Raw genomic sequence first — 230,686 nt, forward strand, 5'->3', positions numbered from 1 at the left:
GTACTGGTGAGGCATCTCCCCCCAAGTGACTCGCCAGCCAAGATACCGTGGACCGCGTATCTTGATTACTCCTAATGGTCTTAACCCGGATTCATCCCCCAGAACCCGGGTTTTTTTTGCCTGCTGTTTAGCCAGTCACTGGTAGACTCGTCAGCGTACCCGCGCCAACGGGAAAAGCCGCTTGAAGTTGTTCGAGGTCTGTTCGGCCAACTGCTCATAACTGACGCCGCGTAATACTGCCAGATACTCGGTTACGTCACGCACGTACTCAGGCAGGTTCGGTTTGCCGCGATGAGGGACAGGCGCTAGATAAGGCGAGTCGGTCTCAACCAGCAAGCGATCGACTGGCACTTGGCGTGCAACTTCACGCAGCGCATCTGCATTGCGAAACGTGACGATACCCGACAGTGAGATATAGAAACCCAAGTCCAATGCCGCCTTGGCCATGTCCCAGTCTTCGGTGAAACAATGCAGCACGCCTGCCTGCGGCAATGCCGCCTCGCGCAATAGCTGCAAGGTATCGGCGCGAGCACCGCGCGTGTGCACGATTACTGGCTTGGCAGTGGCCTGAGCGGCTTCAAGGTGCAAACGAAAGGATGCCTGCTGCAGTTCAGCAGCTTCTGGCTCGTAGTGATAATCAAGCCCGGTTTCCCCAATGGCGACCACCCGTGGATGCTCAAGCTCAGCGAGCAGCCAATCCATCGCAGGCGTTGCGCCCGGCTCAAGGTCCAGCGGGTGCACGCCTACCGAGCAATCAACATCTTCGTAGCGCTCGGCCAGCCCTTTGACGGCAGCGGCGTTATCAGCGCTCACGCCGATGCACAGGAAATGCCCAACGCCACGGGCTCGCGCAGCATCAAGCGCGGCATCAAGCGAACCGTTATGAGCGCCTAGGTCTAATCGGTCGAGGTGGCAGTGCGAGTCAATCAACATAAAAAACCAGTAATCTTCAGCAAATAAAGTGAATGCAAAAGGCCGCAATCAATGCGGCCTTTTGCGTTATAGCATGTGGGAAAGTCCACTTACATGGTGTGCGTCGGACGGTCAGATTTAAGTGCGCCAGCCAAGTAGGTTTCGATTTTGTTGCGGGCGGTGTTGTCACCATCATTGAACTGCACGCCAACACCTGCCGCACGGTTGCCCTGCGCGCCTTTTGGGGTGATCCAGATGACCTTGCCGGCAACTGGAATTTTCTCAGGCTCATCCATCAGGTTGAGCAACATAAACACTTCATCACCCAGCTTGTAGCTTTTGTTGGTCGGGATAAACAACCCGCCATTTTTGATAAAAGGCATGTAAGCGGCATAGAGCACGGATTTGTCTTTGATGGTCAAAGACAAGATTCCATTACGCGGGCCCAGGTTAGGTGGCAAGCTCATGCGGCATTCCTGATTTCTAATACTTAGTGGGCGATTCTAGCCCGGTCCGGGCAAACTTGCCCACTGTACCAATAAGGCTTCGAGAAGCAGAACACGGTTAAGGTTAGCTTTAGCAATGACTTTCTGTCGCTGAAGCAAAATCCAGTCCTGCATTTTTATCACATTGGCCTGTGAACTTTTATCGGCCAAATACTGAACAACTTTACGCATATCAGCCTGACCCAGCCCTTGTTCATCTTGGGTCAGTTGATAGCGCAGCATCAATTGTGACCAATCATAAAACCAGTCAAACAACAGCTGCAAAGGCACAGCATTCCAACTTTCGGCCAAGGGGCTGGCAGCCATCTGCTGCTTGAGTAGTTTTTTAACACCCTCAACCACTTGGGCTCGCTGCTCGCGTACGCCCTGCTCTTGCATGCGCAACGCCACCAGAGGTGAACCCGCAGCCAGGCACAGTAGCTCAGCACGCTCTTCTGCGCTGTTTTCAGGCAAGGCAGTGGCTAGCCATTGCAGACTCGCAGCCTCACTCGGCAGCGGGCAAGCCTGCTGCACGCAGCGGCTTTTAACGGTTGGAAGCAAACGGCTTGGCTGATGACTGATCATCAAAATAACAGTATCGCCAGAAGGTTCTTCAAGACTCTTCAATAAGGCATTGGCCGCATTGAGATTCATCGACTCGGCCGGTTCGACCAGCACCACTTTACGGCCACCGAGTTGGGCAGTTTGCACCAGAAAATTAACCAAAGTACGAACCTGATCGACCTTAATCGGCTTGTCGAATTCTTCAGGCTCAAGCACCGCCGAATCAGGATGGGTACCCGCCGCCAACAAGTGGCAAGACTTACAGTCACCGCAAGCATCGAGGCCTTGCGGACGCTGACACAACAAACGCCCGCGCAGGCGTTCAGCCAGTGCCCGCTTGCCAATACCCGGCGCACCATGGAGCAAATACGCATGGGCGTGTTGCGTGCGCCCGGCCAGTTGCTGCCACAGCTGGTCTTGCCAAGGATAGGCCTCAGCCACGGCACAACTCCACGATACTAGGCAGCAAGTCATCCAGTGAGCGCTGAACCTGCTCTAGGGATTGCGCGGCATCAACGATGCAGTAACGCTGCGGGTCGGCCTGAGCACGCGCAAGATACGTCTGGCGCACGGCATTAAAGAAGTTGACGCCCTCTTGCTCAAAGCGATCAAGCCGACCACGCGCCGCAGCACGGGACAACCCCACCTCGATTGGCAGATCAAAAATCAAGGTTAAATCAGGCCGCAGGTCACCTTGGACAAAGTTTTCCAATTCACTGATACGCGCTTCAGACAAACCACGGCCGCCGCCTTGGTAGGCATAAGTCGCATCCGTAAAGCGGTCACACAACACCACGCAGCCTCGCGCCAGAGCAGGTGCAATCACTTGGGCGATGTGTTGAGCGCGAGCAGCAAACACCAACAGCAATTCAGTGTCGGCCGCCATCGGCTCATCATTGGGTGCCAGCAGCAACTCACGCACCCGCTCAGCCAATGGCGTACCGCCAGGCTCACGGCTCAATACGACCTCAAAACCTTGGGCTTCGAGCTTCGCGGCCAAGTAGTCGCGATTAGTGCTCTTGCCTGCGCCTTCCGGGCCTTCAAGGGTGATAAACAAACCGCTCACTGATTGTCCTTTTGATCATTGATTGGAACCGGCGCAGGGCTTGAGCGGTAATCCGCCCGCCGCTTGAGCTGATACTCGCGTACCGCTTTGTTATGCGCCTCAAGGGAGTTGGAGAATACATGGCTACCGTCACCTCGGGCGACGAAATACAAACTTTTGCCCGGCGCTGGATGCAGCGCCGCATGAATGGCCTCACGCCCTACCAGTGAAATTGGCGTCGGCGGCATTCCATCAATCGTGTAGGTGTTATACGGCGTCGGCTCGCGCAAGTCGGCACGGGTAATGCGCCCGGTGTAGCGCTCCCCCATGCCGTAGATGACGGTAGGATCAGTCTGCAGCCGCATGCCCACCGCCAGTCGACGGATAAAGACCCCTGCGATCTGATCACGCTCCTCTGGCACACCGGTTTCTTTTTCGATCATCGACGCCATGATCAATGCGTCATATGACGTTTTGTAAGGGAGGTTCTCAGCGCGCCCCTGCCATTCCTCATCAAGTACTTTGAGCAGGCGGGTATGGGCCTGTTTGAGCAATTCATAATCAGTCATGCCGCGAACATAGCGGTAGGTATCGGGGAAGAAACGCCCTTCCGGATTGATACCCGGCTCACCGAGCTGCTCCATCAGCTGCTCATCAGTGATATCACTCAAGGTCAGTTGCAACGCATCCTGACGAGCCAGCGCTTGACGCACTTGACGAAAATTCCAGCCTTCAACCAGTGTCAGGCTGTACTGCACCACTTCGCCGCGACGCCATAGACCAATCATGTCCCGCACAGACTGGCCTGGCATCAGCCGGTATTCACCGCTATGCAAGGGTTCGTCACGCAGATTGAAGCGCCAATACAGGCGCAGCCAAAAGGCTTTATCGATCACACCTTCGCGCTCTAGCTGATTGAGCACCCCCCCGGGGGTTGCGCCTTTAGGCACCTCGATCAAGCGCTCTTGGCTGAGCTGAAGCGGTTGCTGCAAGGCTTCGTGTTGTTGCCAGGCCGCCAGACCAAATGTCAGGCCAGCCAGCACCACACAGACTTCAAGGAACAGCAGTAGTTTGCGTATCACGAATTAGCTATCCAATAAATCACGAGCAATTGTCTGCAGTTTACGGGTCATAGGCCCTGCCAGCCAGCGACTATCAAGCAGTTCCAGAACGGGCCAGACACCATAAACACTATTACAAACAAAGACCTCGTCAGCACCGAGCAGTTCGCTGAGGCTGATATCCGTCACAGCGCATGGGATCGATAACCGTGCAGCCTGATCAAGCAACTCAGCGCGCATCACTCCGGCAACGCCACAACGGCTCAAGTTCGGCGTGAGCAATTGCCCATTCTTGATCATGAAAATATTGCTGTAGACGGCCTCGACCACACGGCCGCTCACATCGCGCATCAGGCCTTCAGCGTAGCTTGGGTCATCCCATTCGGCGCGGGCCAGTACCTGCTCCAGACGATTGAGATGCTTCATACCGGCAAGCAACGGCTGCTCAGCCAAAGGGGTTGCGCAGGCAAACAGGCGAACACCTTGCCCGGCGTTTTCAGGTGCATAGGCCGGTGTTGCAAAACCTTGCAGGATACGCCTCGGCAGCGCAGTGGCTGGCGGCGCATAACCGCGCAAACCGTCACCCCGGGTGATGATGAGTTTGGCCACCCCCTCACCTAATGCGGCACAGAAAGCCAACAGCTCAGTACGCAGCAGGTGTTGATCAAGGGGGATTTTCATCCGCGCGCAACTCTGAGCCAGTCGACTCAGGTGACGCTCAAGTAGAACCGGAGCGCCGGCAGTAACGGCGACGGTCTCAAACAAACCGTCGCCATATGCCAAACCGCGATCTTTGATCGACAGCAACTCTTCAGGGCGACCGTCGATCCAGTTCAACATCAACCGTTAAACCGGCGGAACACCAGCGAACCATTGGTGCCACCAAACCCGAACGAGTTGGACAGCACGACATCGATCGGCATTTCTTTAGCGGTGTGCGGTACAAGATCAAGATCACAGCCTTCATCAGGCTGGTCGAGGTTAATGGTCGGCGGTGCAACTTGATCACGCAGCGCCAGAATACTGAAGATAGCTTCAACAGCACCCGCCGCACCCAACAAGTGGCCGGTCATAGACTTGGTCGAGCTGACACTGAGCTTATAGGCGTGATCGGCGAATACCGACTTGACCGCAGCAATCTCGGCCTTGTCACCCGCAGAAGTCGAGGTGCCGTGGGCATTGATGTACTGCACCTGATCAGGGTTCAAGCCCGCGTCACGAATGGCATTGGCCATACAACGCGCAGCCCCTTCTCCGTCTTCAGGCGGCGAAGTCATGTGGAAAGCATCACCACTCATACCGAAACCAATCAGCTCGGCATAGATGTGAGCGCCACGGGCCTTGGCATGCTCAAGTTCTTCAAGCACCAAGGTGCCAGCGCCATCGGACAAAACAAAACCGTCACGGTCAACATCCCAAGGACGGCTGGCTTTGGTCGGCTCATCATTGCGCGTGGACAGTGCACGTGCCGCAGCAAAGCCGCCAATGCCCAAACCGCATGCAGCCATTTCCGCGCCGCCCGCAAGCATTACATCAGCCTCGCCGTAGGCGATATTGCGTGCCGCCATGCCAATGCAGTGGGTCCCTGTGGTACAGGCCGTTGCAATGGCATAGTTTGGCCCCTGCAGCCCTAAATGGATCGACAGGAAGCCGGAAATCATATTGATAATCGAGCCCGGCACGAAGAACGGCGAAATACGCCGCGGCCCCTGCTCTTGCAAGACTTTGCAGCTGTTTTCAATATTGGTTAAACCACCAATACCCGAGCCCAGCGCAACACCAATGCGCTCACGATTGGCCTCTGTGACCTCCAGACCGGAGTCACGCATGGCCTGAAAGCTAGCGGCCAAACCATACTGAATAAATAAGTCGAGCTTGCGCGCCTCTTTGGCGGACAAGTAGGGCTCAACATCAAAGCCTTTGATCGAGCCACCAAAACGGGTGGTGTAAGCAGAAAGATCAATATGCTCGATCAGGCCGATACCGCTTTGTCCGGCCAAAATGCCCTGCCAACTGCTCGGCACATCGTTACCCAGCGGCGACAGCATGCCCATACCGGTAACTACGACGCGTCTACGCGACACAGCAATCTCCTTTATTCTGTTTTACAACGCACGATTGCAATCCTCGCGAGCGCTAAACACTCAGTCACTTTGCAAGAAATACAACAAAGTGAAGGGATCCCTAAAAGCGAACTCTGTGCTTTTCAGTGGCCCCTGAAGACTTCACACACCAGCCAAGCAGATTAAGCCGAGCCCGTACGCGCTGCAATCCAAAAAAACAGGCTAACAATAGCCAGTTAAAGAAAAGCCGCACGGACATAAGACCGTACGGCTTTTTCTAATCGGGTAACCGACGATAAACGTTAGGCGTTAGCGGTAACGTAATCGATAGCTTCCTGAACAGAGGTGATCTTCTCAGCTTGCTCGTCCGGGATCTCGGTTTCGAACTCTTCTTCCAGAGCCATCACCAGCTCAACGGTATCAAGAGAGTCGGCACCCAGGTCTTCTACGAACGAAGCGCTGTTGGTTACTTCTTCTTCTTTTACGCCCAGTTGCTCAGCAACGATTTTCTTGACGCGTTCTTCGATGGTGCTCATACCGTATTTTCACTCCTAATTGGACAAATCAAGGCAGCTTGTCAGTGCTGCCAAGTGTATATAAAGGGTTTTTAGCATTTCAAGCTGAATGCAGGGTGGCCCCCAAAAACACTTCATCGATCTGCCTATAAACCTGTTGCAGCTTTATAACGGATTTTAGACAAAACCTATGACAGTTTTCTGAAGACCGCCGTCACATTTAACTCATGTACATCCCACCATTCACAGGAATAGTAGCCCCTGTGACGTATGCTGCGCCATCAGAAGCGAGGAAAGAGACAACATTTGCGATCTCTTGTGCCTGCCCCAAACGACCCAGCGGAATCTGCGTTAGCAGCGCTTCACGCTGTGCTTCCGGCAATTCACGGGTCATATCAGTATCGATAAAGCCCGGTGCCACTGCGTTCACTGTAATCGAACGCGAACCTACTTCTCGCGCCATAGCGCGGCCAAAACCTTCCAAACCAGCTTTAGCCGCAGCGTAGTTTACCTGTCCAGCGTTGCCCATGGCACCTACTACGGAGCCAATGTTGATAATACGACCAAAACGCGCCTTGGTCATACCCCGCAAAACAGCTTTAGACAGGCGATAAAGACTGTTGAGGTTGGTATTGATCACATCAAACCATTCGTCGTCTTTCATGCGCAACATTAAATTGTCACGGGTGATACCCGCATTGTTTACCAAAATTAACGGCTGACCGAACTGTTTCTGAATATTTTCCAGCACAGTGCTGACCGATTCATCACTGCACACATCAAGCATCATACCAACGCCTTCGACGCCGTTGGACTTCAGTGTTTCAGTGATACGTTGCGCACCCGACTCGGAGGTCGCAGTACCAATCACCACAGCCCCCTGACGACCCAACTCAAGAGCGATAGCCTGGCCGATACCACGGCTCGCACCGGTTACCAGTGCAACTTTACCTTGCAAACTCATACTCATTTCCTCAATCAGGCCAACGCCGCACGTGCAGCAGCGAAAGCGTCTGGAGTTTCCAGATTGTGGGTATTGATACCTTTAACACAACGCTTGTTCAGACCCGACAGCACCTTACCAGGGCCACATTCAACCAGATCAGTGACACCTTGCTCAGACAGGCAAACCATCGACTCAACCCAGCGAACCGGGCTGTACAGTTGCGCCAACAGGTCGGCCTTGAGCACTTCAAGGTCGGACACCACGCCAGCACTGACGTTTTGCACCAGGGCTATCTGTGGCATCTGCCAATCGATTGCCGAAACCGCCGCTGCAAATTGCTCAGCCGCTGGACGCATCAATGCACAGTGCGATGGCACGCTGACTGGCAACGCCATGGCGCGCTTGGCACCACGCGCCTTACAGGCTTCGATGGCGCGCGCTACAGCTTCGGCGCTACCCGCAATTACCACCTGACCTGGGGCGTTGAAATTAACCGCGTTGACCACATCGCCCTGCGCCGCTTCTGCGCAGGCAGCCAGCACATCTGCGTCTTCAAGGCCAAGAATGGCAGCCATACCACCCTGACCTGCGGGTACCGCCTGCTGCATCAACTGGCCGCGGTGCTCAACCAACTTAACGGCATCAGCCAATGAAACGCTGCCAGCTGCAACCAAGGCTGAATACTCGCCCAGACTGTGTCCTGCGACAAACGCGGGCTTAGCGCCGCCCTGAGCCAACCACAGGCGCCACAAGGCAATCGACGCAGTAAGAATGGCCGGCTGGGTTTTATCGGTTTGATTAAGCTGCTCTTCCGGGCCTTGCTGTGTCAGCGCCCAGAGATCATAACCAAGCGCCGCAGAGGCCTCGGCAAAGGTGTCAATAATGACGGGTTGCTGGGCGCCAAGGTCAGCCAGCATGGCCAAGGACTGAGAGCCTTGACCCGGAAAGACGAATGCGAATGATGCAGACATTTAAACAGATCCCTAGTGTTGTTTTAACGTCGGGTAAGTTGGCGCAGACCGAAGCCTGCGCTCAACACGCTGTCGCTTGGATGTTCGAGCATCCAGTGCAGTCACATTCTAGCGCAACAGATCGTCAAGACGACCCTGCAATCGTTGCGGTAGATTTTCTTCGATCTCCGTCAAAGCCCGGCGAATTGCACTCTGAAAGCCGGCATTATCTGCCGCACCATGGCTTTTAACCACAATACCCTGCAAGCCCAGCAGACTCGCGCCATTGTGCTGTGAAGGTGCCAATTCGCCCTGCAAACGCTTCAAAAGAGGCAAAACCAGCAAACCTAACGCACGACTCAATAGAGTGCGCGTGAACAGCTCATTGATGCGCGCAGAGATCATGCTGGCCAATCCCTCACTGGACTTGAGCACGATATTGCCGACAAAACCATCACAGACCACCACATCAGCAACACCACGATAAAGACCGTCACCCTCAACAAAACCGACATAATTAAGCCCAGTATTTTGTTGCAGCAACGCCGCGGCCGCCCTCACCTGCTGATTGCCTTTGATCAACTCAGTGCCGACATTCAACAAGCCAACGCGAGGCGCACGCACACCCTGCGCCTGAGCCGCCACAGAACCCATCAATGCAAACTGCAATAAGTTTTCTGCCGAGCAATCAACATTGGCGCCCAAATCAAGCAAATAACAGACGCCCTGCTCGGTTGGCACCGCAGTGACCATCGCGGGCCGATCAATGCCCGGTAACGTTTTAAGCACATAGCGCGACAGCGCCATCAATGCACCGGTATTACCCGCACTGACACAGGCATCAGCCTGGCCTGAGCTGACCAGTTCAAGCGCAACACGCATGGAGGCATCAGGCTTATTGCGCAAGGCATGCGCAGGCGACTCACCCATGGCTATGGTTTCACTGGCATGAACAATTTTCAGGCGCGAGCGATCGACACCAGAATGCTGGTCAATCAGACGTTGAATAACAGGAGATTGGCCGACAAGGACCAGATGCAGCGAGGGGTATTTCTGCAGGCAAGCGATACTTGCCGGAACAATGCAGTGAGGACCGAAGTCCCCACCCATTGCATCAATCGCGATGATTGGAGCGGACAAGATTACTCGTCAGCGCCCTTATCAATCACTTTGCGGCCTTTGTATACGCCTTCTGGCGATACGTGGTGACGCAGGTGAACTTCACCGGTGCTCTTCTCTACAGACAGAGCGCTGCCTTCGAGGGCGTCGTGCGAACGGCGCATATCGCGGGCGGAACGGGATTTTTTGTTCTGCTGAACAGCCATACTAATTAACTCCTAAACGTTTGGGTCACGCTTTAACTGTGCTAATACACTGAACGGGTTGGACCGCGTTACCTCGTCCTCGCTCGGTTCAGGCTCGTCGAGCCCACCGGGCTGCTGGCAATCATCGGGGTCATGAGCTGGGACAATGGGCAAGGCAAGCAAAAGCTCATCCTCAACCAGCGCAAGCAGATCCAAAGGATCTTCACCCAACTCCAGCACGTCATAGCCTTGCGGCACAGACTGGGTATTCGCACCTTCTTTCACCACAGCGTAATCACATGCGCTTTGGATCGGCAGAGCGACCAGTTCCAGACAACGCTGGCAAACCATTTTGACATCTACCTCAAGCTCACTGTGGAAAACCACAGCATTGCGCTCGTCACGCTCGAAGAAAAACTTCGCGCGCACCTTACCGTCGTTGGCGGCAAGCGGGCTGCAGAGTCGTTGTAAATCGGCAAGCGCAATCTCACCCTCAAGGGTGGCAGTGCGATCTGCTAACTTACGCGGATCAACGTGAGGTGGAATCGGACCATTCGACATAGGCGGCGCATTCTAGGGATGAGACCCGTACCTGTCAAAGGAAATTAGGCCAATTAGCTGTACAAACGACCACTAACCTTCATTAGCGAACCGCTGCCTGCATAATTTAGTGCAAAAATCCCTCTTCGACCAACACAAACAAGAACTTAATAAAGACCTCGAACAAACCCAAGCGGGCATAACTGTCGATATAACAGCAGGCCTTTAGACCTTTATATTAGAATTTTCAGCACCTATTTTAGCCTCGGCTTATTTATGACCTTCGGGCCACCCCTGAACAGCCAACAGGACACCCTATGCTGCCTCTGATACTCGCCTCAAGCTCGCCCTATCGCCGTGAACTGCTGAGCCGTCTTAATCTGCCATTTAGCTGCAGCTCGCCCAACATCGACGAAAGCCGCCGGCCTGAGGAATCGCCCACTGACTTAGTCAAGCGCCTGGCACTGGAAAAAGCCCGCGCCCTCAGCTCCGCCCACCCAGAGCATTTAATCATTGGCTCTGATCAAGTTGCGGTATTGGACGAACAGGTACTGGGTAAACCCCACACAATGGAGCGAGCCTTCAGCCAACTGAGCGCCGCCAGCGGCAAAAGCGTGACCTTTCTGACTGGACTGGCACTACTTAACAGTGCAACCGGACACCAGCAAATCGACTGCGTGCCGTTCACCGTGCATTTTCGCGAGCTTAACCCCGAACAGATTCAGCGCTACCTGGAGACCGAACACCCCCTCGACTGCGCGGGCAGTTTCAAGGCAGAAGGCCTGGGTGTGAGCCTGTTTCGCAGCACCGAAGGCAGCGACGCCAACAGCCTTATCGGCCTACCCCTGATACGCTTGGTCGACATGCTGCACAACGAAGGCTGGCAAATTCCGTAGAGCGCGCCCCTAAACAGCGCTGACCGCAGAGTACGGCAGCGCCCAACTCGCCCCCCCATCGCCCCCCCCCAAAAAAAATTGGTGGCGTGGCTAATGGTGGCTGAAAAAGCATCAACAACCCAACAAAAACGTCAACCACCCCACCCGACGCTGCGGATATGTAGGGTGGTCAACGCGAAGCTTGGCCACCGCGGAAGGACCCGGCGCTGAACTTGCGGCGCTGATTCACGGTGGCCGAAAAAGGCGTCGACCACCCTACTAAAGCGTCAACCGCACTGCGCTTTATCCAAATGACAAATCCAAAAAAGCCCGGCGAACCGGGCTTTTGAGTCAAGCATTAAGCGCGACTTTTACCGCAGGGCCGGGCCCTGGAAGCCCATCCACAAGGCTAAATCTTCAGCCACACTGGCACCCAGCTTTTTGGCGAAGCGGTCCAGTGGTGAATCCTGCACCGTGTAATCGACCAACTCTTTCTCACCGATCACTTCACGGGCGACATAGCTTGTGCTGCCCAGACCATCGATCAAGCCAAGCTTAAGCGCCTGCTCACCCGACCAAACCAGCCCAGAGAACAGGTCAGGGTTTTCAGCAACCTTGAGGCGATCACCACGACCCTTCTTCACACTGTCAATAAATTGCTGGTGAGTGGTGTCGAGTACGCCTTGCCAGAACTGAGTTTCTTCTGGCTTTTGCGGCTGGAACGGATCAAGAAAAGCCTTATGCTCGCCCGAGGTATAAACACGGCGATCAACACCGAGCTTATCCATCAATCCGACAAAGCCAAAGCTCGCAGCCGTCACCCCGATAGAGCCCACCAAACTGGCTTTATCGGCATAGATCTCATCGGCTGCACTGGCGATGTAATACGCACCCGAAGCACCGATATCACTGATCACGGCATAGAGTTTAACGTCTGGATGCTCACCGCGCAGGCGCTTGATCTCATCATAGATATAGCCCGACTGCACCGGACTGCCACCTGGGCTGTTGATGCGCAGAATCACACCCTTGGTGTTTTCATCTTCAAAGGCGGCACGCAGGCTGCCGACGATGTTGTCAGCACTGGCGGCTTCTTTATCGGCAATCACACCACGCACTTCAACCAATGCGGTATGGCTAACCGTTGAATCAACTGCACCTTTACCGAGCTTCAGCATTGGCGAAAACAAGGCCAGCGCCACAAACAGATAAATAAAGGTCAAGCTTTTAAAGAAAATCCCCCAACGACGCGAGCGACGCTGTTCTTGCACGCCCGCGAGCAAGGTTTTTTCCAACAATTTCCAGCTTTTTACATCTTCTTTAGATTGCTTAGCTTCGCCTGACTCAGGCAAATTCCACTCATCCGACATAACTGCCTACCTCAACTCGTTGACTACCTACACGCCTTTGTAACCATGCGCGCAGCTCGATGAACTCTTCAATCGCCAGCGTCGGTGAACATGCACGCAAAACGTCTAACGGCTGGGCGCCATAGCCCACAGCCACGCAATCCATTCCAGCATTGTGTGCCATCTGCAAATCAAACGATGAATCACCCACCATCAGTGCCTGGCTCGGCTGCAGATCAAACTCTTGCAACAGCTGCTCAAGCATCAAGGGCTGCGGCTTGCTTGCGGTTTCATCGGCGCAGCGGGTGGCATCGAAATAATCAGTCCAACCGCGCCCTTGCAGCACACGCTCCAACCCATGACGCCCCTTGCCAGTGGCCACTGCCAGTAAATAGCCTTGCTCACGAAACGCCTCAAGCGCCGCCTCAACCCCTGCAAACAAGGGCGAAGGCTCAGCCTCAAGTGCCAGGTATTGAGAGCTGTAAACACCGCGAAAAGCCTCAATGGCAACAGGATCAAGCTGGGCATACAAGGTTGCGATCGCCTCTGGCAAACCCAAGCCGATGATACCTTTGACCTGAGCGTCCGTGCAGCGAACCAAGCCACAAGCATCCGAGGCACGGTGCATGGCTTCAACAATACGGCCAATAGAATCAACCAGCGTGCCGTCCCAATCGAATATCAGCAGACGGTAATCAGACACTTAAGCGCTCCACAGTCCGCGCCCACACCTCATCAACCGGCGCTGAAAGCTTCAGCTCACCCCCATCTTGCAGCGGCACAACCAGCTCGTAAGCATGCAGGAACAGACGCTTACCACCCAAATCACGGATTTCACGACTGAAGTCGTCATCACCGTATTTAGTGTCACCGGCGATACAGTGACCGGCGAACTGCGCATGCACACGAATTTGGTGAGTACGCCCGGTTACCGGCTTAGCTTCAACGATGGTGGCAAATTCGCCAAAACGGCGCAGCACGCGGAAGCGCGTCAGTGCCTCCTTGCCTTCGTCGTTGACTTCTACCATGCGCTCACCGGAACGCAGGTTGCTCTTTTGCAATGGCGCATTGATCGACTTCTTGGCCGTCGGCCAGCTGCCGCGCACCAGCGCCATGTAGCGCTTATCGACACCATCGCCACGCAAGGCTTCGTGCAGATGGCGCAACATGCTGCGTTTTTTCGCAATCATCAGCAGACCCGATGTATCGCGATCAAGGCGATGCACCAACTCAAGCTCTTTGCTGTCGGGGCGCAGCTGACGGAACGCCTCGATCACACCGTAATTAAGGCCGCTGCCGCCATGCACCGCAATACCCGCTGGCTTATTGATCACCAGCAAGGCCTTGTCTTCATAAACGATGGACGCCTCAAGGCGCTCCAACAGCCCTTGAGCCAAGGGGGCTGGCTCATCGCGCTCAGCCAGGCGCAGCGGCGGTACGCGAACGATATCGCCTGCCTGGATTTTGTATTCTGGCTTGATCCGACCTTTATTGACCCGCACCTCACCTTTACGCAGGATGCGGTAAATCAATGTCTTAGGCACACCCTTTAATTGAGTGCGTAGGAAGTTATCAATGCGCTGGCCGGCAAGTTCCGGCGCAACCTCAATCAGCTGTACGCCGGAGGTTGGAGGAGAAGGATTAGTCATCTCTAGATGATAACAATTTTTATGGATTTGAAGCACTTAATCATTGCTGTTATAGTCGCGAATGCCGCCAAAAGCGGTCTGGTTCGGCGATGTTCGCTAAATTGCCATCCCAACCAACGTAATCCATTTTGGACGCAAGGCCGTCCGACGGGTTCTTCAGAGCTAGATAGGCCACTTAGGCCCTCGAAGAATTCGGAAATAAAGCCTCAAACGTAATGATGCGCAACTTTCCCCTTTGGAGAGTTGCGGTAATAGCCAACCCGCTACGGATTTTGCGAGCGGCACAAGATTTTCAGCGATACGTGTAAGGTGGAGATGTACAGCAACTGGTTTGCGTAGCAATGAGCTTTATCAAGACGCCTTATCTCGTCCGCTACCAGTTACTGATTCCTCCTCCTGACTTAGTGCTTACTGTCACATACAGCAAGCAGGAGACGTCCGTCGCGGCCCAGCACAATTGGCTGACCGTCGCTCGACAATGAAACGCCTTACAACCGTTTCTGACGCGCCTAACACCGACTCTGAACGTCGTGTTTGCCGAACGCCGCTTCCGATGCAACGGAAACCGACGGTACTACATGAAAAGAATGCTGATTAACGCAACTCAACCCGAAGAGTTGCGTGTTGCTCTAGTCGATGGCCAACGCCTCTATGACTTAGACATTGAATCCGGCGCTCGGGAACAGAAAAAGGCCAACATCTATAAAGGCCGCATTACCCGCGTTGAACCAAGCCTTGAAGCCGCTTTTGTCGACTTCGGTTCAGAGCGTCACGGCTTCCTGCCCCTCAAAGAAATCTCCCGCGAGTACTTCAAGAAAGCCCCCGATGGCCGCGTAAACATCAAAGATGTGTTGAGCGAAGGCCAAGAAGTTATCGTTCAAGTTGAAAAAGAAGAACGTGGCAACAAGGGCGCGGCCCTGACCACCTTCATTAGCCTGGCCGGTCGTTATTTGGTTCTGATGCCAAACAACCCGCGCGCTGGCGGTATCTCGCGCCGCATCGAAGGCGAAGAACGCAACGAACTGCGTGAAGCCCTGAACGGTTTGAATGCTCCAGTCGACATGGGCTTGATCGTTCGCACTGCAGGCCTGGGCCGTAGCAGCGAAGAAATGCAGTGGGACCTCGATTATCTGCTGCAACTGTGGAGCGCTATCAAAGAAGCTTCACAAGACCGCGCCGCGCCGTTCCTGATCTATCAAGAAAGCAACGTCATCATCCGCGCCATCCGCGACTACCTGCGCCAAGACATCGGCGAAGTGCTGGTCGACAGCGTTGAAGCGCAAGAAGAAGCCCTGAGCTTCATTCGCCAGGTGATGCCGCAGTACGCCAGCAAGATCAAGCTGTATGAAGACAGCGTTCCGCTGTTCAACCGCTTCCAGATCGAAAGCCAGATCGAAACGGCCTTCCAGCGTGAGGTTAAATTGCCTTCAGGTGGCTCGATCTTCATCGACCCAACCGAAGCACTGGTGTCGATCGACATCAACTCGGCGCGCGCCACCAAAGGCAGCGACATCGAAGAAACTGCTCTGCAGACCAACCTTGAAGCAGCCGAAGAAATCGCTCGCCAATTGCGCCTGCGAGACATCGGCGGCCTGATCGTTATCGACTTCATCGACATGACGCCTGCAAAAAACCAGCGCGCTGTCGAAGAGAAAGTCCGTGAAGCCCTTGAAGCTGACCGCGCCCGCGTACAAGTCGGTCGCATCTCGCGCTTCGGCCTGCTGGAAATGTCCCGTCAACGCCTGCGTCCATCGCTCGGCGAAACCAGCGGCATTGTCTGCCCACGCTGCAACGGCCAAGGCATCATCCGTGATGTTGAGTCGCTGTCACTGGCAATCCTGCGCCTGATCGAAGAAGAAGCCCTGAAAGACCGCACCGCTGAAGTTCGCGCCCAAGTGCCGATCCCAGTTGCCGCCTTCTTGCTTAACGAAAAACGCAACTCGATCACCAAGATCGAACTGCGCACCCGTGCCCGCATTGTCATCCTGCCGAACGATCACCTCGAAACGCCGCACTTCGAAGTTCAGCGCCTGCGTGACGACAGCATGGAAGCCCAGACAACTCAGTCCAGCTATGAAATGGCCACCGCTGAAGTTGAAGAAGAGAAGCCCGTCAGCGGCACCCGCACCCTGGTTCGTCAGGAAGCAGCGATCAAAGCGGCCCCGCCTCGCTCTGCGCCAACACCTGCCGAAACAGTTGCACCCGTCGCCGCTACCGAGCCAAGCCTGTTCAAAGGTCTGGTGAAGTCGTTGGTCAGCTTGTTCGCGACCAAAGAAGAAGAGCAGCCAGTTGTTGTCATTGAGAAGAAATCCGAACGCCCAGCGCGTAACGATGAGCGTCGCAATGGCCGCCAGCAGAACCGCAATCGCGGTGGCCGTCGTGATGGCCGTGACGAAGAACGCAAGCCACGCGAAGAACGTGCTCCGCGTGAAGAACGCGCCCCACGCGAAGAGCGTCAACCTCGCCAGCCACGTGAAGAACGTCAGCCACGCGAAGTTGTAGAGGTTCGTGAGCCACAGGAAAACCGTCAATCGCGCCCACCTCGCGACCGCAAGCCACGCGAAGAGCGTCAGGTTCGTGAACTGCGTGAGCCACTGGATGCACCCGCTGGCGAAGCAGCTGCAAGTGAGCGTCCACAGCGCGAACCGCGCCAGCCACGCCAGCCGCGTGAAGAGCGTCAACCGCGTAAAGAGCAAACTGCAGCGGCGACTGAAGACGAAGAGCTGAACAGCACCGAGAACGCTCAGAACGACGACCAAGACACTACCGATGGCGAGCGTCCACGTCGCCGTTCGCGCGGTCAGCGTCGTCGTAGCAATCGTCGTGAGCGTCAGCGTGATGCCAACGGCAATGTGATCGAAAACGCCGATGACAACAGCGAAACCAACGAAGAAGCCGGTGAAGTAGCAGCCACTGCGGTTGCCAGCGCAGCTGCTGTTCAAGCGGTAGAAGCGGTCGAGGCTGCTGTCGAAGCTGTCACTCAGCCTGCTGAAGACGCTCAAGTTGAAGCACCACAACGTCAGAGCCGTAAACCACATGCCGAGCAAACGCCTGTAGCCGAAACCGAAGCCGCTTCGGCAGACGTGAAAGCACAAGAGCCAGCAGCTGAATCGGTGATCGTACTGCCAGCAGCTGAAGTAGCGGTTGAACAGCCTGCTCCAGAGACGCCAAAAGCTGAGCCGGTTGTTGAAGTTGCTGAGCCTGTAGCTGAAGCGAAAGCAGAACCTGCCGCCCCTGTCGTCACCGAGACTGCTGCGCCAGAACCTGTGATTGCACCTGCTGCCGAACCTGCAACTGAGGCGGCTTCCGCCCCAGTGGTAAGCACAGGCCGAGCACCGAACGACCCACGTGAAGTTCGTCGCCGCAAGCGTGAAGAAGAGCGCCTGGCTCGTGAGGCTGAACAAGCGGCTCAAGCCACACCAGTGGTTGTTGCTGAAGAACCTGTTGAGGTTATTCCAGTGACTCCCGCATCAGCACCCGTTGAAGTAACCCCTGAAACAGCAGTTGAAGTAACACCTGAAGCACCCGCTTCAATCGTTACCGAAATAGCTGAGCCAGAAGTAAAACAAGCTGAAGAGCAACCGGCTGATGATGCGGATAAACCGCAAGCCTAAGTTCAATCAGTAAACTAAAAAGGGACGCTTCGGCGTCCCTTTTTAGTTTGCGCCAGACAGTGGCAACGTGAAGCCCACCCCACCGTGGCTCAACCGATAATCGAATGTCCACGCATAAAAGGGAGGCCGATAAAAGCGTCTACCTTCTACGGAAAAATCGCGCAAGAGCGCGATTTTTAGGGTGTGGCAAGGCGAGGCTTTTCGATCAGCCGGTCAGGCAATGCACTTATCGAATACAGCTTGCAGGCTCGCGGGGTCAATTGCGTCGCGGGCACCTATCACAACGACCTGGCTGTAAGGCTGAACATCGCGCCAGTCTTCGTCCAACTTGATTTCGCTGCGGCTACCAACCAGATGCAACACACTGCGCTGCGTTGGCGCTTCTGCGATATTGCAGATGCCTTTAGCCCGGTAAATATCCGCAGGTAAAGTCGCAAGCGCCTCACGCAGCGCCTTTAGCGAGAGCGGCTGTGTAGATGTCCAACTCCAGGTTGAAAATACCGCACTGTGATCCGGTTCAGACACAGCACCCAGCACTGTGGCTGAGGTCACCGGCTTGAGTTTAACGCCAGCACTTATGCGCCCTACTCCCAAGACCAACTCCAGTGGCACGTCACAGTGTTGCGCTTGCAGCAAACGCACATTCGGGTACAACCAACGCGAGCGCAAGGCTGCAACCTGCTCATCACTGACCTGGTCAATTTTGTTCAGCACAATGATGTCGGCTGCATCAAGCTGGTCCATCGCCAACTGCGCCATCTCACCTTTGAGCCCCTCATACTGCGCAGCATCGACCACTGTGATAATGCTGTCGATATTCAACGCTTCGCGAAACTGCGGGTAACGCAAGGTATTGGCAATTTTTTGCGGGTTAGATACCCCGCTGGCCTCGATGACGATGTACTCGGGACGACTCTCTCGATTGTTAAGCATGCGGCTTAACTGCTCGATTAAATCACTTTCCACCGTGCAGCAAATACAGCCGTTAGTGAGGTTTACCGTCGTCTGGGTCTGGCTGACTATGAGCTGGCTGTCGATATTGATCGAACCAAAATCATTAACCATCACCGCCATGCGTAAACCGTGGTCGTGATTGAGTATGCGATTGAGTAGCGTGGTCTTACCCGCCCCCAGAAAGCCGGAAACAATAGTCACCGGTATGCTCTGTCTTCTGTTCATAAGCCACACCTTCAAAGGGTTGAGCAGAGCCGGGCCCTACTCTGAATAATCAAACCTCAGAAGCCGCTGAAAAACGACTGCACTACGTTTTCAGCGGCGCCTTTAGTCAGTCAGAACTTAGGCAACTCGCCCTGCCAGATGGCCATATGATCGGTGTCATCAAACTCACCCTGGCGGTCCCACATCACTTCACCCTCAAGCACAGTTAACTGCACCTGGGTGTTGTGAATGTTGCCCTTGGGGCTCTGCGCGAAGAGGTCACGGTCGAGCACGATCAAGTCCGCAGATTTACCCACCTCGATAGAACCAGCTTTATCGTCAATCCCCATACACCAAGCACCATTGATGGTCATGACGCGAATGGCCTGCTCCAAGGTAATCGGGTTGCCATAAAAGCAGCCATCCACATCACCAAATGGATTCTCACGGGTAATCATCGCTTCAAAACCAATCCATGGATTGATACTGGAAACCGGCCAGTCGGTGCCCATTACCGCAACACCGCCTGCCTCCAGGACACCCTTGAAGTTGTAGGCACGCTGCATACGGTCTTCACCGAACACCGCGCGGGCGTTGGCAAAAGACGAGGGAAACCAGCCAACCGGCGAAAATTCAGCCGTCACCTGCAGTTCTGCAAAGCGCGGCAGGTTGGCATCAAGCAAGGTGGTGCTGTGCGCGCACTGATGGCGTACGCCACTGTCACCATTGCGGCGGCGCGCTTCAGCCACGGCATCAAGAAACAAATCAGAAGCGCCGTCACCGGTGCAATGGGCAATGACCCGCACGCCCTTGCGATCCATATCCACCACCATGTCGCTGATGTGCTCAGGGGTTAGATTGAGATGGCCGCGCCAGCTGCTTTCTCCTGGCCAAGCGCTGGAAAGATACGACGAGCGTGATTCGTGAGTGCCGTCAAAGTGAAATTTCACCGCATTGGCATTAAGCCGAGCGCTGCGGTAGAAATGCCGCTCACCGGCCAACAACTCCCAGCGTCGTTTAACTGGGAAGATGTCGTCCTGCCAGCTAATTGCCGCCTCAACCCGGACTGTCAACTCACCGGCCTGGTCGATTGACTTCAGTGCATTGAGGCGATGCTCGCAGACGTGTACATACTTGGTGCCGACCACGCCATGGCCGCTCTGGAACTGCACGCCTTCGCGATAAGCGCGTTTCAAGGCATGTTGCGGCGTCGGCGGCATCGCAGCGTGGATCAGCGCATAAGCACCATCGACCAAGACACCGGTCGGTACACCAGTGATGCTGTCGCGCTCAATGTAGCCATGGCGCGGGTCCATGGTGTCAGCATCAATACCAGCCAGCTCAAGCGCCTTGGAGTTGACCATCATGCAACCCCAGGAGCGATCAAGAATCGCCACAGGACGATCTGGCATAAAGCTATCTAGCCACTCGCGATCCGCCACAAGACCTGCTTGCTTGAAGGTGTAACGCACAAAGTATTGGCCATAGACCCAGCCATCGCCGGGGTTAGCCGCTGCATAGTCGAGTACCGACTGCTTGACCTGCTCTGGCGTTGGGTCGTCTAGGCCAATCGCCAAATCACCTGAATAACCCGGCGCTAATGCCAGATCGGGGTGAGTGTGCATGTCATACAAACCTGGCATGACGAAGCGGCCTTTGAGATCAAGCACCCGCGTCTTCTCGCCAATAAAGGGTTCGACGGCTTGGTAGTTACCCACGGCAACAAAGCGACCATGCTTAATGGCGACCGCTTCGGCCCAACTCTGCTGGTCATCAACGGTATAGATGCGCCCATTAGTCAGCACCAGTTCAGCGGCACCCATTGCACCCGGCACGTTGGAAGAAAGAAAGTTATCGGACTTAGCCATGACATAAACCTCGAAGCAGGTTGCTCCGCGGCTCAACTAAGCCAAATCGAAGCAGGCAGATTAGTATCAAACGAATAAAATGGCGCTCTAGCGGGCGGGACAACATGCCAGAGCGCCATAAAACTGTGACTGCGGTTACAGCACCAGGTGCGCCATCAGTGAAAGCACCGGCAGCGAGATCAGTACACGCAGCAGGTAGATCACAAACAGGTCACGTAACTTCAAGCCGAAATTAGCGCGCACCAGAATGATTGCAGCTTCCGTGAAGAAAATGATCTGGGTGACCGCAACACCGACCAGCACAAAGCGTGTGATCTCGCTTTCGATACCGGACGCCAGGATCGACGGCATGATGCTGTCAACAATCCCAGCCAGCAACGCAGGGGCTGCTTCAGCGGCTTGGGGAATTTGCAGCAACTCCAAATATGGCACCAGCGGCAAGGACAAGACATGGAACACCGTGGTGTACTTGATCAGCGACAGCCCCACGCAACCAATCAACATCATTGCCGGGTAGACCGAAATCGCGATGTCAGCGCTGATATGCACGCCTTGCTTGATCAACTCAAGAGGACCACTGGCTTTATCTGCACGCTGGATAGCCCGATGCAGGCCCAACGCAAACAAGCCTTTACTCTTGTCATCATCGGTCACCAACTGCTTGCCAACGCTAGGCTCATAACGGTCGAGCTTGCCACGCAGCGGCGGCAGTTTCGGCACGATCAACGCACAAATCACCCCGGTCACTGCAACCGACAGATACCACTGGATAAACACGTGCTCCATGCCAATCAGCTTGAGCAGCAGGTAGGAGTACGCAATGGATACGATCGAAAAGTTGGTCGAGATTACGCAGGCTTCACGACTGGTATAAAAGCCACCCCGGTATTGCTGGGTGGTGAGCATGATGCCGACACTGGAAGCCGACAGCCAGGATGCAGCGCAGTCGACGGCCGCTCGGCCTGGCAGGCTGAACAGCTTTTCAAATATCCGGCTGACCAATGTGCCAATAAACTCCATCAAACCAAAGTCGGTCAGCAGCGGCAGCAAAATAGCGGAGAGCAGGTAAATCGCCAACACAACCGGGCCAACGTCGTACAGCATGACGCCGCCCGTATCACGGCTCCAGACCCACTCCGGGCCAATCTGGAAATAGACCATAAACATCAAGGTGGCGCCGATCAGACGCACCACAGTCCAGGACAAACTCGGATTGAACAGCTGAACAAAGCGATTTGGGTTGTCTTTAAGTGGGCTAAAACGCACCACTAATGTGATCAAGCTGGGGATGATCGCTACCGCAGCAGTAGCCGGTACCATCATCGGCTTGAGCACATCGTTAACGTAGTCAATGATGAAGGCGATCATCACCGTAATGCGGCCATCAACACTCAAAGGCGTGAGGAACAGCAAAATCCCGAACAGCGTAGGAATGATGAAGCGCAAAAGTTGCTTGGTGGTATAGGGTCCCAAGGGCGTTCCATTATGACCGGATGCGGTTTGTGTCTCGGATGACTCCAGCATGTTCTCACCTTTTTATAGTTGTAGTGCTGCTCTGTTGGCACGCAGTTCTATTGGTTAAAACGCAAAACCTGGCACGCAGGCTCTGTGCTTAAACCTGTGAATTTCAGTCGCGAAATGAACGATCAATGCGATCTAGGCGGCGCAGTTCAGCTTGCCAGACCAAATCAACGCTCTCTTGGTGGTAGGCCGGGTGCTCAAACTGGCGTGCAGTCATCTCGCAGTCCTGCGCCGATGGAGTAATCAACGGTCGCCCGGCTTTCATGGCTTCCAGCTGAATTTCACAGGCTTTGTTGAGGTAGTACATAAAGAAGTAGGCTTCAGCGACACTGCGACCAACCGTGAGCAAGCCATGGTTGCGCATAATCGCGCAGTTCTTGTTACCCAAGGCACCCACGATTCGCTCGCGCACTTCTATATCGAGCGGAATACCTTCGTAATCGTAATAGGCCACACGATCATAGAAGGCCATGTTGGTCTGATTAAGCGGTAGCAAGCCCTCTTCCAGCGCGGCCACGCCCATGCCCGCAAGGGTGTGGGTATGCATGACACAAACGGCGTCATGGCGTTTCATGTGGATGGCGCTGTGAACAGTGAAACCGGCCGGATTGACCTCAGGGCTGCTGGCGTCGAGCTTCTTGCCGTTGACATCAATGCCCACCAGATTGGAGGCCGTGATTTCTTCAGGCAACAAACCATATTGGTTGATCAAAAATGCGGGTTCATCCGTCGGTATGCGTGCAGAAACATGGGTAAACACCTGATCGGCCCAACCATTGAGTTGCAGCAGCCGGTATGCGGCGGCTAAATCTGTGCGCAGGGACTGCTCAGTGGTTGAGTTAATGTTCATCGGTGCTCCTCAGGCTATTTAGAGCAATCACGCCACGTACGACTCATGTTTTAACTGCATGGGCCGGTGTACGCCGTTGCTCCCTATTGTCATCTGCGCAGAGTAAGTCGCTTGTCGCGGGACGAATATCGACTTATTCTTGTTAAAACCATTCCAAAACGTCATGAACTATTGTGCGCAGACAACTTCCCAGCATGATTTCCCTAAGCTGCTTTGCCGCCTTCGCTCGCCACATGAGCGTAACCAAGGCCGCAGAAGAGCTGAACCTGACGCAAAGTGCGGTCAGCAGGCAGATCAAAAACCTGGAAGATATGCTCGGCTGCGCGTTGGTCGAACGGGTTAAGCAGCGCCTGCAACTGACCGACAATGGCCGCCAATACGTGCAGGAAATCAGCCTGCTGCTGGACCAGATCGAAGCGGCGACCCATCAGGTACGAAGTAGTCACGCCGGGCATCTTCGGATCGGTGCCGAGCCCTCCTTCACCACCCGCTGGTTATTACCCAAGCTCAAGGACTACGCACGCCTGCACCCGGAAATCGATTTAGAAATAATGAATGACCTGCGCCGCTTATATGACGGACATGAAGGTTATGACGTGGGGATTCTCTATGGAGACGGTAACTGGCCAGAATTTGATTCACAGTTTTTGATGCACGGTGAGATGGTTGCAGTCTGCACACCCGAGTTGCTCGAACAGCATGGCGAGATCATCCACAGACGCGACATTCTGCGTTATCCGCTTTTACATCACGCCGCTCACTCGCCGCAGTTCAGGTCATCCACCCAGTTGTGGCTGGATGACGCCGGGCTTAGCCATAAAGAAATCGAAATATTGCCAGGACAGCGCCTGGAGCACTTCCAGTTTGTCCTCGATGGCGCGCTTCATGGCTTAGGCGCAACGGTATTGCCACGCCTGTTCGTCAGCCAAGACATTGAAGCCGGGCGGCTGGCAATTGCCTGCCAAACCCCGCTTAACTGTGGGGAATATTACGTTGTCACCCCCAAACTGAATCGCGACCCCAAAGTTAATCACTTCGCCCAATGGCTGCTGCAGTGGCGCGAGCAAGACCCAGCAACCGCGGATTTATCCCCGAGCAGTTGATTCGCGGGCGATCAGCTCACAGCCCACATCAATTTGGCGTACACCAAGGTCGTCACCCTTGATCATTTGCGTCAGCAGCTCAACCGTCGAGTTAGCCACCTGCTCTGCAGGAATACGGACGCTGGTCAGCGTTGGCGTGGCTACACGGGCAATGGGCAAGTCACCAAAGCCACAGATACCCAGTTCACCTGGCACATCAATACCTTTACGCTGGCAACTGAACAGGGCACCAATGGCAGGCATGTCATTGGTAAAAAACGCCCCGTCAAACTCAAGCTCACCGCGGGCGTAGCGCTCAATCACATCAACACCGTCATCGATATGCGGAATGGCCGACGTATTGAAGCGTAGTGGCTCAAACCCCAGCCCATGCATAACCGCGTGGCGAAACCCTTGCCAGCGCAGATTCTCGCGGGCATCGTCAAAACCAAAGAATGCGGGGCGCTGATAGCCTGCGTCGACAAGATGACGACCCGCTGCCGCGCCTGCTTCCCAGTTTGAAAACCCTACCACCTGCCCCACAGGCTGACGCGGATTGTCGCCTTCAGGCAAATCCCAGAGCTCAATCACCGGAATTCGCGCCGCCGCCAACAGCTCGTAGGTTTCCGGCGTGTGATAACCGTATGCCAAGATCAACCCATCCAACTGACGTCCCAGAAATGCCCGGAGCATTTTGGTTTCTTCTTCAGGAGAAAAGCGGGTCTCACCAATGAGCATATGCAAGCCTGCCTTGCTCAGGCCCTGCTGCAAAATTTCAATGGTGGTCGCCAATATCGGGTTGGTGATAGTGGTGATCAGCGCCCCAACCACACCGCTACGGCGCGTGACCAAAGCACTGGCGGCAAGATTGGGCACATAACCCAGTTCACGCACCGCCAGATCAATTCGCTCACGGGTGGCCTGGGAGACCAACTCGGGCTTACTTAATGCCCGTGACACAGTCATGCCGGACACACCGGCTAACCGCGCGACATCCTGTACAGTGGGTTTATTGTGGGTCACGCTTAAAGCCTCTGGTGCTTGCCTCGTTCAGGCGTGCCGATTTTTCATTGCAGGCGCACGGCTGGCCGCGAATGCGTCACGACCCGCCAGCCTGACTACTCAGGCAGACAAAAATGCGGCGCTTTCCTGAATTTCAATCACCGTTGGCCGGTCGGCCTTAGCTGCACTCAAGAGCAATTCACGCAGTTGCTCAAAGCTCTCGGCACGCGCGGCATGGCAACCAAAGCCTTTGGCCAGCGTGAGGAAGTCCGGGGTGTAGATATCAACGCCAATGGTCGGGATATCCCGATTTTGCATGTAGCGCTTAATCTCACCGTAGCCACTGTTGTTCCACAGCAGCACGATAACCGGTGCATTGGCTTCAACTGCCGAGGCCAATTCTGGCAAGGTGAACTGAATGCCGCCATCCCCGATCAGCGAGACGACTGGCCGCTCGGGCGCGGCTAACTTTGCGCCAATCGCAGCAGGCAAGCCATAACCCAAAGTGCCGTAGCCGGTTGAAGAGTTAAACCAGGTGCGCGGCGCATTGGCTTCAAACAGGTGGTTGCCGGAGTAAACAATTTGCGTCGAGTCGCCCGCGAAAATCATATCCGGCAAGGTTTCCTGCAGCACATCAAGCACCCGCTTTTGTGCGATCCACGGTTCAGGAATCAAGGCCTCAAGCTGGCCACGAACCTGGGCAGCCAATTTAGAACCCGGACTATCCGGACCAAACCCCGCGCCTTCACCTAAACCCGCAACGAGTGCATTAATCGCCATGCGCGAATCGCTGAGAATGGCGATATCCGCTGGATAATTGCGATTTAACTGCTCGGCATCGATGTCGATACGAATTAACTGGCCGTCGATGCGGAAATTGCCATCAAATACTGCGTCGTAGTCGGTCTCGCCCAACTCAGTACCAATGGCCAGGACCACATCGGACTGCAACACCAGCTCACGCACTGGAACCAACGACTGATTCGAGCCCAAGGCCAATGGATGGCCTTTAGGCAGTACGCCTTTGGCATTTACCGTATAGGCCGTTGGCGCGTCCAATGCTTCAATCAGATGCACGGCCTCAGCACTGGCGCTGGCAGTGCCGCCACCAAGCAGCACCAACGGACGCTTAGCCGACTTGAGCAACTGCAACGCACGGGCGATGGCATCCGGGCATGGCGCCGGGCGGCTTGGTACAGCCCCCAACTTGCGCTTTACATGGTCGGCTGAAGCGGTAATCACGTTGATCGGTATTTCGATATGCACCGGGCGCGGGCGTGCGCTGTTAAACACGGCAAATGCTCGTGAAAGGACATCAGGCAATTCATCTGGGCGCATCAGGGTGTGGCTGAAGGCTGCAACGCCAGAGACCAAATTGCTTTGCGATGGCAGCTCATGCAGACGGCCACCGCCCATGGCCAGTTGCTCAGTATTATTGACGCTGGAGATCACCAGCATCGGAACCGAATCCGCATAGGCTTGGCCCATGGCCGTGGTGATATTGGTCATGCCCGGTCCGGTGATGATAAAGCACACACCCGGTTTGCCGCTGACCCGCGCATAGCCGTCAGCCATAAAGCCTGCGCCCTGCTCATGACGAGGGGTAATGTGCGTGATCTTGGTCGCTGGCAAACCGCGATAAAGCTCAACTGTGTGCACACCGGGGATACCAAAAACGGTATCAACACCGCAGTCTTCCAACATCTCAACCAACAATTCGCCACAGGTCAACACGGCCAGTACTCCAAAGCAAAATAACAGTGGGCCACACTCTAACAGCAAAATGTTATCGATAACATAGCTAAGAATGACAAGCGCCAAACCAGGTGGATAGCACTTTGCTATCCACCCATTTCAACCACAAGCATTCGGTGTATTTGAACCAACCACGGCGGGCAAGCTTCGCGTTGTCCGCTCAACCGCCTTAAAGGCGGCTAGACAACATTGGGCTCTATCTCAAGCTCAATCGAAAAACGTTGTTTGATATCAGCCTGAATGCGCTTGGCGAGGTTGAGTAATTGCTCGCCGGTAGCACTGCCGTAATTGACCAAGACCAAGGCTTGCAGCTTGTGTACGCCAGCATCGCCCTCGCGAAAACCTTTCCAACCTGCGCGTTCAATCAACCAGCCTGCCGCCACCTTGAACTGCCCCGGCTCCTGAGCATAGGCGACCAGATCAGCATGTTGCTCGCGCAAATGCTCAACGACTTCAGCCGCCACAAGGGGGTTTTTAAAAAAGCTGCCGGCATTGCCCAAGACGGCAGGGTCTGGGAGTTTTTCACTGCGAATGGCGCAGATCGCGCGGCTGACATCCTGAGCTGTCGGGTTATCGATGCCCTGCTCGCTCAGGCGCTGCTTAACCGGGCCATAGGCCAGGTTCAACTGGGCATCACGACTCAAGACGAAGCGCACGCGCAAGATGATCCAGCGCCCAGCTTGACGCTTAAAAATACTGTCGCGATAACCGAACTGGCAGTCTTGCAGGTTGAACTCACGAACCTCGCCAGTCTGCCGGTCAAGGGCGCTGAGCCCGGCAAACACATCTTTGATCTCAACCCCGTAAGCACCGATGTTCTGCATGGGCGCAGCCCCAACAGTGCCCGGAATCAGGCTGAGGTTTTCCAAACCAGCCAAACCCTCGGCAAGGGTCCATTGTACAAACGGATGCCAAGGCTCGCCTGCTTCTGCTTCGATCACCACAGACCCGGCACTATCGCTGAGAATACGAATACCCCGACCACTCATGCGCAGCACCAGCCCCGGCACAGCCGCAGTCAGCAAGAGGTTGCTACCACCGCCGAGCAGCATCAACGGCAATTTTTGCGCATCGGCGTAGGCAAGTGCGGCTCGCACCTCGTCATCGGTGTGGGCCTGAGCAAACTGCGCTGCACTCACCTCAATGCCAAAGCTGTTATAGGCTTTGAGCGAAACATCGCGCTCAACATGCAGGCTCATAACCGTCCCTTTACTTCAATAAGCAAGGCATCGCTGGCTTGCTCGATCAGGTCGAGCACATGTTCAAAACCATGGTCGCCACCGTAATAAGGGTCCGGCACTTCATCAACCTCAAGCTGATAGCGACGCAGAAACAAATCCAGTTCAGCGCCAGAGTTACTGGGGCGCATACGGGCGAGATTGCTCAGGTTGCTGTTATCCATGGCCAGCATCAGATCAAAGCGCTGGAAGTCAGCCGCTTCAAACTGACGACCACGTAACGCTGACATATCGTAGCCACGCTGTTGCGCAGCATGGCGGGCACGGGTATCTGCCGGTTTGCCGACATGCCAGTCACCGGTACCCGCCGAATCGACCTGCACTTGATCGGCCAACCCGGCCTTGACCAGTTTGCTACGAAACACCGCTTCAGCCGTTGGCGAGCGGCAAATATTGCCTAAGCAGACGAACAGGACGCGCATCAACGGCTCAGCAACTGACGAACGCGGTCGAGGTCTTCCTGGGTATCAACCCCAGCAGGTGGCGCTTCAAGTGCATCGGCAACATGAATACGTACGCCGTACCAGAGCGCACGAAGCTGCTCTAGGCATTCGGTATTCTCCAACCAACACGGCCCCCACGCGACGAAGTCATGGAGAAACTGCGCGCGATAGGCGTAGATCCCAATATGACGGCGATACGGCACGTTGGCGGGCAACTGGTCACGGTTGCGGGCGAAATCATCTCTGGCCCAAGGCAAAGGCGCGCGGCTAAATGTCAGCGCCAAGCCGGTCACGTCGGTTGCAACCTTGACTACATTGGGGTTGAACAAGGCATCCACATCTTCAATCGGCTCAGCCAAGGTCGCGATCGCTGCTTGCGGATTGGCGGCCAGATTGGCAGCCACCTGGTTGATGATCGACGGCGGAATTAACGGCTCATCACCCTGCACATTGACCACGATCGCGTCGGGCTCAAGCCCCATTGCTGTGGCGACTTCGGCCAAGCGATCGGTGCCTGAGTTATGGTCAACCCGGGTGAGCACCACCTCTGCACCAAAAGCCTTGCAGGCCTCTAAAATGCGCTCATCATCGGTGGCGACAACCACACGTTGGGCGTCGCTCTTACAGGCTTGCTCCCAGACATGCTGGACCATTGGCTTGCCCGCGATATCCTGCAAGGGCTTGCCCGGTAGACGCGTCGAGGCAAAACGCGCCGGAATCACAACGCTGAATGCTTGGCTCATTTACTTGTCCAGGCGCTCGTCGACATTGAGGGTCCGTGCTTCGCTTTCAAGCATCACCGGGATGCCATCACGCACAGGAAATGCCAAGGCATCGGCCTTACACACCAGCTCGGTTTTATCGCTGACCAGCTTCAACGGGCCTTTGCACAGCGGGCAGGCCAAGATATCGAGTAATTTCGGGTCCATGGGTGATCCTTGAGGTAAAACGGTAGTTGCGACGCCGCCAGTATAAAACTAGCGAGCCTGCAATAGAGCGCTCAATTGTGCATCAAACCAGTGCGCGAATGCCTGCGAAGGCTGCGCATCGACAGCTAGATACCACCAATCATCCGCCGCAAAAGCACGGCACTTCACCGCATCTTTTTCGGTCATGATCACCGGCAAGTCAGGGCTGAAATTCAGCAACTCGCGACTGTAGGGCGCGTGATCGGCAAAAGCGTGCGCATTTACCTGCCAGTGTAGCGCCTCAAGCGTGTTGAAGAAACGCTGCGGATTGCCGATGCCCGCGACTGCATGCACGGCCTGCCCCGCAGGAAAGTGATTGAGCGGATGGGCTTCGCCGCTGCATAGATTGATCAGTTGCGTAGGCTGCAAGGTGAAGGCGTAGGCACCTTCCGGGTCGCTGGTGGCACCGTTGTACAGCAGCGCATCGACACTTTGCAGGCGCTCCATTGGCTCGCGCAACGGCCCTGCTGGCAGGCAGCGCTGATTTCCAAAGCCACGAGCAGCATCAACCAGCACCAGCTCCAGATCCCGGGCCAACCGATAATGCTGAAGGCCGTCGTCACTGAGAATCAAGTCCAGCGGCTCTGCCTCAAGCAAGGCTTGTACCGCACGACCGCGATCAGGATCAATCATCAAGGGCACGCCGCTGCGCTGAACAATCAGCAACGGCTCATCGCCAGCAACTGCCGCACTTTGTTCAGCCGCAACACGCCAGGGCAATGACGGCGGCGTAGCGCCATAACCACGACTGACCACGCCGACCTTAAGACCACGCTTTTGACACTGCTCAATAAGCCAGAGAATCATCGGCGTCTTGCCGGTACCGCCGACGGTGATATTGCCGACCACGATAACCGGCACCGCTGCACGGTAGATCTCGCCTTCGCCCGCGACAAAACGCTGGCGCTTGCGCTGCACCACCCGGCGATACAAAGCCTCCAGCGGAGTCAGCAGACTCAGCGCGGGATGCCCGTCATACCAGGCCTTGATCAGCCGATCAGACAATGCCATCAGCAATCTCCATCAAGGCGCTGGTTGCGCCTCGACCGTGGTCATGCGCAAGTGAGCAAAGCCCAGCTTGCCAGCGGCATCCATCGCGGTAATAACCGACTGGTGGGCCGTTTTACCGTCTGCGCTAATGGTCAACGGCTGGCTGTAGTCACCCGCCGCTTCTTTTTCCAGCGCAGCGATCAGGCTTTGCAGATCACTCTTGAGCAGGGCCTTGCCATTGATTGAAAAACTACCGTCGGCAGCAATCAAGATCTCCAGCGGTTTAGTCTGGGCATCCTCTAACGGAGCCCCCGTAACCGCCTCGGGCAGATCGACCTTCATCTGGGTTTCGCGGGTGAACGTCGTGGTTACCACGAAAAACAACAGCAGGATAAACACCACATCAATCAGCGGCGCCAGATTGATATCGACGTTTTCCCGCGCTTTACGCCGGAACTTCACGCCTTATCTCCCCCCAGATCAACGTCGCGGTCGCCCTGCACCACCTCAACCAGCTTGATTGCTTCTTGCTCCATGCCCACCACCAACTCATCCACCCGGCGCTGCAGGTAACGGTGGAAGAACAGTGCAGGGATTGCCACGATCAAACCTGCCGCAGTGGTAATCAATGCTTTGGCGATACCACCCGCAAGCACCGGCGCATTGGCCATACCGGCGCCCATAAATGAACTGAAAATTTCGATCATCCCCAGCACAGTGCCGAGCAAACCGAGCAGCGGCGCAATACCCGCGATAGTGCCGAGGGCGTTGAGATAACGCTCCATATCGTGCACGACCCGAGCTGCGGCCTCTTCAATACACTCCTTCATGATCTCGCGACCATGCTTGGAGTTGGCCAGACCCGCAGCCAAAATCTCACCGAGCGGCGAATTAGCCCGCAGTTCTTTGAGTTTTTGGTTATTGAGTTTTTTATCTTTGATCCATTGCCAGACCTGACTCAACAAGTTTGGCGGGGTGACACGGCTAGGCCGCAACGTCCATAAGCGCTCCGCCACAATTGCAGCGGCAACGATAGAACACATGATGATCGGCAGCATGATCCAGCCGCCAGCTTTAACCAATTCCCACACGGTGGCGTATCCCCTCAACAAAATTGGCGTCACTCTAGCATAGGGCTGTGACCTCGCCGACCGTTGCTGTTCTCATTTTTCTCGCCAAAATCGCGGTATTTTGCGCATTCCTTGCGCTGGCACAAAAGAACCCAGCTCAATCATCACTGCGCCCTGCTCTACGGTATCGTAGAGCCTTGCACCGGAGAGTTGGTAACGCTGCACAACTGTTGGATGTGGGTGGCCATAGGCATTGTGCTTGCCACGACCTATCAACACCGAATGAGCTGCCACCGCATCGACAAACAATTGCGATGAAGAACTACGACTGCCGTGGTGCGGTGCCAACAACCACTGCGCCTGAACCTCCAGCCCACTGCGCACCAAGGCCTGTTCAGCCGCAGCGTCAATATCACCGGTAAGCAATAGCCGCTCACCCGCGGCCTCGACCATCAACACACAGGATGATGCATTGGACTGGGTTGCCTGCTGCCACTGCCATGTACGAAAACGCACCTGATCCCACTGCCAACTGGCGCTTACGCAGGGCTCAGCATCAAGTGATAGTGGCAACTGCGCGGACTGGCCGCTGATCACTTGCCCAACCGAGATGCCTTGCTGTATCGCCAACGCGCCACCGCTGTGGTCATTATCGGCATGGCTAATGAGCAGCCTATCCAACCGATCCAGCCCCAGCGTGCGCAGCGATGGCAACACCACTCGCTCACCAATATCAAAACCCGGCGAGCGCGCGCCCGTGTCGTAAAGCAGCGCATGCTCACGGGTTTGCACCACTATTGAGGAGCCCTGCCCTACATCAAACATGATGACCTGTGCGCGCCCTTCGGGCGGCCGCGGCCGCTCAGTAAACAATGCCGGCAGCACTAACAACCAAGCCAGACTTCGGCCAGGAATGCCCCGTGGCAATAACAGCAACAACAGCGCAATTGCCAGCAGCAACCAAGCCCACAACGGCAAACCAGAAGGTAGCCAAGCGGGTAACGCTGTAGCTGCAAACGTCAGAGAACGAAACAGCAGTTCAAGTAAGCCACCCGCCACACTCAGCAGCGTTGCGCCCAGCCAGGGTATCGGCAACAACACAGTACCTAGCAGTGCTAGCGGCACAATCACCAACCCCACCAGCGGCACAGCAAACAAATTGATCACAGGGCCGCTCATGCTCACCGGCAAGCCCAGCCCAAGCAAAAGCGGCAATAACCCCAGGGTCATCGCCCACTGAACGCGGGTTAACGATCGCCACCCGCTCAACCTGCCAAGACGCCCACCAAACACCAACATCAGCAAACCAGCGGCTCCGAATGACAGCCAAAAGCCAGGCTGCAAGCTAGCCAGTGGCTGCCACACCAGTATCAACAACATCGCCGACAGCAGCGGCATCAGCAAGCCAATATGCCGAAAGCGCCAGCGCCACAACAGCATAAAGCCCACCATCACACAGGCGCGCTGTACAGGAATATCAAAGCCTGCAAGTGCACCGTAGGTAACAGCCCCGGTAAAACTCAGCAAGCAGGCACATGGCAGCCAAGGCAACGCTCTTGGCCAGTAGCCACGCCGTGCCAAAGCGGCGACCAAGCCATAAAGCAGCGCGGCCAGCAGACCAATGTGCTGGCCTGAGATAACCATTAGATGAACAGTTCCGGTGTGCTGCAGCGTTCGCCAATCCTCACGGCTCATGCCTGAGCCATCGCCCAATACCAAGGCAACTATGGCACCCTCACGACCATAAGCGGGACTCGCCAAAATGCGCTGACGAAGCCGCTGCCGCCACGTCGCAACCCCTTCACCCGCACGGATTCGCTCACCTGCCTTGATGGTGCCGGTGCCGCCAATGCCCTGAGCCAGTAGCCACACTTCATAGTCAAATGACTGGGGGTTAACCAGGGCGTGGGGTCTTTTCAGGCGTACCGCCATGCGCCAGGTTTCGCCTGCGGCAAGCGGCGGGCCACCGAACCAGGACAACCGCAGTAATCTGGGCAATGTCGCCCGACGTGAAACAGCATTGGCCAGTTGAAAGCGCACAACCTTGCCGTCTTGCTCAGGCAAGCCCACCACGTCCCCTTGCAGCCACAGGGTATGCCCGTCCAATGCTGGGTTCAGGCGGTCATCAAGCGCCCACTGCGCGCAAACGCAGGCCCAAACGAAACCCAGCAAAAACAACGCGAGTAGCAACCGCTGACGCAGCACCAGCAGCCATGCACATAACAAACAAACGGCCAAAAACCATGGCGCAGGTAATTGCGGTATAAACCTTAACGTGAGTAGGCCCGCAATCAGCGCTATCATCGGTATGAGCATCATTGCCTGCCTTTGGATTTCTTCCGTGAAACCCGGCTTAATTGGTCGCGTTACAGACGGTCTTACAATCTGAAGCGGCAGTTTGTAATGAATATGTGCATAATATCGCCGCTTAAGCCTGCCAGAGAACCTTCATGCCGCGTCGTTTATTTAAGCGCTACATGCCTAACCCAGACCGAATTAAGGGCAATAAATCCCTGCGTTTTCTGGGAACGCTGATGCATGACCCCAACCTATGGCACCTCAATCGCCATTCAGTTTCACGGGCAATGGCAATTGGCCTTTTCTGGGCCATGATTCCAATGCCCATGCAGATGCTGGCAGCTGCGCTCACGGCTATTCCGGCACGCGCCAACATGCCAATATCCGTTGGTTTGGTCTGGCTGACCAACCCCCTGACCATGCCGCCGGTGTTTTATTGCAGCTATAAATTTGGTGCCTGGCTAACCGATACACCAACGCTGCACATTCCCGAACACGTAACCCTGGCCTGGGTTGGCCAGGTTCTGCAAACCCACTGGCAGCCCCTGTTTCTGGGCTCATTCACACTGGGTGCGATCCTTGCTGTTATCGGTTATTTCGCCACGAACGCCTACTGGCATTGGTGGGTAAAACACGCGTGGCGTAAACGCCAGGAGCGCCGCCGGGCCAAGAAGTCCAACTGATAGAAAAAGCCGCTCGTATGAGCGGCTTTTAGGTTGCGTGTAGCGCGATTACTCGTAACGTAACGCCTCAGCAGGTTGAATACGCGAGGCTCGCCACGACGGGTACAGCGTGGCCAGAAAGCTTAAGCCAAATGCTGCCGAACATATGAGCACTACATCAGTGAGCTGCAATTGCGACGGCAGATTGCTGATGAAGTACACATCAGAGCTGAACACATGCTGGCCGCTAACACGCTCAATCCAGCCAACCAACTCACTGACGTTGAGGGCGGCAATCACCCCAAGCACGCAACCAATCAAAGTCCCCACGGTGCCGATTACAGTACCTTGCACAATAAAGATGCCCATGATTTGCCGAGGCGTTGCGCCAATAGTGCGCAAGATGGCGATGTCCGCACCTTTATCTGCAACTACCATGATCAAGGTGGCGATGATGTTGAATGCCGCAACCGCAACAATCAGCAGCAGCAATAAACCAATCATGGTTTTTTCCATTTTCATCGCACTAAACAGACTGCCTTGGGTCTGTGTCCAGTCAGTGGCTCGATAATCAGCACCCAGACTGGCTGCAACCTGCGCAGAAACCTGTGGCGCGGCATAGAGGTCTTTCACTTTCAGGCGAACGCTCTGCACCTGTCCTGGCTTGTAGCGCTGTATATCCGCCGCATCGGCAACGTTAATCAGCGCTAAAGAGCTGTCGAGTTCGGCACCGACCTTAAAGATGCCAACCACATTCAAACGCTTCATGCGTGGGGTAATCCCCCCCGGCACAGAGCTGATTTCCGGGACAATCAGCGCCAGTTTGTCACCTATGTTCAAACGAAAACGGCGTGCGGTGATTTCACCGATAACCACACCGTATTCACCTGGTTTCAGGTCAGCCAATCGTCCTTTAACCATATGATCGCCGATGATCGAAACCTTAGGTTCTAGCTCTGGGTCGATCCCTTGCAGTTGAATGGGTTGCATGGCACCGCGAAACGACAACATACCCTCCAGTTCAGCAAAGGGCACGGCAGCTATCACCTTCGGATTTTTTTGCGCAGCATCCGCGACTGCCTTCCAGTCATCCAGCGGCGTAACGGCTGAGATGCTGGCGTGCGGAACCATGCCCAAAATCCGCGAACTCATCTCTCGCTGGAAGCCGTTCATTACTGACAGCACCACAATCATGGCCAACACACCGAGCGCCAGGCCAATCATCGACGTGAGCGAGATAAACGAAATAAAATGATTGCGGCGCTTGGCTCGCGTGTAGCGGGCGCCGATAAAGATACTCAGTGGGCGAAACATCAGTTAGCCACCAACTTGCCATCTTCAAGACGCAGGATACGGTCCATCTGTTGGGCCAACTCCAGGTCATGGGTCACCACCAGAAAGGCGGTTTGCGAAGAAATGCTCAGTTCGCGCATCAACTCCTGGATGCCTTCTGCGGTGTGGTGATCGAGGTTACCGGTCGGTTCGTCAAGCAACACCAACCCAGGCCGGTTAACCAGTGCGCGGGCGATGGCCACACGCTGACGCTCACCGCCCGACAGTTCCGCAGGTTTGTGCGACAGTCGATGGCCCAGCCCCACACGCTCAAGCAGGGCTGTAGCGCGCTGACGCGACTCACTGATGGAGGTACGCCCGATCAGCAGCGGCATGCACACGTTTTCCAGCGCAGTGAACTCAGGCAACAGATGGTGAAACTGATAAACAAACCCGAGCGCACGATTACGCAGCAAGCCGCGCTGTTTCTCGTTTAGGGCCGAGAGTTCTTCACCTGCCAACCAAACGCTGCCACTACTTGGCGTATCAAGGCCGCCAAGCATATTGAGCAAGGTACTTTTACCCGAGCCTGAGCTACCGACGATGGCTACGCGCTCGCCAGGAAACAACTCAAGCTGCAAATCATCCAGCACCACGACCGACTGCGGGCCTTCCTCGTAACGCTTGCTGAGGTTACGGCAACTTAGAACGGCCTGATCCTGCATAACGTGCTCACCCTTAATCTGATTACTCATAGCGCAACGCCTCTGCTGGCTGGGTGCGCGCAGCACGCCAAGCCGGGTACAAGGTGGCGAGGAAACTCAAGACCAACGCAGCCGCACAGACCTGAATTACATCTGCCGGCAATAATTGCGAAGGTAAATAGTCGATGAAATAGACGTCGGCATTAAGAAATTTAATGCCCAGTAAATGCTCGAGGCCAGCAATTGCGGCACTGACGTTAAGCGCAGCAAAGATGCCCAGCACCGCGCCAATCGCAGTGCCAAATACGCCAATTACAGTACCCTGCACCATAAATATGCGCATGATCTGCCCTGGCGTCGCGCCGAGGGTACGCAGAATCGCGATGTCGCCCTTTTTATCATTCACCACCATCACCAAAGTGGAGATGATATTGAAGGCGGCGACTGCAACAATCAGCAGCAGCAACAGGCCGATCATGGCTTTTTCCATGCGGATCGCCTGATACAGATTACCGTGAGTGCGCGTCCAATCGCGGGCGTAATACTCACCATCCCCCAGATGTTGCGATATCTGCCAAGCCGTGCGTGGCGCCTGGAACAAGTCAGCAAACTTCAAGCGAATACCTTGCACCTGCCCTGACTTCCAGCGCTGCAAGCGCGCCAGATCATCGATATGGGTCATGGCCACATAGCCATCAATCTCGCCGGCACCCACATGGAAGATACCCACCACAGTGAAGCGCTTGAGCCGAGGAAACATCCCGGCGGGCGTGACCGTCATCTCAGGTGAGACAAAGGTAATTTTTTCGCCAATACCGACCCCGAGCTTTTTCGCAGCGTTATCACCGATAACAATGCCAAACTCACCGGAGGCCAACGCCTGCAAGCTACCCTGTTTAAAGAAGTTGCCAATAATCGAAACATTGGCCTCTTGCTTTGGGTCGATGGCGTTAATCAGAATTTTTTGCACTTTGCCGTCATGGGTCAGCAACCCTTGCATCTGACTAAAGGGGGCAACCGCCAAGACTTGCGGATTTTCCTTAGCCTTTTCAGCCAGGCTGCGCCAATCATCAATTGGCGTCGGGCTTTCAATTGTGGCGTGGGGCACCATGCCCAGCACCCGTGAGCGCATCTCATGATCGAAGCCGTTCATCACCGACAAGACCACAATCATCACCAGCACACCCAGTGCCAGTCCGATCATGGAGGTCAGAGAAATAAACGAAACAAAATGATTGCGACGTTTGGCGCGGGTGTATCGCGTACCGATAAATACGAACAGGGGTTTGAACATTTTTGAGGGCTTGTTCGAAGAAAAGAGAAACGTCCATGTGGCGAGGTTGGGTCAGCAGCCTTACACTCAGACAACCACTGCAGCCACGGGTTCGCCATGTCGACTCAAGATGATCAAGATCGCCGTGAATACTATCGTATCGAAGATACCATAGCACTGGAATTTAGCCGCCTTTCTGAGAGTGAAGCGCTGGCAACTGAAGCACTGCATGACAGCTCACCCTTGTTCAATCTGCTCAGTGAGCTGCATATTCTCGACTTTGAATCCCAGCATCTGCTGCGCCATATCACTGAGCGAGACCGCACCCTAGCCAGCTATTTAAAGGTGATGAACAAGCGAATCGACATGCTTGGGCAAACCGTAGCACAGAGCCTGCTGGGCGATATTGGCCCGCCGCAAAAAGTGACTATTTCCGAAGGTGGGATCAATTTCAATAGTGCCCAAGCGGTTGAGACAGGGACACACCTTGCAATTAAATTAGTGCTCATGCCACAAGCATTGGGACTGCTACTGCGCGCCAAAGTCATTCATTGCCTGACGTCCAACGATGGCCTCTATGAAATCGGCACTGAGTTCGAATCGTTGACCGACGCACAGCGCCAGTTACTCGCAAGGCATATCCTTCAACGCCAAGCTTTCGAGCGCCGCCAAGCCCTTGAACAGCCCGATACCGATCCAACCTGAGGTATTCACGTGAAGACTGTGCCTGTGCCGCGCCTGTTAGTCGTGCTGAGCCTGATGCTGCCCTTGAGCAGCTTCGCGCAAACCCTGACTATCCCAATTGGCCAACAAGGTGACGCAAACCAGACGCAACCATTGCCCAAACGCGGTGAGTCACGCAGCGCGGTGCTTGATCGCTATGGACTGGCCGACGAAGAACACAAACCGGTTGGCCAGCCACCGATCACCCGCTGGGACTACCGTGAGTTCAGCGTGTATTTCGAGTACGACCACGTAGTTGACAGCGTACGGCACTTGCCCGTGCATCCCGTGCAGTAGCGCACCCCCCGCTTGACCGGCGATGAATCTGGCTTTATCAATAGGGCATCGCTGACACTGTTTTCAGCTGCTAGCTGCAGAACTCAACCATTGTGGCGATCTGCGCCTAACCTGACGAGATTCTACGCGGCAACGCGACTCGCGACGAAACGGGAACAAAGGAGCAACTGTGACGCTGATCTATGGACACCGCGGCGCAAAAGGCGAAGCACCAGAAAACACCCTAACCAGCTTCCAGCGCTGCTTGGAGCATGGCGTCAATCGCTGCGAACTTGACCTGCACTTATCACGTGACGGCGAGCTAATGGTCATTCACGACCCGACCCTAAAACGCACCACAGGACATCGTGGCAAGGTGGTCGAGCACGATGCAGATGAACTGGTTAACTATGACGCCCGCAAAGGTGGGCCGGGCTGGGTCAAACCCTGCCCCATTCCACGGTTGAGCGAACTCTTCGACAAATGCGCCTTCGAGCACTGGCAGTTGGAAGTCAAAAGCGCCTCAAAAGTCCGTGCGGCACGTACAGTTGAAGCCATCGCCAAACTGGCTGAACAGTTCGGCATTAGCGATAAGGTCACGGTCACTTCAAGCTCACGGGAAGTGCTTAGCGCGCTCAAACGCCTCGCCCCACAGCTTTCACGGGGGCTGGTAGCAGAGTATTCCTGGCTCGACCCGATCAAGGTTGCTCAACATTATGGCTGCGAATACCTGGCGCTTAACTGGACATTGTGCACCCCCGAACGCTTGGCTAAAGCTCAAAAAGCTGGTTTGCACGTCTCCGTCTGGACGGTAAACGAACCCGCACTGATGCGCCGACTCGCTGACTTTGGTGTCGACAGCATCATCACCGACTTTCCCGGTGTCGCCGTCAAGAGCCTCAAGGACTTGAACCCGGCAACGCGCTAAAACCCTGACCTGCTCGCATGCCGAGCAGGTCCATTACAAAGCACGCTGCGTTAACGCCAGTACAGGTGCATGAACATCCATTTTTATGTTACGTTATAACCTATCTTATATTTAATTTCGTCAGCCAACGGAATCCATATGAACACCATTGCTCACCCCGCACACTCCTGCCTGACAGAGGAGCAGCTGCTCAAACAACCCGCCGATGCCTATATGAATCAAGCCCAGCAAGCATTCTTTGAGGCCCTGCTAAGAAACCAGCGCTCAGAACTGCAAGTGCAAATCGAAGCAGAAATACAGGTGCTGCGTGAGCAGGAACCCAATAGCGACCCGATGGATATCGGTAGCGCAGAAGAACAACGGCAGTGGCAATTGCGCCTGCTTGAGCGCGAGAAAAAGCTGCTCAACAAGATCGATCAAGCACTTGAGCGTCTTGCTCGCGCCGAATACGGCTGGTGCAGAGAAACGGGCGAACCCATTGGTCTCAAACGCTTACTTTTTCGGCCTACAGCCTCGCTCAGCGTTGAGGCAAAAGAGCGACAAGAGCTGAAAGAAAGACACCTGCGCGAAGCATAAACCAGTCCCTCACCCCAAGCGCTATGCAGATAGACTCAATGAACAATCAGGCCACTATCTCCCAGAACCTGAATCCCCAGACCATGCCGGACATCGCAGCGCAACCGACTCCCGCGGCCCAAACGCTGGACTGGGTGGGCATGTGCAATATCGATATTCCATTATTTTTTGATGGGCAACGTACAGCTGCCAAAGTAAACGCCGGAGTGAGCCTGGATGATGAAACGACTCGCGGCATTCATATGTCACGCCTGTATTTAGCGTTACAAAGGCTGACACATCAACCGCTTGCACCGGCGTTGCTTGAAAGCATTTTAGGCGACTTTCTACTTAGCCACAGCGGACTATCGCAGCATGCTTCACTGAGCATAAGCCTTGACTGGATGACTCAGCGCGCCGCACTGGTCAGTGATTTATCCGGGTGGAGATCCTACCCGGTTACCATTGACGCCACGCTTGACGCTAACGGCCTGCGCCTTGAGCTTGGACTGACCCTTACCTACTCCTCAACCTGCCCCTGCTCGGCAGCACTTGCACGACAGTTGATACAGCAACGCTTTGCTGAAGACTTCAGCGCAACGCCCATCGATTATGAGCGAATCCATGACTGGCTCGGCAGCACTAACGGCATCGTTGCCACGCCGCACAGCCAGCGCAGCACCGCCCACATACAACTGCGCTTGCAGCAACACATCACGGATTTTACTGTGCAGGCGGTAATTGACTGCGCAGAAAAAGCATTGGAAACGGCCGTACAAACTGCCGTCAAACGCGCAGATGAACAAGCATTCGCCCTCGCCAACGGCCAAAATTTGATGTTTTGCGAGGACGCGGCACGACGCCTTAGCCGGGTCTTACACGAATACCCAGGCACTGCTGGTTTCAAGCTCAAGGTCATTCACGCAGAAAGTTTGCATGCCCATGATGCCGTCGCTGAAAGCAGTTGGCGCTGGGCTTAATCACGCACCTAGCGGACATTCGCCAGTCATTGAGAACCCGACCAGTTATTAGATCAGCCGGGCATAATCTTAAGTCATCATACAACAATATTTAATTAATTAATTTAAATCATATGTTTACGATTATAAAATTTACAAAACGCGCCATATACCTTTAAGTCATCGTACATCTTGTATTCTTGTCTCTACCGCACACCATTACTGCGGGCTAACAAAAACAAAAGGGACACCCAATGAACGATAAGCAACTCATCGGCAACTCTCGTCGCCAGTTCCTCAAGCAATCCCTCGCCTGCTCCGCTGCCGCAGTCAGCATTGGTTCTTTATTGCCACAATTAGCACGCGCAGCAGAACCGCTAAGCGCACGCTACCCAGACCCGGCAGTAACAGCACTGGATGACAGCTTTCTCGACTTGCGCCTGTTCAATGCTAGCGTCGAGAAACTCGCAACCGGATTGCGTTGGGCGGAAGGCCCAGTTTGGTTTGGCGCGGGTCGCTACCTGCTGCTCAGTGACATTCCCAACAACCGCATCATGCGCTGGGATGAAATCAGCCAATCACTGGGTGTTTACAGAGACCAATCAAACTTCTCCAACGGCCTGACCTGTGACAACCAAGGTCGCTTGATCGCCTGTGAAGGCTCGACCACCCATGAGCTTGGACGCCGCGTGACTCGCACCGAGCACGACGGCAGCATCACTGTGTTGGCCGACAATTTTGAAGGTAAACGCTTTAACTCACCCAATGACATCGTGGTTAAGCGTGATGGCTCAGTCTGGTTCACCGACCCACCGTTTCAGTCCGGCAATGAATATGAGGGCCACAAGATCCAGACTGAATTGCCCCATGGGGTTTACCGCATTGATGGCGAAACGCTGAAAATAACCCGGGTGATCGACGACCTGGCCGGGCCCAATGGCTTGTGCTTCTCGCCTGATGAGAAGGCACTCTATATCGTCGAAGGTCGGGCCAAGCCGAACCGCCTGGTTTGGGCCTACCCAGTCAATGCCGACGGCACACTTGGCACCCGCAGCAAACACATAGAAGCCAGCGCCTATGGTGCCCTCGACGGTATCAAATGTGACGAAGCAGGAAACCTGTGGTGCGGTTGGGGCAGTAACGGTTCACCGCAAGGCAAGCCAGAAGAGCTTGATGGTGTGCGGGTATTCAACCCACAGGGCAAAGCCATAGGCCATATATCCCTGCCGGAACGCTGCGCAAACCTGTGTTTCGGGGGGCCACAAGGCAACCGTTTATTTATGGCCAGCAGTCACTCGATCTACTCGGTTTTCGTCAATACTCGCGGTGCCACCTTGGTTAAATAAACTTGAGGCCACGACCCGCAAGTCGTGGCCTTTCCGACCGAGAACAGCAGCGGCAATGGGCTCAAACATACAGCCCACCGCCCAGAGGCTCAGCGCATCCAGTTGCCCTGCGCGCGCCTAGATACCACTAAACCAGTTGTAACCTTGATCTTCCCAATACCCGCCCGGATTATCATTGCTGACAAATATTTCAACGATGTGTTTGGGGTTTTTGAAGCCTAGCTTGGTCGGCACGCGAACCCGTAGCGGATAGCCATACTCGGGCGGCAAGGCGACTTCAGCGTAATCCAGTGCCAGCAGGGTTTGGGGGTGTAAAGCAGTCGGCATATCGAGACTTGAGTAATACCGATCAGCACACTTGAAACCAACAAACTTGGCGGTAATATCAGCACCGACATGCTCAAGAAACGTCCTTAAGGGCACCCCGCCCCACTGCCCGATTGCGCTCCAGCCTTCAACGCAGATCAAACGTGTGATATCAGTTCTTTGCGGCAGATGACGCAAGCCTTGAAGGGTCCACGGCTTCTTGTCGCGCACCAAACCGGATACGGCAAGCCTGTAATCAGATAGATCCAGCTCAGGTATATCGTCTTCGCCATAGAATGCATTGAATGGAAATGGCGTAGTCATTTGCGCCTTGCTGTATGTCGGTGCCAGTTTCTGCCCGCTGAACAACCAGGCTTGAACTCGATCATTCCAGCGCGACATTGCCCACAGCACCTTGTCCACTTGGTCGCCATCCTGCAGGTTGCAACCCGTCAGCATCGCCATCGCACCGACGGTCAAACCACCCCGCAGGAAATTACGGCGCTGTAGGCTTTGCAACTGAAGTTGCTGGGCGGGCTCAAGCTTAATGCGCTCAATCGCGCGTTTTTTGGGCTCAATCATGGCAGACTCTCCCCACCTTTTATGGGCTTTGAACCGCCGGTGACCATAGCCAACAGGGTCTTCGGTACGAGCAACACCAATGTCAAATGGACAACGACAAAGCCGCCAATAACCGCCATTGCAGCGAAATGTACGTAGCGTGCTACGTCATAACCCCCCAACAGCGTCACCAATTCTTGAAGTTGAATAGGCTTCCAGATCGCCAGCCCGGAGAGCACGACCAACACACCGGCCGCCAACACCAACCAATACATCAGCCGCTGCACCGCGTTGTAGACACCCTTCTCGTGCACCAACCGCAAACGCAACGCATCGGTCAGATCATGCTTAACCGCCTGCACGCTGATGGGCAAGAAATCATGTTTGAAATGACGGCTGATCAGACCGTAAAGCACGTAGATCAGACCGTTGATAAACAGCAACCACATAAATGCAAAGTGCCAGGCCAGTGCACCGCCAAGCCAGCCACCCACCGTCAATTGGGCCGGAAATCTGAATGCAAATAACGGCGCGGCGTTATAAATCGCCCAACCGCTCATAAACATACAGACCATGCAGACGGCGTTGATCCAATGCGTCAAGCGAACTGGCCAGGCATGGATTGGTTTTTTAGTCATGGTTTTCCCTGCCGAAGAAATGATGTAAAAGCTGGAGCGCTCCCCAAGGAGCCGCTCCACTATTCACAGCCGATCACATAGGCGGCTGGAAACCATTTTTACCAACGGCAACACCGCGTGCGGTTTTGCCATCTTCAGCCGGGAATACAACAATTTTCGCGCCCTTGGTCAGCTCATCGACGCTGCCTGGCTCTACATACGCGATGGGTACGTCATTGGGCACCACCAACTGCTTCTCGCCGCCCTTGTAATTGACGGTCAAGGTACGGCCGTTGGCTTTGGACAGTTTTCCGACAGTGCCATTGGTCATGGTCCCGGTGCTGCCATCCGCATTCTCCCAACCGTAATGGCCTTCGCCACTGCCTTTGAGACTTGCCTCGAACACCGTGACTTCTAACGCCTTCAGCGTACCGTCAGCCTGAGGGATGGCTGCAGAACCGACGAAGCTGTCGGCTTTGATCGAATCAATATCAGCCTTTGATACCCGCTTAAAGCCGGTCTTGTCAGTCAAGCCGATGGTCTTTTGCGCGCCGGAACGGTTGGTGAAGGTCAAAGTATGGTTGCTGACACTTTCAACAGTGCCGCGCAGTGGCTTGACTACCGGCATATCAGCCGCTGTAGCCATGACTGCGGCACTGAGCATCAGTACACCGAAGGTAGTGGACAGAGCAGTATTGAGCTTCATTACGATGATTCCTCATGGGTTTAAGTGCCTCCATCCTCTGCCGCAGACCGGGCCACCACGATGACCGCCGGATGACATTTTTGTCATTCACGGAGACCTCCAAGCAAATGACAAAAATGTCACCAACAGCAGGCGCGCATATCGTTACACTTCAACCGACGCCACGGGCTAAATCCCGTTACCGAGAGATTCGAGCGCCCCTGACGATGCATATTTTGCTGATCGAAGACGACACTAAAACCGGTGAGTACCTGAAAAAGGGGCTTGGCGAGTCTGGCTACAACGTAGACTGGACCCAGCACGGAGCAGATGGCCTGCATCTGGCGCTGCAAACCACTTATGACCTGATCGTGCTGGATGTGATGCTGCCCGGCATAGACGGTTTTCAGATCATCGAGTTACTGCGCGCCAAACAGGATGTACCCGTGCTGTTTCTAACGGCCCGTGATCAACTGCACGACCGCATCCGTGGGCTGGAGCTTGGGGCGGATGACTATCTGGTAAAGCCCTTCTCTTTCACCGAACTGCTGTTGCGCATTCGCACCATCTTGCGGCGTGGCGTAGTCCGTGAAGCCGACCACTTCCATCTCGCCGATTTGGAGCTGGACCTGGTGCGCAGACGCGTCACTCGTCAGCAACAGGTGATAGCGCTGACCAACAAAGAGTTCGCGCTATTGCACCTGTTTCTACGCCGTGAAGGTGATGTGCTGTCTCGGGCGCAGATTGCCTCAGAAGTCTGGGATATGAATTTCGACAGTGATACCAATGTCGTTGATGTAGCAGTCAAGCGTCTGCGCAGCAAGATCGATCAGCCCTACCCGATCAAGCTGATCCATACCATCCGCGGCATCGGTTATGTATGCGAGGTGCGCTCATGCGAGCCCGACGCCAGCCCTCTCTAACACTGCGCTCTACCTTGGCATTTGCGTTGGTGGCGATGCTAACGGTGGGCGCGGCGGGGCTTTATTTATACGAGTCGATGAAAGCCTCGGTGCTGATGAGAAGCGATCACGCGGTACTCGCACGCCTGGATCATTTTCGCAAATTGCTGCATTACGAATTACCTGTTGAGAAATTGCGCGAGAACCCGCAGATACTCAAAAACATGCTCTACAGCGAAGACGATATCTTCATCATTGGTGAGCCTGATCAACAGCCGGTCATCAGGGTCAACCCGCTGAACGCTACGCTACCGGACTTTCCAGAAACCAATACTGGAGCAACGCTGAGCGTCGATGACCTGCGCAGTGGCGTGACGGCATCGGGAGCACCTTTGCGCGCCGCGACCCTGATAACCACCTCAGGTGGCCGCGAAGTACGCCTCACTGCCGCCCATGTGATGTCCAGAGAAATGGCGATGCTCGAGTCATTTCGCCAGCGTATTTACCTCGCCGTAAGCCTGGCCTTTCTGCTGACCGCGTTACTCGGCTACATACTCCTGCGGCGCGGCTTGCGGCCATTACGTGAAATGGCAGAGCATGCGGCAAACATCACGCCTCAACGGCTCGACAGCAGAATGGACAGCGCAGAAACGCCGATTGAACTGCAACAACTAAGCGACGCCTACAACGCCATGCTCGATCGCCTCGCCAACGGCTATCAGCGTCTCACACAGTTTTCCGCTGACTTGGCACACGAGATACGCACGCCGGTTGGCTCATTGATGGGACACTGCCAAGTCGCACTGCGCCAGAGTCGCAGCGAAGACGAATACCAGGCCTTGCTGGCCTCAAATCTCGAAGAGCTGGAACGCATTTCACGCATAGTCGAGAGCATATTGTTCCTCGCCCGCGCTGACGAAGCCCAATCTGTCGTCAAACGCGAACCGCTGTCTCTACATGACGAGCTACAGCGCATCGCCGGTTATTTTGAAGGCCTCGCCGAAGAGCGGCAAATGACCCTGCAAACCTCCGGTGACGGCACCCTTAAAGCGGACCCACTGCTATTGCGCCGAGCCCTGAGCAATTTGGTCGCCAACGCTATTCGCTACGCCAACGAAGGCAGCGAGATTCTGATGCGCGTCGTTGCAGCCGACGGCGGCTGGCAGATCGATGTTGAGAATCAGGGCCCAGTGCTAAGCGACGAAACATTGCGCAAGGTGTTCGACCGATTCTATCGCGGCGACGCCTCACGCCATCAAGGCTCCGACTCATATGGCTTGGGCCTGACTATTGTCGTGGCGATCATGCAACTGCATGGCGGCGAAGCCAGCGTGATACAGCCCAAGCCAGGCACTATCCGCTTCTCGCTGTTTTTCCCCACAGCCTGAACGCCCAAAGAACTGGCTTGGTCACTGGTCTATATGCTCAGGACACAGAAGCCTTAGCACTCACCCCCGTTGCGCAAACAAATAACTCACGCCATATAAGAGTGTCGTACAGGGAGGGAAACGACCTACCAAGTCGTGGTAAAAGCTTGTACAAATCTAGGTTGTCGACTTGTGATGACGGTGTGCCCCAAGAAAAAGCCGCCTTTCGGCGGCTGGCATGCACTTAAGCAAGCTGACTAAAAGACATTTGCGTATCGGCATAATCGCTTGAACCTGAACCTACTTGCTGAGCCATCCATGGGTTGGATTTCTGCCCATCATTACCACCACTGATTGCCACTTCGGATCGCTCTTTTATGCGCTGCACGATCTTTTCTTCGACAGCGGTCTGCTGCTCAGGGGGCATGGCATCCAGTTCTTCCTCGGTCAGCCCTAACTCTTTGAGGATGCTATCGCGCATCTTCTCGGCTGGGGTCATGTCCATGTACTTCTTGAACTCATCGAGCGCTGCGCTACCACTCCCGCTCGAGCTTTCTGTAAGCAGACTGCTCTCGGCCGTGCCAATGCCTAGGTTCTGCATGCCTAACCGAAGCTTGGCAAACCCATCATCAACCGCTTGCGCGGCTTGGTAAGACTCAACGTTATCCTCACGCGGGAGCTTGGATGCAATAGCCGCGTTGGCCTTAGGAAGGGAAAACAGCGCGTCCTCACGAAAAGCACTTTGGCCCTTCGTACCCACGGACGACAACCCGCTATAACCTCCCAGAGTACCGATGCCTCCGATCGTACTCATTCTCGCCTCCTTCATTGAATGCGCACTGTGCGCAACTACCTTAGGGAACCTCTGAATACTACTGTGCTACCTTTTCAGAGACTCTATAGAGCAAAACCCGCACCAACCCCAAAAAGCGTATTATTTTCAATTGGTTAATTTACAAATGCGTGAGTCATCGTAAACTGGGTGGCAATGCGTAGCCGGTCTGGGGCAAGTGTGTGCCGCCATCTCAACTTCAACCCCAAGTAACCGTTGAGGAAGTACTGCGCTAGGTATTACCGAGGCAGCCCGTGAGGCGTTAAAAACTGCTCACAGTCTCTGGCTGAACGCACTTTGGTGTGGCACCCATTGGTGTGGCAGCCATTGCTGTGGAAGCCATTGCGTGGCAGCCATTGCTCCAGCCCCAAAGGGGTGAACTATGCGAGTCAAATGCTCATTTAGAACACCTAAAGTCGAGCGCGACCCCGGGCGTTTTCACACTTTTTGATTCACTGGCGCTCGCCCTTCGGTCCAGCCTTTGGCTGTGACTCGCGCTGGTCGTTGCCCCTTGTCCTCCCCTCGCTCTCTACCTTTTCAGAGGCGCCCTAGTTTAAAATCACGTTCGTGTTGTTTCTGCACCACCGAACAGCGTATTCCATAACTCCTTTACACTGTCGGTCATGTTGTCAGTACTGACAGGTAATAGCTCACTCCTGTCTTTGTAGTGCTTCGCATATATAACTTCATTAATATGCATAACGGTGCCGTCAACTTTTTCCCGGTCGGAGAACGGTAATATCCCAACCGGTTTAAATCCATCACGTTCCAGCATTGCCTGCATGCCCTTAGATTTAAGAGTCACAAATGAATAGGCCATGGCAACCCCTAAATATTCAGCCAATGCATCCATGATATAGCCAGCAAATATAGACGCGCCCGAACGCCTGTGTTCAGGCGCGCACACCCCGTACTTACCCATTAACGTACAATTGTCATCATTCTTTTCAATACAGATGGCCGAGATAATACGCCCATCGTAACGCCCCACGTAGACAATAATATCCCTTTCACGCTCCCCCTTGAGATAGACGCGGTCTTGATAAAACGACGCATCGCTATAATACCTACCAATACCCACCACCAAGTCCGGGAACCACTGTTTGATACCCGCGACCAACTCTGGAATGTCTGACCTTGCCAGTTGATCGTAAACGTAATCAATGGGCGTCCCGGTGTCAGCTGGCAAATGACTTAATAAGGGCCACGTTTTCTTTAACATCGTTATCACTCACTCGTTACATTAAACTTTCGTGACGCTCGGCACGGACGCATTAGACAGGCGCGCAATCCCGTGAGCGTGCATTGAAATCGATGTCTTTATTTAAATTAAAAAAGCACACTCACAGGCGTCACAACACAACCTTATTCCTGTTACATGGAATGCCTGGCTCAAACAGATAAATGATTAATCACCTTGCTGCATGTTGCATTGAAGGTGCGATATTCAATGGTTGCGCGGCTGAGTCACCGTATTCAACAACGGCATTCCTGCCCTTAAGCGGTTGATGTTTTCGGCAACGCCTTGGGCTATTTCGGCTAACGAGTCAGTGGTGATGCCTGCGATGTGTGGCGTAGCAATGACGTTATCCATCTGCAGCAAAGGATGCGCTGTGTCTAGGGGTTCTTGCCAGTACACATCCAGGCCCGCGCCACCCAATCGCCCTGTACGTAACCCTTCCACAATCGCCTGCTCATTTACCAGCCCTCCTCGTGCCACATTGATCAACAATGCCTGATTGGGCAGACAGGCTATTTCTTTAGCGCCGATAAAATCCCGGGTTTCATCAGTAAGCCGGGCGCACAGGACTAGAATGTCAGTCTGCCGCAAGCACTGTTCTTTTTGATCCAGTGTGAACAATTTATGCAGTTGGTATTTTGCAACTTTATCGGCATCCGCCTCGCGAGATAGGCCAATTAATTTCACCCCAAATGCGTGAAGCCTTGTTGCTATCGGTAACGCAATTGCCCCCAACCCGAACAGGCACACTGTACGACCTGCAAGCATTCGCCCTGACGGGGCTCCGAGCACACCCGTGCGTGTATTATGCTGAGCACTGGCTAATTGACGAAGCAATGCCAATATCATCAGAACTGCATGTTCCGCAACAGAGTCAGCATTCCCACCCGAGGCGGGTACATAGGCCACAGATACACCCAGTTTTTCTGCGGCATCAATGTCGACGCCTTCCAAACCGACGCCCCATTGTTGAACTAACTGACACTTACTAGCGGCCATTAAATGTTCATCAATGCGAAACATCTTTGGAATAAGAACATCGATCTCAGCCGGCAGCGTATCTAAATTATCCCCAGGCCAAACTATGACTTCGTCATCAGCATCAAGGGGAAGTGCTTTACGCAAGGCATCCGCTGTATCCACAAATGTATTACCACATAAAACAATGCGCATGACCTACTCCTGCCGCACACTAACCGTGATCAAGATAATGGCTGGCCTTCAGGCACATATACCTGACGAGCAAAGGTATGTACTCGCGTGCCAGCAACCTGCTAGTAAAAAGGCCAAGCACTTGCTTACTTCGTGACAATTCTGACATTCAGTTAAGGTCGCACTAGCAAATCACCCTAATGTATCGATGATATTTCAAAATGCTTTCGCCTTGTAATTTAGTGTATCCACTGCCTGTTTCTAGGCGCTACCTTTTTCAGAAGATCCCGAAGCGTTACACCTGTACATTCAACCGTCTTATTGCCTGCACGTGAAGTTATTAACACTGCCCAATACGGGGCCGAGAGCCAAAAACTTTTAGGGAACCTCTGAAAAACTACTGCGCTAGGTATTACTGCGTTAAAAAATTGCTCAAAATGCTCATTTAGAACACCTAAACTGCGCTTTTTCACACTTTTTTGCCTTGTCCTCCCGTCGCTCGCTACCTTTTTCAGAGGTTACTTAGGGAACCTCTGAAAAGCGCAGTGGTTTTTCAAAAACAGCCTTAGGCTGTATCCATCGCATTAGTTTGAGGCGACAGTCTTCGCTTCAAGGAAAGACTCCAAGCCAAAGACTCCAAACTCTCTGCCAAGGCCGGACTGTTTGACGCCTCCGAACGGGGCGAGAAGATCAGGAATGATTCTGTTGATCAGCACTGTGCCTGCTTCCAACTCAGAGGCCACACGCTGGGCACGCTCTTGCGAGCGTGAAAACAGGTACGCCTGCAATCCGTAAACCGTGGCGTTTGCAAGTTCTATGGCCTGTGCTTCATTGTCATATGTCAGGATTGATAGGACCGGCCCAAAAATTTCTTCGCGTGCGATGTCCATATCTTGACTGACATTGGCAAATACCGTGGGCTGCACAAAATAGCCTTTCTCCAGGCCGGCAGGCTTGCCCTCTCCCCCGACAATGATAGAGGCACCCTGCTCCTGCCCGCGCCGGATGAAGTGTTGTATACGCTCGTATTGAGCCTCGCTGGCTAATGGACCGATAACGGTGGCTGGATTATGGGGATTGCCGACGACTATCCCGTCAACAAAAGCCTTCACCTGTTCAACCACTTCCCTTAATCGTGAGCGAGGCACCAATAGGCGCGTGCCAGCAACGCATGCCTGGCCGTTGTTCATGAACGCGGCATTCAATGCCAGGGGCAACGCGACACCAAAATCTGCGTCATCGAGCACGATTGAGGCCGACTTACCTGTGAGTGACAGGCTCACTCGCTTCATCGTATCGATACCCGCATGAGCAATGAGCTTGCCGGTTTGCGTTGAACCCGTGAATGAAATCTTGGCGATATGTGGACTCGTACTGATTTCATCACCCACATCGTGGCCTCGTCCAAGCACGATATTAAAAACTCCGCGCGGCAGGTTCGCTCGATCGAGGGCCTGAGCGAGCACTTGTGCTTGAAGCGCGCTCAACTCACTTGGCTTAATGACCGAGGCGCAACCCGCTGCGATAGCTGAGGCAAGCTTGCTGCAAATTGTGCCGGCAGCGCTGTTCCATGGCGCGATCAAGCCCGCGACACCGACGGGCTCCATGCGTACTCTGGCCTCACCGATGGAGCGCTCCAATTCATAGTCAGCCAGGGTTTGGGCGGCATTGGCGAAACACTGCGAGGCATACTGGCTGACCCATTGGGCTCGTGCTAAAGGTGCTCCATACTCTTCAATAGCGCTGTCACGTAATTGCTCGGTACTGGCCAAGACAGCCGCCTGAAGGCGTTTGAGCATAGCAACTCGCTCTACCTTGGTGGTTCGAGCCATAATCACTTGCGCACGCTTCGCGGCGGCAATGGCATCTATTGCATCCTCACGATTGGCCAACGTAACAGTACCAACCACCGCTTCTGTCGCCGGGTTAACCCGCTCTACAGTTTCATGCCCCTGCACGGTAACAAAGCGGCCGTCGATATAAGCCTGATTAATGTTACGCATCCTGAGTACCTCAGTAATGTGGATGGATAGCCACAATTTAAGGCGTCAATACTGTTTTGATAATATGCTTAAACATGGATAATTTATTTCGGAAATCAGGACTATGTATAAAAGCGGCCTGACTGAACTTGAGGTCGTTCTGGCGGTTGCCAGACGCAGCGGTTTTCGTGCCGCGGCAGTGGAGTTGGACATGTCAACAACGGCTGTCAGCAATGCTGTAGCCAAACTGGAAGCCAGGCTCGGTGTGCGACTGTTCCATCGCACCACCCGTAGCGTCTCGCTGACCGAGGCTGGGCAAAAATTCACAGCCCGCATCGCGCCTTCGGTCCTCAATATTCAAGATGCGATGACCTCTATCCTGGAACACAACGCAATGCCAGCCGGCACTCTGCGTATCAATAGTTCGCTGGGAGCCGCACTGATGATTTTCCAGCCTATCTTGCTGGAGTTCCTTCGACGCTATCCCAGGATGGTAGTTGACATTGCGACCGACGGCCGGATGGTGGACATTGTTGCCGAGGGCTTCGATGCTGGCTTGCGAGTGAGTTCGGGTGTCCCGCAGGACATGATCCGTGTCCCGATCAGCGAAGAAATCCCGATAGTAGTGGTTGCTTCGGCCGATTACCTCAATACACATCCAGCGCCCGGCAGCATTGAAGATCTTACGCTACACCCCTGTATATGTGCGCGACTGCCCAGTGGCATTGCATCGCCCTGGGAGTTTATGCGCAACGGAAAACAACTGAAGATTGATGTGAAGGGTCCATTGGTTCTCGATGCCCCGTTGATGATGCTGGAATCGGTGAAGCAAGGACTGGGCTTGGCACAACTCCCTGAGTGGTATGTCAGAGATGGATTGGCCAGCGGGGAATTGGTCAAGGTATTAGAACAATGGTCAATCCCTGCACCTGGGCTGTCCCTTTACTATTCAGGCCATCGACACCTGCCAGCCGGATTGCGAGCACTTATAGACGTGATTCATGAAGTCGGTGATATCAACCAATCTGTGAGGGGTCTTGAATAAATCACGGCCCTATTTTTCAGCCGTGGACACTCCCACTCAAGGCCGGCCCAACAAGTAAGGTACTTTTTAACCTTTACGCTATTGGACTCTGAAGCGTTGGAAAAATCTGAATACAGTTATTGACCGATCGTTCCAGTATAAATATTATCCTGCACATGGCCAGACCAAAAGAATTTGAGATTGATGTCGCCCTCGACGCTGCAGTCGAGGTATTTCGCGAGCATGGCTTTGCGGGTACCTCTGCGCAGATGCTGACGGCCGCAATGAAGATCGGAAAGCAAAGCCTTTACGACACCTTCGGCGGCAAATGGCAGTTGTATTGCGCGGCACTGAAGAGATACAGCACCACAGAAACCGCGGCGCACCTCGCCATGCTGCGAGGGAGCCCGGAGGCGATTATCGGTATTGAGCAAATGCTCGAACGCGTGGTACTGGAGGCACACCGCCCATGCCTCGGAATAAGTTCGATCAGCGAGTTTAGCGGCGACCATGAAGAGTTGGTCAGTATTCGAGAATCCGCAGGCCAAACCCTTCGCACCGCCTTATTGAGCAACATCGGCAAGGCTATAGTCGCGCAGGATCTCGCAGTCGACCTTGACCCGGAAACAGCAGTCTCTTTTCTGCTCGCAAATGTTGCAGCAATCAGGATTGCAGCACGAGGCGGTGCAAGCCAGGAAGAACTGTCGGCACTGGCGCACCTATCCCTAAAGGCACTTCGGTAGCCTTTTTTTAACCAGTTCTGGAACGATCATTCAATAACAGGATTAAAAAATGAAAGCCATTGTCATGACCCAAGCAGGTGGTTGCGAAGTCATAAAATATCTAGACCTCCCTGAGCAAACCCCGGGCGCAGGCGAAGCGTTGATAGAGGTTAGCGCTGCCGGAGTCAACTTTATGGATATCGGTGTCAGGCAAGGTAGCGCTTGGCAGGAGGTTGCCAATCCTAAGACCCTCGGCGTTGAAGGTGCTGGTCGAGTATTGGCTATCGGAGAAGGTGTTCAAGGTTTATCTCCGGGGCAGCGTGTTGCTTGGGTTTATGCACCCGGCAGCTATGCGCAGAGAATTGTTATTCCGACCTCTGCACTTGTACCGATACCGGATGAAATCGATGACCTGACGGCCGCATCAGTGATGATGCAAGGACTGACAGCCAGTCATTTCACATCCGACTTCTACCCTGTGCAACCAGACGACATTGCGCTGATCCATGCGGCCGCAGGGGGACTAGGCTTACTGCTCACGCAAATGATCAAGCTAAGAGGAGGACGTGTCATAGGACGGGTCTCTTCTGCAGATAAAGTCGCTGCTGCGCAACAAGCGGGGGCCGATCATGTCATTGTCGACACAGAGGGCAATTTTGCCGAAGAGGTTATTCGTCTCTCTGGAGGTAAAGGCGTAGATGTCGTCTATGACGGCTCTGGCCCAAAGACCTTTCAGGGCTCACTCGACTCACTGCGCATATCGGGGACCTTTTGCTGGTACGGTCCAGTCCTTGGTGGGCCTGAACCCATCGACATTATGAGCCTACCCAGAAGTATCAAGATTGGTTACGCGGTCTTTATGCACCATGTGCTTACCGCGCAGTTACTGCGCTCCCGCTCGGCCAAGCTCTTCGACATGATTGTTGCGGGCCAACTCAATATAAAAGTAGCTACACAGTATCCGTTGGCAGACGCCGCAAAAGCGCATCTAGCGATGGAAAGCAGAAGAACCACAGGAAAATTGCTGTTGATCCCTTGATCATCGCCACTCAAAGAAGGCAGGTGGGCACTGCAGTCCGCTGCTCACCGACTTAACTCAGGTCTTATAAAGCCAAGGCATGGTGGGAAGTGTCAGGCTGGCAGCCTGAGCTCTGCACAGAGCCCACCCTCCTCGCGATTGCTCAGTATCAAGCGGCCACCAATGGCCATGGCCAATTGCTGAGCAATCGCCAGGCCTAATCCAGTCCCCCCGGTGCTACGGTTGCGCGAGTTCTCAACGCGGTAGAAAGGCTGCATGACTCGCTCCAGCTCAGCATCGGCAATGCCTGGGCCACGGTCCATAATTTTTAATGACAAACTGCCATCGGCGCTCTTCCCCACCCACAACTCAGCCGCACTGGCAAACTTCAAAGCGTTATCAGTCAGATTGACCAATACCCGGCGTAGCGCATGAGGACGCGTGTCTATAACCGCAGAGCATTTGCCGCTGAGTTGAACGCTTTTGCCCATGTCTTGGTAGTCGAACACCAGACTGTCGAGGAAGGAATCCAGGTTGATTCGCCGACTTTCCTCAGTGGCCCCATGAATGCTTCGAGCATAGGCCACACCCTCGCGCACCAGATGTTCCATTTCTCCCAGATCACTGCAGAGTTTTTCTTTTTCGTTGGAGTCATTCATAAACTCGGCACGCAATTTCATCCGCGTGATGGGAGTTTGCAGGTCATGGGAGATAGCAGCCAGCAACTGCATGCGCTCTTTGAGGTAGGCAGCGATACGCGCTTGCATCGCATTAAAGGCCTTGGCGGCATGGGCGACTTCCGTCGGACCTTTTTCATCTAATTGCACCGGATGGGTGTTGGGGTCCAGGGTCCCGACGGCATCAGAAAGTCGCGTAAGCGGGCGAATGGCAACACGAACCGCCAGCAAGGTGCAGATCAACATCAGCATCAGTTGGCCAATCAGCACAGCAGGCAGCCAAGCTGACAACGGCGCCATCGATGGCCGTACATCAATTGTCAGGGGGCTGCCATCCGCCAGGTTCAAATGCACCTGAAAGTGCTTTATCGGCCCGGGAATGTCAGTGAAGGTCATTGGATAGTCATGACCGATGGCGTCCTTGATCGAAGCAATGGCGATAGGAGTGTCAGGCAGGCCCATTTCGATGGGGGTGCCGGGTGAGCCTTCATCGAGCTGATACTTATAGTGAGGCCGTTCAAGTTGCCTCAGCCAGCTGGCACGTTCTGCAGCGGGTAACCGATCAAGAATAGCGATGGAGGTTGAAACGTCAGTTTCGAGGTTGCCGAGCATGGTGCCCTTGGCCGATTCATAACGCTCGTAGTACTGCGCACCGAATGACAGCGCATGGCCCAGTATCAGGCCGACGAGGAAGATCAAGGATAACCGTGAAGCGAGGGTGCGCGGCCAGCGCATGGCGAATGTCATACCTGGTCACCGAGGATTTCCACCGGCAGGGAAAATACATAACCCTCACTGCGCACGGTCTTGATATAGCCCGGCTCGCGGGCATCGTCCAACAAGCGCTGACGCAGGCGACTGACAAGTAAATCGATTGAGCGATCAAACAGGTCCGCATCTCGTCCCTGAGTCAGGTTCAGCAGTTGATCACGACTCAGAACCCGTTGTGGATGGTCAAGAAAGACCCGCAGCAATCGATATTCCGCGCCGCTCAGTGCAACCATGGTGCCGTCTTCGTCGAGCAGGTGACGGGCTGAAGTATCCAAGCGCCAGCGGCCAAAGGCCAACAAACGACCACTTTCAGTGACGATCAAGTTCGGCGGCAGCATGCGCGTGCGGCGCAATACAGCATTGATCCGAGCAAGGAGTTCACGGGCGGCGAACGGCTTGACCAGGTAATCATCGGCCCCCATTTCCAATCCAAGAATGCGGTCTGTTTCATCATTGCGTGCAGTGAGCATCAGCACCGGCGTGGCTTTGTGCTTCCCAGCGCGCAACTCGCGGCAGAGCATCAAACCATCATCCCCAGGCATCATTATGTCGAGCACGATCAAGTCCACTTTTGTGGTTTCCAGAAACGCCCTCATTTGCCGCCCCTCCGCAACGACGGTGGTACGCAGGCCGTTTTTCTTCAGGTAGTTACCCACCAGTTCACGGATCTCGCGGTCATCGTCAACGATAAGGATGTGATCGACGTGTTCCATTGCACTTGCCTCTGAAAGGTGGGGGATGTCGCACAGTCTATCGGGCCTTTGCCGAACTCGGCTTTATCCCTTTGTATTGCAGTGTATCTGGCCGTACGGGGGATACACAGAAAGGCAAAACTCGCCTTTTTGCGCAGTGTTGTATCGCTGTGTATCTACAGCCAGCACAGATACGTAGCGATTTATCCAGGCTGATTCCTGACACAGACGAGATATCTCGTGGGTTTTAAATAGGTTCCATCGAGGCCAACTCAAGCGGCCCGAGCCAATCAACGATTGACCTAACTAAACCCTGAGGAACCGCCATGAACCGTAAAGTAATTTTCGCTGCCAGCCTGTTTGCCGCGCTGAACATCTGCACCTTGTCTGCACACGCTGAGGCCAAAAGCGCTCCGCAAACTTATACCTACTCCACCCAGTTGGACGTTAGCAAGGTGCTGTCGCTGACCGAGGACAGTGCGCCGGAATGTGGTGTGGTCAATGCCCAGATGACTTATCTGGACTCACAGCACAAAACGCACGTCCTGGACTATCGCAAAATTTCCGAAAACTGCACATCCGATAACTGAGTGTTGCGCTTAATCCTTTCAGCTAAACAGGACAGCCCCATGAACAACCTGACCCGCTATTTGACTGCTGTTGCCTTCTCTTTCGCTGGCGTAGCCAGTCATGCGCAGGCTGAAGCCAAGGCTACTGCCTGTGGCAGTAGCACTTGCTTTCAACTGACACCACTGGCCAAGGATGTTGGCAATAACGTCCTTGCAGAGGACGGTTCAAGCCTTACACCTCAAGGCAGGATGGTTGCCGAGAATGGCTACAGCCGCACACCACAAGAGCATCTTCGAGAAAGCAAAACAGTCTGATATCGCCCCCCGGCTTTAGCATTCAGGCAAAGCTGGGGGCGGCTCAAAATTCGCTCAATTTCTTGGTGACCCTATGTTACTCATCGCTTTTCTGGGCGGCATTTTGACCGTCCTCAGCCCATGTATTTTACCGGTCGTGCCCTTCCTGTTTGCCGGGGCAGACCGAACGCGCTCATCGATCCTGTTAAGCCTTGTGGGTATGGCCCTGACATTTGCCTTGATCTCCAGTTTGGCCGTAGTCAGCAGCACCTGGGTGGTACAAGCTAACAATACCGGGCGCTATGTCGCGCTGATTGTGATGGCCTTGTTCGCGCTGTCGCTAATTTCTGCTCGGGCTGGTGAGTGGCTAGCGCGACCGTTCGTTTTACTTGGCAACCGCCTCGACCCTGACACTCGGAAACTGTCTGGGCCGCTGCCATCAATCATGCTCGGGGTCGCCACGGGCCTGCTTTGGGCACCTTGTGCCGGCCCCATTCTTGGAGTGATCCTCACCAGCGCCATGCTGCAAGGGGCGAATGCAGGTACCAGCTTACTGTTACTGGCTTACGGTTTAGGCAGTGCCTTCTCCCTGGGCATGCTGATTTTCGCCGGGCGCGGCTTAGTTAATCGCTTGAAACCCTCGATACCGGTAACTGGCTGGCTGCGCAAAGGTGTAGGCGTCACGGTGCTGGCCGGGGCTGCCGTGATAGCGACTGGCGCCGATAACATCGTGCTGGCAAACACATCATCAGAAGGCGTTGGCAAAGTCGAAAACAGCGTGCTGCAAACGGTGCCTAAAATTGTTGATTACCTGGTGAGCAAGGTCAAAGCAGGTAACCTAAGTGACCAACCCAAAGGCCCCATGCCGTCGATAAAGGGAGCCGTGCAGTGGCTCAATTCCCCGCCACTGAGCAACGAGGATTTGAAAGGCAAAGTGGTGTTGGTGGATTTCTGGACCTTCGACTGTATCAACTGCCGGCACACCTTGCCCTACGTGAAGGAGTGGGCGCAAAAATACAGCAAGGATGGGCTGGTTGTGATCGGTGTACACACCCCGGAATACGGCTTCGAACGTATCATCGACAACGTCAAAGCCAAGGTTAAGGAATACGGCATAACCTACCCGGTAGCCATCGACAATGACTATGCGATTTGGCGCAACTTCGACAATCAATACTGGCCGGCCCACTACCTAATCGATGCCAAGGGGCAGGTGCGTTACACCCATTTTGGCGAAGGCAGTTACGACACCCAGGAAGAAATAATTCAGCAGTTGCTCAAGGAGGCTAAATCCTCATCTCAAGCAGCCTAGAGCTGATGTAACGCGCCCGTTGCATTGCATCGGGCGTTTGCCTTTGGCGCAGTCGCTTGCTTCGAGTCACCGTTGTGTTTGCCCTCTTCCCTACTCCGACGCCTCTTAAAGACCAATAAAAACGCCCGATTATCCGGGCGTTTTTATGGGGTGCACGCGGCGGCTATTTCAGCCCGGTGTAGGCTCTTCGCTGAAAGCGTTGACTGCGTGCACGAGGCTGCGTGCAGCCATCATCACAAGTTGCCCACCCTTTTCCGGGCTCGCAAGAGATGGATCCGAGCCCATACGCCCATCTGGATGACGCGCGCGAAAATCGAGCGCTTCGCGAATGGGGCCCCAATTAGCAATCTGCGGCGAGAAATCAGCGGATTTAATTGAATCAGGATAAGCCCATTGAGTCACTGCAATTTCGGATGGCGTCGCATGAATGCCATGGCCCACAGGAAACTGTTCATTTGCCAATTCGGCTATCCCTTCGAGGTCCCACCAGTTGCATAACTTCAAAGCAAAACCGGCTTTACGTCGAGCAAAACTGGCTTCAGCGTAGATTTCAGAGAAGGCCGCTTCAATTGAAGCAACGTTGCCACCGTGGCCATTGAGAAAAAAGATTTTCTCAAACCCGTGGGCGGCCAATGAACGCACCCAGTCCTGGATGGCCGCAATAAACGTTGAGGGCCGCAGAGAGATGGTTCCGGGGAACCCAAGATGGTGCTGGGCCATGCCAATGTTGAACGTCGGCGCAATTAGAATATCCCCGGCGTTGTGCGCCTCACACGCGATGATTTCAGGGCACATCCAGTCAGTGCCTAAAAGGCCTGTAGGGCCGTGTTGTTCATTAGACCCAATCGGAATGACGACAGTACGGCTACGTTGTAGAAAGGCTTCAATTTCCAGCCAAGTTGATTTATATAAAAGCATTTGAGTTCTCTCTTTAAAAGGGTTCCAAGGGGAACACCGATGATTGGAAGTTCAAGACGCCTTAACACCTATGCTGTTGTCGGGACGCATCTACGTTCGTAATGCCTAACAGCAAAATGCCAGGGCGCGTACCTCCGGTTAAGGTTTTGAGCCGAAAAACTCCATAACCACGGGACCTGCGGGGAAAACCCGTGTGGTAAAACAAGACGCTGCCTTGCGCCTCCCTCTCCAATGAGCACCGCTGGGCTGGAGCATCATCGTCAAACAGGTTTCAGGTCCAGATACCCACCGTCAACAGTCAGGCTCGCTCCCGTCACAAACGAAGCATCGTCACTTGCAAGGTAAGCGGCCATACCGGCGATCTCATCCGCCGTGCCCAAGCGCCCTAAAGGCACCAAAGCGATTACGTGCTCCAGATAAGGCGCATCTGGCGGATTCATGTCAGTTGCAGTTGGCCCAGGCTGAATGTTGTTGACGGTAATACCACGCGGGGCAAAATCCAGAGCAAGCCCCCGGACTAGACCGACGAGTGCAGATTTGCTCATTGAGTAAGCACTGGAACCAGGGAAGCCTGTGCGCGCACCCGCAACACTGCCGATCATGATGATCCGGTCGCCGCGATTCATGACTTTCGAGCATGCTTGGGCTGCAACATAGGCAGCCCGCACGTTTATCACGTACATGTTGTCGAGCTGCTCGACGCTATAGTCATCGACCGATCCCAGCCCAAGAATCCCGGCGCTGTTGACCAGAATATTCAAGCCGCCAAATTGCTCTACGGTTATGGCAACGGCGTGCTCGATTTCCCCGGCATGGCGACTGTCGGCCTTGATTGCCAGCGCCTTTCCACCTTCAGATTGAATGCGGCTAACAAGCGAGTCGGCTTTGGACTTAGATGATGAGTAGGTGAATACAACTGCAGCGCCTTCCTTGGCTAAGCGAAAGACAATCGCGGCACCGATTCCACGTGAGCCTCCCGTTACGAGTGCAATTTTTCCGGTGAAACGCTGTGCTGGGCTAGACATTTGCTTAGTCCTCGATCGGTTGATTGGCCAACAGCACCCTTTCGCAGGGCGCTGCAGATCACTTCGACTCAGCTGCTTTTTCAATCAGGCGAGCGACCGGTCCCGGGTTTGAAACCATCACCACATGGGAAGCCCCCTTAACCTCAACCTCACCTTTGGCATTGGCTCGCTTGGCCATAAACATCATGGTTTGCGCAGGGATGTTCTTGTCCTTATCGCCATAAATGAACCAAGACGGAATATGCTTCCAGGCGGCTACACCGGATTTCTCGTTAAGTGCGGCATCGGTAACCGGCCGTTGCTCCGCCGCCATGAGTGCCGCCTGTGCAGCGGGAACATCAGCAGCGAATTGATCACGGAACTTGCTTTGCTGGATATATAAATCCTTGCCACCCTCTGCTAGCGCAACAGGTTCGGCCAGCGTTGGCCCAAGGGTGCTTCCCGGAAATTTACCGGCCAGCTCAGCTGCAGTTTCACCTGTGTCTGGGGCAAATGCGCTGACATAGACCAACGCTTTCACATTAGCGTGGTCATTGGCCGCTTCGGTGATGACGTTGCCCCCGTAAGAATGCCCAACCAAAACCACTGGCGTTTTGATACTCGTCAGCAACGCAGATACAGACGCACCGTCACTTTTAACACTGCGCAAAGGGTTGGCCGCAGCAATGACGGGATAACCGTCTTTTTCGAGTATTTTCACCACCCCGTTCCAGCTGGATGAGTCAGCGAATGCACCATGTACCAGCACTACGGTGGGCTTGTCAGTCTGGGCAAACACACTAGTCGTCATGGCCAGACTGGCAGCAAGAGCAAAAGCAGCAGATATTCTTTTCATGTGAGACTCCTTCAGTAAGGGAATTACGGCGCGTAACGGGTGAATACGAAGTCGTGATCTTTCACCAGTGCCTGATGGCAGGCGAAGCAGGTTTTGTGCTGGGCCTCATCAGCGGGCTTACCATTGATGAAACGGCCAAACCCCCAGCCCCCGGTAGACGCGTACTTCTTTGCGTCCTTGACCATGACCTGCACGGTGGTGGCAGCCCCCGGAATCGAGGCGGGCTCGAACTCGGGAGACTGGGTGTGTTTCCAGGCCAGCTTGACCAAGACGGTACCGTCTGGAAACGGCAGGGTTTTAACGGCGTAGGCCTTGATTGCAACCTCATTGCCGAGCACTGCGCGCAATTCATTGAGCGGCGCAGCTTCCTGAGCAGGCGCGATAAGGGGCCATTGCCGATAGCCGTCAGGTAGCGTCACACCATAGATGGGTGACGCCTCACTGCTAACGGACTCAGCCTCGGCGAGCCCGCTGAGGCTGAGCGCAACCGCTGCAGCACCAGATAGCGAAATCGCCAGTTGCATGAGTTTCATGGTTGGCGCCTCCCTCAAAGGTGATCGGCATCAACCACCGCTTGAGCGAAGGCCTGTGGGGCTTCTTGCGGCAGGTTGTGACCCACACCGCCACCAATCAGGCGATACTCGTATTTACCGGTGTAGCGTTTGGCATAGGCTTCGGCGGGTGGATGAGGCGCTCCATTGGCCTCGCCTTCCATGGTGATGGTCGGCACATGAATAGCGGGACCAGCAGCCAGCTTTTTCTCAATTTCATCGTATTTGGCTTCGCCTTTGATCAGCCCTTGGCGCCAGCGATAATTGAAAATCGTGATGGCGACATGATCTGGGTTGTCTAGTGAAGCAGCGCTACGGTCAAAGGTGGCATCGTCGAATTTCCACTGTGGCGAGGCCAACTTCCAGATCAGCTTGGCGAAGTCATGGGTGTTTTTCTGGTAACCCAACTCGCCGCGCGGTGTCGCAAAGTAAAACTGATACCACCACTGCAACTCGGCTGCAGGTGGCAATGGCGCTTTACCTGCTTCCTGCCCCCCGATCAGATAACCACTGACAGCTACCAGTGCCTTGACCCGCTCGGGCCACAATGCCGCGACGATATCTGCCGTGCGCGCACCCCAGTCATAACCACCAAGCACGGCCTTCTTTACTTTCAGGGCATCCATAAAATCAATTACATCAGTGGCCAACGCGGCGGGCTGACCATTACGCAACGTCTTGGCAGACAAGAAGTGGGTGTCACCGTAACCACGGGCAGCAGGGATCAGTACCCGGTAGCCCTTCTCAGCCAGAGCCGGTGCTACATCGGCGTAGCTGTGAATGTCGTAGGGCCAGCCGTGCAGCAGAATCACCACCGGGCCATCGGCAGGCCCCACTTCAGCGTAAGAAACATCCAGCAGGCCTGCTTTAATATGTTTCAGCTCACCGAGCGAGGTGTGACTGCCTGGGGTGATCGGCCCGACTGTGGTTTCAGGAGTGGCGGCGACAGCTTGGCTTCCGACCAATCCCAAAGCGCCGAACTGCATCAGGGCGACAGCAAGGAGCGAGGGTGCGAGCAGGCGACGACGTGGTTTGGTCAGCGGATTCATCAATGTCATGTTCATGGCAATTCTCCGATGTAAACAATTAACGAGTTGTTAGTGAGGTGCGTCTCGGACGGCCTACGGGTCAGTTTTGGCGCTTAGGGTGTTGGTTGATGCGCGCAACGGCTGGAATGCCTTGCGCAACTCTTCAGAGAACAGCTGCGGCTGTTCCCAGGCGGCAAAGTGGCCCCCTTTGCTGGCTTCGCTGAAGTAGGAAAGCGATGGGTAGGCACGTTCTGCCCAGCTCTTCGGCGCGCGATAAATCTCGTGCGGGAACACCGTGATTGCCACCGGAATCTTGATGTCCGAGGTCCGCTGTGCGGCGGCGCTGAAGTTATTGTTGTTGTTTTCCCAATAGAACCGGGAAGACGATGCACCCGTGTTGGTTAACCAGTACAGGCTGATGTCATCGAGCATTTCATCGCGGGTCAATACACGTTCTGGTTTACCGTCACTGTCAGTCCAAGCGGCAAACTTCTCGTACATCCAGGCTGCAGTACCAGCAGGAGAATCGGCCAGTAAGTAACCGATGGTCTGTGGGCGGGTCACCATCATTGCGCCGTAGGCAGCGTTACGACCAAAGAAGGTGCTCAATGAGTCAAATGCCGCGTGTTCCGATGCAGTCAGCCCAGACGGTGCAGGTTTTCCGCTATTGATCGAATCGACCAATTCTGGCGGTACAGTCGCTGGCATATTCAGGTGGATTCCCAGCAGGCCTTTGGGTGCCAGACGGCCAAGGGCATCGGAAATCACCGAACCATGGTCACCGCCCTGTGAGACATAATGGCTGTAACCAAGACGTTTCATCAGCACGTCCCACGCCTTAGCAACGCGGTCAGGATTCCAACCCAGTTCAGTAGGTTTACCGGAGAAGCCGTGCCCAGGAATCGATGGAATCACGACATCAAAGGAATCCTCCACACGCCCGCCGTATGCAGTCGGATCGGTCAGAGGACCGATGGTTTTAAGAAACTCGAATTGCGAACCGGGCCAGCCATGAGTGAGGATCAACGGCATTGCATTGGGGTTACGCGAGCGGACATGAATGAACTGGATATCGACACCGTCGATACTGGTGACAAACTCAGGCAGGGCGTTCAGTTTGGCCTCTGCCTTACGCCAGTCATAATCAGTTCCCCAGTAGTGCACCAACGCCTGTACCGAGGCCAACTGCACGCCTTGAGAGGTATCATTGACTGTTTCTTTGTCGGGCCAGCGAGTCGCCGCGATTCGTTTACGCAGGTCAGTCAGTTGCGCTTCATCAACGTGAACGTGATAAGGCCGGATTGCATCTGAGCCAGTGACATTGGTTGCGGCCCATGCCCCCTCGCTGACACCAAGCAATACGCAACTTATTGCGCTGACTCTGGCGGTAGATGCCAGCCAACGGTGCCACTGAGGGGCGGACAAAACTGCAAGCATGATGTATCTCCTTGATAATAATTGCTGGCCTGCTCAAGCGCCGATGCCGAGCGGATCACTCACAGTCACGATGAATGTTTAGGGCAAACATCTGGCGACACCCTGACGATCAAACCACCCTGTTTTTTTACTGACGATTACACGATGGTGTTGGTCGATACTTAGGTATTACAGCCGGCCTAAGCCGCTGCTTACGCATTAGTGCGACCTGTTGAGCCGCTCAACTGCAGCTGAAATAGCTAAAGTGATACTGATCAAGGCCTGTATCTGAGGTGTGTCAGCAACTGCGCTGAGTGAGTGCCTATGTAGCTCGCAAAGGGCTAGATACAGTGGCTTACAGAACCGCTGATGGTGCCGCCCCGTTCAGCGCATTTAGTGGGCTGTTTTCGCTGCGCTTTAAACAGGCAATCGCTGTACTGGCCGACCTTGGAATCACACGCCAGGCTTGCCGTGATTTAGCACATGGCTGATTCGACCAGCGCCCACTTTGTGGTTCAGAACTTGGCCAAAAACTGCTAGGGCAAGACATTTTGCCCTGCCCTGTCGATACGGTCATGGTTGTGCCAGTCATTGCCCCATGGCATAGCGGCTATGGTCTTTATTTACTCTAAGCGACACCAAAGTATGATGGGCGAACATCGACGATAAGGCGCATTCTCATAGAGAGACGCCTGCAGAAAAAATGAGAACCGATATGTCCAATGAACTCGATCGCATCCTTGATGCGTTGCCGGGTGTGGCATTCACCGCACGAGCCGATGGCGGCGTCGATTTTGTAGGTTCAGGCTGGTGTAACTATACCGGCATAAGCCGCCACGAGGCCTTGGGTTCTGGCTGGCAATCTTGCGTACACCCCGACGACCTCAACCAGTTGCTTGAGAACTGGCAGGTTATTGTAAGAACCAGCGAGTCAGCGCGTATGCAGGCTCGACTTCGGCGGTTCGATGGGGCTTATCGTTGCTTCGTCCTGCAGGTCAGTCGTTTGGATGATAGCCACGGCAGCGTGAGCAGGTGGTGCTGCATCGGGACCGATATCGAAGATTATCGAAGTGCCAACAGAGCCGACCAGCCCGTTGATGCCAGCTCTATCATCGACAGCATTCCCTCGATGGTTGCTTTTATGAAGCCAGACGGCGAGCTGGAGTTGGTCAACCGTCAGATCGAAGACTACCTCGGCTCAACGTTTGAGGAACTTAGGCACTGGGCCGCATCCGACACCGTTCATTGCGATGACCTACCAGCGGTCATCTCCGCCTGGACGCACTCGATACAGACGGGCGAACCTTACGACATCGAACATCGGATTCGTCGTGCCGACGGTGTTTACCAATGGTTTCATGTTCGCGGCTTGCCCATTCGAGATGTCAAAGGACAAATCACTCGTTGGTGTGTATTACAGGTCAATATCGATGAGCGAAAACGCGATAAGAGATTGATCGACGAAGCCTTGGCTGATGTCAGCGCTTCAGAGGACAACTTGAGCAAGATCATCAATGCTGTGCCTGGCTTTCTCTGGAGCACAGCGTCGGACGGCAATGTCATTTTCATCAATCAGCGCTGGTGTGATTACACCGGAATATCCCCTGAAGATGCACGTGGCATTGGCTGGACAGCATCCCTCCACCCTGATGATGCTGGCGCACTGGGCACCTACTGGCAGGCACTTATAGCATCAGGCCAGCCAGGCGAGTTCGAGGCACGAATCAAACGCGTCGACGGAACGTACCGCTGGTTCATGATCAGAGCGATGCCACAATTTGACGAGAATGGAACACTGGTGCGCTGGTACGGCGAAAACACTGATATCGACGATCGTAAACGTGCGCAAATGCTACTTGCTGGCGAAAAACAGCTGTTCGGGATGATGGCTGAAGGTTCATCTTTGCCGACTGTTCTGGGGGCCCTGTGCGAGTTGGTTGAAACAATGCTCGAGGGTAGTTTGTGCAGCATTGTGTTGATTGATCTCAAGCAACCCTCTATTTCGCAAGCAGCGGCACTCCGGCTGCAAACGAGCGTAGGTCCAAACATGCCAGAGAGCCTGATGCCACGGGCCGACGGTAGGATTATGGACGCGCAAACGTGCCCGATCGCTATGGCAACCCTTTGTAATAGGCCGATGATAATCAGCGACCTGAACAAAGAGACAGGCTGGCCAGCATGGCGTACTGCAGCATTACGCGAAGGGCTGCAGGCTAACTGGTCGAGCCCAATCACCTCCATCGGAAACAAAGTAATGGGGGTTCTCTCGGTGCTATATCGCGAGCCAAAACAGCCGTCCGTGGAAGAGCAAAATCTAATCGCGCAACTTAACTACCTTGCCAGTATCGTAATCAACCGCACCCGGGCCGATGCGGCACTGAAGCAGAGCGAAGCATTTCTGGCGAAGGGCCAGCGTTTGAGTTCCACAGGCACTTTTTCCTGGCAAGTCAGCAGTGACACCATCACTTGGTCCGAAGAGCTATACCGCATATTCGATCTGCACCCAAGTGTGACGCCCAGCTTCGATTTGATTTACAACCGTACCCACCCGGACGATATCGCTCTGCTTAAAGCGATGGTCAAGCGCCAGCGCAGTGATGGCCATGATTTTGAGCATGAGCATCGACTGCTGCTGCCCAATGGCACCGTGAAGTATCTGCATTTGGTCGCGCACGCCATTCGGGATGAGGAAGGTGGGCTTGAATACATCGCGGCATTGCAAGACATCACCAGCCGCAGACTTTCTGAGGAAGCCTTGGGAAAGATCCGCTCAGAACTGGCGCACCTTGCCCGAGTGGCGAGCCTGGGTACGGTAACGGCTTCGATTGCCCACGAGGTCAATCAACCCCTTGCGGGCATTATCACCAATGCCAGTACCTGCCTGCGCATGCTGAGTGCGGAGCCGCCGAACGTGGTGGGCGCTCTGGAAACCGCGCGCCGCACAATCCGCGATGGCAACCGTGCCTCCGATGTTATCAAGCGCTTGCGCGCATTATTCTCCAATCAAAACATCAGATTCGAAAGCGTCAATATCAGTGCGGCGGCGCGAGAGGTCGTTGCAATGCTCGCCGGTGAATTGAAACGCAATGGCGTGATGCTGCAAACCCAGTTTGCCGAGCCGCTGCCGCAGGTCAAAGGGGATCGTGTGCAACTGCAACAAGTTATCCTTAACCTGATCATGAATGCCATTGAAGCACTGAACACGATCAACAGCCGCCCACGGCACCTACTTGTCAGTACCACAGCAGCGGCGGACCGAAGCGTCCACTTAGCGGTACAGGACAATGGCAGTGGTTTCGAATCAGAGGACGCAGAACGTATTTTCAATGCGTTCTACACCACAAAAAGCACAGGCATGGGGATTGGGCTTGCCATCAGCCGCTCCATCATCGAACAACATGAGGGACGGCTGTGGGCGACTGTCAACGAGGGACCGGGAGCGACACTGCGTTTTTCTATTGCGCAACAGGTTGATGACAACGCAACAGCACAAAACGACAACAAGCCCTTAAGCCAGGATGCTAACTCTAATCACGCCAAGGAGGATTTGTGATGAAAATGCCGTTATTGGTCTCGGTAGTGGACGACGACGAGTCTGTCCGTGAGTCACTGCCCGACTTACTCAAAGAATTTGGTTTCGCGGTTCAAGCCTTCAGTTCAGCCCAGGACTTTTTGGCTTCGACATACATCGACCAAACGCGTTGCCTGATTCTGGATATATCCATGCCCGGCATGTCGGGGCCCGAGTTGCAAAGTGAACTCAAACAGCGCGGCTATAGCATCCCCATCATTTTCATCACCGCACATGATGCTGCAGCAGATCGAGCGCGATGGATAAACCGAGGCGCCGTGGATTGTCTGCTGAAACCCTTTAGCGAGGCACAGTTGCTCAAGGCGCTGAGTGCTGCGCTACCGGTCAATTAAGTGTTGAGCACATCAAACAGGAGGTGACACTTGAATGCGAATAATAGGTTTGATCTTAAGCACGACACAGCCCTGGACAATAAGCGACCAATTGTCTTCGTCGTGGACGACGACGTTTCTGTGCGCGAGTCACTGGAGCTGTTGATTAACTTTGCCGAGTGCCAACCGATCCTATTTGAGTCAGCTCAAGACTTTCTTAGCCAACCTCGCCCACGCGTGCCAAGTTGCCTGGTGCTGGATATCAATCTGCCGGGCCTTAATGGCCTGGATCTGCAAACCTCAATCGCCAATGATCGGCCGGGGATGCCGATCATTTTTATTACTGGCTACGGAGACATACCCCGTTCGGTGCGGGCGATGAAAGCGGGTGCGGTTGAGTTCCTGACCAAGCCGTTCGACGATACGGTATTGCTCAAAGCCATCGCTGATGCGCATGAAAGTAGTCGTGTGGCGCTGGAACGGGAGGAATGCCTTCGCTCAGTGCGAGACAAATACGCCAGCCTTACCCCTCGTGAGCAAGAAGTAATGGCAATGGTCGTTGCCGGCCTCATGAACAAGGTCATCGCGGCAGACCTCGACATCAGCGAGATCACAGTCAAAGCCCACCGGGGTAAAGCCATGCGCAAGATGAAAGCCCGCTCACTGGCTGACCTGGTAAGAATGGCAGAGCAACTCAGTGTGGAGCTGAACTGAATCCAACCCAGGGTTCTTGTGGATTCACAGTGGCGCCAGCAGCGGCGTATAACTGCGTGTGTAGAGCCTGTTGCCAAGTAATCGGAGAATGGCGTTACGTACAAGGGGTGACAGCGCACGCATCTTGTCGCGTGCTACACATTGCTTTTGGACCCAATCCACCCTGGGTCTACGCCTGGCAACATAAGCGTGCAGTGCGGCATCAACTCGTTCGCTTGTTTTTATACATTCAGCCAGCACCAGCGCGTCCTCAATTGCCATTCCGGCACCTTCAGCCATGCTGGGTGACGAGGCATGTGCGGCATCACCGATCAGTACCACACGGTCTAGATACCAAGCATCCATAACCACCTGTTCAATGCTGCCAAAATGCACCGGCGTGTCTTTTGGCACGTTGGCAATTAGCGAGAATACCGGCGCGGCAAAATCATTGAACAAGCCTTCGAGCGGTGTTGTTTTGATGTCCTCTTTTGCCTCACCGTCGACGAGCGTTAGGTCGGCATAGACGTAGACGTGCTCAGCGCTCACAGGTATCGCCAGCAATGTACGCCCCTGGCCCAGCATGGCAGTCCAGCCGTTAATCCCTGTGGTATTTGGCGTGATAAAGCGCCAGCAAACAGTGCCTACACTTGTAGGCACTGCACCTGGGAATATCAAGCTGCGAACTGTCGAGTCGACTCCGTCAGCACCGATGACCAGATCATAGGTGGCTGTCGTGTCGTCAGAAAACGCTACTTCGCAGCTCTGGGTTGCCTGACGAATTTTCGTTACCGAGACCCCAAAACGCGCATGAGTGTGTCGCAATGAGCCACGAAGAATAGCCTGGAGCGCATTGCGTGGTAGAGAAAGACAGGGTCCACAATCGCCCCACAGCGCTTGAGTCTGAGTCACACTCAATGGTTGGCCGCGATGGTCAAGTATGCTTTGGGTCAAAATAGGGGCTGCCATATCGCGCACCGCCTCCAGCACGCCAAGTTGAGCGAGGGCTCGGGCAACGTTTCCTGGCATATACAACCCCATGCCACCGGGAGCATCTTCCAGTCGGCGCTCAACCAAATCGGGGGCAAACCCCTTGAGTTCAAGGGCTCGGGCCACGGCGAAGCCGGCGATGCCCCCACCCACTACCAATATCTTCATGTAAATAACCTTCAGCGTTAAATCAGTAACGTCCTGCAACGCGAAGCTGTGGTAACGCGTGGTTTATCCTGCAAACACCAACCTGTCCCTTTCACGCACACCGCTTTCACCTAGCGTTTACAGCACAAACACTTAAGCCTGCGAGGATTAACCCTGCTCGCGAGTGCTCATTGGAAATGGACCTTTCTTGAAATGCTAGAATCAGCAACGACTGGTTAGCCATTTATAATCGTGAAGAAATGCATCCAGACTCCATATTGCACGGCGTTTGTATCCGCAATATTTCTCCAGAGTCGATGCTTGTATGGATAGGTAGCCTGAACTCACCGCCGAGGGACATACACAAGGCTACCTGCTGATTGAGGTCAGGCAGCCATGTGAGCACTGGAGGGTTCATCTGCTCAGCCGTCAAACCAGATTGAGTACAACGTCGATATTGCCACTAACGGCTTTCGAGTATGGACAGGTTGAGTGCGCAGTCTCTATTAAGCGCTGGGCCAGTTCGCGCTCGATACCAGGTAGGCTGATGTTCAATCGGGCTTGCAAGAAATAAGCACCCTCTTGCGCACAGAGATCAACCTCTGCATCAATAGCAACTTCAGCCGGCAGTGTGATTTTGAATTTACGTGCAGCAAGGCCTAAAGCACCGTCAAAGCATGCCGACCAACCGGCAGCAAAGAGCTGCTCCGGATTGGTTCCACCACCGCTACTACCCGGTAGTGAATGCTGGATATCAAGACGGCCATCATCACTGCGGGATGTGCCTCCGTCACGAGCACCTTCGGTGTGAACCTTGGCTGTATACAGCGTACTTTTTGCGGTCATTTTCAAGCTCCTGATTACATGGGCAAACGCATGCCAGATGCGGTTGCTGAATCAGAACAGAACCGGTGCAAGTCATCGATTACACCTAGGTATTGCAGACCAGCCTATTGGGTGGACGGTTAAATCAGAGGGCTCTCACCTTTGGCCTGTTGCCAGAGCGTTTCCAGCCGTTTGACATCAAGCGAATCGTAGCCCTCACAGACCCATTCTCGACAGTTGGACAGACTCTCAACGGCCTGCGCCTTAGCGCCTTCCCCCAAAGATAACAGCGCAAGGTCCATCGTCGTCCGCAACGTCCAGGCGCGAGCCCCTTGCTTCTGACTCAAAGCCAATGACTCCTCCAGCAAAGCGTGTGTGGCTGCACTATTTTCAGGGTTGATAGCGTGGCAAATACCCGCCTTAAGCCGCAACAATTCCGGCAGGGCAAAGGCATCTCCGCTCTTGCGGCAATGCAGGATTGTGCGCTCCACTATCGGCAGTGCCTTTAGGTACTCACTGTTGAGTATCAATCCTTCGACTAAAGCGATTTCGAAAGAAGTGGTGAGTAATTCATAGCGCATAGCCTGCAGCTGCGCGAGGCTTTCCTCAAGACACTCAACAGCCCCGAAAGGCTGCCCAGCGCGTATCGCTATCGCGGCCTTGAAGCCTTTACAGGCCGCCATATAAGGGCCAAATGCATTCTCTTCAGCAACCTTGGCAAAACTCTCTAGACTGGCGGTGGCTTCGTCCAGATCACCGGTCCAGATGTAAATACACATGGTCCAGATAAGCGCGATGCAATAGGTAACTGAATGCTCCAGTGTCGCGGCTTCAGCTTCTACCTTTGTCGCCCAGTGTCGGGCCTGATCGGGAAACCCTTGTAGCCACAGCGTGCGGGCTAATGCTAAGCCGGTGCGATTACGATGATCGAAACCATAGTAAATCGTGCTACTTCGCTGAGAAGGAGCACTATTACGCAGTGAGGCTTCCAGTTCTTGTCGCGCCAGCACTTGATCTCCCAACAAGTGATGCGACACCCCTGCCAGTGACGCGGCCACTGCAAAAGCCTCAGGTTCGCCAATGGCATGACCGACCTCCACCGCCTTCTCAGCCCATGCAAGCGACGAAGCAAAATCACCCGTACGCTCATAAAAAATCTGCAGTCGACCGAGCAGTCTAAGCTGTGACCAATAATCGCTTAACGAAACGGCAATCTCCAATGCTCTGATGAGTGACGTTTCTGCTGCTTTGCTATTGCCCCGGGTGAACATCAGCACCAGCCCAAGCGCAGCCTGCAGCTCCATCTCGACAGGGGTTCCAAAAAAGCCCAGCTCAAGCAACTCTGTTGCCCGCGAACACCAGGCCCTGCATTCAACCAGCAACGAAAAGTGGAGAAATACCTGAGCACTTGCAGCCGCCAACGGCAAGGCTAATCCCGGGCTCCCCTGGGGACCAAAACTCCATTCCAATGCGCTGCGAATATTGCCCAGTTGGCTGGCAAGGCGCGTCGCACTGGCGAAAATCTCACTGGGCGTATTACCAAGCTTGCCAAGCAGCTGCGTATAAAACGCTGCATGCCGAAACGCCAAGCCATTAACCTCTCGCTCCCCTCTTATCGCCAGCTTTTCTCTGGTAAAGGCGCGGGTCATTTCCAGCAAGCGATAGGCCGCAAACGTACTGGAGTGGTCAACACTCACCAATCCTTTAGAGGCCAGTTCATCGAGGATGGCTACCACTTTGATCAACTCGATTTGCTCGTCAGTGATAATTTGGGCTGCGGCGTCCTGAGAGAACGGACCGACGAACACCGATAGCCGCTCGAACACTAACTGCTCAAGCGGCGTAAGCAGTTCGTAACTCCAGTCCAGCATTGCGCGCAGTGTCTGATGCCGAGGCATGGCTGTTCGCCGGCCGGACCAACCCAAAGAAAAAAGCTCGCCCATTAATGCATGCGTAGCACTTAACCCATGACTTGCAACACGCACGGCGGCCAACTCGATAGGCAGAGCCATACCCTCAAGCCGTCGGCACATGTCCGCCACCAACAGGGCATCGCTCGCCTCTAACACCAACGCAGTGTTGCCTGAAGACGCGCGTTCGACGAAGAGCTTAATAGCCGGATACGCGAGCAGTTCTTCGACGCAAAGATCTTGTGGTTGCTGGGGAAAAGCCAGCGGGTTCAGCCAATGCACATATTCATCACGAACGCGCAAAGGCTCCCGGCTTGTCGCCAACAAACCCACATGCGGTGCTGCATACCGGATCTGCTCCACGACAGCCGAAACCGCGTCAATTAGGTGCTCGCAATTATCAATCACCATAAGCAGCTTGTGTGCGCGCAGGTGAGCAAGCAGCACTAGCATTGGGTCTTCAGCTTGAGCCGGAATATCCAAGGCACCTGCCAGAGCAGAAACCACGAGGTCAGCATCCTCAACCTGGGCCAAATCTACAAAACGAACGCGATCATAGATTTGGGTGCTGATCTGATAGGCGACTTCAACGGCGAGACTGGTCTTACCCACGCCTCCAGCGCCGACGATGGTAAACAGCTTGGGCTGGACTAGATGACCGACAACCAGTTGAACGTCGGTCTCGCGGCCGATTAAATTTAACCGCGGAGGCAGGCTGCCAACCCCTGTGATGAAGCGTTTATTATCAATGACATCGCGGGTGAGCTCGGCAACCTTTGACTGCGCTGAAGGGGACTTTACTTTTTCCAGTGGTGCAACAAACGCATAACCCACGCCGACTTGGGTTGCGATATACCGCGCACCGTCCTCGCCGTCACCGAGGATTCGGCGCAAGCCGGTCATATGAAACCGCAGGCTCCCTTCTTCAACGATGGTGTCTGGCCAGACCATGTTGATCAACTCACGCTTGGACAGCACCGTACCGGGACGCTCTAACAGCGCGATCAATAAATCCAATGCCCGCCCGCCAATTTCAACAGCAATGCCATCTTTGGTGAGCAACCGCTTTGCCGCGACGACACAAAAAGGACCAAACACAAATTGCAGGCTGGATGATTCGTCTCTGACGGGTGTGGAAGGCTCCATAAGGGCCAGTCTCTCGAAATGAAGGGGCGCAAGGCACAACTAGGCGCGCATTCATGTGCACCTTTAGATCTGCACATAATTGGTCAAATAGAACGAGAGTACAAGATCCTCGTAACAGAAGATGTCAGGAGGTGCAGTGTTTATGAAAGGAGAGGATTAAACGAGCTTGAGCGTGACGTCGATATTGCCTTGAGTGGCTTTTGAGTATGGACAGTTAAGATAAGCCGCGTTCATCAGTTGCTCAGCAAGATCGAGCTCCAGCTCAGGTAAAAATACGCCCAAACGCGCCTGAAGAAAAAATCCTTGCTCCCCATAGCCAAAGTCAACTTGGGCGTCTACCGAAGTATTCACCGGAAAACCGATCTTGCGGGCGTTACAGGCGTGGCGCAAGGCACCAATGAAACTGGCTGACCAGGCAATGGCGAACAACTGCTCCGGGTTGCTGCCGCTTCCCGGCGCACCCGGTGGGGTTAGTTTTACATGAAGTCGCCCATCGCTGCTTCGCCCTTCGCCCTCACGCCCACCCGTCGTTAGGGTATGACCGGTATAGAGAGTCTGAACGATGTTGTTCATGATAAATCCTTGATCCATAGCAATAACGCTGCACGGCTGCTAACTCAATTCGCCCGTGCAATTTCGCAACGTCTTGATGAAGGGGACCAACTGCCGCTCGCTCGGCTGCGACGACTGGCCAAGTACTCCACAAACTGGCTGTGGGCGATTTCCACCAACCATGCCCGCACCGGACGGTTTGAGTCGTAACTGGAACACTTCCAGCAAAGAGCGACGAACGCCGACTGAATGAGTCCGTCAAGATGCTCATTCTTAGCCCTTCCCGCTTGTACCTGGCCTTCGAAATAAGCACTCAATAAAGGCGACACCGCGACGTATAACGGGTCTGCTGCGTCCTTCCCACGCATAACCACCTCGGCGACTAAAGCACCGAGTTGTTCATTGCTTGGTCGATCGACCCCGAAAACGCAGTTATTGCGATAACAGTCAGTCATGATCAAGTTCCTTGCAGCCTGTAACCCACTGGTTCGTGGAATCTGCTGTCGTGTTGCAATAGTTTTTCTTATAACGAAGTTGAAGGATTAAGGATATGGACGCCTTTAGCCAGTTATGCGCTGTTAGTTCTTGTTAGTTGCTCCTCTCACATGAGCGACTTCACTGCGTACCAAAGTGTGTCTACCCGCCATTGGGATACATAGGCTTTAGCTTGTTCGGCAAACCAGAAACAACCCAGATACGAAACCGAGTTCAACTAGCACCTTGATCTTAATTGCAAGACGAGGTTTAAGCGTCCTGCCTTTGTTCCATTCAACGTTGAAATAGGTCCGCGATGAACGCTCAGCCTCAGAGTTCGACTGGCCACGCTGTTGCTGCCATTACCGGGTTATTGGTTCTCTCAATAGCCTTACGCCCGGCGATAGTTTCAATCGGCCCCGTGTTGCTGCAGATCCAACAAGAGTTTCGGCTCAGCTATGCTCAAGCAGCGCTGCTGACTTCGATTCCAGATGTGTGCATGGCAGTGTTTGCGTTATTAGCCCCGAAAATGGCTAAGCGCTTAGGCGCTGATCAAACGGTTATTGCTGCGCTGGTACTCTTGGGTGTGGCGACCGTATTACGTGCACTGTCGCAGTCCACTTTTTCGTTACTCTTCAGCACTGTTCTTGTCGGTGTAGGCATTGCCATAGGCGGCGCCTTGATTGGGGGTTGGATTAAAACCCACTTTGCCAACCGTGCTTCGTTTTACATGGGTATTTATGCTGCCGGACTCAGTGTCGGAGCCACAGTCGCAGCCGTCAGCACCGAGTCGATTACACATCTTAGTGGTTCATGGCGAATCGGGGCCGGTATCTGGGCGATATTGTGTATGGGTGCGGTTATCAGTTGGTGGTGGCTGGCACGTAAGTTTGCACATCACTCGCAAGCCCCAGCTAACTCTAAACCCGCGACTTTGCCTTGGCATAACGCCCAAGCTTGGCGTGTTGCACTGTACTTCGGCGGCAGCCAATTCATTGTTTACGCTCTGTTTGCCTGGCTGGCACCTGCGGCAACAGAATGGCACACAAGCCCATTAACACCTGGCGCGCTGCTCGGGGTTTTCACTTCAGTGTTTGCCGTGTCTAGCTTCGTTATGGGCGTTATGGCCGGCCCATCAAAAAACAGAACCGGTTGGTTATTCACTGCCAGTGCAATCACCGCTTTGGGTGCAGCCGGGCTCTACTTTGCTGCGCAAATGCCGGTAATTCTCTCCGTGATAGCTATCGCCGTAGGCTTGGGCATGACATTCACGCTGGCGATGACACTGCCATTGGACAACGTACATACAGCGGCTGATGCCAACGCATGGACAGTGTTTATGCTGTTTGTTGGCTACTTAATAGCCGCGCTAGGGCCAATCGCCTTTGGTTATCTGCGAGAGCACTCAAGCGACTATCGCCTATCCTTTGTAATGCTGCTGGTGGTGAGTCTAGCGCTGCTGTGCATGACCCCATTGCTCAAGCCAGATGAAACTCAAGCACCTGAGTTGTATGCCACCTAGCAACAAGGGTAATTAAATGCGCTGACTGTCGATGTGATTACTTACACTGCTCAAAGCCTGTTCACGCACAACGTCGGCGGTCAAGAAACTGCGACATCTACCCCTTCAATCCGGAGTCCCGCAACATCATATGCAACCCATTTGGTACCGTTCCTTAGACAAAGACAATCGCCGCTCCTTCTGGACCGTTTTCTGCGGTTTTAGCGTGGACTCGCTGGATATTCAGCTATATGCCTTTGTGCTCCCGGTGTTACTGACATTTTGGGGGCTCAGCCACTCAGAGGCTGGATTACTAGGGGCGGCAACGCTCGTTTCATCTGCATTAGGCGGCTGGATTGCGGGGATTTTGGCGGACAGGTACGGTCGCCTTAAAGTGTTGAAGCTAACCATTTTGTGGTTTGCGATTTCCACTTGCCTCTGTGGTCTTGCCGCTGATTTTCATCAATTGCTGATAGCACGAATCCTCCAGGGGCTAGGCTTCGGCGGTGAACTTGCAGTGGGGGCGGTGTTTATCGCGGAGGCTGCCGCGGCGCAGTTCCGAGGAAGAATGGTGGGCATGGCCCAAAGCGGTTGGGCCGTAGGCTGGGGATTGGCGGCGATCATCTCGGCAATGACATTAACGCTGCTTCCCACTGAGTTCGGGTGGCGAGTTACCTTCATAGTAGGTGTGCTGCCAGCCATTGTTATATTCATCTACCGCCTGAGACTGAATGAATCCAAGGCATTTATCCGCTCGAGCGGGAAGCCTTCGTGGCGGGCGATACTTTCCGGTCCTTATCTGAAATCAACCATCTTGGGCAGCCTGCTCGCCGCTGGAATGCACAGTGGTTATTGGGCAATTGCAACTTGGTGGCCTGCGATGCTTGAGTCCGAACATGGCCTATCAACCTTAGAGAGCAGGCTGTATCTGGCGGTGTTGGTGATTGGTTCATTCTTCGGTTATGTGGCGGGCTCTTGGCTTGGCGACAAAGTCGGGCGAAAGGCGACCCTGATAGCTTTCGCACTGGCGGGTATTGGGGTCGTACTTCCCTACTCAGGTTTAGCCCTGTTCTCAACAGCGTTATTGCTCATCAGCTTCCCACTTGGCTTTGTGGCTACCGGCATGTTTGGCGTTATCAGCTCTGTGCTAACCGAAATATTCCCAACCGAGTTGCGCGCATCAGGTCTGGGCTTTTGCTATAACTTTGGCCGCGGCTTAGCAGGGTTGGCACCCGCAGCGGTTGGTGCAATGGCAGACAATTTGGGCATTACAGCGGCTATCGTCGCCTATGTAATCTGTGCCTACGGTTTGGTCATGTTGGTGGCCTTGTTTTTACCTGAAACCAAAGGACTGGAACTGAAAAGCCTTTCCGAGCCATGAAATTGAAAGCCTGAGGCTTTACTGTCAGGCGAACCGAGTCAGTGCTAACGACTCCAGCGACATATCTCCCCTCACAAACCTGTACCTGATACAGGTCATGATGCTTTGGTATCGCCCGACACCATAGTGCAATCGATGCGACCTCCTCCCTATGTTTTGATCGAAAACCTCCAGTGCTTGGGACCCTGCTCTTAGCACTTTTGGTTCAATTCAGAGGAATCGTTCATGACTGCAGAACTATATTCGCACCCAGTCGACGCTATAAATTGGCGCAGTAACCTCTGCTCTGCCAACAACCAATCCAAGCCTTCAAATTCCTTGAAAAACCTAAACCGACTGCCTACGGCAATCGCGCTTGCCGCTTGCCTTCTGAGTTCTGGCTTGGCGGCGGCAGCCGAGCCCAACCATCCTTACCCCGCGATAAGTGACGCCTCCGGAAACCTGCACCTACCCTCCAATTACCGCGATACATACCAGTTTCTAGGCACTTGGGCGGTGGCTGCGGATAAGGGCCAGGGTGCAAAACAGATGCATGCCGTATATGCCTCTGCCGGGGCCGCCGCAACGTATAAGAAGCTGGGACATTTCCCCGACGGAACAGTGCTGGTCAAGGAAGTATTCGACACCAGCACTGCGGGCATGACCACCGGAACAGTCAGCCATGCCACTGGGCTCAAAGGCTGGTTTGTAATGGTTAAAGACAGCAAACACGCCTACCCACAGTCGAAACTATGGGGCGATGGTTGGGGCTGGTCATGGTTTGACGCGAGCAATCCTAACGTGACCACCACCAAGGACCATAACGAGTGCCTGGGTTGTCACCAACCGGCACGGTCGAGCGACCTCATCTATGTACAGGGCTATCCAATCCTATCGAAATAACCTCTCATTTTAAGCTAATGGAGCAACGACATGCCTTTCCAAGCCATCCATACCGAACACGCCCCCGCAGCTATCGGCCCCTACAGCCAGGCAATCAAGTGCGGCAAAACCCTGTATTTGTCGGGCCAGCTGCCAATAAACCCGCAGACCCAGAAACCCAGTAATGCCAGTGTGGATGAACAGATTCATCAGGTATTCGCCAATCTGCGCGCAGTGGCCGAAGCCGGGGGTGGAGATCTGGCTCACGTAGCCAAGCTCAACATTTACCTCACCGACCTGGCCGACGCACCGAAGGTCAACCAGATCATGGCCGAATACTTCAGTAAACCCTATCCCGCCCGGGCCGCCGTCGGGATTGCCAGTCTGCCGAATAATTTCTGCATAGAAGCCGAAGCCATTGTGGTGCTGGATTGACTTACACCTAGCAGCGTACCCACAAAGTATTCAGGTCACAGAACCACCATTGAGGAGCTTAATCATGCCCAAGACCGTTGCCGAACAATTCGTGGAAACCTTGGTCACCGCAGGCGTCAAACGCATCTACGGCGTGGTCGGAGACAGCCTCAACGGACTTACTGACGTGGTGCAGCGCCGGGGCGATATTGAGTGGGTGCATGTACGTCATGAAGAAGTCGCGGCTTTCGCTGCCGGCGCAGAAGCCCACCTCACGGGTTCGCTGGCTGTCTGTGCAGGTAGTTGCGGGCCGGGCAATTTGCATCTGGTCAACGGCCTATTCGATGCGCACCGCTCACGCGTACCGGTGCTGGCCATTGCTGCGCAGATTCCATCCGCTGAAATCGGCTCGGGCTATTTTCAGGAGACGCATCCACACACCTATTTCAGTGAATGCAGTCACTACTGCGAACTGATATCCAGCAATGCACAAATGCCACGTACGCTTGAGATCGCTATTCGCGAAGCAATCGGTAAACGTGGTGTCTCGGTTGTTGTCATGCCCGGCGACGTCGCTATGCAAAGAGCTGAGGATGCCCCATTGGCGGATATCGGCAATCTGTTACCGGCATTGCCTAAGGTGACGCCAACGTCGAAATCACTGCAGCAATTGGCCACGTTGCTCAATAGTGGCCGACGTATCACCTTGCTCTGCGGCGCGGGTTGCGCTGGCGCTCACGCGCAAATTCTCGCACTGGCCGAACGCCTGCAAGCACCTGTGGTACATACGCTGCGCGGCAAAGAGTATGTGGCGTATGACAATGCTTATAGTGTCGGGATGACTGGCCTGATCGGAGTGTCCTCCGGTTACTACGCAATGCTTGATTGCGATGTGCTACTGATGCTCGGTACTGACTTCCCCTACCGCCAGTTCTACCCTCACGGCAAAAGCGTGCGTATCGCACAGATCGATATCCGAGTCGAAAACCTTGGTCGGCGCGCTCACCTCGAACTCGGTTTGGTTGGCGATGTGCGCGCCACGGTTGATACTTTACTGCCACTGCTTACTCGCAACCACGACACCACACACCTCAAACGCGCCCGTGAACACCATGATCGCAACGAGCGATCGCTGGCCGAGCAAGCTGCGATCACCCCACGCAGCAGACGCGTTCACCCGCAGCAAATTGTCGACATCCTCAGTGAGTTGGCCAGCGTCGATGCTGTGTTCAGCTGCGATGTGGGTTTGCCTACTGTGTGGGCTGCGCGTCACCTAGCCATGAACGGCCATCGCCGGCTAATGGGCTCGTTCGTGCACGGCTCAATGGCCAACGCGATGGCCCAAGCTATAGGTGCTCAAGCAAGCCACCGTGATCGACAGGTCATCTCGCTGTCCGGCGATGGCGGATTCGCCATGCTTATGGGTGACTTCCTGACCTTGGCCCAGCTCAAGTTGCCAGTGAAGGTGGTGGTGTTTAACAACGGCGCGCTGGGTTTTGTGGAGCTGGAGCAGAAATCTTCTGGCATTCTCAGCGTCGGAACTGACCTCGCTAACCCTGACTTCGCCGCCATGGCCCGCGCCATTGGCATCCATGGGATTCGCCTGGAACACCCGGAGGAAATCCGCGACGGCATAGCCGAAGCACTCGCCCACGACGGACCGGTATTGATTGATGCTGTAGTCAGCCGCACGGAACTGGCAATGCCGCCCACCATTACGACACAGATGGCAAAAGGATTTTCACTGTACATGCTGCGCGCAGTGATGAACGGGCGCGCGGATGAAATTTTGGATCTAGCGAAGGGGAACCTGTGGCGATGAGTAACTATCGCCCATTTTAAGGGAGGCCGATCTCTGCTAATCCTACTCAGCATTCATTATTAAAATGCCTTGAACCAGACGGATTGCCACTGACTGCATAAAACGATCAAGTTGTGCCTGCTCATAGTATTCGCGATTTTGTTACAGGTTTTTGGGTGATGTTTGCTGAGTGCTTAAGAGGCCATTTCAAGACAAATTACGGGCACCTACCCTACACATTTGCTACTGCACTGGCGGGTCAAAAACCACTCCAGGCAATAAATCCGGCTCGTAGGTAACGGAGGCAGCCAGCAAAACATAGCCGCTGCCTCACTCCGACATTCAGACCTGATACATCGAGGCCTTTGCGTGTAGCCAGTCACTTTGCGAGGTATGACTGGAGCCATCTTCCGCAATCATTTGCAGATTTCGGCCTAGAGGTGTGCGACTAAAGCCGTTCTCAGCCAGGTTCTGCAACTCGCCTTTGGCAGCAAGGGGCGCAGACTGCATACAAGCACCTGCATCACAGTGCTGAATCCCGCTGGCAGCATTGGCATGGACGGCTACCCCGGCGAGAGAAATGGCGATTGCAACCAGTAGATTCTTGGCACTTTTCATGGTGTCTTCCTCATCAAATGTTAAATGTGCTTTTAAGGTTGCAGCGAACTCAACCACCCTGGCTGCAGACTTGAGCAAGTTTGCTGTAGTCGAGTACTTGGCTGCGTCCCTGCGAGTCCAAGTAAGTCATGTGGGCATCAACTACCCCGCAGTTCTGAGTTGGCTCTTCAGTCAGAGATACCACCTGGGCGACATCGAGGTGAGTGCCATAACTATAACTTTGCTGAGGCTGCGCAGCATGGGCCATGGCAGGGATCATCCCCAGGCTCAACGTGGTGAAAAGACATGCTGCGCTGATGGCTTTAACGTTCATGGTTCATTCCTCTGGATCAATGGGTAATGGGTTGTCCGAGATGAGTGTTGTCGTCTCAGTGGTACCCATTTAATGCCCGCGAGGTATCCGGGATGTGTCCAGCAAGGTGGGTTATCAAATCCCTACGTATCCCCACTCCGCTCAGATACAGAGGCTTACATTTTTAGACAAACACTCCGAAATAGATGCTTGGCAGCCGCGCACCTCGACACGACCAAGCCGCCCCAGTACGCCTCCAATCAAGACGCCCAGCTAAAGACGCAACGCAAAACGCGCCAAATTACTCAACTCGACATGATCAACACCGAGGTGCGAATCGACACCAATGTGCAATGTTTTCGACCGCTGCAATCTGCTGATATGAGTGGTGTGGAAAAGCCGCACGTGGGCCATGCCAATCAGATGTTCATACCCTCGCGCCACTGAAGCAGCACGAACGAACAAGCACCGCCAACACCGCACACTTTTAACCAGAACAGGCGGCTGGTTGCAGTGACCGTGAACAGGAGCAGCACCATGAACCGCTTTGAACACACAGGACTAACGCACAGGAAAACTTCAAACGGGGATAAGTCACTGGAGATAGGTGGCGTTCGTTCACTGAATTTTCGATTGTTCAGCCTTTTCTCAATCAGCCTGGTCGTCGGCCACGGCCTTTTGTGGGAAGTCCATGAGAACCTCAATAGATTCGAGCTACATGGCTCAAGCCCGTCTTTAGTTCTCGGCCTGCTGATCAGCATTTTGCTGATAATTGGATGCGCTTGGCTAACGATCCGAATAGGCACGCAGCCGCTGCGCACTATTACCGATGCGCTGCAAGCACTGGACCCTGCAAACCCGAATTACAGGGTGGAAAAAGGAACGGCCGAAATGGTTGAGGTCATAACCGCATTCAATGCCATGCAAAAGCGTGTCGCCGAGTACATGCAGCAACGGGTCCAAGTGCTTGGCTCTATCTCTCATGACTTACAAGCCCCTATCACGCGCATGAGGCTCCGAGCAGAATGCATGGATGACTCGGTTTATCGCACAAAACTGTGCAAAGACTTATCGGAGGTCGAACACCTGGTACGAGAAGGTATCGACTATGCCCGCAGTGTTCATCTCATCGAGGAAAGCAACTGTTGCATCGACGTAGATGCGTTTATTGGAAGTATTATTTTTGACTACCAAGACACGGCACAGCGTGTGTACCTCGCAGGCACCAGTGAGGCGTTGGTCGATGCAAAGCCCATCGCGTTGCGCAGGGTCCTAACTAACCTCATAGACAATTCCTTGAAATATGCCGGGGCAGCCGCCGTCACGGTAGCGGTTACGCAAGATTCGATGCTTTCGATCAAAGTCCAAGACCGGGGCCCCGGGATTGCAGAGCAGGAATTGGCTGAAGTGCTTAAACCCTTTTATCGGGCCGAAGACAATGGCAACAAGCGCATAAGGGGCAATGGTTTGGGCTTGGCTATAGCGCAACAGTTGATGAGCAACATGGGTGGCTCAATCAAACTATGCAACCGTCAGGGTGGTGGGCTATGTGTTGAGTTGCGGCTGCAGTGTCGCACTGAAGCGTAATAATGCTCTAAATTACCCTCAACGTGGTCTCGAAACAACTAAGGTTCTTGTGTCCCGAGACCGTTCTGGTGTGCTCGCAAAACACATTATCTTCAGATCGGTAATTTTGCGACGACTAGGACGTTCTAAGAAATACGAACGTGTGCCCACCGAAGTCGACCAACGAAAATCCAGCCCGTATTATGTTCGAGATTACCTTGGCAGACTCCGTAGTCCCGATTGATGGTGTATGCACCTCTATCAGTAACATGCTGATTGCTGCCAAACACGACGTCTGCGCGAATAACACCATCTCATAACCCTCTATATCTACACACAAGGTATCAGCACCGGTTTCAGCAATTAACTCGACCAACCGCCGCGCCTTGACTTGTTTTGGCGCTGCACCATGCTCGCGATACAAGCTGCTCCACCAATAATCCTTGCCGATATGCAAGGTAACGCATTCGCCGAACTCATCGTCAGCAACCACGGCGGCATTAATCAGATTCAATCGCTCCCCATTAGCAGCAAACGTGCGTTCGATCCAAGGATGCAACGCGCTATTAGGTTCGCAGACGTTGACAACGTTACCGCTCATTCGCCCAAGAAGGCTTCCGGTCAAACCGACGCCTCCACCAAGCTCCAATACTCGACTTCCGGGCTTGATATAGCGCCGGATTAGCTGCATATCGTGTTCTTCGTAATCTCCCACAAGAAAGTAATAAAGTATATTGGCCGGGAATGACCTATCTACCGGCAATACAAGTCCAGTTGTCGGACCGTCATAAAGCTCAAGTCCTGGCAGTGCGGCAATCTCCTCCGCCAACAGGGCTTGACGCTCTGTATCTAGACCGCTGTCTACCGGAAAACTCAATAATCCGCGTTGGTTGATCTCACGCTGTTTAGCACTGCAATACGCACCCAAACGGTTGCTGTAGCGCATAATGGTTACCTTGCTGTTGTAAAGTGGTACGGAGCGTAAGACCGTCAGTTGCAGGCGTAGGTGTTGACCTCACATGCGGCCATGAGGATCAATCGTGCCCGGCCGAGCAAGTCCGCGACGGGCGTATAGCTGGAGCACACTAAATGCAAGGCGCCATTGACCGTAAGTGCCGCTATGTTTTGCTCGCCCTCCATACCCATGAAAGTAGATGGGCCCCACATCGACTCCAAGTGCAAGCCACCCACCTGCGAAGCGAATGACAACTCCCCTAGGTTGGAAACCATCATGTCGATCGAACCGGCGCTTAATAGAAATTCAGTTGCAGCAGCTGCGTCTGATCGATCACCAAACAGCGACCTTAATCCTGCGGCAAATTTTGTGACTGTTTCAACGGATCGAGCCGCTCCTACTTCAGCCGATAGACTTCTCGCCAATTCCCAAAAGGTAATGTGCTCACGATCCTCGATCCGGCTCTCGGCCGATACGATTGATAATGCGCATTCATCAGTGCGTCCCAGCAATCCCCTGACGTTGACTGGGGACTTGATCCGCACGGGGCGGTTTGTCCAAGCTGCCCCAAGCTGGTCTCCAGCTTTTACCAAGGCAACTATCAGCGCGCCGTGCAACGTCGCATCTGCTTGCCGTGCTCGCAATCGCAGAGTCTCGCTGGAGCTGACGTCCATGCGAAGACTCTGTACCGATGGGGTTTTAGAGTTCCGATCAAGCAGTTGCGCTCTGACAGGTCTTTGCGGATTACCTTGGTTTCTTGGTACCGACTCCGGGAATACCACCAACTCCTCCTGAGCTAGCGGGATCGGGTACTCGAGCATTTTCACGCCGGTCATGGCCTGCATCAAGTCGCGCACTATAAACGCTAACGCTAGGCCATCAGCAATGGCATGGTGTGCACTGAGAATCAGGACAACGCCTTGCTCGGAATGAAGTAACGTAGCCCTAAGCAGTATCTCGGAAGATGCGCAGAAAGGCGTAGACAGTTCACTAGAGACCAGATCCGCCCAATGATTCTGGGTCGTGCTAATCACTTTGAGCGCTATTTGCGCGTTAATCATTTTTTTGAAATAAGGTTGGCTCTCAGTATTAACTGCAATGCCGACCTGAAGCAGAGGATGGCGACTTTGAACAGCATCCAACGCCTTGCGCCAATCGGTAACACGGGTTTCTCCTGATATCTGCGCCACAATCGTAAAATGCTTGGCGCTTTGCTGATCACTTGACCAAAAAAAGCGCTCGAAAGGCCCGAGGTATCGAACTGGAAGCTCATGTGCGACAGGGCTGCTCATATTCCTGGTCTCGACTAAAAGTTGGGAAGACGAGGCGCAACAATCAATTAACCGCGTGAGCTAAATACCAAAGCACAGGAGCGAATTGACCGTATTCAAAAACAGCTTTTAAGAGCCGTCCTGCCTCCACAACCACCCTAACACCGTGATTTAAGCGCGCTTTCATAAACGTCTCAGGTTGACTGATACGTGCTATTTGATTCGACGGAAATCCTTTGGCGAAATGCCGAAGCGGGCTTGAAAGGCTCGCGTCATGTGCGAGTGGCTAGAAAAACCGGTCGCGTTCGCGATCTCAGCCAGATTTGAACGACTATTCAGTAGCTCATGACGAACACGCTCCAGCCGGACTTCCAGCAAGTAGGCATGAGGAGATCGGCCAGTTGCGGCACCGAACATTCGAATGAAGTGCGCCCGACTGTACCCGCTCTCAATCGCCATGTCGGCTAGACTCAAGTCCTCGCTGTATTCGCTGCCAATTTTGTCCAGAACACGGTGCAAAAGGTGTGTGGGCAGCGCCGTTTGCTTGCGTGTGCGAACGCCCTTCTGGCTAGCAACCAAAACAAAACGTGCGATGATCGCCAAAGCGATAGACTCGCCATACAATCGGCCGGATGCCCCACCCTCGAGGACTTCCTGCGCGGCGAGCTGAACCAGATAAGTAAGTGGTTTATCGGCTATCCCTAGGTGTTCGTGAAAGCTAATACTATTACCCCACTCTGAGTCCTGCGTAACCTGATCAGTCACCTGCGGGTCGATCACAAACGCTACCACATCATAGGCAGAGCGAGCATGAACCGCCGGCAAGATGCCCGCTGCGCCCAATGACAGCGTGCCAGGCTGTTTGATTACACGGGTAAAACGATTGTTTCGATATGCGCGCTCCGCCACGGTCGGCTGACCACACCACAAAAGACCGTAGTGCTGATCAAGTGTCTCCTCGACACGAAAGTGCGGTGCGGCAAATCGCCGTTCCAGAGTCAGCCCTTCCCATCCCAACTCGATACTAGATTTCCCACTCAGAGAAGAGCCACGGATCAAAACATCGATGTTCGAGTCTTGCATGTTTCCCCTTCACAGAAATAACAACACCTGTCAGAACACGCCGACTGATGTAGCCGATGCGAATAGCAATGGCCTCAGTATCGATTCAAGTGCATATGTGCCTTGCGGCCATTTGAACCTCAGGAGTGGGAGCTGATGCCAACCGTTGGGCTAAGTTGAGCGCTTGGGTGTATCTGAGATGTGTGCATGATCCCCGTATAATAATTTTTTTCGTATCAGCGTGCGGTTCTTATACAAACGGATACAAAGGCCTTCCAAGTTGATGGTTTTAGACTAAATCGCCCGAGGTTTTGTAAACGCCTAAATGAGTGTCCGGTTTCATTAGATCACTACAATTAGCCCCCTACACACACATGGCATGCACATGAGAAACCCAATGCACGAACATTGGGTTATTCATTTATTTATAGGGAGGCACGCCTTGATTTGAACACTTGCACCATAGAGTTTCACTGCCCTGCATGCATTTCACTGGAGCTAAAAAAACCACAGCAGTATCACCTTTCAGGCCGTCGAACTCGCACGACAAACTTTCCGCAAACTACTTCAGTCTTCAATCCAAAGCTCCCTGTACGCCCCTCACAGAAATGCACAGGCAACGTGCAGTGTTGGCAGTGGCATCGCCATTCTGAGCCTCCCACACTAAGTCATAGGCATCAGCCAGCGCCTAGTCGCTGCGTTTACGTCTTCCCACTGACTTACTGAGGAGTTGCATCATGTCGGATAAATTTACTAACCAGGTCGCTGTGGTTACTGGCGCTTCGACCGGAATAGGCTTTGCCATCGCCAAGGCGCTGATTGCTGCCGGGGCAAAGCGTGTGTACCTGACTGGCCGATCAGCCTCAACATTGAATGCGGCAGTCAGCGCCTTGGGCGATAAGGCTGTAGCGGTGGTATCCGATGTCGCCAATCAATCTGAGCTTGATGCATTAAAGGCTTTGATTGAGCAGCAGGATAACCAGTTGGACGCGGTATTTGCCAACGCCGGGATATGCGAGAAAAATCAATTTGGCGAAACCCCTGAGGCCGCCTACTTCAAAATGTTCGACATCAACGTTAAAGGGGTGTTTTTCAGTGTTCAGACCCTGCTGCCGTTGATGAAGGATGGCGGGTCAATCGTTTTGACAGCCTCAATCTGTTCAAGTAATGGCATGGAAGGTTTAAGCCTCTACAACGCGTCAAAAGCAGCGGTTCGCTCGTTTGCCCGCACTTGGGCGAATGATCTTAAGGGTCGAAAAATCCGCGTTAATGCATTGAGCCCAGGCTTCACCAGAACCCCGTTGATGGATAACAGCCTGAAGATGGACGAAAACCAGATTCAGGTGCTTAGAAACCACGTCGAACAAATCACACCCTTGGGCTATATGGCCGAACCTGAAGAAATCGCCACTGCCGCGCTTTTCCTCGCATCGTCCGACGCAAAATATGTCAATGGTGTTGAGCTTATGGTCGACGGTGGCTTGTCGCAGGTGGCAGGCTAGACGCATTACGGCAATGAATTATCCACTCAGTACATTGACTGCTGAGTGTGAAACAAGGGCACTCGGCAATCACTCGCAAAAGCGGGTGGTTGCCGTGAATATGGACAAGTCAAAACGCGCCATAAGTGCCCAGCGTTTAGGCGCTAGGTTTTGCAAACTCAGCGCCCATTTTTTGCACGAGGCGACGAAGCATATACCGCGAGCAGGGCTGCAATAATCAGTGATAGTGCAATGCACAGCATCGTCACACTCAATGCAGCGGCTAACGAAGCAGGACTATGCTCAGGGTCCGCCAAGCCAAAGAAAAACCCACCCAGAATAGCAATACCCAGGGCGCAGCTAATCTGCAATGCAGAGCCAACCACACCTGAAATCATCCCTGAACCGCCAGGCGGTGCGCGATCTATAAGCGAGCGCACAAGTGTGGGCAACGCCCATCCCTGACCGAATCCGATTAATCCTAAAGCAACAACTATGACCCCAAGCTCAGGGGTCACGCCTGGCGGTGTCTGGGCTATGCAGATGCTCAGCAACAGGCAACCAATAACCTCCAACATCATCCCCATCGCCGGGACAAAGCGTCCGAATAATTTTATGGCAAGCGGCGTGGTTAGCGGGCCAATAAAAAAACCAACGCCGCAGGGTATGAACATCAGGCCTGCCACTAATGCACTGAGACCTAACGCATCCTGTAGGTACACCGAGAAGGTGAGAAAGAAAGCGGATATGACATAAAAGAACAGAACACCCAACAAACCCACCAGCAAACCTGGGGACTGGCTCAGTTCAGGACTGATAAGCGGCATGCCCCCGCAAGCCGCCAAGGCCACTTCGTAGCGCCAGAAGCTGATAGCTACAAACGGTGAGGCAATCAACATCAGCCATATCCACCAAGGCCATCCCATTTCCCGCCCTTCGACTAATGGCACCACCAACAAACCAAGTGCGAGCGCGCAGAGCACCACGCCTAACTTATCCAGTGGAAATGGATTCTTGCCCCGTGTATCGGGGAGAAAAGGTATCCCTACTATTAAAACAGCGACTACAACCGGAAGGTTGATCAGGAAAATCACACGCCACGCCAAATGAAAGATATCCGCGGCGATCAACACGCCACCGATCGCCTGGGCAGTCGTCGCGGCAAGGCCAATCGTTGCACCGTAGACGCCTAAGGCCCGTGATCTTTCATGCACAGGAAACAGTGTGTCTATTGAGGCAATGCACTGTGGCGCCATGGCTGCCGCGCTCAAACCTTGCAGCACGCGCCCGACGATCAGCATCAAAGGTGATGAAGCAAGGCCACATATCGCTGAAGATGCACCGAAGCCTGCAATCCCCAGCAAAAATACATTGCGCTGGCCATAGAGATCGCCCAGACGCCCACCCGTGATCAGAAACACGGCATACGCGACCGCATAGGCAGATATCACCAGCTCAACCTCGGCAGTCGTAATTCTCAGGTCGCTTCGAATAGAGGGCAACGCCAGGTTAACAATGAAAAAATCCAGGGGTGGAAGAAATGCCCCAACGAGCAGCACAGCAAAAGCAACCCACCTGTGGGCGGTGGGCTTGATCGCTAACGAGTCTTTCATGGTCATATCCATAGTTCCTAAGGCCCGGCGTATAGAGCCGGGACGATTTCACTTGAGTGAATTCTGGAACGTTGGGATGTGGCTGAGCACTGCCATTGCTGCAGACGTCCCGTTCATTTTTGTACGGGCTGAGCAGTGATTCTGGCTAGCGTCTCGGGTTTTATTCTGCGCGGGGCTGGGGCCCCCGCTTATAGGCGGTGTTGTCCATCCTGAATGAAATCAATCCGACCCAATCATATCGGCCGCAAGATCGGCAAGCGCACGCAATCTATCCATTTGCCGCATATCCTGGTGATAGCCCATCCATATATCTCGACCGGGTGGCGGCTCTCCTGCGTCAAGCAGCCTGAGCGCCGGTAACTGGTCGCCAAGCGCACGCGGCAGCACGGCGACACCAAGTCCTTTCGCACACATTTGCGCCTGAACTGTTCGGCTACTGCTGGTAAATACCGTCCGGGCCAGCGGATACAACTGCTGAAGCCAGATCACGTCGGGATAATGGGCTTGGGCTATGTTCATGGTGATCAAGCCAAGCCCCTCGCCATTTGCCTGTGGCGAGGGGATTTCAACCCCGGCGTAGAGTCCGTAGCTCATGGTAGTTAGCCGACGCTGAACGATGTCAGGCTCGGTAAAAGGCACAATCCGAAAGGCAATGTCGGCGTCCCTACGGGAAAGGTCAAATAGCCTATGTCCCGCTATCACTTCAGGGACAATCAAAGGATAGCGTCGTGTCAGTTCACTCAGCACCGGGGATAACACATAACTGGCGAACCAATCTGCTGATGAGATTCGCAGTACCCCTTCGGGCTGGTCATTATCACCGGCCAGACGGCGCTCGATGGCCAGCGCACTGCGCTCCATCTCCTCAGCCAGACCGAGAATCCTCTCTCCACTGTCCGTCAGTATCAGGCCCTGTGCAGTACGACGGAAAAACACCTGGCCGCTGACTTGCTCAAGCACATGTAAGCGTCTACCGACCGTGGGGTGGCTTACGCCCAGGTGTTTCGCCGCAGCGCCCAATGAGCCGCAGCGGGCAATCGCCAGAAAGACACGCATGTCGCCCCAGTCCATGACTCACCCCAAACAAAAATGAACAACAAGGTTGCAGCAATGACACTCCTGTAGCAATCCCCTGCCGCGCAAACTAAGCCCCTGCACCCTCGCCCACCCATCAAAACGGGAACAAATGATGAACATTGGATTTATCGGCACTGGAAGCATGGGGCGGGCCATCATCCCTGTGCTCATAAAGGCCGGCCATCGCGTCGCGGTGTGGAATCGAAGTCCCGATGCATTGACCGGGTTAACAGGGGTGCCTGTGCTCGACTCTCCTGCCGCCGCGTTTCAACAAGACGTAGTCATCAGCATGCTTGCAGATGACCGCGCCGTAGATGAAGTGCTGCTTTCCTCCAAGGCCGTCGAGGGTGCGCGAACGGACTGTGTTCATGTTGTGATGTCGACGCTTTCGCCTAGCCTGATTATGCAGTTGCAAAAGCACCACCATGAGCTAGGAATCCCATTGGTTGCGGCCCCGGTTTTTGGTGTGCCTGCAGTGGCCGCCAGAGTCGAAATGAATATCTTGGTAGCCGGGCCGGCTGAAGCAATCTCAAGGGTTCAGCCACTCTTTGACGTGTTAGGCAAAAGGACCTGGCGGCTAGGTGATAAACCCGTACAGGCCTGTATCGCAAAGATTGCAGGCAACATGATGATCACCCAAGCCATCCAATCGCTCGCCGAAGCCAGTGGGCTTGCCGAATGCTATGGGTTGAGCCCAGAGACATTTATAGAAGTCGTGACCCAAACACTGTTCGCCTGCCCCAGCTACCAACGCTACGGGCAGCACATTGTGAACGGCACCTATGTGCCGGGGTTCAAGCTTTCTCTGGGGCTAAAGGACATAAATCTGGCGATTGATGCTGCCACTGCTACCGACATGCCAGTACCAGCGGCTGAAGTCGTGCGATCAAAGATGCGCGCCGCAGTAGATCAAGGCCTGGGTAAAGAGGATTGGTCGGCGTTCGCCACCCTGACGACAAAGCCCCGGCCAACAAGACACCTCTTCCCTCTTAACCCAATACCCACGAAGGGATCATCGTGATAGCACTGATGAACGAGTAGAACTGCTTGTAACGAGGATATTTAATGAAAACGATCGATATCAACACTCAGCTTTCAGCCTTTCGCCACTCAATCGACAACATCGATGCAGCGCTTATTCATATGCTCGCTGAACGCTTTCACTGTACTGATCAGGTCGGTGCTCTGAAGGCCGAGCATCATTTACCTGCGGTCGATAAGGATAGAGAGCAACACCAGTACGATCGACTCACAAAACTTGCTGAGGATGCCAATCTCGATCCAGCTTTCGTCGAGGGATTGATGCAATTCATCATCAGTGAGGTGGTACAGCGGCACAAACGAATCGCCTTTGCCCATGAAGCCGAAAACTCATTGCACGCACCGACAATGAGCGATTCGTAGTGGAATAACACAACGTTCTCCAGTCACTGCACACAGGCAATAATTGCTGAGCCTCATCCCAGGCTGAGGTTGTCAGCATACCCTTGGGCCTCCCAGCCTATGCATTGCGCTTCTGAGGAAGACTATGAGCCCCAGCAATTAAACCCAGATTCACCCTTCCTAAATGCCTGGCGCTATCTCGGGTGCACAGTAACTGCAATACGAAGGTTATTCCCAAATGGATGACCTAGCTCAATCACTGGGCAGTTTTGAGCTTGATGACATCGCCGGAAATATTAGTGGTGTAACCACTCAGAACCCATGCCCAGAACCAGTTTTCCTGAACTTGGGTGTTGATCATCGCGTCACCGCCCTTGGCCCTAATCGCTGCATTCTGGGCGCGGACAAATCGATCGTTTTGGCGGATGGGAATGAAACCGAACAACATGATTCCAGTAGCACTCGCTTCACTGTGACCCAAGACGGTGTACTGGCTGCTGTCATATTGTTGTGACTTCATTGGGGTACCAGTACATCCTGCCAGCACCAATCCAAAAACTACCCAGGCTACAAACTTACTAAGATGATTCACTGTAAAACTCCATGGCTACACCCGAGATCCAGTTCTCGGGCGCGACACTCTAACCATGCAGCCCCAAGTTTTAAACCAACCATCGTAGAGTTTGTGGACTGGTTATGATGCTTGGTCCTGCCAACTCAAGATTTGCTTCCGCGCCGCCATGACTTCTAACCTGTTCATGTGCCCCAAATCCCTATTCTTATTTCAACGAAGCTGCATACGTTTGCATCAGTTGGCCAGCGTATTAATGCTGCCGTGATCTGCAGAAACAGTCGCTTGATCAACCAGTGCACCTCGTGAACTGACTGCGGCTTTTGCAGTTAGGACGGAATGCGTGCAAGTCATCTGTTACATCCATGCCTCACACAGTGTCTCAGCCTGCGCCAAGATCATTTGCGTCGCATCCTCCTGCTGGTCCGGCGGGTATTTGTATTTACGCAGAATGCGCTTAACCATCAACCGTAACTTGGCACGCACGCTGTCGCGACTGCTCCAGTCAACGGATACATTCTGGCGAAGGTTGTCAGTTAATTCATGGGCGATCTTGGCGAGTATCTCATCGCCCAGCTCTCGCACCGATGCCTCGTTATTAGCCAAGGCATCATAAAACGCCAGCTCATCATCATTCAGCCCGAGGGTTTCGCCACGCTTGCTGGCTGCAGCAAACTTTTTGGCCATCTCGATTAGCTCTTCGATCACCTGAGCAGTTTCGATAGAACGGTTCTGGTAACGCTTGATCACGCTATCCAGCAGCTCAGAAAACTTCTTCTCTTGAGCCAGATTGCTGGAAAACTTGCTCTTGATCTCCCCTTCCAGCAGACGCTCAAGCAGCTCTACTGCTAAGTTCTTCTCCGGCAGGTTGCGCACTTCACTTAAGAAGTCATCATCCAATAACCCGATATTAGGTTTGTCCAAACCTACGGCTTGGAACACATCAACGACTTCACCCGAAACCACGGCATTACCGATAATCTGACGTATAGCCAGCTCGCGCTCTTCATCTGTCTTTTTTTGCGCGCTGACTTCACGCTTGATCAGCATCACCTTGATTGCCTGGAAGAAAGCAACTTCTTCACGCACGGCCTTAGCTTCATCCAAGGTGCAGCAGAGGGTGAAGGCTTTGGTCATGGCGAGGGCATTGTCGGCAAAGCGCTTTTTACCGTCTTTTTCACCCAGTACATGGTTCGCAGCGCCAGCCAGTAAACGATGTCCACCCTTGAGGTAACCGCTGTAATCAAAGCCATGCAGCAGACTGCGCAGCACATCGAGCTTCTCCTCCAGCACCGAATAGGCCTCATGGGCATCGACAGTGGGACGCCCCCGGCCTTTGCTCGCGGTGTACTCCTTGAGCGCAGCTTTCAATTCGTTGGCGATGCCAATGTAATCAACAACCAGACCGCCTTGCTTATCCTTGAACACGCGATTTACACGCGCGATAGCTTGCATCAGGTTATGGCCCTTCATCGGCTTGTCTACATACAAGGTGTGTACGCATGGCGCGTCGAATCCCGTCAGCCACATGTCACGCACAATCACCAGCTTGAGCGGATCAGCCGGGTCTTTGAAGCGCTTTTCTAGGCGTTTTTTTACCTGATTTGGGTAAATGTGCGGGCGCAGCAACGCTTTGTCCGAGGCACTCCCCGTCATGACGATTTTGATTGCACCCTTCTCTGGGTCTTCGTCATGCCACTCAGGACGAAGAGCAATAATTTCGTTGTATAAGTGCACACAAATCTCGCGGCTCATGGCAACCACCATGGCTTTGCCGCTTTGTGCTTGGCTGCGTTCTTCAAAGTGCTTGATCAGGTCTGCCGCCACACTCCGAATACGCGGCTCGGCACCCACCACTTTTTCCAGTGCCGCCCAACGACTTTTCAGCCTCGATTGCTGATCTTCTTCCTCGTCTTCAGCCAGCTCATCGACCTCTTCGTCGATATGCGCCAGCTCACTGTCTTTGAGTGACAACTTAGCCAATCGCGACTCGTAGTAGATGGCTACGGTAGCGCCATCTTCCTTAGCCTGCTGCATGTCATAAACATGGATGTAGTCGCCAAATACCGAGCGCGTATCACGATCTTCGCTGGACACCGGCGTGCCGGTAAAGGCTACAAAAGTGGCATTGGGCAAAGCATCCCGCAAATGCTGGGCATAGCCCACTTGATATCGCGCACTGGTCTCCGCGGCCTGCAATGTCGAAGGCGCTTTCAGTTCAGCGGAAAAACCGTACTGCGTGCGGTGCGCTTCGTCAGCGATCACCACAATGTTCGAACGATCCGACAGTACCGGGAAGCTGTCTTCGTCCTCGCCCGGCATGAATTTTTGAATGGTCGCGAAGACGATACCTCCGCTCGGCCGATTAGCCAGTTTGGCGCGCAGATCGCCTCGGGTTTCCACCTGTACTGGCTGTTCACGTAACAAGTCTTGCGACAGCGAGAAGACGCCAAACAACTGACCATCCAGATCGTTGCGATCGGTGATGACCACGATAGTTGGGTTTTCCATCGCGGCGTCCTGCATGACCCGTGCTGCGAAGCAAGTCATGGTGATACTTTTACCCGAACCTTGTGTGTGCCAAACCACCCCGCCCTTATGCGTACCACCGGGACGGGATGCCTTGACCACCTGGGCAATCGCTGCACGCACCGCATGAAACTGATGATAACCGGCAATTTTCTTAACCAATCTGCCGTCATCTTCAAACAGTACAAAATAACGCAGGTAATCGAGCAGAAGTTCCGGAGCCAGGGCTCCGCGCACCATGGTTTCCAGCTCGTTAAATTCACCCAAAGGGTCGAGTGTTACCCCGTCGATGGTACGCCAATTCATGAAGCGCTCAGAATCGGCAGACAGCGACCCCATGCGCGCCTCACTGCCATCGGAGATCAACAGAATCTGGTTGTATTGGAATACATCAGGAATCTGCTCTTTATAGGTCTGGATTTGGTCAAAGGCTTTCCAGATATCAGCATGTAGATCAGCCGAGTTTTTCAGCTCCAGCAACACCAGCGGCAAACCGTTCACGAACAAGATGATGTCCGGACGTCGAGTATGTTTCGGACCCTGAATGCTGAACTGATTAATCGCCGCCCAATCATTACCTGCTACATTGGTCCAATCGATCAGCCGCACAAAGTCGCCACGGGTTTCACCGTCCAACTGATACTGCACCGGCACACCACCGCAAAGCAGGCGATGGAACAAACGGTTAGCCGACAACTGCACTGGCACGCCCAGTTCGATTACCTGCTTGAGTGCATCCTCACGCGCGGCCAGCGGCACCTTGGGGTTGAGCTTGGCAATGGCACTGCGCAAGCGATCGACTAATACAACCTGACGATAATTATCGCGCTCTGAGTGGTCACCATCAGGCCCAATATCGGGTCCAAACACATGGCGATAACCCAGCTCAGCGAGCCAGCCGAGTGTTTCCCTTTCAAGCTGATCTTCGGTCATTGTCCCTTACGCCTTAGTCGCCACTGCCTGGCCTCGCTGAGTCAGCCGGTATTTTTGCACCGGACTGCGCGGCGAAGCTGGATCGGTCATTTCAAGTAACCCAGCAGCCAATGCTGGGTTCAAATAGTTATTACGAAAAGTCGGCCGATGGGCCAAACCCAGTTGCTGCATTAATTCGCCCGCTCTTAATGCTGGGCTTCGTTTAAGCAGGGCCAACAGCCTTGCTACTTGGTCGCTTACTTGATCGCCTACTTGATCGCTTTGCGCACTCTCTGCCAACGCCTGCTGCAAGGCCTGCAACATAAACTCAACAAACAGAGTCGCTTCGCCGGCTTGATCAGCCGCTAAGAGCGCGCCGTAATAGTCGTCCTGCTGCTCGCGAATAACCGTTTCCACAGGCAGATAAGCCAAAACTGGTCGCCATTGGCTGAGTATGAGTGTTTGCCACAGCCGGCCCATGCGGCCATTACCATCGGCAAAGGGATGGATAAACTCAAATTCGTAATGGAATACACAGCTGGCGATCAACGGATGCAAGTCTGTACGACCCAACCAGCCGAGCAATTCATCAACTAGCTGTCCGACACGGCTGGCTGGTGGGGCCATATGCAGTAAACGCTCACCCCGGTAGATACCAACACCACCGCTTCGATAAACACCGGCATAATCAATAAGCCCCTGCATTAGCAGCGCATGGGCACGCAACAAATCATCACGCACCGCAGGCTTCCAACCCGGCATCGCCTCGTAAGTCGCGAAGGCATTACGTACCTCCAGAATCTCACGCGGCAAGCCCAAAACCTGCTTACCCTCCAACACCGCCGTCACCTGCTCGACGTTCAAGGTGTTGTTCTCAATCGCCAGCGACGCCTGAATAGTACGAATGCGATTACCCCTACGCAGTTGTGGCGTCATCGCGGCATCGCGCAAAGCGGACAACCGTCCTACTTGCTCGCTGATATCGGCGACCAACGCCAGCATGCGTGGGCTTAGGGTCACAGGCGGTTGATACTGGCTCACGCACTTATCCGCTTGGTTATAATTTTCGCAGGCTGCAGTTGTATAGGAATACTGGCAGCCTCAGCATCCTTTAACAGGTCGCGATCCAAATCAAAGGGTAGCACCCACAAACTCATCCCATCCCCATAATCAAAAACGGGTAGCGCTTTTTCAAGCCCTGACCAATACGGATAAATCAGCACCAGCTTCGGCACGCCCGTGCCGTTACGATACTTATGGCCATAGGCAAACAGCTGGTAGAAATCACTCTGACTCAAGTCGTAATTCTGTTCAGGCCTGCGGGCATCCAAGCGCTTCCACTTGGTGTCCAATATCCAGCGCTGCTCTGCTGTATCGATTAACAAGTCCGGCTTCAGAGAGAACATTCGTCCATCATCATGACTGCACAGACTCTCGTGATTGGTTTGCGTCTTCAAATCTGCGGCTGGCACTAGCTTCTGCTTTAGCCAACCTGCCACGTACTTCTCAAACAGCCTCTCCATTGGAAACAGCAGACTTATACCCCGCCATTCGCCACTTACAGCAATCGGCATCTGCTGGTTGAGGATCAACTCGCACCACGGTTTGATCGTTTGGTAGTGCGCCATTAGACGATCCGTACTCCAAGCCCGGAGATCCGCCTGTATCTGACGACTGGCGGGCACCTCGGCCAGTCGTGAGCGCAGTTCATTGGCTAAGCGCCAGTTAGCAGCATCCTGAGTGGCATCGGCCACCTGCTCCAGCGCCAGCTTTAATAAACGATTCTCAGCGCGGTCCGGCAAGAACACATCGTGACGAATCTGAAAGTGATGCTGTCGCCCCGGCGGCTGACGCATCTGCGCCACCACATTCAATTGTCCGCGCAGGAAGCGTTGCTCCTCTTCAACACGCTGATAGTCGAAGCGAATGCCACGCTTAATCAAATGATCAAGCTCATTGAGAAACTGCCCCATCACCCATTCGCTGAGTGGCGCGTCGAACAGTTCCAGTCCAGCCACCGAGACTTGACGCGGTTTAAGCGATAATGCCGCCTGAATTAACTTGCGCAGCAAGGTACGGCTCTGCTTGATGCAATCACCGTGTTCAAAATGTTTGGGAAGAATTTCTAAGCGAGTGCCACAGGGCGTTTCCAGTACACCGACATAGCTGTCCCACTTCAGGGAACGACGACCCTCTATCTGCAACAGCGTTGCACCGCTGCGATTGAAACGAGCGCTCAGCTCACACAACCACTCAAAGGCTGATTTGGAAATGCACACGCAATCCAAATCATCCTCTGGCACCTGGCTAGTGGTCAGCCGAGCGTACTCGCGAATGGTGACAGTGGTGGTCAACCCTCAGACTCCGCAATGGCGTCATTTTCAGCCTCAACTATGTGCAATTCGGGTTTGACTGCAATGATCCCTGAATAGGCGCTTACTCGCGTGAATGCATCCGTCATTACCCGCCAAACTCCCCCCTGCACACCCGTTACTGAACTACCAAACAAGCTATTCAAGTCAGGTTGTGCGTGCTCAACAAAACGATCAGCTTTTGGCTTGCGATGGTCGTTTAACACCCACTGAATGCGCTGCCAATCCTCGAAGAAATACTCCTGTAACAGCGGCAGGATTTGATTACGGAAGATAGATTCCAGGCGTACCAAAGGATCACTGCTCTTGAGCGACATAAAATAGGCGTGGCCCAAACAATGGTCACGATCCAGTAAAACCTCAATGCGCTGGTTGATCACCTGTAGAAGCTGGCCAATGTTAATGCCCTCCACAACCACATCATCGAGCAGGTCATATCTGGGCGGCATCTCCTTGAAAGTAAAGCGCCGTCGTAATGCAATATCCAAACCCGCCAACGAACGGTCAGCGGTGTTCATGGTGCCCAACAGATAGACATTCGCAGGAACACTGAACGGGTCCTTTGAATACGGCAGAGCGGCTGATAGTGCCTCTGGCGCGCCTTCGCGCTTTGAGTCCTCGATAAGGCTGATCAGTTCGCCGAAGATGCGCGAAACGTTGCCGCGATTGATCTCATCGATAATCAGCAGATAAGGTTCCCGGTTCGCAGGCTGATCATGCCCCGGTTCCACCTGTAGCTTCGTCTTGAGGTAGTCGGCAATGCCCCGCACATAACTTTCACAATAGACCGAACTAGGCTTCTCGCTGCGCATAAACAAGCGCACGTGATCAATATTTGCCGGCAACTCCAGTCCTGTCTCAGAAGCCTTGGGGATACAGGTAAAGGTGGTGTTTCCGGGTTTGTATCTGACGTCAAAAGCTTTACCGCGTATCGTATTCAAGGTGACTGGAACCTCTGCCACCTCTTCAAGAAACTGGTTGAGCACATCCTCAGGAGAAACGATACCGACATCTCGCCGCGCCTCGTCACAAAGCAACTTGAATACACCCGCCTCAACTTTGTACTGCAACTGCCCATTCGTTGTAACTGCTCGCAGGCCTTCGACAAAGTCCTCGTAGCTGAAGCTTTGATGGAAGGTCACAAAACGAATACGTCTGGCTTTGACCAACTCATCAAAACGCGCCTTCAACCGCTGGCGAGATGACACATCGCTGCTGGAATGTGTGGCCATAAAAGTAGGATCAAGGATCTGCAACGCATGATCGATGGTCGCATAGGTTTTGCCAGTACCTGGTGGGCCGTACAGAATTTGATTTAAGGACTGTGGCCGAGCTTCAACCGCCGACATTTCCTCCGGTTCATCGGACTCGAACATCATTTGTGAGGGCGCTTCAGCCACAGGCTGATTGCTAAGCAACTGGCGGTACTCCACAAGCATATTCGCTAAATCTTGTTTTACTTGCTGCTCAAAAGAGCCACTTTCAACCAATTCCGATATGCGAGGGTATTCGGCGCCCACATACGAATCACCGTATCGCTTAGCAAGAAAGCCATGTTCTTTCATACGCGAAGCTATAACCGGAGCAGCGGACACAAGTGGCCCCCAACCGAATGGCGGAGCTTCTGTTTCGCTGACACCGTAGGCCAAAATGAGGTGATCATCTGCTTTGAAGTACAGAAAAACGGGATAGATACCGCACGAAACTCTTTGACCAGCCCCCAACACTGCAACCCATGGAATACCCGAAACATTACCCTGCCCGAAGCTAACCTCCAGCTTGAAGACTCCTATCTGAGCAGGATAGAGCCCCTTTGTTTTCAAATTACCACTGCGCGTTTGCTGCAAGAACTGGCGGATAACAGCAGCAATATCAACGCGGCCAAAAAGATCATGATCGGCGTAATTCATGCCAATACATCCTATAAATGAGCTTCGGCCTCCGGCAACCTTAGTTGACCGGAGATTAGGCGGGGTAAGAGGGTGTCACGGAGTTGGGTGAGGGTTTGGGCCATGCCATTCCCCCTGGAGATACGCTCATCAAGGGAGTTTGTTGCTTGGTCAAATGCAGACAGCACTTCATCATTTGGAAGCACAACGGGAACAGCAGACAGAATTCCGGTGTTCAAGTTTGGCATTGTTGCCCCAACTGCATGCTGGGTCAGCCACTGCTTTATATGGGAAAGATCCAACGAGCGAGAGAGATAACTCGATAAGTTTCGTCGTGAACCTGGACGCACAAGAAGGCAACCTGTACCACAAAGCCAACCATTCTCTAACTCGCCAATAAGCGCGTGCTTTTCTACATCTCCGCGCCGACTAAACACAATGTCGCCATCGCAAAGTTCATGCCTTGAGAGCCGCAGAGCATCTTCAATACGAACTTTTGCAGCACTGCTTGCATCAACTCGTCGGTTTGATATGTCCTTAGGCATCACTACCGGCACACCATCCTGAACATAATCGGAAGCGTGGAGCTGACTGCCAAACGGCCCGGTTTGAATCACCCCACCGTTAGATTTGCAAACCGCACCTAGGGTGCACATAGTCCACGACTTCGGCACCAAACCCTGCTCGGACTCTTCGAAGCTGTCGGGGAAAAGAGCGGCGGTGGTGGCGTCCATGCCTTCCGGCTGACGGCCTTCTGCCTTGGCGCGCACGGGGTCGAAATCGACGAACCAAGATTTGAACAGCGCTTGGGCGATGGCTTCTAGGGTGGCGTTGGTTTCACGTAGCAGGGTGATGTGATCGTCGAGGGACTGGAGAATATCTGCAATTTTTCTTTGTTGCTCAATCTGCGGAAGCAGCACATGAAAAGCTTTGGCTTCTGGAAAGTAGATTGTCTGGTGAGTAGTGCCGCTCGCAAAGCGCAACATACTTTCATGCTCGCTAAGCAAAATGTATTTGAGATAGCGATGGTCTAATTGCTCCGAGCACACCCAGTTCACAAAGTCTTGGCTAGTCGCCATTGGGCAGCCCATCGCTACCACATACCCAACTGATGCAGTTCTAGATAGGCATACGGTGTTCTTTGGTAAAACTCGCGCTGAAGAATTCGCTATACCCAGTGCATTTGTGTATTGCTGGGTGCTGTACAGCGTGCCTCCATGATTTCCTGTCGCATCTTTGATCCCGATCCATGGAACATCTCCACCCCAATATTCGGGATGTTTTCTACTCGGTGTATGACCAGACTCAAGCCGAGCTACGCTTGAAAGCAGTGTCCATTTGAAGCCCTCGGTATCTGGCCAATTAGCTGGCATCCCGACAGAGAGCGCATTTCGCCCAGTAATCACGCCAGAAGAGGCAGGTCGCCCTCCCGTCCGTGTTGTAGTCAGACCTTGGGGATCAAAACTCATACCCCAGCCCTCCAAGCTTCTGCCGGATCAGCTGATCGAGCTCCGCACCCTTCTGCATCTGCTCGCCGAGTTTTTCGGTGAGTTTTTGCATCTTGTCGGCAAAGGCTTCGTCGTCATCTTCCACGGCCTCGGCACCGACATAACGACCCGGCGTCAGCACGTGGCCGTGTTCGGCGATTTCGCTGAGTTTTACGCTGCGACAGAAACCGACGATGTCTTGGTAGTCGGCAATCTCGCCGCCGACATCTAGCGGCTCACCGCGCCAGTTGGCTACAGTTTGCGCGATGCGTTCTATATCGGCATCAGTCAGCTCAATCTGCACGCGACTTACACGGGTGCCGAGCTTGCGCGCATCAATAAACAGCACTTCGCCGGGGCGAGCGGTTTTCTGTTTAGTCAGAAACCACAAGCAGGCGGGGATCTGGGTGTTGAAGAACAGTTGGCCGGGCAGCGCCACCATCACTTCCACGACGTCAGCCTCGACCATGGCTTGGCGAATATCGCCTTCGCTGTTCTGGCTGGAGCTCATCGAACCATTGGCCAGCACGATACCGGCGCGACCGTCCGGCTTGAGGTGATAAAGCATGTGCTGCAGCCAAGCGTAGTTGGCGTTGCCTTGCGGCGGTGTGCCATATACCCAGCGCGGGTCACCTTCCAGGCTGCCGTGCCACCAGTCGCTGATATTGAACGGCGGATTGGCCAATACAAAGTCAGCACGCAAATCTGCGTGCTGATTGCGAACAAAGGTGTCGGCCGGCTCTTTACCTAGGTTGAAATCGATACCACGAATCGCCAAGTTCATCGCCGCCAAGCGCCACGTAGTCGGGTTGGCTTCCTGACCGTAGATGGACACATCACCGATCTTGCCGCCGTGGGCTTCGATAAATTTCTCGGACTGGACAAACATGCCGCCACTGCCACAGCATGGGTCGTACACTTTGCCATGGTGTGGGTTTAGCACTGCGACCAGGGTTTTGACGATGCTGGCTGGCGTATAGAACTGCCCGCCCCGCTTGCCTTCAGCGCTGGCAAACTGGCCGAGGAAGTATTCATACACCTGCCCAAGCAAATCCCGGGCTTTGCTGGCATCGCTGCCAAAGCCGACGGTGGAGATTAAATCAACCAACTCGCCAAGCTTGCCGTCGGGTAGTTGAGCACGGGCGTAGCGTTTGTCGAGGATGTTTTTTAGCTTGGGGTTTTCGACTTCGATGGCGCTCAGGGCGTCATCAATCTGCTTACCAATATCGACCTGTTTGGCAGCTGCACGAATCGCCTCCCAACGTGCGACTTCCGGCACCCAGAACACACTGACTTCGCGGTAGTAGTCACGGTCTTCCAGCTCGGCGTTAAGCGTTTCTACATCGGTCTCACCCAAGTAGTAGTCGTCATGCTCGTCGGTGAGTTTGCTTTCAAGCTCGGCACGACGACCGGCAAAGCTATCGGAAATGTACTTAAGGAAGATCAGCCCGAGCACGATGTGCTTGTACTCGGCGGCGTCCATATTGGCGCGCAGCTTGTCAGCGGTGGCCCAGAGGGTTTTTTCCATGGCCTCAATGCTGGTAGCAGCCTGTGCTTTCGCTGGTTTGGCTTTGCTCACCGCTTTTGCAGCGTCAACTAAATAGCCGGCTGATACCTCTTCGACAACGGCGGGTGCCAAGCGCGCACGCGCTTTGTTTAATACCTGATCGGCAAGGCTTGTGCTTATCGATTGTGCGCGCGACACAGAACCACCACGGCCACGGCCCTTGAGCAGCACCCCCTGCTCGATCAAAACATCACGGGCAGCCCTAAGTTGTTCTTCGTCGAGATCCGGCAATTGCGCTTTTAACTGATCAAACAACGCTTGATTACTAATACTGCTGCCATCTGTAGGTACAGCAGCCAGCAAGGTTTCGCCTAGTTGGGCCAAACCACTCATACAAACTCCTCAACTGCTTTACACAAAAATAAAGGCAGTGCCATCTCAATTGGGGACTACAGCAGGAGCTCGATATCGAGGGGGACTTACAGCGAGTACCGCCTACCGGCGAATACCGTTGGAGCGCCATCCCTGAAATGCCACAGCCTGCAGTGTTTAGATGCCATCACATTACCCACTGGCCATGAAGAGGTAAAGCAACCTAGGATGCCTTTCTGCCAGTATCGTTTATGAGTAGCACTTATTACGGCTGTGGAGCATCCAAAGCAGGCTTCGAGCTAACACGCAGAGCATGTTACGCGGCGTGCAATGATGGAGCGCCACTCGGGTGCAATGAAACCCGCGTCTCCCCTGCGTCTCTACAAGAAGATTGAAAAGAACAGACAGCGAATTGACGGGCACGCTAGCGCAGGTGCGGTCTCAACCTATCCGCGGAGCCTGCAGAAGCGAGCTGACGAAACACTGACGTAATTGTCAGGTTGGGCAGCTTCGCTGGCCATGATTGAGGTCTTGTTTGTAATTGTGGCTGAGCAGGGTTGCCTTACCGTCGTGCCAGGTTAGGGTCAGGACATAGAGCGAGTCATAATCTTCACCATCCCAGTCATTGATAAGCACTTGTTTTTTACCCACGGCATCACTGGCCACAGTATTGATCAGCTCGGGCAGATAGCCACTTGACCACGCGGTGTAGACGGTGGCGTTGCGGTATTTATCTTGCTGCAATTCGTCAGCCAAATCGCCGGTGTCGTTGGCTCCGAAATCGATGTTTACCGGCAGTCCAAGTTTGATGGCGCTTGGGCTGATGGTCATAAGCGGCCTGATGTAGCTGTAGGCGTCGCCTTTGCTCCCTTCTTCGACGTGCCGCGAAGGGTTGGCCGCAAATACATAATCAGCTTTGCCGAATTTTTCCGGCAGCAAGACTGACAAATCCAAAGCACGATTTAAACCCTGGCAATTGAGCTGCCCAAGGCCTTCCCCAGGTTTTTCAGCATGGCGCAGAAACACCAAGGTCTGGGTCCCATCGACTGGCGCGGCGCGGCCATCGAAAGCCACAGCCCCCAGCAGTGCGACACCACCGAGCAGCGCTAGCGAATAAATGGCACGGCTGTGGCGTTTGAACAGAGTAGACAAGGTCATTAAACGGGCTCATTACGGGAAAATGGTACCCGACCCGCCTCGCACTGTATTTATCTACGAGGCCGTATCGAGACCGGACCGTGTTTGAGTGCCCCAAACTCAGTTCGGTTCCCTGAGGAAGCTCTGCGGTCTAGCAGACTCACCGTCCCATTTTGCCGAACGCATGGCTTCGTATACGGCAACCAGTCGGCAAAGCTTGCAAGGCCCGAGCCTACTTCAACAAGAGCTCAAAAAGCCCAGTAACGGCCGTACTCAAGTGGAAAATAGAGAGAAGCCCCGCAAATCTGACGCGCATGAGCCTTTCGATGTAAAACTCTGCTTCGCCTGAAGTAAGTATGGTGGCAGCAGGTCACCTGAAAAGCGCCTGGCGAGCTGAAAATCTCTGTGAGTACAAGAATCAAATTATGTTTCGGCCATCAAATTTTCTTCAAATTGTCCCTCAGAAAGTCAATGAAAATTTGAGTTTTAGCTGGAAGTAAGCGAGTTTCAGTTATCGCATAAACAGGGATTGGTGTCGCCTGCCACTCAGGCAAAACTCGTAGCAATCGCCCACTAGCCAAGTCATTGACAACAATATCTTTAGCCAAGATAGCAATGCCCATATGCAAGGCCGCCAAACGCTGAATCATACTGACACTATTGAGCAACAACCGGCCTACAACCTTGACCTTCCTACTCTCGCTTCCTTTATGTAAGAACCAGGTTTCAGATTGAGCTGTTTTCAAACGAAGACATTGGTGATTGACCAAGTCACTCGGATGATTGAGCTCGCCAGCTCTGGCTAAATATTCTGGTGAGGCATAGAGGTGCCGTTGAAGACGAGCTAACGGGCGGGCGATTAAGTTTGAGTCCGGCGGTTCCCCCATACGAATTGCAACATCAACGGGTTCTGTAATGAGGTCAACAGACCTAGGTGTCATATCCAGCTCAAAGTCAATTCCAGGATATTGATGGGCAAATTCGGCGATCAAGGGTGCAAGGAAAATGATGCCAAAGCCCTCTGGCATTGAAACGCGTAATACTCCACTGGGACTAACCAGCATTTCACCCAGTTGTTCGTGCGCAAGGCTAGCCTCAGCAACAATGCGCTTACAACGTTCAAAATAAATTGAACCAGCCTCTGTAAGTTCAATTTTGCGCGTCGTTCTATGCAGTAGACGCAATCCAATTGCCTTTTCCAGAGCGCTAACTCGCCGCGAGAGCGTCGAGTTTGGCACGCCTGTAGCTTCAGCAGCGCCTCTAAAGCTCATGGCTTTGACCACTTCCACGAACAGTGCCATATCATTCAGTTGTTTCATTTATTGCGCCAAAAATGGATCAATTAATTGCAATTTAACGTATTTATCCTGAATCCGCAGCAGGTGATTATATGCACAAGCATTTCTCAAGCATATAAGGAGGATTGATGAACGTACTTGGCGGACCAATAACAGCCAAATTAAAACCGATGAATCTGAGTAAAGACTTCCGGGCGTTCTCGCTGCGCGGCGGCCTAGCTGCAGAGCCCATTGATCCATTTCTAGGGGTCGATCATGCATGGATTAGCGCACCTACTTTTCCTGCCCATCCGCATGCCGGCTTTAGTGCAGTGTCTTACTTGTTTGTTGACTCGGAAACGGGCATCGATAATCGCGACTCATTAGGCAATCACAATGTCATCGATCCAGGTGGACTGCATTGGACGACTGCTGCGCGTGGCGTAATCCACGAAGAGTTTCCTGTCGAGAACGGCAAGACAGTTCACATGCTGCAGATATTCGTCAACCTAGCCACCGCTAAACAGAACGACAAACCAAGTTCGCTAAGCTTGAAATCTGAGGATGTTCCGCTGGTCGAGTTACCGGGTGTAACCATCCGCGTACCGCTTGGTAACTACTTCGAAACACATTCTCCGTTAGTGCCTCCAACAGCAGTTTCACTACTCGATATTTCACTCGAAGAAGGCGCTGAATTAGTGTTGCCTATTGCGCCAGGTCAAATCGCTTTTGTCATGCCCATTGAGGGTGTCTTGACAGTCAATGGCCAAGACTACCAGCACAATACATTTACCTTGCCTGCCTTCACGACTCAAACGGTGCAGCACACAATTACGCTGACAGCGCCTCAGGGTCGCGCTAAGGGAGTGGTTTTCACCGGAACACCTTTGAATCAACCGGTTTACTGGAAAGGACCTATGGCCCTAGCCTCCCCTCACGCGCTGGAAGGAGCAATCGCAGCGTACCAAAAGGGTGAATTCGGCACATTGCATTCGCCAATTCCCTAGTAGAAACACACTAAACCGCAAATAGCGGTGTTTATCATTCCCGAGGACAAATCACTATGACTTTTCAGCGATTCACAGGCGAAAATGCAGCCCTGCTACTAATTGATCACCAAGTCGGAACTATGGGCTGGGTGACATCCACTACATTTGAAGAAATGAAACGCAACGCTCTGATCTTGGCCAAAGCGGCGAAAATTCTGAAATTACCCACAGTGCTAACTTCCAGCATGGAAGACGCGGCTCAAGGTCCATTGCTTAGCGAGCTCGAAACTATTTTGCCATCGGAATTTGCTGCGCGCATTCAACGTGTCGGCATTGTCAATGCGATGGACGATGAGCAGTTTGCCTCAGCGGTTCAAGCAACTGGGCGTAAGCGTCTGATCTTGGCCGGCGTTACGAATGATGTATGCACCGTCTACCCTGCTCTGAGTTTGGTTAGCCAAGGATATGAAGTCCAGGTCGTAGCAGATGCAGGAGGCTCACCGACGAAAATGGCTGACGATATTGCACTGCGTCGCATGGAGCGTGCTGGTGTGACGCTGACAACAACTAATCAACTGGTTGCTGAACTCGCCGGTAGCTGGTCCACCCCAGAGGGTGGCCAACTGGTAGAGGTCTTAATGGGATAAACGCTATGCCACGGGGATCTGTTTGAGCCGACTAAAACGGTCCCCAATATTAAGTGCTGGCTGCGTCCAATTTCCGCCGAGCGATCTGATTCCACGGCATTTTAAAAAACACTAGACGACTGGTCAGTTTGTGATTACGATAGCTAAATGAAGAAACCAGCAAACGAGACACGCCAGCACATCTTATCGGTGGCTAGGGCATTAATGACCCAGAAAGGCTATACCGCTGTCGGCTTAGCCGAGATAGTGGCAGCTGCGGGTGTGCCCAAAGGCTCGTTTTACTATTACTTCAAATCGAAGGATGATTTCGGTCAAGCACTTTTAGATGAGTACTTTGCTGACTATCTATCCACTGTAGATGCTTTGCTATCCGCAAAAGGCCCTGCCGCCGAGCGCTTACTTGGATATTTCCAGTATTGGTCTCAATCACAAGCGAACGAGGTACTTGATAATAAGTGCCTTGTGGTAAAGCTTGGTCCGGAGGTTTGCGACCTTTCCGAAGATATGCGTCATTTACTGAAAGGTGGCACGGATAAGATCATCAAGCGACTTGTTCGCTGTGTAGAACAAGGCACCGCAGATGGCTCGATTACCACAGCCGTTGCCCCTCAGGTGCTGGCTGAATCCCTTTACGAACTTTGGTTAGGTGCTTCATTGCTTGCCAAACTCAATAAATCTACCGGTCCATTCGAGCGCGCCGTAGAAACATCTAAGCGGCTACTCGAGTGAGTTTTTTTATCCAAACACTAGACGACCGGTCAACTTTAACAGGTACTTACATACATGACTGACAATAGCACTCGCACAGACTTGTTCACGCCCACCTTGATGGGTTCAATCAACCTAGCAAATCGCATCGTTATGGCTCCGGTTACTCGTAGCCGTTATGCAGAAGACGGAATACCCAACGAGCTACACGCTACTTACTACGCGCAGCGTGCAAGTGCGGGACTTATCGTTGCAGAGGCTACCAATATCTCGGCCCAAGGCCGTGGCTATGCAGCGACCCCAGGCATTTGGAGTGAAGATCAGGTCACTGGCTGGAAGAAAGTAACTGACGCCGTGCATAACGCTGGTGGAAAAATTGTCAGCCAACTTTGGCATGTGGGCCGATTCTCTAGTGTTGACTTGCAGCCAAACGGCGAAGCACCGGTCGCTCCCTCCGCAATCAAAGCAGAAGGCAATACCTATACAGTTGACGGTTTCGTGCCTGTATCTATGCCGCGTGCATTAGAAACAGATGAAATTCCAGGGATAATCGAGCAGTACAAAGTCGCTGCCGAAAATGCTAAGCGCGCCGGTTTCGATGGCGTGGAAGTGCACTCGGCCAATAGTTATCTCCTTGATCAGTTTTTGCGTGACTCTACGAACCAACGCACCGATCAGTACGGTGGTTCGATTGAAAACCGTGCACGCCTGACTCTGGAAGTGACCGAAGCCATTGTAAAAATCTGGGGTAACGACAAAGTAGGAATCCGACTTTCACCCGTGACACCAGATGCTGGCAACACACCGCCTGACAGCAATGTAATGGCGATGTATGGCTACCTCATACAACAACTCAATCGCTTTGACTTGGCCTACTTACACTTTGTTGAAGGGGCAACGGCTACCTCGCGGGCGGTTCCTGAAGGTATTGACCTTGATGCGCTGAGCACACAGTTCAGCGGGCCATTTATCGGCAACAACAACTACGACTTGGAAATGGCAATTGAGCGCCGTGACCAAGGCAAAATTGATGCCGTGGCTTTTGGCAGATTGTTTATCTCAAACCCCGACCTCGTAGACCGTCTGCGCCATGGCGCCGAGCTGACAATTGCACCCCATGAAACCTATTACGGTGGCGGAGCTAAGGGCTATACCGACTGGCCGAAAGGAACCTATTGAGTAACAAAGCACTGCTTACGGCTCTGCTCTTGTTGCCAAAAATAGCGCCTCGCATACATCTGGAGCGAGGCTATTTATGAGGAATTTAATATGAACCATTTACACAGCAAAACGGCAATTGTTACCGGCGCCTCGTCTGGCATTGGCGCTGCAACCACGCGTGCATTAATAGCACAGGGCGTACGTGTAATTGCCGTCTCAAGGGATGAAGAAGAAGTTGAGACATTTGTAGCAAGCTTGCGCAAAAACGGGGCGCAGATCGAAGCGTACACAGCGGATGTGACTTGCCCTGAACAGATGAATGCAATGGCGCTATTTGCCTTACAAACATACGCTAGCATCGACATCCTGGTTAACAACGCCGGCCTGATGCTTTTTTCGAATTGGTCCGATCTGGCAACCACCGACTGGAACAATATGATCGATGTAAACATCAAGGGTTATCTCAACGCGATAGCGGCGGTTTTGCCGTTTATGCTGGAGAAAAAATCCGGTCAAATCTTGAATATGGACTCGGTTGCGGGTCATCAAGTTGGGCCCGGCGCAGGTGTGTATAGCGCTACAAAATTCTTCGTGCAGGCCATGACCGAATCCATGCGCAAGGAGCTAGGTGTAAATCACGGGTTGCGCATCAGCACCATCAGCCCTGGGGTTATAAATACTGGCTGGGCGGACAAAGTCACCGACCCTGCGGGTCGCAAGGCCGCACATGAACTCAACAAACTAGCAATTGCGCCAAGTGATATCGCTGACGCGGTTATTTACTCCCTAAATCAACCCGCGAACGTGACGGTTAACGATTTGATCATCTCGCCGACACGTCAAGACTGGTGAGTTCAATCTTCACTGATTTCCAGATCGCCCCCCCCGTATAACTGACGAATTAGACTCAGGAGTTCCACCATGAACCACCCTACATATGTTCAAGATTACAACGCCATTGTTGAAGTGCTTAATCAATACAGCGAAGGCGGCAAGCAGGCCAAAAGCAGCATCATGAAGCCGGCATTCAATGAGCTGGCCACCATCTTCGGTGTCGATGCGGACAACAAATTAACCGGGGGGCCGATCGAAGGATTGTTTGAGATTATCGACTCTGCGTTTAGCCCCTCACCGAATGCGCAAGCAGCTATCGCAAGGATTGATATTGTGGGCACGGCTGCCAGTGCACGAGTTGATACCAATGACATATCAGGATTTTGCTTTACTGACTTCTTCAACCTGTTGAAAGTCGACGGCAAATGGACTGTGGTCAGCAAGATTTATCACACCCACCCAAGCGCCTAAGATTAGCAATAGACCTTGTTGATTACTCACAGGGTAAGGTTGGCGTTCGGAAAATTGTTGAGCGCCACAAGGCTCACCTAAAAGGAGATACTGATGAACAAAGTATTCATCGTTGGCGGGGCAGGCAGTGTTGGTCGCCGACTAACACAACAACTTGTCATGCGGGGGCATAAAGCCTATCCATTGCATCGAACACCCGATCAGTCAGAATCCCTTAAGGCGTTAGGCGCGACACCGGTACGGGGTAACTTGCTTGAACTAGATGTTAACGCATTAGCCAAACTAATGGCGGACTGCGATTCGGTGGTTTTTTCCGCTGGTGCCGGAGGCAAAGGTGGCCAGTCGATGACGACAGCTATTGATGGAAAGGGTTTAGAGTTGACAGTTGCAGCAGCGCAGCAGGCTGGAATAAAGAGATTTTTGCTAGTTTCGGCCTTTCCTGAAGCGTCTAGAGGTAAAGAAGTTTCCCCGACTTTCGAAAATTACATGGCCGTCAAAAAGCAGGCTGATGTACACCTTGCCGAGACTGAATTGGACTGGGTCATTTTGCGTCCAGGAACGTTACTCGACGGCTCAGGTACTGGCAAAGTTCGAGCGGGGCTGGCCATTCCTTATGGAGATGTCCCTCGTGACGACGTTGCTGCCACGCTAGTTGAAATCATTGAACAACCCTCGGTTAACCGTACCATTATAGAGTTAACCCAGGGTGAAACCGCAGTCGGTGAAGCTGTTCAGAGGCTTGCGAGAACCTGAGGAGCCTACATTTTAGGGTGGAGCAAGTTCATCGGTATAGCTGGGGGAAACTCTTCGTTATAGGCGCTGAATCGTTTTCATAAAAAGCCGCGACACACTTAAATCAAGTCTGTCGCGCTAGCTGCTTTAAAGCAGAGCCGTCTAACACTGGACCTTCTACTCCCCAACGCTATACCGCTCGTGACGGTATGGTATGTATTGGAGGCAACATGTACCCGAGCAACTACTCGGTCTTTAAAGACTAAGCCGGCCGCTTGAAGAACCAATTCCAAGGGTGAAAAACAGCCCACTTCGCCATGGCAGCATTGGTTTGATAAACCATACGGTCGTTTATCAGCACTATTGTTAAGCCCTCTGGTTTCACCAATGCTTACTACTGATTAGCCCCCCTACATTCGGCAAAACCAATCAAGGGGCATCTATATCCACCCAAAAGAGCTGATTAAGATCGGTGAGTTTCAGCGCCGTCGCTGGGACACAAATGACCTCCTCCTTGCTCATAGGCTATTCGGAATTACATTCGCAGCGGCGATGCGCCAGGCGAGCAGATTGGGAAATATGTGGTATGTAGATTGGTCTGCATACCAAGCAAGCCAGAAAACGAGTTGGTATCCATGGTGTCGAAAGGGGCAGCCTGATGGTTCATGACCGAGAAACAATGCAAACACAGGCTTGCCGCTCACGCTCGGCATGGCACGTACCGCTATCGCCGCCCTAAAGGGCATTCAAAGAGGTCAGGGATGACGTGAAATGTTACACAGGCTGGAGGGAGGCAGAAATGCCGGGCTTCCATGAGGTGCGGGCACGCTCACTACACCTTTACAAGAAAACCGGTAAGGACGGGCAGAAAATCGCCGGCCACGCAACCGAGGGGATGACCAAAAACTACCAGAAAGACCATGCTGAAATCGTTTGGTCTGATGCAGTCCCCGACCTGAATATCAGTGAAATCGCCGGATAGTTTTGCGCGCATTTTGCGCCAGCTTTGCGCGAGCCTAAAACGAAAAAAGGAACCAAGCCGCTAAGTGCTTGATTCCTTTATGTAATATGGTCGGGACGGAGTGATTCGAACACTCGACCCCTTGCACCCCATGCAAGTGCGCTACCAAGCTGCGCTACGCCCCGACTAGGCGTGGTTAGGTTTTGGCCTAACCTCGAAACTGTCGAGAATCATACAATAAGGCCCTGAATTATGGAACCTTTTGCCTTTGATTCTCTAGTGACGAAGAACGTGTAAGACGTCTTCCAACTCAGTAATAGTTTGCTTAATAAGCTGCTTGTACTGAGTGGTATCGTCTTTGGCTTCATCACCTGACAAACGCTGCCGGGCACCGCCAATGGTAAAGCCTTGGTCGTAAAGGAGCGCACGAATCTGACGGATCATCAGCACGTCTTGACGCTGATAATACCGGCGATTGCCGCGCCTTTTGACCGGATTGAGTTGTGGAAACTCCTGCTCCCAATACCGCAACACATGCGGTTTGACTGCACAGAGTTCGCTAACCTCGCCGATCGTGAAATACCGTTTGCCTGGTATGACAGGTAATTCGTCGTTATGACTTGGTTCCAACATAAGCCTCAACCCTGGCTTTAAGTTTTTGGCCGGGACGGAAAGTCACTACACGGCGAGCCGTGATCGGAATTTCCTCCCCCGTTTTTGGGTTACGACCGGGACGCTGACGCTTATCGCGCAGGTCAAAGTTACCGAATCCTGAAAGCTTGACCTGTTCGTTGAGCTCCAGCGCTTGCCGGATCTCTTCGAAAAACAGTTCAACCAACTCCTTGGCTTCCCGTTTATTCAGGCCTAGCTCTTCATACAGACGTTCGGCCATTTCAGCTTTCGTCAGAGCCCCCATACGCTACTTCCTTAACGTGGCGTTGAACCTTTGTTCTAGGGAGGTGAGGATATTCTGTGTAGTCGTACTCACCTCATCGTCATTAAGAGTGCGCGATGGATGCTGCCAGGTCAAGCCAACTGCAAGACTTTTTCTATGCGGATCAATGCCTTTACCGTGATACACGTCAAATAGCTTGAGGTCTGTTAGCCATTCCCCTGCTGTTTCACGTATTCCATCGAGCAATGCAGCCGCCGGAACCTCGCGATCAACCACCAAAGCAAAGTCGCGGCGCACTTCTGGGAAGCGCGATAATTCGGCAAATGCCGGCATACGACCTTGAGCAATCTCACTCAAAAGCAGCTCAAACATAAATACGCTTTGATCAAGGCCAAGCTTCTTAGCCAGCTCAGGGTGAATAGCCCCAACATAACCGACCAAGTTGCCATCGCGCTCAATGCGAGCAGTTTGACCCGGATGCAACGCTGGATGCTCACCTGGCACAAAGCTGAATGAATCGGCTGCACCGGCGCTAGCCAGCAAGGCCTCTACATCGGCTTTGATGTCATAGAAATCAACATCATCACGGCCATGGGCCCAGCCCTCAGGCAGACGGCGGCCGGTAATAACACCTGCCAACATTGCTTCCTGCTTGAGCCCTTCCAGCTGACCAACAAAGCGTAGACCGCTTTCAAACAAACGCACACGCGCCTGCTGACGATTAAGGTTGTGCTCCACAGCCTTGATCAAACCTGGCCACAAGGACGAACGCATTGCCGCCATATCAGCCGAGATCGGGTTTGCCAACATCAGCGGCTCAACGCCCGGCGTGAACAGTTCGAACATTTTTGGATCAATGAAGCTGTAGGTAATCGCTTCTTGATAACCACGGGCAACCAGCAAACGGCGCAGCGCTGGCAACTCAACAGCCGCCTCAGCCTTGGTTTGTGGAGCCAGGCGCGCTTGCGGATAACGAACCGGCAAGCGGTTGTAGCCATACAGGCGCGCCAGCTCTTCGATCAAATCAACTTCAAGGCTGATATCGAAACGATGACTCGGCACTGCAACTTGCCACTGCCCTGCACCGTCAGCACTAACGCCAAGGCCTAGACCCGCCAGCAGGCCGACTACTTCGGTATCTTCCATCTTTAAGCCGAGCATTTGCTCGATACGCTCGGCGCGCAGGGTCACAGGCGCAACATTTGGCAGATCAGCTTGGCTGGCCACTTCGATAATCGGGCCCGGCTCGCCGCCGACTATCTCCAGCAGCAACGCCGTGGCGCGCTCCATGGCTTGACGGGCAAGCTGCGAATCAACGCCGCGCTCAAAGCGGTGCGATGAGTCAGTGTGCAGGCCGTATGAGCGGGCTTTACCGGCAATGGCGATGGTGTCGAAGAAAGCAGCTTCGAGGAACAGGTCACGAGTGCTGTCAGCCACGCCGCTGTGCTCGCCGCCCATCACCCCGGCGATGGCCAGAGCGCGCTGGCGGTCTGCGATAACCAGCGTATCGCTGCGCAAGGTCACTTCCTGACCATCGAGCAGGACCAGCTTTTCACCCTCTTCAGCCATACGCACGCGAATGCCACCATTGATCTGATCCAGATCGAAGGCATGCATGGGCTGACCGAGTTCGATCATCACATAGTTGGTCACGTCGACCACGGCATCAATGCTGCGGATATCGGAGCGACGCAGACGCTCAACCATCCACAGTGGCGTAGGCTTGGACAGATCGACATTACGCAGCACACGCCCCAAATAACGCGGGCAGGCTTGCGGTGCCAATACGTCAACCGGGCGCACCTGATCATTTACAGCGCTAACGGCGCTGATTTCAGGACGGCTTACCGGCGCAGCATAGAGCGCACCGACTTCACGGGCCAAGCCAGCAAGTGACAAGCAGTCGCCGCGGTTTGGAGTGAGGTCAACCTCGATGCTGGCATCGTTCAGGTTCAGGTATTCACGAACGTCCTGACCCACTGGCGCATCGGCCGGCAGCTCTAACAGACCGTCGTTTTCTTCGCTGATCTGCAACTCGGCCGCAGAGCACAACATACCGTTGGACTCTACGCCACGGAGCTTGGCCTTCTTGATCTTGAAGTCGCCCGGCAACACAGCACCAATCATGGCGAATGGAATCTTCAGGCCCGGGCGCACATTCGGCGCGCCACAGACGATCTGAAAGCTCTCAGCGCCATTGCTGACCTGACACACACGCAATTTGTCGGCATCGGGATGCTGTTCGGTGCTTAACACTTCACCTACAACAATGCCGCTGAAGTCACCTGCTGCAGCGCTAACGCTATCGACTTCCAAGCCAGCCATTGACAGGCGAGCGACTAAATCATCACGGCTGACCTGCGGGTTCACCCAGCTGCGCAGCCACTGTTCACTGAATTTCATCCTGCTTTCCTCATCAATTCGATTAACCTTCAGTCGAAACTTCTAGCGAAATTGCGCCAGGAATCGCAGGTCGTTATCGAAGAACAGGCGCAAGTCATTAACGCCATAACGCAGCATGGCCAGACGCTCAACACCCATGCCGAAAGCAAAGCCGGAGTATTTCTCCGGGTCGATGCCACTCATGCGCAGAACGTTCGGGTGCACCATGCCGCAGCCCATAACCTCTAGCCAGCCAGTCTGTTTGCACACGCGGCAACCTTTACCACTGCACATTACGCACTGCATATCGACTTCAGCCGACGGCTCGGTGAACGGGAAGAAAGATGGGCGGAAACGCACACCCAGAGGTTTCTCGAAGAACACCCGAAGAAACTCTTCAATGGTGCCTTTGAGGTCGGCAAAGCTAATGCCTTCATCGACCAGCAACCCTTCAACCTGATGGAACATCGGTGAATGGGTAATATCAGAGTCGCAGCGATAGACTCGACCCGGGCAAACGATGCGGATCGGTGGCTGTTGCGACTCCATGGTGCGGACCTGTACCGGCGAGGTATGGGTGCGCAACAGCATGTTCGCGTTGAAATAGAAGGTGTCATGCATTGCCCGCGCCGGGTGATGGCCGGGAATGTTGAGCGCCTCAAAGTTGTGGTAGTCGTTCTCGACCTCGGGGCCTTCAGCAATGCCGTAGCCTATCCGAGTGAAGAACTGCTCTACCCGCTCCAAGGTGCGCGTAACCGGATGCAAGCCGCCAGAAGTCTGGCCACGGCCGGGCAAGGTTACGTCAATACGCTCCGCTGCGAGCTTGGCACTCAGCGCGGCGTTTTCGAGAATATCTTTACGGCTGCTCAGGGCTTCCTGAACACGCTCTTTGGCCGCATTGATCAGAGCACCAGCTTGCGGACGCTCTTCAGCAGACAGGTTACCCAAGGTCTTCATCACCTGAGTCAACTCGCCCTTTTTGCCCAAATAGTGAACCCGCAGTTGCTCCAGGGCATTCACATCATCGGTGTTGCGCACGGCCTCAAGCGCTTGCGAGACCAGCACATCCAGATTTTCCATTTACAGACTCCAGATACGAAATAGGGGAAGAGCTCAAGCTCTTCCCCTATCGGTGACGTTTCGAACAAGTTCAAGGGCTACTGCGCTTGATCATGCCATGTTGGAATCCGGCTCGGACTGCTCATTTACAGCTGTAAACTCCGCGTCCTCGCCTTCTTCCGTCTTGCCTGATCTTCGCTCGAAACGACCTTGATCCCGTTCTTGCACCGGGCAAGCCCGGTGATTGTCGGGGACTTAAGCCAGTTCGGCTTTCGCTTTCTCGACAATCGCAGCAAACGCCGCTTTTTCGTTCACTGCCAGATCAGCCAATACCTTACGGTCGATCTCGATGGCCGCTTTTTTCAGGCCAGCAATGAAACGGCTGTAAGACAGACCGTTTACACGTGCGCCAGCGTTGATACGAGCGATCCAAAGGGCACGGAACTGACGCTTCCGCTGACGGCGGTCGCGGTAGGCGTATTGGCCTGCCTTGATCACAGCCTGCTTGGCAACACGGAATACGCGTGAGCGTGCGCCGTAGTAGCCTTTAGCCAGTTTCAGAATTTTTTTGTGACGCTTACGAGCAATTACGCCGCGCTTAACACGAGCCATGAGTTATTTCCTCTACCTAACCGAATTAACGAACGCGCAGCATGCGCGCCACTTTTGCCACGTCAGACGGATGCACCATGGTGCTACCGCGCAGATGACGCTTACGCTTAGTGGACATTTTGGTCAGGATGTGGCTTTTGAAAGCGTGCTTGTGCTTGAAGCCTGAAGCTGTCTTCAGAAAGCGCTTCGCTGCACCGCTCTTGGTTTTCATTTTTGGCATGTTCGGATACTCCGCATTCAGTTAATAAATATAATCGCAAGGCCTGCCGTGCCCTGTTGATTACTTCTTCTTTTTGGGGGCGATGACCATAATAAGCTGGCGTCCTTCCATCTTAGGGTGTTGTTCAACGGTGCCGTATTCAAGCAAGTCACCTTCAACTCGCTTCAACAGCTCCATGCCCAACTCTTGGTGCGCCATCTCACGACCACGGAATCGTAATGAAACCTTGGCCCTGTCCCCCTCACTAAGGAAACGTACCAGGTTGCGTAGTTTTACCTGGTAATCCCCTTCTTCCGTCCCTGGGCGAAACTTGATTTCTTTGATCTGAACTTGTTTCTGGTTCTTCTTCGCCGCTGCTACCTGTTTTTTCTTTTCGAACAGGTGCTTGCCGTAGTCCATGATGCGACATACGGGGGGCAAAGCGTCAGCAGAAATCTCAACCAGATCCAGCTTAGCTTCTTCAGCTATGCGTAGCGCTTCATCAATAGAGACGATGCCAATCTGCTCGCCTTCAGCGCCAATTAACCGAACCTCGCGTGCCGAGATATTCTCATTGATCGGCGCTTTCGGTGCAGCTCGTTTATCTTGTCTCATTTCACGCTTAATAATGATTACTCCAAATCTTGGCGACCACGCCGGGAAACCGCCTGCGTAACGAAATCAGCGAATTGGGATAGGGACATTGAGCCCAGATCAGTGCCTTCACGGGTACGCACGGCGACAGTTTGCGTTTCAACCTCTCTATCTCCAATAACCAAGAGATAGGGAACCTTGAGCAAAGTATGCTCGCGGATTTTAAAGCCTATTTTTTCATTTCTCAAGTCAGACTTGGCACGAAAACCGCTTTGATTGAGAGTTTTTTCAACTTCAAGGGCAAAATCGGCCTGTTTATCGGTGATATTCATCACCACAGCCTGAACTGGAGCAAGCCACGCCGGGAATGCACCAGCATATTGCTCGATCAACATTCCGACAAAGCGTTCGAACGAACCCAAAATTGCGCGGTGCAACATAACTGGACGACGACGGCTATTATCTTCAGCGATATAGCTGGCATCCAAACGCTCAGGCAAGTTCGGATCGTACTGCAAAGTACCGCACTGCCAGTTACGACCCAGACAGTCTTTAAGGGTGAATTCAATTTTAGGACCGTAGAAAGCACCCTCGCCCGGCTGGTATTCCCACTCCAGGCCCGACTCATTCAAGGCATCAGCCAGCGCACCCTCTGCACGATCCCACAATTCTTCAGCGCCTACACGCTTGGCTGGGCGGGTCGACAGCTTCATGGCGACATCAGTGAAGCCGAAGTCTGCATAGACCTGCAGCGTCAGCTTAATAAAGTCAGCCGCTTCCTGCTTGACCTGCTCTTCGGTGCAGAAAATGTGCGCATCGTCTTGAGTGAAGCCACGCACACGCATGATGCCGTGTAGAGCGCCCGACGGCTCATTACGGTGGCACGCACCAAACTCAGCCAGACGCAGCGGCAGATCACGGTAAGACTTGAGACCCTGATTGAACACCTGCACGTGGCAAGGGCAGTTCATCGGTTTGATCGCGTAATCGCGGCTCTCCGACTCAGTGGTGAACATGTTTTCGGCGTAGTTAGTCCAGTGCCCGGACTTCTCCCACAGAATACGGTCCACGACCTGCGGGGTTTTGATCTCTTGGTAGCCGTGCTCGCGCTGCACCTGGCGCATGTACTGCTCGATCACCTGATACAAGGTCCAGCCATTGGCATGCCAGAACACCATGCCCGGCGCTTCTTCTTGCAGGTGGAACAGATCAAGCTGCTTACCAATGCGGCGGTGATCGCGCTTTTCAGCTTCTTCAATACGCTGAATATAAGCCGCCAGCTGCTTTTTATCGGCCCAAGCGGTGCCATAAACGCGCTGCAACTGCTCGTTTTTGGCATCGCCACGCCAGTATGCGCCTGACAACTTGGTCAGCTTGAAGGCTTTTAGGAAGCGCGTGTTCGGCACGTGCGGACCACGGCACATGTCGACGTATTCTTCGTGGAAGTACAAACCCATTGCCTGCTCATCTGGCATTTCTTCAACCAGACGCAGCTTGTAGTCTTCACCACGGGACTTAAACAGGTCGATTACTTCAGCGCGCGGAGTGACCTTCTTGATTACGTCGTAATCTTTCTCGATCAACTGCTGCATGCGCTTTTCAATTGCAGCGACGTCTTCCAGAGTAAACGGACGTGGCGAAGCAATATCGTAGTAAAAACCGTCATCAATGACCGGACCGATCACCATCTTGGCTTCAGGGAACAACTGCTTGACCGCATGACCAATCAAATGCGCGCAAGAGTGGCGGATAATCTCAACGCCCTCTTGATCTTTTGGCGTGATGATTTGCAGGGTCGCGTCGTGATCAATCAGATCACAAGCATCAACCAGCTTACCGTCTACCTTACCGGCAACAGTGGCCTTAGCCAGACCTGCACCAATAGATTGCGCCACCTCAAGTACGGATACCGGGTGATCGAATGGACGTTGACTGCCGTCGGGAAGAGTAATGATGGGCATGGCGCCTCCTCTCCTAGTGGTGACCTCTACCAAAGGCCACATGGGTTGGGATGAGCCAGTAAGCGATTCGGCGGAATCTCTGCCTTACTATGGCAGGAGCATTAAGCCAACCAAACCGAACCGCAGTCACTGGAGGTTTACGTAAATGACACTTAAACATGCAGCACAAAAAACGGCCGCCTAGGCGACCATTTTTAGCAATTGTTTTATAGATATACCGGCTGACGCGCTTTAAAACAACGACCCAATATAGCTAAGCGATTGAAATACAAAGGAAAACAAAGTAAACCGATTTCAATCAAGGCCGCACTATAGCACATAAGAACCAACCGCTTAGCCCAGTTTTTGGATTATCTGGCCCTGCCCGCTTGGCACTAACCCTACCGAACAGCTAAATGCAAACACTCAACTAGCTTCTACTCAGCAAAACCAAGCGCGCCGACAACCCAAACATGACAGTTGCGACAAGATAACGTCCCATTCGGTTTTGCCCGGAACGCGCACCACGCAAATAACGTAGCCGGCTCGAACACATCGCCAGCAGCATATGAAACAGCAATGCCACCACCGAAAGCACTGCACCAAGCAGCATTAGCTGCAAGGGCACATTGCCATTCTGGACACTGACAAACTGCGGCAAAAACACCATGAAGAACAGCAATGCCTTTGGGTTAAGTAAACTATTCAATGTGGCTCGCACAAACACAGAATATAACGAAGCGGCCTCCTCCACCGATGCACCAGCAACAGCCTTGATTTTTAACGCCTGCCATCCCAGATATAACAAATATGCAGCGCCAACCTAACGGATCAACTCGAATGCTGGTGCCCAACTCATTATCAGCCCCCCTAAGCCAGCACCAACCATCAAGGTCATTATCACGTCAGCGAAGGAAATGCCAAGCGCAGCAGCAAAACCGCCACGCCAACCATCAGTAAGCGAGTGGGTAATAACAAACACCATATTCGGCCCAGGCACCAGCAACAATACAATCACAGCCACACTGAAAACTGACAACGTCGCGAAATCAAACACATCACTCTCCCTAACTGAAGAGCCTTAGACCAAAGCCCAGCTCAGGCACATTAAATCTAGACCTAGAACCAGAGCTACATACTTTATGTGTGTCCAAGGCAGAACTGGAAAAAAAGAGCATCAATCAATGGGTTACCGAAGTACTCAGTCGTGAGGCGCATGCGTAGAACTGCAAATTATCAGACGGGTCATGATCAGAAAGGAGTGGAATACTTGCGGGTCGGGGCTGATCTGAAGTTATGAGAAGCCACTTCGTTTTCCCAAAATATTCCCAAACAAAAAAGGCGATCTTTTCAGATCGCCTTCTAAGCCCCGTGCAGAGCGGGTTTGTTTGGTAGGCACGATTGGATTCGAACCAACGACCCCCACCATGTCAAGGTGGTGCTCTAACCAACTGAGCTACGTGCCTGCAATGGGTGCGCATTCTACGTCGGAGCGCAAAACTGTCAATACTTTTTTCGCTAAGCGACTGAATAAAAGCATTTTTTAGCCTTTCAACGCTTATTCAAGATTTGTTAAAGACCACTAGCCGGGCATTTTCAACTCGGGTAGCATCAGGCTATTCGTAAAAAATAAACAACAGAGGTTGCAAAATGGCGCACACGGAATATCCACAATCCTATTACGCGGCATCCGCGAACCCCGTCCCTGCCCGCCCCGAACTTAATGGCGACGTCGAAACCGACGTATGCATTGTTGGCGCTGGCTACACGGGGTTATCAACGGCAATCTCGCTACTCGAAAACGGCTTCAAGGTGTGCATCGTTGAAGCCGCCAAGGTGGGCTTCGGTGCATCGGGGCGCAACGGTGGTCAGATTGTTAACAGTTACAGCCGCGACATTGACGTTATCGAACGCACGGTTGGCCCGAAACAAGCTCAATTGCTTGGCCAGATGGCATTTGAGGGCGGTCGCATCATCCGTGAGCGCGTAGCCAAGTACAACATTCAGTGCGACCTCAAAGACGGCGGCGTCTTTGCAGCCAACACCAGTAAACACATGACCCACCTTGAATCACAAAAGAAGCTGTGGGAACGCTATGGCCACACTCAGCTTGAACTGATGGACGCCAAACGCATCCGCGAAGTGGTTGCCACTGACAATTATGTGGGTGGCATGCTGGACATGAGCGGCGGCCACATTCATCCGCTCAATCTGGCACTGGGCGAGGCTGCAGCAGTTGAATCATTGGGCGGCGTAATTTATGAACAGTCCCCGGCCACGAAGATTGAACGCGGTGCAAATCCTGTGGTTCACACGCCCAAAGGCCGCGTGAAGGCAAAGTTTGTCGTGGTCGCCGGTAATGCTTACCTCGGCGATTTAATGCCTGAGTTGAGCGCTAAATCCATGCCATGCGGCACCCAAGTGATTGCCACTGAACCGCTGTCAGATGAAATGGCCAAAAGCATTCTGCCGCAGGATTACTGCGTTGAAGATTGTAATTACCTGCTTGATTACTACCGCCTGACTGGCGACAAGCGCTTGGTATTTGGCGGCGGCGTGGTTTACGGCGCACGCGACCCGGCGAACATCGAGTCGATCATCCGCCCGAACATGATCAAAACCTTTCCGCAACTTAAAGACGTGAAGATCGACTATGCGTGGACCGGCAACTTCCTGCTGACCCTTTCGCGCTTGCCGCAAGTGGGCCGTATTGGCGATAACATTTATTACTCGCAAGGTTGCAGTGGCCACGGCGTTACCTACACCCACCTCGCCGGTCGTGTTCTGGGTGAAGCATTGCGCGGCCAAGCCGAGCGTTTTGATGCCTTTGCGGGTCTCCCGCATTACCCATTCCCAGGCGGTCGCTTGATGCGCGTACCCTTCACAGCAATGGGCGCCTGGTATTACAGCCTGCGTGATAAGTTCGGCTTCTAAACACGAAGCTAACTGCATATAAAAACGGCGCCTTATCAGACTGTGTGAAAACTACTGCACTCGACAATACAGCGTTATAAACAGACGAAAAATGCTCATTTAGAACACCTAAAGTCGAACGCGACCCCGGTGTCTTTTCGCCTGTTAAAGCCTTGTCTTGCCTTCGCTCGTGACGTTTTCACACACCCTGCTTATGGCGCCGTTTTTATGTTTTCGATTTCAAGGGTGGACGACGCTTTTCCGTCCACCATCAAACGCCGCAGATATCCAGATATTGGCTGAGACGTTGGTCGACATGCTTCGCTTGTCGCACCCTACTTTGCCATCGCATTACTCACCGCTGAACAAGCGGGCAATACCGAACACTGCCCGGTAGCTTGCGTGGCCACATTAAGTGGCGAGCTAAAACGTTCATCCTTAGGCGCCAGCTGCTTAGCACATGCCTGAGCCTGAGCAGCCTGTTGCCCACAGCCGCGCTCAGCTAACACTTGCGATAAGTTAAACCAGCCGGCAGCAAAGTCAGGCTTATGCTGCACACTTTTGCGCAGATCCGCCTCAGCACCTGCGACATCGCCACTGGCGTGTCGGCTGTTAGCCATGGCAAACCACGTCAGGGACTCATCAGGCCACTGCCGTGTAGCTGTGCGGTAAGCACTTTGAGCCGCTTGTTTACGACCTGTTTCCTCTAGATCATTTGCCGCCTTGAGCCAGGTTTGCAGCTCGGGTTGAGCCGGTAACTTGTTCGGCGGCATGGTAACCACTGCCCAGCGATTAGCCCGCGCCCAGCTTTCATCAAAGCCTGCAAAATCAGTCACCCAGCGACGCGTCGTGCCAGAACGTAAAATCAAGGTTTTGGCCCGCGTATCAAAGCCAACGACCACCGCAAAATGCCACTGCGGATACCAGTCAAACGCCTGATTCTGCAACACCAATACCGGGTTACCTGCGGCCACCTGAGTCAGGACTGACTCCAGTTTGGGTTGCAATGGATACACCAGCATCTCGTGTGAGCGCGCGGCTGCAACCATCTCAATCTGCAAGCTGCCTTCACGCCCCGGAATATAGACCTGATCTTTAAGCACACCGGGGCTGGTCGCGATACCACGCTGAGTGAGCATGGTGGATAGCGCCGCCGGGCCACATTGGTACTCGGTCTGAGCAAAGAAAGGCACATCACTGAGTTCTACACGTTCAGGCAACTGCGCAATCTGCGGTGATAACACCGGAGACTGCGCACAGGCTGAAAGCAAAATAGTGAGTACCAGAGGAACAATTAATCTGCTGCTTATCGATTTATACATTTCACAAAACTGAAGATGTCGGTAGCACAGAGCATATCGGTAACGATGAAGATCACAAAGAACAACACAATAATACCAATCACACCGCTGCCTGCAGGTGCCTGGTCGAGCTGTTGGTTAAACTGCGCCAGCTCAGCATTGGTCAGGCTGTTAATTCGCTTTTCGACAGTGTCGCGGTCAACCCCAAGGTTGTGCAGCTTGTCCTCAACACCCTGCTCATCGAGCATGCCCAGTAACTGCTGGCGATCAACCTGCTGCTGATGCTCAGAAAGCACTTCAGAGGTGCCGATCATCGACGACGCATTGGCCAGCGGAACTTGGGCGATCATCAGTACGTGAAATACAGCTAGCATTGCTGCCAGTCGACGAAACATTGGGCTTGTGCTCATGACGCTTACCTCTTGATTTATTTCACTTTATGACTTGCTCCCGAAGTAAGGGTTCACTATGCCTAAGCCTTTCTATGTATTAGCGAATCGAAAAGGTGGAGTTCTTCCAGAGGTATCCAGACACCCCATGCTTATGCTGAAACCAAAAGCCGGATGTTTACTCATTCATTAGCCGATCCGCGACTTCACTGATTTGCTCAATCAGTGCTTGCTGAGCCCGGGGATACTCTTCACCGACACGGCGCAAGTGATACAACCCCACCACCAGATTCGGCTCCACCACACGGACCTGAGCGCCACCCAGCGCGGCGACTCTAGCCGTCAGCGGGTCAACCAGCGCCATGCCTTGCCCGGCCGCAACCAAGGCGCCAGCCAGTTGATAGGTTTGCACCCAGGTATTTATTTGCGCGGGAGGTTGCAGGGCTCGCAAATGCTCGCCAATCAAACCGCCCAAGGCATCACGCGTGTCTAAACCAATCAGCGGCGCCCCGGCCAAGTCCTGCAGGTAAATCGGCTCATTGCACTGATCCTTACTCCAGCAACCTGCAGGCGCTATTAATTGCATGCAGCCCTGGGCCAGCAATTCACAGGCTAACCCCGGGTGTTCAACCAGTTGCAGGGTCAAGCCAATATCAGCTTCACGCAGGAGTAAACGCTGAATCATTTCTGCGGAATGTTGGGTCGCCAGATCACAGGTGACATCTGCATATTTTGCCCGCCACTGACTCAGCGCCAGGGGTAATAGCTGCTGAGCCAAGGCCGGAGTAGAGACCAGTCGCAGCGTATCCTCAACCCCTCGCTTAAGATTGCCTGCCAGGCGACGCAAGCTTTGTAAATCAGCCGATAAGCTTTCGGTTTTGTTACGCAAAATCCGTGCTTCGACTGTCGGTTCTAACTTGCCCCTCACGCGGTTGAATAAATTAAACCCTAACTGTTGCTCCGCATGTTTCAGCGCCTTGCTGGCTGCCGGCTGAGAAATATTTAACAAATCGGCGGCGGCCGTAACGCTGCCCGTTTGCAAAATTGCCTGAAACACTTCGATATGACGCAAGTGCATGCCTTTCTCCTTCTGCGGACCGCCAAAATCAAGGGCCTAGCATAACCTTTGGTTATGACCTCCCTGCAATCTTTCATTGGTTTCAAGTGAGTGCAATTACATAACCTGAACCCACAACTAAGTATGAGGTGGATGAATGCGCGTTGCGGTTATTGGAGGAGGCGTCATTGGCTTAACAACGGCCTACGCCTTAATACGCCAAGGTCATGAAGTCGACCTGATTGAGCGACGTGACGAGGTCGGACTTGAGACCAGTTTCGCCAATGGCGGCCAGCTTAGCTATCGCTATGTCTCCCCTCTTGCCGATGCGGGTGTGCCACTAGAAGCGCTCAGCTGGATGCTCCGCAGTGATGCGCCCCTGCGCTTTAAGCCACAATTTAATCTCCAACAATGGCGTTGGTGCCTACAGTTTTTAGCCGCGTGCAGACGCTCGGTTAATCAGCGCAACACCGCGCACTTACTGCGTTTAGCCTTGCATAGTCAAAGCATACTTCACACTTGGCGCGAGCAAGACCTGCTCGATGACTTTGCTTGGCGTTCAAATGGCAAGCTGGTGGTTTACCGCGAAAACACCAGTTGGGAAAAAGCTCGCAAGGCACCTGAAGATGCGAACCGGCGGTTACTCAATCGCGAGCAATGCTTGGATATTGAGCCCGCACTTGCAGGCATCGCCAGTGAGTTGTGCGGAGGGGTTTATGCCCCCGGAGACGAAGTCGGTGATTGCTATCGGTTCTGTCAGCAGTTACTCAAAAGGCTACGCACGAACCCCAGATTTCAGCTGCATGCCAATTACCAGGTTGAAAGCTTGAGTGTGAGTAACGGTAGCGTCCAAGCCTTGCGGCTGCACTCAGGTGATGAGCACCGAGTGGATCATGTTGTCGTCGCGGCAGGCGTTCACAGCCTGAAGTTACTCAAGCCACTGGGGATTGATGTGCCGCTCTATCCACTTAAGGGCTATAGCCTCAGCTTGCAGCTCACCCCACACAATAGCGATGCCTATCAAGCTGTACCTGAAACCAACGTGACCGACTACGACAATAAAGTGGTGTATGCCCGTCTAGACGACCAGTTACGGGTGGCCGCCATGGTCGATGTAGGCGGTTGGGATAGCAGCCTCGATGCCACTCGAGTCGACCAGCTACGCAAATTGGCCACACTTAGCTTTCCTGGCGCGGGCAACTTTGCCGATGCCTCGGCCTGGGCGGGATTACGTCCGGCAACGCCCGAAGGCACGCCATGGCTGGGTGCAAGTGGCATCAAAAATCTCTGGCTAAACCTGGGTCACGGCAGCCTTGGCTTCACGCTTGCCTGTGGCAGCGCCGATGTACTGGCACACCTGATCGACGCCGCGCCAGCCCCAATCAGCTTAGACGGCCTCACGCGTAGATAAGCGCTCAAACACATCAATCACTCTGAATCAGGAAAATTTATGACTATCCAGCGCATGCAAACCAATGATCGCTTATCCGGGGCCGTAAGCTTCGGCGAACTGGTGTTCTTGTCTGGCCAAGTGCCCAGCAATCGCTCGCTTGATGTAGCGGGTCAAACCATTGAAGTGTTGGCCAAAATTGACACCTTGTTGGCAGCTGCTGGCTCGGATAGTAGCCAAATGCTAAGTGCACAAATATGGTTAAAAGACATCGAACACGATTTTTCAGCAATGAATCAAGAGTGGATTAAGTGGTTACCTGATGGCTGCGCCCCAGCCAGGGCAACAGTTGAAGCACGCTTGGCTTCAGACGATGTATTGGTTGAAATCATGGTAATTGCCGCACGCAAAAGCTAAGCCCGCATGGCCTGCAGAGCGAATCAAGGTTGCAGGCTGAGCGAACAGATCGCTCCTTTAAACCAGGCGCACCTCAATAGCTAAACCGAGCATTAAAAAACGCTGTTAACACAATTATAAATAGAGGACATACCGATGAAAAATAACAAATCCCGGTTACTTGTCAGCGCGTTAGCCGGACTATTTCTGGCCACACCAACCCTTGCAGCAGAACGTTATGTGACCATCGGTACAGGTGGTCAAACTGGGGTGTATTACACCGGTGGCCAATCCATCTGCAGGTTTCTCAACCGTGCAGAGGTTGAACCGGTAATCAAGTGCAACGCCACTTCAACGGCGGGCAGTGTTAGTAATATCGTTGCACTCAACGGCGGTGAATATGACTTTGGTTTTATCCAATCAGACCACCAATACAAGGCCCAGAAAGGCCTACCTCCTTTTGAAAAGCTAGGCCCACAAACCAAACTTCGCGCACTGTTCTCTTTACAGAGTGAAATTTTGACCGTGGTCGCCCGGAAAGACAGTGACATCAAGACCATCGAGGATCTCAAGGGCAAGCGAGTGAACATTGGCGTGCCCGGCTCAGGCAGCCGAGACACAGTCGATGAGGTGATGGCAGCTGAAGGCTGGACCAATGCGAGCTTCACTCTGGCGGCGGAGCTAAAGCCTGCAGAAATGGCTGCAGCGCTAGGCGACAACAATCTGGACGCCATCACCTACGTGGTCGGCCATCCTAGCGGCGCAATCCAAGAAGCCCTGGTCAATGTCGATGCTCAAATTATCCCCGTCACCGGGCCTGCAATCGACAAGCTATTGAGCAAGGCACCCTACTTCAGCAAAGAGAGCATTCCGGCTGGCATCTACCCTGGGGTCGATAAACCCATTCCATCTATTGGCGGCAAAGCGGTGCTGGCGACCATGTCGACTACCGACCCTGAGCTCGTGTATCAACTGGTTAAATCGGTGTTCGACAACCTTGATCGCTTTAAGCGCTTACACCCCGCGTTTAAAGACCTCAATGCGAAAGACATGATCAAGACTGGCCTGACCGCCCCTCTGCACGAAGGCGCAGTGCGCTACTACAAAGAACAAGGCTGGATGTAACCCCTACGCCCCCGGATGGGTTTGATTGCTGCGCGCTTTGCAATCAAACCCATAACCGCAGGTGCTTAGGACCCAAAGAAGCCGCTATCAGCCTGAAGCACTCATACACAGCCAGCGGCTTTTGAATCATTCCAGGCAGGACAACTGCACATCGACATCAACCCTGCGCATGCCCCGCCGATTCGAGTTTCTGCTCGACATCTTTCAAGCCCTGTGTTGCCTGGTTAGAACCCAGTCTTCGCGCTTCGAGAAACCAGCTATGGGCATATTCAAGCGCCGAAACGTTCTGGGTGTCCTCAATGGCCCTCGCTAAATGGCACTGACCGGCAGCGAAGGCAATATCTGCCGTTATCACGGTGTCATCCAGTTCATTGGTTATACAAACGGCATAGGGTTCAGCATTCACTGTTCCGGCGATAAGAAGGGCTGCAGCAGCCATGAGCGGCTTGATCATAAGAATTGCCTCGGTAGATAGGTTTCATAATAGAACCTTGCGAAACTCAAAGTAGGTGCTATCATGAAACCTGTCAACAGATTTTTGCTGCTCGTCGTCCAACGGCCACAACACTAGGAGCCCTTCACAGTGGAAAGAGTCAGCTTCGTGGACCGCAATTGTAATATCGCCCGCTCAGCAGACGTGCTGGGAGACTGGTGGAACCTGCTGATTGTTCGCGAGTTACTCTGGGGGACGACTAAGTTCGATGAGTTCCAGCGCAACTTGGAGATATCCAAGGGCATTTTGTCGAAGCGACTCAAAATGCTTCAGGACCATGAGATTCTGGTGAAAACCAGCGTTGGCACAGGTACTGAATATTCCCTGACAAAAAAGGGTCGTGCACTGCATGTCATCATTATTGCCATGATGCAATGGGGTGATAAGTGGAACCCGCTACCGAACGGTCCTCCTGTCGAGTTGATAAATGCTCAAAGCGGTGCAGCGATCGCTCCCGTCAACTTGACGGACATCAACGGAGAACCCGTGAGCCTACGGGACTTACGACTACGCCCTGGTCCTGGCAGCGACACTGAGATTCGAGACAGGCTGGACAGGCTCTATACAGCGCGTGAAGAAGGCGCAGCCAAAAGCGATTAGATGCCCCGCTCCCGGCACAATACCAATCGTGGACAGGCAAGCGTTCGGTTCACAGACACTCAGCCCCCACAAAGCTGAAATAACCTGCAACTTCGATCATAAGCCATCATCGAAAATGAGTGGACGCAGAGTGAATTATGCTCCGCATCCTTTCAACGCTTACGCCCCTTTTAGTGCTGCTTCAATCGTTGCGATATCGATCTTTTGCATGCCCATCATGGCGTCGAATGCACGCTTGGCCGCTGCTTGATCTGGATGGGTAATCGCAGCGCTCAATACCCGGGGAGTGATCTGCCACGACAAGCCCCATTTGTCTTTGCACCAACCGCATGCGCTTTCCTCACCGTCGTTACCGACAATCGCATTCCACAGGCGGTCTGTTTCGGCCTGATCGTCAGTGGCAATTTGAAATGAGAACGCCTCAGTGTGCTTGAACGCATCGCCTCCGTTGAGCCCCATGCAGGGAATGCCCATCACAGTGAATTCAACCGTCAGAACATCGCCCTGCTTGCCCGCAGGGTAGTCTCCCGGGGCGCGATTTACAGCACCCACCGCGCTGTCTGGAAATGTCTCGGCATAGAAGGTCGCCGCATCCAACGCCGTGCCGTCATACCAAAGACAGAGGGTGTTTTTGTTGATCATCTTGGCTCTCCAGGTTTGTGACTAACCTAAGAATTTTAGTCGCCCTATTGCCTATCAAGACCTTATCTGACGGAACGCCGCAAAGCCATATGACCAGCAAACCTATGGCCTCAGCTTGATCGTCTATTCAGGGGCTTTATGTTTAGCTAGCGGACAATCAGACCGCATTTTGCAGACTGATCAAAAGCGAGGTTGAGCATTCACGCGAGTGGGCTTAGGAACATACACACCCGTTCAAGCACAGCATCCGGGTACTGACGATGCGGAACATGGCCGCAATCAGCAAGCACATGCAGACTGACCGGGGCTTTGACCTGCTCGGCTATGCGCTCCAGGTGATGGGTTGTGCCAAATTCATCACTGTCACCATGCAAAGCCAGTACCGGGCAGCTAACTTGCCGCAGTTGCTCATCCAGACGCCAATCACTGAATTCATCCGAGAGCCAGGTATCGGTCCAGGCATGCAACACCCATTGGGCTTTATCGCCGTGGTATTTCTCCAGCCGCTGCATTTGACCCGCCTCAGTAAAGGTCTGCTTGGCCTGACGTATACCGTCAAGGGTCAGCGCTTCAACAAATGCCTGCGCCGACTCAGTAATCACCCCTTGGCAATTTGCATGTGCGCCCGCACAACCGATTGCCATACCAGCGCCCACACTGTGGCCAAAAACAACAAAGCTGTGCAGCTTGAAGAACTGGCAGACTGCCTGAAAATCGCCCTTTGCTTCATCCTCAACAAAGCTTAGGGACAGCGTGCCCGAATGCCTTGCCGAGCGCCCAAACCCCAGCCGGTCATAGGCAATCACCTTGCGACCAGTGGCTTGCGCTAAACGTTCGGGAAAGTCACGCCACAGCGCCACACACCCCAGCGAATCATGCAGCAACACAACGGGCGCGCCCTGCCCTTGCTCAACATCCCAGCTCTGCGCAAACAGCGTACCCTCAGGTGTCTCAATCCAGTGTTGTTGGACTTGCATTAACGCGCTCCACAGCCAAATAACCGACTGGAACGTTAAGCGCAGCGCGGTCACAAAGCAATGCGGGTGTTTTTAACGCGTATAGCCCGTGCTGCATGCACACTCAGCGCAGCCTTGATTGCTATCGAATCATCCAAAGCTGATCAATACGTGTGGTATAGCTTGGGCTCATCAGTTCGCGGCGCATTGCCCAGTCAGGCGCAGCCGGTACACCCCCCGGCCGCACAGTGCCCTTGCCCCACTTGGCATTGATCGAGTCGAGCACCTGCATCACCTTCTCTGCCGCGACAGACTGGGTGACAGCAAACATATCGTCGGTAAATTCACCACGCTGACGCAGATCAAGCAGTAATACCTCGGCCTTGCTGAACGCATAGCCTTTTTTGAATACCTGCCCGAGGCCATCAACCACAGCCTTGGTGATTTGCCGCGTGTCATCCGTTGGGTATGGCAGCTCGCATACAACGCCTCGGGCGAACTTTGGCTCATCCGGGTTGAACATCCCTGTGCGTATACTTACCCGGACTTTTTTGCATAATGAGCCTTGGGCTCTTAACTTTTCGCATGCTCGCGCGGCATATGTCGCTACGGCTTCGCGAATCGGAGCGATGTCATGCAAGCGCATGCCAAACATTCGCGAACAACAAATCGCCTGCTTAGGGGGTGCTAGCTGCTCTAACTCAAGGCAAGGCACCCCACGCAACTCCCGGGCGGTTTTCTCAACAATCACGCTGAACTGCTTACGCAGGGTCCAGGCGTCGGCCTGAGCCAAATCCCAAGCCGTGCGAATATTCATGTTGTTGAGGTGCTCCGTCATGCGCCGGCCCACCCCCCAAACATCGCTGACGTCCAGCACTTTGAGCAGCTTGTCGCGCCGAACGGCATCACGGATATCCACCACGCCCCCGGTTTGCTGCACCCACTTCTTGGCCGCATGATTGGCCAGCTTAGCCAGCGTTTTAGTGCCCGCAATGCCCACACCGGTCGGGATACCCGTTGAGCGCAGCACCTGAGCACGAATCTCCCGGCCCAGCGTTTCAACTCGGCCATCAGCGATACCGCTGAGGTCGGCAAAAGCCTCGTCGATGGAATAGACCTCCAGCGCCGGAACCAACGACTCAATAACCGTCATAACCCGCTGGCTCATGTCGCCATACAAGGCATAGTTGCTGCTGAACGCGACGATGCCGTGCTGACGCAGTTTGGTTTTGATTTGAAAGTACGGCTCGCCCATTTTTATAAAGGGCTTGGCGTCCGCCGAACGTGCGATCACACACCCATCGTTGTTGGATAACACCACAATGGGCGTACGCAACAAATCTGGCCTGAATACACGCTCGCAACTGGCGTAAAAGCTGTTGCAATCGATCAGTGCGAATATAGGGTCAGCCATGCTGGTCAAGACTGCGTACGCAATAGCGCACGACACCCCAAATTAGCAGTTCATCGCCCTCTAAAATGTAGCGCGGTGAATACAGCGGGTTTTCCGAGAGCAAAACGATTTGCTTGCCGAGCATGCCTAAGCGCTTGACCATGGGTTCCGCATTGACAGCCGCAATCACGATATCACCGGTCCTGGCTTCCTTTGCGCGGTCCACAATCAGCAAATCCCCGCTGAAAATGCCAACGCCACTCATACTGTCGCCACAGGTTCGCGCCAAATAGATATGCGGCGCGCCAAGCTCCAGAAGCTCATCAAGGGAAATTTCTTGCTCAAGGTGATCACTGGCCGGGCTTGGAAAGCCGGCCGGTATCTTGAAGGAGAAATGTGGGAGCAGCGCAACCGATGGCGAGAGCGGCGCAATGAATGTAAGTGTCATAAGAAAGCCCGAATACTGTGTTTATATACAGTACATCTAGATCTGGACACCCACAACGACATTTCATACAGCAGCAGACTAATGGCATTCACAGCTCATTAAAGCGCTTGATTCTGACCTGCCCATCACGGCGTTCTTTACTCGCAGACATTTGAAATGCACGGCGTAGCTCGATAAAGTCGCGCCCCGACGGGTGCCGGTTATGGTTGAAGGGGTTGCAGTTGAGCGAACAGACATTGTCCATCCGCCTGGAGCGCGTTGCAGCGCATGTGCCGCTAGGTGCGCGTCTGGCTGATATCGGTTCGGATCACGGCTACCTGCCGGTGGCGCTGGTGCGTCGTGGTGCGATTGAGATGGCGGTGGCCGGAGAGTTAGCACTGAAGCCGCTGCGCTCGGCCGAACGCAATGTGCACGAAAACGGTTTAGAACAATGGATCACCGTGCGCCTGGCCGATGGGTTGGAGGCGATCCAGTCAACGGACGGAATCACCGCGATCAGTATCTGTGGCATGGGCGGCGAAACCATCCGCGATATTCTCGAAAGTGGCAAGTCGCACCTGAACGGCCAGGAGCGCTTAATCCTGCAGCCGAACCGCGGCGAGCAGCCACTGCGCCAATGGTTGATGGAAAATGGCTACCGCATTCTTTGCGAAGAGGTGCTGCGGGAAAACCGCTTCGACTACGAAATCATCATCGCCGAGCGCGCCGAGCCTGCGACATACAGTGCCGAGGAGTTGTACTTCGGTCCTCTGCTGATGCGCGAGCGCAGCCCAGCTTTTCTTGCGAAATGGCGCCGAATGCTGCACCAAAAACAACGCACCTTGGCCAACCTCGCACACGCGCTGCAGAATATTCCCGAAAGAAGAATTCAGGAGACCCACCAGCAGATTCGCTGGATCGATGAACTGCTGCGTTAGTCCAATCCAAGATCCTGCACCAACAGCGCTGCAAGGTGCAGTCGCCGTCCCGTCATAGCCCTGCTCGGCGATACTTTTTTGCGCCCAACTGAATAATTAAGCCTCAATACATCAAGGCAAAATAAACCGCTCCGCGAAATCAGTTGCAGTCATCGGCCGGCCGTATAAGTAGCCCTGCCCCTCATCGCAAGCATAATGGCGCATCAATTGTTCCTGTTCGCGAGTTTCAATGCCCTCAGCCGTCACTTGAAGGTTAAAGCCAGCGGCCAGCGTTGAGACGGCCTCGATTATCACTTCATCTTTCTTGCTACGCTCCACACCGCTGACAAAGGAACGATCAATCTTTAATCGGCTTACGGGGTAGTCCTTCAACAAGCTCAAGGAGGCGAAACCTGTGCCGAAGTCATCGAATGCAACGCCGACCCCCAAAGCACGAAGGTGATGCAAGGGCTGCATGATGCGTTGCTCATTGCGCAGGATGATGTTCTCGGTGATTTCCAACTCAAGCGCGCTGGCAGGCAGGCAAAAATCCTTCAACGCCGTTTCGACAACATCAGCAAAGTCTGGCGTACGAAATTGCGCAGCAAATAGGTTGACGCCGATTCTGAAACCATCACAACCTTCACGACGCCATTGAGCAGCCTGCTGGCAGGCCTGACGCAAGATCCACTCCCCCACGGGCACCGCAAGCAACCCAGCCTCAAGTACAGGCAAGAAAGCAGCAGGTGGCTGCACACCAAGCGTCGGATGGTTCCAGCGTATAAGCGCTTCAGCGCCGGAAATACTGCCATCTATCAAGCGAACCTGAGGCTGATAATAAAGCTCAAACTCTTTACGCTCCCAAGCCCGACGGATTGATGAACTCATCGCCCCTTTCTTTGTGGCCTTCTGACGAAGCTCAGGGGTAAACACCCGCACCAGATTGCGACCGTCGGCCTTGGCTTGATAGAGGGCAAGATCCGCATTAGCGATCATTTGCTCTACATCAGCGCTAGTCCCTGCCCTTACCGACACGCCAATACTGGCGCCGATATGAATCGAGCTGTCTTCAAATTCGATTGGTGACTCAACCAACGCAATCAGCGCTAAGCCAAGCTCAACGGCTTCATTAGGATCTGTCGTCCCAGGCATAAATACGACAAACTCATCACCTCCCAGCCGGGCGACCATATGCTGCTCAGGCACGCACTTACGCAGCCGCTCAGCTGTAATCTTCAGGACAAAATCACCTGCGTAGTGCCCTAAGGTATCGTTGACATCCTTAAAGCCGTCCAGATCAATCAGCAGAATGGCTGCAGACACCTGAGCATCGCAGGCTTGCTGAATGTGCTGCTTCAAGCTTGAGCGATTCGCCAACCCGGTTAGGTGATCATACTCAGCGGCATGCTTAAGCTGCTTGACCGCTTCTACACGCTGGGTGATATCACGAATAATGCCGCCAAAGTGCAGTTCACCGGCATCCGTCCATTGTGAAAGGGAAAGCTCAATGGGGAACTCAGTGCCATTTCGATGGACCGCCGTTACATTGACCGAGGTTCCGAGTATCCGCGGAGTTCCGCCTGATACGACGCGCGTAAAGCCCGCGTGATGACTCGAGCGCATTGCGTTAGGAACAATAATATCCAGAGAGCGGCCGATTGCCTCTGTGGCTGAATAACCAAACAATGCCTCTGCCGCGGCATTCCATGAGGTGATGCTGTTTTTACTGTTCGCACAAATAATCGCATCAGGTGAAGTCGATGTGATGTTGGTAAAACGCCGGCGGCTTTCCAGACTCACACGCTCCGACTGACGCAGCTCCATGCGTTCGACCACCATTTGCGCCAAATCCTGAAGCACCACGCAGTCTCGCGGTGAGAATGTGCTGCGGGGTTGGTTATCGATCACACATAAACTGCCCAGCGCATGGCCGGATGCAGTTATAAGCGGCGCCCCTGCGTAGAAACGGATATTGGGGTAGCCCGTGACCAAGTCGTTGGATTGAAAGCGCTCATCCTCAGTTGCATCGCCAACAATAAAAACGTCCTTACCCATGATCGAAAACGTACAGAAAGACACATCACGGCCTGTTTCGCCTACGTCCAGACCCACACGTGCCTTAAAAAACTGACGGTGACGATGCACCAAAGAAACCAACACGATGGGTGCATCAAAAATCCGCGACGCCAGCTGTACGATATGGTCGTACTCACGCTCAGGCGAAGAATCCATGAGTGCGAAGGCGTCCAGGACCTCAAGGCGCTCTTCATCATATTCAGGCACGGGGTAACGACTCATCTACTATTCCCTGATGCAAATACTCGGTCTAAGGGAGTTGCCTCGCAAATGCGTTTATTGCACTTATTTACTGTTAGCCCCTGCAACAAATGACTCGCCCCTGACGCCCCATATAATTAATGACAACACCCATGCCTGCTGGGCGGAGTTGGCGATGCTTTGAAGAATAGTAGTGAAGCCCGCTCGACGCGGCAGCATCCCATACAACACCAGCAGTAAGGCCAGCCCCGTTTTTAATTTTATCGGCCGGGGTCTAGAAAAGTTGAAAGGCAAAGGCATAAATCGGGTTTGAGTTACTAGCCGCATCACCATGGCCATTCAACCCGTGGCTCTGTACCAGACAACGGAACGAGTAGCGATCAGCGCGTCTAAACTTAAAGAATAACCTTCAGTTTTAAAGGAGTAGCTTATGCGTAGGACTGATGCTTGGATTGCAGCTGTAACATGTTTAGCACTAGCCTTTAGTTCAGCCAGTGCATTCGCCGACCCAGGCAAAGGTAATGGCAAGGGTAATTCGCCAAACAGCCAAGGCTATGACAAACACAATGGCTATAAAAACCATGACAACCACGACTGGGATAGAGGGCCAAATATCAATCACAGTAGCGTTATGGGCATTATTGGCGGCTATCGGGACTACTGGAACCCTGGGCCTGCGTTACCGCCGGGTATTCAAAAGAATCTCGCTCGGGGCAAGCCACTTCCACCTGGAATAGCCAAAAAGCTGGACGGTCGCTTGCTCGGCAGATTGCCTCATTATGAGGGCTACGAATGGCAACAGGCGGGCACTGACCTGATACTGGTCGCGCTAGCCTCCGGGCTTATCTATGAGGTGCTTAACGGCGCTTTTGATTAACTCAACTGCGCTTTCCAGAGGACCAAGACCACAGCGATGCAATCCTTAGGCGCTTATGGCTCTAACCCAAAGCAAAATGACAGGCCTTCGATGTTCTCGCCACAAAGGACTGACAGGTTAAGCGTTAGCTGGCTGCAACTCGAGCAGTCAGCGACCTTGGCCAAGGTCCAGCCGCCACCTATTTCCCAAGCGTTATCAAACCCAAGCACATCGCAATTGCTGCTCACCAACGTGGAAAACCCACTACATCAGGGGGCGGCCATTGAACGGATATTGAGTGGTCCTGTGGCTTGTTGGCCAATGCCTAAAGCGCCGTTTAGTCAAGGCCGTCTGATCTTTATCAAACGGCCCTCAGTTCATTTCACTATTTGACTTGCACAGCAGCGGGTGGCGTCCACTTGCCACTGAGCACCTCAGGCTTTGGCCAGTAGGTGCGGATGGTCATCTCGAACTCGCTCTTAGGTGCTGGCAACCAGTTAGCTTCCTTGTCCTTACCGGGTGAGTCATGCTGGATGTAAATGGTCAGTGAACCATCGGCGTTGGTCTTCATGTTCTTCACGTTTTTGGTGCCGACCGAGTAGCGTTCCATGTCGTTAGCCGCGAAGAAATGCTGTGGGTCGTACATGGTCAGCGACCAGAACCCATCAACCGGTGGTGTCTGCCCTTTAGCGAAGGTCACGGTGTAATTGTTATCACCATTGAGGCGCTGGTTCTGGCTATCGACCTCAAGGAAGAAATAACGCGTTTCTTCAGGCTGATTGGTGTACATGTTCGACTTTGCAGTGGCCAATCGTGTCAGGTAATCATTTCCCCAGCGCGCCACATTGGTTGGCGAGTTCCAGCCATTAGGCAGCGCAGAACCGTTGGTCCGGAAGCTAAACAGCGGGGCAATAACCTTCTCTTCAGTTTCGGTTACCGCCTTGACCATTGCCTCTTTTACAGCAGGATCCTTGGACGCTTCCAGCAAGGCTTTCATCATCGCATAGCGACTTTCTTCACCGGCCAATGGAGGTACTTTTGCCAGTACTTCAGGGAGCTGATCGAAGAACTTGGCCGGGTCAACCCAGCGCGTTTCAGTAGAGGTTTTCGCTCCCGCCGGGAAGTGCGGCAAGTTTTTCCAATCCATCTTTTTGATCTTGCCGTCATAGGTGCTCAGCGGATAAATCGACATGCCATTGAGTACCGTTTGTACGGCTTCGCGATCTGCACTGCTGTCATCCATAAACACCCGTGGGCCCATTGCCACAAGCTCAGTCGGTGCCTTGATTACCTCGGTGATGCCGTCCGGCACCTTACCTTTCCAATTGGGCCCAACCAGTAAATAGTTACCAGGCTTGGTGCCGTATTGCTTACCAATCTGCGAGAACTCTTCGCTGCGCGCATCGTAGAGTGCATAAACCCAAAAACGATCGCCAAAATCTGGTACTTGCAGAACCACCGGATCATCATCCACGGCGGCATAACCAAAGCCATACACCACGTCTTGATTCGGGTGCGCCACCCAGCGCTGCTCCGGGGAAATGTAGTTACTTAACATCGCCACATAACCGGTAGGTGCTGTTGGCAAAATGCCACCAACCAAACCTGGCTTAGGCGCAGAAGCAAAAGATGCCCTGCGATTAAAAGCGTTCACAAGTGGCCAGCCCCACAGATAGGTATCCTGGGCGATAACCGCCGCACTTTCCGGGGTGATCACAGTACCGGCTGGAATGCCTGCTACCTCCGTTGCAGCCTTCCCGGCAGAATTCTCTGCCGCATGGCTGACCCCAGCTAGCGCTGCGCTGAGTGCTAAGGCAAGCAAGGTGTAGCTAACGCTGTGCTTCATCGATTTCAAACTCCGTTTGTGTGGTCACAGGCAATTTTTGCCGGGCTTATTACCGTTAACTTATGCGTATCACGCCAACCCCTGAAGAACCGGGCCCGAAATCAGTCTGACTTTCTATTTAAGCGCAAAAAACCACCGACCTTGAGCACACCGAGCTTATTCCACTAACCAGGCGCACTAAAGCCAACGGTTGCACAACAATGGTAGCCCAAGCTCAGACTTATGACACCGCGGTAGTGTTTTTCAGCCCTCAAATACTTGTCTATATGCACGCCAAAACCAGAGATGAATAAACTAGAAGTATTACGATAAAGGCAACTGCTGCTGGGTAGCCGAGGTGATCATGCACGTTGTCTTCGCTGAGCCGAACAACCACACCGAAGGTATGACCTTGACGCGAGAAACACTTAACGGCGTGATGCGCAAGCAAACCACGCTGAAAGATGCGGAAAGTTCGGGAGACATTAAAGTCAAGGGTGACAAAGGCAAGCCACCGGATGTATTCGGTGGCTTGCTTTTTTATGGTGTACAAAAACCAAGAGATGCTCAGGTGCAGCAACGCCTTAACTGATCAGTCAAAACCCCGTAAGCCTGGCACTGGGAACTCCATAGTAAAAGTCGTTATATTTTGCCTTGAGCTGCACCAAATTTTGCCTTTATGGGCCTCCACAATAGAACGTGTGATTGCTAACCCTAGTCCTGCATTGCTCGCCCCACCTTCCCGTCTCGCTGGATCAACACGGTAAAAGCGGTCAAACAGTTTATTTAAATAATCTTGCCTGATGGTCTCACCAGGGTTTTCAACAGTAAGCATTACGCGGCTGGTGTCGGATGTAATCGCCAGCGATATCACTTTGTTTGGCTCGGTGTAACGCAATGCATTTGAAATCAGGTTTGAGATGGCTCGGTCGAGCATAAGCCTATCGCCCAACACTTGCCCGTGGCCGGTCACATTGAGTTGAACGCACTGTTCATCGGCAAGCAGACTGTAGTACTCAATCAATTTGCTGATCAGTGCATGCAGCTCAATGGGTTCTTGCTTGGGGATAATCAGGCCGTTGTCTGACTTGGCCAAAAACAGCATGTCGTCGATCATGCGCGACATTTTGTTGAGCTCTTCAAGGTTTGAGTACAGGTTCTCCTGGTAGGACTCAATGTTTCGCTGCTGACTCAGTACCACTTCGGTGTGGGTGACAAGGTTGCTAACAGGCGTTCTCAGCTCGTGAGCGATGTCTGCAGAAAAGTTGGACAGTCGAGTGAATGAATCATCGAGACGCGAAAGCATTTCATTGAATGAACTCACCAACTCCTGCAGCTCTTGCGGCACAGGCCCCAGTGGAATTCGATCATTAAGGGAGCGTACTGATATTGCTCTGGCTGTTTGTGTTACGTGGCGCAGCGGTTCTAGGCCAGTGCGGGCAACCAAATAGCCGAGCCCAGCGCTCATCAATGCACTCAGCACCAGGCCCAACCAGAACCAGCGTTGCAGCATTTCAAAAAAGTGTTGGTGGGTCGTGACATCAATAATCAATAGCACCGTTTGTGCAACGGACTGGTTCTCTTCAGGGACGTCAGCCGACAGGCCTCTGTACAGGTGACCTCCGGCTTCCCACTCAAACATTCTTTGGCGTGTTGGGCCCAGGTATTCAGCTGGGAGCTTGAATGACTCAGGTGCTGAGAAGATCACCTCCCCGCCCTTATCGAGGATAAAAGCAGCGAGATCCTCGTGCGCCCCCAGCAGTGCATTCAGTTGTGGTTCAGCATTGTTAAATTGCTGCTTATTTTGTATGCCACTCAGAATATGCTGGGCAGAGGCAACCTTTTCATTCAGGGTTTGTTGATCGAGCATCTTGAAATGGTGCTTGGCTAGCGCGTGAAAGCTTAAGCCCGCCACAACCAGAACGGTGATGACGCCAAGCATGAACATCATGCTCATCCGAGTTGTGAGTGAGTAACGCCTCATGGCGTATCTGGGCCGTCGAGCATGTAGCCCATGCCACGAGCGGTATGGATCAGTTTCAGCTCAAAGTCATCGTCAATCTTGGCGCGCAATCGGCGGATGGCAACTTCAATGACGTTAGTGTCGCTGTCAAAATTCATGTCCCACACTTGCGAAGCAATAAGTGCCTTCGATAAGACTTCGCCGCGGCGCCGCATGAGCAATTCGAGTAACGCAAACTCTTTGGCGGTGAGATCGATTCGTGTGCCATTACGTAAAGCTCGACGCTTCATCAGGTCGACCTGTAAGTCAGCGATTTTCAGGCTGGTGAGCGTCGGCGCACTGCTCCCACGACGCAATAATGTTCGGACCCGAGCCAACAACTCAGTGAAGGCGAAGGGTTTGATCAAATAATCGTCAGCGCCGAGTTCTAACCCTTTCACACGATCATCGACACCATCTCTCGCCGTGAGAAACAATACAGGCACAGCGTTATCCGTGGTCCGGAGCCTGCGCAACACCTCCCAACCGTCCATGCCGGGCATCATCACATCAAGAATCAATAAGTCGAAAGGTTCGCTCAACGCAGCCTGCAGAGCATCAATGCCTGTCATCACGCGTGTCACGTTAAACCCGGCCTCAGTGAGACCTTGCTGAAGGTACATACCTACTTTAGGTTCATCTTCTGCGACTAAAAGCTTCATAGTGGAATCCAATGACGGTGTGTTGTTAGTGTGCAACCAAACCCGTGTATTAACCATAAGCTTACAAAAATGTAATTTCGAGACTCAGCGCCAACAGGTATCTAACATACGAGCTCCATACCGTCCCATTTAACTCTCGCTAGAAATACACATCCTACAAGCACCTCTCCATCCGCCGGCATTCTCAATGCTTTAAACGCTCACTGTAAGCGACGTGGTAAATGGAGTAGGTATCACCTAGCCTAAGGCTAGGTTCAGCGCACAATTATCTTGCCTACCATACCAGACTGATAATGACCCGGGATGTTGCAGGCGAACTCTAGATTGGTTGCATTGGAAAAAGTCCAAATCAACTCTTCACTGGAACCGGGTTTAACTAACACACTGTTTGGGTCATTATGGGCCATGTTAACCGTTTCATTCCCTACAGAAGAGTGCGCCTTACTGTTAACGCCTTGCTCGCCGTTCATGGATAGGGTGCCGCGCTGAAACATAGCAATCATTTCCTTTTGGTGTTGCGCATGAGACTCAGCGCTGCCCAGGTTAAACTCATGCAATAAAGCACCCTCATTCTTTAGCACGAACCGAACAGTTTCCCCACGCTTAATATCCAGCGTTTTCATATCGAAAAAAATGTCACCCATGTTTACTTGAATTGTGCGGTCAACCTGCTGACGCACCTCGAACTTATCAGTACCGGCCTCTTCATGCCGTGGGGATGCGTACACTGAAGCCGTACCAAACAATGTAACAATAGCCGTTATCAAAATATTCACAGATGCACCTCAACTCATAATAAAAAGAAGTTTATGTTCCATAACAGCACATGCTTTAAGGCCCATCAGCCAAAACATAAAATAGGATGATGAAACATCACGGCACCCAAGGGTGCCGCTGGAAAAACAATTTACAATGCCTCGAACACCACTTATGGGTGGCACTCTTTGTCGGCCATCATCAGTTTATGCTCTCTGATCATTTGATTTAGAACATCGTCTACAACTTTATCGTGTGCCTCCATCCATATCAGGTGTTCTGCGGCTGAAATATTCGGTTCAGGGTGAGTGTCATGGAGTTCACTCATGATTTCCTCAAGCATCGCCATGTGTTGTTTCATATGAACATGCCGTTCATTAGCGGGGGCTGTTTCTGCCTTAATTAATACAGCCTCTGCTCTATTACTCATTTCCTGCATTCGCTTGAAGGTGCGATCACCTCCCCCCTCAGCCAATACCACAGATGCCAACACCAGAGCGCCAACAAAGACAAATGATTTAAGGAGCTTCATATAAGTACCCTCTCGAAAACGGTATATTTCTGCGTTAGAACACCCGGTCAATTGCAAAATCAGTGTTCATGGATCAACCTTAAACAAACGCAACTGTCAGTACCCTTAAGCCAAGATTACAGTTATGTAATGTTTGCCAATTCAAGCCATAAAACATCTCACCCGCACGCACGGGGCCATTAGCCCCCTATAAAAAATAGTGCGTATCAGTGCCACTGATTATTTTACAGGGAAGCAATTAACATCAATAAATTACAAAGATGTAATGTTTAGTTAAGCATTACGTCAGCCGACCAAATCTATACTTTCATCACACACAAGAGGTGATGAACATGAAAACCATAAACCTAATTATTGCTGCATCAATCCTAACTTCTTCTGGCATTGCGGTTGCTGAGGGTGTAACAGATCGGACTTACGGTCGAATGATTCAGTCTAACGAACAGGCAATGCGTGACTACGCTATTTCAAAAGGAAAGCCTGTTCCTGAAGTAGTTCATTATAGATACGGCATGGACCTCGACATCGACACTATCATTAGCCTTACCCCTACTGACGCGGGATGCGATGTGATGCCTGCCCAAATAACGTATGAAGACTCGAGTGGAAAACTAAATATTTTGGAGTACCGTGTTAATGGCACAGGGTGCACAAGTCAAAATTAATGCGCATTTACATAACGCTTACTAAAACTCGACTTACACCTAATCCGGATATCCGGTTGCATGCATCAGTCAGCCTAAGTGCGCTGACTGATGCGGGGTTAATCAACCTTAATACCTTGGGGATCGTTCGAGGTTTCCATACTGTTTAGGGACTGCGGCTAACCGGGATGTCCAGTTCACTTCCCCCTCTTGTTCTTTGTGTTTAAACAACACAGCTCTGCGTATTGATCATCCTCTTGCGCTCGTGGGTCTTGAGGGTGCTGCAGCGCTTCTCCCGAACATAGGCCGTTGACCGACATGCTTATCCTCACGAAAGGCATTCCACGTTCGGTCACTTGCTTGATCGCTTCGACTCGGGATTATTCAGGGTTTGAACACGGCACCACCCAGAGCCCCTCCGCTTAAGGCATGCAGCTGTCCACGAAAAACCTAGGGCAATCCAGCTTGACCTGTTCTGAACCTGACAAAACTGTAATGTTGAGCTCAGTTTTTTGACAGGCAGTGACCGTTAAAGTGATCTCGAGCTTAAGGCTCAGCGCATGAACGCCAATGAGTTCATCGCCTAATAAATCGAGGTAACTGAAATGAAAATGCTCAGCGCTTTATTAATCACTGCCGCCGTAAGTCTTTCATCTCTGGCCATGGCCGAAGGGGGTGGAGACCGGACGTTTGCACGTATGCAAGCAGCAATTGAAAGCTCCACACAAACCACTCAACTGGCGCTGCAACAACAGCCAAGAACAATCGTGATGCCTGCTGATGAAACACACAGCCACGCCAATTGTTAACCCCTGAAACTGACACAAACCTCATCAAGGGGCAGGAAGAAATGTGGCACTTTTTGAATAGTCGGTCTGGCAGCGGAACCTAGCAATCCGTAGTCGCAGCACATGCCAGGCTGACCTGTTCAACAGAGCTATTACTTGGCTGAATGGACTTATCAATATGCACAGTAAAACATCGAGACGAACCTTTGTTAAAGGCTTGGGCTGCGCCGGAATTATCGGTGGCCTTGGTTTATGGCGCACGCCGGTATGGGCGCTCACCAGCCCAGGTCAACCCAATGTGCTTAGCGGCACCGAGTTCGATTTATTCATTGGCGAGACCCCCGTCAACATCACGGGTAAAGCGCGTCTTGCCAAGACAATAAACGGCTCAATGCCGGGGCCTATTTTGCGTTGGCGAGAAGGCGATACAGTTACGCTGAGGGTTAAAAATCGCCTTAAGGAAGACACCTCTATTCACTGGCACGGCATTATCTTGCCGGCGAATATGGATGGCGTTCCCGGATTTAGTTTTGCCGGTATTGCCCCCGACGGCATGTATGAATACAGATTCAAACTCAATCAAAACGGTACCTACTGGTATCACAGCCACTCTGGCTTACAGGAGCAGGTTGGTGTTTACGGCCCACTCGTGATTGATGCCAAAGAGCCGGAGCCTTTCACCTACGATCGCGATTATGTGGTGATGCTCACTGACTGGACAGATGAAGAGCCTGCTGCAGTTCTTAACAAACTTAAAAAACAATCTGATTACTACAACACCAATAAGCGCACTGTCGGTGATTTCATCGATGACGTCAGCGAGAAGGGTTGGTCTGCCACACTTGAAGATCGAAAAATGTGGGCCGAAATGAAGATGAGCCCTACTGATCTTGCTGACGTCAGCGCCTTTACTTACACCTATTTAATGAATGGCCACGCCCCAGATGGAAACTGGACTGGCATTGTCAAACCGGGTGAAAAAATTCGCCTGCGCTTTATCAATGGCTCAGCCATGAGCTATTTCGACGTGAGAATTCCTGGTTTGAAAATGACTGTCGTTGCATCTGACGGTCTGCATGTTCAACCAGTGAGCGTCGATGAACTGCGCGTTGCGGTCGCTGAAACCTATGACGTGATTGTTGAAGTGGCAGACAAAGAGGCCTACACCATCTTTGCTCAATCAATGGACCGCACCGGATATGCGCGTGGCACCTTGGCGGTTCGTGAGGGTTTGAGTGCCCCCGTACCTGAGACAGACCCTCGACCGTTGATTTCCATGAGCGATATGGGCATGGACCATGGAAGCATGGGCGGTATGGACCACAGCAAAATGTCAGGTATGGATCACTCCCAAATGGGGGGCATGGGCGCCGGCATGCAAGCTCATCCGGCATCAGAAAATGACAACCCGCTCGTCGACATGCAAACCATGATGCCAACCCCTAAGTTGGATGACCCGGGGATTGGCTTACGTGATAACGGCCGCCGAGTACTGACTTACGCCGATTTAAAAAGCACGTTTGAAGACCCTGATGGCCGCGAACCAAGCCGCACGATTGAATTGCATCTCACCGGGCATATGGAGAAGTTCTCCTGGTCGTTCGATGGGATTCCGTTCGCGGACGCAGAACCTGTTCGCCTCATATATGGCGAGCGCGTCAGAATCACCTTGGTTAACGACACCATGATGACGCACCCCATCCATCTTCATGGCATGTGGAGCGACCTGGAGGATGAGAACGGTAATTTCAAAGTTCGTAAACACACCATCGATATGCCGCCCGGGACCAGGCGCAGTTACCGCGTAACTGCAGATGCGTTAGGCCGTTGGGCTTATCACTGCCATCTGTTGTTGCATATGGACATGGGAATGTTCCGCGAAGTACGTGTGGAAGAGCAGAGGACTTAATAAATGAGCCTAACAATGCAACGCAAAACACTTATTAGCGGCGCTGTTTCTATTGCGCTGAGCGCCCTGCTCGCCCCTTCCAATGTGCTTGCGGATGAAACGCCAACTGGCGCTTCAACGCAGCATGCTGTGCAGGCAAAGAAACCATCGGCTATGGACCATGCCGCGATGGGGCATGATTCGATGCCGGGCATGGATCACAGTAAAATGGGTGATGCTCAGACCGTGACTCCGACGACTACCAGCAGGACGCCAATCCCTGTATTGACGGACGCGGATAGAAAAGCGGCTTTTTCAGGATTGCCAGAACACAGCAATATGCACGAGAGCGGGATAAACAGCTTTTTTCTGCTTGATGAGTTCGAATATCAAGATGCCGACGACGGCAGCACCTTGTCATGGGATGCATCGGGTTGGGTTGGCGGTGATATCAACCGACTATGGTTCCGCTCTGAAGGTGAGCGCACCAATGGCGTGACTGAAGAAGCAGAAGTCCATGCCTTATTCGGTCATTCGATTGGCCCCTGGTGGGATGCTGTAGCAGGTGTTCGTCAGGATTTTGAGCCAGGTGATCCTCAGACTTGGGCCGCGCTGGGTATTCAAGGCATGGCGCTCTACGCCTTCGAAGCGGAAGCAACAGCCTACATTGGTGAGGGCGGTCAAACAGCTGCCAGGCTCGAAGGCGATTACGACATCTTACTGACCAATCGCTTAATTCTTCAGCCGACTGCCGAGATTAACTTCTACGGTAAGAATGACCCGGAGCGTGGCGTAGGTTCAGGGCTTTCCAACACAGAGATAGAGCTGCGCTTGCGTTATGAGATCGTTCCTCAGTTCGCCCCTTACATTGGTGTTTCTTGGAATCGCACATACGGCAATACCTCCGACTATGCGCGCGAAGAAGGAGGTGACGTTGACGAGGCTCGCTTCGTTGCAGGTATCCGGATGTGGTTTTGAGAGCTGATTATGAAAAAAACAATTCGAACACTCATTGCAGCAAGCATCGTCACAGGTATCACAGTTTCGGCTGTTGCCTACTTCGGCATTATTAACGTGGGCGCTGATGCTCCTCACTCCAAAATTGTTTATTCATTTTTAACCATGGCCCGCGAGCGCTCTATCGAAGTTAGAGCCAGGGATATCGAGGTACCCAATCTTGATGACCCTGCAATGATCAAGAGCGGCGCGGGTAACTACAACTCGATGTGCGTTGGCTGTCATTTGGCACCTGGAATTCCACAAACAGAGCTCAGCCAAGCGCTGTATCCAGCCCCACCCAATCTAGCTAAAACAGGTATAGGTGAAAGCCCGGCTGCTGCATTTTGGGTGATTAAGCATGGGATAAAAGCCAGCGGCATGCCCGCGTGGGGCAAGAGCATGGCAGACTCTTATATCTGGGGTATGGTGGCTTTTTTACAACAACTGCCAGGTATGGATAAAGACCAGTACCTAGCGCTGGTAGCGTCAAGCGCAGGTCACCAGCATGGCGGCGGCGAGTCTAAAATGCACAATCATGAAGGCCAGCACGGTACAACCAATGGACAGACTTCGCCTGATCATCATGCATCTGGCGATGCAGCACCTGAGGGCGCTGGCCATCACACAAATGCGGATACTGAATCTGCTGAAAAAAGCGGCACCAGCAGCGTGCCTGTAGCCCCAGCACCGAGTACGAATACACACACCCATGCCGACGGAAAGGAGCATAAGCATGAAGGTTAAACCAAAAAAATTTTCCGGGTTGCTACTGGCCACAATGTTGATGTCATCGATTGCCCAAGCAAGCGATGCCTTGACCATTGATGTACACCGCGATGCAAACTGTGGTTGCTGTAAGAAATGGATCGCCCACCTTGAGGCCAATGGTTTCACGGTGGTTGATCATGTCGAAAAAAACATGAGCGCCGTCAAACAAGAGTTAGGCATACCGCCACGGCTGGCGGCATGCCACACCGGAGTTATAAAGGGTAAATTTGTCGAAGGCCACGTACCCGCTGAGCAAGTGGCGAAACTGGCCAGTCGTGATGATTTAGTGGGGATCGCCGTACCGGGAATGCCCGCCGGATCACCCGGGATGGAAATGGGCGGCAAGCAGCAAGCTTATGAGGTTATTGGCCTGAAGCCCGATGGCACTGAACAAATAGTTGCCGAATACCCTCAGAAGTAATTCGTAGCAATGGCGGTGGCGTTCATCACCCCGCTCAGCAACACGCTGAGCGGCGATTATGGCAGCGGGCAGTCCTCGCTCGGTCACTTGCTTGACCGCTTCAATTTTGAATTCTTCGGGATAACGTTGCTTGCTCATGGCACCTCATAGTGGGCCGTATTATGAGGCTTGGAGGTGTCTACGAAACTAGGGGCGATTCACCCCTTTTGGAAGTGATCACTACAAAAAGCCAATGGATGTGATGCCAATTGGGTTTCTGTTGCCCGTGTGTTTGGACTATCTGCACCAAACGCAATACCACCAGAACCCTAAAATGTTGGCTCACAGATAACAATAGCTCCAGTCCCAACCTGAACTGCGGGAAGGGAGGCTTAGGATCGCATCAACTATTTACCAGATGGTTATATGCACCTGACTTAATTAGCCAAACTCACTGGAAGCCTGAACAATGACTATTTTGAATATCAGCACCGCTATCATGCCGAATAAAATCTCACTCGGTGCCCGCATCACAGCATTCGGCACCTACGGTATATACTTCTCACTCGCGGTTATTTATTTCTGGTTCGGCGGTATGAAGTTCACCCACTATGAAGCTGAAGGACTAGTGCCGCTGGTGAGCAATAGTCCGCTCCTGGGATGGGTGTATCAGATTTTCGATGCAGATTTGTTTTCCGCCTTGCTTGGTGTCCTGGAAGTCTCTATTGGCTTGCTGATTGCCGGTCGCCTGCTGTCACCGAAATTGTCGTTAATTGGTGGGGCGTTGTCCGCAGGATTGTTCGTGACGACACTGAGCTTCATGTTCTCGACCCCGGGCGTGATTGAACCTAGCCTCGGCTTTCCTGCCATCTCTGTAGCCCCAGGCCAATTTCTCCTCAAGGACATTGGATTACTGGCTGCCTCTATTTTCGTGGCGGGCCACTCCCTGACTAGGCTGGAAGCGTATTGATCTAACAAGCTCACAGTGAAGGTGGTCTGAAATAACTGAATGTTTTCAGACCATTTTCATTTTCGCTTTGCCCTCTCACCTTCAACGGACTTCATCCAGTCTCGAGGACTGCAACCTGTCTTGCGACGAAACGCACGAGCAAGCGCGGAAGGGTTTTTATACCCGACCTCGTCAGCAATTAGCGTAATTGATCGCCCTTCACTCAGGAACTTCTGCGTCAGACTGATCCGCCAGCTCAGTAAATAATCGGCAGGTGTCTGCCCTAGAATAGAGCGAAAATTTACCGCATAGGCTGCACGGGACATGTTTGATTCTTTGGCTAGCTCTGCCACTGACCAGTCCCGTTGAGGTGCGTTGTGCATCTGGACCAGCGAACGAGAAAGCCTTGCATCGGCCATCCCTGCCATCATTCCCGTGCTTATCTGATTGTGGTCGAGTAAATGCCTGAATAGCAGGATGATCAGCAGATCGAACAAACGATTAAGCACGGCCTCTCTGCCGCAATGCGCACCTGCGGCTTCACTGAACAGCCACCTCAGCGTATCGGACAACAATGGCAGCTCATCAAGGGGTACAACCAGAAGATCTGGAAGCGAAACAGAGATAGGGTTACTGATACCGCCGTCGAATGTCAGTGACGCGCACAGCAGTTGGGCACCTTGAGATTCATCGCCGATCAATTGATGTCGGCTGGGGTGCGGCATAAAAATCAGACTGGGCCGGGTAATCAGCAAATCGCTGTTGCCTGGGACTTTCAGAGTGACACTTCCAGCTTGCAACAAGTGAATATGACCGCGCTGGTCAGCACCATCGTATGACACCATTCCACAAAGCTTATCGCTGTAAAACAGGTTCGCACTGACGCCAAACTGAGAAAGTAAAGTTGAAAGGCGGTCCATGGGTAACCTTGGGTTCTGATATAGATGCTTAACATCATATCCTCTCGTCCAAGGTTTTCAGCAACTTGTAGTGACCCAATGAAACCGGACACCCATATAAGCGAAAGAGATTATGGGTAAGCCACAATTACCCATCGTGAACTTAATCCCAGCCCGCGCAACCACAGCCCTGCCCGTTCTTCATTTCCTGATAAACTACCCGCCCTGCCGCGACCGTTGCTGCGCGGTGTAACCCGTTTTCTGGATTTGCTTTTGCCGCTACGCATGCCCAATCTGCAAATCTATATAGATAGAACACTGACCATGCTTAGCGATACAGCCGTAACCAACGCCTCCACCAGCCCTGCTATATCCCGTCGCTTCAGCGTTGCGCCGATGATGGATTGGACTGACCGTCACTGCCGGTACTTTCTGCGGCAGTTGTCGGCGCATACCTTGCTCTATACCGAGATGGTTACCACCGGTGCCTTGTTGCATGGGGATACCCAGCGTTTCTTGCGCCATGATGTGGCCGAGTACCCGTTGGCGTTGCAGCTTGGTGGCAGTAATGCGGCTGATCTAGCAGCCTGCGCCAAGTTGGCTGAGGACGCAGGCTACAACGAGGTGAATCTCAATGTTGGCTGCCCCAGTGACCGGGTGCAGAACAACATGATCGGTGCATGCCTGATGGCGCATCCACAGTTGGTGGCCGATTGCGTGAAGGCAATGATTGATGCAGTTGAAATTCCGGTCACCGTCAAGCACCGCATCGGCATTGATGGCCGCGATAGCTATGCCGAGCTGTGTGATTTTGTCGGCACGGTTCGCGATGCTGGCTGCAAGAGTTTTACTGTGCATGCGCGAATTGCAATCCTGTCAGGCTTGTCCCCTAAGGAAAACCGCGAAGTGCCGCCGCTGCGCTATGACGTAGCCGCGCAACTCAAGCAGGATTTCCCCGACCTTGAGCTGATCCTCAACGGTGGTATCAAAACCCTTGAAGACTGCAGAACCCATCTTGAAACCTTCGATGGCGTGATGCTTGGCCGCGAGGCTTACCACAACCCTTACCTGTTGGCCCAAGTGGACCAAGCGCTGTTTGGTAGCACTGCGCCCGTGATTAGTCGGTTTGATGCGATGATGAGCATGCGTGATTATATTGCCCGGCACTTGCTCGAAGACCGTGCAGCCATGCATCACGTAACCCGCCATATGCTGGGTCTGGCTCAGGGTTTTAAGGGTGCTCGGCGTTTCCGCCAGCTGCTTTCGGTAGACATTCACAAGGCCAGTGATCCGTTGGAATTGTTCGATCAAGCAGCTCAATTGCTCAAAGGACATTGAGCCTGGATGCACCCTCGGGTAATGTCAGCGAACCTGTAACCATAAGGTTTCGTCATGACCACCAAGCTCGATCAACTGAAGCAGTTCACTACAGTAGTCGCTGACACTGGCGACTTAGATGCTATTGCCCGCTTAAAGCCGGTCGATGCAACCACCAACCCTTCTCTGCTGCTCAAAGCCGCCGCGATGCCGCGTTATGCCGAGCTCCTTAAAAGCTCGGTTGAGGGCTGCAACGGCGACCTTAATCTGGCCTGTGACCGTTTTGGCGTCGCCGTTGGCCAAGAGATCCTGAAAATCATTCCGGGCCGTATCTCCACCGAGGTGGATGCACGTCTGTCGTTTGATACCGAGGCAACACTGCGCCGCGCTGAGCGCCTGGTTGAGTTGTATGAGCAAGCCGGTATTGGACGCGAACGTATCCTGATCAAAATTGCCTCCACCTGGGAAGGTATTCAGGCTGCCGAGCAGCTTGAGAAAGCCGGCGTGCAAACCAACCTGACCCTGCTTTTCTCCTTTGCTCAAGCTCAGGCCTGTGCAGACGCCGGGGTGTTTCTGATTTCGCCCTTTGTCGGCCGCATCTACGACTGGTTCAAAAAAGCCGAGGGTTGCGATTTTGTCGGCATGGCCGACCCGGGCGTGCAATCGGTCACTCGTATCTACAACTATTACAAAGCCAATGGCTACAACACCGTGGTCATGGGTGCCAGTTTCCGCAATCTCGGTCAGATCGAGCACCTGGCCGGCTGTGATCGCCTGACCATCAGCCCGGACCTGTTGCAACAATTGGCAGACGACCAGGGCAGCCTTGAGCGCAAGCTCAACCCAGGCGCGGCAAGCGAAGCCAAGCAAACGCTGAACGAGGCCGCATTCCGCTGGGCAATGAACGAAGACCCAATGGCCACTGAAAAGCTCGCAGAAGGCATTCGCTTGTTCGCCAAGGACCAGCAGAAACTTGAGCTGTTATTGAGCAAATAAATACATAGAGTGGGCAACGCTTTTCTGCCCACCGCCGCAATCCGCCAGGGGGTATTGAGTGCACACCTTGGCTGGCTGTTACACCTACAAAAAACGGGGCATTAAGCCCCGTTTTTTTGTCTGGATGCAGTATTAACTATGCTCTAGCGCATTGACCAAGTCGTGAAAGGCTTCGCGATTGGAATCATTCAAGCCCATAAGAATTCGGTGAGCTTCCAGCACTTTAGCCTTGACGACTTCTTCGGTTTGATCTTGCGAAGGCAGGTCGTCTAAGGCTTCAGGGCACGGAATCGGTCGATCCACAATGTTGAAAACCTGATCAAAGCCCATCGACTGTAAAAGCCGGGTAATGTCTGGATGAGTGGTGACTACAGTCGGCAGCAAACCAATTTTTTGCCGCGACAAGATAGACAGCTTCGCCAGCAGACCCAAGGTGGTGCTGTCGATGCTGCGCGTCTCGGTGAGGTCAATAACAATCGCGGAAAAATTCATCGAGGTGAAGATTTTTTCGATCGTATTGTCGAGCGCTGAGCACAGGGTCAGGCGTACTTCACCTATGAACTTGAGGACGAACGTTCCGTCCTGCTCTGCGAATTGGATTCGACCAGGGCCTATCCCAGGGTTCATGCAAGATTCCTGCTTAACACCAGCAATGCAATATCATCCGGCATCTCTGCCAAGTCGGCTAAACCAAACACATCATGCAGACCTTCAAGTGTGCCGCCCGCTTGAGTGACCAACTGCGGCAGCACCGTTTCTTTGTCTTTCAAGGTATCACCTGGCAACAAGTCGAGAATACCGTCCGACAACAGCGTCAGACTAAAGCTTTTCGGTAGCTGCATACTTTGGTCACTGTACTCCGCCTCTTCAAACAAACCAACCGGCAGACCACGACCTTCGATGTAACGGGCCTGGCCGTCACTGAACATCACTGGCAGAGGTAAATGCCCACCAATGCTGTAAATCAGGGTATCCGTTTCTTCATCAATGACGCCGCCAAGCATGGTGACATGCTTGCCTAGCTTGCAGTTAATCAGCCCACGGTTGATGTGCCCCAGCACCTCAGAAGGCTTGAACTCAGGTAAACGCCCTGCTCGCTTCGACTCATAGAGCAAGCGTGTGGTCATAAACTTGAGCAGCACCGTTACGAAGGCAGATGAGGCACCATGCCCGGAAACATCGGCCAGATAAAAGGCAATTCGCCGGTCATCCACGCGAAAGTAATCAACAAAATCGCCTGACAAGTACAGTGAAGGGATTATCTGATGCGCAAAATGCACACCATTACTCTCCCACGGAGTTTCAGGCAGCATATTCATTTGCACTTGGCGACCGGCATTCTGGTCTTCCTGCAACAGGTGCAAACTGGCTTCAAGCTGTTCAGCGTAGTGCTTGTTTTCCAGACGCAGCCTGACGCGGTCAAGTGCGCGGTTGATCGAGTGTTCAAGCACGGCGAGATCTTCAAGCGGCTTGATCAGGTAATCAGCAGCGCCGAGGCGTAGCGCCTCAACCACGTCGGTCATTACGCCAGCACCGGAAACCACAATAATTGGCGTCTCGGAACCCAAGGCGTTAATGCGGCGAATCAGCTCCAACCCATCAACTTGCGGCATGCGCAGATCGCAAACCACCAAATCCGGCTTTTTCTGCTCAAAGACTTCCAGCCCCAGCAAGCCATTAGAAGCCTGCAAGACAATAAAGCCGCTGTCTTCCAGATATGCAGCAAGACTGGCGCGGACGACTTCGTCGTCATCAATGATCAGCAGTGTGGAACTGGTTTTCTGCATGGGGTATCCAGGCAAACAGCGTCGCGGTTGGTTGACCTACACGTCAAGCCAAAACCGGCACGCGCGCACTCGGTTCAGATTAAGGCGCAGACGGTACTCCCATCCGTACCTCGATTCAAGCACCCCGGGGTGGCAAGAAGCTACTTTACACCCTAAACATTGGGGAGCTATAAACCCTAAGAACAAGTCCCAGTAACAAGAGGATAGTCGGTATGAGCCAAACCAATCACGATTACAGTGAAAAACGCGAGTACATCCGCATGCAGGTAGAAACCCCTGCTACCTTGCACCATGCTGGCCAAGCCATCCCAGCGTTGTGCCGCGACCTCTCTGCCACGGGCATGCAACTCGAAGCCGCTTGCGATCTGAAGGTGGGCGACCAGGTCAAAATCAGCATTGAGTCTGACCACCCACAACTCAAAGGCCTTGTTGCAGAAGCTGAAGTTGTACGCATAAACAGCACTGAAACCGATAAACACATCATCGGCGTGAACGTTCTATCAATGCGCTGAACTTCAACCGAAATATTTTCAAACAGTTTTAAAAGCAAAAGGCGCCATGAAGGCGCCCTTTATGACTCGACCTTCAGGCCCTAAAAGTCGTCTTCAACCGCACCGTCATTGATTTTGAACTCGCGGTTTTGCAAGTACGCGTTCCGTACAAAAGTATAGCGATCACCCACAATTAAACGCTCTGCCGGAAACAGGCTGGCACGTGTATCGACGAGGTTAACGCCGTACACCACGTTACGTGTAGGTACGTGATCGATAAACAAGCCGGTTGCCAGCAGGCCGTCGGGCACGCGAGCGGCAGCGTCACGCACAGTACTTGGGCCAAACAGTGGCAACACCACATAAGGGCCACTCGGCACACCCCAGACAGCCAAGGTTTGACCGACGTCTTCGTCATTGCGCGACAAGCCCATGCGCGTGGCGACATCGACAAAGCCCAACAAACCAATGGTGGTGTTGAAAATGAAGCGGCTGGTATCGATACCGGCGTCGTAGACCTTGCCCTGCAACAGGTTGTTGGTCAGGTTGCCGACCTCACCGATGTTGTTGAAAAAGTTATGCACGCCATCTTCTAAGAACTGTGGCGTTATCGCCTGATAGCCCTTAGCCAATGGTTTGAGGGTGTAGGTATCAACCGTGTCGTTGATGTTGAACATCACCCGGTTGTAGCCAATCCAGGGATCCTCTTCTTCCGCGGCCTGTACGGCTGCCGAGAGTAGCGCCATGCTCACACAGGCAGCCCACACGCTCAGGCGCTCCAACCAGCGTTGTCTGGTCACTCGCATTAATCATTCCCCTTGAAAATTAAGCGCCGCTGTCGGAGCCAAGCTATTGAGCCGCGCAGTATAATGCCTATCACCTTATTTGTGGCAGCATAGCGACCTTTCGAAATGGCCGAAAACAAGCAATCTCATCACACGGCGTTAATCCCAGTCCGCTGGGGCGACATGGACAGCTACGGTCACGTCAAGACGTGACTTATGGATTACCTAGATTGTAATCTAGCCCTAATGACCACAGGGCCACACCATGAAAAAAGCATACCCCTATTCCCGCTGGAGTAGCGACCGGCAATCAGCGGGTGACTCGCACACACGCCAAGCAGCCACGGCCCAGCGATGGCTGGAAATGCACCCAGAGTATGAGCTTGCAGACGCCTTATCTGACAAAGGTGTCAGTGCCTTTAAAGGAAAGAACTTTGCTGAAGGTTCTGCATTGGGCGGATTCATCGCAGCCGTGAAAGCTGGGGAGATTCCAACCGGGAGCGTGTTGCTGATTGATAGCTGGGATAGATTCAGCCGCCAACGGTTCCAAGACTCACAATCTGAAATGGCGGAAATTCTGAAGCATGGCGTTGATATCGCCGTGTGTTCATCCGGGCAAACCATCACCCAGAATTACACACCAGCAGATTTGTTTGTTGCCACCAGCGAACTTGACCGGGCACACCGTGAGTCAAAAGAGCGTGGCCGTAAGATTAAGGCTGCACGAGACTCTTACACAGAGTTGGCTTTGTCAGGTGTTAAACGTAGCCCAAGAAATCCGAGACTAAATCTCTTTGCTCGTGTCACTGAAAGGTGGCTCCACTGGGACGCAGACAAAGGGGACTTCTTTCTGAATCACAATGCTCCAGCGTATCGCCGTTGCTTTGAATTATCAGCTCAAGGCCACGGATCAATCGCAACTGCTCAGGTTGTGAATACCGAGTTTGCTGGAAAAATCAGTTTCACGGTTAAGGGCGTCGAATACACCGAACTGCAAATAAGCACGGTTCAATCGGTGCTTAGAAACCGAACAGCGCACGGGCGTTTCACTGCGCCAGACGGGCGCTACAAAGATGGGTACTACCCTGCCCTTGTTAGCAAGGAACTGTTCGAGCAAAGCCTTGCAGCTCTGGCCAACAGGGACAAGCGAAAAACAGGCATCAGTAAAAAGGGGAGCCACAAAGCTGAGGCGGCTTTCAACTGGTTAGCTGGAGCGGCTATATGCGGTGGGTGCAGCTCCAAGCTGTATCTACAAGTCAACAAGCGAACGTACGACTTTCAGAGCGTTTATTACTGTTTTGGCAAAAAGAAACAAAGCCCAGACGCCAAGCACTTGTGCAAAATGACACCGATTGAAGCAAACATCTTGCAGAGTGTTTGCTGGCAATGGCTGGAGGATAACCGCCACCTGATCACTGAGCACAATCACGACCAAGAGGCACGGACTACACAACTGATTATTGACCTTGAAGCTGCCAAGGCGGACTTCGAAGCTAAAGCTCATGACTTGGAGAGCAACTACAGCACGCCGCTATCAGTTCTGGTGGCCAAGGCGGAACAAAAAGTAACAGCGCTCCAGAAAGAAATCAGTCTGGCTCACACCACAAAAGAGGCTATGCCGGACAACTGGCAATCTGAGTTGGCTAAAACCCAATTAGCTAACATCGTCAGCCGGAATGGGATCACCTTCACCGTAACCCCGCCCTTGTACAACCGGCCATTAGACACCCTACGTTATAGGCTTGAGGTGTTCGGCCAGTTACCCGGCAAAGAGCCTGTAAGAGTGTTTGTCATGCCACCAAATGATGATCAACATGAGCCACACCACAAGACGAAATTAGGGACACTTGAGAATTCCTGAGGGCATCGGTCTTCTCAAGTCAAAGCGCGCACCACACGTCCTATCCTTCTCAGCGCACGCACAACACGGTTTAGTGTGTAGGCATTTCATTTCAAACTCTCACCGCCCTGCTTTGATTTTTACTCTCCCGCCAGTGCAGACAGTACGTTAGTAACCACGCACTGATAAGACCATGCAGATACCTTATGAGTGGTAATCCCCCCTATTCGCCCTGCGTATTTATCTTTAGCATTCGATTTGTTCTTTATGGAGAGCGCTTCGGCTCGAATGTTTGAGTCGGAAAAACCACGTTCGAACAGACCGCTTGTGCAAAAAACTACAATGCAATCAGGGTTTCCAATAGCTTGGAGACACACAGCAATAATCTTCCAATATTAGCCCTACACAAAGGGCAGCTACCTAGCACTGAGACGATAGATTGGTTCCTTTAATTTAATCGGATGATTTCAGTGCACTAAAGGGCCTGAGAATGGAAAAAGACGGATTTAAGTTTGATTTGCAGACACAACGCTTCTTGGTTAACCGGTGGGATACGGAGTCTGGCGCAGGTGTGCGAGAGCTAATACTGAAAGGTCTGAAAAACTCTGTCGATCTCAGGTCGATCCTTGATGACTACGTGCTAGACCATAAGGACAACATAGAACCATACGGCTATCCATTCTATCCACCAGATAAGATGAGCGCGGACGAGTTCTGGGTACTTACGCACGATGACCTGCGTGGAATCAGGTTTTACAACGAAGACATATCCCATACAACATCCTTTCAGAGTAAGGCCCTTAGCTACGCCTCGTTCTACAATTGTAATCTTGCGGGATCAAGCCTAGAGAGAACCGATCTGTCGTATGCGCGAATCGAAAATTGCGATCTCAGAGGCACCGCCATAACAGCTTCTGGAGGATTCTGCGTCAGGATTATGAACTGCAACGCAGCCGATGCTTGCTTATGGCAATCCGGCTTTCGTGAGTGCGACTTCACAGGAACCGACCTTCGCGGAGCCTACTTCGAAAGTACGGTGATCGAAGACTTGAAGGTTAATTACCTCACTCAATTCGACCTACCGCTCCAGCACCGATGGAACAACCGAACCATCCCAAATAAACACATGCCAGACTTACTACGCAGCATTCGATTGGCATACGAACGAGCTGAACTCTGGTCTCACGTGGACAATTACTTCTATCGTGAGAAGACAGCACAGAGGAAACATATCCTCTGGCCATACCTTAAGCAGCGCCGCTCCATCTCTGTGTTTGTGATGTGGTTCTTAAGCCTCGCGTCCGCCATCCTATCTGGCTATGCAACGAAACCAATCCGCGTACTACTTTGGGGGGCAATCCTCTCTTTCAGTTTCTCGGGCTTGTACTTTTGGCTAGGCATACCCAGCGCCAATGGACCAGCTCAAACCACGTACTTTGAGTCAATCTATCTATCGCTAACGACCTTTTCGACTCTTGGATTTGGCGATGTGACGTACGAAGCTGCGAGACCTTGGCTTCGAATATTGACCACAGTAGAGGCTTTAGTTGGTGCTGTATGGACTTCACTTTTTGTTGTTGTACTCGCGAAGAAACTATTTCGATAGCCACGCGAATACTTAGAATCAAACTCTGTGGCCTGGCGTGCTGACCTCCGGTAACTTTCGCTTTTCCAGCGTTAGCAGGCGACAACTCTGACATGCAGCATCCCAAACTCTGGAATGAATGATTGTGTGACGGCGTTAGTAAAATATCTGTGTGTCTTACCAACAACCTTAGCCGGGGGTTGCCTGTTTCCAGTGATTCTGGAATATCTATGGGGGGTGATGATGGAGGCGCCTGCCATCATTTTTGTTGATAACAGAAACGCAAAAAGGAACCTCGAAAGGTTTCTTGTGTGTTGTCGTTGCTGGCGCTGGGTGTAGCGTGGCGTTATTTCTGCTCAGCAATCCACCTGTACAAACTTGCTCTTGAGACTTTCAACTCTGAAGCAATGGCAGAGGCTGACAACTTCTCTGCTTTGAGTGCTGCGTAGTGATCTGGGTTGATGGTCTTAGCTGGGCGTCCAAGGTGTTTGCCAGCCTTCTTAGCAGCGGCGATGCCTTCAAGTTGGCGTTCTCGAATCAATGATCTTTCCATCTTTGCTACAGCACCGAGGATGCCTAACAAGCCTTCTTGTGCAGCCGTAAGACTGGCGTTAAAGGTCATACCCTCCTTGGAGAAGGACACCCCAACACCACGAGCTATCAGGGCTTTGACAAGCTCCACGGCGTCACTGGCTCCAGAACGACACACCCGGTCTAATGAGTGGATGTGCAACATGTCGCCTTCTCTCAAGTAGGCCAAGCACTGATTGAAGATAGGACGATTAAGAGTGCTGGCGCTGGCCTTCTCTTCAAACACTCGGTCAAGGGCCAAGCCTTCAAGCTGACGTGCTGTGTTTTGGTCTGCCGATGAAACCCTGATGTACCCGACCTGTGCCATGTTGACCCCTTAACCGTCTCAAAACCTCTAGGAGATTTGATAATACAGTCTCAGAAAGGCTATTGCAACCTTTTGCGACTGTGTTTTGAGGGGTTTTCGAGGTGTCCCGAAAGCTATACTTTTGAGACGCTAAAACCAAAGCTTTGTAACTATTACCCCAGCAACCGCTCCAGCCGCCGCCGTCAGTATTCCAATCAGAGTGGTGAACAACCACCGCAAAAAACTGCCTAAAAAGCGACTCAGCAAAGCGACAGCGTTAATAGGTAGTGCGCGCCAAAAGCTTGATCGACGCAAGATGAACTTACTCCCATCTTTGAAGCTGGCGAGTTGATCCCGGCCACGGTCTGTAAGGCGTACATTTACAAGTTGAGGGCTAGTTAGTGTCCCAGACGGCGTACCTTGAACATGACCTGATGCTAGTAAGCCCATCAAAGCATCGGACTGTGGAGCATTAGAGTAAGGCCTAAGGGTGGCAACGTGTGCCAGAGCTTCATACTGTGCTCTTTCTGTCTTGGTCATGTTGGCGCTCTCTTAGTTGGTGACGTAATTATGATCCTTTTTACAATCCACCGTAAGTCTTGGCACACTGTTTGCTTGGTAGTATAATCGCGACCACTGTCAAGACATCGGCTCACGCCGATAACGCTAACGCTCCGATCATCATTTGTTGAGCAATACGCCTAACGACAATCCAGCTAGAACACCAAGCATCAGGCCAAAGGCCATGCACCCGACCACCAAGCTTGTGAGGCTGATTGCGGCGACAGAGACGACCATTAATGCACCGCCGTGTTTGTGTGCAACGGTGTTGTGAACAAGGCGCTGAAGGCGTCTAACACGTCCTGAACAAACACCTGTGTGAGGGCGCTTTCATGCTTAAAGCCTGTGGCTTGTAAAGCCAGCATGTTTATGGCCACTGCCTTGCTCACTGCTACTGATAGGCCAGTTTTTAAACCACCGTCTAGCAGTGGCTTGGCAATGCGTCTGAAGTAGGCATCGGCTCCCTGTTCGTTGCCAGTCACGAGGACGGCTAATTCGTAAAGCTCATCAACGACTTGAATTAGGTGTGTCACTCTGTTTAAGCGTTGGCGGATTGAAACTTGTTTCATTTAGCACCGCCTGTAACTTGTGTCAAATACCAACTTGCAATGCTAGCCTCTAGCTGTTCACGTTTGCTTTTTTCATGGCCGATTAGTTCACCCACTAACAAGTATTCAGGTGGGAGCTGATTTAGCTGGGCTAACGCTGGCGCTGCAATGTCAACCAAGTGTTGAACAGCTTCAGGCTTGGAGCCTTCATATTCACTCTTGATGCGGTTTGCTTCGGCTGTGCCTAAGGCACTCTGAATGACAGCGTAGTCCTGTGGGCTCATTGTCTTGTTAGCACTGGCTGTTCTTGGCTGAACGGCTGGCTTAATTGGCTTTGCTTTAGCTGGCTTACTTGCTGGTGTCGCTTTCGCTGGTGCTGGTTTCTTGAATAGAAAATCTTTTTGCATTGGTATTAGTTGGTCACTCCTAAAATTTGTTTGGCTTGAGCAATTGCATCTAGTGTGGCTTGCTCTTCTAGCGTGGCTTGTTCTTTAGCTTGTTTGTCTCGGGCTTCACCCAGAAGGCGAGCTGTCATCTTTTCAACTGCAAGTTGTTGTTCAGTTTCCAGTTCTTGGCGGTATTCACTTTCCACCTTGACGGCGATAGCGGCTAATTCAGATTTGATCAACTTAGCTGGCTTGAGCATTAACCATTGGAAATCAATCATTCCAACAAGTGGAAGAGCTAAGGGCGTGGAGCCTTTAAGGTCTAACTTCCAGCCTGCGGCTGTCAGAGATTCAATCTGTTTTAAAGCGTCTGCAAATGAATTTGATTGAAAATCCTTGCTTGGGGCTAGTCGTGCTTGTTTTGCTTTAACACGTTGGTCTAGTTCTTCTTGGTTAAATGTTGCTGGGATGAATGTGTTGTATTTCATTGTCATTGATTGTGTTCTCCTATTGAACATGGTGTTTTGGGTGAAACTAGGCGAGCAAAACCCGAAATCCGGGTTTACAGGCCCCGTATTCATTGGGCTGTAGAGGTGCAAAAACTACCACCCTGTAGGGTAGCCAAGGTTGGCACTTTTAAGGGGTCTACAGCCCAGTAAAATGGTTATTAGCGTGAGCGTGGTTTCTGTATTGAAGTTGTGCCTGATTTGCCGTCTGTCACTACATCGTGAACATAATCAGAGGCCAACATTAGATGGCCTAGTTCAACTGCTCGATCTGGGGATTTAGCCTTTAGCTTAAAGAATGCGTCTAGCACCTTTTCGCTGGCTAAGATAAATCTTCGTGAGGGTGTTTCTTTTGGCGTCTTACTTGAAGCGACAACGCCTGTCACTGTATTAGTTACTTTGTGAATTACGAGGTAGTTCATTGTTCATGTTGCCTGTTTCCTGCTTCTTTGTTGCTTGTCGTATTGTTTCTTCTGGTTGTTCTGGTTACTGGTGGTTCTGGTTGTTCTGGTACTGTTTGTCTGTTAGAAACGCTTATGAATATTCTAAGAGTCTCTCACCTCATGCTGAATGTATTCAAAGACTGGTTTCGTCTTCGTAACTTCGTTACTTCATACGCCCCCTTGCTCGCTCCCCGCTCGCTCATCCTGCGGATGTGACACCCACACTCAGCTTCGCTCGTGTAAACACGTTGGACTATCGTCCTGCCGTGCTGAATGCCTGAGCTAAACTTGAGCCGTGAGGAAGACTATCTTTCAGGGAAAAAGAACCGGGTGGTGGCCCACCCAAACCAGAACACCTACAAGAGCACCTACTGGCGATCCATAAACTTAATGTCTTTGAAGTGGTAACGGATGAGTCTTAGGTAAAGACACTTTGTTAAACAGTCTACAACCTGTATACCCCACCCTAGACCACTTCACACAATTCCTATACCAAAAATGTACCATTGTATATTGCGACAAGGAAAGTCTATTTTCTTTCATAGACTAAAAATGTCCTTTTAAGGAAAGTCTATTTTTGTCTGTTCATGGGTGTCTGTTTCAGAGTGTCCTAAAGTGTCTTCTTATACATGCGGCCGTTATTCAGAAGCCGCCCCGTACTCGGTGAAAGTTCGTAAATCGTAATGCAGCTTTGCCAGCTCGTCAGGGCTTGGTGCTGCTAGGGTGTCTTCCCACTCGCTTGTCGGCTCCGTGACTATGTTCGTGCCATCCAGTTCGTGCCTCAATGATTTCGGGATGCACTTCAACATGTAGGGAATTGCTAACTCAGCAGCCTTCACATACCGACGAGCGTGACGCTCTCCAAGATTAAGAAGTGTTCTTACTTCGTTTGTAGTGATCTCTGGAAGCTGGTCAAGAATCAGAACTATCCGGCTGACACTCAGTGGCTTTGAAACCCCACCCTGACCAATTCCCCTGTCATGCCAGTCAAGTCGGGCAATGCCTTCGATGATGTCCATAGCAAAAAATGGGTATGTTTGCCCGCCAATATCAATGCTAGTCAAATGGCCTGCAAATGGGTTTACAACAACTTTAGGAGGGCGACGTTTAGCTGTCTTGATTGGATCTTTTTTTAGCGTCGGTGTTTTAAGTTTCTTTTCAAGCCATTGTTCAGCTTTAGTGCCTACTTTCAAACTAAGTGCATCAAGTTCTTGTATTGTTAAAAGTTCCTTCTGTGTCATGTGTCCTCATGTTAATTACTGGGAGCCGTTAGGCTGTTTCTTTGCATCTTACGAGGGAGTTCCCTCGTGAACATTCAGCAAGCCTATCAGGCTGATTGTTTGTTGGTGTCACTCAAGCGGGTGTCATTCTTAGTCTTTGCCCTGTGGTGTCTCACTTGGCAAGCACTGTTGAAGTACACACGTTTTGGATTGGTAGTGGTGAACCCTTGTCCACATCCACATGGGCAAGTTCGTTTATTCATGTAAGCCATCGGGACTCCTATGTTTGAATGAATGGGTGTTCGTCCTGAGCAAACAAAAACCCCAAACACCGTTAAGCGAGTGGGGCTTGTTTTGTAGCTACAAGTTTCAGGAGAACACAACCATGAAGTTGTAATGTTTCAATGTTCAGCAATTGGCTAAACACTTGAATGGGGCGACACACTTGTCAGCGTGTCTGTGTGATGCTGCTTTGCCGGTAGCATCACGTTACATCGCCGGAGACGACGGTGCTCTTTAAAATTCGGTGTTTGGGGTGTCTTGGGTGTTGACAGCAGAGCTGGGAAAGGGGACTATTCGTTCACGGGCTTTACAGCGCGGGAAATAATTCGTCTTTTTTTTGTCTGACCACGCTATAAGTGTATCACACTTTTACGAAAAGTCAAGTGATAATCTATTATTTTGAAAAAATAATTTGCAATCCCCTTCGAATTGTGAGCGAAAAAACAGCCCTAAACCACAGAACACAGTGGATACAGAGGAAAATACCGTTCATCGGTTAATTTGTAACAAAGAGTTAGAAGCCCTGTTCACCATCCTTACTAGGCTCCCGGCCTGTCACCTCTCCCTGAAAGACACTCTGTCTCTGACACTGAAAGCAGTCAGAATGCCTCTCGACCTATGAGAACCTCTGTAAGCCTCTGTAGCGATCCACCCCTAGCACTGGTATTGTTTTAAGCTTATCGACGCTCAGGCGAGCTTACAGAGCCTTATATCAATTGGGAATGCTTCTCGCAATGGGAGAATGTGTGTGGGAAACGGGGCGACCTGACAAAACAGGATTGTATACACGCCACTCAAGGGTTACAGACGTGCTACAGATTCAGAGGGGTGATTTAACTTGTGTAATTACTTGACCTAATGGTCAGAAAAAGAGATTAAAACGCCTGTTTAATTGGTGTTTCCTATCGGTTGTTTTTTGATCAGTCTAAAACGGGGCAGCATTGCCGCCCCGCCCGTGTCAGCTAGAAATCAAACTCAAACTGATATGGCTCTTCGTCACGGTGGCCGACCTTAGCCGGGTCTAAGGGATGCAGTTCAGTTTCATGCTCAAGCATGGGTATGAATCCTATGAAGCACCGTGCCGCTTAGGAGGAAAAGTAAAGAGTCCACACCCACGATATTGCAACACCGTAGCGTGTATTCCATACTCCCCCTAAGTCGGTTACGGCTTAGCTGTAGTTAAACCCTTGGGTATCGGTCTCGACAACTACACCCAAGAGCAGTTTGAAAAGCCTAGGGCCGCAAGGCTCTGGGCTTTTTTATGCCCGCAAGAATCACGAACAAAACAGTTTTTAGCGATCTTCCAATTCTTGGTCAAGATTAAGACGATCAACTGTAGTGGTTAAGGCTAGCTCAACTCTCAGGATGTCAAGGAAGCTCCCCACGCCCTGCAAATAGATCATAACTGCAATCATCAACCAGAAGCGCAGCCATCTCTGCACAACTGTTGAAGGCACTTTTCAATAATAGGTAAACCATTGTTCACATTAATAACACGCTCTATTTACAATACCTGGAAGAAGCCAGGGTGGCCTGGTTCAAATGCGTCGGCATTAGCCTCGATAGCGCCGCGATTGCGCCCGTCGTTTTGCAAACATTACACACTTACCTGAAGCCGGTCACCCACCCCGCCACTGTCAAAATTGAGCTTTTTATAGGGGCCATTGGCCGCAGCAGCTTAGTTCTGGAACATCGTCTATCGACGCTGGAAGACCCTGAAACCCTCTACGGCGAAGGTCATTGCAAGCTGGTTTGGGTTGATCACTCGAGCAACACATCCGTGCCGCTGCCCGATCACTTACGCAGCCAACTCGATACGGCACGACAGCACAGCAATTGATTTGATTCTGTCATCTCGCGTTCATTTCTTCGTCATTTTGACGCCTTATGCTCTGGACTAGACCATTTCAAGGATGACGAAATGAACGCGCCAGCAATTTCTGGGCAATTCACAGCAGTATTGTTTGGGCTAAGCGGATGCTTGGTCGATTTTGGTGCCTGCGCAAAACCCTCCAGTAAAAGCACCCGCACACCCACTGACAGCGCCCCGGGCAGTCACGCTGAGCTCGCGCCTGGCGCGCTTGAGCTACTCGGCCATCTGCACCAGAACAAAGTCCCCTGTGCCTGGGTTGATGAGTTGCCCGAACACGCCAGCGCTCACTTGAGTAGCAAGCTGCCCACGTGGGTAAAAGCGTCTGCTCGCCCTGCCCGCTCGTGGCCGGCCCCAGATGCATGCTGGCAAGCCTTGATGGCTCTTAATGTCAACCAACTCGATGGCTGCGTACTCATCAGTAGCGAACCGCGCTTGCTTCAAGCCGGCCTCAATGCAGGTTTATGGACCATTGGCTTGGCGGCTTGCGGACAACTCTGCGGCAAAGCCTTGGACGATTGGCAACGTCTTGAACCAACGGAGCGCGAGCAGCTGCGGGCGCAAGCGACCTTGACGCTTTATCGCCTCGGCGTGCACGCAGTCACCGACCAACTGACAGAGTTAGGCCCCTGCTTAAGTGACTTGAGCCTTCGCCGCTTAAAAGGAGAAAGGCCATGAGCCTGTGCCTCACCCAATTTACCAAACAGCTCAACGCGATGTTCCTCGGCCGCGGCAACCTGCCCTACGGCGAAGATATAAGCCAGACGCAACATGCGCTGCAATGCGCGACGTTCGCCGAACGCTCTGGCTGCAGTAACAGTTTGATCATCGCGGCTTTACTGCATGATGTCGGTCACTTACTCGACGACCCTGAAAGCGGCGCAAGCGAAGATATGCGCCATGAAGAACGCGGTGCTGAGCTGTTGCGCGCGCTGTTTGCCGACTCGGTCTGGCAACCGATTCGCCTGCATGTAGCCGCCAAACGCTATTTATGCGCGGTGGACCCGCTGTATCACGCCGGCCTGTCAAAAGCTTCACGCGATAGCCTGCACCTGCAAGGTGGCCCCTTCAATGACCGCGAGATAGAAGCGTTTTTGCGTGCACCCTACGCACAAGATGCGCTTACCCTGCGGCGGTTGGACGACCTGGGCAAAGACCCGCAAATGAAAACCCCAAACCTTGAGTATTTTTACCCGCACCTTGAGCAAGCCATACTCGCGGCCAACTGAAGACACAGCCGCTCAATACCCGCATAAATTGTGACAAAGCTTGAACCCAAACGCCCGCAGGTGGATTATTCTAAAACTAATGGCATGGATCTTTCGCCGCCAGGCAAGGTCTATGTTTTATCTATTAGAAAAGGGAGCACCACATGCCTGCTAGCCGTTTGCAGCAGCAACTCGATGAACTGCGCGAGCAGTTGTCCCAAGATTCACCTCTGAGCGAGGAAGAGCGCGCTGAGCTTTATGTTCTGTCTCAGGACATCGAACTGCAACTGGCGCGTGAAGCTGCGGCTGGGCCTGACGCCACCTTGGTGGATGGTGTCAATCTGGCAGTTGAACGCTTTGAAGTAAGCCACCCAACTCTGGCCGGCACCCTGCGCAATATTGTGCAAAGCCTTGCCAACATGGGCATCTAAACTCGGCCCCTCACAGTCGGGACTAAACGCATCCTATCCACCAGAGCACGGCAATTTATATGAACAACTGCCGTGTTATTGGTGGATAAAAGGCGTCAACCAACCAGATTTACTGACGTACCAGTCGACGATTATCTGGATTAATCGGCGCTGTGCTGCGGTAGGGATTGATGTCCAGCCCGCCCCGGCGAACATAACGCGCATACACGGTCAGCGACTCAGGCTTGAGCAAGCGCTGAATGTCCAGAAAGATCCGCTCAACGCACTGTTCGTGGAAATCGGCGTGTTGGCGGAAGCTCACCAGATAAGTCAGCAAACTGCCCTGATCCAACGCCGGACCGCAATACTCAATCACTACCGTGCCCCAATCCGGCTGACCAGTTACCGGACAATTGGACTTGAGCAAATGGCTGTACAGGATCTCACTGACCCTTGTCTGCTCATCGCAGCGCAGCAACTCAGGTTGCGGTTGCTCATAGTTGCTGATGCTGATGTCGGCATCATCAATGCACAGGCCCGGCAATGACGCCACGCCGTCAGCCGCCACATCATCAAGGCTGCGCACCTTGACCGAAACTGGCTTCCCAGCAGCGGCAGACAGATCCGCAGTCATCACCTCGACCAGCTCAGCAGCGCTAGCAAAGACGGTCTGGTTGAGCGAGTTGAGATAGAGCTTGAATGACTTCGACTCAATGATATTCGGTGAGTCCGCAGGAATCGCAAACTCCGCAATCGCCACCACCGGCTTACCCGAAGGCTGCAACCAAGACAACTCAAAGCAGTTCCAAAAATCCACACCTTGATAAGGCAGCGTTTCGGCGCTCAGCCCAAGCTCAGCCCACTTTGGCGCACGCGGGATTGGAAACAGCAACGATGGCGTATAGGTGGCGATGTATTCGCTGGATTTGCCCAGCGGTGAATTTTCAGCAGCAGGATGCATATCAATTACCTGTCAAATATGCAGCGAATTAAGACAGTTCGGCAACAACGTCAATGAGCGCCTGCGCAGGATTAGCTGCCTGGCTGATGGGCCGACCGATAACCAGATAGTCAGAGCCCGCTGTCATGGCCTGGCTTGGGGTAAGAATCCGGCGCTGGTCATCTTGGGCACTGCCCGCAGGACGAATGCCTGGCGTGACCAGTTGCAGTTGGGCGAAGCGCTGCTTGAGGATTTGCGCCTCTTGCGCCGAACACACCAAACCATCCATGCCCGCTTGCTGTGCCAGGCCGGCCAGCCTGAGCACCTGCTCTTGCGGCGCAACATCAAGACCGAGGCCGGCCAGATCCTGTTGCTCCATGCTGGTCAGCACGGTGACACCGATCAGCAATGGCTTAGCACCGCTCAGGGCGTCTAAGGTTTCGCGGCAGGCACTCATCATGCGCAAGCCGCCAGAGCAATGCACATTGACCATCCACACACCCATTTCTGCTGCAGCCTTTACAGCCATCGCCGTGGTGTTGGGAATATCGTGGAATTTCAGGTCGAGGAACACCTCAAAGCCTTTATCACCCAGCGCAGAGACAATTTCAGGCCCGCAGCGGGTGAACAGTTCTTTGCCGACCTTGACCCGGCACAGCTTGGGATCGAGCTGATCAGCCAGCGCCAAGGCGGCATCACGGGTCGGGAAATCCAAAGCAACAATGATTGGAGTCTGGCAGTCGGACATGGTCGGGCTCTCGTGGACAATTTCGCCGCGCATTGTAGCCCAAGCGTGCGCCAGTTACCGCCTGATTCATCGGACACCTCGACCTAGAGGCCCATAATCTGCAGTTGCGTCCGCAACCGCAGCGCCTCAGGCCGCGGGCAATTGACGTCTACCGAAGACAATCCGAGCCACGCTGCCATGTTCTGCAGTTGCTCAGCCATGGCTAAAATCGCGCCTTCATCCAGCCCGCCGGGCTCACTGTGCAGTCCATGCAAAACCAGGCTACTGGCGGATCGCACGGCGCGTAGATCGAGCCGGGCAAGCAACTGCTCATTGTGCAAAAACGGCAACACGTAATAGCCATACACCCGCTTGTGCTGCGGCGTGTAAATTTCCAAGCGGTAGCGAAAGTCGAATAAGCGCTCGGTGCGTTGACGCTGCCAAACCAATGAATCAAACGGCGACAACAGTGCACTGGCCGTCACCTTGCGCGGTATTTTCAGCTCGGTATCCGCCACATAGGCCTCCTTGTCCCAGCCTTGTACAGACACCTTGATGAGCTCGCCGGACTCAAGCAGCTCATTGATTCGCAACTTGCTGTCACGCGCATCCAAACGAAAGTAGTCACGCAGGTCAACCTCTGTGGCAACGCCAAGTGCACAGGCTGAATGCATCAGCAACTGGCGCTGGGCACTGGCCTCTTCAACTGGCTCCTGGTTGAACACCTCGCTGGGCAGCACCCGCTCAGGCAAATCGTATAAGCGCTCAAAGCCGTTGCGCCCGGCAACTGTGACATGCCCCGCGGCGAACAACCATTCCAGCGCATGCTTTTCATTGCTCCAGCCCCACCAGGGCCCTGTCGATTTAGTACCCACCGTCAAACTGCCAGCGCCCAAGGCACCACGCTCCTTGACTGACTGCAAGATTGAACCAATCAAAGGCTGCTGTTCGCGGCCAAATTTGGCAAGTTGCTGATAAATACCTTCACCGCGCTGCGCACGCTGCATGCGCCAACGCAGTAACGGATACATCGACAGCGGTAACAGCGAGGCTTCATGGCCCCAATATTCAAACAATCTGCGCTGGCGACCCGAACTCCAAGCGGCCTGCTCAAGCAACGATTGCGGATAATGACCAAGACGCGAGAACAGCGGCAGATAGTGCGACCGCACAAGGGCATTGACCGAGTCAATTTGCACCACGCCAAGACGTTCAATGGCAGCACTGAGATGAACAGCTTTTACCGTTTTGGGTTGTCGGGCAGTGAAGCCCTGAGCGGCCAACACCAAGCGACGAGCCTGCTTCAGCGTAAGGGATTGGGTGTCGCGCATGGGGTACTCCTGAACTGTACCAAGCGCCTTACCCTAGAGGATTGAAACAAAACTGAACAGACGCATCTGTGGTTAAAGTCAGTGCGCCTGTTCAGGCTTACTCACACTCATTTTAAATGGTGTTTGAACGGATCATCCCAGAATCGCCGCTCGCTCTCTTGCATCACATCGGCGCGGCTTAGGCCGATGTCTTTGAGCGCATTATCACCTAACGCAGCCAGTTGATGACGCTCCTTAGCCAGTTGATTCCAGCGCTTGAGTTGTGCCCAGATCAGCCCAGCATAACCGCGTACCGAAAAGCCTTTTACTGACCATACAGCTGCTACTGCATAACCTTTTTGAGCTTTCATTTTGTCGCCCTCCTTTAGGGATAGCGACAGTCTCTAACTTGGCTTATGATCAATCCAACGAATGTTTCTTATGCAATACATCTCTGAGATTGATCAATGGCCAACTACCCCAGCATCGACAGCGAACTGCTGCGCACCTTTGTCGCGATTGCCGACTACGGCGGCTTTACCCGTGCTGCCGAGGTGGTTAATCGCACCCAGTCAGCGGTAAGCATGCAAATGAAACGCCTTGAAGACGATGTGATGCAGCGCCCGCTGTTTCAGCGTGATGGCCGTCAACTCAGCTTGACCGCAGAGGGTCAAGTGCTGCTGGGTTATGCCCGGCGCATTTTGAAGCTGCATGGTGAAGTGATGACCACCTTGCGCGAGCCACACATGGTGGGCTCAGTGCGCATCGGCACGCCGGACGATTACGTCATGCGCTTTATGCCAGGAATACTCTCACGCTTTGCTCAGGCCTACCCGCTGGTTCAAGTAGAACTGCACTGCGAGCCATCGTTCCAGTTGCTGCAACGCCAAGACCTCGACTTGACCATTGTGACCCGCGAACCCGGCACAGAAATCGGTCAACTCCTGCGCCAAGAGCATATCGTCTGGGCCGAGGCTGTTGGTTTCAGCCCACACGAGCAAAGCCCACTGCCATTGGCGATGTTCAATACGGATTGTTTTTGCCGCTCTTGGGCCTGCAATGCACTGGATGCAAGTGAACGCGAGTACCGGGTGGCCTACACCAGCCCGAGCCTATCGGCGATCATGGCTGTGGTCAGCGCGGGGCTGGCGGTCACCGCTCAGCTACAGAGTTTAATCACCCCAGATATGCGTGTTCTCGGCGAAGAACAGGGTTTACCGGCAATGCCAATGGCGAGCATCGTGTTATTGCGCAATAACCGTAGTCAGTCGCCGGTAACCGAAACACTGGCGGAGCACATCATCGATGGCTTCAAACTTTAAACGCCAGCAACACGGCGCAAACCACCAAGAAGCCCGCAAACAATGCTCGCAGCACGCGCTCGGGCAGCGCGTGAGCAAGCTTGACACCCCAACTAATGCTCAGCAGGCCGCCAATCGCCAGCGGTAAGCCCATCATCCAATCGACATGCCCGTGCAAGGCGTAGGTCACCAAGGTTACGCCGGTACTCGGCGCAGCCAATGCCAAGGATAAACCTTGGGCAACCACCTGGGTGGTGCCGAACACACTGGTCAACACGGGCGTAGCCACAACCGCCCCGCCCACCCCAAGCAAGCCCCCCAGCAAACCGGCAGTACCGCCTAAGCCCCCCAGCCATGGCCATGGATGACGCAGTTCGGTACTGCCCGGTACTGGACGGTAAAACAAGCGCGAAATGTTGTACGCCGCCAGCACCAGCAAAAACACGATAAAGCCAACACGCATGCGATCCGCATCTATGTTTACAGCCCAACCCGCACCGAGCAATGCAAAACAAAAACTGCTGCCCGCCAGCATCAAGGCATGACGAATATCGATACGGTTGCGCTGATGGTAGCGCCACAATGCCAGTAATACGTTTGGCACAACCATGACCAGCCCTGTGCCTTGGGCTAATTGCTGATCCAAGCCAAACAAGATGCCCAGCGCTGGGATGGCAATCAACCCGCCGCCAATACCGAATAAACCGCCCAGCGAGCCGAGCATGGCACCTAATACGACGTTAATTGCGAAATCAATCAGGCTCATAAATCACTGCATTCTGGCGATGGATGCAGTGCATGCTAAAGCTTTAGCACTAGTCTGGAAACGCACAGCAGCGCACAATGGCTTTGCATAATTCGCACAAGCAGGCTCCAGCGCAGCCGTTAACGAAACGGGAATAGACTCTACGATGAACCCTGACGCCCTGACCCATCAGTTAATGGTGTTTCTTGATGTCCTTGAAACTGGCAGCTTCTCGGCTGCAGCAAGACGCCATCCACTGACACCTTCAGCAGTTGCCCGGCGAATTGATGCTCTGGAACGCTCCCTGGGCAGCAGCCTGTTCAGCCGCACCACCCATGCGGTACGGGTAACGCCAGCCGGTATCGCGTTTGCAGAGCGGGCAAAACGTATTCTCAATGAATTGAACCTAGCCCGTGCCGAAGCGGTTTCACTGAGCAACGAGCCTGAAGGTCTGATTCGCATTGATGCGCCCTCACCCTTTGGTCGTCGTCATCTAGCACCGGCAATTGCCGACTTTCTATTGGCCTACCCCGGGTTGGATGTGCAACTGCGTTTGATCGACAGCTTTGTTGACCTGCACGGCGCGCATTTGGGAGAGGTGGATGTGGTATTGCGCATCGGTCCTTTGCAGGACACCCGCCTAGTTGCCACGGCGCTATCGCCATTGGTCCGGATTGTATGCGCCAGCCCGGATTACCTTGCGCAACGGGGGATTCCGCGCAAACCCAGCGAGCTTGTCGAACACGATGGTCTCGACTGGGAAAGCCTAGCGCCACCCTATGCCTGGCGTTTCGAGCAAGATGGCAAACTCAATATATTCAAGCCACAGCGCATGCGCATGACCGCTAACAATGCCGAGACTTTGTTGTGCAGCGCTCTGGGAGGCCTTGGCATTGCCCATTTGCCAACCTGGCTCATTAGCGAACATTTGCTACGTGGTGAACTCGTCCCACTGTTCTGTGATGACGGCCTGCCATCTCCGGAACCCAGCGGCATTTACGCCCTGCGGCTTGACCGCGAAACGGGATCACGCAGCCGCCTGTTGCTGGAATTTCTCAAATCGCGCTTTGGCCCTGTTCCGCCGTGGGATACAGCGTTGCAAAGCGGCTTGAATCATCATTGAAATATCGATGCGCTGCGCGCATCGATATTCTGAGTGGCACTCAGGCTTAAGCCGCAGCGCCTGCATCTGCCTGTAAACCGGCCGACTCAACAGCGCCGACCGCGCATTGCTCATCGATATCCGAAGTGTCACCGGTAATCCCGATAGCGCCAAGGATTTCACCGCCACTGCTGCGTATCAACACGCCACCTGGCGCAGGCACCAGATTGCCATCTGCCAGGTTATTCACCGAACCGATGAATGCCGGGCGCTGCTGTGCATCAGCAGCAATGGCTCGCGACCCTTTACCGAGTGCCAGCGCTCCCCAAGCCTTCGCCACCGCAATCTGCGGGCGCAGCAAACTGGCTCCATCCTCACGTTGCAAGCTTATTAAGTGGCCGCCTGCATCCAACACGGCAACCGTTAAGGGTGCAGTGTTGATCTCACGGGCGATAGAAAGCGCCCGCTGGCTAATGGTTGTAGCGATATCCAGCGTCAAGTTGTGCATGGCAAGGCCATCCTTATAAGCGATAAAAATCGAGAAACACCCAGCGCGCAAGCATTGCGAGCCAGGCAATCCAAAAGTCCTCTCAACTATCGCACCAGATACAAAAAATTCAACACTAAAATACAATTTATTTTATTTTTGTATACATTTTATAAGCAAGCTAACAAACGCTACAGATAAAGCCCTTTAAAACATCTGTTTTAAAAGAGATTCAGCTTAAAACCGCTATCGAATCAAAAATAGTTGACCAGAAAGTCATGTCATGAATAGAATCAGCCACAGCAATTTGTATACAATTTAACAATAAAAGAGGCACAAGAAATGGCCAGAATGAGAGCAATCGAGGCAGCCGTACTGGTAATGCGCCGCGAAGGTGTTGACACCGCGTTTGGCATCCCCGGCGCCGCCATCAACCCACTGTACGCAGCACTGAACAAAGTTGGCGGCATTGACCACGTCCTGGCCCGTCACGTTGAAGGCGCTTCGCACATGGCCGAAGGCTATACCCGCACCAACGCTGGCAACATCGGCGTGTGCATCGGTACGTCTGGCCCGGCAGGCACCGACATGGTGACTGGCTTGTATTCCGCCAGCGCTGACTCCATCCCGATCCTGTGCATCACCGGTCAAGCACCGCGTGCACGTATGCACAAAGAAGACTTCCAAGCCGTTGATATCACCAGCATCGTCAAGCCTGTCACCAAGTGGGCGACCACTGTGATGGAGCCCGGCCAGGTGCCACGCGCTTTCCAGAAAGCCTTCTATGAAATGCGTTCGGGCCGCCCTGGTCCTGTGCTGATCGACCTGCCATTCGATGTGCAAATGGCTGAGATTGAATTCGACATCGACGCTTATGAGCCGTTGCCACTGGCCAAGCCTGCCGCCACTCGCGTGCAAGCTGAGAAAGCCTTGGCCATGCTCAACGAATCCGAGCGCCCATTGCTGGTCGCCGGCGGCGGTATTTTCAACGCGGACGCGGCTGACAAACTGGTTGAGTTCGCCGAGCTGACAGGCGTTCCTGTTATTCCGACCTTGATGGGCTGGGGCTCAATCCCGGACGACCACAAGTTGATGGTCGGCATGGTCGGTCTGCAAACCTCACACCGCTACGGCAACGCCACCCTGCTGGAATCGGACTTGGTGTTCGGTATCGGTAACCGTTGGGCCAACCGCCACACCGGGACTGTCGAGGTGTACACCGAAGGCCGCAAGTTCATCCACGTTGATATCGAACCGACACAAATCGGCCGCGTATTCAACCCGGACCTGGGCATCGTGTCTGATGCAGGCGCAGCGCTTGATGCGTTCCTTGAAGTAGCCCGCGAGTGGAAAACAGCTGGCAAACTCAAAGACCGCAGCACTTGGGTTGATGCCTGCCGTGAGCGCAAGCGCACCTTGCAGCGCAAGACTCACTTCGAAAACGTGCCGGTTAAACCGCAGCGCGTGTACGAAGAAATGAACGAGTTCTTCGGTAAAGACACCTGCTACGTCAGCACCATTGGTCTGTCGCAGATCGCTGGCGCGCAGTTCTTGCACGTTTACAAGCCGCGCCACTGGATCAACTGTGGTCAAGCCGGCCCATTGGGCTGGACAGTTCCAGCTGCACTGGGTGTGGCCAAGGCCGACCCAAGCCGCAACATCGTTGCGCTGTCTGGCGACTATGACTTCCAGTTCATGATTGAAGAATTGGCCGTGGGCGCACAGTTCAACCTGCCCTACATCCACGTGGTTGTGAACAACTCCTACCTGGGCTTGATTCGTCAGGCGCAGCGCGGTTTTGAGATGGATTACTGCGTACAGCTGGCGTTCGAGAACATCAACGCGCCAGAGCTCAATGGTTACGGCGTCGACCACGTAGCAGTGGTTGAAGGCTTGGGCTGTAAAGCCATCCGTGTGTTTGAACCAAACGACCTACAAGCGGCGTTTGCCAAGGCCAAAGCGCTGATGGAAGAGCACCGCGTACCGGTTGTGGTCGAAGTGATTCTGGAGCGTGTAACCAACATCTCCATGGGCACTGAAATCAACGCAGTCAACGAGTTTGAAGAATTGGCGGCTCGCGGTGCTGATGCGCCGACCGCTATCTCCATGCTCGACTAATTTACCTCCCTCTCCCACCCGAGAGGGAGCCAAACCTGAGGAGCAATTTATGCCTCGTTTCGCTGCCAATCTGTCCATGCTGTTCACTGAAGTGGATTTCATGGAGCGCTTCGCTGCTGCCGCCGATGCGGGTTTCAGTGGCGTTGAGTACCTGTTCCCTTATGACTTCGCTGCGGGCGATATCAAGGTCGAACTCGACAACAACAAACTTGAGCAGGTGCTGTTCAACCTGCCAGCCGGCGACTGGGCCAAAGGTGAGCGCGGTATTGCCTGCCACCCGGACCGCGTAGAAGAATTCCGCGCTGGCGTCGACACGGCGATTGCCTACGCCAAAGTCCTTGGCAACAGCCAGATCAACTGCCTGGCGGGTATTCGTCCACAGGGCTACGACTGCGCAACCGTCGAACAAACCTTTGTCGACAACCTAAAGTTCGCGGCACAAAAACTCGCTGACGCCGGCATCAAGTTGGTCATGGAAATGATCAACACCCGCGACATTCCGGGCTTTTACCTGAACACCACGGCGCAAGCCCTAGCGATCCGCGACAAAGTTGCCAACAGCAATCTTTACCTGCAGTACGACATTTATCACATGCAAATCATGGAAGGTGATCTGGCCCGCTCCCTGAGCGACAACCTTGCAGTGATCAACCACGTACAGCTGGCCGACAACCCGGGCCGCAATGAGCCGGGCACTGGCGAAATCAATTACCGCTTCATGTTCGAACACCTGGACCGCATTGGTTACCAGGGTTGGATTGGCTGTGAGTACAAGCCAGCCACCACCACCGCTGCCGGCCTCGGCTGGATGAAAGCCCACAACGCGATTTAAGGAGCACTGTCATGGCTAAAATCGGATTTCTCGGTACTGGCATCATGGGCAAGCCCATGGCTGAGAACCTGCAAAAAGCAGGTCACCAACTGTTTATTTCAACCCACCACGATCAGGCACCTGCTGACTTGGTAGCCGCAGGCGCTATTGCCTTGGCTAACCCTAAAGAAGTAGCGCAAGAGTCTGAGTTCATCATCGTCATGGTGCCGGATACCCCACACGTTGAAGACGTGCTGTTCCGCGAAGATGGCGTTGTTGATGGCGTGGGTCCAAACAAAGTCGTGATCGACATGAGTTCGATCTCACCAAGCGCGACCAAAACCTTCGCAGAAAAAATCAAGGCAACTGGCGCTGCTTACCTCGACGCCCCAGTGTCCGGTGGTGAAGTCGGCGCTAAAGCAGCCACTTTGTCGATCATGGTTGGCGGCTGTGAAAAGGCCTTTGAACGCGCCCTGCCACTGTTCCAGTCAATGGGTAAAAACATCACCCGCGTTGGCGGCAATGGTGACGGTCAGACGGCCAAAGTGGCCAACCAAATCATCGTCGCGCTGAACATTCAGGCCGTTGCTGAAGCCTTGCTGTTTGCTGCCAAAAACGGCGCAGATCCAGCCAAGGTGCGTGAAGCACTGATGGGCGGTTTTGCCGGCTCGAAAATTCTTGAAGTGCACGGCGAGCGCATGATCAAAGGCACTTTTGATCCGGGCTTCCGTATCAGCCTGCACCAGAAAGACCTCAACCTGGCCTTGGCTGGCGCACGGGAGTTGGGCCTTAACCTGCCAAACACCGCCAATGCTCAGCAAGTGTTCAGCACCTGTGCAGCCATCGGTGGCAGCAACTGGGACCACTCTGCACTGGTTAAAGGCTTAGAGCACATGGCCAACTTCTCGATTCGCGATAAGTAAGGCTTCGTGGGGTGAGATAACGCAAAGCTTGTCCACCAGACCTTGGGCAACACGAATATTGGTTCGTCCAACTGGTGGGTGAAAAAAACGTTACTCACCCTACGAAAGCGATAAGCGCCCGTATCGGGTGCCGTAACAGAGCAACAAATCAGGTGATGCGTCCAAGGTAGGTTGGACAAATCACCTGACCCCTTCGACCTCCCCGAGGCGCGGTGTCACGGCCTGCAAATCGGGAAGGTCGATTCCAGTCCAGAGTCGTTATGCGTAACGCCTGCGGACTGCAATCGACCGAACTGCACGGGCAAAGCACCGTGCAAACTGTCATGCACCTGCAACACCCACCTGCCCCAGAATAAGAGAGTCTGCCATGTCATTCGATCCGCAAACCCTGCTGCGTGACCTCTTCAACACCGCGATTGATGCAGCTCATCCGCGTCACGTGTTGGCCGATCATTTACCTGCTGACCGCAGCGGCCGCGTCATTGTCATCGGCGCGGGTAAAGCAGCCGCCGCCATGGCAGAAGTGATCGAACGCGAGTGGCAAGGCGAGGTTTCTGGCTTGGTGGTGACACGTTACGGGCATGGTGCCGACTGTAAAAAAATCGAAGTCGTCGAGGCCGCGCACCCCGTTCCAGATGATGCTGGCGAACGTGTCGCCAAGCGGGTGCTGGAGATGGTCAGCAACCTAAGCGAAGACGACCGGGTGATTTTCCTGCTGTCTGGCGGTGGCTCTTCCCTGCTTGCCCTGCCTGCAGAAGGGATTAGCCTACAAGACAAGCAAGCAATCAACAAGGCCCTGCTGAAATCCGGCGCAACCATTGGCGAAATGAACTGTGTGCGCAAGCACCTCTCCGCCATCAAAGGTGGCCGTTTGGCCAAAGCCAGCTGGCCTGCCACAGTCAACACCTATGCAATCTCCGATGTTCCTGGCGATGAAGCTACAGTCATTGCCTCCGGGCCAACCGTTGCCGACCCCAGCACTTCAGCCGAGGCATTGGCAATCCTGGCGCGCTACAGCATCGAGATACCGACCAATGTTCGCCAATGGCTAGAGGACCCGCGTTCGGAAACCGTTAAGCCGGGCGACCCATGCTTGGCGCGCAGTCATTTCCAGTTGATAGCCACACCCCAACAATCCCTTGATGCTGCCGCCGCCAAAGCCGAAGCCGCCGGTTTTCCGGTCCTGATCTTGGGCGACCTTGAAGGCGAGTCACGGGAAGTGGCCAAGGTCCATGCTGGAATCGCCAAGCAGATACGCTTGCACGGCCAGCCGATTAAAGCACCCTGCATCATTTTGTCCGGTGGCGAAACCACGGTCACAGTGCGCGGCAACGGCCGTGGAGGACGCAATGCCGAGTTCCTCCTGAGCCTGACTGACAGCCTCAAAGGCATGGATGACATCTATGCAATCGCGGGTGATACCGATGGCATCGACGGCTCTGAAGACAACGCCGGAGCCATCATGACCCCCTTCAGCTATGCCCGCGCAGGCTTACAAAACCTCAGCGCCAGTGACGAGTTGGATAACAACAACGGTTACGGCTACTTCGCGGCGCTCGATGAGCTGATTATGACCGGCCCAACCCGAACCAATGTTAACGACTTTCGCGCCATTTTGATTCTTGAGAGCAATGACTAATGACACCTGACAAGAAAGTAAAAATCCTCGCAACGCTGGGCCCGGCCATCAAAGGCATCGACGATATTCGTCAACTGGTCGAGTCAGGGGTCAACCTGTTCCGTCTAAACTTCAGCCACGGCGAGCATGCCGATCATGCCGAACGTTTCAACTGGGTGCGTGAAGTCGAGAAGCAACTGAATTACCCAATTGGCATTCTGATGGACCTGCAAGGTCCGAAATTGCGTGTCGGGCGCTTCGCTGAAGGCAAAGTCATGCTGCAACGTGGCGACAGCTTGCGCCTGGATTTGGACGCAACCCCCGGCACAGCCGAGCGGGTCAACCTGCCACACCCGGAAATCATTGAAGCGCTGCAGCCCGGCATGAGTTTGTTACTCGATGATGGCCGTCTACGCCTGGAAGTAACCGCCAAACACGCCGATGCAGTGGACACAAAAGTCATCGCCGGTGGCGAATTAAGCGACCGCAAAGGGGTTAACGTTCCCGAAGCAGTGCTGCAGTTGAGCCCACTGACCGAGAAGGACCGTCGCGACCTGAGCTTCGGTCTTGAACTGGGTGTTGACTGGGTAGCGCTTTCTTTCGTGCAACGTCCCGAAGACATTATCGAAGCCCGTGAGCTGATCCAGGGCAAAGCCTTCTTGATGGCCAAGATCGAAAAACCATCAGCGGTTGAGCACCTCGAAGAAATCGCCAGCTTGTGCGACGCGATCATGGTTGCACGCGGTGACTTGGGCGTAGAAGTACCGGCTGAAAATGTCCCGCGCATTCAGAAAGACATCATCCGCACCTGCCGCCAATTGGGTCGCCCAGTGGTGGTGGCCACGCAGATGCTTGAATCCATGCGTTTCTCACCTGCCCCAACCCGCGCAGAAGTCACTGACGTGGCCAATGCCGTGGCCGAAGGTGCGGATGCGGTGATGCTTTCGGCTGAAACAGCCTCGGGCGACTACCCGATGGAAGCGGTCAGCATGATGAGCAAAATAATCCGCCAGGTTGAAAATGGCCCAGACTTCCAAGCTCAGCTGGATGTCAGTCGCCCACAGGCCGAAGCCACCGCTTCAGACGCCATAAGCTGCGCGATTCGACGCATCAACGCCATATTGCCGGTTGCCACGTTGGTCAACTACACCGAATCAGGCGCATCGAGTCTACGGGCCTCCCGTGAGCGACCAAAGTCCCCCATTCTAAGCCTCACCCCGAGTCTCAACACTGCACGACGCTTGACCGTTGCATGGGGTATCTACTCGGTGGTCAATGAGCGCTTGCACAAGGTCGAAGAAGTCACCACTACAGCGCTTGAAATCGCTCAGGCGCAAGGCATGGCTGAGCGCGGTGATACCGTGGTGATTACGGCTGGCGTGCCATTTGGCCAGCCTGGAAGCACCAATAGCCTGCGCATCGAAACCCTGCAATAAAGCTGCTTTTGCGTTACGGCGCGTTGAGGGATGGACACCTTAACGCGCCACCGGACAAGGATGTCCACCTTTGTTGTGCCCACATAAGCGGTTTCCAGCATGCACATCCAGCCATCCCCGAGTCCGGTTCTGCGCGGTTTCAGAGCGATCCTCAGCGGCTTTAGTCAGATATTCCTGCAAAACGACCCAGGCTGCGGCCTGCTCATTCTGCTTGGCATCGCCGTCGGTGCACCAGAGTTGCTTGGTGGAGCACTACTTGGCGGCTTAAGCAGCATGCTCACAGCCCAACGCCGAGGCTACGCCAGCGCCGATATCGAGCAGGGTTTGTATGGCTACAACGGGATTCTGCTGGGCATGCTCATCAGCGTGCAATTCCAATGGTCAGCCAGTGTACCTTTGCTGATTATAGCCAGCGCGGGCCTGTCGAGCCTGATGCTTGCCCCCTGGATGAAACGGATGCGTAACCGCCAGTGGTTACCGGCCTTTACCTTTCCATTTGTGCTGCTCAGTTGGTTGCTGCTGGGATTGGCGGAATCTTTACAGCTACAACCACACCCGAGTACAGCCGTAGCGGTTGAGCCGTTTGGTTGGGTAAACAGCCTGGCGGCAATGGCCCGCGGTCTTGGCCAGGTGATTTTTATTGAGCGTCCATTGTCTGGTTTTTGCCTCTTGCTCGGGCTGTTCGTGGCCGATACCCGCGCCGCTATCTGGGGGTTAATCGGTTCGGCGCTCGGCCTTGGTTTTGCGCTTTATCAAGGCTGGGAACAGCACAGCGCACTCGCCGGTTTGTATGGCTACAACGCTGTTCTCGCGGCGATTGCCGTTAGCCAGGTTAGCCGCAAAGTCTGGCTGCCATTAGTGGCGATCATTCTCGCGCTGGGCTTGCAGCCTGGCTTTAGTGCTATCGGGCTACCCGCACTGACTATGCCCTTTATTCTCGCCTGCTGGCTTATCAGCTCAAGTCAGCGCACATTCAAACTAGGCGTCGACTACACAGACCCGCGCCACACCAAGCCTTAGCCAACTCGACTCAAGCGTTGCGGCAACACCAGTTGCAACATGCAGGCTAAACTCCCTAGGCTGACAGCCTCGTTTCGTAGCGCATTCAAATTGCGCGGAATTATCAGGGAGCACCTGTGCAACACATGGATAAAACAGAAAGCTTACGCCGTCGGATTTACCGGATCATTTTCTTTACCGACACGCCTGCCGGGCAGCGCTTCGACAATATTTTGCTGGTGACTATTCTGGCCAGCCTTGTCGTGGTGATGCTCGATAGCATTCAAGTAATTCACAGCCAATACCGTGCCTGGATGTCTGGCCTGGAGTGGACATTTACTGCACTGTTTGCGGTCGAATACCTGGTACGAATCTACTGCTCACCCAAACCGCTGCGCTATATTTTCAGCTTCTATGGCCTGATCGACCTACTGGCCATTCTGCCCGGCTTACTGACGCTGTTTTTCCCAAGTGCGCAGTACCTGCTAATCGTTCGAGTGATCCGCATGATGCGGGTCTTCAGGGTGCTCAAACTGAGCCCTTACCTGCGCCAAGCCAACTTCTTGATGAAGGCGCTGCACGGCAGCAAGCAGAAGATCATCGTGTTCTTCTCCTGCATCGCCATATTAGTCACGGTGTTCGGCACCCTGATGTACGTGATTGAAGGCCCTGAGCATGGCTTCACAAGTATTCCCAAAGGCATTTACTGGGCCGTGGTGACCCTCACAACTGTCGGCTTTGGCGATATTGTGCCGAAGACGGTCGTGGGCCAGTTTCTTTCGACCCTGGTGATGATTACGGGTTATTCAATTATTGCCGTACCGACCGGAATTTTTACCGCGGAACTGGCCAGCGCCATGAATGGCGGCGAGTTACTCGAACGCGAATGTCCAAGCTGCAAGAAAGATGTACACGAACCCCATGCTGCCTTCTGTAATCGCTGCGGCAACCCGTTATACCCACGCGATGGCGATCAGGTTAAAGAGGCAACCGAATAAGATCAGGCGCTCAGCAATGCGCTGTAATAGTCGAGACGATGGATACTTACGCAATACAATAATGCAGGCTGCACAGCGGTGAAGCCTGCATGTATCACGTGGTAATGCTTAGGCGATGCTTACGCCGTGAGCTTCAGCCAACGGCTTCAAGCCACCGGCAAAACCCTGACCAATTGCCTTGAATTTGAAGTCTTCGCCAGCACGATACACTTCGCCGAAGATCATTGCGGTTTCGGTCGATGCGTCTTCGCTCAGGTCGTAGCGAGCCAGCTCTTTACCGTCAGCCTTGTTTACAACACGAATGTAGGCGTTGGCCACTTGACCGAAGCTCTGCTTGCGTTCAGCAGCATCGTGGATGGTCACGGCGAACACCAATTTCTTAACAACGGCCGCCAGGCCACTGAGCTTAACGGTGACTTGTTCATCGTCACCCTCACCTTCGCCCGATTGGTTGTCGCCCATGTGCTCAACAGAACCATCGGCAGACTTTTTGTTGTTGTAGAAAATGAAGCTCGCGTCATCGAGAACTTTGCCATTTTCGCCAACGATGAAAACCGAAGCGTCGAGGTCGAATTTCGAGCCGTCCGTCACCCGCGGATCCCAACCCAGACCCACCACTACTTCCGTCAGGCCCGGCGCTTCTTTGGACAGAGAGACGTTGCCGCCTTTAGACAGGGTTACAGCCATGTTCAGATTCCTTAAGGATGTTTCACACGCACAAGCCCGCTAACAGCGCCTTCGCGCGCCAGCGGGTCATAGTGCTGAAAGGTTTAGAAGTTCATGCCATAGGAGTTAGCCAGGGCCTTCAAGCCACCTGCGAAACCTTGGCCAACGGCGCGGAATTTCCACTCACCGTTGTTACGATACAGCTCAGCGAAAACCATCGCGGTTTCTGTCGAGGCATCTTCGGCCAGGTCGTAGCGAACAACCTCAGCACCGGTTACTTCATTGACGATACGGATGAATGAGCCACCCACTTGACCGAAGTTTTGCTTGCGCGTATCGGCATCGTGAATGGTCACGACAAAGGCAATTTTATCGACATCAGCCGCCACGGTATTGAGGTCAACTTTCAACACTTCGTCGTCGCCATCACCCGCGCCAGTGCGGTTGTCGCCTGTGTGCTCAACCGAGCCATCCTGGCTCTTCAACTGGTTGTAGAAGATAAAGTCAGCGTCACCGCGAACTTTGCCGTTTGCACCCAACAGGAAGGCGCTTGCGTCCAAATCGAAATCCGCACCATCAGTGGCGCGTGGATCCCAACCCAGACCGATCAGCAGCTTGGTCAAGCTTGCGTCGGTTTTGGTGAGTGACAGGTTGCCGCCTTTTTGAAGAGTCAGTGCCATGGGGTAATGCTCCTTTAATGGATGGTTTAATCTGTTGCTCAGTTGTTTTCGGGCTGGCTGTCTTCTTCCTTACCGGGGAAGATCCAGCTCGCGACGACGCCGATGACCAAGACAATCATAACGATCATCAAACTGGTGTTGGCGTCAATGGTGTAACCGTGATGAAACATGTGATCGGTTGCGTTCAAGCCGAGTTTGACTGCAATAAAGAACAGCAGTGCAATAACGGCTTTTTCCAAATGGACCAGGTAGCGTTTTAGTGCCTCTAGTACAAAGTACATGGTGCGCAAACCGAGGATTGCAAACAGCATGGCCGAATAAACGATCAACGGTTCACGGCTGACAGCGATGACGGCAGGGACCGAGTCGAATGCAAACAACACATCAGAAACTTCGGCCACGACCAGGCACAGGAACAGAGGCGTAGCGAAAATGGTGCCTTTGGCCGCCAGTGTCATGCCTGCGTTTTCGGGCTTCTGAACCTCAACTTCAAGCTTTTTGCGCGAGACAAAGAAGTTATGGCCATACAGCTTTGGCCACACCGGAAACAGCTTCTGGGCGAAGCGATAAGCCATGTGTTTGGAGTAGTCTTCTTCCTCTTCATCATCGCCCCCGGCGCGCAGCATCATCACCGCAGTCCAGGCAACGATAATCGCAAAGATCACCTCGACCCATGGACCAAATGCGAGCAGCCCGGTGCCGATTGCAACGAAGATTCCGCGGAACACAATCGCGCCAATGATGCCCCAGTAAAGTACCCGGTGACGTAGGCCGTCCGGCACTTTGAACCAAGCAAAAATCGCCATAAAGACGAAAAGGTTATCCACGCTCAGGACTTTTTCAAGGGCGTAGCCGGTGACGAACAGACTGGCAACTTCTGGACCGTGCTGGACGTACAAGAACCCAGCAAACGCCAGCGATATGGCGATCCAGAACACCGACCAAACAGATGCCTTGGTCAGCGAAATTGGCTTGTCACCACGGTGAGTAATCATGTCGAGGAGCAGCGCACCGACGGCGATCCCCACAAAGACCGCCATGGTCAGCGGTGGGAATCCAATATGTGTATCCACTTGTAGAGTTCCTTAAAGATCAAAGTCTGCTGGGTTGAGGTCAAGCTCAAGGCAAATCAAGCGGCAAACCGCTTTTTCGTCGTCATCGAAATTGCCATCCGATGCACCGACAGCCGAAACCACGCGGACCAGCAAACGGGCCGCGCCATCATTGCCTTTGAGCTTGCTAACGACCTTCAGCGCCTCAGCGCGACCAATTTGTTGGTCGAACTCGAATTTCGCGCAATGGTCATTGAATGAGTTGATAACATCCTTGAGGTCGAAGACTTTCAGTTCAGGGGAGTTAGTGATAAACCCGACCATCTTCGATTTTTCAGCCGAGGAAATATCACCATCAGCGGCCGCGACCAAAGCGCAGCCTGCAGTAGTGGCGTCCATAAACTTCTGGTTACGAAACTTGCCAACCTCTGAGGTCAGTTTGTCGCGCGCCGCTGTTGCGTTTGTTTTTAGCCATTCAAGCATTTGAGTTCTCCTCAATAGGCACAGGCAAATGACTGCGCCATGGTTTCTATTTTGAACCTGCTGTCCAGCGCATGCCCCAGCCATAAGCCTTATCCATCACCGCATGACCGCGATGGAAATCAACTTGGCGGGTGACTTTTACGGCACCGTTTACGTTTTCCAGCAAAGCGATAGCGCACACCCCTTCACGACCACCCTCCTCGTTGAGGCGTACCTCGATGTCGGGTTGGCCTGGGATGTAAATGGTCACAACGCCGTCCGTTTCCTTCCAGTTAGGAACCCCTTCGTAAATAAAGGCGAAGAACAAAATACGGCGCACCTCACTCCACTTCGCACCGTTGATATGCAACCACTCACCACCAGCGACCGAGCCGGTTCGGTCGTCGCCCATCAACTGAATGTAAGGCTCACGGGTCAAGCTGCCGAAGGCTTTACCCAGCGCTTGAACCACACCCTTCTGGCCATTTTCAAGCTCATACAAACAGCCAACATCAAGGTCGATTGAAGTACTGCGAGAAAAGAAACCACCGCCTTTTGCGGGCCGTTGATTCCAGTTCAGGTTGACCTTGATCTCGCCGAAGCCAGACGCGGTTTTTTCCAGGCTGATGGATTTGCGAGTCTTGTCCAGCGTGACTTTGCTTAAGCTGACCGAAGACTTCACCGCTTCAGCTGGAGGCGGGGTCGGCGTAGGTGGAGGTGTCGGAGCAGGCGCTGCTGAAGGCGCAGGTGCCGCCACCTCAACACCAAAATGCTTGGCCAAAGGCTCAAGCCCACCAGCAAAGCCCTGAGCAACACAACGGAACTTCCACTCACCCTGACGGCGATAAAACTCGCCAAGGATCAGCGCTGTTTCCTGCATGCCCTTGGTCTCAAGCTGAGCGTCTATACCGCCCGAGATGGCCAGCGAAAGCTGCGAAACACGATCGAAACTGGCTTTGTTCTCGTAGATAGTGGCGGTCAATGCCACTTTCTCAACCACAGGTTCAAGCCGGCTCAGGTCAAGGGTAAACACAGCGCGTCCGGCAGACGACTCGGTCATCTGCACGACGCCGCCCAAGACACTGGTCTGGCCGTAAAAGCACATATCGCTATCGCCGCGGACTTTACCGGCAGCGTTTAAGATAAAAGCCGAGACATCAATATCCGCCCCAGTAATAGGCGAATAGTTGATCTCAACACTGAGTTGACCGGTGGCGACCGGTGCATTACCACCCGGTACGAGCGTGGCCATTAACGCACCGCCTGCACAGCCAGAGAAACCAGGTCATCAACCGTGCGACCATTGGTGTTGACGCCGACTGCTTTGAATTCCCAGCCTGAGCTACCACGCGACAGGCTCGCCATAACGATGCCGGTGTGACCGCCACGCTCAGACAGATTGAAACGGGCTAGCTCGGTCTTATTGCTGGCGTTGACGATACGGCAATAGGCATTTTCAACTTTTTCAAAGGTCTGGCCAGTGAAGCTATTAACCGTGAACACCAGGTGCTTGACCGACTCAGGCAGGCGTTGAAGGTCAACGTTGATGGTTTCGTCATCGCCGTCACCTTCACCGGTGCGGTTGTCGCCTGAGTGCTGGATCGAACCGTCGTTGGACTTAAGTTGACGGAACCAAACCAGGTCGATTGGCTTCAGCTCGCTGTCGAGCAGGATGCAAGACGCATCAAGATCGATCTCGCCGCCGCTGCCCAGCAATTTGCCAAAAAAGCCGCTTTTAGCCGCATCCCAGCCAAGGCCCAGGCTGATTTTGCTCAAGCCGCTGCCCGCGGTTTTTTCCAGTGAGATCGTCTGGTTTTTACTTAGAGTAAGTGCCATGGTTACGCTCCTTGTTTATCGTCAGTGTTCGCTTGTTGTTCGGACTTGAGCCGAATAGCGCTCGCGTTTTGAATTCGTGCTTTGACTCGGCGCATGCGGCCACGCCGCCATGCCGAATGAAAATGACGCCAGTGCGCATCTTGCGCAGCGGCTAGCAGCTCAAGGTCACCACGGGTGTCACCCCATGCCCTTAGCCGGTACTGGTCGAGCCGTCCATAAACCGCTTCAAGCCTGAGTACCTTGTTCTCGCAGCGACAGTTATTGCCGCTGATGAGGCCGGTCAAAACACCGTCGACCACTTCAAGTTCAGTGGCAATCAATTTGATCCCAAGGCGCTTGGCGAATGGGCCGAGCACCAGTGCCGGAGACGCTGAACACAGGGTCACTTCGGCCCCCGCCTCGATTTCAGAGGCGACAGAAAGCAAACCCGAAGGCCGCATCAACTGGGTCCAATAGCGTTCGCAGAATTTCAGCGCTTGCTGCTCTACCCACTGAGCCTGTACACCGGTCAAAAACTTGGCGATCAGACGGGCTTTTAGCTCGTCACGGTTCATACGCCTAAACAGGAAATGCAAACTGGGCAGTGCGAGGGTAAAGATCCGGCGAATGAATTCACGTTTGCCAAAAGCAAATCTAAGAAAGGGGACAAAACTGTCACGCCGAGTCAAGGTTCCGTCAAAGTCAAAGACCGACAGCATCTGTTTGTCTTGCGTTTCAGCCGTAAGAATTTCGTGCATTATCTAGCTGCTCCAGCCAGCAGGACCGGCGTTTCGCCGTTGCCAGTCTCAGTTTGTTTAACACCCAGCCAGCGAGCACGTTCAAGCGTTCGCATCGCCCACTTGTAGTGGGTCGCAGGTTCGCACATTACATCGTTGTGCTTGAATACCGCCGGTGCCAGATCACTGACGATCAGCTTGGCACTGTTCAAATCTTCGAGACTCACCCGCAGCGCGTCTTGTATGACACTGACCTGACTTGGATGTATCGCCGTCTTGCCGACCAAGCCGTGGGCAATATCCAGTTCGAGTTCCGCATTCAGCAAGTCGGGATTTGCGAGCTGCTCAAACACCGGCGCGGTCAAGGCAAAGCCTTGTGAACCCATGACCCCAGCCAGCATCGGAATAACATAGGACATCGGCGTGCTATAGAGGGTGGTAGTCGGTGTACGGCGCAGGCCCAAGCAGCCCATCAAATCATTACCGCCAATACGTAACGCGATAACCCTTTCGAATAGACTTGCCTTGAGCGCCTGACCCAATTCGACCATGGCATTTGGATTGAAGACGTCGGGCGTCTCCAAGGTCGGCATCAGGTATAGATCAGGGTTAGTGACGGCTTTTTCCCATGCAGCCAAATTGCTTAGCGTCAATTTTGGCACCACGAACCCATCAACATGACGCATGAGTGGCCAGTCATTAAGCACCGCGGCCATCTCGGCGTCCCGTGGGCGGACGAATAACAGTGGTGCGCCAACCGGGCGTCCACCACGGGCAGCAATCGAACCGAGCAAGTCACTGAGATTTTGCAGCGCGCTGCAAACATCCGTCTCTGCCACTGCATCTTCCAGGCACACCACCAATGAGCGCAACTCGGGCAGCTTGGTGGCGAAAACAACATCCAGCAGATCACTGCGCATCGCGGGCATGTAAAGCGTGGCCCCGAGGGCGTACGGCGACACTTTATTCATCAGCTCAGACTCCGAATGATGGTCACCGCTCTGTAAGGGCCAAGCTCATTGCCGACTTCTTCCACCGGAACGCCAACAGCCTCGGTGAGATGCAGCAGCAACTGAACATCGCCATCATTGCGGTCACGAACCAACACGTGGTCAGGAACCCGGCGCAGCACTGCGCGGGTCGCCTCAGCAATACCCGGTTTTATCCGGTTTAGATTGCTGATATCAAAACGTGCAGCTAAGGATTCGACTACCTTTATGGCCGCCGTCTGCAGTGCCGCACGCTGATCGAAAGTCCACGGCTCAGCCGGGATAACTGGCCCCAGAGCACGGCGCTGCACTTCGATCTGTTCAATGAAGTCGCAGGTCACATCGTGTTCGGTCAAATGATCGTAGACAATGCAGCCGTGCAACCCACCGTTTGCTGGCCAGATGGAGCGCGAAACCAAGCCGGAAACCGTGGCACCTAAAATGCCTGAGGGAATAATCCAATCCTCCGCTGAAGCCGATAACCAAGCCCGCCCGCAAGGATCTGCAAGCACAACCAAACGGGGATCGACCGGGAATCGGGGGTCACCATTGAGGCTACGCCTAATTTCAGCGGAAATGGCACCTTTACCCGTCCATCCATCGACAAATACGATGTTCTGCGCCCCGTGCGCTTGAATAATGGCTTCCAAGGCAAGGTTATCGATGCCACGGTCACGGACAATACTGATTCCATAATGTTGGCAATCACGGCCCATATCGATTAGTGCGCGACGCAGCAGCACACCCAAAGGCAAACCGGCACGTACAAAGGACACCAATACAATCGACGGCCCTACATAGGCTTGGTTCAATGCCAGCGCCAACGCTTGAACATCTGTAGCCATGCGCTTGCCATTTTGCTCCAGCGCACGTTCGTATAAGGCTTTGTGCACTGAGGTCGGCGCGTGTTCCTGGCTGATCATCTCCGAGTAGTGCTTTTGCTTGGTTTGAATCAAGCGCTCCTTTTGCGCAACATCGGTGACTTCAATCTGCACCGGTTGCAGCAAAAAGTGCACATCGTCAGCCGCATAACTGCCGCTGCCAACGGTGTGCAGATTGCCAAGAGAAAGCGTCATAGACTGCGCTCCACCAGCTTGGCCAATTGGCTGCGCGCAGGGGTTGCCCACATGTGGCACACATCCATAAACCCTAGGTCGGTGATGCTGTCACCAAAACCCAGAACCGGTCGCTCGCCATTGATCTCACGGTCACGGCGTAACCACTCCTCAACCGCCACACGCTTGGACAGCCCTTCAGGCAGGAACGCCAGATTGTTGCTGTTGCCGTGAATATGCATGCCATTAAGCAAGCCCTGCGCCTGGACCTCCGCCAGCACGGTGCTGAGCACTTCATCGCTGGACTCATTATGTTTGGTGACCACGTAATGCTGTAAGCCGTGCTCCTCAACCACCCAACCCCGCAGTGAAATACCAAGCGCCTTGCCGATCTCGAGCGTGGCTGCGCTCAGGCCCCGAAGGCGCTCCTGGTAACCTGCAAGCACCTCAGTCATGTGCGCTTGCCAATGTTGATCAAGGGTTCTGCTAGGTTCAAGCATCACCCCGCCGTGCGCACAGATTGCGCCATGGCTGAACGGCAGTTGCACCCGACTGTATGCTTCAATGCTGCGCGCTGTTACGGGCACAACATCGGCGCTCGCCAGCAGCCACTCGACCAGGGATTTCTGCACGGGGCTCATATAGCCGTTTGGCTGGCCTTGAATGTCGAGTGTTGCGGTATAACGAGGTGTACCCTCGACCATCTTGCGCGCGGTTTGAAACAGGGTGTCGTCCAGATCAATCAGTACCAACGGGCGATTACTGTTCATCGACAATCACCTCGGCATTGAGGGCGTCTAGCAACTGAGCGGAAACTGCCGCCACCGGCGTTTCCGAGCAAATCAACACACGATCAAACTGACCGGGGCTGACGTTGTAGAGGAAGTTGGGAATGCCAAGACCATAATTGTCAGAAAACGACAGTGCATGCTCAATGGCATGACCAAGCGCAATGGGCGAACGACTTGTCGAGCTGAAGTGAACATCAGCACCGGCTCGCTCAAGGCGTTCAGCGAGCAGAAATGGACGCCAGACAAACTCGCTGGTGCCAACCACCAAGACACGCTCTCCCGGCTTGACCTGCAAGCCTGTGGCCAAGGTGTCTGCCACATGCCGAACGCCCAAGCGGCCCCAGTCATTGCGCGGTGACAACGGCCAGTCTCCGGCTGCGACAGTCCCCACAGCAGGCATCACCGGCAGCGGCGCGTCCATATCCTCGTTAAAACGATAAGAGCCTTGTAACAGAGATACCTGATCAGTCGGCTGATCAATGCTGTCACGAACCGCACTGCCAGACCAATCAGTCAAAACGCAGGTAACCACACGCTGAAGCTGGCGCAAACCCGCATCAACCAAGGCGCGATGCAGGTTGATAAAGGTCTTGCCGGTTGAAGCCTCATCGTCGACCAACACCAGCGAACGGGCATTTAGCATCATTTCTCGCACGTCGGCATCGACCGGCATATGAATCAAATGGGCGCTGGCGTGGCTGTGCTCTTCTTCAAATCGAGCAAACAAATCAGTGCCGGTCGGGTGCCGGGTACTGACCAAATAAACCGTGTCAGATCGCTTGCGGCTGTAAGCGCGATGAACCCCCGCACCCAAACCAACGGCCGTCTCCGCCATGCCGATAACCAGAACAGGCCCGGGCAGGTCGGCCGGAATTTTTGCGGCCAGATGTTCAAAGCTTTTATCCATCACCGATGGACGCACAGGGATGTGCCGCCCCAACACTTTGGAGACGAACAGAAATGCACGCTTAGGATTGTGGCGCTCGGCGAAACCAAACAATGCTTCAGGTGCGCCTACAGAGCCTTCGACTTTAACTTCGAGAAGGCCGCGCATCAGTTGCGCGCTAAGCGTATGTGTAGCAGTGTCACGATCCATTAACAACGTTCCTAGTTTTGCGTGCGGTAAAGACCTGACGCCGCGTCCATGGGCTCCAGTCGCTTTAGGGTTACAGATTTCGCGCCTCGATACGCCACAATGACGGCTGGGCTTCACGCGCCAACTCAGCAGTGTTCAGCGCTCTTGAGCTTGGCGTTTTGTCTGCGCCGATACGGCATGCTTCGAGAAAAGACAGGACCAAAGCACCCTTTACAGCGAAATTCATGTTCTGCGCGTCTGGGCAGGTTGAGGTCACCATTGCCACCACCGCGCCGCTTGAATCAAATAGAGGACTGCCGCTCGAGCCTGGCTGAATCGGTGCCGTGAACTGCAACAGACTGGAGTCGTTATGCAGACCAAACAAGGCCGACACGCCACCTTGAGTGACATGCATACCGCCACCGGCCAGACCGGCGAGCGGAAAACCCAAGGCGACCACGGGCTCGCCCAGATCACAACCAGCGCCATCCTTGAACACAACAGCCTTCAGGCCAGGGCTTTCCAGCACCCTTAGCAGTGCGAAATCATTGCCACGGTCGACCACCACAGGCTCCGCCCGGTAGCGCCCCTCAAAAGAGGCGATGTGTATTTCCTGCATGCCTTCAATAACGTGGGCACAGGTCAATATGTGATTGGTGGAAACGGCAAAGCCAGTTCCCGTAGCACCTGTACTTGTTTGACCCGATTCCGAGGGCATCGTGCGGCCCTTGGGATGGGCATCATCAATATCGAGCCCAATTCGACGGCCCAGCGCCGACAAACCGTAAGCAGAGCCTTCCGCCAGGGCGCGAAATTTCCATAGGTCATTACGGTTGTAGTACTCACCGATGATAAGTGCAGACTCACCGGTCTCGCCGAGGTCGAGCCTGCACTCGATTTGGTTGTCCACCTGCAAGTGCAAGGTTTTAAGTGCGCTAAGCGGGCCTGCTGCCCCATAGCTATAGACCACCATGAGCAGCCGGTCAGCTCCCTGCGGCAGCTTTGCCAAATTGACACTGCAGCCGATTTTTTCCGGCCCGCCGCTCCACTCCATCCACTCGCGCTCAATATGAAACAGCGCGGCTGGACCTTTGTGCTGGCGCTTTTCATCAACCGGCAGTAATGCAACGGCAGCAAACTCCCCAAACGCACTTGAGCCGCTGGACTGCAACGTCCACTCGCTCTGGGGGCTGGGTATTGCCGCGTTAGCACCAGGGATCAATCGCATCATGGTTTACACCCACCCTGACCGGTCATGCTCTCTTCCTGAGATTGACGGGTAAGATCCGCAGCAATGTTTGGCTGAATCGAGCCTTGGTTAGTCATCGAAGGTCAAACCGTCACAGGCACAGCAACAGTGACAGCCTTGACCCGAACATCACCTTGCCAAACGCTGACGGGCTCCTTGAAGCCCAAGCGACGCGCCGCAAAGATGCCCGGCAAGTTGACACCCGCAGCACGGGTATAACCGATCCCACCCGAGTAACGCGGGTTTATTTCCAGCAGATGGGGTTTGCCGTCCGCATCATCACGGGTCTGAACGTTGACAATGCCATCGCAGCCAAAATGCTCGGCTGCCTGTAGCGCTAACTGAACAGCGGCACCTTCACGCTCAAAGCTTTGGTAAAGCCCCGCCTTGCGACGGCCTACAAATGCAACTGCATGGCCCGCCTCGCAAACGATGTCCACCGAGCACTCGCTGCCTTCCATATAGGGCATCACCAGCATCGCCGGCCGATCCTCAGCCGCAGAGTAGGCCTGCAGATAGGTCTCAAAATTGACTTCGCGCACAGCCGTCTTGGCAAAACAACGGAAAGGGTCTGCATCCTGCTTGAAACGCCAGAAGCCCTCACCATAAATGCCAACAACCGGCTTGATGCAAACTTCACCCTGACTCGCGAGCGTGGCATAGGCGGCCGTCAGTTGCTGTGCATTGCTAACGGTGATTGCAGGCACACAGTCCAAGCCTGCGCGCTCAGCTTCAGCGGTGAACAGGCTCTTGTCATCGACTGTATTGAAGGTTTCGATCGATAACCCACCGGTTATCAAGGTCAGGCCTGCCGCTGCAAACGCTGGGCGCGCAAGCTCAATCAAACGGCCCTCGCGACCCGCTACTATGACCTTGATGCCGTTGTCTTCGGCAGTTCGCAATACCCACTCGATGCGCGCTTTGGTATCCGTCGGCTCAATAAAACTAATGTCAGCCAGGCCAGTAATTTCTGGACGAACCTGGCGATGGGAGGCGAAAATTTTCGCATCGGCAGGCAATGCTTCGCGCGCACCAACAATGATGTCACGCTGACTGGATTGCCCTTCGAGAAACCAAATCATCTGGAGCTCCTATCAACGTGCACGAGCGAAACAGCTAACCTGTTCAGGGTTGCTGCGGCTGATCTCAAAGAGGAAAAGGAGGTTCTATCATCAGGGTAGAGGCTCACCTGCATGATTTAATTGTTGAACCCGCAAAAAGCCCCTTCAGGCTCTGACTTAGGAGCTGTGCTTGATAAGCCAGAGAACAGAGATATCGACTGCCCGTACATAGGTGTCCGTTTGGTTATTGTAAGCGCCAATAATATCAGCTTGCCTGTTGCCGAAAACGACCGGCAAAACTTTGTATCAATTGACTGTTACAGCGAGTAAATCAGTGAAACCCGTGCGCAAAAACACCTTGCATCAGCGGCCTGACACTTGCCAATGGGGCCAATTGACGCGCCTGAACTTTTTACCGGCTCACCTGCAGCGGAGTAAAGTTGTTTCATCCAATGTCTATTGAGCTAGATCAGGCCTATTTGCAACTGAACATCTGAACCTTGGCCGGAGAAATCAGGCAATATTCGCTTAATTACCAATGGAGTCTGTACATGAAGTGGTTAAAAGGGCTGATACTGGGCGCGCTCATTCTGGTTGTCGGCGCTAGCGCGCTAGGACTGTTTTACATACTGCCCCAGCATAAGGTGGTGCTGGTCACTGGCGTCGAAGTTAAACGTGTCGACCATGACGGCGTAATCAATGCTGAGAACCCGGCAGATGGGCCAACCCGAGACGTTTATTTTATTAACACCGAGGATCCAGACAGCAAAAAAGTCGTTGTTTATCGCAACGAAGATACTGGCTGGAGCTTCCCGTGGTACTTCAAGTTTGACTCTGCTGATGAACAGGCCCGCGCCCAAGGCTATTCACGTGACACCCAGCAGCTGGCGCTGATCCGCTATTACGGCTGGCGGATTCAGATACTCTCCGTCTTCCCCAATATCACCCACATAGAAGCAACGGACAGCCGCAGCGAACCCTTCCCCTGGTTCAATACGATTTTCTTCAGCGTGCTGCTGATCCTGATCGTTGCTATAGCTCTCAACATCAAGCGCCGCAAGAAACGTCGCGATGAGGTCGTGGTCAGCTAGGGATCCAAAGGCGCAGGCATTGCTCCCGCGCCTTATCAGCCGCGCTCAATTGGCGTCGAAGTCAGCTCGAATGGGCTGTTACTCCGGCGCTGATTGCGGTCTTCACGGGGGGTGGCACCAAAGAAGTTGCGGTATGCGCTGGAGAAATGCGGGCCTGAAGAGAAGCCGCATGACAAACCAATCTGAATGATCGACTTACTGGTTTGCATCAGTAACTGGCGAGCCTTGTTCAGACGCAACTCAAGGTAATACTGACTCGGGACGCGATTGAGGTATTGCTTGAAAATACGCTCCAGCTGCCTGCGCGACACGCACACGTGCTGAGCAATTTCATCAGTGGTCAGCGGCTCTTCGATATTGGCTTCCATCAACAGCACCGCCTGGGTCAGTTTTGGATGACTTGAACCCAAACGATTCTGCAGCGGAATACGCTGACGCTCGCCACCTTCACGAATACGCTCAACCACCATCTCTTCACTGACCGCACCGGCAAGCTCCGCGCCGTGGTCGCGCGCCAACAAGGCCAGCATCAAATCCATCACTGCCATGCCGCCACAGGCCGTCAAACGATCACGGTCCCAATCAAACAGGTGGCTGGTCGCAATGACCTTGGGAAAACGCTCTGCGAAGTCATCCTGCCAGCGCCAATGCACAGAGGCTCGATAACCATCGAGCAAGCCTATCTGCGCCAACGGATAAACCCCTGCGGCGATTGCACCAATCACACAACCACTGCGCACAAGCTGCTTAACCGCGCTCGACAGACCCAGCGCAATGTTTGCTGGCGGCTCATCCGCCAGCAAAAACAAACGCTGCAGCCCCTCTAACTTGCCCGTCCAAGGCTCACCCGGAAGCGACCAACCAGCCGTTGTCGCTTCGGCCTGAGGCTCAGCTTGCAAGAAGCTAAGCTCATAGACCACTTCGGGGTGGACACGCTGGGCGACGCGCAACGCTTCCTCAGCCATTGCCAGGGTAAGCGGCTTGGTTGAGGGCCAGATCAGGAAGCCAATTCGGTGGGCATTCATTCGGGGCAGTTTAACTCTGTTATGAGGTCATTGAGCAAGGTTCGCCAATGACCCCACGCAATTAAGGTGCTTATTTTAGGCTACCGGAGAGAAACTGCTTCAGGCGGTCCGATTGCGGGTTCGCCAACACTTCACGTGGGCAGCCGCGCTCTTCAACAACACCTTTATGCAGGAACACCAATTGGTTCGACACTTCACGCGCAAACCCCATCTCGTGAGTGACCACCACCATGGTGCGCCCCTCTTGAGCGAGGTCTTGCATCACTTTAAGCACTTCACCCACAAGCTCTGGGTCCAAAGCTGAAGTAGGTTCATCGAACAGCATGACTTCAGGCTCCATCGCCAACGCGCGAGCAATGGCAACTCGTTGCTGCTCGCCGCCAGACATATGCGCTGGATACGCCTCTTTGCGATGGGCCACACCGACTTTATTCAAGTAGTGCTCCGCTTTCTCAAGGGCTTCTTTCTTCGACACGCCAAGCACATGGATCGGCGCTTCAATGACGTTTTCCAAGGCACTCATATGTGACCACAGGTTAAAGTGCTGGAACACCATCGCCAGTCGCGAGCGCATGCGCTGCAACTGTTTTGGGTCTGCGGCCTTCAGCGCGCCGTCTTTACTGGCAACCAACTTCAGCTCTTCATTGTTGAGCAAAATCTTGCCGCCATGAGGCTGCTCAAGCATGTTGATGCAACGCAAGAAGGTGCTTTTACCAGAACCGCTGGAACCAATAATACTGATCACATCCCCGGCTTTCGCAGACAGCGAAACACCTTTAAGCACTTCGTGGGTGCCGTAGCGCTTGTGCAAGTCCTGGACTTCAAGTTTGTACATGGTGTCGACTCTCGAATGCAGTGAAATCAGTCGCTAAGTAAGCGGCCCTGACGTATAGATTGATGTCCGGCCACCTTGGCCAACCAGCGTCCCGGCTGAGCAAAGCGCATGCGCTCAATCGCAAAAATCACACCTGATGTACCTGCACAAACCACACTGCGCTGGTCGTCGAGCGGATCAATCACCTCAAATACCGGTGTCCCTGCCTCAACATATGCACCCGCAGGCTGGAGGAAACTCACCACACCTGAATGCGGAGGATAGAGCATTTCAGTTCCGGCAAAGGGCACAGCATCACAGCACTCATCAGGCGCTGCTGGCCACTCACCCCGGATGAAACCCTGCTCTGCAAGAAACGCCAGAATCGACTCAGCATCGGCCGCCGCCTGATCGCGCTCTGTACGCTCCATCCCACCCAGTTCAATGGTCGAGGCTACGCAAACTGGTTCAATTGCCGCATCGGCAAAACGCTGAGCCAGACGCAACCAAGGACCTGAACAGGCCTCATCAAAAGATGAACCACCCGAGTCTTCGGCGAGCAGCGCCGTGCCCGCTTGCAGTCGAGCCGCTAGCGAACGCAAGACTGGCCAGTGCTGGGGAATTGCATAAAGGTGAACGGCCGCTTCAAAATCACAGTGCAGGTCAAGCACCACATCTGCATTGCAAGCGTGCTGCAACAGCAACCGCTGCATAGCTTCGAGCTGCGACTGGGCAGGCGCCAACCCCGCAAGCACCTCAGCCATAGCCGCGCGAATCAGCTGCGTATTGGCCACCACATCAGCGCCCAACCGACCTTCAAGCTCAGGTGCGACGGCTGCAGCCAGATCAACAAAGTCGCGGTTGAAATTATGCCCGCTGCACAGTTCATAGCGACCTTGATGCTGACCTTGAACCATTTGTCCAAGCCCGATGGGGTTGGCAACGGGCACCAACTCGATCACCGCATTGAGCTGGCCTTGTTGCTCCAACTCAAGCAAACGGCGCTTGAGTTCAACAGCAACGCGCATACCCGGCAACTCATCGGCATGCAGGGAGGCTTGAATATAAACCTTGCGCTCACCGCTACCAAAACGGAACACCGAGAGGCGACGCTCGGTGCCGGGCGTGCTCCAGGGCAATAGATGATCAATACGCTGCATCAATCTCTCCTCAGTGCTTGCGCGGGGCCAGGTAGGCCAACCAGCGGCGTTCGGCCAGCTTGAACAGGCGCACCAAAATAAAGGTCAGGCACAGGTAGAAGACACCTGCGGTGATGAATGCTTCAAAGGGTAAGTAGTACTGCGAGCTGACCGTGCGCGCAGCACCGGTAATATCGATTAGTGTGACGATCGAAGCCAGACTGGTGGTGTGCAGCATCATGATTACTTCGTTGCTGTATTGCGGCAACGCCCGGCGAATAGCCGACGGCAGTAAAATACGCCGGTAAAGCTTAACCCGCGACATACCCATGGCCTTGGCTGCTTCAATCTCGCCATGGGGGGTAGCCTTGAGGCTGCCCGCCAGAATTTCAGCCGTGTAGGCACTGGTATTAATCGCAAATGCCACACAGGCGCAGAAGGATGCATTGGAGAAATAGGGCCACAGCACGCTTTCACGCACCGCCTCAAACTGCGCCAAACCGTAGTAGATCAAGAACAGTTGCACCAGCATCGGCGTACCACGAATGACATAGGTATAGAGCCATGCGGGGAAGTTGATAACTGCCGACTTCGAAACGCGCATCAAAGCCAGCGGAATCGCCAGCATCAAGCCAATCAACAAGGAGATCAGCAGCAGTTTAAGGGTGACCAGTACACCACTGAAGTACAGCGGCAGGCTGTCCCAGATAATGTTGTAATCAAAAATCATCGGTGCGCTCCCCTACTCACAGATCAGCGGCTTTAGTGCCGACCGAGTAACGTTTCTCGAGATAACGCAGAGCCAGCAATGACACGCTGGTCAGCACCAGATAGAGCGCGGCGACGGCAAGGTAAAAGGTAAAAGGCTCGCGCGTTGCATCAGCAGCACTCTTGGCCTTGAACATCATGTCTTGCAGGCCCACGACTGAAATCAGCGCCGTGGCCTTGGTCAGCACCAACCAGTTGTTGGTGAAACCTGGAATCGCGAAGCGAATCATTTGCGGCACAAGGATGCGAAAGAACACCTTGATATTGCCCATACCATAAGCAGCGCCCGCCTCCGCCTGGCCTTTAGGGATCGCCATAAAAGCGCCACGGAAGGTTTCGGACAAGTACGCGCCGAAGATAAAGCCCATGGTAAACACCCCCGCAACAAAGGGGTTGATGTCGATGTAGTCGTCATAGCCGAGCATCGGTGCAAGGCGATTAACCATGTCCTGACCGCCATAAAAAATCAGCAGGATCAGCACCAAATCGGGAATACCGCGCACTACAGTGGCGTAGGTTTCGCCCAATATTGCCAGCCACTTAATAGGTGACAGGCGAAAAGCTGCGCACAACAAGCCGAGAATAGTCGCCACTGCCATTGAAGTCAGGGCCAGAATCACGGTTAGCCAAGCACCTTCAAGAATGGTCGAGCCATAGCCATTGAGCATGCTCTAATTTCCTCATGCAGGCGCCGGATGGCGCTTGAGAGTGCATCGAAAAGTGGCGCCGACCGTGCAATGCCAGAACCCTGCACGGCGTACGTTCACCAACGGATTGATAGCTGCACAAGATCCGTGTGCGCCACTTTCAGTAGCAGCGATTACTCGCCGTAGACGTTAAAGTCGAAGTACTTATCCTGAACTTCTTTGTATTTACCGTTAGCACGGATGTCTTCAATCGCAGTGCTGATTTTGTTTGCGAGCTCAGTATCGCCTTTACGGACAGCGATACCTGCGCCTTCACCGAAGTACTTCTGATCGTTAAAGTCTGGACCAACCAATGCATAGCCTTTGCCAGCGTCGGTTTTGAGGAAGCCATCGTCGATGTTGACTGCATCAGCCAAGGTTGCATCAACGCGGCCTGCTGTCAGATCAAGGAAGATTTCGTTCTGCGAGCTGTAACGTACAACTTCAACACCGGCAGGTGCCAAGACGTCGGTTGCGTAACGGTCGTAGATCGAGGCGCGCTGAACGCCAACCTTCTTACCCTTGAGGTCAACCAGTGGATCATTGATCACAGTACCCGCCTTCATGCCGAGCTTGGCCGGGGTGTGGTAGTACTTCTTGGAGAAATCCACCGACTTCAGACGGTCTGCAGTAATAGTCATGGAAGACAGTACCGCGTCGAACTTGCGAACTTTCAGGGCTGGGATCAGACCATCGAATTCTTGCTCGATCCAAACACATTTAACCTGCATCTGCTCGCACAGGGCATTACCGATATCGTAGTCAAAACCAGTGATTTGACCTTCTGGAGTCTTGTAAGCAAACGGCGGGAATGCAGCTTCAATCCCTATCCGCAGTGGCTTTGCATCATCAGCCATGGTCAGCGGCGACAGAACGGATAGCGCCAGTGCGCCGAGAAGTGCAATCTTCTTCATCTTGTGACTCCTTCGAGTGGGAATGGCAACGGATGGCAGTGTTAGGTGCAAACGCATTCAGCTATGCATGAATTATAGTTAACTCGCCATCAAACTACGCAGTGCGCAGGCAATGTACGGCTTCGGCTGAGTGAGCGGCATTCTAGCGAGAGGCAGAAACTGTATATTTCTTCAATGCGACAACTAGTTACAGATGCACCTAAAGCGCTAGCTAGGCGATTGACATCTCAAGCAGAAAATGCATGAGAAGAATAGAAGTTTAACCTTTTAACAAAGCAATATCGACGCCAACTTTAAAAGGCCTCCATTCTATGGGCCTCGGCGATCAATTTTATTTCAAAACCCAATTATTTTCAGCCCATAAACAGCGCAAAGTGTTCCCCTGCGCCCCAGCCAGGTGCAGCAATGTTACCCGGTGCAGCCCTTTTAGCACGCCCATCTGTTAATTCGTATCAACCTGCAGCCGAGTAAAATGCGCACAAAAAAACGCCCAACTCAGAGAGCCGGGCGTTTAAATGACCGCAATCACCCTTTAGCCAAGCATCAACTCAGGCACAGGCGCTTTGCATTGCCTTGTGCGTGTCGATTAGATGCTGTACCACGCCTGGGTCTGCCAGGGTCGAGATATCGCCCAGACCCTCATATTCAGCCGTGGCAATTTTGCGCAGAATGCGGCGCATGATCTTGCCTGAGCGGGTTTTCGGCAGTCCTGGTGCCCACTGAATCACATCAGGCGATGCAATTGGGCCGATCTCTTTACGTACCCAGTTTTTCAATTCCTGGCGCAGTTGCTCAGAGCTTTCCACGCCACCGGTCAAGGTCACATAAACGTAAATGCCCTGCCCTTTGATATCGTGAGGGACCCCCACAACAGCCGCTTCAGCCACTTTCGGGTGGGCTACCATGGCGCTTTCAATCTCAGCGGTCCCCATACGGTGACCAGAGACGTTCAGCACGTCATCCACCCGACCTGTAATCCAGAAGTAACCGTCTTCGTCGCGGCGGGCACCGTCTCCGGTGAAATACATGCCACGGAAGGTTTTGAAATAGGTATCAACAAAACGGTCGTGATCGCCATACAGGGTCCGCGCCTGACCTGGCCATGAGTCGATAATCACCAGGTTGCCCTCAACCGCTCCCTCAAGCAGGTTACCGAGGTTATCCACCAATGCCGGCTGAACGCCAAAGAACGGACGCGTCGCCGACCCCGGTTTCAATGCAGTTGCACCCGGCAATGGGCTAATCAAGATGCCCCCAGTCTCGGTTTGCCACCAGGTATCGACAATCGGGCATTTTTCTTTGCCGATGGTCTTGTAGTACCAGTTCCAGGCTTCCGGGTTGATCGGCTCGCCGACCGAACCCAACAGGCGCAAGCTGGAGCCATCAGCATCTTTAATTGCCGCCTCACCTTCAGCCATCATGGCGCGGATAGCGGTCGGGGCGGTGTAGAGGATATTGACTTTATGCTTGTCGATGATCTTCGACACACGGGTAATATCCGGATAGTTCGGCACACCTTCAAACAGCAAGGTGGTCGCGCCATTGGCCAGCGGCCCGTAAACAATGTAGCTGTGCCCCGTCACCCAACCCACGTCAGCGGTGCACCAGTAGATATCACCCGGCTTGTAGTCAAACACGCGCTCATGGGTCAAGGCGGCGTAGAGCAAGTAACCACCGGTGGTGTGCTGCACGCCCTTTGGCTTGCCGGTCGAGCCCGAGGTATAGAGGATAAACAGGGCTTCTTCAGCGCCCATTTCTTTGGGGGCACAGTGGCTGCCCGCAACCTTCATCAGGTCTTCGTACCAAACGTCGCGATGCTGGTTCCACTTGATGTTACCGCCGGTGCGTTTGCAGACGATGATTTTCTGCACGCTGGCGGTTTCTGGATTGGTCAGGGCGTCATCCACGTTGGCTTTCAGCGCAATACGCTTACCGCCGCGCAGGCCTTCGTCAGCCGTGATAACCACTTTGGAGTTGCAGTCGATAATCCGCCCGGCCAAAGCCTCTGGGGAGAAGCCACCAAACACCACTGAGTGAATCGCGCCAATGCGGGTACACGCCAGCATGGCAACTACGGCTTCAGGAATCATTGGCATGTAGATGGTCACTACATCGCCGCGATGGATATCCTGACCGCGCAAAGCGTTGGCGAACTTGCAAACGTCTTCGTGCAGTTCGCGGTAGGTAATATTGCGCTGCTCTGAAGGGTCATCGCCTTCCCAGATAATCGCAACCTGATCGCCACGCTCTTCAAGGTGACGGTCCAGACAGTTGTAGGAAACATTGAGGGTGCCGTCTGCAAACCATTTGATATCGACATGATGGTCGTCGAATGAGGTTTGTTTGACCTTGGTGAACGGCTTGATCCAGTCAAGGCGTTGCGCTTGCTCACGCCAGAAACCGTCCGGGTTAACCACGGACTGCTGGTACATGGCCTTGTAGGTAGCTTCATCAGTAAGCGACTTAGCCGCAGCCTCGGGGCTAACGGGATACAGATTCGCAGCACTCATCAACAACTCCTCAAATACAGAAGGATTGGTTATTTTTATATTCCCCATTGTGTGACCAGCACCCCTATCGCAGACCATTCGACCATGGTCTTAGCAGGGTTATACCTTGGTCGGGAGCAGTACTTTAGACAGGGTGAGTGAGGAAGGCGTGTCACGCCTGAGCACAGCGGATGCATTGAGTGAAGCCAATAAACCCGGCGATTTGAACCTTGTGCAGGCTGGCGCGAACCAGCCTCCCACAGATTACAAAGCCCTTTGGCGCTGGCAATCAGCTAAAAGAAACGGGCTTGCGGTTAGGATTTTAACTGATTAGCGAACTGGCCAACGGCGCTCACCACATGCTGCGCACCGTCTTGAATATCGACAATTACCACGCCAGCTTCATTGGCTAAATCAAGGCCCTGCTCCGCCAGCTGTCGGCTGCTTGCCATGCTATTGACGGCGGTCTGGGCCAGGGTTTGGTTTTTCTGCACCACCCCGACAATCTCCTCAGCTGCCTGGCTGGTGCGCCCTGCCAGTTGCCGCACTTCATCGGCAACCACCGCAAAACCACGCCCCTGTTCACCCGCACGGGCAGCCTCGATGGCAGCGTTGAGCGCCAGCAGATTGGTTTGGTCTGCAATACCGCTGATAGTCTTGATGATTGAGCTAATCAATTGCGACTGTTTATCCAGCGCCTCAATCCCTTGCGCAGCTTCTTGCACTTGCTCGGCAATGCGGTGCATCACTTCAACCGTCTGGCTGACCACCGAAGCACCCTTTTTCGCCGTAGCGTCGGTCTGCTGAGAGGTGCTGTAAGCGATATTGGCCGCCTCAGCGACTTCATCCTCACGATTAACCTGATCGGTGATTACAGTGGCAAACTTGACCACTTTATAAAGCACATCATGAGCATCATGCACGGGGTTGTAGGAGGCTTCGAGCCATACGACTCGCCCATGGGCATCAACCCGTTTGAAACGATCAGCGATAAATTTTCCGCGATTGAGCTGCTCCCAAAACTCCTGATAAGCCTTTGAGTTGTACTCCTCTGGCTCACAGAAAGTGCGGTGATGCTTGCCTTTGATCTGCTCAAGACGATAACCCATGGCACCGAGAAAACGCTCGTTGGCGGTGAGCACTTCACCCTTTAGATTGAACTCGATAACCGCTGTAGAACGCAGCAGAGCATTGATTAAACCCTCATGCTCCTTGGCTGTTTCGATGGTGCGCGTCAGGTTATTCGCACACATGGTGAAGCCTTCCATCTGGCCCTGACTGTTGCGCAATGGCTGCCAGATCGAGCGCAACCAGGCATCCTCACCATTGCCGCACAGCAAGCGATAAGCGCCACTGATATGCTCGCCTTGGGCCATGGCTTTTTTCAAACTTTGGTAATTGCTATCCGATCGGAAGAACTCTGGGATCAGCTGCTCAAAATTGCGCCCGATCAGGTCTTCACGGCGATACAGCATCTCCTCAAGAAACAAGTCGCTGACAAACAGAATGCGACCCTGGGCATCAAGCTCAAGCACCAGCATCTCTTCATAAATCGACTCTTTGATCTGCTGGGTCCGAGAGTACGCTTCGCGCAGCTCTGCCAATTCCTGCTTCAGCTTCTTATTGAACATTGCGGCGCTACTCACTCAAGTGGACGATGCATGACTAGGTAGTCGGCACCGCCGTTTTTTTCTTAAGTGCAGCCAGAAAATATAAACGGGCGATCTGTATTAACCCGTTGCCCACGATAGAGATAACCGCTAACGACGCCCTTGCTGCCATGCAGCAGCCAAGCCGCTCATGCAAATAATCACAATACCGACCAGAGTGCTGAGGTCGGGTACGTGGGAAAACACCAAGAACCCGAGCAAACCGGCAAAGACAATCTGGCAATAACCAAATGGCGCCAGCAATGCAGGCGGTGCACTGCGAAACGCCTGAGTCAAAAACAGATGTGCAGACATACCGCATGTCCCCAGCGCGAGCATTAACAGGCCATGAGTAAAGCTTGGAACCGACCAGAAAAACGGCACCAGCGCACTGACCAGCAGTGAGTTGAACAATCCAGCAAAGAAATTACTAGTGGCAGGCGAATCGAATTCGCTCAATTTGCGGGTCAATATCTGGTAACAGCTGAAGCACATGGCAGAGCAGAACGGCAAGATAATCGCCGGGGTAAACATTTCACCGCCAGGGTGAACGATCACCATCACCCCGACAAAACCTACCAGCACCGCAGCCCACTGACGCCGGCTGACTGACTCACCTAATAGCGGAACAGAAAGCGCCGTCACCAACAGCGGTGCCAAAAAGTTAACCGCTGTTGCCTCGGCCAAAGGAATATACAGCAGGCTGCTGGTAAAAAACAGACTGGTGCCCAGCAAGCACGATGCCCGCAGCGCCTGAAGACCGGGCCGCTTGGTGCGCAGAACCCGTAAACCCGACTGCGGCAAGAAAATTCCGGCCATAAGCAAGGTGTGCACCACGTAGCGCGCCCACACCACCATCACCACCGGGTAGAAACCAGACAGGTACTTAGACAGCGCGTCATGGCTGGCAAACAAAAATGTTGCCAGCAAGATCAGCAAAATCCCCTTGATGGGGTGACTAGGGTTCGACAGCCTTGCGCTGCTGGTACTCATGCAGGTCTCGTCAATAAGTGCAGGTTAGCGCCCACAGAAGATAAATAGGCTGCTAACTATAGTTCACCGCAACCAGCTGACCAAGTGCATAAGCCCAAAAAACCTAACGACTGTCGTTGCCCATAAATTCAACGATTTTGGCTCGCAGCCAACGTTCGGCACAATCGTTGTCCTGAGCGCTGCTCCAAACCATCGACAGCTTTGATTGAGATATATCAAAAGGCGCAGGCTCTGCTCGCAAGCCACCACCAGATATGAGCTCCGCAGCGGCGTAATCAGGCACCGTGGCCAGTAACTCCGAACCAGCCAACAGTGAGCGCAAGCCGTTAAATTGCGGCACAGCCAACACCACATTGCGCGTGCGGCCAATGCGCTCGAAGTCGCGATCAATATTGCCATTGAGGTCGCCGGAAAACGACACCAGCGCATGTGGGCGACAGCAGTATTCATCCAGCGTCAGCAGCCCCGGCCGGTCATCGGCGCGCAGTACCATGGTATCGATCAATCTCAAGGTTCTGCATTTTGCATTGGCCGGTAAATCCATGACATAACCGACTCCCACTGAGATTTCCCCTGACTCAAGCTGACTGGGCATCAATAGAAAGTTGGTGCGACGAATGACAATCACTAGATTCGGCGCTTCTTGGCGCAAGTTATTAAGCAGTGGCGGCAGCAATCCACACTCGACATCATCAGAAAGCCCAATGCGCAAGGTCAGCTTACTGGTCGCCGGGTTGAACTCCTGCGCATAACTCAATGCATTGGACATGGCGTCCAACGCCGGACGTAGTTGCTCGAATATTTCCAGCGCGCGCTTGGTTGGCTCCATGGTGCGGCCGGTTCGAATCAGTAGTTGATCGTTGAAAAAATCGCGCAGTCGCGACAAGGCATGACTAATCGCTGGCTGCCCCAGAAACAATTTCTCTGCAGCGCGGGTCAGGTTGCGTTCGAGCATCAAGACTTCAAATATGATTAGCAGGTGCAAGTCGACCTTGCGCATGTCATTGCGATTCATCACCTACCCCCCCTGCAGACATTCAAGAAAGGTGGCGCCAACCCGCAGGTTGACGCCCGAACCTTATTTGCTCAGTGCTGAGTAGCTGTTCATCAAGTTGCGATAGTTGGGAATGCGCTCAGAAAGCAGATTGCCCAAACCTTCAATGTCATTACGCCAATCGCGATGCAACTCACAGGCTACGGCGAACCAGTTCATCATCTGTGCGCCCGCTGCACTCATGCGGTTCCAGGCGGCTTGTTGCACGGTTTCGTTGAAGGTCCCGGATGCATCTGTCACCACAAACACCTCGAACCCTTCAGCCAGTGCCGACAACGTTGGGAAGGCAACACAAACATCGGTGACCACACCAGCGATGATCAACTGCTTGCGCCCGGTCGCTTTGATCGCCTTGACGAAATCTTCGTTATCCCAAGCATTGATCTGCCCTGGACGCGGGATGTAGGGCGCATCCGGAAACATGGCTTTCAGCTCAGGAACCATAGGACCATTTGGCCCTTGCTCAAAACTGGTGGTCAGAATAGTAGGTAGCTCAAAGAACTTGGCCAAATCAGCCAGGGCCAATACGTTGTTCTTGAACTCATTAGGCGAGAAATCCTGAACCAGTGAGATCAAGCCGGTTTGGTGGTCGACTAACAGTACAACTGCGTCGTCTTTATTGAGGCGCGAATAAGGCATTACTGTACTCATGGGTGATTCTCCTTGGGTGGCTGGATGGGGGTGTATCTACTGGCGAGCGTTCCAGCACGAATCAGTCTCACCAGTACCTGAATAATCATTTTGGGTGCATCTGCCCGGCCAGCAGATGGCGTATGTGCACCGGCACACCCTCGACTTGCAGGCGCCGGGCGTTTGCTTCAATTCGTTGTTCAGCGCGGGTCACTCGATTGTGGTGGCGCAGGTGCTCAAGCCAGGACTCATCAAAAAACACTTCAAGCCAGCACTGCAGGTTCTCGGTGTCCTGAACCAACCCCCAGGAGAACGCACCGTTGCGCCGACGCATGCGCCGCACATCATTCATCGCCTGCTGAAACGCAGGCCAATTCTCGGGGGCAATTTGATACTCAACAGTAACCATCACCGGACCGCGATCAGGGTTTTGTTCGTCCAGCAGCACCGGTACTGGCCAGTGCAACGACGGCGCCAAATCCTCGGCATCGGTCACTGGCAACTTGAAATACACGGTCGCACTGATACCCAAGAGCAAGGCCGTTGCTGCAAAACACAGGGCGTAGGTGATCGAGCTGTGGCTGGCGACAAAACCCCATAACAGGCCGCCACAGGCCATGCTGCCGAAAAACACCAGGATATAAACCGACAATGCCCGTGCCCGAACCCAGCTGGGCACAGCTGTTTGCGCGGCCACTTGCAGGCTTGAGAGCACAGCGATCCAGGCAGCACCGCTAACAAACATGACCGGAATCAACACGCGCAAATCACGTACAAAAGCCAAGGCAACAATCACCAGCGCATAGAGCAGACTCGCACCCGCAACCAGGCCATCGGCGCTGATCTTTTCCCGTATCTTTGGTAATAGCATTGCCCCCGTCACTGCACCGACGCCGACACTGCCAAGCAGCAATCCATAGTCTGCAGCGCTGCCTTGCAGCTCCTGACGGACAATCAATGGCAGCAACGACATGCCACCGCTGGCACCGAGAAAGAAAGCGACAGCTCTTACCATCACCGCCTGTAATGGCTTTGACGCACGGCTGTAACGCCAACCGGCGCGAATGGCACCCCACAGACGCTCAGCCGGTAACACCGCTGGTGTAACCTCGCGCCGCCACAGCCACAACACGCTAATGACCGCAAAAAACGACAGTGCATTGAGGGCGAAGGTCGACCAAGGCCCACTCATGCTAACCAGAACACCTGCAATGGCTGGGCCGATTGCACGCGCAACGTTTACCCCGACACTGGACAGCGCAATAGCTGCAGGCAGGTCGGCTTTATCCACCAACTCTGGGGTCAGGGCCGACCACGCGGGCATCATTAATGCGGTGCCGACCCCCATGCCAAGCGTCAGTAGCAACAGCAGGGTCACATTCATCTGGCCAGTAAGGGTCAGCAACGCCAGGGCCATGGCCACGCAGGCCATCCACAACTGAACACTGAGCAAATAACGCCGTCGATCAACGATATCGGCCATCGCCCCTGCCGGCAGCGCCAAGAAGAACATCGGTGCTGAGCCTGCCACCTGAACCAGTGCCACATTCATTGGACTGGCTGACAGCGATGTCATTAACCAGCCTGCGCCAACCTCATGCATCCAAGTGCCGATGTTCGAAGCAATACTGGCCACCCACAGCCAGCGGAAGGTTTTGTAACCCAGCGGGCTCCAGGCCGATGACTTCACCACGGCTTCAGAAGGCAAAACAAGAACACCCGAACGCACCCCAGAAGCCCTGAAAATCACTCACAGGGACCTTGGATAAACGCGCTCGTTCATGGCTGTGGGCATGCACTGAACAGGCACCCACACATTGGTGCACCTGCTTTGCCATCGGGGCATTCGCCCGCCAATGCCCGGGCACATTAACCACTGGCGACCAATCCGGCATAACAGGTACTGACGGCGGCGATAAGCTATCGAACCCCCCGCTGCCATACACCACTTTGCCACCGACGACCGTCAACACCGACTCAATCCACTTGATGGCCTCTTCATCAACCGAGAAGAAATCAGCCGACAGGGCAATCAGGTCAGCCAGTTGACCCACTTTGATTTGGCCTTTCTTGCCCTGTTCCGAGGAGAACCAAGCGCTGCCGTGGGTGAATAGCTGCAACGCCGTCTCACGAGACAGACCTTGCGGATACAAGGCCAAGCCACCTACGGTTTTGCCGCTAACCAACCAATACATGGAGGTCCAGGGGTTATAACTCGAAACCCTTGTCGCATCGGTGCCTGCTCCGACAGGAACGCCCTCAGCGAGCATGCGCTGAATAGGCGGTGTTTCTTCTGCCGCCTGCTTACCGTAGCGATCAACAAAATACTCGCCCTGAAACGCCATGCGATCCTGAATCGCAATGCCACCGCCCAGCGCACGCACCCGTTCAATGTTCTGCGGGGTGATGGTTTCGGCATGATCGAAAAACCAGGGCAAGCCATTGAAGGGGATATCGCGATTGACCTTCTCGAAGACATCAAGCATGCGCGAGATAGACTCGTCATAGGTGGCATGCAAGCGGAACGGCCAGCGCTGTTCGACCAAGTGGCGCACAACCGGCTCCAATTCATCCTCCATGCTGGCAGGAAGGTCTGGACGCGGCTCGACGAAATCCTCGAAATCAGCAGCAGAGAACACCAGCATCTCCCCCGCGCCATTGTGCCGTAGGAAATCATCGCCTTGATGCAACTTCACCGAACCTGTCCAGTTCTTGAAGTCTGTCAGTTCTTCCTTGGGCCGCTGGGTAAACAGGTTGTACGCAATGCGCACGGTGAGCTGACTGGCCTTGGCCAACTCTTCGATTACCGCATAATCATCGGGATAATTCTGGAAACCACCGCCTGCATCAATTGCACTGGTCACACCAAGACGGTTGAGCTCACGCATAAACTGGCGGGTTGAGTTGACTTGATACTCCAGCGGCAGCTTTGGCCCCTTGGCCAGCGTCGCATAGAGAATCATCGCATTAGGCTTGGCCACCAACATGCCGGTGGGTTCACCATTGGCATCACGCTGGATCTCGCCACCCGGCGGATTCGGCGTGTTGCGGTCGTAACCCACCACGCGCAAGGCAGCGCGGTTTAGCAGCGCACGGTCGTACAAATGCAGGACAAATACTGGCGTGTCTGGCGCCGCTTGATTGAGCTCATCAAGGCTCGGCATACGCTTCTCGGCAAACTGGAACTCATTCCAGCCACCCACGACCCGCACCCACTGTGGCGCAGGGGTAATATCTGCTTGCGCCTTGAGCATGCGCAAAGCATCCGCCAATGACGGCACACCTTCCCACCGCAGCTCCAGATTGTAATTGAGACCGCCGCGAATCAGGTGCAGGTGAGAGTCATTAAGGCCTGGCACCACTGTGCGGCGCTGTAGGTCAACCACCTGCGTCTCAGTGCTGCGCATGGCCATAGCGTCGGCATCACTGCCAACTGCTACAAAGCGTCCGTCTTTGATGGCGACCGCAGTGGCCTGCGGATTTTCGCGATCCACAGTATGTAAACGACCATTGAACAGAATCAGATCAGCGCTCATCGCACTCCCCTTTGAGTTGTTGAGTGAAACGCCCGTATCCATGGCGCTTGATTAGGTTGCTGCTTACCTGCATAGCTCAATGGGAGCTCAACCAATGGGCGAACAAAGCCGTCACCCGCGGCATAAATAAATAAACCACCAATAGAACGATGCTCAGGGTGATCAACACATTGCTGACGAAATAACCGCCCAATACCGGTAACGTGGCGAACAAGGGTTGCCACAGCAGCGGAACCAGCAAGCTGAGGGGCAATATCACCAGAAAGGTGATGCAGGCCTGCTTCCAACGCGGCGCAGGCTGAGCATTCGCCGGGGTAAACCAAAACTCGCGGTTGGTCTCTACCTGGGTCTGATCACCTTCGTCCAACAGCGGTGCAACTTCCTCGATCAAGTGGCGGCGCTCACTCGAATCCAACCAATGCTGCAACTCAGCGGTGCCCGCGAACCGCAGCACGCAAACAAACTGCTCAGCATCACGCATCACGTTGACCCCCAAATGCCCGGGGTAAGTGCTGGCAATCTGCGTGGTTCGGCGCAACCATTTCTCGTAGGCTGGCTGCTGCGCCGTTTTAACCCGGTGACGCACAATCAGAGTGACGATATCGAGCTCTTCCATTGCATCTCCTGAAAACAGCACGAGCCTAATGGCTCCACTGCAAGCTGTTTTGCCAAGCAAAGACACTGCGACCCGCCGCAATTCGCCCACCACCGGCAATTGTCAGCGCAGTGAATAGAATCAATAGCAACCAGGCGAATTGGCCTTCTTCCAAGCTCCACTGCGGATGCACCAGCAACAACGAAACCAGTAACAAGACGATCACCGGCAAACAGGCCAGGCGGGTAAATACGCCAAAGATGATCAGCAGCGGGCACAGTACTTCAGCAAATACTGCCAAACTCACCGTCATTGCTCCACCTAAACCAAAGGGGTCTTCAATCACCTGCACCTGCTGACTGAAATGCAGCAGCTTCGGCAGGCCATGAACCTTCAACAGCAGCAGCGATACACTCACCCGCATGAACAACAGCGCCCAATCAACGGTATTTAGCATGTTTGAACCTCATGACCGGACGCTGGAGAATCGTCTTTACTGGGCCGTTCAAGACTGAATGAATGCCAGCAAATCAGCGTTCAATTGGTCCTTGTGAGTGTCTGTCAGGCCATGCGGTGCACCGGGATACACCACCAGTTTTGCATCGGCCACCAACTTGGCCGAGGCTTGACCGCCGGTGCCGATCGGCACGACTTGGTCGTCATCACCATGGATCACCAGGGTCGGCACATCGAACTTCTTCAAGTCCTCGGTAAAGTCTGTGGCCGAGAACGCGGCAATGCAGTCATAGGTGCTCTTGTGTCCACCGAGCATGCCCTGCATCCAGAACCAGTCGACCATGCCCTGAGACGCAGTAGCTCCCGGCCGGTTGAAACCGAAGAAAGGTCCGTTCGCCAGGTCTTTATAGAGCTGCGAGCGATTAGCGATAGAGCCTGCGCGGATATCATCGAACACCCCAACCGGCACACCCTCTGGATTGTTCGGGGTCTGCAGCATCAAGGGTGGAACAGCAGAAATAAGCCCCAATTTGGCCACCCGCCCGGTACCGTGACGACCGACATAGCGGGCGACTTCGCCACCGCCGGTTGAAAACCCGAGCAGCACAGCATCTTTGAGGTCAAGCGTCTCGATCAACTCAGCCAGATCGTCAGCGTAATGATCCATATCATTACCCTCCCACGGTTGGCTGGAACGCCCATGACCGCGACGGTCGTGGGCTATAACCCGGTAACCATTGTCGGCCAGAAACAGCATCTGCGACTCCCAACTGTCAGCAGTCAGCGGCCAACCATGACTAAATACAATGGGCTGGCCACTGCCCCAATCCTTGTAATAGATCTCGACGCCGTCACGCGTAGTAATGGTGCTCATCTGAAAACCCTCTGCAAATAAGTGGGAACGCTTACTTCAGGTACTTGGTTAGTTCAGTGCTGGCCCAGAACATGGCTGACGACTCACCGACTAAGCGCGCAGGCCGTAGGTTGCCTGCGTGATTACATGTTCATCCCCCGCCTCGGATTACGCGAGTTAAGGGATGTTAATTGTCGTTAGCCTGATCGGGACTGCATTTGTGGGGGCATCAAGGGGGCGAAGCTGGCGCACGCAGATTCACTCAAGTCAGTTCGACGCGAGACAGCGTCGCGAAGGGCTTAATCATTTAGGCGGAAAAGCCAATGGCAGGCAGACCGATGCAGTTAACCCAGGGGTATCGTCTCGCACGAACGGAGCATTTTCAGGTGCTGGGTGTACTGCAATTGGACGGTTGGGAAGTCATCACTTTGCCTGAACTTCTCCCATGCATAGATTCGGGTAAAGCTGAGTAATCGGTAGTGCACAACATCATCACCCATCTCGACCTGCAGCAATGATTTGGCAGCCAACTGCACAACCGCTTCAAAAATGGCCGACTCACCAACGACTTTGCAGCTGATGATTTTTATCGCCTGCTCAAGCGTCACGGCCTCATTGAATACCGCAAAACGCAGCAATATCATCTGTTCGAGCGGCGTCAAAAGCCCGTAGCTCCAGTCCAGTGAGGCTTGCAACGAGTGCTGCCGGGCCAAGGCCGTTCGCGTGCCTTGCATGGCTAACATAAAACGACCACCCAGTTGCGCCCGAACACCCTTCAAGCCAAAGACATTGACGCACGCCGCTGCCAGCTCGATGGCCAAGGGCGAACCCTCAAGCTGTCGGCAAATGTCCACAACAACTGACACATCAGGCGGCGCCAAGGCAAAGCTTTCCTGATGAGCTGTTAGCCGATAAACAAAGAGCTGTATCGCGCTGTACGCCATGGCATCGGCAACACTCAGTTGTGATGAACCGACTGGAAAAGTTAATGCAGGCAAGCGCAGGACTGTCTCTACCGCAGCCAACAATGGCTCGCGACTGGTTGCTAAAATCGATAGGCGCGGCGCACTTTTGAGCAGTTCCTCTGCCAGTGACGCACAGCTATTAATCAGGTGTTCACAGTTATCCAGCAACAACAGGACGTGACGCTTGCGCAAGTATTCACGCAAACACTCCAGCGGCTGTTGCTCCTCAATACGCAGGCCCAATGCGCAACAAAGCTGTGCGGGTAATAACGAGGGATGGATGACCGCTGCCAGATCAACAAAGATCACTCCATCCTGATAATACTCAAGCAGTAATTCGGCTACGCGTATGGCCACTGCAGTCTTACCCATGCCGCCATCGGCAACAAGGGTCATCAACCGCCGGCCAGGCAGTTGCCTGACCAACCGATCAATGACTGCGTCACGCCCCATGATTGGAGTCAGCAGTGCGGGCAGCCTGGCCTGCGGGGGTTCAAGCTGTCGCGCCAAGGGCGCTGCGATATTCCCTTCCGAAGTCTGTACATCGGCCACAAAACTGTATCCGCGCTGCGGGATATTGACGATATAACGCTGACCATTGAGGCCGTCACCCAGCGCCCGACGCAAAGCGGCAATATGCACACGCAAATTAATGTCTTCGACCACAGTACTTGGCCAGACACGGGCAATAATCGCGTCTTTGCTAACCACTGCGCCTGCATGCTCAATTAACAGCTGTAAGATTTCGAGCGCTTTGCTACCGACCTTGAGCGTGCGATCACCTTCCAAAACAACACGGCGTTGTACATAGAAACTAAAAGGGCCGAATCGACGTATCTCGTCCAAACACAGATTGCTGAATGTAGTCATGTGCTGCAAGCGCTCTACCGCCCGACCTCTTGCGAAGTGGCCAGCGCTCCTCCTGTCGAGGGGTGTCTATCTATTCTGGCAAAGATTTAAGACAAGCAAGCGTGCACAAGGGTACGGATACGGCCAATGAGATGCCCATTACGGACACCTCGCACAAGGGCTAACTGAACTGTCGACGATATTGGCTAGGCGGTAGCCCAAGCTTTTCTACAAACAGATGGCGCATATGCCGTGCACTGCCAAACCCACTGCGAAAGGCCACTGTTTTCAGGGGCAAACTGCTGGTTTCCAGAAGGCGCCTGGCGCTATCAATGCGCGCACTTTGAACAAACTCCATGGGTGTCATATTCAGCTCACGGGTGAATGTTCTGGCAAAGTGACGCGCACTCATCGCCGCCAATCCGGCCATACGTTCCACGCTGAATTCCTCTGCGACATTTTCCAGCACGTAATTTCGCACCCTGAAAATAGGCGAGTCATCCTTGGCCACATCCGCCACCAGAGGGCTGAATTGCATCTGCCCGCCTTGACGCTGCATGACCACCAAAAGCACCTTGGCCACGGATAAGGCAATGGCTTTACAGTGGTCCTCAGCAATGATCGACAACGCCAAATCAATGCCCGTTGTCACGCCACCAGAGGTCAGTAGATTGTCATCCCTTACAAATATCTGATCGGTTTCAACATTAGCCTGAGGAAACTGCTCTGCCAGCCTTTCGGTGTAATTCCAATGCGTGGTGACCCGTCGCCCGTCCAACAGGCCTGCTTTACCCAGAATAAATGCGCCCGTGCAAATGGAGGCCAGCAACAGAACCTGGCTACTGGCTTTACGGAGCCAGCACTGCAGTGCTGGATATTGCTGGTTATAGGCACCAGGCCCGCCGGGAACAATCAGCACGTCGTAAGTGCCGTCGGCTTGATCAATATGGATGTCTGCCGTGAGCTTTACTCCATTCGACGCACGAACAGACAAGCTCTCAGCAGAAATGGTCAAAATCTCATAGTGGTTGTGCGGCTCAAGATAGCGATTGGCAATCGAAAATACCTCTAGCGGCCCGGCTATATCGAGCAAAAGTAAATCGGGAAAAAGTACGACTGCGACCGTTTTCATCAACTATGACCAACTGCAATGGAAAAATCAGAACCTGCACCAGAACTGGCTAGCGAGCCGATGCAAACGTAGTGTGGCGTTTTATAAACACCCATTAATTACCTGCCAACCACCGCCCAACGCACTTAAACCGAGTCATTCAGCCTCCATTGAGCTACTTTCAGCGCAGTAGGTTTGCGGATAATCCCGAATGCTTGGTCGGTGCCCTGATACAGATGCAAAAGCTTTATTGTGCCTGGAGTTTGCCTAAATCAAACGTCAGCCTACACAGCGCTGCATAGCAAACTATAGTCAAATCGCCATGACGACGTGCACTCGTTCGGATAGGCCAATCTTGGTGCCTGTCCTTTCTGCCTACGCAACGCGACCTTTAATGGAGTAAAGCATGAAGCGTTTTCTACTAATCTGCGGCTTCGCTATAGCCACGACCACCTTGGCTGGCTGCTCTAGCAAAATGGTCTCCTCAGATGAATACTCCGGATTCCTGCCGGACTACAGCAAGCTGGTGGAAGGCGAGTCACCCTCTGGGGCACCCACCATGCACTGGATAGACCCTGCATTGGACCTCAATCAGTACACCAGTATTTATCTTGAAAGAAGTCAGTTCTACCCACGGCCCAAGCCTACCGCCAGGGTTTCTCAAGACACCCTAGACCGCATCACCCGCTATTATGACCAAGCCCTCAAACGTGAGATGAGCAAGTCGCTGCCTGTGGTTGATACGCCTTTAGCCGGCTCGATTATCGTAAAGCCTGCAATCACTGCAGTCTCGGCCTCAGACAAAGATCTGGCCGTCTATGAAGTGATTCCGATTGCCTTGGTTGCTGCTGCAGTGAGCAGCGCTTCCGGCATTCGTGACCAGAACGTCACGCTTGCCACCGAAGCGATGCTGATTGACGCAAACAATAACAAGGTCATCGCCGAGGTGGTACGCAAAGGCGAAGGCAAGGTGCTGGAAAACGACTCCCAGCCAATCACAGCTGATGACGTCAAGTTGGTAATTGACCACCTCGCCGAGGACTTGCACAACTCGTATTTGACCTTGAAAAAATAATCACCTAATTGTCGCCAGCGGCCTATCCAGCTACTTAATCAGCGGGTTAGCAATTGGCGACGATACGCCCCGGGCGTCATGCCGAACCAGCGCTTGCAAGCACGGTTAAACACACTTTGCTCGCTGTAACCAAGCAGTCCCGCGACTTGTGACATGGGCATATGCCGCTCACTCAAATAATGCTCGGCGCGGTTACGTCGGACCTGCTCAACCAATTCGTCAAAGCGACAGCCGTCTTCGGCCAAACGACGTTGCAACAGCCGTGGATGCACGCCAAGCTGCGCAGCAATGATCACAAGGCGACAACGATTGGTCGGCAATAATCGGAAAATCAGTCGCTCAACCTGCTGAACCAAGCTAACCGGGGTTTCGCTTCCAAGATTACTCAGATACTGGACCATGGCCCGATGCAAGCCGGGGTCTTGCTGTTCAATCCGCCGACGCAGTTGTTCATCCGTGAGGACAAACGCATTGGCGGGCTGAGCGTCATACACTGAGGTTTTGAAATAGCGACGGTAGCGCGCTTGAGGCAGCGGGCTTATGCCGCTGAGCAAGACTGTCTGGGCCGCAAAAGTGCTGCCGAACAGCAAGCTCATAATGTTATGCGCCACGCCCATTGCCAGCTCAATCATTTGCCGCTGCATATGCACACCCGGCAAGCGAATATCCACTGACAGCCGAGGCGCTCCGGCAATGCTCAAGTCCAAATCCAGCTCAATGCCGGGACTGTGATAACCAATAAACCGTACCAACTCGGCCAAGGCTTGCCCTGCCGTGGCTGAGCTGCGCGCAATAATTGCCACAGGCCCAAGGATGTGGATGTCTTGATATTCAGCCATGCGCAGCCCGAAGTCGGGACAATCCAGCGCTTGCGCTGCGTATTCAAGCAACTCGATGAGGGTGCGCAAGGGCACCGAAGCGTCTTCCTCGTCAAGCAGGTGCCCAGGCAGACGAAATCTAGCCAGGTAATCCTGAGGATCACCGCCTAATTGAGTAACCAACTCGCGAAAGCCGGTGAATGAGGTTGTTCTGATGAGGGCTGTCATGTCGTCTAAAATCAATTAAAAGTCATCAAAGATCAATAATTTTAGGAGACAGAGGCGAACAATTACCTGGTAAATGATTGCATTGCCTGCCTTGCAGTGCGCCCACAACAAATACAAATGGGACCTATCATGGAATTTGACTACATCATCATTGGTGCAGGCTCCGCCGGTTGCGTCTTGGCCAACCGATTAAGCGCTGACCCGAAAATTTCAGTTTGCCTGCTTGAAGCGGGTCCAGAAGACACTTCGCCGCTGATTCACACCCCTGTTGGTGTAGCTGCCATTATTCCAACCCACCACGTTAACTGGGCGTTCAACACAACCGAACAGCGTGGACTAAACAACAAGTTAGGTTATCAACCCAGAGGCAAAGCCTTGGGTGGCAGCAGCTCAATTAACGGCATGATTTATATTCGCGGGCACCACAGCGATTATGAAGACTGGAAGAACTTGGGTAACCAAGGCTGGGGCTACGAAGATGTACTGCCCTACTTCCGCAAAAGCGAGTCCTACTACGGCGGCGCCAATCAATATCACGGCGCTGAAGGCGAATTATTTGTAAACCGCCAGCCTTCTCATCCGATCACTCAAGCCTTTATCGACGCTGGCATCAGCGCCGGACACAGCCATAACCAAGACTTCAACGGCGAAGAACAGGAAGGCGTCGGTGCCTATGATGTGACCATTCACAAAGGCAAGCGCTGGAGCACTGCAAGTGCATTTCTGAAACCTATTCGCGAGCAGCGCAGCAACCTCAAGGTGATCACCGGTGCGTTGGCCGAGCGGATTATTCTGGACGGCAAAAAAGCCGTTGGTGTGTCCATTCGCCAGAAGGGCAAAAGCCGACAGCTTAAAGCGCGCAAAGAAGTGCTATTGAGTGCAGGTGCTTTCGGCAGCCCGCATCTGTTAATGCTGTCCGGCATCGGCCCCACAGAAGAGTTGGCACCACAGGGCATTGCTGTATTGCATGAATTGAGTGGCGTTGGCCAGCATTTGCAGGACCATCCGGATGTGGTGATTTCCTACCGCAGCCCGGACACATCATTGCTGGGCGTATCTGTCAGCGGGTCAGCGAAAATAGGCGCAACACTTTGGCAGTATCTGCGGCACAAAACAGGCTCCTATGCCAGTAACTGCGCCGAAGGCGGTGCCTTCTTGAAGACCGACCCAAGCCTTGACCGCCCTGATATTCAGCTGCACTCGGTCATTGCCCTGCTTGATGATCACAACCGCAAACTGCGTTGGGGTCACGGCTTTAGCTGCCATATTTGCGTACTCAGACCGAAAAGCGTTGGCAGTGTCGGCCTGAGTTCCAGTGACCCGGCTGTAGCCCCCAGGATTGACCCCAATCTGCTGGGCCAGGAAGAAGACCTGCAAACCCTGCTTAAAGGCTATCGAATGGCGCTGGAGATCATCAAACAAGCGCCAATGGCTAAATATCAGTTGCAAGATCTCTACAGCGCAAACGCGCAGACAGACGAGCAATTAAAGGACGTGATTCGCGCCCGGGCAGACAGCATTTATCACCCGATTGGCACGTGCAAAATGGGGAGTGATGACGATGCGGTGGTTGATCAGCAGTTGCGCGTGCGGGGTATCGACAACCTGCGCGTGGTCGATGCATCTATAATGCCTACACTCGTGGGCGGCAACACTAACGCCGGCACCATCATGATTGCCGAACGCGCTGCCGAGTGGATCATACAAGATCAGACAACGGCCTGAGCACAATCTGCAGCCAAAGAAAAACCGGCTATTAGCCGGTTTTTCTATTTAAGCCTAATCAGTAACTTTCCCGATTGGGCCACTGCCAATCCTTTGAGTTACTGAAGGGGTCATCCCCAACCGGCTCAGGCCACCGGTCGGAGCCGCTCAAAAAAGCCGGTTAAGGCCATCGAACGCTGCAACCCGATAGGCTTCAGCCATGGTTGGGTAGTTGAACGTGGTGTTGACGAAATACTTCAAGGTATTGGCTTCGCCCTTTTGATTCATGATCGCCTGACCGATGTGGACAATCTCCGAGGCTTGATACCCAAAGCAATGCACACCGAGCACCTCAAGGGTTTCGCGGTGGAACAAGATTTTCAGCATGCCTACAGGCTCGCTGGAAATCTGCGCACGGGCCATGCCTTTGAAAAACGCCTTGCCCACTTCGTAAGGGACTTTATCCTGGGTCAACTCACGCTCGTTCTTACCGATCGAGCTGATTTCAGGAATGGTGTAAATCCCGGTTGGCACGTCATTGACGAAACGCCAGCTGTCGTTCTCAACGATGCTGCCAGAGGCTGAGCGGCCTTGGTCAAATGCAGCACTGGCTAGGCTTGGCCAACCAATTACATCACCCGCCGCGTAAATGTTCGGCACGGGCGTGCGGTAATGCTCATCGACATCCAGCTGGCCACGGCCGTTGGCTTTAAGGCCGACGTTTTCCAGTGCCAGTTTGTCAGTGTTACCGGTGCGGCCATTGCACCAGAGCAAAGCATCTGCCTTGATCTTTTTGCCAGACTTGAGGTGCAGGACAACGCCGTTATCAAAGCCTTCGATACGGTCATATTCTTCGTTATGACGAATCAAAACGTTGGTGTTGCGCAGGTGATAACTCAAGGCATCGGAGATTTCAGCATCAAGGAAGCTGAGCAACTGGTCACGGTTGTCGATCAGGTCAACCAATACCCCAAGACCGCTGAAGATCGATGCATATTCGCAACCAATCACCCCTGCCCCGTAAATGATCAGGCGTCGTGGCGTGTGGCTCAAGGTCAGGATAGTGTCGCTGTCGTAAACCCGCGGGTGCCCGAAATCAACACCGTCTGGGCGGTATGGGCGCGAGCCGGTGGCGATCACAATATCTTTGGCGATCAGTTTTTCAACCGCGCCATTTGCGCACACCACTTCGATCGTGTGCTCATCGGCAAAGCTTGCAGTGCCGTGGAACACATCAATACGGTTGCGCGCGTAGTAACCCGTGCGCGAAGAAACCTGTTTAGAGATGACCCGCTCAGCACTCTTCAGCACGTCTGGGAAAGAGAACCAACGCGGCTCGCCAATCTGGCGGAACATCGGGTTAGTGTTGAACTGCATGATCTGACGAACCGAGTGACGCAAGGCCTTGGATGGCACCGTGCCCAAGTGAGTGCTGTTACCCCCTACTTCACGGCGACTGTCGATCACAGCAACTTTGCGACCGGCTTTAACCGCATTCATCGCTGCGCCTTCACCCGCAGGGCCGGAACCCAATACCACTACATCGTAGTTGTAGACCGCCATGTTTACTCCTCAGATCACACCGCAGCGCTTTACATGCACTTGCGGCAGGGCCGGTGCCGCCATTGCAGCACCGGCAATCAATTTCTATACGGCTATTACCGCTTGCTGGCGTCATACGCCAAAGCAGTTTGCTTGGCTGGATCAACGCTGTTTACTTCTTCGCACTTCTCACGGCTACCGCCACAAATCGAGCACTCTTTTTCGATGCCCAGATTAGCGATACCACCGCACGAACCCGCGATGGGTTTACGGCCCATGATGACACCAACGGCCATCATCGAAACCACCAACAACATCACCATAAATACGATTACAAAGGTCATTGCTCTTCTCCTGCAGCAAAAAGCTGCTCGAATGCAGGGCTACTGCTTGTGACGAAGGCTTTGCCTTCACGGGTCACGAAAAATGCAGCGATGCCTGCCTGCTTAGCGTAAGCCATACCACGCTCTGGCCCAAGCACCATAAGCAGGGTCGACAAACCATCAGCCATTAAGGTTGAACGATTTGCCACTGTTACCGATGCCAACTTGTGGGTAATCGGCGCGCCCGTTTGCGGATCAATGGTGTGCGAGTAACGCACGCCATTCTCTTCAAAATAATTGCGGTAATCACCCGAGGTGGAAATACCGTAGCCGTCGAGCTCCAGAACCCGCTGAGAGACCCGCTCATCATCACGCGGAGCCTCAATGGCGATGCGCCAAGGCTGGCCGTCTGGTTTCTTGCCCGCCGCCTTTAGCTCGCCGGTTGCTTCAACTAAATAGCTGGTGATACCCAGTTCGTTGAGCCGCTTGATAATCTTATCGACCGTATAACCTGCTGCAATGCTGTTGAAGTCGAGCTGAATGCCGACATCTTTACACAGTGATTGCCCGTCGATATGCAGGTGCTGATGCCCAATCAGCTTGCGTGCCGCGGCTACCTGCTCAGGGCTTGGGACTTTTTCAACCCGCGCCTTAGGGCCAAAACCCCAGAGATTGAGCAAGGGTTCGAGGGTCATATCAAATGCCCCATAACTTTGCTCAGACAGCTCACTGCCAACTTTTACCAACTCAAGCATGCCTTGAGGGAGCGGCATGCAGCTCCCCGCCGGGGCGTCATTGAACTTGGAGACCAGCGAGTCATCGCGGTAGGTCGACATTTGCTCATCGACCTCAGCCAAAATAGCCTCAGTTTGCGCTTTGACTTCAGCCACATCAGGTGCGGCATCAGTATGGACGTACTTGATACTGTAGCTGCTGCCCATGGTTGGGCCGCCAAACTCTTCTACCCGGTCCGAAAACCAGCAGCCCGTTAGGGCTGCCGCCAAGGCGACAGCAATAACGGGCTGAAGTACAGCATGTTTCATGATCAACCGCCGAAGTCGTCGAGGAGGATATTTTCCTGCTCTACACCTAAGTCGACCAGCATTTTGATCACTGCGGCGTTCATCATTGGCGGGCCGCACATGTAGAACTCGCAATCCTCAGGTGCCGGATGGTCCTTGAGGTAGTTCTCATACAACACGTTATGGATGAAGCCTTTGAGACCAGTCCAGTTGTCTTCCGGCTGCGGATCAGACAATGCCAAATGCCACTGGAAGTTCGGGTTTTCGGCCTGCAACTGATCATATTCTTCGTTGTAGAACGCTTCACGCATGGAGCGTGCGCCATACCAGAAGCTGATCTTGCGGGTCGACTTCAAACGCTTGAGCTGGTCGAAGATGTGCGAGCGCATTGGCGCCATGCCCGCACCACCACCGATAAAAATCATTTCAGCATCGGTTTCTTTGGCGAAGAACTCACCAAAAGGTCCGTACACACTGATTTTATCGCCCGGCTTGAGGCTGAACACATACGAAGACATCTGACCTGGCGGCAAATGATCCTTGCCCGGCGGCGGTGATGCGATACGAATGTTGAACTTCACCAGACCGACTTCTTCTGGGTAGTTAGCCATCGAATAGGCACGAATCACCGTCTCTTCAACCTTGGACACGTACTTCCACTGGTTGAATTTGTCCCAGTCACCACGATATTCCTCTTGAATATCGAAGTCTTTGTAATGCACTTCGTGCGGCGGGCACTCAAGCTGTACGTAACCACCAGCGCGGAAGTCGACGTTCTCGCCTTCAGGCAGTTTGAGCGTCAGCTCCTTGATGAAGGTGGCAACGTTAGGGTTGGATTCAACCGTGCACTCCCACTTCTTCACGCCGAAGACTTCTTCCGGCACTTCGATCTTCATGTCCTGCTTAACCGCAGCCTGACACGACAAACGCCAGCCTTCTTTGGCTTCACGGCGCGTGAAGTGTGACTCTTCGGTGGACAGCATTTCACCGCCGCCAGAGGTAATCACACACTTGCACTGGGCGCAGGTACCGCCACCGCCACATGCCGATGACAAGAACACATTGTTAGCCGCCAAGGTTTGCAGCAACTTGCCGCCCGCCGGGACCACGATGGTCTTTTCACCGTTGATTTCGATGCTTACGTCGCCACTGGAAACCAGCTTGGCGCGCGCCATCAGGATGATCACTACCAGCGCCAGAACGATGGCGGTGAACATGCCTATTGCGAGAAAAATTTCATAATTCATCTGTTCATTCCGTCCTTACAACTGCACGCCAGAGAAGGACATGAAGCCCAGAGACATCAAACCGATGGTGATGAAGGTAATGCCCAAACCCTGCAAACCCGCCGGTACGTCACTGTACTTGAGCTTCTCACGAATCCCTGCCAGAGCGGCAATCGCCAGCGCCCAAGACAAGCCCGAGCCGAAACCGTAAACGGTACTCTCACCCAGGTTGTAATCACGCTGCACCATGAACAAAGTACCGCCCATGATGGCGCAGTTCACTGTGATCAGTGGCAAGAACACACCCAAAGCGTTGTACAGCGCAGGCACGTACTTATCCAAAAGCATTTCTAGGATCTGTACGATTGCCGCGATGACGCCGATGTAGCTGAGCAGACCGAGGAAGCTCAGGTCTACGTCAGGCAGCCCAGCCCAGGCCAATGCGCCGTCTTTCAGCAAGTAGGTGTAGATCAGGTTGTTGGCTGGAACAGTGATGACCTGCACCACGATAACAGCGATACCCAGACCAATTGCCGTCTCGACTTTCTTCGAGATGGCGATAAAGGTGCACATCCCGAGGAAGAAGGCCAAGGCCATGTTCTCAACGAACACCGCTTTAGCCAGAAGGCTCAGATAATGTTCCATTAGTAAGCCTCCTTATTCGAGACCTGAGGCGCCATTTTGAAGCTTGGCTTCTCAATTTGATCGCGCTTCCAGCTACGGATAGCCCAGATGAACAGACCAATCAGGAAGAACGCCGAAGGTGGCAGCAACAACAAGCCGTTTGGCTGATACCAGCCGCCATCATTGATTACCGGCAGGATTTCGAAGCCCAGCAGTTTGCCAGCACCGAACAGCTCGCGAACGATGCCCAATGCAATCAGCATGGCGCTATAGCCCAGACCGTTGCCAATACCGTCGAAGAACGACAGCACTGGCGGGTTCTGCATGGCAAAGGCCTCAGCACGGCCCATCACGATACAGTTGGTGATGATTAAGCCAATAAATACCGACAGCTGTTTCGACAGGCTAAAGGCATAAGCCTTGAGCACCTGGTCAACCACAATAACCAGGGAGGCAATGATCACCATTTGCACGATCATACGAATCGAGCTGGGGATCTGACTGCGAATCATCGAGATAAACAGGTTGGAGAACCCGGTTACCAGGGTCAAAGCGATCGACATGACCAACGCAGTCTTCAGGTTCGAGGTCACCGCCAAAGCGGAACAGATACCCAGAATCTGCAAACCAATTGGGTTGTTGTTGAAGATCGGATTGAGCAGGACTTCTTTAATAGTCGGCTGCGACATGATCAAGCCTCCCCTGCGCGCAATTTAGTGAGAAACGGACCGAAACCTTGTTCACCCATCCAGAACTTGAGCAGGTGATCAACGCCATTACTGGTCAGTGTGGCCCCTGCAAGTGCGTCAACCTGATGCACGGCTTTCGGGCTTTTAGGGTCAACACCGCCTTTAACTACACTGATAGCCACTTTGCCATCTTCGGAGTAAATGGTTTTGCCAGGCCATAGGGCCTTCCACTTCGGGTTATCCACCTCGCCGCCCAGACCTGGGGTCTCAGCGTGCTGATAGAAACCAAAGCCACTCACAGTGTCGAGGTCAGCTTGCAGCGCGACAAAGCCATAGAGGGTCGACCACAGACCTTGACCACGGATCGGCAATACCACTTTATCCAGCTTACCGTCAGTTTCAACCAGATAAACGATGGTGTAGCGCTCACGGCGCTTGAGCTTGGCAAGGTCTTGCTCAGGCTCAATCACAGTCGACTCGTTCGGGTCTTTAGCGCCGACCAGTGGCTCGTACTTGAGCGGGTCTTTGGCGTCACTGAACGTACCGGTTTGTAGATCAACAATCTTTGCGGTGATGCGCTCGTCGAACAAGGCCTTGACTTCTTTACCGCTCATGCCTGGATTACCCAGACTGGCGATAGCCAAGATGCTGCGCTGCTTATCCAGCAGGCGGTTGTCTTGCTGCGTTGGCTTCAACGCAATGGCGGCACCGGCAACGAATACCGAGCACACCAAACAAACCAACAGGGCCACCAGCAACGTACGTGAGGTGGATTCTTTTTGACTAGACATTGCGTGCCAGCCTCCGCTTGATATTGGCTTGAACGACGAAGTGGTCGATCAGCGGTGCAAACAGGTTGGCGAACAGAATCGCCAGCATCATGCCTTCTGGGAACGCCGGGTTGACCACGCGGATCAACACCACCATAAAGCCGATCAGAGCACCGAAAATCCACTTGCCGGTGTTGGTCATGGACGCCGACACCGGGTCGGTGGCCATGAAGAACATACCGAAGGCGAAGCCGCCCACCACCAAATGCCAGTACCACGGCATGGCAAACAATGGGTTGGTATCAGAGCCAATTGCATTGAACAGCATGCTCAGGCCGATCATGCCGAGCATGACGCCCGCAACGATGCGCCATGAAGCGATTTTGGTCATCAGCAAGATGCCGCCACCGATCATCAGGGCCAGGGTGCTGGTTTCACCGATAGAACCGTTGATAGTACCGACAAAGGCATCCATCCAGCTGATACCGTTGCCGATTACGTTCTCAACGCCGCCAGCAGCTGCCAGACCTAAGGATGTTGCACCCGCGAAGCCGTCGACCGAGGTCCAGACCGCATCACCGGACATGTGTGCCGGATAAGCGAAGAACAAAAATGCACGGCCAGCCAGAGCTGGGTTGAGGAAGTTCTTGCCCGTACCGCCGAATACTTCCTTGCCGATAACCACACCGAAGCTGATCCCCAGCGCCACTTCCCACAATGGGATGCTTGGCGGCAGGATCAAGGCAAACAGCACCGAGGTCACGAAGAAACCTTCGTTGACTTCATGTTTACGGATCGAGGCAAACAGCACTTCCCAGAAACCGCCAACAATAAAGGCAGTCGCATAGATAGGCAGGAAGTACGCCGCGCCTTGGATAAAGTTATCCCAGAGGCTGGTCGGATCGAAACCTGCCAAAGAGCTGATCAACGCGAAGCGCCAGCCCTCTTGAGCAGCCAGCAGATCGGGGCTTGCACTGTAGATCAGGTTGGCTTGATAGCCCGTGTTCCACATGCCGAAGAACATCGCCGGGAAAGTACACATCCAGACGGTGATCATCATGCGCTTGAGGTCGATGCCATCACGCACGTGCGCTGTGGTCTTGGTTACGCTGCCCGGACGGTAGAAAAAGGTGTCGACAGCCTCATACAAGGCGTACCACTTTTCGTACTTACCACCAGACTCAAAGTTGTGCTCGATTTTATCGAGGAATGCACGGATACCCACGATTAACCCTCCTTCTCGATGCTTGCGAGGTTATCGCGCAGGATCGGGCCATATTCATACTTACCGGCACAGACATAAGTGCACAACGCCAGGTCTTCTTCGTCGAGCTCCAGGCAACCCAGTTTCTGGGCCATCTCAGTGTCGCTAACGATCAGGTAACGCAACAGCTGGGTCGGCAGGATATCCAGCGGCATCACCGCCTCGTAATTACCGACTGGGACCATCGCCCGCGGGCTGCCATTGGTGGTGGTCGAAAAAGCAAACTTCTTCGCCGCGGCCAACTTGGATACGAAAATATTCAGTACCGAGTGTTTATTCACCCCAGCGCGCAGGTAATGCAGCATCTCGCGGTCATTACCCTCAGCCAAGCAAGATACCTGCTGGTGGTAGCGCCCCAAGAAAGCAAAAGCCCCATGTGCAGTACGACCGCCAAGCAGAGAGCCGGAAACCACACGGTTCTCACCTGGCTGCAACTCACCGGCAGTGATTTCTTCAAGGCTTGCACCCAGACGGGTACGTAGCAGGCGCGGGTTTTCAACCACAGGACCGGCCAGCGAAACGACACGCTCAGTCCACAGTTGGCCGCTGGTAAACAGCTTGCCGACTGCAATCACATCCTGATAACCAATCGACCACACGCTTTTGGTTGCGGTAACCGGGTCAAGAAAGTGAATGTGGGTGCCAGCCAAACCTGCAGGATGGGGACCAGCAAAGGCTTCGGACTGAACCTTATTGAGTTGCTCGCCAGGAAGACTAGCGCCTTCGGCTTTGCATAGGAATACCTTGCCCAGGGTGCTGAGCACTTGCAAACCCTGTTCAAATTCAGTGGCGTATTCGGCGATCACAACCGCCGGATCGGCAGCCAGTGGATGGGTATCAATTGCGGTCACGAAGATAGAGCTAGGCACTGCATCGATTGCAGGCACCTTACTAAAAGGACGCGTGCGCAAGGCAGTCCACAGACCCGACTGCTGCAGGTTTTCGCGGACTTTTTCGTGACTCAGTCCCGCCAGATCACTGGCCGGATACTGAGCGAAAGTCACTTGATCATCACCTTCAAGGTCGATAACCACTGACTGCAGCACGCGTCGTTCACCGCGATGAATCGCGCTGATAACACCTGCACCAGGAGCGGTGTAGACCACGCCAGGGGTTTTCTTGTCAGCGAACAACACTTGCCCGAGCTTGACCCGATCCCCCACCTGGACTTCCATCGTAGGCTTCATACCATGATAGTCGTAGCCTATGACGGCAACGCTGCGTACTGGCCTTGCGGCCTCAATACGCTGCGCCGGCGCGCCAGTTATGGGCAAATCGAGCCCATTCTTAATTTTGATCATAGGTTTGCCTAACCACTGATTTTAGAAATCTTCTTAGAAAACGGACGACGCCTTTCAGCCAATAGGCAAGCACACACTGCGGTTAATCAGCATGATGGACGGCGTCGGTCGCGGGTAAAAAATCCGTTTGATTATAAAGACGGCCCTTGCCACTGACCACCCAAGCCTCGGCTTTTTTTGGGCGATACGTAACAAGAGGCAACAACGCGATAGTTTGGATTAATCCAAAGGCGCCGTGAATACGACTAAAAGCACCTATACACAGACAACTGCCACGCTCATATCAAAACACAATCCGCCCATTATCCCCCAAATGAGTAAATTTCGCGACCAAGCAGTCAGAGAAGCACCGAGTATACCGGGCAAAATCAATGCATAAAAAAACGGGAGCCAAGGCCCCCGTTCTTTTATAGCTAATGCGTCTTAGCTAGGAAACGCTGGCGGGTTAACCCCAACCATGTCTTCCATCACGCGGACAACCTGGCAGCTGTAACCAAATTCGTTGTCGTACCATACGT

222 protein-coding genes, 2 tRNA genes and 4 pseudogenes (1 of these 228 running past the window's edge) are annotated in these 230,686 nt (G+C 53.6%); 75 read left to right on the plus strand and 153 right to left on the minus strand.

Annotated elements, in window-relative coordinates:
* Positions 1-150: 150 nt before the first annotated feature.
* The 13 genes from ACIGCM_RS00520 to ACIGCM_RS00580 all read right to left on the minus strand — a co-directional run bounded on the left by ACIGCM_RS00520 (position 151) and on the right by ACIGCM_RS00580 (position 10,406).
* Positions 151-933, minus strand: coding sequence for a TatD family hydrolase (locus tag ACIGCM_RS00520; RefSeq protein WP_397500106.1), 783 nt, complete (start codon positions 931-933; stop codon positions 151-153).
* An 89-nt stretch (positions 934-1,022) separates the two neighbouring features.
* Positions 1,023-1,379, minus strand: a complete 357-nt coding sequence (locus ACIGCM_RS00525; protein ID WP_339485455.1) for a PilZ domain-containing protein — start codon at positions 1,377-1,379, stop codon at positions 1,023-1,025.
* Between the two features lie 36 nt (positions 1,380-1,415).
* Positions 1,416-2,402 carry a DNA polymerase III subunit delta' gene (locus tag ACIGCM_RS00530; RefSeq protein ID WP_397500107.1) on the minus strand — a complete coding sequence of 329 codons (987 nt, stop codon included), beginning with the start codon at positions 2,400-2,402 and terminating at the stop codon, positions 1,416-1,418.
* Positions 2,395-3,027, minus strand: coding sequence for a dTMP kinase (gene tmk, locus ACIGCM_RS00535; RefSeq protein ID WP_397500108.1), 633 nt, complete (start codon positions 3,025-3,027; stop codon positions 2,395-2,397). Before tmk ends, ACIGCM_RS00530 begins: the two co-directional genes overlap by 8 nt.
* Positions 3,024-4,088, minus strand: coding sequence for an endolytic transglycosylase MltG (gene mltG, locus ACIGCM_RS00540; protein WP_397500109.1), 1,065 nt, complete (start codon positions 4,086-4,088; stop codon positions 3,024-3,026). Before mltG ends, tmk begins: the two co-directional genes overlap by 4 nt.
* 3 nt (positions 4,089-4,091) lie before the next feature.
* A complete protein-coding gene (gene pabC, locus ACIGCM_RS00545) occupies positions 4,092-4,907 on the minus strand; it encodes an aminodeoxychorismate lyase (protein ID WP_397500110.1) in 816 nt (271 codons plus the stop codon).
* Positions 4,907-6,151 (minus strand): beta-ketoacyl-ACP synthase II, encoded by a 1,245-nt coding sequence (gene fabF / locus ACIGCM_RS00550; protein ID WP_397500111.1) that lies wholly within the window; start codon positions 6,149-6,151, stop codon positions 4,907-4,909. Before fabF ends, pabC begins: the two co-directional genes overlap by 1 nt.
* A 281-nt stretch (positions 6,152-6,432) precedes the next feature.
* Positions 6,433-6,666, minus strand: coding sequence for an acyl carrier protein (gene acpP / locus ACIGCM_RS00555; protein ID WP_010488922.1), 234 nt, complete (start codon positions 6,664-6,666; stop codon positions 6,433-6,435).
* Positions 6,667-6,865: 199 nt separating this feature from the next.
* A complete protein-coding gene (gene fabG / locus ACIGCM_RS00560) occupies positions 6,866-7,609 on the minus strand; it encodes a 3-oxoacyl-ACP reductase FabG (protein WP_397500112.1) in 744 nt (247 codons plus the stop codon).
* A 14-nt stretch (positions 7,610-7,623) separates the two neighbouring features.
* On the minus strand, positions 7,624-8,562 hold the full coding sequence (fabD, locus tag ACIGCM_RS00565) for an ACP S-malonyltransferase (protein ID WP_397500113.1): 939 nt from the start codon (positions 8,560-8,562) through the stop codon (positions 7,624-7,626).
* 108 nt (positions 8,563-8,670) lie between these two features.
* Positions 8,671-9,681, minus strand: coding sequence for a phosphate acyltransferase PlsX (plsX, locus tag ACIGCM_RS00570; protein ID WP_397500114.1), 1,011 nt, complete (start codon positions 9,679-9,681; stop codon positions 8,671-8,673).
* A 2-nt stretch (positions 9,682-9,683) separates the two neighbouring features.
* Complete coding sequence (gene rpmF, locus ACIGCM_RS00575; protein WP_397500115.1) at positions 9,684-9,866, minus strand: 50S ribosomal protein L32; 183 nt, start codon at positions 9,864-9,866, stop codon at positions 9,684-9,686.
* A gap of 12 nt (positions 9,867-9,878) precedes the next feature.
* Positions 9,879-10,406: a YceD family protein gene (locus ACIGCM_RS00580; RefSeq protein WP_010488932.1), complete on the minus strand. Its 528-nt coding sequence runs from the start codon at positions 10,404-10,406 to the stop codon at positions 9,879-9,881.
* 296 nt (positions 10,407-10,702) lie between these two features.
* On the opposite strand from ACIGCM_RS00580, the gene ACIGCM_RS00585 reads away from it, so the two are divergent.
* The gene (locus ACIGCM_RS00585; protein WP_397500116.1) at positions 10,703-11,281 is read left to right on the plus strand and encodes a Maf family protein; all 579 of its coding nucleotides are present in this window, start codon (positions 10,703-10,705) and stop codon (positions 11,279-11,281) included.
* A 350-nt stretch (positions 11,282-11,631) separates the two neighbouring features.
* On the opposite strand, the gene sppA is transcribed toward ACIGCM_RS00585, so the two are convergent.
* Genes sppA through rluC form a run of 3 tightly spaced genes read right to left on the minus strand, consistent with a single transcriptional unit; the run spans position 11,632 to position 14,258 of the window.
* Positions 11,632-12,630 (minus strand): signal peptide peptidase SppA, encoded by a 999-nt coding sequence (gene sppA, locus ACIGCM_RS00590; protein ID WP_397500117.1) that lies wholly within the window; start codon positions 12,628-12,630, stop codon positions 11,632-11,634.
* A complete protein-coding gene (locus ACIGCM_RS00595; protein WP_397500118.1) occupies positions 12,620-13,312 on the minus strand; it encodes an HAD-IA family hydrolase in 693 nt (230 codons plus the stop codon). Before ACIGCM_RS00595 ends, sppA begins: the two co-directional genes overlap by 11 nt.
* Positions 13,305-14,258: a 23S rRNA pseudouridine(955/2504/2580) synthase RluC gene (gene rluC, locus ACIGCM_RS00600; RefSeq protein WP_397500119.1), complete on the minus strand. Its 954-nt coding sequence runs from the start codon at positions 14,256-14,258 to the stop codon at positions 13,305-13,307. The genes ACIGCM_RS00595 and rluC overlap by 8 nt, the downstream gene beginning before the upstream one ends.
* Positions 14,259-14,836: 578 nt before the next feature.
* Here rluC and rne point away from each other — a divergent pair.
* Positions 14,837-17,872 carry a ribonuclease E gene (gene rne, locus ACIGCM_RS00605; RefSeq protein WP_397500120.1) on the plus strand — a complete coding sequence of 1,012 codons (3,036 nt, stop codon included), beginning with the start codon at positions 14,837-14,839 and terminating at the stop codon, positions 17,870-17,872.
* 213 nt (positions 17,873-18,085) lie between these two features.
* On the opposite strand, the gene ACIGCM_RS00610 is transcribed toward rne, so the two are convergent.
* The 4 genes from ACIGCM_RS00610 to ACIGCM_RS00625 form a co-directional block, all read right to left on the minus strand.
* Positions 18,086-19,051 (minus strand): CobW family GTP-binding protein, encoded by a 966-nt coding sequence (locus tag ACIGCM_RS00610; RefSeq protein WP_397500121.1) that lies wholly within the window; start codon positions 19,049-19,051, stop codon positions 18,086-18,088.
* 110 nt (positions 19,052-19,161) lie between these two features.
* On the minus strand, positions 19,162-20,898 hold the full coding sequence (locus ACIGCM_RS00615; RefSeq protein WP_397500122.1) for an amidohydrolase: 1,737 nt from the start codon (positions 20,896-20,898) through the stop codon (positions 19,162-19,164).
* 135 nt (positions 20,899-21,033) lie between these two features.
* Positions 21,034-22,422 (minus strand): YjiH family protein, encoded by a 1,389-nt coding sequence (locus ACIGCM_RS00620; RefSeq protein ID WP_397500123.1) that lies wholly within the window; start codon positions 22,420-22,422, stop codon positions 21,034-21,036.
* Between the two features lie 103 nt (positions 22,423-22,525).
* Positions 22,526-23,269 carry a class II aldolase/adducin family protein gene (locus ACIGCM_RS00625; protein WP_397500124.1) on the minus strand — a complete coding sequence of 248 codons (744 nt, stop codon included), beginning with the start codon at positions 23,267-23,269 and terminating at the stop codon, positions 22,526-22,528.
* Between the two features lie 194 nt (positions 23,270-23,463).
* Here ACIGCM_RS00625 and ACIGCM_RS00630 point away from each other — a divergent pair, with 194 nt between their 5' ends.
* Positions 23,464-24,372 carry a LysR substrate-binding domain-containing protein gene (locus ACIGCM_RS00630; protein WP_397501071.1) on the plus strand — a complete coding sequence of 303 codons (909 nt, stop codon included), beginning with the start codon at positions 23,464-23,466 and terminating at the stop codon, positions 24,370-24,372.
* Here the strand turns inward: ACIGCM_RS00630 and ACIGCM_RS00635 are convergent.
* From ACIGCM_RS00635 to ACIGCM_RS00680, 10 genes are all read right to left on the minus strand, one after another.
* Positions 24,355-25,374, minus strand: coding sequence for a LacI family DNA-binding transcriptional regulator (locus ACIGCM_RS00635; protein ID WP_397500125.1), 1,020 nt, complete (start codon positions 25,372-25,374; stop codon positions 24,355-24,357). The two genes, ACIGCM_RS00630 and ACIGCM_RS00635, sit on opposite strands and share 18 nt — an antisense overlap.
* A 99-nt stretch (positions 25,375-25,473) precedes the next feature.
* A complete protein-coding gene (locus tag ACIGCM_RS00640; RefSeq protein ID WP_397500126.1) occupies positions 25,474-27,087 on the minus strand; it encodes a 5-guanidino-2-oxopentanoate decarboxylase in 1,614 nt (537 codons plus the stop codon).
* A 200-nt stretch (positions 27,088-27,287) separates the two neighbouring features.
* Entirely contained in the window at positions 27,288-28,307 is a 1,020-nt protein-coding gene (gene murB, locus ACIGCM_RS00645) for a UDP-N-acetylmuramate dehydrogenase (RefSeq protein WP_397500127.1), read from the minus strand.
* A complete protein-coding gene (locus ACIGCM_RS00650) occupies positions 28,304-28,768 on the minus strand; it encodes a low molecular weight protein-tyrosine-phosphatase (RefSeq protein WP_397500128.1) in 465 nt (154 codons plus the stop codon). Before ACIGCM_RS00650 ends, murB begins: the two co-directional genes overlap by 4 nt.
* Positions 28,768-29,532: a 3-deoxy-manno-octulosonate cytidylyltransferase gene (gene kdsB / locus ACIGCM_RS00655; protein WP_397500129.1), complete on the minus strand. Its 765-nt coding sequence runs from the start codon at positions 29,530-29,532 to the stop codon at positions 28,768-28,770. The genes ACIGCM_RS00650 and kdsB overlap by 1 nt, the downstream gene beginning before the upstream one ends.
* The gene (locus tag ACIGCM_RS00660; RefSeq protein ID WP_339485488.1) at positions 29,533-29,718 is read right to left on the minus strand and encodes a Trm112 family protein; all 186 of its coding nucleotides are present in this window, start codon (positions 29,716-29,718) and stop codon (positions 29,533-29,535) included. It abuts the gene before it with no gap.
* A 48-nt stretch (positions 29,719-29,766) separates the two neighbouring features.
* Positions 29,767-30,768, minus strand: coding sequence for a tetraacyldisaccharide 4'-kinase (gene lpxK, locus ACIGCM_RS00665; RefSeq protein WP_397500130.1), 1,002 nt, complete (start codon positions 30,766-30,768; stop codon positions 29,767-29,769).
* 12 nt (positions 30,769-30,780) lie between these two features.
* Positions 30,781-31,209 carry an ExbD/TolR family protein gene (locus ACIGCM_RS00670; RefSeq protein WP_397500131.1) on the minus strand — a complete coding sequence of 143 codons (429 nt, stop codon included), beginning with the start codon at positions 31,207-31,209 and terminating at the stop codon, positions 30,781-30,783.
* A complete protein-coding gene (locus tag ACIGCM_RS00675; RefSeq protein WP_397500132.1) occupies positions 31,206-31,838 on the minus strand; it encodes a MotA/TolQ/ExbB proton channel family protein in 633 nt (210 codons plus the stop codon). The genes ACIGCM_RS00670 and ACIGCM_RS00675 overlap by 4 nt, the downstream gene beginning before the upstream one ends.
* A gap of 72 nt (positions 31,839-31,910) precedes the next feature.
* On the minus strand, positions 31,911-34,121 hold the full coding sequence (locus ACIGCM_RS00680; RefSeq protein ID WP_397501072.1) for a DNA internalization-related competence protein ComEC/Rec2: 2,211 nt from the start codon (positions 34,119-34,121) through the stop codon (positions 31,911-31,913).
* 146 nt (positions 34,122-34,267) lie between these two features.
* On the opposite strand from ACIGCM_RS00680, the gene ACIGCM_RS00685 reads away from it, so the two are divergent.
* Positions 34,268-34,798 carry a DUF2062 domain-containing protein gene (locus tag ACIGCM_RS00685; RefSeq protein ID WP_397500133.1) on the plus strand — a complete coding sequence of 177 codons (531 nt, stop codon included), beginning with the start codon at positions 34,268-34,270 and terminating at the stop codon, positions 34,796-34,798.
* 48 nt (positions 34,799-34,846) lie between these two features.
* Here ACIGCM_RS00685 and ACIGCM_RS00690 read toward each other — a convergent pair whose 3' ends face one another.
* The 3 genes from ACIGCM_RS00690 to ACIGCM_RS00700 are packed head-to-tail and all read right to left on the minus strand — an operon-like array spanning position 34,847 to position 38,047.
* Positions 34,847-36,091 carry a lipoprotein-releasing ABC transporter permease subunit gene (locus ACIGCM_RS00690; RefSeq protein ID WP_397500134.1) on the minus strand — a complete coding sequence of 415 codons (1,245 nt, stop codon included), beginning with the start codon at positions 36,089-36,091 and terminating at the stop codon, positions 34,847-34,849.
* Entirely contained in the window at positions 36,091-36,774 is a 684-nt protein-coding gene (gene lolD / locus ACIGCM_RS00695) for a lipoprotein-releasing ABC transporter ATP-binding protein LolD (RefSeq protein WP_397501073.1), read from the minus strand. The genes ACIGCM_RS00690 and lolD overlap by 1 nt, the downstream gene beginning before the upstream one ends.
* A gap of 22 nt (positions 36,775-36,796) precedes the next feature.
* On the minus strand, positions 36,797-38,047 hold the full coding sequence (locus tag ACIGCM_RS00700; protein WP_397500135.1) for a lipoprotein-releasing ABC transporter permease subunit: 1,251 nt from the start codon (positions 38,045-38,047) through the stop codon (positions 36,797-36,799).
* 96 nt (positions 38,048-38,143) lie between these two features.
* Between ACIGCM_RS00700 and ACIGCM_RS00705 the strand changes: the two genes are divergently transcribed.
* The 6 genes from ACIGCM_RS00705 to ACIGCM_RS00730 all read left to right on the plus strand — a co-directional run bounded on the left by ACIGCM_RS00705 (position 38,144) and on the right by ACIGCM_RS00730 (position 42,813).
* Positions 38,144-38,731: a PilZ domain-containing protein gene (locus ACIGCM_RS00705; RefSeq protein WP_397500136.1), complete on the plus strand. Its 588-nt coding sequence runs from the start codon at positions 38,144-38,146 to the stop codon at positions 38,729-38,731.
* A gap of 24 nt (positions 38,732-38,755) precedes the next feature.
* Positions 38,756-39,046: a phosphodiesterase gene (locus ACIGCM_RS00710; protein ID WP_397501074.1), complete on the plus strand. Its 291-nt coding sequence runs from the start codon at positions 38,756-38,758 to the stop codon at positions 39,044-39,046.
* Between the two features lie 169 nt (positions 39,047-39,215).
* Entirely contained in the window at positions 39,216-39,953 is a 738-nt protein-coding gene (locus tag ACIGCM_RS00715; RefSeq protein ID WP_397500137.1) for a glycerophosphodiester phosphodiesterase, read from the plus strand.
* A 171-nt stretch (positions 39,954-40,124) separates the two neighbouring features.
* A complete protein-coding gene (gene dksA, locus ACIGCM_RS00720; RefSeq protein ID WP_397501075.1) occupies positions 40,125-40,529 on the plus strand; it encodes an RNA polymerase-binding protein DksA in 405 nt (134 codons plus the stop codon).
* A gap of 68 nt (positions 40,530-40,597) precedes the next feature.
* Positions 40,598-41,488: a GTP cyclohydrolase FolE2 gene (gene folE2 / locus ACIGCM_RS00725; RefSeq protein ID WP_397501076.1), complete on the plus strand. Its 891-nt coding sequence runs from the start codon at positions 40,598-40,600 to the stop codon at positions 41,486-41,488.
* Between the two features lie 233 nt (positions 41,489-41,721).
* On the plus strand, positions 41,722-42,813 hold the full coding sequence (locus ACIGCM_RS00730; RefSeq protein ID WP_397500138.1) for an SMP-30/gluconolactonase/LRE family protein: 1,092 nt from the start codon (positions 41,722-41,724) through the stop codon (positions 42,811-42,813).
* A gap of 117 nt (positions 42,814-42,930) precedes the next feature.
* On the opposite strand, the gene ACIGCM_RS00735 is transcribed toward ACIGCM_RS00730, so the two are convergent.
* The 3 genes from ACIGCM_RS00735 to ACIGCM_RS00745 form a co-directional block, all read right to left on the minus strand.
* On the minus strand, positions 42,931-43,701 hold the full coding sequence (locus ACIGCM_RS00735) for a molybdopterin-dependent oxidoreductase (protein WP_397500139.1): 771 nt from the start codon (positions 43,699-43,701) through the stop codon (positions 42,931-42,933).
* Positions 43,698-44,318, minus strand: coding sequence for a cytochrome b/b6 domain-containing protein (locus ACIGCM_RS00740; protein ID WP_397500140.1), 621 nt, complete (start codon positions 44,316-44,318; stop codon positions 43,698-43,700). Before ACIGCM_RS00740 ends, ACIGCM_RS00735 begins: the two co-directional genes overlap by 4 nt.
* A gap of 73 nt (positions 44,319-44,391) precedes the next feature.
* A complete protein-coding gene (locus tag ACIGCM_RS00745) occupies positions 44,392-45,003 on the minus strand; it encodes a hypothetical protein (protein WP_397500141.1) in 612 nt (203 codons plus the stop codon).
* Positions 45,004-45,209: 206 nt separating this feature from the next.
* Here ACIGCM_RS00745 and ACIGCM_RS00750 point away from each other — a divergent pair, with 206 nt between their 5' ends.
* Entirely contained in the window at positions 45,210-45,905 is a 696-nt protein-coding gene (locus tag ACIGCM_RS00750; protein ID WP_397501077.1) for a heavy metal response regulator transcription factor, read from the plus strand.
* The gene (locus ACIGCM_RS00755; RefSeq protein WP_397500142.1) at positions 45,878-47,272 is read left to right on the plus strand and encodes a heavy metal sensor histidine kinase; all 1,395 of its coding nucleotides are present in this window, start codon (positions 45,878-45,880) and stop codon (positions 47,270-47,272) included. The genes ACIGCM_RS00750 and ACIGCM_RS00755 overlap by 28 nt, the downstream gene beginning before the upstream one ends.
* A gap of 223 nt (positions 47,273-47,495) precedes the next feature.
* Here the strand turns inward: ACIGCM_RS00755 and ACIGCM_RS00760 are convergent, their stop codons facing one another.
* The 4 genes from ACIGCM_RS00760 to ACIGCM_RS00775 all read right to left on the minus strand — a co-directional run bounded on the left by ACIGCM_RS00760 (position 47,496) and on the right by ACIGCM_RS00775 (position 52,478).
* Entirely contained in the window at positions 47,496-48,065 is a 570-nt protein-coding gene (locus ACIGCM_RS00760; protein WP_397500143.1) for a hypothetical protein, read from the minus strand.
* A gap of 577 nt (positions 48,066-48,642) precedes the next feature.
* Positions 48,643-49,305 (minus strand): hypothetical protein, encoded by a 663-nt coding sequence (locus tag ACIGCM_RS00765; RefSeq protein ID WP_397500144.1) that lies wholly within the window; start codon positions 49,303-49,305, stop codon positions 48,643-48,645.
* A gap of 225 nt (positions 49,306-49,530) precedes the next feature.
* Complete coding sequence (locus ACIGCM_RS00770; protein ID WP_397500145.1) at positions 49,531-50,496, minus strand: 2-hydroxyacid dehydrogenase; 966 nt, start codon at positions 50,494-50,496, stop codon at positions 49,531-49,533.
* Between the two features lie 563 nt (positions 50,497-51,059).
* The gene (locus ACIGCM_RS00775; protein WP_397500146.1) at positions 51,060-52,478 is read right to left on the minus strand and encodes an aldehyde dehydrogenase family protein; all 1,419 of its coding nucleotides are present in this window, start codon (positions 52,476-52,478) and stop codon (positions 51,060-51,062) included.
* A 103-nt stretch (positions 52,479-52,581) separates the two neighbouring features.
* Here ACIGCM_RS00775 and ACIGCM_RS00780 point away from each other — a divergent pair, with 103 nt between their 5' ends.
* The 3 genes from ACIGCM_RS00780 to ACIGCM_RS00790 all read left to right on the plus strand — a co-directional run bounded on the left by ACIGCM_RS00780 (position 52,582) and on the right by ACIGCM_RS00790 (position 55,242).
* Positions 52,582-53,502: a LysR family transcriptional regulator gene (locus ACIGCM_RS00780; RefSeq protein ID WP_397500147.1), complete on the plus strand. Its 921-nt coding sequence runs from the start codon at positions 52,582-52,584 to the stop codon at positions 53,500-53,502.
* Between the two features lie 155 nt (positions 53,503-53,657).
* Positions 53,658-54,224 (plus strand): TetR/AcrR family transcriptional regulator, encoded by a 567-nt coding sequence (locus ACIGCM_RS00785; protein WP_397500148.1) that lies wholly within the window; start codon positions 53,658-53,660, stop codon positions 54,222-54,224.
* 49 nt (positions 54,225-54,273) lie between these two features.
* Positions 54,274-55,242, plus strand: coding sequence for a quinone oxidoreductase family protein (locus tag ACIGCM_RS00790; RefSeq protein WP_397500149.1), 969 nt, complete (start codon positions 54,274-54,276; stop codon positions 55,240-55,242).
* Between the two features lie 92 nt (positions 55,243-55,334).
* Here the strand turns inward: ACIGCM_RS00790 and ACIGCM_RS00795 are convergent, their stop codons facing one another.
* Both ACIGCM_RS00795 and ACIGCM_RS00800 read right to left on the minus strand, forming a co-directional pair.
* Positions 55,335-56,645 carry an ATP-binding protein gene (locus tag ACIGCM_RS00795; RefSeq protein WP_397500150.1) on the minus strand — a complete coding sequence of 437 codons (1,311 nt, stop codon included), beginning with the start codon at positions 56,643-56,645 and terminating at the stop codon, positions 55,335-55,337.
* A complete protein-coding gene (locus ACIGCM_RS00800) occupies positions 56,642-57,382 on the minus strand; it encodes a response regulator (protein ID WP_397500151.1) in 741 nt (246 codons plus the stop codon). Before ACIGCM_RS00800 ends, ACIGCM_RS00795 begins: the two co-directional genes overlap by 4 nt.
* 305 nt (positions 57,383-57,687) lie before the next feature.
* Here ACIGCM_RS00800 and ACIGCM_RS00805 point away from each other — a divergent pair, with 305 nt between their 5' ends.
* From ACIGCM_RS00805 to ACIGCM_RS00815, 3 genes are all read left to right on the plus strand, one after another.
* The gene (locus ACIGCM_RS00805) at positions 57,688-57,951 is read left to right on the plus strand and encodes a DUF2790 domain-containing protein (protein WP_397500152.1); all 264 of its coding nucleotides are present in this window, start codon (positions 57,688-57,690) and stop codon (positions 57,949-57,951) included.
* Positions 57,952-57,990: 39 nt separating this feature from the next.
* Positions 57,991-58,245 (plus strand): hypothetical protein, encoded by a 255-nt coding sequence (locus ACIGCM_RS00810; RefSeq protein ID WP_397500153.1) that lies wholly within the window; start codon positions 57,991-57,993, stop codon positions 58,243-58,245.
* A 73-nt stretch (positions 58,246-58,318) separates the two neighbouring features.
* Positions 58,319-59,536 carry a cytochrome c biogenesis protein DipZ gene (locus ACIGCM_RS00815; protein ID WP_397500154.1) on the plus strand — a complete coding sequence of 406 codons (1,218 nt, stop codon included), beginning with the start codon at positions 58,319-58,321 and terminating at the stop codon, positions 59,534-59,536.
* A gap of 168 nt (positions 59,537-59,704) precedes the next feature.
* Here ACIGCM_RS00815 and ACIGCM_RS00820 read toward each other — a convergent pair whose 3' ends face one another.
* From ACIGCM_RS00820 to ACIGCM_RS00845, 6 genes are all read right to left on the minus strand, one after another.
* The gene (locus tag ACIGCM_RS00820; protein ID WP_397500155.1) at positions 59,705-60,454 is read right to left on the minus strand and encodes a creatininase family protein; all 750 of its coding nucleotides are present in this window, start codon (positions 60,452-60,454) and stop codon (positions 59,705-59,707) included.
* A gap of 260 nt (positions 60,455-60,714) precedes the next feature.
* Complete coding sequence (locus tag ACIGCM_RS00825; RefSeq protein ID WP_397500156.1) at positions 60,715-61,479, minus strand: 3-oxoacyl-ACP reductase family protein; 765 nt, start codon at positions 61,477-61,479, stop codon at positions 60,715-60,717.
* 58 nt (positions 61,480-61,537) lie between these two features.
* Complete coding sequence (locus ACIGCM_RS00830) at positions 61,538-62,314, minus strand: alpha/beta fold hydrolase (protein WP_397500157.1); 777 nt, start codon at positions 62,312-62,314, stop codon at positions 61,538-61,540.
* A 23-nt stretch (positions 62,315-62,337) separates the two neighbouring features.
* The gene (locus ACIGCM_RS00835) at positions 62,338-62,847 is read right to left on the minus strand and encodes a cytochrome P460 family protein (RefSeq protein ID WP_397500158.1); all 510 of its coding nucleotides are present in this window, start codon (positions 62,845-62,847) and stop codon (positions 62,338-62,340) included.
* 14 nt (positions 62,848-62,861) lie between these two features.
* A complete protein-coding gene (locus ACIGCM_RS00840; RefSeq protein WP_397500159.1) occupies positions 62,862-63,929 on the minus strand; it encodes an alpha/beta fold hydrolase in 1,068 nt (355 codons plus the stop codon).
* A 57-nt stretch (positions 63,930-63,986) separates the two neighbouring features.
* Complete coding sequence (locus ACIGCM_RS00845; RefSeq protein ID WP_397500160.1) at positions 63,987-65,330, minus strand: epoxide hydrolase family protein; 1,344 nt, start codon at positions 65,328-65,330, stop codon at positions 63,987-63,989.
* 694 nt (positions 65,331-66,024) lie between these two features.
* Between ACIGCM_RS00845 and ACIGCM_RS00850 the strand changes: the two genes are divergently transcribed.
* The 3 genes from ACIGCM_RS00850 to ACIGCM_RS00860 are packed head-to-tail and all read left to right on the plus strand — an operon-like array spanning position 66,025 to position 69,926.
* Positions 66,025-68,862 carry a PAS domain-containing protein gene (locus tag ACIGCM_RS00850; protein ID WP_397500161.1) on the plus strand — a complete coding sequence of 946 codons (2,838 nt, stop codon included), beginning with the start codon at positions 66,025-66,027 and terminating at the stop codon, positions 68,860-68,862.
* The gene (locus tag ACIGCM_RS00855; RefSeq protein ID WP_397500162.1) at positions 68,862-69,233 is read left to right on the plus strand and encodes a response regulator; all 372 of its coding nucleotides are present in this window, start codon (positions 68,862-68,864) and stop codon (positions 69,231-69,233) included. The genes ACIGCM_RS00850 and ACIGCM_RS00855 overlap by 1 nt, the downstream gene beginning before the upstream one ends.
* A gap of 30 nt (positions 69,234-69,263) precedes the next feature.
* Positions 69,264-69,926, plus strand: coding sequence for a response regulator transcription factor (locus ACIGCM_RS00860; RefSeq protein ID WP_397500163.1), 663 nt, complete (start codon positions 69,264-69,266; stop codon positions 69,924-69,926).
* A 24-nt stretch (positions 69,927-69,950) separates the two neighbouring features.
* Here the strand turns inward: ACIGCM_RS00860 and ACIGCM_RS00865 are convergent, their stop codons facing one another.
* The 5 genes from ACIGCM_RS00865 to ACIGCM_RS00885 form a co-directional block, all read right to left on the minus strand.
* Positions 69,951-71,063 carry an FAD-dependent monooxygenase gene (locus ACIGCM_RS00865; protein ID WP_397500164.1) on the minus strand — a complete coding sequence of 371 codons (1,113 nt, stop codon included), beginning with the start codon at positions 71,061-71,063 and terminating at the stop codon, positions 69,951-69,953.
* Positions 71,064-71,471: 408 nt separating this feature from the next.
* Complete coding sequence (locus tag ACIGCM_RS00870; RefSeq protein ID WP_397500165.1) at positions 71,472-71,888, minus strand: organic hydroperoxide resistance protein; 417 nt, start codon at positions 71,886-71,888, stop codon at positions 71,472-71,474.
* Between the two features lie 119 nt (positions 71,889-72,007).
* Entirely contained in the window at positions 72,008-74,923 is a 2,916-nt protein-coding gene (locus tag ACIGCM_RS00875) for an ATP-binding protein (RefSeq protein ID WP_397500166.1), read from the minus strand.
* A gap of 156 nt (positions 74,924-75,079) precedes the next feature.
* Positions 75,080-75,496 (minus strand): Ohr family peroxiredoxin, encoded by a 417-nt coding sequence (locus ACIGCM_RS00880; RefSeq protein ID WP_397500167.1) that lies wholly within the window; start codon positions 75,494-75,496, stop codon positions 75,080-75,082.
* A gap of 44 nt (positions 75,497-75,540) precedes the next feature.
* Positions 75,541-75,930 (minus strand): hypothetical protein, encoded by a 390-nt coding sequence (locus ACIGCM_RS00885; RefSeq protein WP_397500168.1) that lies wholly within the window; start codon positions 75,928-75,930, stop codon positions 75,541-75,543.
* Positions 75,931-76,265: 335 nt separating this feature from the next.
* Here ACIGCM_RS00885 and ACIGCM_RS00890 point away from each other — a divergent pair, with 335 nt between their 5' ends.
* From ACIGCM_RS00890 to poxB, 5 genes are all read left to right on the plus strand, one after another.
* Positions 76,266-77,471, plus strand: coding sequence for a CynX/NimT family MFS transporter (locus ACIGCM_RS00890; protein WP_397500169.1), 1,206 nt, complete (start codon positions 76,266-76,268; stop codon positions 77,469-77,471).
* Between the two features lie 130 nt (positions 77,472-77,601).
* Complete coding sequence (locus ACIGCM_RS00895) at positions 77,602-78,831, plus strand: MFS transporter (RefSeq protein ID WP_397500170.1); 1,230 nt, start codon at positions 77,602-77,604, stop codon at positions 78,829-78,831.
* Positions 78,832-79,056: 225 nt separating this feature from the next.
* On the plus strand, positions 79,057-79,713 hold the full coding sequence (locus ACIGCM_RS00900; protein ID WP_397500171.1) for a cytochrome P460 family protein: 657 nt from the start codon (positions 79,057-79,059) through the stop codon (positions 79,711-79,713).
* A 30-nt stretch (positions 79,714-79,743) separates the two neighbouring features.
* Positions 79,744-80,127: a Rid family detoxifying hydrolase gene (locus ACIGCM_RS00905; protein WP_397500172.1), complete on the plus strand. Its 384-nt coding sequence runs from the start codon at positions 79,744-79,746 to the stop codon at positions 80,125-80,127.
* A gap of 64 nt (positions 80,128-80,191) precedes the next feature.
* Positions 80,192-81,928, plus strand: a complete 1,737-nt coding sequence (gene poxB, locus ACIGCM_RS00910) for a ubiquinone-dependent pyruvate dehydrogenase (RefSeq protein ID WP_397500173.1) — start codon at positions 80,192-80,194, stop codon at positions 81,926-81,928.
* 321 nt (positions 81,929-82,249) lie between these two features.
* Here the strand turns inward: poxB and ACIGCM_RS00915 are convergent, their stop codons facing one another.
* The gene (locus ACIGCM_RS00915) at positions 82,250-82,525 is read right to left on the minus strand and encodes a hypothetical protein (protein ID WP_397500174.1); all 276 of its coding nucleotides are present in this window, start codon (positions 82,523-82,525) and stop codon (positions 82,250-82,252) included.
* 49 nt (positions 82,526-82,574) lie between these two features.
* The gene (locus ACIGCM_RS00920) at positions 82,575-82,838 is read right to left on the minus strand and encodes a DUF2790 domain-containing protein (RefSeq protein ID WP_397500175.1); all 264 of its coding nucleotides are present in this window, start codon (positions 82,836-82,838) and stop codon (positions 82,575-82,577) included.
* 516 nt (positions 82,839-83,354) lie between these two features.
* On the opposite strand from ACIGCM_RS00920, the gene ACIGCM_RS00925 reads away from it, so the two are divergent.
* Positions 83,355-84,404 carry an ATP-binding protein gene (locus ACIGCM_RS00925; RefSeq protein ID WP_397500176.1) on the plus strand — a complete coding sequence of 350 codons (1,050 nt, stop codon included), beginning with the start codon at positions 83,355-83,357 and terminating at the stop codon, positions 84,402-84,404.
* Between the two features lie 115 nt (positions 84,405-84,519).
* Here the strand turns inward: ACIGCM_RS00925 and ACIGCM_RS00930 are convergent, their stop codons facing one another.
* The 3 genes from ACIGCM_RS00930 to ACIGCM_RS00940 form a co-directional block, all read right to left on the minus strand.
* Entirely contained in the window at positions 84,520-85,329 is an 810-nt protein-coding gene (locus ACIGCM_RS00930) for an FkbM family methyltransferase (RefSeq protein WP_397500177.1), read from the minus strand.
* A 44-nt stretch (positions 85,330-85,373) separates the two neighbouring features.
* Entirely contained in the window at positions 85,374-86,630 is a 1,257-nt protein-coding gene (locus tag ACIGCM_RS00935) for a condensation domain-containing protein (RefSeq protein WP_397500178.1), read from the minus strand.
* 192 nt (positions 86,631-86,822) lie between these two features.
* Positions 86,823-87,692 carry a helix-turn-helix domain-containing protein gene (locus ACIGCM_RS00940; protein ID WP_397500179.1) on the minus strand — a complete coding sequence of 290 codons (870 nt, stop codon included), beginning with the start codon at positions 87,690-87,692 and terminating at the stop codon, positions 86,823-86,825.
* A gap of 716 nt (positions 87,693-88,408) precedes the next feature.
* Here ACIGCM_RS00940 and ACIGCM_RS00945 point away from each other — a divergent pair.
* Positions 88,409-89,173 carry an SDR family NAD(P)-dependent oxidoreductase gene (locus tag ACIGCM_RS00945; protein ID WP_397500180.1) on the plus strand — a complete coding sequence of 255 codons (765 nt, stop codon included), beginning with the start codon at positions 88,409-88,411 and terminating at the stop codon, positions 89,171-89,173.
* 158 nt (positions 89,174-89,331) lie between these two features.
* Here ACIGCM_RS00945 and ACIGCM_RS00950 read toward each other — a convergent pair whose 3' ends face one another.
* Together ACIGCM_RS00950 and ACIGCM_RS00955 are read right to left on the minus strand one after the other, a co-directional pair.
* Entirely contained in the window at positions 89,332-90,765 is a 1,434-nt protein-coding gene (locus ACIGCM_RS00950) for an MFS transporter (protein ID WP_397500181.1), read from the minus strand.
* 219 nt (positions 90,766-90,984) lie between these two features.
* Positions 90,985-91,836, minus strand: a complete 852-nt coding sequence (locus ACIGCM_RS00955; protein WP_397500182.1) for a LysR family transcriptional regulator — start codon at positions 91,834-91,836, stop codon at positions 90,985-90,987.
* Positions 91,837-91,954: 118 nt separating this feature from the next.
* Here ACIGCM_RS00955 and ACIGCM_RS00960 point away from each other — a divergent pair, with 118 nt between their 5' ends.
* The gene (locus ACIGCM_RS00960; RefSeq protein ID WP_397500183.1) at positions 91,955-92,863 is read left to right on the plus strand and encodes an NAD(P)-dependent oxidoreductase; all 909 of its coding nucleotides are present in this window, start codon (positions 91,955-91,957) and stop codon (positions 92,861-92,863) included.
* A gap of 44 nt (positions 92,864-92,907) precedes the next feature.
* Positions 92,908-93,246 carry a chorismate mutase gene (locus tag ACIGCM_RS00965; RefSeq protein ID WP_397500184.1) on the plus strand — a complete coding sequence of 113 codons (339 nt, stop codon included), beginning with the start codon at positions 92,908-92,910 and terminating at the stop codon, positions 93,244-93,246.
* 235 nt (positions 93,247-93,481) lie between these two features.
* Here the strand turns inward: ACIGCM_RS00965 and ACIGCM_RS00970 are convergent, their stop codons facing one another.
* The 9 genes from ACIGCM_RS00970 to ACIGCM_RS01010 form a co-directional block, all read right to left on the minus strand.
* Positions 93,482-93,817 (minus strand): hypothetical protein, encoded by a 336-nt coding sequence (locus ACIGCM_RS00970; protein ID WP_397500185.1) that lies wholly within the window; start codon positions 93,815-93,817, stop codon positions 93,482-93,484.
* Positions 93,818-94,153: 336 nt separating this feature from the next.
* Positions 94,154-97,258 carry a type I restriction endonuclease subunit R gene (locus ACIGCM_RS00975; RefSeq protein ID WP_397500186.1) on the minus strand — a complete coding sequence of 1,035 codons (3,105 nt, stop codon included), beginning with the start codon at positions 97,256-97,258 and terminating at the stop codon, positions 94,154-94,156.
* Between the two features lie 6 nt (positions 97,259-97,264).
* Entirely contained in the window at positions 97,265-98,278 is a 1,014-nt protein-coding gene (locus ACIGCM_RS00980) for a Fic family protein (RefSeq protein WP_397500187.1), read from the minus strand.
* Positions 98,275-99,591, minus strand: a complete 1,317-nt coding sequence (locus tag ACIGCM_RS00985; RefSeq protein WP_397500188.1) for an McrC family protein — start codon at positions 99,589-99,591, stop codon at positions 98,275-98,277. The genes ACIGCM_RS00980 and ACIGCM_RS00985 overlap by 4 nt, the downstream gene beginning before the upstream one ends.
* Complete coding sequence (locus tag ACIGCM_RS00990) at positions 99,588-101,519, minus strand: AAA family ATPase (protein WP_397500189.1); 1,932 nt, start codon at positions 101,517-101,519, stop codon at positions 99,588-99,590. Before ACIGCM_RS00990 ends, ACIGCM_RS00985 begins: the two co-directional genes overlap by 4 nt.
* Before the next feature lie 11 nt (positions 101,520-101,530).
* The gene (locus tag ACIGCM_RS00995; protein WP_397500190.1) at positions 101,531-102,967 is read right to left on the minus strand and encodes a restriction endonuclease subunit S; all 1,437 of its coding nucleotides are present in this window, start codon (positions 102,965-102,967) and stop codon (positions 101,531-101,533) included.
* Positions 102,957-104,885, minus strand: coding sequence for a type I restriction-modification system subunit M (locus ACIGCM_RS01000; RefSeq protein WP_397500191.1), 1,929 nt, complete (start codon positions 104,883-104,885; stop codon positions 102,957-102,959). The genes ACIGCM_RS00995 and ACIGCM_RS01000 overlap by 11 nt, the downstream gene beginning before the upstream one ends.
* A gap of 474 nt (positions 104,886-105,359) precedes the next feature.
* Complete coding sequence (locus ACIGCM_RS01005) at positions 105,360-106,022, minus strand: histidine phosphatase family protein (RefSeq protein ID WP_397500192.1); 663 nt, start codon at positions 106,020-106,022, stop codon at positions 105,360-105,362.
* Between the two features lie 416 nt (positions 106,023-106,438).
* Positions 106,439-107,320: a LysR family transcriptional regulator gene (locus tag ACIGCM_RS01010; RefSeq protein ID WP_397500193.1), complete on the minus strand. Its 882-nt coding sequence runs from the start codon at positions 107,318-107,320 to the stop codon at positions 106,439-106,441.
* A 107-nt stretch (positions 107,321-107,427) separates the two neighbouring features.
* Here ACIGCM_RS01010 and ACIGCM_RS01015 point away from each other — a divergent pair, with 107 nt between their 5' ends.
* The 8 genes and pseudogenes from ACIGCM_RS01015 to ACIGCM_RS01050 all read left to right on the plus strand — a co-directional run.
* Complete coding sequence (locus ACIGCM_RS01015) at positions 107,428-108,285, plus strand: pirin family protein (RefSeq protein ID WP_397500194.1); 858 nt, start codon at positions 107,428-107,430, stop codon at positions 108,283-108,285.
* A 56-nt stretch (positions 108,286-108,341) separates the two neighbouring features.
* Entirely contained in the window at positions 108,342-108,914 is a 573-nt protein-coding gene (locus ACIGCM_RS01020) for an isochorismatase family protein (RefSeq protein ID WP_397500195.1), read from the plus strand.
* Positions 108,915-109,061: 147 nt separating this feature from the next.
* Positions 109,062-109,643: a TetR/AcrR family transcriptional regulator gene (locus tag ACIGCM_RS01025; protein ID WP_397500196.1), complete on the plus strand. Its 582-nt coding sequence runs from the start codon at positions 109,062-109,064 to the stop codon at positions 109,641-109,643.
* A gap of 54 nt (positions 109,644-109,697) precedes the next feature.
* Positions 109,698-110,801 (plus strand): alkene reductase, encoded by a 1,104-nt coding sequence (locus tag ACIGCM_RS01030; protein ID WP_397500197.1) that lies wholly within the window; start codon positions 109,698-109,700, stop codon positions 110,799-110,801.
* 90 nt (positions 110,802-110,891) lie between these two features.
* Entirely contained in the window at positions 110,892-111,635 is a 744-nt protein-coding gene (locus ACIGCM_RS01035; protein WP_397500198.1) for an SDR family oxidoreductase, read from the plus strand.
* A gap of 69 nt (positions 111,636-111,704) precedes the next feature.
* The gene (locus ACIGCM_RS01040) at positions 111,705-112,088 is read left to right on the plus strand and encodes a nuclear transport factor 2 family protein (RefSeq protein ID WP_397500199.1); all 384 of its coding nucleotides are present in this window, start codon (positions 111,705-111,707) and stop codon (positions 112,086-112,088) included.
* A gap of 93 nt (positions 112,089-112,181) precedes the next feature.
* The gene (locus ACIGCM_RS01045; protein ID WP_397500200.1) at positions 112,182-112,841 is read left to right on the plus strand and encodes an SDR family oxidoreductase; all 660 of its coding nucleotides are present in this window, start codon (positions 112,182-112,184) and stop codon (positions 112,839-112,841) included.
* Positions 112,842-113,559: 718 nt separating this feature from the next.
* A pseudogene (locus tag ACIGCM_RS01050) lies at positions 113,560-113,802 on the plus strand (integrase); the annotation flags it as partial.
* 87 nt (positions 113,803-113,889) lie between these two features.
* On the opposite strand, the gene ACIGCM_RS01055 reads toward ACIGCM_RS01050, so the two are convergent.
* The 10 genes and pseudogenes from ACIGCM_RS01055 to ACIGCM_RS01100 form a co-directional block, all read right to left on the minus strand.
* Positions 113,890-113,966 (minus strand) — tRNA-Pro (locus ACIGCM_RS01055).
* A gap of 91 nt (positions 113,967-114,057) precedes the next feature.
* Positions 114,058-114,414 carry a MerR family transcriptional regulator gene (locus tag ACIGCM_RS01060; protein WP_087517316.1) on the minus strand — a complete coding sequence of 119 codons (357 nt, stop codon included), beginning with the start codon at positions 114,412-114,414 and terminating at the stop codon, positions 114,058-114,060.
* A complete protein-coding gene (gene ihfA, locus ACIGCM_RS01065; RefSeq protein ID WP_087517317.1) occupies positions 114,395-114,697 on the minus strand; it encodes an integration host factor subunit alpha in 303 nt (100 codons plus the stop codon). Before ihfA ends, ACIGCM_RS01060 begins: the two co-directional genes overlap by 20 nt.
* A 3-nt stretch (positions 114,698-114,700) precedes the next feature.
* On the minus strand, positions 114,701-117,079 hold the full coding sequence (pheT, locus tag ACIGCM_RS01070) for a phenylalanine--tRNA ligase subunit beta (protein ID WP_397500201.1): 2,379 nt from the start codon (positions 117,077-117,079) through the stop codon (positions 114,701-114,703).
* A 42-nt stretch (positions 117,080-117,121) separates the two neighbouring features.
* On the minus strand, positions 117,122-118,138 hold the full coding sequence (gene pheS / locus ACIGCM_RS01075; protein WP_397500202.1) for a phenylalanine--tRNA ligase subunit alpha: 1,017 nt from the start codon (positions 118,136-118,138) through the stop codon (positions 117,122-117,124).
* A gap of 234 nt (positions 118,139-118,372) precedes the next feature.
* Positions 118,373-118,729, minus strand: coding sequence for a 50S ribosomal protein L20 (rplT, locus tag ACIGCM_RS01080; RefSeq protein ID WP_397500203.1), 357 nt, complete (start codon positions 118,727-118,729; stop codon positions 118,373-118,375).
* Between the two features lie 25 nt (positions 118,730-118,754).
* Positions 118,755-118,949, minus strand: a complete 195-nt coding sequence (gene rpmI, locus ACIGCM_RS01085) for a 50S ribosomal protein L35 (RefSeq protein WP_087517320.1) — start codon at positions 118,947-118,949, stop codon at positions 118,755-118,757.
* A 60-nt stretch (positions 118,950-119,009) separates the two neighbouring features.
* Positions 119,010-119,561, minus strand: coding sequence for a translation initiation factor IF-3 (gene infC, locus ACIGCM_RS01090; RefSeq protein WP_397501078.1), 552 nt, complete (start codon positions 119,559-119,561; stop codon positions 119,010-119,012).
* The gene (gene thrS / locus ACIGCM_RS01095; protein WP_397500204.1) at positions 119,561-121,483 is read right to left on the minus strand and encodes a threonine--tRNA ligase; all 1,923 of its coding nucleotides are present in this window, start codon (positions 121,481-121,483) and stop codon (positions 119,561-119,563) included. Before thrS ends, infC begins: the two co-directional genes overlap by 1 nt.
* Before the next feature lie 409 nt (positions 121,484-121,892).
* Positions 121,893-122,519, minus strand: a pseudogene (locus tag ACIGCM_RS01100) (LysE family translocator).
* A gap of 14 nt (positions 122,520-122,533) precedes the next feature.
* Here ACIGCM_RS01100 and ACIGCM_RS01105 point away from each other — a divergent pair.
* Positions 122,534-122,686, plus strand: coding sequence for a toxin-antitoxin system HicB family antitoxin (locus ACIGCM_RS01105; protein WP_397501079.1), 153 nt, complete (start codon positions 122,534-122,536; stop codon positions 122,684-122,686).
* A 165-nt stretch (positions 122,687-122,851) separates the two neighbouring features.
* Here the strand turns inward: ACIGCM_RS01105 and ACIGCM_RS01110 are convergent.
* Positions 122,852-122,928 (minus strand) — tRNA-Val (locus ACIGCM_RS01110).
* Between the two features lie 184 nt (positions 122,929-123,112).
* Here ACIGCM_RS01110 and ACIGCM_RS01115 point away from each other — a divergent pair.
* Positions 123,113-124,396 carry an NAD(P)/FAD-dependent oxidoreductase gene (locus ACIGCM_RS01115; protein WP_397500205.1) on the plus strand — a complete coding sequence of 428 codons (1,284 nt, stop codon included), beginning with the start codon at positions 123,113-123,115 and terminating at the stop codon, positions 124,394-124,396.
* A 314-nt stretch (positions 124,397-124,710) separates the two neighbouring features.
* On the opposite strand, the gene ACIGCM_RS01120 is transcribed toward ACIGCM_RS01115, so the two are convergent.
* The 3 genes from ACIGCM_RS01120 to ACIGCM_RS01130 form a co-directional block, all read right to left on the minus strand.
* A complete protein-coding gene (locus tag ACIGCM_RS01120) occupies positions 124,711-125,697 on the minus strand; it encodes a PA2778 family cysteine peptidase (RefSeq protein ID WP_397500206.1) in 987 nt (328 codons plus the stop codon).
* Positions 125,682-126,086: a PA2779 family protein gene (locus ACIGCM_RS01125; protein WP_397500207.1), complete on the minus strand. Its 405-nt coding sequence runs from the start codon at positions 126,084-126,086 to the stop codon at positions 125,682-125,684. The genes ACIGCM_RS01120 and ACIGCM_RS01125 overlap by 16 nt, the downstream gene beginning before the upstream one ends.
* Positions 126,087-126,243: 157 nt before the next feature.
* Positions 126,244-127,143 (minus strand): LysR family transcriptional regulator, encoded by a 900-nt coding sequence (locus tag ACIGCM_RS01130; protein ID WP_397500208.1) that lies wholly within the window; start codon positions 127,141-127,143, stop codon positions 126,244-126,246.
* A gap of 136 nt (positions 127,144-127,279) precedes the next feature.
* On the opposite strand from ACIGCM_RS01130, the gene ACIGCM_RS01135 reads away from it, so the two are divergent.
* The 3 genes from ACIGCM_RS01135 (at position 127,280) to ACIGCM_RS01145 (ending at position 130,033) form a co-directional block, all read left to right on the plus strand.
* Positions 127,280-128,533, plus strand: coding sequence for a D-amino acid dehydrogenase (locus tag ACIGCM_RS01135; RefSeq protein WP_397500209.1), 1,254 nt, complete (start codon positions 127,280-127,282; stop codon positions 128,531-128,533).
* A 39-nt stretch (positions 128,534-128,572) separates the two neighbouring features.
* Positions 128,573-128,929 carry a RidA family protein gene (locus ACIGCM_RS01140; protein ID WP_397500210.1) on the plus strand — a complete coding sequence of 119 codons (357 nt, stop codon included), beginning with the start codon at positions 128,573-128,575 and terminating at the stop codon, positions 128,927-128,929.
* A 135-nt stretch (positions 128,930-129,064) separates the two neighbouring features.
* The gene (locus ACIGCM_RS01145) at positions 129,065-130,033 is read left to right on the plus strand and encodes a TAXI family TRAP transporter solute-binding subunit (RefSeq protein WP_397500211.1); all 969 of its coding nucleotides are present in this window, start codon (positions 129,065-129,067) and stop codon (positions 130,031-130,033) included.
* Positions 130,034-130,190: 157 nt separating this feature from the next.
* On the opposite strand, the gene ACIGCM_RS01150 is transcribed toward ACIGCM_RS01145, so the two are convergent.
* Positions 130,191-130,487, minus strand: a complete 297-nt coding sequence (locus ACIGCM_RS01150; protein ID WP_397500212.1) for a hypothetical protein — start codon at positions 130,485-130,487, stop codon at positions 130,191-130,193.
* 147 nt (positions 130,488-130,634) lie between these two features.
* Here ACIGCM_RS01150 and ACIGCM_RS01155 point away from each other — a divergent pair, with 147 nt between their 5' ends.
* Positions 130,635-131,126, plus strand: a complete 492-nt coding sequence (locus ACIGCM_RS01155; RefSeq protein ID WP_397500213.1) for a winged helix-turn-helix transcriptional regulator — start codon at positions 130,635-130,637, stop codon at positions 131,124-131,126.
* Positions 131,127-131,285: 159 nt separating this feature from the next.
* Here the strand turns inward: ACIGCM_RS01155 and ACIGCM_RS01160 are convergent, their stop codons facing one another.
* The 4 genes from ACIGCM_RS01160 to ACIGCM_RS01175 form a co-directional block, all read right to left on the minus strand.
* On the minus strand, positions 131,286-131,768 hold the full coding sequence (locus tag ACIGCM_RS01160) for a VOC family protein (protein ID WP_397500214.1): 483 nt from the start codon (positions 131,766-131,768) through the stop codon (positions 131,286-131,288).
* A 200-nt stretch (positions 131,769-131,968) separates the two neighbouring features.
* Positions 131,969-132,745, minus strand: a complete 777-nt coding sequence (locus tag ACIGCM_RS01165) for an alpha/beta fold hydrolase (RefSeq protein WP_397500215.1) — start codon at positions 132,743-132,745, stop codon at positions 131,969-131,971.
* A 121-nt stretch (positions 132,746-132,866) separates the two neighbouring features.
* On the minus strand, positions 132,867-134,138 hold the full coding sequence (umuC, locus tag ACIGCM_RS01170; RefSeq protein WP_397500216.1) for a translesion error-prone DNA polymerase V subunit UmuC: 1,272 nt from the start codon (positions 134,136-134,138) through the stop codon (positions 132,867-132,869).
* Complete coding sequence (locus tag ACIGCM_RS01175; RefSeq protein WP_397500217.1) at positions 134,131-134,565, minus strand: LexA family protein; 435 nt, start codon at positions 134,563-134,565, stop codon at positions 134,131-134,133. The genes umuC and ACIGCM_RS01175 overlap by 8 nt, the downstream gene beginning before the upstream one ends.
* A 221-nt stretch (positions 134,566-134,786) precedes the next feature.
* Between ACIGCM_RS01175 and ACIGCM_RS01180 the strand changes: the two genes are divergently transcribed.
* Positions 134,787-135,482: a tRNA (adenine(22)-N(1))-methyltransferase gene (locus ACIGCM_RS01180; RefSeq protein ID WP_397500218.1), complete on the plus strand. Its 696-nt coding sequence runs from the start codon at positions 134,787-134,789 to the stop codon at positions 135,480-135,482.
* A 111-nt stretch (positions 135,483-135,593) separates the two neighbouring features.
* Here the strand turns inward: ACIGCM_RS01180 and ACIGCM_RS01185 are convergent, their stop codons facing one another.
* Positions 135,594-137,759 carry an EAL domain-containing protein gene (locus tag ACIGCM_RS01185; protein WP_397500219.1) on the minus strand — a complete coding sequence of 722 codons (2,166 nt, stop codon included), beginning with the start codon at positions 137,757-137,759 and terminating at the stop codon, positions 135,594-135,596.
* Between the two features lie 409 nt (positions 137,760-138,168).
* Here ACIGCM_RS01185 and ACIGCM_RS01190 point away from each other — a divergent pair, with 409 nt between their 5' ends.
* Entirely contained in the window at positions 138,169-138,615 is a 447-nt protein-coding gene (locus ACIGCM_RS01190; protein WP_397500220.1) for an anti-virulence regulator CigR family protein, read from the plus strand.
* Positions 138,616-138,979: 364 nt separating this feature from the next.
* Here ACIGCM_RS01190 and ACIGCM_RS01195 read toward each other — a convergent pair whose 3' ends face one another.
* Positions 138,980-140,440 carry a DUF1254 domain-containing protein gene (locus tag ACIGCM_RS01195; protein WP_397500221.1) on the minus strand — a complete coding sequence of 487 codons (1,461 nt, stop codon included), beginning with the start codon at positions 140,438-140,440 and terminating at the stop codon, positions 138,980-138,982.
* A 343-nt stretch (positions 140,441-140,783) separates the two neighbouring features.
* Here ACIGCM_RS01195 and ACIGCM_RS01200 point away from each other — a divergent pair, with 343 nt between their 5' ends.
* Positions 140,784-141,011, plus strand: coding sequence for a hypothetical protein (locus tag ACIGCM_RS01200; RefSeq protein WP_397500222.1), 228 nt, complete (start codon positions 140,784-140,786; stop codon positions 141,009-141,011).
* Here the strand turns inward: ACIGCM_RS01200 and ACIGCM_RS01205 are convergent, their stop codons facing one another.
* The 4 genes from ACIGCM_RS01205 to ACIGCM_RS01220 form a co-directional block, all read right to left on the minus strand.
* Positions 141,012-142,403 (minus strand): heavy metal sensor histidine kinase, encoded by a 1,392-nt coding sequence (locus tag ACIGCM_RS01205; RefSeq protein WP_397500223.1) that lies wholly within the window; start codon positions 142,401-142,403, stop codon positions 141,012-141,014. It abuts the gene before it with no gap.
* Positions 142,400-143,083 (minus strand): heavy metal response regulator transcription factor, encoded by a 684-nt coding sequence (locus tag ACIGCM_RS01210; protein ID WP_397500224.1) that lies wholly within the window; start codon positions 143,081-143,083, stop codon positions 142,400-142,402. Before ACIGCM_RS01210 ends, ACIGCM_RS01205 begins: the two co-directional genes overlap by 4 nt.
* Before the next feature lie 254 nt (positions 143,084-143,337).
* Positions 143,338-143,859, minus strand: a complete 522-nt coding sequence (locus tag ACIGCM_RS01215) for a plastocyanin/azurin family copper-binding protein (protein ID WP_397500225.1) — start codon at positions 143,857-143,859, stop codon at positions 143,338-143,340.
* A gap of 152 nt (positions 143,860-144,011) precedes the next feature.
* Complete coding sequence (locus ACIGCM_RS01220) at positions 144,012-144,371, minus strand: co-regulatory protein PtrA N-terminal domain-containing protein (protein WP_397500226.1); 360 nt, start codon at positions 144,369-144,371, stop codon at positions 144,012-144,014.
* A 332-nt stretch (positions 144,372-144,703) separates the two neighbouring features.
* Here ACIGCM_RS01220 and ACIGCM_RS01225 point away from each other — a divergent pair, with 332 nt between their 5' ends.
* From ACIGCM_RS01225 to ACIGCM_RS01250, 6 genes are all read left to right on the plus strand, one after another.
* Positions 144,704-145,036: a DUF2790 domain-containing protein gene (locus tag ACIGCM_RS01225; RefSeq protein WP_397500227.1), complete on the plus strand. Its 333-nt coding sequence runs from the start codon at positions 144,704-144,706 to the stop codon at positions 145,034-145,036.
* Between the two features lie 584 nt (positions 145,037-145,620).
* Positions 145,621-145,824 (plus strand): co-regulatory protein PtrA N-terminal domain-containing protein, encoded by a 204-nt coding sequence (locus ACIGCM_RS01230; protein ID WP_397500228.1) that lies wholly within the window; start codon positions 145,621-145,623, stop codon positions 145,822-145,824.
* A 157-nt stretch (positions 145,825-145,981) separates the two neighbouring features.
* Positions 145,982-147,712, plus strand: coding sequence for a copper resistance system multicopper oxidase (locus tag ACIGCM_RS01235; RefSeq protein ID WP_397500229.1), 1,731 nt, complete (start codon positions 145,982-145,984; stop codon positions 147,710-147,712).
* A gap of 3 nt (positions 147,713-147,715) precedes the next feature.
* A complete protein-coding gene (locus ACIGCM_RS01240; protein ID WP_397500230.1) occupies positions 147,716-148,669 on the plus strand; it encodes a copper resistance protein B in 954 nt (317 codons plus the stop codon).
* A gap of 9 nt (positions 148,670-148,678) precedes the next feature.
* Positions 148,679-149,434, plus strand: coding sequence for a c-type cytochrome (locus tag ACIGCM_RS01245; protein WP_397500231.1), 756 nt, complete (start codon positions 148,679-148,681; stop codon positions 149,432-149,434).
* A 34-nt stretch (positions 149,435-149,468) separates the two neighbouring features.
* Positions 149,469-149,879, plus strand: a complete 411-nt coding sequence (locus ACIGCM_RS01250; protein WP_397501080.1) for a DUF411 domain-containing protein — start codon at positions 149,469-149,471, stop codon at positions 149,877-149,879.
* A gap of 51 nt (positions 149,880-149,930) precedes the next feature.
* Here ACIGCM_RS01250 and ACIGCM_RS01255 read toward each other — a convergent pair.
* Positions 149,931-150,017 (minus strand): annotated as a pseudogene (locus ACIGCM_RS01255) (transposase); the annotation flags it as partial.
* A 340-nt stretch (positions 150,018-150,357) separates the two neighbouring features.
* Between ACIGCM_RS01255 and ACIGCM_RS01260 the strand changes: the two are divergent.
* A complete protein-coding gene (locus tag ACIGCM_RS01260; RefSeq protein ID WP_397501081.1) occupies positions 150,358-150,828 on the plus strand; it encodes a YkgB family protein in 471 nt (156 codons plus the stop codon).
* A 56-nt stretch (positions 150,829-150,884) separates the two neighbouring features.
* Here ACIGCM_RS01260 and ACIGCM_RS01265 read toward each other — a convergent pair whose 3' ends face one another.
* Positions 150,885-151,727, minus strand: a complete 843-nt coding sequence (locus ACIGCM_RS01265) for a helix-turn-helix domain-containing protein (RefSeq protein ID WP_397500232.1) — start codon at positions 151,725-151,727, stop codon at positions 150,885-150,887.
* A gap of 303 nt (positions 151,728-152,030) precedes the next feature.
* Between ACIGCM_RS01265 and dusA the strand changes: the two genes are divergently transcribed.
* Both dusA and tal read left to right on the plus strand, forming a co-directional pair.
* Entirely contained in the window at positions 152,031-153,044 is a 1,014-nt protein-coding gene (dusA, locus tag ACIGCM_RS01270) for a tRNA dihydrouridine(20/20a) synthase DusA (protein ID WP_397500233.1), read from the plus strand.
* A gap of 54 nt (positions 153,045-153,098) precedes the next feature.
* Complete coding sequence (gene tal / locus ACIGCM_RS01275) at positions 153,099-154,019, plus strand: transaldolase (RefSeq protein ID WP_397500234.1); 921 nt, start codon at positions 153,099-153,101, stop codon at positions 154,017-154,019.
* Between the two features lie 132 nt (positions 154,020-154,151).
* Here tal and rssC read toward each other — a convergent pair whose 3' ends face one another.
* Together rssC and rssB are read right to left on the minus strand one after the other, a co-directional pair.
* Positions 154,152-154,634 carry an anti-sigma factor antagonist RssC gene (rssC, locus tag ACIGCM_RS01280; protein WP_397501082.1) on the minus strand — a complete coding sequence of 161 codons (483 nt, stop codon included), beginning with the start codon at positions 154,632-154,634 and terminating at the stop codon, positions 154,152-154,154.
* An 8-nt stretch (positions 154,635-154,642) separates the two neighbouring features.
* Complete coding sequence (gene rssB / locus ACIGCM_RS01285) at positions 154,643-155,806, minus strand: two-component system response regulator RssB (protein ID WP_397500235.1); 1,164 nt, start codon at positions 155,804-155,806, stop codon at positions 154,643-154,645.
* A 212-nt stretch (positions 155,807-156,018) separates the two neighbouring features.
* Between rssB and ACIGCM_RS01290 the strand changes: the two genes are divergently transcribed.
* Complete coding sequence (locus ACIGCM_RS01290; protein WP_397500236.1) at positions 156,019-156,318, plus strand: PilZ domain-containing protein; 300 nt, start codon at positions 156,019-156,021, stop codon at positions 156,316-156,318.
* A gap of 80 nt (positions 156,319-156,398) precedes the next feature.
* Here the strand turns inward: ACIGCM_RS01290 and ACIGCM_RS01295 are convergent, their stop codons facing one another.
* Positions 156,399-157,103, minus strand: coding sequence for a VacJ family lipoprotein (locus ACIGCM_RS01295; protein WP_397500237.1), 705 nt, complete (start codon positions 157,101-157,103; stop codon positions 156,399-156,401).
* A 244-nt stretch (positions 157,104-157,347) separates the two neighbouring features.
* Between ACIGCM_RS01295 and ACIGCM_RS01300 the strand changes: the two genes are divergently transcribed.
* The gene (locus ACIGCM_RS01300) at positions 157,348-158,943 is read left to right on the plus strand and encodes a recombinase family protein (RefSeq protein WP_397500238.1); all 1,596 of its coding nucleotides are present in this window, start codon (positions 157,348-157,350) and stop codon (positions 158,941-158,943) included.
* Between the two features lie 676 nt (positions 158,944-159,619).
* Complete coding sequence (locus ACIGCM_RS01305; RefSeq protein ID WP_397501084.1) at positions 159,620-160,528, plus strand: pentapeptide repeat-containing protein; 909 nt, start codon at positions 159,620-159,622, stop codon at positions 160,526-160,528.
* 325 nt (positions 160,529-160,853) lie between these two features.
* Here ACIGCM_RS01305 and ACIGCM_RS01310 read toward each other — a convergent pair whose 3' ends face one another.
* From ACIGCM_RS01310 to ACIGCM_RS01330, 5 genes are all read right to left on the minus strand, one after another.
* Positions 160,854-161,405: a recombinase family protein gene (locus ACIGCM_RS01310; RefSeq protein WP_397500239.1), complete on the minus strand. Its 552-nt coding sequence runs from the start codon at positions 161,403-161,405 to the stop codon at positions 160,854-160,856.
* A gap of 776 nt (positions 161,406-162,181) precedes the next feature.
* A complete protein-coding gene (locus ACIGCM_RS01315; protein ID WP_397500240.1) occupies positions 162,182-162,514 on the minus strand; it encodes a hypothetical protein in 333 nt (110 codons plus the stop codon).
* Positions 162,511-162,900, minus strand: a complete 390-nt coding sequence (locus ACIGCM_RS01320; protein ID WP_397500241.1) for a hypothetical protein — start codon at positions 162,898-162,900, stop codon at positions 162,511-162,513. The genes ACIGCM_RS01315 and ACIGCM_RS01320 overlap by 4 nt, the downstream gene beginning before the upstream one ends.
* Before the next feature lie 5 nt (positions 162,901-162,905).
* Entirely contained in the window at positions 162,906-163,373 is a 468-nt protein-coding gene (locus ACIGCM_RS01325; protein WP_397500242.1) for a hypothetical protein, read from the minus strand.
* 1,093 nt (positions 163,374-164,466) lie between these two features.
* A complete protein-coding gene (locus ACIGCM_RS01330) occupies positions 164,467-165,069 on the minus strand; it encodes a hypothetical protein (protein ID WP_397500243.1) in 603 nt (200 codons plus the stop codon).
* Positions 165,070-166,807: 1,738 nt separating this feature from the next.
* Here ACIGCM_RS01330 and ACIGCM_RS01335 point away from each other — a divergent pair.
* The 4 genes from ACIGCM_RS01335 (at position 166,808) to ACIGCM_RS01350 (ending at position 168,839) form a co-directional block, all read left to right on the plus strand.
* Positions 166,808-167,170, plus strand: a complete 363-nt coding sequence (locus tag ACIGCM_RS01335) for an acyl-CoA thioesterase (protein ID WP_397501085.1) — start codon at positions 166,808-166,810, stop codon at positions 167,168-167,170.
* Positions 167,171-167,251: 81 nt separating this feature from the next.
* A complete protein-coding gene (locus ACIGCM_RS01340) occupies positions 167,252-167,878 on the plus strand; it encodes an HAD family phosphatase (protein WP_397500244.1) in 627 nt (208 codons plus the stop codon).
* Positions 167,875-168,429 carry a phosphonate degradation HD-domain oxygenase gene (locus ACIGCM_RS01345; RefSeq protein WP_397500245.1) on the plus strand — a complete coding sequence of 185 codons (555 nt, stop codon included), beginning with the start codon at positions 167,875-167,877 and terminating at the stop codon, positions 168,427-168,429. Before ACIGCM_RS01340 ends, ACIGCM_RS01345 begins: the two co-directional genes overlap by 4 nt.
* 143 nt (positions 168,430-168,572) lie before the next feature.
* The gene (locus ACIGCM_RS01350; RefSeq protein WP_397500246.1) at positions 168,573-168,839 is read left to right on the plus strand and encodes a DUF4404 family protein; all 267 of its coding nucleotides are present in this window, start codon (positions 168,573-168,575) and stop codon (positions 168,837-168,839) included.
* Between the two features lie 109 nt (positions 168,840-168,948).
* Here ACIGCM_RS01350 and queF read toward each other — a convergent pair whose 3' ends face one another.
* The 4 genes from queF to ACIGCM_RS01370 form a co-directional block, all read right to left on the minus strand.
* Positions 168,949-169,779: an NADPH-dependent 7-cyano-7-deazaguanine reductase QueF gene (queF, locus tag ACIGCM_RS01355; RefSeq protein ID WP_397500247.1), complete on the minus strand. Its 831-nt coding sequence runs from the start codon at positions 169,777-169,779 to the stop codon at positions 168,949-168,951.
* A 28-nt stretch (positions 169,780-169,807) separates the two neighbouring features.
* Positions 169,808-170,506 carry an orotidine-5'-phosphate decarboxylase gene (pyrF, locus tag ACIGCM_RS01360; protein ID WP_397500248.1) on the minus strand — a complete coding sequence of 233 codons (699 nt, stop codon included), beginning with the start codon at positions 170,504-170,506 and terminating at the stop codon, positions 169,808-169,810.
* Between the two features lie 83 nt (positions 170,507-170,589).
* The gene (locus ACIGCM_RS01365) at positions 170,590-171,816 is read right to left on the minus strand and encodes a winged helix-turn-helix domain-containing protein (protein WP_397500249.1); all 1,227 of its coding nucleotides are present in this window, start codon (positions 171,814-171,816) and stop codon (positions 170,590-170,592) included.
* Positions 171,817-171,923: 107 nt separating this feature from the next.
* A complete protein-coding gene (locus tag ACIGCM_RS01370; RefSeq protein WP_397500250.1) occupies positions 171,924-172,166 on the minus strand; it encodes a DUF1127 domain-containing protein in 243 nt (80 codons plus the stop codon).
* 96 nt (positions 172,167-172,262) lie between these two features.
* Here ACIGCM_RS01370 and ACIGCM_RS01375 point away from each other — a divergent pair, with 96 nt between their 5' ends.
* Positions 172,263-173,117 carry a LysR substrate-binding domain-containing protein gene (locus tag ACIGCM_RS01375; protein WP_397500251.1) on the plus strand — a complete coding sequence of 285 codons (855 nt, stop codon included), beginning with the start codon at positions 172,263-172,265 and terminating at the stop codon, positions 173,115-173,117.
* On the opposite strand, the gene ACIGCM_RS01380 is transcribed toward ACIGCM_RS01375, so the two are convergent.
* The gene (locus ACIGCM_RS01380; RefSeq protein ID WP_397500252.1) at positions 173,107-173,862 is read right to left on the minus strand and encodes a sulfite exporter TauE/SafE family protein; all 756 of its coding nucleotides are present in this window, start codon (positions 173,860-173,862) and stop codon (positions 173,107-173,109) included. The genes ACIGCM_RS01375 and ACIGCM_RS01380 overlap by 11 nt on opposite strands.
* Before the next feature lie 145 nt (positions 173,863-174,007).
* On the opposite strand from ACIGCM_RS01380, the gene ACIGCM_RS01385 reads away from it, so the two are divergent.
* Complete coding sequence (locus tag ACIGCM_RS01385; RefSeq protein WP_397500253.1) at positions 174,008-174,964, plus strand: LysR family transcriptional regulator; 957 nt, start codon at positions 174,008-174,010, stop codon at positions 174,962-174,964.
* 46 nt (positions 174,965-175,010) lie between these two features.
* Here the strand turns inward: ACIGCM_RS01385 and ACIGCM_RS01390 are convergent, their stop codons facing one another.
* Positions 175,011-175,451 carry a heme-binding protein gene (locus tag ACIGCM_RS01390; RefSeq protein ID WP_397500254.1) on the minus strand — a complete coding sequence of 147 codons (441 nt, stop codon included), beginning with the start codon at positions 175,449-175,451 and terminating at the stop codon, positions 175,011-175,013.
* 321 nt (positions 175,452-175,772) lie between these two features.
* Here ACIGCM_RS01390 and gcl point away from each other — a divergent pair, with 321 nt between their 5' ends.
* The 7 genes from gcl to ACIGCM_RS01425 all read left to right on the plus strand — a co-directional run bounded on the left by gcl (position 175,773) and on the right by ACIGCM_RS01425 (position 184,333).
* Positions 175,773-177,548, plus strand: a complete 1,776-nt coding sequence (gene gcl / locus ACIGCM_RS01395; RefSeq protein WP_397500255.1) for a glyoxylate carboligase — start codon at positions 175,773-175,775, stop codon at positions 177,546-177,548.
* A gap of 49 nt (positions 177,549-177,597) precedes the next feature.
* Complete coding sequence (gene hyi / locus ACIGCM_RS01400; RefSeq protein ID WP_397500256.1) at positions 177,598-178,380, plus strand: hydroxypyruvate isomerase; 783 nt, start codon at positions 177,598-177,600, stop codon at positions 178,378-178,380.
* Positions 178,381-178,391: 11 nt separating this feature from the next.
* The gene (locus tag ACIGCM_RS01405; protein WP_397500257.1) at positions 178,392-179,282 is read left to right on the plus strand and encodes a 2-hydroxy-3-oxopropionate reductase; all 891 of its coding nucleotides are present in this window, start codon (positions 178,392-178,394) and stop codon (positions 179,280-179,282) included.
* Positions 179,283-179,649: 367 nt separating this feature from the next.
* Complete coding sequence (locus ACIGCM_RS01410; RefSeq protein WP_397500258.1) at positions 179,650-180,921, plus strand: glycerate kinase; 1,272 nt, start codon at positions 179,650-179,652, stop codon at positions 180,919-180,921.
* Positions 180,921-182,336 (plus strand): pyruvate kinase, encoded by a 1,416-nt coding sequence (gene pyk, locus ACIGCM_RS01415; RefSeq protein ID WP_397500259.1) that lies wholly within the window; start codon positions 180,921-180,923, stop codon positions 182,334-182,336. Before ACIGCM_RS01410 ends, pyk begins: the two co-directional genes overlap by 1 nt.
* A 99-nt stretch (positions 182,337-182,435) precedes the next feature.
* A complete protein-coding gene (locus tag ACIGCM_RS01420; protein WP_397500260.1) occupies positions 182,436-183,356 on the plus strand; it encodes an urea transporter in 921 nt (306 codons plus the stop codon).
* A 125-nt stretch (positions 183,357-183,481) separates the two neighbouring features.
* Complete coding sequence (locus tag ACIGCM_RS01425; protein ID WP_397500261.1) at positions 183,482-184,333, plus strand: ion transporter; 852 nt, start codon at positions 183,482-183,484, stop codon at positions 184,331-184,333.
* A 108-nt stretch (positions 184,334-184,441) separates the two neighbouring features.
* Here the strand turns inward: ACIGCM_RS01425 and ACIGCM_RS01430 are convergent, their stop codons facing one another.
* The 13 genes from ACIGCM_RS01430 to ACIGCM_RS01490 all read right to left on the minus strand — a co-directional run bounded on the left by ACIGCM_RS01430 (position 184,442) and on the right by ACIGCM_RS01490 (position 195,986).
* Positions 184,442-185,020: a TerD family protein gene (locus ACIGCM_RS01430; protein ID WP_397500262.1), complete on the minus strand. Its 579-nt coding sequence runs from the start codon at positions 185,018-185,020 to the stop codon at positions 184,442-184,444.
* Positions 185,021-185,103: 83 nt separating this feature from the next.
* On the minus strand, positions 185,104-185,679 hold the full coding sequence (locus tag ACIGCM_RS01435) for a TerD family protein (protein WP_397500263.1): 576 nt from the start codon (positions 185,677-185,679) through the stop codon (positions 185,104-185,106).
* 38 nt (positions 185,680-185,717) lie between these two features.
* Positions 185,718-186,719, minus strand: coding sequence for a TerC/Alx family metal homeostasis membrane protein (locus tag ACIGCM_RS01440; RefSeq protein WP_397501086.1), 1,002 nt, complete (start codon positions 186,717-186,719; stop codon positions 185,718-185,720).
* Positions 186,720-186,764: 45 nt separating this feature from the next.
* Positions 186,765-187,214 carry a tellurite resistance TerB family protein gene (locus ACIGCM_RS01445; protein WP_397500264.1) on the minus strand — a complete coding sequence of 150 codons (450 nt, stop codon included), beginning with the start codon at positions 187,212-187,214 and terminating at the stop codon, positions 186,765-186,767.
* A 46-nt stretch (positions 187,215-187,260) separates the two neighbouring features.
* The gene (locus ACIGCM_RS01450; protein ID WP_397500265.1) at positions 187,261-188,445 is read right to left on the minus strand and encodes a TerD family protein; all 1,185 of its coding nucleotides are present in this window, start codon (positions 188,443-188,445) and stop codon (positions 187,261-187,263) included.
* On the minus strand, positions 188,445-189,029 hold the full coding sequence (locus ACIGCM_RS01455) for a TerD family protein (protein ID WP_397500266.1): 585 nt from the start codon (positions 189,027-189,029) through the stop codon (positions 188,445-188,447). Before ACIGCM_RS01455 ends, ACIGCM_RS01450 begins: the two co-directional genes overlap by 1 nt.
* Positions 189,030-189,031: 2 nt before the next feature.
* On the minus strand, positions 189,032-189,769 hold the full coding sequence (locus ACIGCM_RS01460; RefSeq protein WP_397501088.1) for an HAD family hydrolase: 738 nt from the start codon (positions 189,767-189,769) through the stop codon (positions 189,032-189,034).
* A complete protein-coding gene (locus ACIGCM_RS01465; protein WP_397500267.1) occupies positions 189,766-190,716 on the minus strand; it encodes an HpcH/HpaI aldolase/citrate lyase family protein in 951 nt (316 codons plus the stop codon). The genes ACIGCM_RS01460 and ACIGCM_RS01465 overlap by 4 nt, the downstream gene beginning before the upstream one ends.
* Positions 190,716-191,810 (minus strand): cysteine protease StiP family protein, encoded by a 1,095-nt coding sequence (locus tag ACIGCM_RS01470; RefSeq protein ID WP_397500268.1) that lies wholly within the window; start codon positions 191,808-191,810, stop codon positions 190,716-190,718. The genes ACIGCM_RS01465 and ACIGCM_RS01470 overlap by 1 nt, the downstream gene beginning before the upstream one ends.
* Positions 191,807-192,559, minus strand: a complete 753-nt coding sequence (locus tag ACIGCM_RS01475; RefSeq protein ID WP_397500269.1) for a trehalose phosphatase — start codon at positions 192,557-192,559, stop codon at positions 191,807-191,809. The genes ACIGCM_RS01470 and ACIGCM_RS01475 overlap by 4 nt, the downstream gene beginning before the upstream one ends.
* Positions 192,549-193,676, minus strand: a complete 1,128-nt coding sequence (locus tag ACIGCM_RS01480; RefSeq protein ID WP_397500270.1) for a phosphoribosyltransferase domain-containing protein — start codon at positions 193,674-193,676, stop codon at positions 192,549-192,551. The genes ACIGCM_RS01475 and ACIGCM_RS01480 overlap by 11 nt, the downstream gene beginning before the upstream one ends.
* A gap of 70 nt (positions 193,677-193,746) precedes the next feature.
* Entirely contained in the window at positions 193,747-194,886 is a 1,140-nt protein-coding gene (locus ACIGCM_RS01485) for a trypsin-like peptidase domain-containing protein (protein ID WP_397500271.1), read from the minus strand.
* 101 nt (positions 194,887-194,987) lie between these two features.
* Entirely contained in the window at positions 194,988-195,986 is a 999-nt protein-coding gene (locus tag ACIGCM_RS01490; RefSeq protein WP_397500272.1) for an ATP-grasp domain-containing protein, read from the minus strand.
* 530 nt (positions 195,987-196,516) lie between these two features.
* On the opposite strand from ACIGCM_RS01490, the gene ACIGCM_RS01495 reads away from it, so the two are divergent.
* Positions 196,517-197,056, plus strand: a complete 540-nt coding sequence (locus tag ACIGCM_RS01495; protein ID WP_397500273.1) for a DUF1523 family protein — start codon at positions 196,517-196,519, stop codon at positions 197,054-197,056.
* Between the two features lie 35 nt (positions 197,057-197,091).
* Here the strand turns inward: ACIGCM_RS01495 and ACIGCM_RS01500 are convergent, their stop codons facing one another.
* From ACIGCM_RS01500 to ACIGCM_RS01590, 19 genes and pseudogenes are all read right to left on the minus strand, one after another.
* On the minus strand, positions 197,092-198,081 hold the full coding sequence (locus ACIGCM_RS01500) for a GlxA family transcriptional regulator (RefSeq protein WP_397500274.1): 990 nt from the start codon (positions 198,079-198,081) through the stop codon (positions 197,092-197,094).
* Between the two features lie 70 nt (positions 198,082-198,151).
* Positions 198,152-198,916, minus strand: a complete 765-nt coding sequence (locus ACIGCM_RS01505) for an ABC transporter ATP-binding protein (RefSeq protein ID WP_397500275.1) — start codon at positions 198,914-198,916, stop codon at positions 198,152-198,154.
* Positions 198,917-198,942: 26 nt separating this feature from the next.
* A complete protein-coding gene (locus tag ACIGCM_RS01510) occupies positions 198,943-200,055 on the minus strand; it encodes a succinylglutamate desuccinylase/aspartoacylase family protein (RefSeq protein WP_397500276.1) in 1,113 nt (370 codons plus the stop codon).
* Positions 200,056-200,065: 10 nt separating this feature from the next.
* Entirely contained in the window at positions 200,066-200,764 is a 699-nt protein-coding gene (locus tag ACIGCM_RS01515; protein WP_397500277.1) for an ABC transporter permease, read from the minus strand.
* Between the two features lie 16 nt (positions 200,765-200,780).
* Positions 200,781-201,470, minus strand: a complete 690-nt coding sequence (locus ACIGCM_RS01520) for an ABC transporter permease (protein WP_397500278.1) — start codon at positions 201,468-201,470, stop codon at positions 200,781-200,783.
* Positions 201,471-201,622: 152 nt separating this feature from the next.
* Positions 201,623-202,402, minus strand: coding sequence for an ABC transporter substrate-binding protein (locus ACIGCM_RS01525; protein ID WP_397500279.1), 780 nt, complete (start codon positions 202,400-202,402; stop codon positions 201,623-201,625).
* Positions 202,403-202,950: 548 nt separating this feature from the next.
* Positions 202,951-204,912, minus strand: a complete 1,962-nt coding sequence (gene acs / locus ACIGCM_RS01530) for an acetate--CoA ligase (protein WP_397500280.1) — start codon at positions 204,910-204,912, stop codon at positions 202,951-202,953.
* A 293-nt stretch (positions 204,913-205,205) separates the two neighbouring features.
* Positions 205,206-205,661 carry a methyl-accepting chemotaxis protein gene (locus ACIGCM_RS01535; protein WP_397501089.1) on the minus strand — a complete coding sequence of 152 codons (456 nt, stop codon included), beginning with the start codon at positions 205,659-205,661 and terminating at the stop codon, positions 205,206-205,208.
* A gap of 87 nt (positions 205,662-205,748) precedes the next feature.
* A pseudogene (locus ACIGCM_RS01540) lies at positions 205,749-206,522 on the minus strand (PAS domain-containing protein); the annotation flags it as partial.
* 129 nt (positions 206,523-206,651) lie between these two features.
* Positions 206,652-207,533, minus strand: a complete 882-nt coding sequence (locus ACIGCM_RS01545) for a DMT family transporter (protein WP_397500281.1) — start codon at positions 207,531-207,533, stop codon at positions 206,652-206,654.
* 103 nt (positions 207,534-207,636) lie between these two features.
* A complete protein-coding gene (locus ACIGCM_RS01550; RefSeq protein WP_397500282.1) occupies positions 207,637-208,548 on the minus strand; it encodes a LysR family transcriptional regulator in 912 nt (303 codons plus the stop codon).
* A gap of 63 nt (positions 208,549-208,611) precedes the next feature.
* Positions 208,612-209,238 carry an isochorismate family cysteine hydrolase YcaC gene (gene ycaC, locus ACIGCM_RS01555; RefSeq protein ID WP_339485656.1) on the minus strand — a complete coding sequence of 209 codons (627 nt, stop codon included), beginning with the start codon at positions 209,236-209,238 and terminating at the stop codon, positions 208,612-208,614.
* Between the two features lie 85 nt (positions 209,239-209,323).
* Positions 209,324-210,925 (minus strand): MFS transporter, encoded by a 1,602-nt coding sequence (locus ACIGCM_RS01560; protein ID WP_397500283.1) that lies wholly within the window; start codon positions 210,923-210,925, stop codon positions 209,324-209,326.
* Positions 210,915-212,753 (minus strand): amidohydrolase, encoded by a 1,839-nt coding sequence (locus ACIGCM_RS01565; protein WP_397500284.1) that lies wholly within the window; start codon positions 212,751-212,753, stop codon positions 210,915-210,917. The genes ACIGCM_RS01560 and ACIGCM_RS01565 overlap by 11 nt, the downstream gene beginning before the upstream one ends.
* A gap of 76 nt (positions 212,754-212,829) precedes the next feature.
* Positions 212,830-213,369 carry an antibiotic biosynthesis monooxygenase gene (locus ACIGCM_RS01570; protein WP_397500285.1) on the minus strand — a complete coding sequence of 180 codons (540 nt, stop codon included), beginning with the start codon at positions 213,367-213,369 and terminating at the stop codon, positions 212,830-212,832.
* A gap of 25 nt (positions 213,370-213,394) precedes the next feature.
* Entirely contained in the window at positions 213,395-213,805 is a 411-nt protein-coding gene (locus tag ACIGCM_RS01575; protein ID WP_397500286.1) for a DoxX family protein, read from the minus strand.
* 48 nt (positions 213,806-213,853) lie between these two features.
* Entirely contained in the window at positions 213,854-214,678 is an 825-nt protein-coding gene (locus ACIGCM_RS01580; protein ID WP_397500287.1) for an alpha/beta fold hydrolase, read from the minus strand.
* Between the two features lie 323 nt (positions 214,679-215,001).
* On the minus strand, positions 215,002-216,492 hold the full coding sequence (locus ACIGCM_RS01585) for an ATP-binding protein (RefSeq protein ID WP_397500288.1): 1,491 nt from the start codon (positions 216,490-216,492) through the stop codon (positions 215,002-215,004).
* A 160-nt stretch (positions 216,493-216,652) separates the two neighbouring features.
* Complete coding sequence (locus ACIGCM_RS01590) at positions 216,653-217,603, minus strand: GlxA family transcriptional regulator (protein WP_397500289.1); 951 nt, start codon at positions 217,601-217,603, stop codon at positions 216,653-216,655.
* A gap of 385 nt (positions 217,604-217,988) precedes the next feature.
* Between ACIGCM_RS01590 and ACIGCM_RS01595 the strand changes: the two genes are divergently transcribed.
* On the plus strand, positions 217,989-218,657 hold the full coding sequence (locus ACIGCM_RS01595) for a DUF3313 domain-containing protein (protein ID WP_397500290.1): 669 nt from the start codon (positions 217,989-217,991) through the stop codon (positions 218,655-218,657).
* Between the two features lie 38 nt (positions 218,658-218,695).
* Here ACIGCM_RS01595 and ACIGCM_RS01600 read toward each other — a convergent pair whose 3' ends face one another.
* Entirely contained in the window at positions 218,696-219,703 is a 1,008-nt protein-coding gene (locus tag ACIGCM_RS01600) for an AraC family transcriptional regulator ligand-binding domain-containing protein (RefSeq protein WP_397500291.1), read from the minus strand.
* 129 nt (positions 219,704-219,832) lie between these two features.
* Between ACIGCM_RS01600 and ACIGCM_RS01605 the strand changes: the two genes are divergently transcribed.
* Positions 219,833-221,428, plus strand: coding sequence for a GMC family oxidoreductase (locus ACIGCM_RS01605; protein WP_397500292.1), 1,596 nt, complete (start codon positions 219,833-219,835; stop codon positions 221,426-221,428).
* 147 nt (positions 221,429-221,575) lie between these two features.
* Here the strand turns inward: ACIGCM_RS01605 and sthA are convergent, their stop codons facing one another.
* From sthA to ACIGCM_RS01655, 10 genes are all read right to left on the minus strand, one after another.
* Entirely contained in the window at positions 221,576-222,970 is a 1,395-nt protein-coding gene (gene sthA, locus ACIGCM_RS01610; RefSeq protein WP_397500293.1) for a Si-specific NAD(P)(+) transhydrogenase, read from the minus strand.
* Positions 222,971-223,065: 95 nt separating this feature from the next.
* Positions 223,066-223,293, minus strand: a complete 228-nt coding sequence (nqrM, locus tag ACIGCM_RS01615; protein ID WP_397500294.1) for a (Na+)-NQR maturation NqrM — start codon at positions 223,291-223,293, stop codon at positions 223,066-223,068.
* Entirely contained in the window at positions 223,290-224,315 is a 1,026-nt protein-coding gene (locus tag ACIGCM_RS01620) for an FAD:protein FMN transferase (RefSeq protein WP_397500295.1), read from the minus strand. The genes nqrM and ACIGCM_RS01620 overlap by 4 nt, the downstream gene beginning before the upstream one ends.
* Before the next feature lie 2 nt (positions 224,316-224,317).
* Positions 224,318-225,541, minus strand: coding sequence for an NADH:ubiquinone reductase (Na(+)-transporting) subunit F (gene nqrF, locus ACIGCM_RS01625; RefSeq protein WP_397500296.1), 1,224 nt, complete (start codon positions 225,539-225,541; stop codon positions 224,318-224,320).
* Between the two features lie 15 nt (positions 225,542-225,556).
* Positions 225,557-226,165 carry an NADH:ubiquinone reductase (Na(+)-transporting) subunit E gene (gene nqrE, locus ACIGCM_RS01630; protein WP_339485674.1) on the minus strand — a complete coding sequence of 203 codons (609 nt, stop codon included), beginning with the start codon at positions 226,163-226,165 and terminating at the stop codon, positions 225,557-225,559.
* On the minus strand, positions 226,165-226,839 hold the full coding sequence (locus tag ACIGCM_RS01635) for an NADH:ubiquinone reductase (Na(+)-transporting) subunit D (protein WP_397500297.1): 675 nt from the start codon (positions 226,837-226,839) through the stop codon (positions 226,165-226,167). The genes nqrE and ACIGCM_RS01635 overlap by 1 nt, the downstream gene beginning before the upstream one ends.
* Positions 226,836-227,624: a Na(+)-translocating NADH-quinone reductase subunit C gene (locus ACIGCM_RS01640; RefSeq protein ID WP_397500298.1), complete on the minus strand. Its 789-nt coding sequence runs from the start codon at positions 227,622-227,624 to the stop codon at positions 226,836-226,838. The genes ACIGCM_RS01635 and ACIGCM_RS01640 overlap by 4 nt, the downstream gene beginning before the upstream one ends.
* Positions 227,617-228,828, minus strand: coding sequence for an NADH:ubiquinone reductase (Na(+)-transporting) subunit B (locus ACIGCM_RS01645; protein WP_397500299.1), 1,212 nt, complete (start codon positions 228,826-228,828; stop codon positions 227,617-227,619). Before ACIGCM_RS01645 ends, ACIGCM_RS01640 begins: the two co-directional genes overlap by 8 nt.
* A 2-nt stretch (positions 228,829-228,830) precedes the next feature.
* Positions 228,831-230,168, minus strand: a complete 1,338-nt coding sequence (locus ACIGCM_RS01650) for a Na(+)-translocating NADH-quinone reductase subunit A (protein ID WP_397500300.1) — start codon at positions 230,166-230,168, stop codon at positions 228,831-228,833.
* A gap of 423 nt (positions 230,169-230,591) precedes the next feature.
* Positions 230,592-230,686 carry the 3' portion of a glyceraldehyde-3-phosphate dehydrogenase gene (locus ACIGCM_RS01655; RefSeq protein ID WP_397500301.1) on the minus strand. 1,372 nt of this gene lie beyond the right edge of the window, so only the last 95 of its 1,467 coding nucleotides appear in the window; its start codon lies beyond the right edge, outside the window; the stop codon is at positions 230,592-230,594.

This window comes from Pseudomonas sp. NPDC078700, assembly GCF_044542375.1.
Taxonomy (GTDB): domain Bacteria; phylum Pseudomonadota; class Gammaproteobacteria; order Pseudomonadales; family Pseudomonadaceae; genus Aquipseudomonas.

Bases quoted from the DNA above. Each gene is read 5' to 3' on its own strand.
- ACIGCM_RS00690 (WP_397500134.1), bottom strand. From the start codon at position 36,091: ATGTTTCGCCCACTGAGTATCTTTATCGGCGCCCGCTACACGCGAGCC.
- ACIGCM_RS00800 (WP_397500151.1), bottom strand. From the start codon at position 57,382: ATGGAACACGTCGATCACATCCTTATCGTTGACGATGACCGCGAGATC.
- ACIGCM_RS00995 (WP_397500190.1), bottom strand. From the start codon at position 102,967: ATGAGTTTTGATCCCCAAGGTCTGACTACAACACGGACGGGAGGGCGA.
- ACIGCM_RS01450 (WP_397500265.1), bottom strand. From the start codon at position 188,445: ATGGCCACGCTCGTACCGGGTGGTAATGCACCGGTCGCCACCGGTCAA.
- rluC (WP_397500119.1), bottom strand. From the start codon at position 14,258: ATGACTAATCCTTCTCCTCCAACCTCCGGCGTACAGCTGATTGAGGTT.
- ACIGCM_RS01190 (WP_397500220.1), top strand. From the start codon at position 138,169: ATGCGTAGGACTGATGCTTGGATTGCAGCTGTAACATGTTTAGCACTA.
- ACIGCM_RS01120 (WP_397500206.1), bottom strand. From the start codon at position 125,697: ATGTATAAATCGATAAGCAGCAGATTAATTGTTCCTCTGGTACTCACT.
- ACIGCM_RS01475 (WP_397500269.1), bottom strand. From the start codon at position 192,559: ATGAACAGTAATCGCCCGTTGGTACTGATTGATCTGGACGACACCCTG.
- ACIGCM_RS00850 (WP_397500161.1), top strand. From the start codon at position 66,025: ATGTCCAATGAACTCGATCGCATCCTTGATGCGTTGCCGGGTGTGGCA.
- ACIGCM_RS01410 (WP_397500258.1), top strand. From the start codon at position 179,650: ATGTCATTCGATCCGCAAACCCTGCTGCGTGACCTCTTCAACACCGCG.
- ACIGCM_RS01585 (WP_397500288.1), bottom strand. From the start codon at position 216,492: ATGACTACATTCAGCAATCTGTGTTTGGACGAGATACGTCGATTCGGC.
- ACIGCM_RS01305 (WP_397501084.1), top strand. From the start codon at position 159,620: ATGAGCGCGGACGAGTTCTGGGTACTTACGCACGATGACCTGCGTGGA.
- ACIGCM_RS01330 (WP_397500243.1), bottom strand. From the start codon at position 165,069: ATGACACAGAAGGAACTTTTAACAATACAAGAACTTGATGCACTTAGT.
- ACIGCM_RS01430 (WP_397500262.1), bottom strand. From the start codon at position 185,020: ATGGCTGTAACCCTGTCTAAAGGCGGCAACGTCTCTCTGTCCAAAGAA.
- queF (WP_397500247.1), bottom strand. From the start codon at position 169,779: ATGCATCCTGCTGCTGAAAATTCACCGCTGGGCAAATCCAGCGAATAC.
- ACIGCM_RS01340 (WP_397500244.1), top strand. From the start codon at position 167,252: ATGAACGCGCCAGCAATTTCTGGGCAATTCACAGCAGTATTGTTTGGG.
- ACIGCM_RS00820 (WP_397500155.1), bottom strand. From the start codon at position 60,454: ATGCTTTTATATAAATCAACTTGGCTGGAAATTGAAGCCTTTCTACAA.
- fabG (WP_397500112.1), bottom strand. From the start codon at position 7,609: ATGAGTTTGCAAGGTAAAGTTGCACTGGTAACCGGTGCGAGCCGTGGT.
- lolD (WP_397501073.1), bottom strand. From the start codon at position 36,774: ATGCAGGATCAGGCCGTTCTAAGTTGCCGTAACCTCAGCAAGCGTTAC.
- ACIGCM_RS00685 (WP_397500133.1), top strand. From the start codon at position 34,268: ATGCCGCGTCGTTTATTTAAGCGCTACATGCCTAACCCAGACCGAATT.
- ACIGCM_RS00740 (WP_397500140.1), bottom strand. From the start codon at position 44,318: ATGACTAAAAAACCAATCCATGCCTGGCCAGTTCGCTTGACGCATTGG.
- ACIGCM_RS00895 (WP_397500170.1), top strand. From the start codon at position 77,602: ATGCAACCCATTTGGTACCGTTCCTTAGACAAAGACAATCGCCGCTCC.
- ACIGCM_RS01225 (WP_397500227.1), top strand. From the start codon at position 144,704: ATGAAAACCATAAACCTAATTATTGCTGCATCAATCCTAACTTCTTCT.
- ACIGCM_RS00920 (WP_397500175.1), bottom strand. From the start codon at position 82,838: ATGAACGTTAAAGCCATCAGCGCAGCATGTCTTTTCACCACGTTGAGC.
- ACIGCM_RS00955 (WP_397500182.1), bottom strand. From the start codon at position 91,836: ATGGACTGGGGCGACATGCGTGTCTTTCTGGCGATTGCCCGCTGCGGC.
- ACIGCM_RS00880 (WP_397500167.1), bottom strand. From the start codon at position 75,496: ATGAACAACATCGTTCAGACTCTCTATACCGGTCATACCCTAACGACG.
- ACIGCM_RS00855 (WP_397500162.1), top strand. From the start codon at position 68,862: ATGAAAATGCCGTTATTGGTCTCGGTAGTGGACGACGACGAGTCTGTC.
- ACIGCM_RS00580 (WP_010488932.1), bottom strand. From the start codon at position 10,406: ATGTCGAATGGTCCGATTCCACCTCACGTTGATCCGCGTAAGTTAGCA.
- ACIGCM_RS00785 (WP_397500148.1), top strand. From the start codon at position 53,658: ATGGCCAGACCAAAAGAATTTGAGATTGATGTCGCCCTCGACGCTGCA.
- ACIGCM_RS01425 (WP_397500261.1), top strand. From the start codon at position 183,482: ATGGATAAAACAGAAAGCTTACGCCGTCGGATTTACCGGATCATTTTC.
- ACIGCM_RS01650 (WP_397500300.1), bottom strand. From the start codon at position 230,168: ATGATCAAAATTAAGAATGGGCTCGATTTGCCCATAACTGGCGCGCCG.
- rpmI (WP_087517320.1), bottom strand. From the start codon at position 118,949: ATGCCAAAAATGAAAACCAAGAGCGGTGCAGCGAAGCGCTTTCTGAAG.
- ACIGCM_RS01265 (WP_397500232.1), bottom strand. From the start codon at position 151,727: ATGGACCGCCTTTCAACTTTACTTTCTCAGTTTGGCGTCAGTGCGAAC.
- ACIGCM_RS01220 (WP_397500226.1), bottom strand. From the start codon at position 144,371: ATGAAGCTCCTTAAATCATTTGTCTTTGTTGGCGCTCTGGTGTTGGCA.
- lpxK (WP_397500130.1), bottom strand. From the start codon at position 30,768: ATGGCATTGTCTGATCGGCTGATCAAGGCCTGGTATGACGGGCATCCC.
- ACIGCM_RS01520 (WP_397500278.1), bottom strand. From the start codon at position 201,470: ATGCTCAATGGCTATGGCTCGACCATTCTTGAAGGTGCTTGGCTAACC.
- acs (WP_397500280.1), bottom strand. From the start codon at position 204,912: ATGAGTGCTGCGAATCTGTATCCCGTTAGCCCCGAGGCTGCGGCTAAG.
- tal (WP_397500234.1), top strand. From the start codon at position 153,099: ATGACCACCAAGCTCGATCAACTGAAGCAGTTCACTACAGTAGTCGCT.
- ACIGCM_RS01375 (WP_397500251.1), top strand. From the start codon at position 172,263: ATGGCCAACTACCCCAGCATCGACAGCGAACTGCTGCGCACCTTTGTC.
- nqrM (WP_397500294.1), bottom strand. From the start codon at position 223,293: ATGACCTTTGTAATCGTATTTATGGTGATGTTGTTGGTGGTTTCGATG.
- rpmF (WP_397500115.1), bottom strand. From the start codon at position 9,866: ATGGCTGTTCAGCAGAACAAAAAATCCCGTTCCGCCCGCGATATGCGC.
- ACIGCM_RS01350 (WP_397500246.1), top strand. From the start codon at position 168,573: ATGCCTGCTAGCCGTTTGCAGCAGCAACTCGATGAACTGCGCGAGCAG.
- pyk (WP_397500259.1), top strand. From the start codon at position 180,921: ATGACACCTGACAAGAAAGTAAAAATCCTCGCAACGCTGGGCCCGGCC.
- ACIGCM_RS01175 (WP_397500217.1), bottom strand. From the start codon at position 134,565: ATGACACTTACATTCATTGCGCCGCTCTCGCCATCGGTTGCGCTGCTC.
- rne (WP_397500120.1), top strand. From the start codon at position 14,837: ATGAAAAGAATGCTGATTAACGCAACTCAACCCGAAGAGTTGCGTGTT.
- ACIGCM_RS00730 (WP_397500138.1), top strand. From the start codon at position 41,722: ATGAACGATAAGCAACTCATCGGCAACTCTCGTCGCCAGTTCCTCAAG.
- ACIGCM_RS01490 (WP_397500272.1), bottom strand. From the start codon at position 195,986: ATGATTTGGTTTCTCGAAGGGCAATCCAGTCAGCGTGACATCATTGTT.
- ACIGCM_RS01370 (WP_397500250.1), bottom strand. From the start codon at position 172,166: ATGAAAGCTCAAAAAGGTTATGCAGTAGCAGCTGTATGGTCAGTAAAA.
- ACIGCM_RS00760 (WP_397500143.1), bottom strand. From the start codon at position 48,065: ATGAGTACGATCGGAGGCATCGGTACTCTGGGAGGTTATAGCGGGTTG.
- ACIGCM_RS01135 (WP_397500209.1), top strand. From the start codon at position 127,280: ATGCGCGTTGCGGTTATTGGAGGAGGCGTCATTGGCTTAACAACGGCC.
- ACIGCM_RS01480 (WP_397500270.1), bottom strand. From the start codon at position 193,676: ATGGATCGTGACACTGCTACACATACGCTTAGCGCGCAACTGATGCGC.
- ACIGCM_RS01510 (WP_397500276.1), bottom strand. From the start codon at position 200,055: ATGCAGCGTATTGATCATCTATTGCCCTGGAGCACGCCCGGCACCGAG.
- ACIGCM_RS01440 (WP_397501086.1), bottom strand. From the start codon at position 186,719: ATGGCGGTCTTTGTGGGGATCGCCGTCGGTGCGCTGCTCCTCGACATG.
- ACIGCM_RS00950 (WP_397500181.1), bottom strand. From the start codon at position 90,765: ATGAAAGACTCGTTAGCGATCAAGCCCACCGCCCACAGGTGGGTTGCT.
- ACIGCM_RS01230 (WP_397500228.1), top strand. From the start codon at position 145,621: ATGAAAATGCTCAGCGCTTTATTAATCACTGCCGCCGTAAGTCTTTCA.
- ACIGCM_RS01045 (WP_397500200.1), top strand. From the start codon at position 112,182: ATGAACAAAGTATTCATCGTTGGCGGGGCAGGCAGTGTTGGTCGCCGA.
- ACIGCM_RS01505 (WP_397500275.1), bottom strand. From the start codon at position 198,916: ATGTACAAACTTGAAGTCCAGGACTTGCACAAGCGCTACGGCACCCAC.
- hyi (WP_397500256.1), top strand. From the start codon at position 177,598: ATGCCTCGTTTCGCTGCCAATCTGTCCATGCTGTTCACTGAAGTGGAT.
- ACIGCM_RS01385 (WP_397500253.1), top strand. From the start codon at position 174,008: ATGAACCCTGACGCCCTGACCCATCAGTTAATGGTGTTTCTTGATGTC.
- nqrF (WP_397500296.1), bottom strand. From the start codon at position 225,541: ATGAATTATGAAATTTTTCTCGCAATAGGCATGTTCACCGCCATCGTT.
- ACIGCM_RS00755 (WP_397500142.1), top strand. From the start codon at position 45,878: ATGCGAGCCCGACGCCAGCCCTCTCTAACACTGCGCTCTACCTTGGCA.
- ACIGCM_RS01025 (WP_397500196.1), top strand. From the start codon at position 109,062: ATGAAGAAACCAGCAAACGAGACACGCCAGCACATCTTATCGGTGGCT.
- ACIGCM_RS00735 (WP_397500139.1), bottom strand. From the start codon at position 43,701: ATGATTGAGCCCAAAAAACGCGCGATTGAGCGCATTAAGCTTGAGCCC.
- ACIGCM_RS01235 (WP_397500229.1), top strand. From the start codon at position 145,982: ATGCACAGTAAAACATCGAGACGAACCTTTGTTAAAGGCTTGGGCTGC.
- ACIGCM_RS01165 (WP_397500215.1), bottom strand. From the start codon at position 132,745: ATGCAAGTCCAACAACACTGGATTGAGACACCTGAGGGTACGCTGTTT.
- ACIGCM_RS00840 (WP_397500159.1), bottom strand. From the start codon at position 63,929: ATGAACATGACATTGATGAATCCGCTGACCAAACCACGTCGTCGCCTG.
- ACIGCM_RS01205 (WP_397500223.1), bottom strand. From the start codon at position 142,403: ATGAGGCGTTACTCACTCACAACTCGGATGAGCATGATGTTCATGCTT.
- ACIGCM_RS01320 (WP_397500241.1), bottom strand. From the start codon at position 162,900: ATGCAAAAAGATTTTCTATTCAAGAAACCAGCACCAGCGAAAGCGACA.
- dusA (WP_397500233.1), top strand. From the start codon at position 152,031: ATGCTTAGCGATACAGCCGTAACCAACGCCTCCACCAGCCCTGCTATA.
- ACIGCM_RS01310 (WP_397500239.1), bottom strand. From the start codon at position 161,405: ATGGCACAGGTCGGGTACATCAGGGTTTCATCGGCAGACCAAAACACA.
- fabD (WP_397500113.1), bottom strand. From the start codon at position 8,562: ATGTCTGCATCATTCGCATTCGTCTTTCCGGGTCAAGGCTCTCAGTCC.
- ACIGCM_RS01150 (WP_397500212.1), bottom strand. From the start codon at position 130,487: ATGATCAAGCCGCTCATGGCTGCTGCAGCCCTTCTTATCGCCGGAACA.
- ACIGCM_RS00650 (WP_397500128.1), bottom strand. From the start codon at position 28,768: ATGCGCGTCCTGTTCGTCTGCTTAGGCAATATTTGCCGCTCGCCAACG.
- ACIGCM_RS00520 (WP_397500106.1), bottom strand. From the start codon at position 933: ATGTTGATTGACTCGCACTGCCACCTCGACCGATTAGACCTAGGCGCT.
- ACIGCM_RS01605 (WP_397500292.1), top strand. From the start codon at position 219,833: ATGGAATTTGACTACATCATCATTGGTGCAGGCTCCGCCGGTTGCGTC.
- gcl (WP_397500255.1), top strand. From the start codon at position 175,773: ATGGCCAGAATGAGAGCAATCGAGGCAGCCGTACTGGTAATGCGCCGC.
- ACIGCM_RS01550 (WP_397500282.1), bottom strand. From the start codon at position 208,548: ATGAATCGCAATGACATGCGCAAGGTCGACTTGCACCTGCTAATCATA.
- ACIGCM_RS01240 (WP_397500230.1), top strand. From the start codon at position 147,716: ATGAGCCTAACAATGCAACGCAAAACACTTATTAGCGGCGCTGTTTCT.
- ACIGCM_RS00825 (WP_397500156.1), bottom strand. From the start codon at position 61,479: ATGTCTAGCCCAGCACAGCGTTTCACCGGAAAAATTGCACTCGTAACG.
- ACIGCM_RS00620 (WP_397500123.1), bottom strand. From the start codon at position 22,422: ATGCTGGAGTCATCCGAGACACAAACCGCATCCGGTCATAATGGAACG.
- ACIGCM_RS00810 (WP_397500153.1), top strand. From the start codon at position 57,991: ATGAACAACCTGACCCGCTATTTGACTGCTGTTGCCTTCTCTTTCGCT.
- sthA (WP_397500293.1), bottom strand. From the start codon at position 222,970: ATGGCGGTCTACAACTACGATGTAGTGGTATTGGGTTCCGGCCCTGCG.
- sppA (WP_397500117.1), bottom strand. From the start codon at position 12,630: ATGTCGGATGAGTGGAATTTGCCTGAGTCAGGCGAAGCTAAGCAATCT.
- ACIGCM_RS01445 (WP_397500264.1), bottom strand. From the start codon at position 187,214: ATGCTTGAATGGCTAAAAACAAACGCAACAGCGGCGCGCGACAAACTG.
- ACIGCM_RS00935 (WP_397500178.1), bottom strand. From the start codon at position 86,630: ATGAGCAGCCCTGTCGCACATGAGCTTCCAGTTCGATACCTCGGGCCT.
- ACIGCM_RS00990 (WP_397500189.1), bottom strand. From the start codon at position 101,519: ATGAATTACGCCGATCATGATCTTTTTGGCCGCGTTGATATTGCTGCT.
- umuC (WP_397500216.1), bottom strand. From the start codon at position 134,138: ATGGCTGACCCTATATTCGCACTGATCGATTGCAACAGCTTTTACGCC.
- ACIGCM_RS00965 (WP_397500184.1), top strand. From the start codon at position 92,908: ATGAAAACGATCGATATCAACACTCAGCTTTCAGCCTTTCGCCACTCA.
- pyrF (WP_397500248.1), bottom strand. From the start codon at position 170,506: ATGTCCGACTGCCAGACTCCAATCATTGTTGCTTTGGATTTCCCGACC.
- nqrE (WP_339485674.1), bottom strand. From the start codon at position 226,165: ATGGAACATTATCTGAGCCTTCTGGCTAAAGCGGTGTTCGTTGAGAAC.
- ACIGCM_RS01525 (WP_397500279.1), bottom strand. From the start codon at position 202,402: ATGAAGAAGATTGCACTTCTCGGCGCACTGGCGCTATCCGTTCTGTCG.
- ACIGCM_RS01030 (WP_397500197.1), top strand. From the start codon at position 109,698: ATGACTGACAATAGCACTCGCACAGACTTGTTCACGCCCACCTTGATG.
- ACIGCM_RS00805 (WP_397500152.1), top strand. From the start codon at position 57,688: ATGAACCGTAAAGTAATTTTCGCTGCCAGCCTGTTTGCCGCGCTGAAC.
- ACIGCM_RS01195 (WP_397500221.1), bottom strand. From the start codon at position 140,440: ATGAAGCACAGCGTTAGCTACACCTTGCTTGCCTTAGCACTCAGCGCA.
- ACIGCM_RS01345 (WP_397500245.1), top strand. From the start codon at position 167,875: ATGAGCCTGTGCCTCACCCAATTTACCAAACAGCTCAACGCGATGTTC.
- ACIGCM_RS01580 (WP_397500287.1), bottom strand. From the start codon at position 214,678: ATGAGCACCATTACTACGCGTGACGGCGTCGAGATCTATTACAAGGAT.
- ACIGCM_RS00915 (WP_397500174.1), bottom strand. From the start codon at position 82,525: ATGAAAAGTGCCAAGAATCTACTGGTTGCAATCGCCATTTCTCTCGCC.
- ACIGCM_RS00615 (WP_397500122.1), bottom strand. From the start codon at position 20,898: ATGGCTAAGTCCGATAACTTTCTTTCTTCCAACGTGCCGGGTGCAATG.
- thrS (WP_397500204.1), bottom strand. From the start codon at position 121,483: ATGCCCATCATTACTCTTCCCGACGGCAGTCAACGTCCATTCGATCAC.
- ACIGCM_RS01435 (WP_397500263.1), bottom strand. From the start codon at position 185,679: ATGGCACTGACTCTTCAAAAAGGCGGCAACCTGTCACTCACCAAAACC.
- ACIGCM_RS00610 (WP_397500121.1), bottom strand. From the start codon at position 19,051: ATGAACAGAAGACAGAGCATACCGGTGACTATTGTTTCCGGCTTTCTG.
- ACIGCM_RS01600 (WP_397500291.1), bottom strand. From the start codon at position 219,703: ATGACAGCCCTCATCAGAACAACCTCATTCACCGGCTTTCGCGAGTTG.
- ACIGCM_RS00960 (WP_397500183.1), top strand. From the start codon at position 91,955: ATGAACATTGGATTTATCGGCACTGGAAGCATGGGGCGGGCCATCATC.
- ACIGCM_RS00630 (WP_397501071.1), top strand. From the start codon at position 23,464: ATGATTTCCCTAAGCTGCTTTGCCGCCTTCGCTCGCCACATGAGCGTA.
- ACIGCM_RS01010 (WP_397500193.1), bottom strand. From the start codon at position 107,320: ATGAAACAACTGAATGATATGGCACTGTTCGTGGAAGTGGTCAAAGCC.
- ACIGCM_RS00930 (WP_397500177.1), bottom strand. From the start codon at position 85,329: ATGCGCTACAGCAACCGTTTGGGTGCGTATTGCAGTGCTAAACAGCGT.
- pheS (WP_397500202.1), bottom strand. From the start codon at position 118,138: ATGGAAAATCTGGATGTGCTGGTCTCGCAAGCGCTTGAGGCCGTGCGC.
- ACIGCM_RS01465 (WP_397500267.1), bottom strand. From the start codon at position 190,716: ATGAATAAAGTGTCGCCGTACGCCCTCGGGGCCACGCTTTACATGCCC.
- ACIGCM_RS00525 (WP_339485455.1), bottom strand. From the start codon at position 1,379: ATGAGCTTGCCACCTAACCTGGGCCCGCGTAATGGAATCTTGTCTTTG.
- ACIGCM_RS01160 (WP_397500214.1), bottom strand. From the start codon at position 131,768: ATGATCAACAAAAACACCCTCTGTCTTTGGTATGACGGCACGGCGTTG.
- ycaC (WP_339485656.1), bottom strand. From the start codon at position 209,238: ATGAGTACAGTAATGCCTTATTCGCGCCTCAATAAAGACGACGCAGTT.
- ACIGCM_RS00750 (WP_397501077.1), top strand. From the start codon at position 45,210: ATGCATATTTTGCTGATCGAAGACGACACTAAAACCGGTGAGTACCTG.
- ACIGCM_RS01005 (WP_397500192.1), bottom strand. From the start codon at position 106,022: ATGACCTTGTCTACTCTGTTCAAACGCCACAGCCGTGCCATTTATTCG.
- ACIGCM_RS00975 (WP_397500186.1), bottom strand. From the start codon at position 97,258: ATGACCGAAGATCAGCTTGAAAGGGAAACACTCGGCTGGCTCGCTGAG.
- ACIGCM_RS01140 (WP_397500210.1), top strand. From the start codon at position 128,573: ATGACTATCCAGCGCATGCAAACCAATGATCGCTTATCCGGGGCCGTA.
- ACIGCM_RS00905 (WP_397500172.1), top strand. From the start codon at position 79,744: ATGCCTTTCCAAGCCATCCATACCGAACACGCCCCCGCAGCTATCGGC.
- ACIGCM_RS01125 (WP_397500207.1), bottom strand. From the start codon at position 126,086: ATGAGCACAAGCCCAATGTTTCGTCGACTGGCAGCAATGCTAGCTGTA.
- ACIGCM_RS01485 (WP_397500271.1), bottom strand. From the start codon at position 194,886: ATGATGCGATTGATCCCTGGTGCTAACGCGGCAATACCCAGCCCCCAG.
- pheT (WP_397500201.1), bottom strand. From the start codon at position 117,079: ATGAAATTCAGTGAACAGTGGCTGCGCAGCTGGGTGAACCCGCAGGTC.
- ACIGCM_RS00745 (WP_397500141.1), bottom strand. From the start codon at position 45,003: ATGAAGCTCAATACTGCTCTGTCCACTACCTTCGGTGTACTGATGCTC.
- ACIGCM_RS01515 (WP_397500277.1), bottom strand. From the start codon at position 200,764: ATGATTTTTGATTACAACATTATCTGGGACAGCCTGCCGCTGTACTTC.
- ACIGCM_RS00830 (WP_397500157.1), bottom strand. From the start codon at position 62,314: ATGAAAAGAATATCTGCTGCTTTTGCTCTTGCTGCCAGTCTGGCCATG.
- ACIGCM_RS01325 (WP_397500242.1), bottom strand. From the start codon at position 163,373: ATGACAATGAAATACAACACATTCATCCCAGCAACATTTAACCAAGAA.
- ACIGCM_RS00795 (WP_397500150.1), bottom strand. From the start codon at position 56,645: ATGACATTCGCCATGCGCTGGCCGCGCACCCTCGCTTCACGGTTATCC.
- ACIGCM_RS01590 (WP_397500289.1), bottom strand. From the start codon at position 217,603: ATGAAAACGGTCGCAGTCGTACTTTTTCCCGATTTACTTTTGCTCGAT.
- ACIGCM_RS01000 (WP_397500191.1), bottom strand. From the start codon at position 104,885: ATGAGTGGTTTGGCCCAACTAGGCGAAACCTTGCTGGCTGCTGTACCT.
- ACIGCM_RS00900 (WP_397500171.1), top strand. From the start codon at position 79,057: ATGACTGCAGAACTATATTCGCACCCAGTCGACGCTATAAATTGGCGC.
- ACIGCM_RS01035 (WP_397500198.1), top strand. From the start codon at position 110,892: ATGAACCATTTACACAGCAAAACGGCAATTGTTACCGGCGCCTCGTCT.
- ACIGCM_RS00845 (WP_397500160.1), bottom strand. From the start codon at position 65,330: ATGCTTGCAGTTTTGTCCGCCCCTCAGTGGCACCGTTGGCTGGCATCT.
- kdsB (WP_397500129.1), bottom strand. From the start codon at position 29,532: ATGAGCCAAGCATTCAGCGTTGTGATTCCGGCGCGTTTTGCCTCGACG.
- ACIGCM_RS01145 (WP_397500211.1), top strand. From the start codon at position 129,065: ATGAAAAATAACAAATCCCGGTTACTTGTCAGCGCGTTAGCCGGACTA.
- ACIGCM_RS00780 (WP_397500147.1), top strand. From the start codon at position 52,582: ATGTATAAAAGCGGCCTGACTGAACTTGAGGTCGTTCTGGCGGTTGCC.
- ACIGCM_RS01250 (WP_397501080.1), top strand. From the start codon at position 149,469: ATGTTGATGTCATCGATTGCCCAAGCAAGCGATGCCTTGACCATTGAT.
- rplT (WP_397500203.1), bottom strand. From the start codon at position 118,729: ATGGCTCGTGTTAAGCGCGGCGTAATTGCTCGTAAGCGTCACAAAAAA.
- acpP (WP_010488922.1), bottom strand. From the start codon at position 6,666: ATGAGCACCATCGAAGAACGCGTCAAGAAAATCGTTGCTGAGCAACTG.
- ACIGCM_RS00625 (WP_397500124.1), bottom strand. From the start codon at position 23,269: ATGAACATTAACTCAACCACTGAGCAGTCCCTGCGCACAGATTTAGCC.
- ACIGCM_RS01420 (WP_397500260.1), top strand. From the start codon at position 182,436: ATGCACATCCAGCCATCCCCGAGTCCGGTTCTGCGCGGTTTCAGAGCG.
- ACIGCM_RS00835 (WP_397500158.1), bottom strand. From the start codon at position 62,847: ATGAAACTCATGCAACTGGCGATTTCGCTATCTGGTGCTGCAGCGGTT.
- ACIGCM_RS00890 (WP_397500169.1), top strand. From the start codon at position 76,266: ATGAACGCTCAGCCTCAGAGTTCGACTGGCCACGCTGTTGCTGCCATT.
- ACIGCM_RS00870 (WP_397500165.1), bottom strand. From the start codon at position 71,888: ATGACCGCAAAAAGTACGCTGTATACAGCCAAGGTTCACACCGAAGGT.
- ACIGCM_RS01545 (WP_397500281.1), bottom strand. From the start codon at position 207,533: ATGAGTACCAGCAGCGCAAGGCTGTCGAACCCTAGTCACCCCATCAAG.
- ACIGCM_RS01405 (WP_397500257.1), top strand. From the start codon at position 178,392: ATGGCTAAAATCGGATTTCTCGGTACTGGCATCATGGGCAAGCCCATG.
- ACIGCM_RS01295 (WP_397500237.1), bottom strand. From the start codon at position 157,103: ATGCGAGTGACCAGACAACGCTGGTTGGAGCGCCTGAGCGTGTGGGCT.
- ACIGCM_RS01210 (WP_397500224.1), bottom strand. From the start codon at position 143,083: ATGAAGCTTTTAGTCGCAGAAGATGAACCTAAAGTAGGTATGTACCTT.
- ihfA (WP_087517317.1), bottom strand. From the start codon at position 114,697: ATGGGGGCTCTGACGAAAGCTGAAATGGCCGAACGTCTGTATGAAGAG.
- ACIGCM_RS01015 (WP_397500194.1), top strand. From the start codon at position 107,428: ATGAACGTACTTGGCGGACCAATAACAGCCAAATTAAAACCGATGAAT.
- ACIGCM_RS01130 (WP_397500208.1), bottom strand. From the start codon at position 127,143: ATGCACTTGCGTCATATCGAAGTGTTTCAGGCAATTTTGCAAACGGGC.
- ACIGCM_RS01365 (WP_397500249.1), bottom strand. From the start codon at position 171,816: ATGCGCGACACCCAATCCCTTACGCTGAAGCAGGCTCGTCGCTTGGTG.
- ACIGCM_RS01040 (WP_397500199.1), top strand. From the start codon at position 111,705: ATGAACCACCCTACATATGTTCAAGATTACAACGCCATTGTTGAAGTG.
- ACIGCM_RS01500 (WP_397500274.1), bottom strand. From the start codon at position 198,081: ATGAATGCCCACCGAATTGGCTTCCTGATCTGGCCCTCAACCAAGCCG.
- ACIGCM_RS00585 (WP_397500116.1), top strand. From the start codon at position 10,703: ATGCTGCCTCTGATACTCGCCTCAAGCTCGCCCTATCGCCGTGAACTG.
- ACIGCM_RS01260 (WP_397501081.1), top strand. From the start codon at position 150,358: ATGCCGAATAAAATCTCACTCGGTGCCCGCATCACAGCATTCGGCACC.
- ACIGCM_RS01290 (WP_397500236.1), top strand. From the start codon at position 156,019: ATGAGCCAAACCAATCACGATTACAGTGAAAAACGCGAGTACATCCGC.
- ACIGCM_RS00885 (WP_397500168.1), bottom strand. From the start codon at position 75,930: ATGACTGACTGTTATCGCAATAACTGCGTTTTCGGGGTCGATCGACCA.
- murB (WP_397500127.1), bottom strand. From the start codon at position 28,307: ATGAGCCTGCATGTTGAGCGCGATGTTTCGCTCAAAGCCTATAACAGC.
- ACIGCM_RS01595 (WP_397500290.1), top strand. From the start codon at position 217,989: ATGAAGCGTTTTCTACTAATCTGCGGCTTCGCTATAGCCACGACCACC.
- ACIGCM_RS00815 (WP_397500154.1), top strand. From the start codon at position 58,319: ATGTTACTCATCGCTTTTCTGGGCGGCATTTTGACCGTCCTCAGCCCA.
- ACIGCM_RS01495 (WP_397500273.1), top strand. From the start codon at position 196,517: ATGAAGTGGTTAAAAGGGCTGATACTGGGCGCGCTCATTCTGGTTGTC.
- ACIGCM_RS00770 (WP_397500145.1), bottom strand. From the start codon at position 50,496: ATGCGCATTGTTTTATGTGGTAATACATTTGTGGATACAGCGGATGCC.
- ACIGCM_RS01315 (WP_397500240.1), bottom strand. From the start codon at position 162,514: ATGAAACAAGTTTCAATCCGCCAACGCTTAAACAGAGTGACACACCTA.
- ACIGCM_RS01470 (WP_397500268.1), bottom strand. From the start codon at position 191,810: ATGACGCTTTCTCTTGGCAATCTGCACACCGTTGGCAGCGGCAGTTAT.
- ACIGCM_RS01640 (WP_397500298.1), bottom strand. From the start codon at position 227,624: ATGTCTAGTCAAAAAGAATCCACCTCACGTACGTTGCTGGTGGCCCTG.
- ACIGCM_RS01620 (WP_397500295.1), bottom strand. From the start codon at position 224,315: ATGAAACATGCTGTACTTCAGCCCGTTATTGCTGTCGCCTTGGCGGCA.
- ACIGCM_RS01565 (WP_397500284.1), bottom strand. From the start codon at position 212,753: ATGAGCGCTGATCTGATTCTGTTCAATGGTCGTTTACATACTGTGGAT.
- ACIGCM_RS00925 (WP_397500176.1), top strand. From the start codon at position 83,355: ATGAACCGCTTTGAACACACAGGACTAACGCACAGGAAAACTTCAAAC.
- ACIGCM_RS00945 (WP_397500180.1), top strand. From the start codon at position 88,409: ATGTCGGATAAATTTACTAACCAGGTCGCTGTGGTTACTGGCGCTTCG.
- ACIGCM_RS01185 (WP_397500219.1), bottom strand. From the start codon at position 137,759: ATGAGTCGTTACCCCGTGCCTGAATATGATGAAGAGCGCCTTGAGGTC.
- ACIGCM_RS00765 (WP_397500144.1), bottom strand. From the start codon at position 49,305: ATGTTAAAGAAAACGTGGCCCTTATTAAGTCATTTGCCAGCTGACACC.
- ACIGCM_RS00705 (WP_397500136.1), top strand. From the start codon at position 38,144: ATGTCGACTCAAGATGATCAAGATCGCCGTGAATACTATCGTATCGAA.
- poxB (WP_397500173.1), top strand. From the start codon at position 80,192: ATGCCCAAGACCGTTGCCGAACAATTCGTGGAAACCTTGGTCACCGCA.
- ACIGCM_RS01390 (WP_397500254.1), bottom strand. From the start codon at position 175,451: ATGCACAACTTGACGCTGGATATCGCTACAACCATTAGCCAGCGGGCG.
- ACIGCM_RS01380 (WP_397500252.1), bottom strand. From the start codon at position 173,862: ATGAGCCTGATTGATTTCGCAATTAACGTCGTATTAGGTGCCATGCTC.
- ACIGCM_RS00875 (WP_397500166.1), bottom strand. From the start codon at position 74,923: ATGGAGCCTTCCACACCCGTCAGAGACGAATCATCCAGCCTGCAATTT.
- ACIGCM_RS01575 (WP_397500286.1), bottom strand. From the start codon at position 213,805: ATGCTAAATACCGTTGATTGGGCGCTGTTGTTCATGCGGGTGAGTGTA.
- ACIGCM_RS01570 (WP_397500285.1), bottom strand. From the start codon at position 213,369: ATGGAAGAGCTCGATATCGTCACTCTGATTGTGCGTCACCGGGTTAAA.
- pabC (WP_397500110.1), bottom strand. From the start codon at position 4,907: ATGTTGAACTGGATCGACGGTCGCCCTGAAGAGTTGCTGTCGATCAAA.
- ACIGCM_RS00790 (WP_397500149.1), top strand. From the start codon at position 54,274: ATGAAAGCCATTGTCATGACCCAAGCAGGTGGTTGCGAAGTCATAAAA.
- rssB (WP_397500235.1), bottom strand. From the start codon at position 155,806: ATGCAGAAAACCAGTTCCACACTGCTGATCATTGATGACGACGAAGTC.
- ACIGCM_RS01200 (WP_397500222.1), top strand. From the start codon at position 140,784: ATGCACGTTGTCTTCGCTGAGCCGAACAACCACACCGAAGGTATGACC.
- ACIGCM_RS00865 (WP_397500164.1), bottom strand. From the start codon at position 71,063: ATGAAGATATTGGTAGTGGGTGGGGGCATCGCCGGCTTCGCCGTGGCC.
- ACIGCM_RS01300 (WP_397500238.1), top strand. From the start codon at position 157,348: ATGAAAAAAGCATACCCCTATTCCCGCTGGAGTAGCGACCGGCAATCA.
- ACIGCM_RS01455 (WP_397500266.1), bottom strand. From the start codon at position 189,029: ATGGCACTTACTCTAAGTAAAAACCAGACGATCTCACTGGAAAAAACC.
- ACIGCM_RS00940 (WP_397500179.1), bottom strand. From the start codon at position 87,692: ATGCAAGACTCGAACATCGATGTTTTGATCCGTGGCTCTTCTCTGAGT.
- ACIGCM_RS00775 (WP_397500146.1), bottom strand. From the start codon at position 52,478: ATGCGTAACATTAATCAGGCTTATATCGACGGCCGCTTTGTTACCGTG.
- ACIGCM_RS00680 (WP_397501072.1), bottom strand. From the start codon at position 34,121: ATGATAGCGCTGATTGCGGGCCTACTCACGTTAAGGTTTATACCGCAA.
- ACIGCM_RS01020 (WP_397500195.1), top strand. From the start codon at position 108,342: ATGACTTTTCAGCGATTCACAGGCGAAAATGCAGCCCTGCTACTAATT.
- ACIGCM_RS01245 (WP_397500231.1), top strand. From the start codon at position 148,679: ATGAAAAAAACAATTCGAACACTCATTGCAGCAAGCATCGTCACAGGT.
- ACIGCM_RS00700 (WP_397500135.1), bottom strand. From the start codon at position 38,047: ATGTTCAAACCCCTGTTCGTATTTATCGGTACGCGATACACCCGCGCC.
- ACIGCM_RS01115 (WP_397500205.1), top strand. From the start codon at position 123,113: ATGGCGCACACGGAATATCCACAATCCTATTACGCGGCATCCGCGAAC.
- ACIGCM_RS01060 (WP_087517316.1), bottom strand. From the start codon at position 114,414: ATGTTGGAACCAAGTCATAACGACGAATTACCTGTCATACCAGGCAAA.
- ACIGCM_RS00660 (WP_339485488.1), bottom strand. From the start codon at position 29,718: ATGGACCCGAAATTACTCGATATCTTGGCCTGCCCGCTGTGCAAAGGC.